The organism is Methylorubrum pseudosasae (assembly GCF_029504475.1).
Taxonomy (GTDB): domain Bacteria; phylum Pseudomonadota; class Alphaproteobacteria; order Rhizobiales; family Beijerinckiaceae; genus Methylobacterium; species Methylobacterium extorquens.
This window is the reverse complement of sequence record NZ_JAQGDU010000002.1, coordinates 1,137,487-1,362,670: the sequence shown is the minus strand read 5'-3', so window position 1 is coordinate 1,362,670 and position 225,184 is coordinate 1,137,487. Positions and strand designations below refer to the sequence as shown.

Genomic DNA, 225,184 nt, shown 5'->3' with positions numbered 1-225,184 from the left:
GCTGGCGCGTGCCCGTGACCGCGAGCATGCGGTGGAACTGATCGAGGCGGGTGTCGCCTACCAGATGCGCGAGACGCTCGAATCGGCCTTTGCGCTGGGTGAACAGGCGCTGGTGACGATCGGGGCCGATCCTGACGCGGCCGGTGAGATCATGGCCGAGGTCCGTCGGCGCGACGCGGAACGCCTCGACCTGCAGGTCGTCGGCGGCCTCTATGCCGGCCGGGAGCTGATCCGGGGGAACGCGTCCATGCCGACGCATGGGCACGGGTGAGCTGGGCACGGCGGCGAAGACAGAGGGCCGCCTGGGATGCGGCACCAAGGGAAGCCGGCCGGCCGATGCGGGGCACGGCGTTCGCCTGTAGAGAAAGCCGGGAGACGAGGGCACCCGGCCGAGGCGATCCGGCCGGCGTGTGACTGGGGACGTCTCGGACAAGGGTTTCGAGCCGCACCATGGCCAGCCATCTCGGCCTCGCCTTCCTTGCCGGCCTCCTCTCGGTGCTGTCGCCGTGCGTGCTGCCGCTGCTTCCGCTGGTGCTGGGCGCGGCGGTCGCGGAGCATCGCTTCGGGCCCGTGGCACTCGCCGCCGGTCTGGCGCTCTCCTTCGTCGCGATCGGGCTGTTCATCGCGACGATCGGGTTCGCGCTCGGCCTCGACAGCGACCGGTTTCGCGCCATCGGGGCGGTACTGCTGGTGCTGCTCGGCATTATCCTGATCGTACCGGCGGCGCAGAATCGGTTCGCCGTTGCGGCCGGGCCGTTGAGCAACTGGGCGGAGCAGCGGTTCGGCGGGGTTGCGACCGCGGGGCTGGCGGGCCAGTTCGCCGTCGGCCTCCTCCTCGGCGCCGTCTGGAGCCCCTGCGTCGGCCCGACCCTCGGCGCGGCCTCCCTGCTCGCCGCCCAGGGGCGCGACCTCGGCACTGTGGCGGCCACCATGCTGGTCTTCGGCGTCGGGGCCGCCCTCCCCCTCGTCGCCCTCGGGATGCTGTCGCGCGAGGTGCTGATCCGCTGGCGCGCGCGGATGATGGGTGTCGGCAAGGGGCTCAAGCTCGCGCTCGGCCTGATCCTCGTTGCCACCGGTGCGCTGATTCTATCGGGCTATGATCGGGCGCTCGAAACCACGCTGGTCGAGGCCTCGCCGGATTGGCTGACCGCGCTCACGACGCGCTTCTGATCAAGGGGCTGCGCGGCCACTGCGGGTCAAACGCGGAGGCGGGAAGGCGGAGCGGTGGACGATGCCGGGCGTTTCCCGGCGGTGGTCATCGTCGCCCCAGGAAGAAGATGCTCGACGCAGTTATCTACGAAAGGATACTCGGAACGGCCGCCACGGTCGCGGAGCCGTTGCGAGCTGCCATCACGGCCATCGGCTCGATCGAGATCGCGCCGCCCGCGCATGCCAGCCTTGCCGAGCGTCTGTTCGTCGAGGTCGTCAACCAGCAGCTCTCGACGAAGGCCGCCCTCTCGATCTGGACGCGGATCGAGGCGGCCGCGGCGGCCCAGGACGGGACGCCGCGCGATCTGTTCGTCCCGGGTACCGAGGTTCTGTTGCGCGGTTGCGGCGTCTCGGCGAACAAGGTGCGGGCGCTCCACGCCATCCGCGAGGCCGAGGAGGCCGGCCTCCTCGGCCCGGAACTCGCGACGTACCCGCATGCCGAGCGCTCGGCCGTTCTATGCCGTATCCGCGGGGTCGGACCGTGGACGGCCGACATGGCCGGTATCTTCCACTTTCTCGATCCGGACATCTGGCCCGTCGGCGACGTGGCCGCGGTCGGCGTCCTGCGGCGGCTCGCAGGGATTGAGGATACGGTCGCGGTGGCTGCGCAGTTCGCGCCGTATCGCTCGATCCTCGCCCGCTACATGTGGCGCAGCCGGGACGCAGCGCCCGTCGCCGCCTGATGCATTCAGCGACCCGCCTCGAAGAACGGTCGGAAATTTTCGAGCCAGTTGCGCAGCCAGAGTTCGGCGGCCTGCTTGGCCGCCTCCGGCTCCTGCGCATGGCCCCAGATGTCCTCGGCGAGCGGGCTCCACCACGTCCAGAGACGGTTCGATCCGTCATACTCGACGGTGGCGACCTCGATCGCGCCGATTCGGCCGGTGAAGCGCTGCAGGGGCACCTCGGCGATGCCGCCCTGCGTCCAGATGATCGTGTCGTTCGACATGGTGTCCCAACGCGAGTTGCACCGCACGCGTTCGCGCAGGTCCGCCGCTGATCGCCGATGATGTCGGAACGCGACGACCGCCCACATTCACAGCGCGCAACGACGTTCGGACTTGACGGGATCGAACCGATCCTGCAAGCGCGCGTTGTCTGCTCATCGTCGCCGTGCGCGCGATGCGCGGCTCCACAGGAACTTCCGACCCCAATGCCCGACGACAGTAGTCGATCGACCACGCCGCCTTCGGCCACCCGCGTGTTCTGCGCCTGATCGTCTGATCCGGCTCACCCGCGACCGGCCTTGGCGGCTGGTCCGACAAAAAGGTGAGCCATGACTGACTCCAATGTCATTTCCCGCCGTGCGCGCTCTCGCGCGGCGAAATCCGGCGGTAACGGCAGCGTGGTGCTCGTTGTGGCGCTGATGATGGCGCTCGTCTTCGTGCCCGTACTGGCCCTTCACGCCGCGGCGCTTTCCGGCGCGGTGGCCGGTGACGAGGTCCGGCCCGACGAAGTGGCCGCCGCTGTGACCCATAAGAAGGTACCGGGCTAAGTCACCGTTCGATCGGGGTTGCCGGCCTTCAGTGACCCCCTTCGAAACCCGTTCGACGAACGAAAAAGGGGACGCCGTGAGGCGTCCCCTTCTTCAATTCGCGTGGGTCCCGGTTCAGGCCGCGCGCACCGTCGCGAGGAAGCGCGCGACTTCCGCCCGCAGATGCTCGGATTGCTGTGACAGCTCCGAGGCCGAGGCCAGAACCTGCGTGGCGGCGGCTCCGGTTTCCTCCGATGCCTGCGCCACACCCGCGATGTTGCTGGTGACTTCGCCCGCGCCCACAGCCGCCTGAGAGACGTTGCGCACGATCTCCTGGGTCGCCGCCCCCTGCTCCTCGACGGCCGCGGCAATCGTCGTCGCCACCGCGTTGATCTCGCGGATGCGCCCGGTGATGCCGCCGATCGCCGTCACCGCCTGACCGGTGGCACCCTGGATCTGCGCGATCTGCCCGGAAATCTCCTCCGTCGCCCGCGAGGTCTGCGCGGCGAGTTCCTTCACCTCGCTCGCGACCACGGCAAAGCCACGCCCCGCCTCCCCGGCCCGCGCCGCCTCGATGGTGGCGTTGAGCGCGAGCAGGTTGGTCTGGCTGGCGATGGTGGCGATGAGGTTCACCACGTCGCCGATCCGCGCCGCGGCCTGGCTCAGTTCATGAATGAGGGCGGCGCTGTGGTCCGCCTCACCGACGGCGCGCTGCGCCATGTCCGCCGACGCGCCGACCTGCCGGCCGATCTCGTGGACCGAGGCACCGAGTTCCTCCGCGGCAGCGGCGACGGTGCCGACATTGGAGGCTGCTTCCTCCGCCGCAGCCGCGACGGTGGTCGATTGGCTGGCGGTCTCGGTCGCGGTGGCCGTCATCTGCTGAGCGGTCGCCTGCAACTCGGTGGCGGAGGACGACACCATCCCGACGACACCGCCGACGGCACGCTCGAAGCCGTCGGCCAACTCGATCATGGTGCGGCGGCGCTCGATCGCCGCGGCTTCATCCGCCACGCGCTTCATTTCCGCCTGCTCTGCGGCCTTGCGTGCGACGAGCGCCTTGATGGCCTCGACGGCACGGGCGACGGCGCCGATCTCGTCGCCGCGGCGCGCCTCGGCGATCTCGGTCTCGATCGCGCCTTCGGCCATCCGCTGAAGCACGTGTACGAGACGGCCGATGGGGCGCACGACCCCCACGATCACGATCACCCCGAGCAACCCGAAGGCCAGCAGCAGGCCGACGACCGCGATGACCGTCAGCGTCAGAGCGGCGGACGAGCCGATTTCGGCGGCCTCCCGCTTGGCGTCATCGAGATCGCTGATATTGGCCGCGATGCGCTTCTGGATCGCCTCGATCGCCTTTGTCCGGACCGGGCGTACCTCATCCGCGGAGACCTTGAACGCCTGCTCCTTCTGGTTCTTCAGTCCCAGGGCGATCGAACGCTCGACCGTCGCGAAGAAGCCGGAGATCGTCGCTTTGACCTCGGTCAGCATCGCCCGGCGCGCGTCGGTATCCGCGATGGCGATCAAGTGGTCTGCGCCGGTAAGCGCCCGTGCCCGCGCGGCCTCGAATCGCTCGTGCTGCGCCGACAGGATCGCGGCGTCGGTCTCGAGGATGATGTTCTTTTCGCTGATCACGGCCTCGTCGATGGCGAGCGCGGTCTGCAAGGCGGTGATGACCCGAGCCGCGCGCACATCGACGACCTCCTGTGTCCCGCGTTGCAGTTGGCCGAGCGTATTCCGCGCCAGACCGACGATACCGGCCGCGACCAGTGCGACCAGTGCCACCGGAATGGCGAGTTTTCCGATCAGCTTGAGATTTGTGAACCAGCGCATCTGTTCGCGTCGCGGGGACCGTCAAAGAGTATCCGCGCGCCGCCCCGGTCGCCTCGGATCACAATCATGTGAGGCAGGCACGGTTAATAAGCTGCAACTCTACGGATAATTTGGCGCCGATGACCACTTACAACATATGATGTCTTTTGGAATTCGGTTCGGTAGCCACTAATCGAACTCGATTTGCCTCACCGATAAAATCCGGTCGCTTGCTCGCCTTCCTTGGCCTGTCGGGCACCGGCGACCGAAAACCTCGCGGTCGCCAGAAGCGGACCTGCCCTGAAGCCCCTCTGCTTCCGCTCGCCGCGCCCTTGGCGTAAGGCGCGAGCGCTCCCTTTCCGGCACACCGCCCCCAGACCACCAACCAGGCCTCGCGGACGCATGATTCGCCTCGACAAGATCGGCAAGCAGAACGGTCGTCAGATCGTCTTCATCGAGGCGTCCGCCGCCCTTCAGAAGGGCGAGAAGGCGGGCCTCGTCGGCCCGAACGGCGCCGGCAAGACCACGCTGTTCCGGATGATGACCGGGCAGGAGCAGCCCGACGAGGGGCAGGTCTCCTCGGAGCGCGGCATCACCATCGGCTATTTCAGCCAGGATGTCGGCGAGATGGCCGGACGCACGGTCGTCGCCGAAGTCATGGACGGCGCGGGCCCGGTCAGCGTCGTCGCGGCCGAGCTGAAGGAGCTGGAGGCCGGTCTCGCTGATCCCGACCGGGCTGACGAGATGGAAGCGCTGATCGAGCGCTACGGCGAGGTGCAGGCCCGCTTCGAGGAACTCGACGGCTACGCGCTCGAAGGGCGCGCCTACGAGGTGCTGGCCGGGCTCGGCTTCTCCCAGGAGATGATGGACGGCGATGTCGGCCGGCTTTCGGGCGGCTGGAAGATGCGCGTCGCGCTCGCCCGCATCCTGCTGATGCGCCCTGACGTGATGCTGCTCGACGAGCCGAGCAACCACCTCGACCTCGAAAGCCTGATCTGGCTCGAAGCCTTCCTCAAAGGCTATGACGGCGCGCTTCTGATGACCTCGCACGATCGCGAGTTCATGAACCGCATCGTCTCCAAAGTCATCGAGATCGATGGCGGCACGCTCACCACCTATTCCGGTGATTACGGCTTCTACGAGCAGCAGCGGGCGCTGAACGAGCAGCATCAGCAGGCGCAGTTCGAGCGCCAGCAGGCGATGCTCGCCAAGGAGATCAAGTTCATCGAGCGCTTCAAGGCCCGCGCCAGCCACGCCGCGCAGGTCCAGAGCCGGGTGAAGAAGCTCGACAAGATCGAGCGGGTCGAGCCGCCGCGCCGCCGCCAGACCGTCGCCTTCGAGTTCCAGCCGGCGCCGCGCTCGGGCGACGACGTCGCGATGCTCAAGGGCGTGCACAAGCGCTACGGCAGCCGCATCATCTACGAAGGCCTCGACTTCGCGATCCGCCGCAAGGAGCGCTGGTGCGTGATGGGCATCAACGGCGCCGGGAAATCGACGCTGCTGAAGCTCATCACCGGCACGGCGCAGCCCGATGCCGGCACCGTTGCCGTCGGCGGCAGCGTCAAGCTCGGCTACTTCGCCCAGCACGCCATGGACCTACTCGATGGCGACCTGACCGTGTTCGAGGATCTGGAAAGCACCTTCCCGCAGGCGGGCCAGGGTTCGCTGCGGGCGCTGGCCGGCTGCTTCGGCTTCTCCGGCGACGACGTGGAGAAGCCCTGCCGCGTGCTGTCCGGCGGCGAGAAGGCGCGGCTGGTGATGGCCAAGATGCTCTACGACCCGCCGAACTTCCTCGTCCTCGACGAGCCGACCAACCACCTCGACATCGCCACCAAGGAAATGCTGATCAACGCGCTGGCAGGCTTCGAGGGCACGATGCTGTTCGTGAGCCACGATCGGCACTTCCTGGCCGCCCTCTCGAACCGCGTGCTTGAAGTCTCCGGGGACGGGATCCGCCAGTATGGCGGGGGCTACTCGGAATACGTGGCGAGCACCGGTCAGGAAGCGCCGGGGCTGAGAAGCTGACCCGCACTCACGGATCGAGCGCGAGACCTTCGTAGCGGGCAACGAGACCGGGCGGCGCGACGATCCGCCAAGCGGTCAGAAGCGCGCCGCGCAAGGTCTCCTCTTCGACAAGGTCGAGTTCGAGGCTCGTCCAGCCGCGCGCCCCCCAGGCACCCGGCACGGGTTCAAACGCGTCCGGCTCGGCCTCAAGCCATGAGGCTTGCGCCTCGGGCGTCAGCCGCACGACCACCCGCGCTTCATCGGTCCAGAGCGTCGCGAAGATCCGCCCGCCGACCCGGTAATCCGGATGGCCCTGATGCGCGCCCTCGACCGTTTCCGGCAGCATCAGCGCGAGGGCGCGGACATCCTCGGGCAGGCAGGACATGGCCGCGCGCTACGCCCGACTCGTCGGCGCCTGCCATGCGGTGCCAGGATGCTCGCGCACATCGCCGTTCTTCGTACCCGTGTCGCTGTCGCTCACCCATTCGCCGGGCTCGGTAATCTCGACGATCTCGTCCTCGGGGTAGGCCGCCTCGACGAACAGGCGCGCCTCGCCCTCCGCCGCGGCCCGCACGGTCACGAGGGGGCGCTCACCGCCAGCGTTGCGCACCCGCGCGATGAAAAGCTTCGTCATGGCCCGTATCCTCCCGCCACATCACACGAACCGATCAACGCCCGCGCGGCGGAAGGGATCATTGAGGGTCCCCCGGATTCTGGTCCGGCCGAACGGTGAGCGTCCAAATCTCATTCGGCGGCCTGCTGTTGATGATGGAAGAAGGATCGCCAGGCGCCGGTCGGCTGTCACCACGGCCGGGGCGCCGTTCGGAGCGAGCAGCGCGCCTCAAGCGCCGGCCTAAGCCTCGTGGACCGGTCCGCGGACTGTATCCGGCTTGGACTCACCGATGAAGATCACGACAGGGCCGTGAGCGGCGCGTCGGGGATCGTAGAAGTCGAGCAGGTCCGGCGCGATGTCTTGGAAGAAGCTCGGGCGTAATCCCACCTCGCGCAGCAGATGGTCGATGACGACCTGATCGCCGTGCACGGCGTTGGGGACCGGGCCGCAGGACCCGGCCGTCATCCAGCGCTCGGGCTCGGCCGCGAAGCGCTCGTAGAGCCCGGCGAGCTCGTCCCCGGTCCAGCGCAGCAGCGCGCTGGAAAGGCGGCCCTTGTGAAAGTAGTCCTCCATCGCCGCGAGGCCGGGCTCGGCCAGGGCGCCGGCCGGGCCGGTGAAGACGGTGTCGAGGTCGCAGAGCAGCGTCGTGCCTTCGGTGAGGCCGGGGCGGAACGCCTCCATCTTGGCCCACCAGGCCGGCCAGTCGTGATGCAGGGGCACGCGCTCCACGCCCTCGACGGCGAGCGGCAGGTCGGTGAGGCAGAGGATCCGGTCGAAGGCCGGTGCGTGGCGGCGCACGCCGCGGGCCAATCGCTCGACCCAGACCGCATTGTAGCGGCCGCCGCTCTTCAGCACCGTGATCAGCGTGGACATGATGAGCGGATCAATCTGCGAGAGGGTGCAGGCGCACGCGCCCGGCCGCCTGGGCTTCCGCGAACCACGCGCGCTCGGCGGCCCAGGGATGTCCGGGCCAGCCAGCGAACCCGAAGCCGTAGGCCTGCGCCGGAGTGGCTTCGAAAGGGCGATCGTTCAGGAGCGCAAGCGTCACGAGGAAGCCGGTGCTCGGGTTCGGACGCCCGGCCGTGCGAGGCGCCAGCAAGCGACGTCCCCGCTCGTGGAGTTCTTCGGGCAGGATGTGGATCGGGCGGCCGGTGGGGCGTAGCAGCGCCAAGGCTTCGCGGGTCCAACAGATCGGCTCGGGGCCGTTCTCCTCCGCCGGCAGCATCGGGAACGGCAGGATGAAGGCCTGCGCCGCCCGGACCACCGGCCGCTCGAGAAAAGCTCGGTCCGCCAGCCATTCCCGCATCTGACCGCCGCGATTCACCAGGGCGAGGTGGGTGACCCGCGAGCCGGTGCGGCCCCCAAAACCCTCCGCGTTGTTGAAGCGCACGACGCAGTCCGCTTCATCGATCTCACGCGCCGACGCACCGATTTCCGGTGCATTGCCGACGATGGCCAGGGAGGCGGCGGGGGGCAAAACGAAGCGTTCTGCTTCGGGAGGATCGAAGTCGGCGGGCACTTGCGGCAGGGGCTCGGGGTTTGAAGCTCGCGGAACAGCGAAGGTAAGGCGTCGGCCCGGCGCAACCAGAGCTTCGCCGGGATTTGGGGATGCCGGGGTGATGACCATGCGCCGATGCTTCGTCTGCGCGGCCGACATGCTCGCGCCGAGCGAGCGGCACCTGATCTATCCGGATGGGCGTCGGCGCCCGTTTCCGCTCGCCTGCGGCTCCTGCGGGGTCCTGCTCGAAGGCGGGGCGGACGCATCCCGTTGCCGCGCGCATCTGGCCGAGGCGCTCGAGGCGCAGACCTTCGAATCCGATCCCGACGCGCCGTACGGGCTCGACCTCTACACCCTCCGCACCGCCGCCACGGGGCTCGGACGCGGCATCCGCCCGCTCGACGCCGAGGGCTGCGCAGCTCTGCGCCATCCCCATGACGGGCACGCCGCGCGTGCCGCCCTCTACGCCCTCGATGGTTCGGACAAATGCCCCGTCTCGCTCGGCCTGCTCTGCCGTCCGTCCGAGGTCGATGCGGTGCTCGCGGGTCTGCCGGCGCAAGCGGGCTGGACCGACGACGTCACGATCCTGCTCGATTCGGACATCATCCCGCCCGGCGCGATGTCGGTCGCCGGGTTTCCGGCGGGGGCGGTGCGCGTGGCCGCTCGGCCGCTGGAGGGCGATTTCGCCGCGCAGCGCAACGCGCTCCAGGCTCTGGCTCGATACGCCTGGATGCTCCAGCTCGACGCCGACGAGACGCTCGATCCGGCCACCGGCCGCGTCCTGCCCGCGCTCGCCGCACTCGCCGAGGCCAGCGCCGTCCACTCGATCGGGCTAGCGCGGTTCAACCGCGTCGATGGCGTTCTCTCGGATGTCTACCCGGACGTGCAGTACCGGTTGAACCGCAACGATGTCCGCTACGCCGGCCGGGTGCACGAGCGACCGCAGCTCGCGGGCGGCTGGCCCGAGAGCTTCATCAGCCTCCACGGCGGGATCGAGCACCGCCTGAGCCGTGCGCATGTCGCGGCCCGCTCGCGCCGCTACGAGGCCCTGGATCCCGGCCGTGGCCGCCCGGAAGAGGAGAATGCATTGCTACGGCCGTACCGCGACTGAGCTTTCGTCGGCGCCACCGATCACGGGTGTCGTGCCGCCGCGATCGCAGCCTCGTAGAGCGCAAGGGTTTCCCGCCCGAGGCTCGTCCTATCAAAGCGCCCGGCTGCCGCCAGAGCCCGCATGCGGTAGGCGCGGCGCAGGCCCGGATCGAGGAGGAGCGGGCGCAGGGCCTCCGCGAGCGCCGGCCCGGTGGCGGTCTGCGCCAGGGGGCCCGCCCCGGACGCGCCGACGAAGGCGCGGGCGCTCGCATCCTCCGCACAGGCCACCACCGGCCGGCCATAGGCCATGGCCTCTTGGTAGACGAGGCCGAAGCTCTCGTAGCGCGATGGCGCAAGCACCGCGTGGGCGTCCGCATAGGCCTGCGCCAGTGCCGTCGTATCGATCCGGTCGCGGGCCGAGATGCGCTGCCGGGCGGCGTCGGGCAGATCCGGCGGCAGGTCGTTCGGCGGCACCCCGACGAGATCGAGCCGGAACGGCGGCAGGGCGCCCGCCGCCTGCTCCGCGGCGAGGATCGCGACGGCGTCGAGCAGCGCGTCGAACCCCTTGCGCGCCTCCGCCCGCCCGACGAAGAGCAGGCGCAACGGGGCATTCGTTTCCGGATAGCTGGCGGCGCAGGCGCTGCTCAAAATTTCCGGCGGCAGGCTGAGGCCGATCACGGCGGAGGGTTGCCGCCCGGAAAGGCGATAGGCCCGCGCGATCACCGCGCCGTGCTCGGCCGTGTTGGCGATGAGGCCGGCGCTGCCCCGTGCCTGGGCACGCTCCAGCGCATCGGCCGTGCGTCCGTCGAGGCGGTCGCGCAGGCTGGCGCCGGGCCCACGGGTGAAGGCGGCCGGGGTCGAGCTGCGCGTCACCAGGGGCAGGTCGCGACGGCGGGCGAGCAGCGCGGCGGGCGCGTACCAGTTCGTCGCCTCGATGACGTTGAAGGGCGCTCGGGCATGGGCGGCCAGGACCGCCCGCCGGAACGCGAGCGGCGCCGCCAGATGCCCGGCCGAGCCCCACAGGCGCAGGCGCGCCAAGCCGCCGCCGGGCGGCAGAGCGAGCCCTTCGACCGCGACGCCGCCGACCCGTTCGCGGCCGGTGCGGTCGAGGGTGAAGACGGTCACCTCGGCACCGGCCGCGGCGAGGCTCTCGGCAATCTCGCGTGCCGCCGTCGAGAGGCCGCTCGGCGCCGGCGGATAGTCCCAGGCCAGAAGCGCGGTGCGCATCAGGCGGCGAGCAGGCGACGGTAGAGGGTGATGTAATCGCGCGCCATGCGCTCGGCGGTGAACCGCTCCTCGAAGCGGCGGCGCACCACTGCGCGGTCGAGTTGCCCGATCCGGTCCAGCGCCGCCACCGCTTCGGCTTCCGAGGCGACGATGAAGCCGGTCACACCCTCTTCGACGATCTCAGGCACCGAGCCGCGATTCCAGGCGATGACCGGCGTGCCGCAGGCCATCGCCTCGATCATCACGAGGCCGAAGGGCTCGGGCCAATCGATCGGGAATAGCAGCGCCCGTGCGCCGCCGAGCAACTCGCCTTTCGCCCGATCATCGACGGGCCCGAGATAGGTCGCGTCGGGCGCGAGCAAGGGGCGCACGCTCCGCTCGAAATAGTCCGGATTGCCGACATCGATCGTGCCGCCGAGCCGGATCGGCAGGCCGGCGGCGCGGGCGACGCGGATCGCGGTGTCCGGGCGCTTCTGATCGGTCATCCGGCCGACGAAGGCGACATGCGCGCCGGGCTCGGGCCGGAACGTGTAGCGGTCCTTGGCGATCCCGTGATGCACAACGCCGGCCCGGTTCGAGGCCGGGATGCCGGCCTCCTGCGCCGCCGAGATCGCCGCGACCGGCAGATCGGGGAAGCCTGCGAAGAACAGCGCCCGGTCGAGTTCGTCCACCCGCCAATGCACCGTCGTCAGGCTCTGTCGCCGGCGCGGGCCCAGCAGCGCCGCATGGGCGAACTCGCCATGACAATGCACGATGTCGAACTGGTCGAGCCGCTGGCGCAAAGCTTCCAGTTGCAACGCGTCGAGGGCCGCTGGAACCCCGGGGGGGACCTGCCGGTTCCGATGTTGCAGAGCCGCAAGGCTCGGATGATCGCCGACGCGCGGCAAGTCTGTCGCACTGTCCGATGAGGCGAACAGCGTTACGTCTATACCTAAGCTTCGCAGCGCCACGGACAGATCGTGCACGATCCTCTCGGTGCCGCCATGGTGTTCGGGGGGAACGGGGAAAATGTTCGGAGCGACTTGGGCGACGCGGATCACGTGTTGCACCTTACTCAATACATCCGACTTCGATCGTCTCGGCACGACGAACGCCTGATGTTCGTTCTGCACATTGCTTTACAAGGCTGCCTGCGCGGCCGTGACGTCGTGTATGGCCTGACCTCGGACACCGGCGGGCATATCCGATACCTGCTCGATCTCGTCGCCGCCTCGGCCCAGGACTCGCGAATCGCGCGGATCGTGATGGCGACCCGTCGGTTCGAGGGCCCGCCCGGCCCCGACTACGCCGTGCCCGAAGAGCGGATCTCCGACAAGGTCGCGCTCGTGCGGCTCGCGAGCGCGTCACCCGGCTACCGCTCCAAGGAGGCGATGCACGGTGAGGTCGAGAGCTACGCCGAGAACCTCATCGCCTGGATCGGCCGCCAGCCTCGCGCGCCCGACATCATCCACGCGCATTACGCGGATGCCGCCGCGGTTGCGGAGATCGTCGAGGATCGGCTCGGCATCCCTTTCGTGTTCACGGCCCATTCGCTCGGGCGGGTGAAGGCGGCGATGGTCGGCGACGGCGCTGCGAACGACCCCGAACTGTCGCGCCGGATCGTCACCGAGGAGGCGGCCCTGGCGCGGGCGAGCCTCGTCATCGCTTCGTCGCGCGACGAAGCCGAGGTGCAGTATGTCGGCTATGCCGCCTACGATCCCGGCCGCGCCCGTGTCCTTCCGCCGGGCAGCAATCTCGCCCGCTTCGCGCAGAGCCGCCCGCATCCCCGGATCGACGCGGCGATCGACCGGTTCCTGCACGATCCCGGCAAGCCGGCGGTGCTGGCGCTGGCCCGGCCGGTGGCGCGCAAGAATCTGGCGGCGCTGGTTCAGGCCTATGGCGAGAGCCCGGAGCTTCAGGCCTGCGCCAACCTCGTGATCGTCGCCGGCACCCGTGACGACATCGACCGGCTCGACGGCGACATGGCCGCGACCATGCGCGACCTCCTCGTGCTCATCGACCGCTACGATCTCTACGGCCACGTCGCCTATCCGAAGACGCACCGCCCGGAGGACGTGCCGGCGATCTACGCCTATGCGCGGGAGCGCGGCGGCGTCTTCGTCAACCCGGCCCTCAACGAGCCGTTCGGCCTCACGCTTCTGGAGGCGTCCGCCGCCGGCCTGCCGCTGGTAGCCACCGACAGCGGCGGCCCCAACGACATCGTCGAGACCTGCGGCAACGGGCTGCTCGTCGATCCGCGCGCCCCCGCGACGATCGCGGCCGCCTGCCTGCACATCCTCACCGATGCCCCCTTCCGCGCCCGCTGCGTCGCCGGCGGCGCCCGCGCGGCGGCGGCCTATGATTGGGACCGGCACGCCGCCCGCTATCACGATCTCCTCGGCGCGCTGCTCGCGCGGAACCCGCCCCTGCGGACCCCGCGCCAACTTCTGATCTGCGATATCGACAACACGCTCGTGGGATGTGAGTCCGCGCTGGCGACGTTCCGGCGCTGGCGCAGCCGCCAGACCGGGCTGGCCTTCGGCGTTGCCACCGGCCGCTCGTTTCACAGCGCGATGGCGGTGCTGGAGCAGCAGGCGAGCCCGCGACCGCAGGTGATGATCACCTCGGTCGGCTCGGAGATCTACCATCTCGATGCCAACGGCGTGACCTACACGGCCGACGCCGCGTGGCGCGAGGCGGTCTCGAACGCCTGGGACCGGGGAGCGGTCGGCGCGGCGCTGAGCTGTCTCGACGGGCTCGTCCCGCAGGGCCCGCTCGAGCAGCGCGCGCACAAGCTGAGCTTCTTTGGCGACGAGGCGACGGCCCATCGGGTCCGCGATAGCCTCGTGCAGGCGGGCCTCCCGGCGAACGTGATCCATAGCCACGGCCGCTACCTCGACGTCCTGCCTGCGACGGCCTCGAAGGGGACGGCGGTCGATCACGTCCGCGCCCTCTACGGGTTGCCCGAGCAGGCCGTGTTCGTGGCCGGTGATTCCGGCAACGATGTCGAGATGCTGCGCGCCCGGACACAGGCGATCATCGTCGCCAACTACTCCGACGGGCTGGCCACCAACGCCGCGCTCAAGCACTCCTACGTCGCCCGCACTTCGCATGCCCGCGGCATCATCGAGGGCGTCCTGCATTTCCGCAGGGCGCTGGCCTATGCGTCGTAGCCCCCGCTTCGGCGCGTCCACGTGACCGGCAACGCAGTTCCTCGTCCAGCGCCGAGCGTGCTCACCCTGGTCCGCGGCCGGGCCGATCGCCTGCGCAACCTGATGCGTGGGCTCGCCCGCCAGACCCTGCGCCCGTGCGAACTGGTGATCGCCTGGATGCAGCCGGACCCGGCGCCCGACCTGCCTGATCCCGGCTGCCCGGTGCGCCACCTCCACGTGCCCGGCGAGCCGATGCCGCTTGCCGCCGCGCGCAACCGGGCAGCGGCCGCGGCCTCCGGAAACCTCCTCGTCTTCCTCGACGTGGATTGTATCCCGGGTCCGACTCTGGTGGCCGCCTATGCGGACGCTGCCGCCGCGGAGCGGGGCCTGTTCCTCGGCGAAGTCCTCTACCTGCCGCCGGATGCGATCGCGGGCGACCCGGCCCCCGATCCCGCCGCGCTCGACCGGCTCGGCCGCGCTCATCCGGCCCGGCCTCCCCTGCCCGAGACCGGGCTGCGGCGCGAGCCCGATGCGGGGCAGCTCTGGGGCTTGTCCTTCGCCCTGCCCGCTGAGGCGTGGCACGCGGTCGGTGGCATGGACGAGCGCTATGGCGGCTATGGCGGCGAGGAGACCGATCTTGCCGCGCGCCTCGCAGGGTCCGGGCTACCGACCTTTTGGGTCGCGGGGGCGCGGGCCTATCACCAGCACCACCCGGTCTACGTGCCGCCGCTCCAGCACTTCGCGCCGATCCTCGCCAACGCGACGCGCTTCCACGCGCGGCACGGGCGCTGGTGCATGACCTACTGGCTCGAACAGTTCCGCACGGCCGGATTGATCGCCTGGGATGCCGAGGCCGCGGCGATCCGCGTCCTGCGCCAGCCGAGTGCGCCCGAGATCGTCGCCGCCCTGCGGCCCCAGGCCCTCTTCTCCTAGTCGTCCCGTCGCTTTGCCCCTCGCCTTCGATTTCTCCCGATCCGAGCCTCGAAACCACGCGCCATGAAGAAACCGATCGCGTTCTTTGTCCATCATCAGGGCCGGGGCCATGCCAACCGCACCATGGCGGTGGCCGCCGAGTTCGCCCGCGACCGTCCGGTCTCGGTGCTGACCGCCGGCCCGCACCTGTTCGACGGATTTTCCCGCGACATCGAGATCGTGACGCTGCCGAACATGATCGGCGCGGCGGTGCCCACCCCACGTCTCTACGCGGAGCCGACGCCGCCGGTGATGCACTGCGTGCCGCTGGGGCTCGCCGAAATGCGCCGCACCATGCGCCAGATCCTCGACCATCTCGACGAGCGCGCGGTCGGGCTCTTCGTGGTGGACGTGTCGGCGGAGATCGCGATGCTCGCGCGCATCGCCAGCGTCCCCGCCGTCCAGATCCGCATGCATGGCGACCGCAACGACATCGCCCATATCGGCGCCTACGAGGCCTGCGTCGGGATGCTCGCCCCCTTCGACGAGCGGCTGGAGCAGGACGACTACCCGGCGCATCTGCGGGATAAGACCTTCTATAGCGGCGGGCTCTGCACCAGCGTCGATCGCGTGCCGGATCGCGCTGAGGCGCGGGCCCATCTCGGCCTCGACCCGCAGCGCGAGATCGTCGTCGCGGTCACCGGCGGCGGGGGAAGTGGTACGCCCTACGCGCCGCTGACGGTCGCCGCCCGCGCCGCGCCCGACGCACTTTGGCTGACCCTGGGTCCGACCCACCGCGAGGGCCACGAGACCGACTTTGCCAACCTGCGCGAACTCGGCTGGGTGCCGTCGGTCACCGACTATCTCGCCGCGGCCGACATCGTGGTCGCCTCGGCGGGCGACAACACGGTGCACGAAGTCGCGCGCGTGGCGGGGCGCCTGATCGTCATGCCAGAATGGCGCTATTTCGGCGAGCAGACCCGCAAGGCCGAGGCTTTGGTCCGGCTCGGCGCTGCCGTGCAGGCCCCCCATTGGCCCGGCGACTTTCACGGATGGCGCGATCTTCTCGACCGCGCCCGCAGCCTCGACGGGACCATCCTGCGCAGCCTCTACGCACCGGACGCGGCCACGCGCGCGGCCGGCTGGCTCGAAGGGCTGACCGACGCGCTCTGGCAGGGCGGATCGGCCGTGCACGAGCCGGACGCCCTCCCGCTGCGCGTCGTCGCCGCCGGCTGAGCGAGCCGTCTCGATCCTCTTTCCCGATTGCCGGAGCCTGTCCCACCGCATGTCCACCGTTTCCGTCGTCACCCTGGCCAAAGGACGGCCCGCCCATCTGCGCAACGTCCTCCTCGGGCTGGAACGCCAGACGCGGCCGCCCGCCGAATTCATCATCGCCGTCATGCAGGACGCGCCCTACGATCTGCCCGAGACCGCCTTCCCGGTCCGCCAGATCCTGGTATCGGGCCCCGAACTGCCGCTCGCGGCCGCGCGCAACCGCGGCGTGGCCGCGGCGACCGGAGAGAACATCGTCTTCCTCGACGTCGATTGCATTCCGGCGCCCGAGCTCGTAGCCGACTACGCCCGGGCGCTGTCCGAACTCGACGGTCTGCTGATGGGCGAGGTGCTGCACCTGCCCGAACACGCCACCACGGGCGACTGGCGCTACGCCGACCTCGCAGCGGTCGCGGAAAAGCATTCCGACCGCCGCGGTCCACCGGCTGCGGGCATCGAGATCTGCAACGATTACCGCTGCTTCTGGTCGCTCAACTTCGCGATCCGGCGGGCGACGTTCCAGGCCGTCGGCGGCTTCGACGAGCGCTATACCGGCTATGGCGGCGAGGACACCGATTTCGGCAAGATCCTCGACCAGTGCGGTCTTCCGATCGCCTGGATGAAGGGCGCGCTGGCCTATCACCAGTACCACCCGCACCACATGCCGCCGATCCACCACCTCGACAGCGTGGTGCGCAACGCCGAATTGTTCGAGGCCAAGTGGGGCTACCGCACCATGGGCCACTGGCTTCACGCCTTCAAGGTAATGGGCCTGATCGACGACACGCCCGAGCAGCCGATCCGCATCCTGCGCCGGCCCGACGCCGAGGATCTCGCGCTGACCGGGCAGCAGTGCCACCAGCCCTACACCAACTCCGCCTCGGTCATCCGGCATCTGGAAGCCCGCGCACGCGAACGGAACGTGCCACCGGCTTCCGTGCCGGTGACGGCGTGAGGATCGCGCTCCTCGCCCATCTGCGCCACCCGATCGCCCCGCCCTTCGCCGGCGGCCTGGAAGCCTATACCTGGCACCTCGCCGAGGGGCTGACGGCGCGCGGCCACGAGGTCGTGCTGTTCGCCGCCGGCGACAGCGACCCGCTTTTTTCGATCGACCCGGTAATCCCGGTTCATCACGAGCGGAGTTTTCCGGGGCTGGAGCATCGGGGCGATCCGGGGCTGAAGGCGCATGTCGATGCGGGCTACGCCGCCGCCTGCGACCGGATCGCGGCCGGTGGCTTCGATGTGCTGCACAACAACAGCCTCAGCCGGCTGCCGCTCGAGCGCCGCCGCACAGGCGCCGTGCCGACGGTGACCTCGCTGCACGTCCCGCCCTACGACGCCCTGCGTTGGTGCGTGCACGACAGTGTCACCCCCGGTCACCGGATCACAGTGACCTCGCAGGCGCAGGCCCAGGCTTGGTGGCCGGAGGGGGCCCCGCCCGAGGTCTCGGTGCTGCATAACGGGATCGATCCCGCGCTGTGGCCCTATCAAGCGCAGGGCGACGGCAGTGCCGTCTGGTGCGGGCGTATCGCGCCGATCAAGGGAACCCATCTCGCCGTTCGAGCTGCGCAGCGGGCCGGCCTGCCTCTCACCCTATTCGGTCCGATCGAGGAGCCTGACTACTGGGAGACGCAGGTCGCCCCGCTCATTGGCGGTGCGATCCGTTACGGCGGTCATCTCGGCGGCCCGGCGCTGGCGCAGGAGGTCGGCCGCGCCTCCATCTTCCTGTTCACGCCGTGCTGGGACGAACCGTTCGGACTGGTGGCGGTCGAAGCGATGGCCTGCGGCCTCCCGGTGGCCGGCTTCGCCAGGGGCGCGGCTGTGGAGGTCGTCGGCGAGGCCGGCTGCCTCGTTCCACCTGAGGACGAGGCCGCCCTCGCGCAGGCGATCGGCACGGCGCTGACGATCCCCCGCACGGTGCCGCATGCGCGCGTCCACCGCCTGTTCACCCGCGACTTATGGCTCGACCGCTGCGAGGCCCTCTACGCAGGGGCCCGTGCCGGCTGAACCCTGCCTCCCGTCGATCCCCCACCTCTCTCCCGAGCCGAAGACATGACCCGACAGGACATCATCGCCGCTCTCTGGCACGGGCGCGATCCCTTCGCCGATCCCCCGGACACCCTAAGACCCCTCGATCTTCAGGGCTGGCGCAGTGTTCACCCGTATCTGGAGGAGGCGGTGATCCAGCATCGCCCCAGCGTGGTCGTCGAGATCGGTACCTGGAAGGGGGCGAGCGCGCTCTACCTCGCTCGCACGATGGCGGAGCACGGGATCCACGGCACCGTCATCGCGGTCGATACTTGGCTCGGCGCCGTCGATCACTGGATGGACGAAAGCCTCTTCACCGAACTCGCCACCGAGCACGGCTTTCCCAGCCTCTACCGCACCTTCCTCGCCAATGTTCTGCACGAAGGGCTCGCCGAGCGGGTGGTGCCGCTGCCGCTCGATTCGGTGAACGCCGCCGAGCTGATGTGCCTGCGCGGTGTGACCGCCGACGTGATCCATCTTGATGCCGGCCACGAAGAAGCATCCGTCGCCGCCGACCTCCGGGCCTGGTGGCCGGTGCTGCGGCCCGGCGGCCTGTTCATCGCCGACGATTACGACCGTCTCGGAGGCAGCTTTCCCGGTGTTACGCGCGCCGTGGATGCCTTCTGTGCCGAGTTCGGGGTGAAAGGGCCTTGGTCGTTCCAAGGCAAAGCCAAGTTCATCAAGCTTGATTAAATGAAGTGCCGCGAGGCGATGTATCGATCAACTCGCTTGATTGCACTTTCAAGTGCCAATTGAGGGCGGGAAAGCTGATCTGACAACGGATAGCCGACCGTTGCGTGGTCCTCCCTACGACGCGTTTCGGCACACCGCCCCGCCTTGAAGAGTGATGTAGTCGCCGATGGCGAGCGGATTGTTGTCGCTGCGAATGACCGCACCGAGCCCGTTGCCGACGTGGAGGCCCCGGCGCACGGCCCGCCGGTCGATTCGGAGATCGAGCCCAGAGACTGGCAGCACCTGTTTACCAAGGCCTGACGCATGCTCCGTACCTGACGCGTCGATGCTGGGCGCCGCTCACGTGGCCGCCATCCGGCCGGCTGCAGGCGGAAACGACGCCTGCCGGCTCAGTTTGCGTCAGTGTGCTAATTGATACAGATTAGGTGGTTTATTTCCATTTCACACGTGTAATCAAAAACAGTAATTGCGCATTACTGATAAACCATTTGAGTAAAGCTTGAAAAAACTGGGGTGTAACTGCCGCGAACAACGTTCGCCAGACGACTGCTGACAGGCGAATTTGGCAAAATTATTTACCATTTGATGGCTATGCGTTGGTCCGTGCGTGCCGGCCGACATGAAAACTGTGCGTGATGCTTTGCACCCCAGCTCTGCAATCGCGCGCCCCGATTAGGAGATCCGAGGATGGACGCACTGCTGGTCGATGACAGCGCGACCATGCGCTTGCGCCTGCGCGGCCTTCTGGAGGCTGAGCCCGACGTGGCGGTGACGGACCATGCCGATCCGGCGGCGGGGCTGTTAGAGGCGACCATGCGCGCCTTCGACCTCGTCGTGGTCGATTATCACATGCCGGCCATGGATGGGATTGAGTTCATCCAAAGCTTGCGAAAGGTCCCTCACTACAGTCTTGTCCCGATCGTCATGGTGACAAGCGATGTCTCCGACTCGGTGCGTCTTGCCGCGCTCGATGCCGGTGCAACCGACTTCATCGACAAGTCCATGCGCGGCATCGAACTTACTGTCCGGCTGCGCAACCTCATCCGGTTGGCCCAAGCCGTCCGGAAATTGGCGGAGCAGGCCACGTGGCTCGACGGCGAGGTGGAGATGGCCCTGCGCCATTTGCGCGAGCGCGAGGAGGAAATCATCTTCCGCCTGTCGCTTGCCGTCGAGTATCGTGACAACGACACCGGTGATCACACTTGGCGCGTGGCGCGCTACAGCCAGATCGTGGCGGAGGCCCTCGACCTCGCGCCGGAGGTCTGCCGGAACCTGTATCTCGCAGCGCCCCTGCACGATGTCGGCAAGGTCGCAATTCCGGACGGAGTGCTGTTGAAACCGGGTCGGCTCGATCCGGAGGAGTTTTCGCTCGTCAGGACCCATGCCGCGATCGGCAAGCGTATTCTCGGCGATAGTTCCTCCGAGCTGATCAGCCTCGCTGCAGAGATTGCGGAGTCACACCACGAGAAGTGGGACGGCAGCGGCTATCCGCAGGGGCTTGCGGGAACCGATATCCCGCTCTCGGCCCGCATCGTGGCCGTGGCGGACGTGTTCGACGCCCTCACGACGCAACGTCCCTACAAAGGCGCCATGTCGTTCGACGACGCTTTGGACTGCATTCGGGCCGAGAGCGGACGGCATTTCGATCCCGCCTGCGTCGAGGCCTTCTGCTCGCGGTGGCCGGATATCCTCATCGTCGGCGGGCAGAACGACGCGCTCGGTCGTCTGCATAACCAGCAGGCAACGGAACCGTGGGCGCGCGTGCCGATGTTGCTTCGCGAGATTGCCAAGTCCTGATGCAAGCCCGGATGCAAGCCGGGATGGATAGCTGGCCGCCGGCTTTTCTCCGCGCAACGCCGCCGATCACCATTCCCCCACACGGGTAGCTTCCGCGCGCTCGAACCTCTAGTCGGCGCGGGGGCGTCCGGCGCCCCCGCGTGGAGGCGCCGAGAGGGATGCCGATGGACCAAGCCAAGCCCAAGGAACGGGTCAGGATCGCCCGGGCCGGCGCGGGTCGACCGGGCTACGTCACGGTCAAGGGCGCCCGCGAGCACAATCTGCGCGACGTCGACGTGGAGGTGCCGCGCGACGCCCTCGTGGTGTTCACCGGCGTCTCGGGTTCAGGCAAGTCCTCGCTCGCCTTCGGTACGCTCTACGCGGAGGCCCAGAGGCGCTACTTCGAATCGGTCGCACCCTACGCGCGCCGGATGATCGATCAGGTCGGGGTGCCCGACGTCGATTCCATCGAGGGCCTGCCCCCGGCGGTCGCCCTCCAGCAGCAGCGCGGCACGCCCAGCGCACGCTCCTCGGTCGGCAGCGTCACCACTCTGTCGAGCCTGGTGCGGATGATGTATTCGCGCGCCGGCACCTACCCGCCGGGCCAGCCGATGCTTTACGCGGAGGACTTCTCGCCCAACACGCCCCAGGGCGCCTGCCCCTCCTGCGGCGGGCTCGGACGGTTCTATCAGGCGACGGAAGCGTCGATGGTGCCCGACCCCTCGCTGACGATCCGCGAGCGCGCCGTCGCGGCCTGGCCGCAAGCCTGGGGCGGGCAGAACCTGCGGGACATCCTGGTGAGCCGCGGCGTCGATGTCGACACGCCGTGGAAGGACCTGCCGAGGGCGTTGCGGGACTGGATCCTGTTCACGGACGACCAGCCGCAGGAGCCGGTCTATGCCGGGCTCTCCCCGGAGCAGACGCGGCTGGCCCGCCGGCGTCGCCTGGAGCCGAGCTATATGGGCACGTTCACGAGCGCCCGCCGCCACGTGCTCGGCACCTTCACCAATTCGCAAAGCGCCCTCATGCGCCGACGGGCGGCAAGCTACCTCGTGAGCGAGGATTGCCCGGTCTGCCAAGGCAAGCGCCTGAAGCCCGAGGCACTCTCGGTCACCTTCGCGGGGCTGGATATCGGCGAGCTGTCGCGGATGCCGCTCGCCGACCTAGCCGAAGCGATGCGGCCGGCCGCCGAGGACCGGCTGCCCGACGCGGCCGACGGCACCGCGCCGGACACCCTCGACCGCGACACGGGCCGGCAGGATCGCGCCCGGCGCGCCGCGTCCGGGGCGTCAGCCCATGCGGGCGCGCCGGACGTGCGCGCGACGCCGAACCTCTCCATCGAAAAGCGGCTGGCCGCCCAGCGCCTCGCCGCCGACCTCATCGACCGGATCGGAACGCTGACGGAGCTGGGTCTGGGCTACCTGTCGCTGGACCGGGTGACCACGACCCTGTCGTCGGGCGAGTTGCAGCGGCTGCGCCTTGCCACCCAGCTCCGCTCGCAGCTCTTCGGCGTGGCGTACGTGCTCGACGAACCCACCGCCGGGCTGCACCCCGCCGACGGCGATGCCATGCACGACGCGCTGGCCGGGCTGCTCGCCTCGGGCAATTCGCTGTTCGTCGTCGAGCACGACATCGGCACGATGCGCCGCGCCGACTGGCTCGTCGATGTCGGTCCGGCCGCGGGCGAGCACGGCGGCACCGTGCTCTATAGCGGGCCGCCGGAAGGCCTGCGCGAGGTGGAGGCGTCGCGCACGCGCCTCCACCTGTTCGGCATGGCCGAGCCGCCGCAGCGCCCGCGGCGGGAGCCTTCGGGATGGCTGCGCCTGGAGGGCATCGTCCGCAACAACCTGCGCGGGGTCTCGGCCGCGTTCCCGCTGGGTTGTCTTACCGCCGTGACGGGCATCTCGGGCTCCGGCAAATCGAGCCTCGTGAGCCAAGCCCTGCTGGAACTCGTCGGCGACCGCCTCGGACGGCCCGTCGAGATCGACGACGAGCCGGAGGATCCGCTCGACGACGCGCCGGGCCCGACGGAGGGGCGCATCGTCGGCGGCATGGACGGGATCCGGCGTCTGGTGAAGGTCGATCAGAAGCCAATCGGCCGCACGCCCCGCTCGAATCTCGCGACCTATACCGGCCTGTTCGACGCCGTCCGCAAGCTGTTCGCCGCCACACCCGAGGCACGCAAGCGCCGTTACGACGCCGGCCGCTTCTCCTTCAACGTCGCGAAGGGCCGCTGCCCGGCCTGCGAGGGCGAGGGCTTCGTCAGCGTCGAACTCCTGTTCATGCCGAGCGTCTACGCCCCCTGCCCGACCTGCCACGGCACCCGCTACGCGCCTGACACGCTCGAGGTCACCTGGAACGGGCTGACCATCGCGGACGTGCTCGGGCTCACCGTCGAGCGCGCCTGCGACGCCTTCGCGGACGAGCCGTCCGTGCTGCGTCCGCTGGCCGTGCTGCGGGATCTCGGCCTCGGCTACCTGCGCCTGGGACAGCCGGCGACCGAACTCTCCGGTGGCGAAGCCCAGCGCATCAAGCTCGCCACGGAGCTTCAGAGGGGCCAGCGCGGGGGCACGCTCTACGTCCTCGACGAGCCGACGACTGGGTTACACCCGACCGACGTGGACCGCCTCATGCTCCAGCTCAACGGCCTGGTCGATGCGGGCAACGCCGTCGTCATGGTTGAGCACGACATGCGCGTCGTCGCCGGAGCCGATCACGTCATCGATGTGGGGCCCGGTGCCGGAAACCTCGGCGGCACCGTCGTCGCGGCCGGCCCTCCCGAAGCGGTCGCCGGGGCACGGGCAAGCCGCACGGCACCGTATCTGCGGGACGAACTCGCAGCCTATGCAAGCCAGGATGCGTCACCATGGCTTGCCGGCTGAGCGACCGGCGGCAACGCCGTGTTTCGGTGCGCCGCGGGCATCACCCGGCCGCTTCGTCGCCGCCCTCGATCAGGCGCAGGCTCCGGCGCAGGCTCTGCGGCGGGTGGCCGAAGGCGCGCAGGAAGGCGCGGCGCATGCGGTCGCGGTCGGTGAAGCCGGTATCGCGCGCGACCACATCGAGGGAGTGGCGGCCGTCCTCGAGCATGGCCTTGGCGGCCTCGAGCCGGAGCCGCTCCACGGCCTTGGCCGGGGATTGACCCGTCTCCTCGCGAAACACCCGGCTGAACTGGCGCGGGCTGACGCGAGCGGCCTCCGCCATCTCCTCGACGGTCAGAGGGCGGCGCAGGTTCTCCTTGGCGTAGACGAGGGCACGGCGGATTCGATCGGAGCGGGGCTCCAGTTCGAGCAGGGCCGAGAATTGTGACTGACCGCCGGGGCGGCGGTGGTAGACGACGAGCTTGCGGGCGATGGCGCGGGAGAGTTCCGCGCCGTGGTCGTCCTCGATCAGCGCCAGCGTCAGGTCGATCGCCGCGCTCATCCCGGCCGAGGTCCAGACATTCCCGTCGGCCACGAAGATGCGGTCGTCATCGACGCGGATCAGGGGAAAGCGCTCCTGCATGTCGCGGGCATGGGCCCAGTGGGTCGTCGCCACCCGGCCGTCGAGCAGCCCGGCCTCGGCCAGCGCGAAGGCGCCCGTACAGAGCCCGGCGACGCGCCGCGAGGTCCGGCCGGCTTCGGCGATGTAAGCGCGCAGGCCCGGCGAGAGTGGGCGCGGCTGCAACTCGCCGACGACCATCAGCGTGTCGGGTGCGTCCGCCAGAGGCACGGTCTCGATGCCGATGCGCAGCGAGGAGCGGACGGTGCCGCCCCGCTCCGACATGACGCGCAGCCCATAGGCCTCGCGGCCGAGATCCGTGTTGGCGAACTCGAACGCCGATAGGGCGGCGAGCCCCATCACCTGAAACCCGTCCTCGAGGATGAACCCAACCTGCCGCATCTGGCCCTCCGCCGCATGTCCTATTTTGACGTTTATACGTCATTCAGGACACCGCCGTCCAGGCGTAGGGTCATGCCATCGCCAGCGCCGGGCAGTCCGGTCGGGCGTCACGACAGGACCCACGATCATGACTCAGGGAACCGTGCTGATCACCGGCGCCTCCTCCGGCATCGGCGCCGTCTACGCGGACCGCTTCGCCGGGCGCGGCCACGACCTCATCCTCGTCGCCCGCAACAAGGCGCGGCTCGACGCCGTCGCCGAGGATCTCACCCGCCGCCACAGCGTGTCGGTTCGGGCTGTCGAGGCCGATCTGACGGACCGGGCGGGGCTCGCCGCGGTCGAGGCGATCCTGAAGGACGACGCGGGCATCACGCATCTCGTCAACAATGCCGGCTTTGGCTCCGCCGCGCCGCTCGCCGCGGCCTCGGTCGATGAGATGGAGCGGATGATTGCCATCAACGTCACCGCGCCGATGCGCCTGACCTACGCGGCGGTGCCGGCCTTGACGAGCCGCGGACAGGGCACGATCATCAACATCGCCTCGATCGTCGCCATCGGCCCGGAGGTCCTGAACGGGGTCTATGGCGGCTCGAAGTCGTTCGTCCTCGGCTTCAGCCACGCCCTGCGCAAGGAACTCGCGGGCACCGGCGTCGCGGTGCAGGTGGTGCTGCCCGGCGCGACCGGAACCGAGTTCTGGGATGTGGCCGGCCTGCCCGCGAGCAACCTGCCGAAGGAGTGGGTGATGTCGGCCGAGGACCTGGTCGATGCAGCCCTGGCCGGCCTCGATAGGGGCGAGTTCGCCACCATCCCCGCGCTTCAGGACGCGGCCGAATGGGACGCCTGGGAGGCCGCACGCGCAATCATGCTGCCGCATCTGTCGAGCGCCGTCCCGGCCGCACGCTACCGTGCCGCCTGAGCGGCGGTCGGGTTTCGGAAGGACAAGTCCTTCTCCGGGGCCGGGGCGGAGCCCGAACGCCGCCGCCCCCGCGCCGACCGCGCGGCGCGAACGGTTGCGCCTCGATGGCCGGAATTGCCGTGTTTACGGCGTTGCCAATTGCCAAGCCGCCGACGAGCATGGATATTGAAACGCGAAGACTCGAGGGAGTCGGTTGATGATAAGCCTTTCGATCAATGGCCATCAACATTCGATCGATGTAGAGCCGGACACGCCGCTTCTATTCGTGCTGCGTGACACGATCGGCCTCTCCGGCACCAAATACGGTTGCGGCATCGGCCAATGCGGTGCCTGCACCGTGCTCATCGACGGGCAGGCGATCCGATCCTGCCAGATGCCGGTCGAGAGCGTCGGTGCGCAAACGGTGACCACCATCGAGGCGATCGAGACCGATCCGGTCGGCGCCCGCGTCGTGGCGGCCTGGGTCGGGATCGACGTGCCGCAATGCGGCTACTGCCAGTCGGGTCAGGTCATGGCCGCGACGGGGCTCCTGAAGGAGACGCCGAAACCCTCCGATGACGCGATCGCCGCAGCCATGACCAATCTGTGTCGCTGCGGCACCTACAACGCCATCGCCGCCGCCGTGGCGGCAGGCCGCGGCCTGAGGAGGCGGGGATGAACGACCTCACGCCCCACCACCGCCTCGGCATCGCCCCCCGGCCTCAATCGGAGCCGGTGCGCAACCTCTCGCGGCGCGGCTTCCTCGGGACCGTCTCGGGCGCCCTCCTGCTCGGCATCGACCTGTCGAAGGAGGCCGGGGCGCAGACCCGCGCGGAAGGTCCGGCGGCGGTGGCGGCAAAGCCCGGCACCCGCGTGGCCGCCTTCCTCGAAATCCGTCCGGATGGCGGCGTGCGCCTGCTCAGCCCCTTCGTCGAGGGCGGCCAGGGCATCAATACCGGTCTCGCCCAGACCATCGGCGAGGAACTCGATCTCGACCCCGCCCGCTTCACGGTGGAATGCGCTCCGCCCGGCCCCGACTACGCCGTCGTCAACGGCCTGCGGATGACCGGTGGCAGCTTCTCGACCCGCTCCAGCTTCGAGGCGATGCGCCGTCTCGGCGCCACCGCCCGCGAGATGCTGCTGCGCGCCGCCGCCGCACGGCTCGCCGTGCCGCAGGATAGCCTGACCACCGACGACGGGCGCGTGATTCACGCCGCCTCCGGCCGGACCCTCGGCTATGGCGAGGTGGCACAGGCTGCCCTGGCGCTCCTGCCGCGCGACGACGTTGCGCTGAAGAACCCGAAAGACTTCCGCTGGATCGGACGGCCGGTGGCCCGGCTCGACATGCGCGACAAGGCGACGGGCCGGGCGACCTACGCCATCGACATACGCCTCGACGCGATGCTGCACGCCGCCGTGCAGCACGCGCCGCATCTCAGCACCGAGCCGCGGGCGATCGCCAACGAGGCTGCGGTCCGCGCGATGCCCGGTGTCCACTCGGTCCATCGCCTGCCCGGCGCGGTGGCGGTACTCGCCGATTCGTGGTGGCGGGCACGCAAGGGTGCGGAGGCCCTTCAGGTGACCTGGAGCGAGCCCGCGCCGGAGGGCATCGCCACCGTCTCGGCCACCTTCTCCTCGGCGGCGATGCTGGCGGCCCTGAAGAGCACGACCGAGCCCGGCCTCCCGGCCGAGCAGGAGGGCGACCCGGGAGCGGCCTTCGCGGACGCCGCCAAGGTGATCGAGGCGGAATACGACGCGCCCTACCTCGCCCACGCCCAGCTCGAACCGCCCTCGGCGGTCGCCCGGTTCACGGCGGATGGCAGCCTCGATCTGTGGGTGCCCAACCAGATGCCGGAGCTGTTCCAGCAGATCGCCGCGAAGACCGCGGGGCTCGACCCGGAGCAGGTGCGCATCCACTCGCCGATGCTCGGGGGCTTCTTCGGGCGCCACTTCGCATACGGTCCGGCCAACCCCTTCCCGCAGGCGATCCTGCTCGCCAAGGCGACCGGCCAGCCCGTGCGGGTGCTGTGGTCGCGCGAGGAGGAGTTCGGCATGGACGCCGTGCGGCCCCTGAGCTTTGCCCGCTTCAGGGCCGCGCTCGGGCCCGACGGGATGCCGGTGGCGCTCCAGACCACCGCCGTGGGCGAAGGCCCGATCAGCCGCTGGTTCGGCGCGTTGTTCACCTCGCCGGTCGATTCCTCCGTCGTCGAGGGTCTCGACAAGAAGCCCTACGCCATCCCGAACCGGCGCCTCGACTATGTGCGCGTGGCCCATCCCGTCACGATCGCCTTCTGGCGCTCGGTCGGCCACTCGATGAACGACTACTTCTACGAGAGCTTCCTCGACGAAATCGCCGCGGCCGGGGGCCGGGACCCGTTCGACCTGCGCAAGGCGCTCCTGACGAACAGCCCGCGCCACGCCCCCCTGCTGCAGAAAGTGGCGGAACTCGCAGGCGGCTGGCGGCGCGGACCCTTCGTGGCCGAGGACGGCACGCGCCGGGCGCGGGGCGTCTCCATGGCCTCGCCCTTCGGCTCGGAGACGGCCACCATCGCCGAGGTCTCGCTCGAGGACGGCGAGGCGCGGGTGCACGATCTCTGGATCGCCATCGATCCGGGCAGCGTGGTCAACCCAGCGATCGTGAAGCGGCAGGTCGAGAGCGCGGCGGCGCTCGGCCTCTCCTCCACGCTCCTCGAACAGGTGGTCTACGAGAACGGGCAGCGGCAGGCGCGGAACTTCGACACCTACCCGATCCTCGACCGCACGCGGATGCCGAGGGTGCACGTGGCCATCGTCGAGAGCGGGGCGCCGATGGGCGGCATCGGCGAGCCGGGCCTGCCCGGCGTGCCGCCCGCGGTGGTCAACGCGGTCGCGGTGCTCACCGGGCAGCGGGTGCGCAGCCTGCCGCTCGCCAAGACGCGCCTGTCCGGTGTCTGACGGCGGCGGTATGGCCGCTCCCCTGGCCCCGGCGGCGACGGAGGCGCACGCCGTCCCGGTGCCGCGGTTCGATTACCTTCCGGTCGCCCTGTTCGGCTCCGTGATGGGGCTGACGGGCCTGAGCGTCGCGTGGCGCCTCGCCGCGGCGCGGTACGGCCTGCCCGCCCTCGTCGCCGACGCGATCGGCTGGGGCGCACTCCTCACCTTCCTCGCCCTCGCGCTGGCCTACGGCGCGAAGGCGGTTACGGCCTGGCCGGCGGTGACGGCCGAGTTCCACCATCCGATCGCCGGCAACCTGTTCGGCACCGTCCTGATCAGCCTGCTGCTCCTGCCGTTCGTGCTGCACGACCTCAGCCCGGCGCTCGCGGCCGCGGCCTGGATCGTCGGCACGGGCGGCATGGCCCTGTTTGCCGTCCTCATCGTCAGCCGCTGGATGGGCAGCCGCCAGCAGCTCGCCCACGCGACGCCCGCCTGGATGGTGCCGGTTGTCGGCCTCCTCGACATCCCGCTCGCCGCGCCCGCACTGGGCCTGCCCCACACGCAGACGCTGGCGATGGCCGCGCTAAGCATCGGCCTGTTCTTCGCCGGTCCGCTCTTCACCCTGGTCTTCGCCCGCCTCGTCTTCGAGGAGCCGCTGCCGCCGGCCCAGCGGCCGACGCTGATGATCCTGGTCGCGCCCTTCGCCGTTGGCTTTTCCAGCTACACGGCGACCTTCGGGCGGATCGACGCCTTCGCCGAGGCGCTGTTTCTCGTCGGCCTGTTCATGTTCGTGGTCCTTCTCGGCCGCCTGCGCGACCTGCCGCGCTGCTGCCCGTTCCGCGTCTCGTGGTGGGCGGTGAGCTTCCCGCTCGCTGCCATGGCAGTTGCGGCCCTGCGCTACGCCGAACACGTCCGCGCGGTCCCCGCCGACATCCTGGCGCTGGCGCTGCTCGCGCTGGCCACGGCCGGCATCGCCGCGCTCGCAACCCGAACCCTCGTCGGCATCGCCCGCGGCGAGCTGCGCCGGCTCGCTGGCTGATACGACCTTTCTTCGCGCAACCGCCAACCGCATGACGGAGGCAAGCGCTCTCTCGTCGCGGTCCAGCCCGAGACCGCGGAATCGGCGGGACGCCATGGTCCGGCCGGCTTTCCGGGAGAAACGCGTCACGATTCGTCCCAGTCGTCGCTCGCACTGAGCCGCCGGCGATTGCCGCACCGCAACATTTGTGTATGTGGCGGGCGCTCAACGACGAGAGGCGCAGGCAGGACCATGCCGGGCACGGACAGCTTCACCCTTCAGGATCAGGTCAACATCGTCCTGGCCGAGAATATCGCGCCGTCGGCGGTCGAGGTCCTCGCGCGGGCGAGCCTCCACCACGTGCGGCGCCTGCCGCGCGCGATCGGCTCGGCGGATGCCGATGTGCTCGCCGGGGCGCATGTCCTCGGCATCCGCTCGCGCACGCAGGTGACGACCGGCCTGCTCGACGCCGCTCCGGCCCTTGTCGCGGTCGGCTGCTTCAGCGTCGGCACCAACCAAGTCGATCTGGAAGCGGCCCGCGCTCGCGGCATCCCGGTCTTCAACGCGCCCTTCTCCAACACCCGCAGCGTCGCCGAACTGACGATCGGCGAGATCGTGATGCTGCTGCGCCGCATCACGCCCCGCTCGGCCTCGGCACATGAAGGCGGCTGGGACAAGTCGGCGGAGAATTCCTACGAGGTCCGCGGCAAGACGCTCGGCATTGTCGGCTACGGCAATATCGGCGCGCAGCTCTCGAACCTCGCCGAGGCGATGGGCATGCGGGTGATCTTCTTCGATCTCACCGACCGGCTGCGCCACGGCAACACGGAGCCGGCCGACAGTCTCGACGCGTTGCTCGCCGCCAGCGACGTGGTGAGCCTGCACGTGCCGGAGACGCCGCTCACCCACGGGCTCATGAGCGCCGAGCGCATCGGCCGGATGAAGCCCGGCGCCTACCTCATCAACAACAGCCGCGGCACCGTGGTCGATCTCGACGCGCTCGCCGACGCGCTCAAGGAGGGCCGCCTGCGCGGCGCGGCGGTCGACGTGTTCCCCGTGGAACCGCGCTCCAACGACGAGCGCTTCGTCTCGCCGCTCCAGGGCATCCCGAACGTGATCCTCACGCCGCATATCGGCGGCTCGACCGAGGAGGCGCAGGATCGCATCGGCTCCGAGGTCGCGCGCAAGCTCGTCGATTACGTCGAGACCGGTTCGACGCTGGGTGCCGTCAACTTCCCGCAGGTGCAGATCCCGCCGCGCATCGGCGGCGTGCGCTTCCTGCACGTGCACCGGAACGTCCCCGGCGTGCTCGGCCACGTCAACCAAGCCTTCGCCCGGCGCGGCGTCAACATCGCGTCGCAGTACCTTCAGACCGAAGGCGAGTTGGGCTACGTCGTGGTGGAAGCCGACGCCGCGCCCGCCGATCGGGCCGGCATCCTCGCCGAGCTCGACGCCATCGACGGCACCGTGCGCACCCGCCTGATCCAGGCGCGGATCGCCTAAGGAATCCTTCGAGCCATGAGCGCGACCGGTCTCCCCCCCGATCTTCTCGCCCGTCTCGACGGTCTGCTGGGACCGGGCGGTCTGCTGACGGACGAGGCCGATTGCGCGCCCTTCGCCATCGACTGGCGCCGACTGTTCCCGGGCCGGCCCGCTGCCGTGGCGCGGCCGTCGAGCACGGCGCAGGTCGCTTCGGTCGTCGGCCTCTGCCGCGAGGCCGGCATCGCCCTGGTGCCCCAGGGCGGCCATACCGGGCTCGCGGGCGGGGCCACCCCCGACGCGTCGGGGCGCCAACTCGTGCTCTCGCTGGCGCGGATGAACGCGGTCCGCGCCATCGATCCGGTCGGCCTCACGATGGAGGTCGAGGCGGGCTGCGTCGTGCAGGCGGTGCAAGCGGCGGCCGAGGCCGCCGGGCGGCTGTTCCCGGTGAGCTACGGCGCGGAGGGCTCGGCGATGGTCGGCGGCATGATCGCCACCAATTCCGGCGGCATCAACGTGCTGCGCTACGGCATGACCCGCAACCTCGTGCTCGGTCTCGAAGTCGTGCTCGCCGACGGCAGCGTCGTCGACGGCCTGCGCGCCTTGCGCAAGGACAATGCGGGCTACGATTGGAAGCAGCTCTTCATCGGCAGCGAGGGGACGCTCGGCATCGTCACCGCGGCGGTGCTGCGCCTCGTGCCCCGACCGCGCCACACCGAGACCGCCCTGATGGCGGGTGCCCGACCCGGAAGCGGCGCTCCGGGTGCTGGCCGCCGCGCAGGACGGCCTCGGCGACACGATCCAGGCCTTCGAGCTGATCTCGCGTTGCTCCTTCGACCTGCTGGAGCGCTATGCCGGCCTGCCGAGCCCGCTGCCGCCCTCCCCCTGGTGCATCCTGCTCGAAGCGGGATCGAGCCTTTCCGGCCTGCGCGACGCGGTCGAAGGCACGCTGGGCGAAGTACTGGAGCGGGGCGACGCCGTAGACGGCGTGCTCGCCGAATCGAAGGCGCAGGCTGCCGGTCTCTGGGGTCTGCGCGAGCGCATCACCGAGTGCGAGGCGCACCAGGGCAAGTCGGTCAAGCACGACGTCTCGGTGCCGATCCCGGCGATCCCGGCCTTCTTGGAGGCCGCCGACCGAGCCTTGGCCGAGGGCGCGCCGGGCACCGTCCCGAACGTGTTCGGCCACATGGGCGACGGCAACCTGCACTACAACGTGCTGATCGGGCCCGAGCACGACAGCGCCGCGATCAACCGGCTCGTGCACGACGTGGTCGATCGGTTCGCCGGCAGCATCTCGGCCGAGCACGGCATCGGCCAGTACCGCGTCGACGAGCTGGCGCGCCGCCGCCGGCCCGAGGAGATGGCTTTGGCGCTTCGCCTGAAGCGGGCGCTCGACCCGGACGGCCTGCTCAATCCGGGTAAGGTTCTGCGGGTCTGATCCTGGGGATGCTCGAGAGGTTGTCCTCGGCGAGGCCGAGGCGGCTGAGGAGTGCGGTGCCGTTGATGCCGCCGTGCGGGCGTTTTGATTTGTAGCGGAACAGGAAGGCGGGCCGCTCCACGCGGTCGAAGCGGCCGAGCTGGCTGCTCGTCCCCATCGCTGACATTTCTTCGAGCCAATGTCCGGGGAGACCGGCTTCGCGTCCGTCGCAGGCGGCTCGACGTTCCGGTCTACCGTATGCGTACCGCCGCACCGGATCAGACGCCTTCTCGTTCACGACACGTCGGTCAACCAACAAACAACTCGTACCGTCCTTCAACGCGTCGGCCGTTCGGTCGAGACCGACGGTGACGGGGAGCGACGAAGCTCGACATTTCCGATTGATCTTTCTCCGGCATCCGAGGTTTCCCGGCCATCAAGGCGTGACCGACGCGTCGGCGCCGAGCCGGGCGTATCGCGAGGGAGGATGCACGACAGACGAGCCACCCATCCGTTCTGACCGTCGGAGAAGATCCAGCGGAGCCGAGCGCTCAAAAACCATCGCGTTTTGATCGCCACCAATAAAGAAGAAGAACTCGCCTTGTAAGCAAGGCGTGAATAATAAAACGCGTAGGTATCGTTGTATTAGGGCGATGACAAACAATTTAGGTCGACATCTCATCGTCTTTCTTGCGGAGAGAACGAATATCGGCCAGCCTTAATCCCCGAAGATACGAACGGTGATGGACGGAAGGCTGCCCGCGCGGGATGGTTCAGGTATTTCATCCAGGAGCGGATACGGTCGCCCGCGTCGTTCTTGCCTCGATCGGCGCTGCGCCGGTCCTGGCCGTGGGGCTCGCCTACGCGCTTTGGCGCTCGCCCTACGCGACGGCCCAGGACGTGACCCGCGAACAGCCGGTTCCCTTCAGCCATGAGCACCATGTTGGTGGCCTCGGGATCGATTGCCGCTACTGCCACACCTCCGTCGAGAAGGCGGCCTTCGCCGGCATTCCCCCGACTGAGACCTGCATGAGTTGCCATTCGCAGGAATGGACCAACGCACCGATGCTTGCGCCCGTGCGCCAGAGCCTCGCCGAGGAGAGACCGCTCCAGTGGAACCGCGTTCACAACCTGCCGGCCTATGTCTACTTCAATCATTCCGTACACGTGGCCAAGGGCGTTGGTTGCTCGACTTGCCACGGCGAAGTCCAGACCATGAAGCTGATGCGGCAGGCCGCGCCGCTCACCATGGGCTGGTGCCTCGACTGCCACCGCGATCCGGCGCCGAACCTGCGTCCGCATGAGGCGGTGTTCGATATGGAACTGGAAGCCGCCGGCCGATCAGGCGGCGATCGGCGCGCGCTTCATGGAAGAGCGCCACATCAAGTCAGCCGAGCGGCTGAGCGAGTGCTCGATATGCCACCGCTGACCCCGCCCTCGCGGCGCGAGGCGCTGCAGCTGCTCGGAGCAGGCATCACGCTCGCCGCGGGCGGCTGTTCGAAGCCGGTCGAAGAGATCGTGCCCTATGTCCGTGCGCCCGAGCAGCTTCTGCCCGGCGTACCGGTGCGCTACGCCACGACTCTGTCCTTGAGCGGCTGGGCCCGCGGGGTCCACGCCATCGCCGTCGACGGACGGCCGATCAAGATCGAAGGCAATCCGCTCCATCCCAGCAGCCTGGGGGCGACCGACGTGTTCGCCGAGGCCGCGATCCTCGACCTCTACGATCCCGACCGCTCGCGTACGGTGACCGAGCGCGTCAACGGCATCGCCTCCTGGGACATGTTCGAGCGCGCTCTAAGCGGGCCGCTTTCCACCGTGCGCGGCGAGCGTGGACGCGGCCTGCACCTTCTGACCGGCCGCGTCACCTCGCCGACGCTCGCCCGCCAGATCGATGCCCTGCTGCAGGCCCTGCCGGAGGCGGTCTGGCATGTTCACGAGGCGATTGATGAGGCGAATGCCGAGCGGGGAGCCGAACTCGCCTTCGGCCGCCCCTTGCGGGCCCTGCCGCGGCTCGACCGGGCCGAGACGATCCTGTGCGTCGGCGCCGACCCGCTCGGCGCCGGGCCGGACCAGATCCGCCTCGCGGGCGCCTTCGCCGAGCGCCGCCGCGATCCGGCCCGGTTCGGGCGCCTCTACGTGGCCGAGTCGGCGCTGACGCTCACGGGCGTCAAAGCGGATGCGCGGCGCGCCGTGACGCCGCTCGAACAGGCCGCGATCCTGACGAGCGTTGCCAACGCGCTCGGTGCCGGCTTGGCCGCGCCCGATCTGCCGGAGGCGGCCCGCCGCTTCGCACAGGCGGCCGCCGCCGATCTGACGGCGCATCAGGGTCGCGCTCTGGTGCTCGCCGGCCCCGCCCTCCCGCCGGAATGGCACGCGCTGACCCACTGGATCAACGCGCGCCTTCGCGCGCCGGTCGATGTCATTGCGCCGCCCGACCGGATCGAGGGCCGCAGTCCGGCGACGCTCGCCGATCTCGCCCAGGCGCTCGACCGCGGCAGCGTGACCTGCCTCGCCATCCTCGGTGGCGATCCGGTCGCGACGGCACCGGCCGACCTCGATCTTGCCCGGCGCATCGCCCGCGCCCGCTTCAGCGTCCATGCCGGCTTGCACGGCGACGAGACCGCGGGAGCGACCCACTGGCACCTGCCTCTGACGCATGAGTTGGAGAGCTGGTCGGATCTTCGCGCCACGGATGGCACGGTCAGCCTCGTCCAGCCGCTGCTGCGCCCGCTCTACGATGGGCGCTCGCTCCACGAGATCCTTCCGCTGTTCACCGGCCGCAGCGCGACGTCGGGCTATGCGCTCGTGCGCGAGACATGGCCGGGAGCGCGGCGGCGCCGATTTCGAGGGCTGGTGGCGCCGCAGCCTGCATGACGGCGTCGTCGCCGACAGCGCTGCGCCCATCGTCGATCCCGGCGAGCCGCGCCTGCCGACCCTTCCGGAGACCCGCCAGGCCGAGGGGCTGACGGTCGAGCTGCGTCCCGACCCGTGCCTCTGGGACGGGCGCTTTGCCAACAATGCGTGGCTTCAGGAATGCCCGAAGCCGATCTCGAAGCAGGTCTGGGGCAACGCGCTCGCACTCTCACGCGCGGAAGCCCGGCGACGCGGGCTCGAGGCCGGCGATGTGGTGCGCGCGAGCGCGGGGGGAAACGCGATCGAGGTGCCGGTCATCATCGAGTCCGGCGTCGCCGAAGGGGTCGGCGTGCTGACACTCGGCTACGGCCGCGAGCGGGCCGGCGCCATCGGCAACGGCATCGGCGCGAACGCCTACGGGCTGGTGACGCAGGCGTCGCCTTGGCTCGTGACTGGCGTCGATCTCGCGAAATCCGACCGAACCGAAACGATCCTGCGGACGCAGAACTACGTCGAGATCGAGGGCGAAACCAAAAAGCTGTTTCGGCAGATCGATCTGGCCGCGCTGGCGAGTGCCGAGCCGAAGGGCATCGGCGCGGATCAGCCGTCCCTGCTCGATCCGTGGAAGGGCGATGCCGATGGCCATGCCTGGGCGATGGTGATCGACACCGATGCCTGCATCGGCTGCAACGCCTGCGTCGTCGCCTGCCAGTCCGAGAACAACGTGCCCGTGGTCGGGCCGGAAGAGATCGCGCGGGGCCGGATGATGCATTGGCTGCGGGTCGATATCTACGACGAGGGCAGCCCGGAGGCGCCACGCGCCGGGTTCCAGCCCGTGCCCTGCATGCATTGCGAGCACGCCCCCTGCGAGCCGGTCTGCCCCGTCGCGGCCTCGGTCCATGACGGCGAGGGCCTGAACCTTCAGGTCTACAATCGCTGCGTCGGCACCCGCTTCTGCGAGGCGAACTGCCCTTACAAGGTCCGCCGCTTCAACTTCTTCGGCTATGCCGACGGCCAGCCCTACGCCAATCTCGGCGCGGAATCGGTGAAGGCCCAGCGCAACCCCAACGTCACCGTCCGCGCCCGCGGCGTGATGGAGAAGTGCACCTACTGCATCCAGCGCATCGCCACCGAGCGGCAGGCGGCCGAGCGCGACGGGCGCGAGATGGGCGCGGTCGTCACCGCCTGCCAATCCGCCTGCCCGACGCGGGCGATCCGGTTCGGCGACCTCGCAAAGTCCGGCAACGCCATCACTGAACTGCGCAAGGACCCGCGCCACTACGCGCTGATGGAGGAGCTGAACACCCGCCCGCGCACGACCTACCTCGCGAACCTTCGCTCCCCGAACCCGGATCTGAAGGAGGATCGCGCGTGAGCGGGCATGCCCAGCCCCATCGCTGGATCGCCCGCGAGCGTCTCGGCTATGGCGAGATCTGCGCCGCGGTCGCTGATCCGATCCAGAGGCGCGGGCCGGGACGGGCCTGGGTCATCGCCTTCCTCGGCGTGCTGCCGCTGGTGCTCGCCACCATGATCGCCATCGGCGCGGTGCTCACCGTCGGCATCGGCCTCTCGGGGGTGAACACCACGGTGGTGTGGGGCTTCTCGATCGCCAACTACGTCTGGTGGATCGGCATCGGCAATGCTGGAACGCTGATCTCCTCGATGCTGCTGCTGACGCGCCAGCACTGGCGCGCCTCGATCAACCGTTTCGCCGAGGCGATGACGCTGTTCGCGGCGGCCATCGCCGGCATCTTCCCGATCATCCATCTCGGGCGGCCGCTCTACTCGTATTGGCTCGCGCCCTACCCAAACACCATGGATCTCTGGCCGCAATGGCGCTCGGCGCTGGTCTGGGATTTCTGGGCGATCCTCAGCTACCTTCTGTTCTCCCTGATCTTCTGGTTCACCGGATTGCTGCCCGACCTCGCGACCATGCGCGACCGGGCGCAGTCGCACTTCGGCCGGCGGCTCTACGGCGCGCTGGCGCTGGGCTGGCGCGGCTCGGCGCGGCACTGGGCGGTCTACGAGACCTTCCACAAGACCATGGCGGCTCTGGCCGTTCCGCTGGTCTGCTCCGTCCATTCCATTGTCGGCCTCGACTTTGCCGCGAGCCTGATGCCCGGCTGGCAGGAATCGATCTTCCCGCCCTACTTCGTCGTCGGGGCGATGTATTCGGGCTTCGCCATGGTGGTGGTACTGGCCATCATCATCCGCTGGGGCCTGAACTTGCAGGCGGTGATCACCCCGGCCCATTTCGACGCCATGGCGAAGGTGATGCTGTTCGCCTCGATCGTCATGACCTTCTCCTACGCGACGGAGTGGTTCATGGGCTGGTATGGCGGCGATCACGCCGACCGCGCCGTGATCGCCTACTTCTTCACCGGCGACTATCGCTGGCTCTACTACAGCCTGTTGTTCTGCAACTGCCTCGTGCCGCAGGCGCTCTGGTTCGCCCAGGTGCGCCTCAACCTATGGGCGCTCGCGATCATCTCGATCGTGATCAATCTCGGCATGTGGCTCGAGCGCATTCTGATCGTCTGGAACACGCTCTCGCACGGCCACGCCGTGAGCCTGTGGCGGACCTATCACGTCAGCTTCTACGACGTGGTGATCCTGATCGCGCCGCTCGGGCTGTTCGCCTTCGGCTTCCTCGTGCTGGCGCGGATCTTCCCCATCGTCTCCATCCACGAGGTCAGCCAGCTCGCCCACGATGAGGGCGCGGCGCGAGGGGGGACGGCATGAGCGCCCCGCTGCTCGCCGAGTTCGACAACCCCGACGCGCTGGTGCGGGCGATGCGGCTGGCCGCCGCCGACGGCCACCGCGCGCTCGACGCCTTCACGCCCTTCCCGGTGCCGGATCTCACGAACGCTTTCGCGCCGCCACGCAACCTCGTGCGGCCGGTGATGGCTTTGGCAGGCTTCGGCGCGGCGGCGGCGATGTACGCCCTGCAATGGTACTCCTCCGTGATCGATTACCCGTTGAACACGGGCGGGCGTCCGCTGCATTCTTGGCCGGTCTTCCTGCTGGTGCCGTTCGAATTCGGCGTGCTGATCGCGGCGATCACGGGCCTCATCACCCTGTTCTGGGCCTGCGGGTTGCCGCGCCTGCACCATCCGCTCTTCGCGATCCCGCAATTCGAGCGCGTGAGCCAGGACCGCTTCCTTCTCCTCGTCGCGTCGAAGGACACCGATGCGACGGCGCTTCGCGAGAGCCTGGAGCGGGCCGGCGCCCTCCTGGTCGCGGAGATGCACCCGTGAGGCGCGCCCTCCCCCTGCTGCTGCCGCTGCTGGCGACCCTCGGCGCCTGCGAGGACCAGTCGATGCGCCAGCAGGCGCGTTACGAGGTCTACGGCAAGGCCCCGCTCTTCCCCGATCACGCGGAGGCGCGGCGTCCGCCCGAGGGCACGGTGGCGATCGGCGCGCTCGAACGCGAGACCGCCCTGCGCGAGCCACCGGCCGTGGATGCGGCGCTGCTGGAGCGCGGGCGCCAGCGCTACGACGCGATCTGCACGCCCTGCCACGGCTATACCGGCCACGGCGACGGCATGGTGGTGCAGCGCGGCTTTCCCGCCCCGCCTTCCTATCACGAGGACCGCCTGCGGGCGGCGCCGGCCGCCTACTTCGTCGATGTCATCACCCGCGGCTACGGCGTGATGTACGCTTACGCCAACCGGGTCGAGCCGCGCGACCGTTGGGCGATCGCCGCCTATATCCGCGCGCTGCAACTCTCGCAGGGCGCCCGCGTCGCCGAGGCGCCCGGTCTCGCGGAGAAGCTGCCGTGAGCGATGCCCTGTTCCGCAGCTGGCTGCTGGCCTGGATCGTGTGGAGCGCGGTGCCTTTCGGTGCCCTCGTCCTCGTGATGATCCATACGGTAACCGGGGGACGCTGGGGCGAGGTTCTCGCTCCGGTGCTGCGGCCGGCGACCGCCCTCGTGCCGCTCGCCGCCATCACCTTCCTTGGTGTCGCCCTTGGGCTTCACGCCGCCTATCCCTGGGCCGCGGGCACCGGCGCCAAGCCGGACGTGCTGCGCCTCTACCTCGATCCGACGCTGTTTCTCGTCCGTGCGGCCGTAACCCTGCTCGGCTGTTCGGCGCTCGCCGGGATGTTCCTATCCGGACGCGCCGGCACGCTCGTCGCCGCCCTCGGTCTCACCTTCTACGGCCTGACCATCAGCCTCGTCTCCGTCGACTGGATTCTCTCGGTCGAGCCCGGCTTCAACGCCTCGGCCTTTCCCGCTGACGTCGCGCTTCATCACATCCTCGCGGCGCTCGCCTTCGCCGCTCTGGTCAGCCCGCCGAGCCTCGATGCGCGGGGCGCCTCCGACCTCGCGGGCCTTATGCTCGCGACGCTCCTCGGCGTGATCTACCTCGAGCTGATGTCCTACATCGTGGCGTGGTACGGCGACCTTCCGCCCAAGGCGGCGTGGTATCTCAAGCGCGGCGCGAGCCCTTGGGGCGGCGTCCTAATAGCGAGCCTGATCCTCGGCGGGATCCTACCCTTCCTCGCCCTGCTCTTCTCCGCCGTTCGGAACAGTCCGGCGCTGATGCGCGGGGTCGGGCTGCTCGTGCTGGTCGGCGTGGCCGTGCACTTCGCCTGGCTCGTTCTCCCGGCTTACGGCGATGAGGCCGGCTCCGCCGCCGCGGCGACCGTGGTCGCCCTCGTCGTGCTGGTACTCCTGTCCCGCTTCGCCTCTCGGCTCATCATCCGGCGTGCCGGGAGACTCCGTCATGTCTGACGCGGCGCGCGGTCAACTCCATACGCGGGTCCACGACGATGTCGTCGGCCATGCTCCACCCGGCACCGAGGCGCCCGATATCCGGCTCAAGCCGCTGCTGCTGACCGGCCTGTTCATCGTCGTCTTCACCGCCGTCACCATCGGCGGGCTTCGGTACTACTATAACCGCCAGGGCCTCGGCCCCCTGGTTCAAACGGCGCGGATGTTTCCGGCGCCCCGGCTTCAACAGAGCCCGGCGGCCGACCTCGCGGAAATGCTCAGGGATCAGCGGGCCAAGCTCGACGGTTACGCCTGGATCGACCGCGCGAACGGGATCGCCCGAATGCCGATCGAGGAGGCGATGCGACGCCTCGCGGCGCGCGACAACGCGGCCTACGCGGCCCCGCTCCAGCCGGAGCGTATGCCCGCGCTCGGCAGCCGCGGCGGTGCGTCGAGCCGCGTTCTCTCGCCCGGCGCCGGGCCGGGCGCGGTCAGCACGCCCGTGAGCACGGGACCGGGGATAGGCGCGCGCTGATGCTCGATACCCTGATCCCCGCCTTCCTGCGACCGGAATCGGCCTCCGTTCAGGCGGCGAAGGTCGATACGATCTTCGTCGGCCTCCTGCTGATCTCCTCGGCCATCGTCCTGCTCGTGGTCGGGCTGGTCCTGACCTTCGCCATCCGGTTCCGCCGCGGCTCCCCGGCCAAGCGCGGCGAGATGCCGAGCGTCGTTTCCCGCGAATTCGAGATCGGCTGGACCGCCGCGACGCTGTTCATCTTCGTCTTCATCTTCTGGTGGGCGGCCTCGGTGGAGATCGTCGCCTTCTCGCCGCCGAAGGATGCCATCGAGATCCACGTCGTCGGCAAGCAATGGATGTGGAAGACACAAGGGCCGAGCGGCACGCGCGAGATCAACGAGCTGCACGTCCCGGTCGGCGCGCCGGTGCGCCTGCTTCTCACCTCGCAGGACGTGATCCACTCGTTCTACGTCCCGGCCTTCCGCCTGAAGCGCGACGCCCTGCCCTACCAGCAGACCGAGACGTGGTTTCAGGCGACCAAGACCGGCACCTATCACCTGCTATGCACCGAGTATTGCGGCACCGACCACTCGCGCATGCTGGGCCGGGTGATCGTGATGGAGCCGCAGGACTACGCGCAATGGCTCACACGGCAGCCCGAGCGGGACGGCCTCGCCGAACTCGGCGAACGGCTCTTCTCCGCGCGCGGCTGCTCCGGCTGCCATAACGCCGGTTCGAAGGTGCACGCGCCCTCGCTCGCCGGGATCTGGGGACAGTCGGTGCCGCTGGAAGGCGGACGCATGGCAAGCGTGGATGAAGCCTATATCCGCGACTCGATCCTCCAACCGCAGCGCGATGTGGTCGCCGGCTACGAACCGATCATGCCGAGCTACGAGGGCAAACTCTCCGACGGCGAGATCCAGGCGCTCACCGCCTATATCCGCCACGGCACCGATCGGTTCGACCTGATCGGCTCGCTCAACCTCGCGACCGCGCAGAACATCTGCGCGCCCGGCCAGACCCCGCAGGACGGCGCCGCGAACCAGACCCTGCGCAGCCCCGCCATGGTGCCCGGTGCGCCCGCTTCGGGAGAGACGCCGCAATGACGCATCATTCCCCTTCCGCAGGAAGCCTCTGATGAGCGGCGCCTCTTCCGATGCCTCGACGCTGGCCAATCCGCGCGAATTGGATCTCGGCCTGCCGGTCAGCTATCTCGGCGAGGGCCATTCCGTCGCCTCCTGGCTGTTCACCACTGATCACAAGCGCATCGCGATCCTCTACGCGCTGTCGATCACGTTCTTCTTCTTCATCGGCGGCGCGGCCGCCACCCTGGTGCGGCTGGAGCTGTTCACGCCGCAGGGCGACGTCGTCGGCGCCGACACCTACAACAAGCTGTTCTCGCTGCACGGCATCGTCATGGTGTGGTTCTTCCTCATCCCGTCGATCCCGACGACGATGGGGAACTTCCTGCTGCCGCTGATGATCGGCGCACGCGACCTCGCCTTCCCCAAGCTCAACCTGATCTCGTGGTATCTCAACATGGCCGGCGGGCTGCTGACGCTCGCCGCCGTGCTGGCGGGGGGCATCGACACCGGCTGGACCTTCTACGTCCCCTACTCGACTGTATTCTCGAACACTTTCGTCACGCTCGCCGTGCTCGGCGTGTTCGTCTCGGGCTTCTCGACCATCGCCACGGGGGTGAACTTCATCGCCACGGTGCATTACCTGCGAGCGCCCGGCATGACGTGGTTCCGCCTGCCGCTCTTCGTCTGGTCGATGTACACGACGAGCCTGATCTTCGTGCTCGCCACGCCGGTGCTGGCCCTGACGCTGGTCCTCGTCATCGCCGAGCGCACCTTCAACCTGCCGATCTTCGATCCGGCGCGGGGCGGTGACCCGATCCTGTTCCAGCACCTGTTCTGGTTCTACTCGCACCCGGCCGTCTACATCATGATCCTGCCGGCGATGGGCGTGATCTCGGAGGTCATCACCTGCTACGCGCGGCGGCGCATCTTCGGTTACTCGTTCATGGTCTACGCCCTGGTAGCGATCGCGGTAATCGGCTTCTTCACCTGGGGCCACCACATGTTCACCTCGGGCATGTCGCCGTTCGCTGCCCTGGTCTTCTCGTTCCTCTCCTTCATCGTGGCGGTGCCATCGGCGATCAAAGTGTTCAACTGGACCGCCACGCTCTACCGCGGCCAGATCGGCTTTGAATCGCCGATGCTCTACGCGCTCGGCTTCCTCGGCCTGTTCACCATGGGCGGGCTGACCGGCCTGTTCCTGGCTTCCGTGCCGATCGACGTGCACGTGCAGGACACCTACTTCGTCGTCGCCCATTTCCACTACATCATGGTCGGCGCCTCGGTCTCGGCCTACTTCGCCGGCCTGCATTTCTGGTGGCCGAAGGTGACGGGGCGGATGTATCCGGAGAGCTGGGCGCGGTTTGCCGCGCTGCTGATGTTCTTCGGCTTCAACCTGACTTTCTTCCCACAATTTATCGCCGGCTATCTCGGCATGCCGCGGCGCTACTACGCCTATCCGCCGGAGTTCCAGGTCTGGAACGTGCTCTCCTCCTCGGGCGCGGCCGTGCTCGCGGTGGCCTACCTCATGCCGCTCGGCTACCTCACCTGGTCGCTGTTCTATGGCAGCCGTGCCCTCAACGACCCGTGGAACGCCTCGGGGCTCGAATGGCGCACCACGTCTCCGCCGCCGCGCCAGAACTTCTTCGGCAACCCGGAAGTTCTCGGCCGCCCCTACGATTATCACCCCGAGAGCGCGGCGCCGGCCGAGGACGATCGCATCGCCGAGCAAGGAGCGCTGACGTGAGCCCGGGCGGTGACATCACGCCGACGACCACCGCCGGCCGCCATCTGCGCGAGCCCTGGGACGGGCTCAGGCTGCCGGAGACCGGCGCTTTCGCGTATCAGCGCGCCGGTGCCACTTTCGGGATGTGGGTCTTCCTCGCCAGCGAAGTGCTGTTCTTCGGCGCGCTGTTCCTGCTCTACACGGTACTGCGCCTTGAGCACGCGACGGACTTCGCGACCGCTGCCCACGAGACCAACATCGTCTACGGCACCCTCAACACCGCGCTGCTGCTGACCAGCGGGCTGACCGCGGCGATCGCCGCGCAGGCTTCCGAGCAGGACGGATTGCGCCGCCTCACCCTGATCTGCCTTGGGGCGACCGTCCTGCTCGGTCTTGCCTTCCTGGTGGTCAAGGGCCTCGAATACCGCGAGGATATCGAGAAGCATCTCGTGCCCGGCGCTGATTTCGCCCTGAAGGCACCGGCCACGCAGCTCTTCTTCGGCTTCTACTGGCTCTCAACCTCGGTCCACGCGATCCATCTGTCGATCGGCATCGGCCTCATCGTCCGCCTCATCTGGCGAGAGTGGCGCGCACCAGGCTTCCTGCTTGCGAGCCCGCAAGTGGAGGTGGCGACACTCTACTGGGGGTTCGTCGACATGGTCTGGATCTTCCTCTACCCGATGCTCTACCTCGATGGGCGGAGCGCGTGAGGGCGCGTCTTCGGACAAAGGCCGGCGCGATCTGGCTGCGCGGCCTCGTCGTCTGGCTTCTGCTGCTGGGGCTCCTGACGGCAAGCCTGCTCGCCGCCTACCGCCTCAAGGCCCCCTGGGCTTCAGCCGTGAACTTCGGCCTCGCCGCGACGCAAGCCGGCCTGGTCGCCCTGCTGTTCATGCGCCTGAACCGCGCCGACCACCTTGTGCGTCTCGCCGCCCGCCTGCGGCCTGTTCTGGCTCGCGATCCTGTTCGCCTTGACGCTGACCGACACGCTGAGCCGCCTCGCCAACACCTGACATCTCGTGTGCGAGGGCGAGCAATGATTGCTCTCATTTGGTCGACCTGGCCGAACGACGTCCGCCGCGACGTCAGCGCCGGTGCCTCGTGTGGCCCCGCTTCGTCGGTTCCTGATGATGATCATCACCTTGACCCGACCATTATCTTGGACCGAGTCAGTTGCGAGGCTGGTGCATGGTAGCTGCCATGGGTTGCCGAACGCTCCATCCGGGAAGGTGACAGGTGCGGGCGGCCGATCGCCGAGCGACGAGTGCAGTCGAACGCAATCCTGGTGCGATGTACTGGATCTGCGCACCAGCTTTTGCGGCCCATTTGCCGGGTGCCTTCGAGATCATCTGAAGGTCATTGTCGCAGCGGATGTGTTCCGGGATGCGGTGCAGGCACAGGGCGTCGGCTAGTGCCTTGATCACGCCGACGCTGTTGATGTGCCGTGCCGCCTTCAGCCGAAGGCAGGCCCGGCTGTGCTCTTCGATCGGCGTCAGGTTTCGCAAGAGGCGGGAACGCTTGCGGCAGTTTAGTTCGGGATCAGCTCTCGTGCGGGCCCACCCGCCTCCTGGCCCCGTCCGCGGGCATAGGGCGGCAGGGCGGGGTTGTTGGCGTTGGCGGAGTCGGTGTCGCTCTCGAAGAACTCGTCGCGCGGCATTGCGCCGGCCGTCCAGGCGGAGACGATTGACGACGTGCAGCTCCCTGCACAAGCCTGAGCCGGCGCGACGGACTTTGCACTTGCACCCGTGGTGACCGCGGCAAGGGCACCGACGGCGGTGAACAGGACGAGAGCGGTGTGCTTGATGTTGTACATGTCAGATTCCTCTGGTTCGCTGCCGAACACTTCGATCGGACCGGCAACGACCTGACAGACGCGATCTTCCGCGAAATATTCCGGGCTCGGTCCGAAAAAACTTTGGTTTCGTCATCTGACATCCGTCAGGGCATACGACCCAAAAAAATCCAGGCTGGCCCCGGAATAAACCTCGGGAAACGGCGTCTCTGTCCCCGTACCGTCGCCGGGCGCACTTGCCGCGGGCGGATCGGTCGAACGAAGTCCGCGCGTGTCAGGAGGATGGCCGTGAGCGATATGATCCGCCTCATCGAGCCGCTCATTCCGGCTCTGCGCCGCTATGCCCGCGCGCTCCTGCACAACCCGACCGATGCGGACGACCTCGTCCAGGATTGTCTGGAGCGCGCCATCGGCCGGTGGCATCAGCGCCGGGCCGACGGGGACGTGCGCACCTGGCTCTACGCCATTCTTCATAATCTCGCCGTCAGCCAGATGCGCCAGCGCGCGCGCCGCGGCTCGTCCGTGGCCGTCGAGGATGCGCCGGAGGCGACTTTGGCCGTCGCCCCGAACCAGGACGACGGCCTGCTCCAGCGCGACGTGAGGGCGGCTCTCGACGCTCTACCGGAGGAGCAGCGCGGCGTACTGCTGCTCGTGAGCGTGGAGGGGCTCTCCTACGCCGAGGCGGCGCAGGTGCTCGCCATCCCCATCGGGACCGTAATGTCGCGCCTGTCGCGCGCGCGCGACCGGATGATCCAGCTCATCGACGGTGAGAGCGCGTCCGCTCCCGTCAAGCGTCCGCTGCTCAGGAGGGTGAAGTGACCATGCGCCCGATTACCGAGGACGACCTGCAGGCGTTCGTCGACGAGCGCTTGGAAGCGGCGCGCAAAGCCGAGGTCGAATCCTATCTCACTCGCCATCCCGATCTCAGCCGACGCGTCGAGCGCATGCGCGCACTCGGTGACGACCTGCGCGGAGCCTTCGGCCCGGTGGCCGCCGAACCCGTTCCGGCCCAGCTCAACCTTGCACACCTCGTCGAGGCACGACAGCGCCCGCGTCTGCCCACCTGGCAGGCTGCGGCCGCTGCCGTCCTGCTCGCGCTCGGAGGTTTGGGCGGCTGGGGTCTTCGCGGAACGCTGTCTTCGCCGATGACCGGGGTCGATGCCTTGGCCCAGGAGGCGAGCGCGAACTACGCCGTCTATGCCCCCGACCGCCTGCGCCCGGTCGAACTCGCGGCGAGCGACAGCGACGAACTCGCCCGCTGGTTCTCTGCCCGGCTCGACCGCCGTGTCGGCGTGCCGGACCTGACTTCCTCCGGCTACCGGCTGATGGGCGGACGGCTCGTTGCCACGCCGCACGGTCCGGCAGGTCTGCTGATGTATGACGACCATCATGGCACGCGCCTCGTCATGCTGATGCGGCCCATGGCCCAGCCGGGCGATGCGCCCATGCGTGAGCACCGGTCTGGGTCGGCCGCCGGCTACGCCTGGGCTCAGGACGGGCTCGGCTACAGCCTCGTCGGCGCACGCGATCCGGCCGTGCTTCATCCCCTGGCCAACGAGATCCGCCGCACGACCGCGACGAACACCTGAGGCATCCATGACCCTGCTGCACCACCTGACCGGGGCTCCTCCCGGAATGACCACGCGCGCCCTGATGCTGCGCCTCGCCGGCATCGGCGCGGTGCTCGCTGGAACGGCCGGAGCCTTCACCTATGCGGGCGGCTGGTTGTCACCGGACGCACTGACCCCGGCGCGCATCGTCGACCGCTTCGAGCAGGTGAACGGTCCGCATCCCGGCTTCCGGCGCAACCATGCCAAGGGCCTGTGCGTGGCCGGCACCTTCGCCAGCAACGGAGCAGGAGCCCGTCTCTCGAAGGCCAGCGTGTTCTCGGCGGGGCGCGTGACGCGGGTGGAAGGACGGGTCGCGCTCGCGGGCGGGCAACCCTACGCGGCCGATGCGGCGGCTACCGTGCGCAGCCTCGCCCTGCGCTTCCGGCTGCCCGAGGGCGAGGAGTGGCGCACAGGCATGAACAACATCCCGGTCTTCCCGGTCCGCACGCCGGAGGCCTTCTACGAGCAGTTGCTCGCCGCCAAGCCGGATCCGGCCACCGGCAAGCCCGACCCTGACCGCCTGAAGGCGTTCTTCGCCCTGCATCCTGAGAGTGCGAAGGCCGCGGCCTTGATCAAGGCGCGCACGATCACCGCCGGCTTTGCCGACAGCACCTTCCAGAGCCTGAACGCCTTCCGGTTCGTGGCGAGCGATTTCCGTACGACACCGGTGCGATGGGCTTTCGTGCCGGAGCGGCGGCCGGAACCGGGATCCGCCGCGCAGGAGGCGAAGGCTGACAGGAACGTCCTGTTCGACACTCTCGCGGCCGAGCTTCGGCAGGAGCCGCTGCACTGGCACCTTGTCGTGACCCTGGGTCAGGCAAGCGACGCCACCGACGACGCGACTCTGCCTTGGCCCGCCGACCGCGAGCGCGTGGACGTGGGCACGCTGACCCTCACCGGCGCGGCGCCGGAGGACGCCGGCACTTGCCGGGACATCAACTTCGATCCGCTCGTCCTGCCGGACGGCATCGCCCCCTCCGACGATCCGCTGCTGAGCGCCCGCTCGGCGGCCTACGCCCGATCCTTCACCCGGCGCGCCGGTGAGGAAAAGGTGCCCAGCGCCGTGGCCGGCACATCACCGGATGGAGCCTCACTGTGACGGACAGCACCCGCTTCAACCTGCCGGCACGCCTGCTCCACTGGAGCATGGCGGCACTGATTCTGACTATGCTGCTGATCGGCGTCGCGATGGTGACGTCGCTCGCCGACTACCACGCGCTGGTCGCGTTGCACCGTCCGCTCGGCCTCCTGATCCTGCTCCTTGCCATCCTGCGGCTCGCGAACCGCTGGCGTCGTCCACCGCCGCCCCTGCCGCGGGATCTGCCGGTCTGGCAGCGCCGGGCCGCGCATGCCTCACACATCGTCCTCTACGGGCTCATGCTGGCCATGCCGCTCGTCGGGTGGGCGATGCTCTCGGCGGCCCGCTACCCCGTGACGCTTGTCGGGCCGTTCGTGCTGCCGCCGATCCTGCCGCAAAGCCCGATGGTCTACGCGTGGTTACGTGAACTCCACACCGTGCTGGCCTACGGGCTGTTCGCCACGATCCTCGCTCATATCGGAGCGGCGCTGCTGCATGCGCTGATCCGGCGTGATGGTGTCTTCGCGAGCATGGCCTTCCGGTCAGGGGTTCGCTCGCCTGCGACGCCGCGAGCAGGGACCTGAGCGCACCTCGGTCTGGACCTGCGCAGCCCTGCAGAGGCCGGCCGAGGGCAGCTTCATGACCTCCAGCTCGATGCCGTGCTTGCGCGCGGCCGTGGCCGGCTTTTCGCCGGTGTCGCCCTGATCGATGAAGGTGAGCAGCAGGGCCGCCTGTCCCAGGTCGAGGCTTCTCGACGCCTCGGGCGCCTGCCAGGAGCGGCAGGCCGCTTGGCCGTCAGGGACGCGCAGAAGAAGAGCGGCGAACCCGGAATCGGGGTGATCCTGATGCGATTCTTATAAGATCGCATTCCTTTCCCTCTCGAACCCTAACGCGGTTCCCGTCCACATTCGGGATCGGTCCAGGTCAGCCGCGGGGCACCCGCGGCCGGCGGACCGAACGGATACGGACACACCATGCTCGACATCGTCTTCCTACTCGGAGGCCTCGCCTTCTTCGGCCTGGTCGCCGGCTATGCCGCGCTCTGCGAGCGTCTCTGAGGCAAGCCGCCATGACCCTCGACCTCGCCCTCGGCGCCCTCGTGACCACCGGGCTCCTCGTCTACCTCACCTACGCCCTCGTCCGCCCCGAGCGGTTCTGAGCGGCCCCAGGACGAACCTCCATGACACTCAACGGCTGGATGCAGATCGCGCTGTACGGCGCGGTCGTGCTGGCGCTCGTGCGGCCACTCGGCGGGTACATGACCCGCGTCTTCGACGGCGAGCGCACGCTTCTCTCGCCCACCCTCGCCCCGATCGAGCGCGGGCTCTATCGCGTCTCCGGCATCGACCCGCGCCAGGAGCAGACCTGGCTCGCCTATGCAGGGGCGATGGTCCTGTTCAACGTCGCCGGCTTCGTCCTGCTCTACGCGCTCCTGCGCCTGCAGGCGCTGTTGCCGCTCAACCCAGCCGAGCAGGCGGCGGTGGCACCGGACCTCGCCTTCAATACCGCGACGAGCTTCGTCACCAACACCAACTGGCAGTCCTACGGCGGCGAGACCACTCTGTCTTACCTCAGCCAAATGCTGGGGCTGACGCACCAGAACTTCGTCTCGGCGGCATCGGGCATGGCGGTGGCGGTCGCGCTGATCCGCGGCTTCGCCCGGGCTTCGACAAAGACGCTGGGCTCCTTCTGGGTCGATATGACCCGCGCCACCCTCTACGTGTTGCTGCCACTCTGCACCGTGCTGGCCCTGTTCTACGTGTCCCAGGGCATGCCGCAGACCCTCTCGCCCTACGTCGAGGCGACGACGCTGGAGGGCGCGAAGCAGACCATCGCGGTCGGGCCGGTGGCGAGCCAGGTCGCCATCAAGATGCTGGGGACCAACGGCGGCGGCTTCTTCAACGCCAACGCCGCGCACCCCTTCGAGAACCCGACGGCGCTCTCGAACTTCCTGCAGATGCTCTCGATCTTCGTGATCGGCGCCGCGCTCACCAACGTCTTCGGCCGCATGGTTGGGGACGAGCGGCAAGGCTGGGCGATCCTCACCGCGATGGGCCTGCTCTTCATCGCCGGCGTCACCGTGACCTACTGGGCCGAGGCCAACGCCCACGGCGTCCTGTCCAATTTCGGCCTGACCGGCGGCAACATGGAGGGCAAGGAGGTCCGCTTCGGCATCGCCGCCTCGGCGCTGTTCGCGGTGATCACGACAGCCGCCTCCTGCGGTGCGGTCAACGCCATGCATGACAGCTTTACTGCGCTGGGCGGGCTGATTCCGCTGCTCAACATGCAGCTCGGCGAGGTCATCATCGGCGGCGTCGGCGCCGGCCTCTACGGCATGCTGGTCTTCGTCGTGGTCGCGATCTTCGTGGCCGGCCTGATGGTCGGACGCACCCCCGAATATCTCGGCAAGAAGATCGAGGCGCGCGAGGTGAAGATGGCGATGCTCGGCATCCTCTGCCTGCCGCTGATGATGCTGGGCTTCACGGCTTTTGCCACGGTGGTGCCGGCCGGTCTTGCCGGGCCCGCGAATGCCGGCCCGCACGGTTTCTCGGAGATCCTCTACGCCTGCACCTCGGCGGCCGCCAACAACGGCTCGGCCTTCGGCGGGCTGACGGCCAACGCGCTGTTCTACAACACGACGCTGGCCATCGGCATGCTCGTCGGCCGCTTCTTCGTGAAGATCCCGGTTCTGGCCATCGCCGGCTCGCTCGCCGCCAAGAAGCGGCTCCCGGCCTCCGCCGGCACTTTCCCGACCCATGGCGGGCTGTTCGTCGGCCTCCTCGTCGGGGTTGTACTGATCATCGGCGGCCTGACCTTCTTCCCGGCGCTGGCGCTGGGCCCTGTGGTCGAGCACTTCGCTGGGGCGGCGGGCCAGACCTTCGGGACCGGAGGCTGAGATGCCGCGCCCTGTCCCGAACCGGCGCATGCCGCGCCATCACCCGATGCTGCACCACCGGGCCCACGGCGCCGAGGCCAGGCCCGTACGCACCTCGGACCTCGTGCTGGCTCTCCTCGGTGTGGCGCTGCTCGGCGGCCTCGCCCTCGCCGCGACCTTCACCCTGGCTGCCGGTGCGACTGCCCCCTGAACCGGCAAGGCCCGGCCTCGCTCGCCGGGCCTCCTCGCCCTCTCCGGACACCCGAACCCATGTCCCGCAAGTCCTCATCGCTGTTCAGCGCCGCCCTGGTCGGGCCCGCTTTTCTCGGCTCCGTCAGGAAGCTCGACCCCCGCGCCATGACCCGCAACCCGGTCATGTTCGTGGTCGAGGTCGTGGCGGCCCTGACCACCGTGCTGTTCGTCCGTGACCTCGTTACCGGAGGCAGCGACCTGTTCTTCTCCGGCCAGATCATCCTCTGGCTCTGGTTCACCCTGATCTTCGCCAACTTCGCCGAGGCGCTGGCCGAGGGCCGCGGCAAGGCCCAGGCTGACAGCCTGCGGCGGACCCGCACCGAGATGACCGCCAAGCGGCTCACCGGCCGGGGCCGGGCCTACGAGACCGTGCCCGGCACCAGCCTCAAGGTCGGCGACGTGGTGCTCGTCGAGGCCGGCGACCTCATCCCCTCGGATGGCGAGGTCATCGAGGGTTTGGCCTCCGTGAACGAAGCGGCCATCACGGGCGAGTCGGCCCCGGTCATCCGCGAGTCGGGCGGCGACCGCTCGGCGGTGACGGGGGGGACGCAGGTGCTCTCGGACGAGATCAAGGTCCGCATCACGGCCGCAGCCGGATCGACCTTCGTCGACCGCATGATCGCCCTCGTCGAGGGCGCCGCGCGCCAGAAGACCCCGAACGAGATCGCGCTCAACATCCTGCTCGCCGGGCTGACCATCGTGTTCGTCTTCGCGGTGGCGACCATCCCGAGCTTCGCCAGCTATGCCGGCGGCTCGATCCCCATGATCGTGCTGGTCGCGCTGTTCGTGACTTTGATCCCGACCACCATCGGCGCGCTCCTGTCCGCCATCGGCATCGCCGGCATGGACCGTCTGGTCCGCTTCAACGTGCTCGCCATGTCGGGCCGCGCCGTCGAGGCCGCCGGCGACATCGACACGCTGCTCCTCGACAAGACCGGCACGATCACGCTCGGCAACCGCCAGGCCACCGCGTTCCGCCCCGTCCGTGGTGTCCCCGAGCAGGATCTGGCCGACGCGGCGCAGCTCGCCTCGCTGGCCGACGAGACGCCCGAAGGCCGCTCCATCGTCGTGCTCGCCAAGGAGACCTACGGCATTCGCGCCCGCGACATGGCCGGGCTGAACGCCACCTTCGTGCCCTTCACCGCGCAGTCGCGGATGTCGGGTGTGGACCTTGAAGGCTCGTCGATCCGCAAGGGTGCGGTCGACGCCGTCATCGCCTCGGTCTCCGCGCCGCCGATGGCCACCCGCGGCTCCAGTGTGGCCCTCGCCTACCGCCCGGCCGCCGAGACCGAGGTGGTGGCCGAGATCCGGGCCGTCGCGGAGGAGAGATCGCCAAGGCCGGCGGCACGCCGCTCGCGGTGGCCAAGGACGGACGCCTGCTTGGCGTCGTTGCCCTGAAGGACATCGTGAAGGGCGGGATCCGCGAGCGCTTCGCGGAGCTGCGCCGCATGGGCATCCGCACGGTGATGATCACGGGCGACAATCCCATGACCGCCGCCGCCATCGCCGCGGAGGCGGGCGTGGACGACTTTCTCGCCCAGGCGACCCCCGAGGACAAGCTGGCGCTGATCCGGCGTGAGCAGGCCGAAGGCAAGCTCGTGGCGATGTGCGGCGACGGCACCAACGACGCGCCGGCGCTGGCTCAGGCCGATGTCGGGGTTGCCATGAACACCGGCACGGTGGCGGCGCGCGAGGCCGGCAACATGGTCGATCTCGACTCCGACCCGACGAAGCTCATCGAGATCGTCGGCATCGGCAAGCAGTTGCTGATGACCCGCGGTGCCCTGACGACGTTCTCCATTGCCAACGACGTCGCCAAGTATTTCGCCATCATCCCGGCGATGTTCCTGACGCTCTACCCGCAGCTTCAAGCACTCAACGTCATGGGGCTGGCCTCTCCGCAGAGTGCGATCCTCTCCGCCATCATCTTCAACGCCCTCGTCATCGTCGCGCTGATCCCGCTCGCCCTGCGCGGCGTGACCTACCGCCCGGTCGGCGCGGCCTCGCTCCTGCGGCGCAACCTGCTGATCTACGGCCTCGGCGGCATCCTCGTGCCCTTCGTGGCCATCAAGGCCATCGACCTCGCCGTCACCGCCCTCCATCTCGCTTGAACGACAGGTCCCGGAGACCTCCCATGCTGAACCAGCTTCGTCCCGCCCTCGTGCTGCTCGTCGCGCTGACGGCGGTCACGGGCCTCGCCTACCCCCTTGCCGTCACCGGGATCGCCGGGGCGCTCTTCCCGGCCAAGGCTGCCGGGAGCTTGATCGAGCGCGACGGCACGATCGTCGGTTCCAGCCTGATCGGCCAGAGCTTCACCGGCGAAGGCTACTTCCATGGCCGGCCCTCGGCCACCACCGCCGCCGATCCGGCGGATGCTTCCAAGACAGTGCCGGCCCCCTACAACGCGGCCAACTCCGCCGGCTCGAATCTCGGGCCCACGAGCGCGGCGCTGGCCGAGCGCGTGAAGGGTGACCTCGCCGCGCTGAAGGCCGAGAACCCGGGCCGGCCTGTGCCGATCGACCTCGTCACCACGAGCGGCTCAGGTCTCGACCCCGACGTCTCGCCTGAAGCCGCCCTGTTCCAGGTGCCGCGTATCGCCCGGGACCGCAATCTGCCCGAGGATCGGCTCCGCGACCTCGTCGCCGGTCAGGTCCACGGCCGTACCCTCGGACTGCTCGGCGAACCGCGCGTCAACGTGCTCGCGCTGAATCTTGTCCTGGACGACCTCACCAAGCGCTAAAGAGCGAACCATGCCTGGGACCGGCCGCGATCCGAACCGCCCCTCGCCCGACGCGCTGCTCGAAGCGGCGCGTCGGGAGGAGCGGACGCGCGGCCGTCTCAAGGTTTTCCTCGGCGCCGCCCCCGGCGTCGGCAAGACCTACGAGATGCTTACCATCGGGCGCGCCCGGCTCACCGCCGGGGCCGACGTCGTGGTCGGCGTTGTCGAGACCCATGGCCGGGCCGAGACCGAAGCCCTGCTCGACGGCTTCGAGACCATCCCCCGACGGGCCGTGCCCTACCGTGGCACTGTGCTGGAGGAGATGGACCTCGACGCGCTGCTGGCGCGCCGCCCGGCCCTGGCGCTGGTCGACGAGCTCGCCCACACCAACGCGCCCGGCTCACGCCACCCGAAGCGCTATCAGGACGTGGAGGAACTGCTCGACGCCGGCATCGATGTCCTGACGACGCTGAACATCCAGCACGTCGAGAGTCTCAACGACGTCGTGGCCTCCATCACCCGCATCCGCGTGCGCGAAACCGTGCCGGACAGCATCCTCGACCGGGCCGACGACATCGAAGTGGTCGACCTCAACCCGGACGATTTGATCGAGCGCCTGAAGGCGGGCAAGGTCTACGTGCCGGCGAACGCCGAACGAGCACTGAAGCACTACTTCTCACGCGGCAATCTGACGGCCCTGCGGGAACTCGCCCTGCGTCGAACGGCCGACCGGGTCGATGACGAGCTCCTGAGCCACATGCGGGCGAACGCGATTCCCGGCCCCTGGGCGGCGGGCGAGCGCGTGCTCGTCTGCGTGAGCGAGGATCCGCGCTCGGCAGGCCTCGTGCGCTACGCCAAGCGGCTGGCAGACCGTCTCCACGCCCCCTGGACCGCCCTGGTGGTCGAAGGACCGCGCGCCGCCTCCCTCAGCGAGGCCGCGCGCGACCGGGTGGCCGAGGCCTTGCGGCTCGCCGACCGGCTCGGTGGCGACGCCGTCACCCTGCCGGGCGGCCGGCGCATCGCCGACGACATCCTCGCCTACGCACGCTCCGCCAACGTGAACCACATCGTGGTGGGCAAGGCGACGCGCTCCTGGATCTTCGAGCTGGTGAACGGCTCGGTGGTGCACGACCTCGTCCGCCGCAGCGGCAACATCAGCGTCCACGTGGTGCCGGGCGAGGTCGCGCCGGCCGAGACGGCGTCCCGGCGCGCGGTCGCCACCGCCGCTCCACCCACCACCTTCGATGCCCGGTCCTACGCTCTGGCGCTGCTCGTCACCGGTGCCGGGCTCGGGCTCGCCCTGCTGCTGGAGCCGTCGACGGGCGTCGAGAACGCCGACCTCATGCTGCTGACCGCCGTCGTGGCGGTGGCCGTCCGCTGGGGCCTGGGCCCCTCGCTCGCCGCGGTGGTCGCCGCCTCGCTGTCGTACAACTTCTTCTTCCTGCCGCCGGTCTACACCTTCACCATCGCCGACCCGACCAACGTCGCGGCCTTCCTGCTCTTCACCCTGGTGGCGGTGCTGGTCTCGAACCTCGCCGCCCGCGCTCGCCTGAGCGCCGTGGTCAGCCAGGGCCGCGCGAAGGCGACGGAGCGGCTCTTCGGATTTTCGCGCAAGCTCGCGGCCTGCGGGACCCTCGACGACGTGCTCTGGGCAACCTCCGCGCAGGTCGCGGCCATGCTGAGGGTGCGCGTCGTCCTCCTCCTGCCGGATGCTCAGACCGTCGCCGTCCGTGCCGGCTACCCGCCGGAGGACATGCTGGACGAGGCCGACCTGGCGGCGGCGCAGTGGGCCTTCGACAACGAGCGCCCGGCCGGGCGCGGCGCAGACACCCTGCCCGGGGCCAAGCGCCTGTTCCTGCCGATGCGCACCGGGCGCGGCACCATCGGGGTGATCGGCCTCGATGCGGACGGCACGGGACCGATCCTGACACCCGAAGGTCGGCGCCTGCTCGACGCGCTCGCTGATATGGGCGCGCTCGCGCTCGAGCGGGTGCGCCTCGTGGAGGATCTCGACCGGGCCGAGCGTGACGCCGAGACCGACCGCCTCGCCCGGGCGCTGCTGACCTCGATCAGCCACGATCTGCGCACGCCGCTCGCCTCGGTGCTCGGCGCTGCCAGCACATTGCGGGACCTCGACGGCGCCCTCCCGGTCGAGGCCAAGGCGGAGTTGTTGACGACCATCATCGAGGAATCGGAGCGGTTGAACCGCTTCATCGTGAACCTGCTCGACATGACGCGGCTGGAGGCCGGAGCCGTGGCGCCGAATCTGGGGCTCCAGGATGTCGCCGAGACCATCGACACCGCCCTGCGGCGGACCCAGAAGATCCTCGCCGGCCACCGGGTCGCGGTCGAGATCGCACCCGACCTGCCGACCCTGCGGCTCGATCCGGTCCTGTTCGAGCAGGTGCTGGTCAACCTGCTCGACAACGCCGCGAAGTACGCGCCCGAGGACTCGACTGTCACTTTGCGCGCCCGGCAGGACGGCCACACCGTGCGCATCGAGGTTCTGGACGAGGGGTTCGGGCTCCCGGAGGCCGACGTCGAGCGCGTGTTCGACAAGTTCTACCGCGTCCGGAAGAGCGACCGGGTGCGGGCCGGGACCGGACTCGGCCTCGCCATCTCGCGCGGCTTCGTCGAAGCCATGGGCGGCACGGTCACCGCCGGCAACCGCCGGGACCGGTTGGGGGCCGCCTTCACCGTGACGCTCCCGGTTCCGGCCCAGCCCACGCCGAGGGATATCGCCGCATGAGCCCGACCATCTTGGTCATCGACGACGAGCCGCCGATCCGCAAGCTGCTGCGCATGGGGCTCGCCACCCAGGGCTACGCCATCCTGGAAGCGCCGAACGCCGCGGCCGCCCTGGAGGTGCTCGGCCGCGACAGCCCGGACCTCGTCATCCTCGACCTGGGGCTTCCCGATATGCGCGGGCACGACCTGCTCCGCGCGATCCGGGCGAGCCACCCCGGCCTGCCGGTGGTGGTGCTGTCGAGCCGGGACGACGAGGGCGGTAAGGTCGAGGCGCTCGATCTCGGTGCCGACGACTACGTCACCAAGCCCTTCGGCATGGCGGAACTGCTCGCACGCCTCCGCGCTGCCTTGCGCCACCAACTGGCCGCCCGCGGCGAGCGGCCGGTCTTCCGGGTCGACGGGCTCTCGGTCGACCTCGTCCGGCGCATCGTGAAGGTCGATGACGTCGAGGTGAAGCTGACCCCGCGCGAATACGCTTTCTTGCGCATCATGGTGCTGCATGCCGGCAAGGTGCTCACCCACGCCCAGCTCATGAACGAGGTCTCGGTCTCGTCGGACCCACAGTATCTGCGCGTCTACATGCGCCAGCTCCGGCAGAAGCTGGAGGCCGATCCGGAGCGGCCGCGCATCCTTCTCACCGAGACCGGCGTCGGCTATCGCCTGCGGGCTCCCGACGACGAACCGAACCTCAAGCTGCGCGCGGCAAACGACCCCAAGCCGGCCGTGACGGAGGCAAGCTCGTGATGGCGATCCCCGAACGTCATCGACCGGCACGATGACCCTCGACGCGTTCCTCGCTCCAGGAGTGGTCGCGCGCTCATTGGGGGAGCCGGAACGGCCGTGCGCCGACCGAGCAGGTGATTAGTCGAGGCAGCATCCCGAGCCCAGCGGCCGGCTCGGACGGATGCTGAAAACCCCCACGGCAGATGACGGGAGGGATTTGGGTGCCAGGCAGGGCCGAACCATGCCGTCGCCCGCAGCCTCAGATGCGCAGCTCGATGCAGGCGCCGGACAGGAGCACGGCATCGGGCCGGTGGTCGGTCTCGTCCTCGGCGTAGTCGACAGCGTCCTTCCGGCTCCGGAACAGGCCGCCGGCGCGCCCGTGGATCTCGATGGCCACCCAGTGACCCTCGGGGTCCTGACTGACGATGAACCGGTCAGCGTCCGTGGCGGAAGCGTCAGCGTGGATGGCGGCGACTTGGAGTGTGGGCGACATCGTATGTCTGGGGTTCACGCAGTCCTCACGGGACCGCGCTCTCAAGCTGTACCAGGATGCGTAAGGGTTCGAGCGGGTCGCGGGGCCGATCCCATAAGCGTCTCGTTAGGATTCCGCGTGGCGGGCAGGCCGATCCCCTCGAAAACCGGTGGCGCGTCGCCCACCTTGGCAGCAGGGCCGAACCAGCCCAGAGCAAGCGAGGGGCGTGCGTGCGTCGGTTGGGGTTTTCGAGTGTTCGCGAGGTATTTCTCCCCCTCGGCTTGGCGCTTCTGCTCGTGCTCGGCGCCGTCGCGGCGTTCCATCTCACGCGTCCCACGACCCTGACCATCGCGGTCGCCCCCAATGGCGGCACCGAGCCGGCGCTGCTGCGGGCCTACGCCGACGAGCTCGCCCGGCGGAACCTCGGCATCCGGCTGAAGGTCGTATCCTTCGCTGGGGTGCGCGAGAGCGCGGAGGCGTTGAAGGCCGGCAAGGCCGACCTAGCGGTGGTTCGGCCGGACGTGGCGATGCCGGGCAACGGCCTAACCTTGGCGGTCCTGCGCACGCTCGCCGCCTTCGTTGCCGCGCCAGGTGCCTCCGGCACCAAGGACATCCCGGACCTCGCAGGCAAACGGCTGGGTATGCTCGCGAGCCGGACGGCCGACCGGACGCTGCTCCACGACCTCGTCGGCCACTACGGGTTCGAGCTCCTGACCGACGCTCCGGCCGGGGCCGTGAACAACACCGCGGTGGTGCTGGTCCCGATTGAGGAGGCCGATGTCGCAACGGCGCTCCGCGACGGGCGCATCGACGCCATGGCTCTCGTGACGACGCCCAGTTCCCCGGCCGCGCGACGGGTGGTCACCCTGGTGGGCGAGGCGAGCGATGGCGGTGACGTCGCGCTGATCGGTTTGCCCGATACCGCAGCGGTGCTGGCGCGGCGGCCGCGCCTGCAGCCGGTGACGGTGCCGGCCGCCCTGTACGGCGGCAATCCCCGCCTGCCGGCCGAGGACGTCGCTACCGTAGGCTCGTCCTACCGCCTGATGGCGCGGGCCAACCTGTCGCGGAGCGTGGCCGCCGAGGTGACGCAGCACCTGTTCGAGATGCGCGCGGCCCTGGCCGAGACGGTCCCCGCCGCGGAGGACGTCAGCCACCCGGATTACGAGGACACGGCCGACGCGACCAGCGCCCGCCTGCCCATTCATCCGGGCGCCCTCGACTACTACGAGCGCGAGCAGGAGACCTTGATCGAACGCTACGAGAGCTGGATCTACCTCGTGGCTATCCTGGGGGGCGGCTTGGGATCCACAGCAGCTTGGCTTCGGCAGCGCATCGGGCGCCAGCGGCGCGAACGGATCGAGGTGGCCACCGCACGCCTGCTGGAACTGCGCTCCGAAGCCCGCCGCGAGACCGACCGCGAGCGTCTGGAGGCAATGGCAGGCGAGGTGGATGACCTCGCGGCCAGTATCGCACGCCACGCCCTGAACAAGCCAACCGAACCGCGGACCCTGAGTGCTGCCACCGTCGCCATCGACGCGGCACGCTCGACGCTCAGGCGGGCACTAAGCGGTGCGGGTAGGCCCATCGGCTGACCGCCCGGACGACCGAGGGAGGTTCGGCGACGCCAATACGAAGCTCTGCTGATCGGTCCTCACGCGGTGGTCCGATTTCGAAGTCAGTGCAGGGTCGGTCTCTGCACGACAATTCGCTTGGCCGGCACCTTCCGGCCTTCCCGCCGCCAGATCCGCTCGACACGCTTGTCGTTGACCCATCAGCCGACCGCCTTCAGCCACGCGCTGATCTTGCGGTCGCCGTAGCGGCCGTACCTCTCAGCCGACGCAACGAGGTTGCTATACGGAGTCCGAAGCAACCCGATTCGGCGAAAACTTACTTGCACCACAGAAACGGCATCTCCGGTACCGGCAAGGCCTCGACTTGGACGGGCTGGCGATCCGCGTATCGACGCACCATCGCGGCGCAAAACTCTGCGAACTCTTCTCGAACCAGCGGCGGGCTGGTGTGGTGGGCGGCGATGCCGCGATGCTCGGGCGTGAAGCAGAAGGTCACCGTCACTTTGAAGTCCTGCAGAGCCGTCATCTGCCGGTCGAACCAGTCGAGGGCGTCGGGGCGGAAGCTGTCGGCCCAGGACAGGCCGGTGCGCAGGTAGGTGACGCCGAGGCGCTTCATCCAGGCTACCGCTTCGTCCAAACGGTGATCCTGGTAGTGGAACCACTGGCACAACCCGAAATCCGGGGTGCAGCGGGCGAATTCCTCCAGCGCGAGCTTCGGCGTGCCGTCCTGGCGCAGCAAGCCCATGTGGAAGTGGCGGTAATAGGAGGAGCCCTCCGCCTCGCGGTGGCGGGTGGTGGCCTCCCATTCCCGCGGCAGGTCGTAGAGGCTGTACCAGTGGATACGTGGGGCCTGCCCCCGCAGCAGCTCCGCGGTGCGGCGGCAGCCCCAGGCCTGGACCTCCTCGGCGCCAAAACTCGACACGCCGACCTCCGAGACCCAGACCGGTAGGTGAGTCACCGCGCGGATCTCGGCGATCTTCTGGGGCCAGTCGTGGATCGGCCACAGGTTCCAGTCGAGGGGGAAGCCATGCACGGCCACCGCATCGAGCCCATCGAGCACGCCTCGGGCCTGCATGTGCTGCATGAATACCGGATCGATCGGCGAGATGCCGCCGAGCACCTGGGGCAGGTCCGGCGCCTCCGTCCGGATCGCGCGGGAGGCCTGCTTCACCATCTCGCTGAACAGAAACCAGTCGGGGTCGATCTCCGGATCCCAGTGAGACTTATTGTTGGGCTCGTTCCAGAGCATGACCGCTTCGATCATTGGCCCTCCCTCCCGTTGATCCCGCGTGCCGGATAGACGGCTTCTGCCCCAGCCGGTGCGGGCGCCCGCCGACAGAGATAAACCTCCGCCTCCGGCCGGCTCTCGATCGTAAAGCCGCTCGCGCGCAGCATCGCCTCCATCCCCGCGCGGTTGGGGATCCACCAGTTCGTCCAGTCGCGGGCATAGGAATGCTCGACGAAGTGGAGCCGCGGGTAACCGGGCCGCTCGAACTGATCCATGTCCCAGAAGTCGTAATCGTCCGCCACCGGCTCGACCTGAGACGATCCGCGCAGCATCGACTGGAACACCAGGAGATCACCGGCCACGTGTTCGTGGATCAGGTCGAGGGCCAGCAGCGGGTGGCGCAGGTGGTAGAGCACCCCCATGAAGAGAACCACGTCGAAGCGCTCGGCCAATGCCCCGACATCGTAGACCGAGAGCTTGCGGAACTCGATGTCGTGGCCAAGGTGGCTGGCCGCGAAGCGGGCCTGCGCGAGGTAGCGCTCGTCGGAATCGAGGCCGAGCACCCGGGACGCACCGCGACGTTTCATCTCGATCGAATAGAAGCCGCCGTTGCAGCCAATATCGAGCACGGACTTGCCGGCGAGATCGGCGGGAAGTGCGGACGCGAACCGACGCCACTTCAACCCTGGATAATCACCGAGGAAGTGATCGGGCGCAGTCCAGACCCCGCCCAGGTCGATGTTGTGGAACCAGGGCCCGAGGGCGTCGGCCTCCCGGCGTAACGCCTCGGAACTGGTGGCATCCGTCGCAAGACGCGTCATGGGCTCGCTCGCTCGTTGATCGACACCACCCGGCCGCCGCCGGGCCAGAGTGCGAGTTCGCTCCATGAGGACGGGGCGACGACGATGCGGTCGTAGGCGTCGAGGCCGAGCCCCAACACGCCGAGCAAGGCGGCGCGGATCGTGTCGGCGTGGCTCACGAGGATCGCGGGCGGGCCCTCCTCGCGGCTGAGATGGTCGAGCAGGCGAAGGGCGCGCGCCTGCACCTCGCCCATGCTCTCGCCGCCCGGCGGGCGGGCGGTGGCGCGTTCCGCGTTCCAGGCGACCCAAGCGGGATCGGAGTCGAACTCGGCAAAGGCGCGACCGGTCCAGGCGCCGAACTCGATCTCGTCGATCTCGTTGGCGGTCTCGATCGCGGCGGCGAGCTTCTGCGCGAGCGGCGCGGCGGTTTCCTGCGTGCGGGTCTGTGGGCTCGAGAGGACTCGGATGCCGCTTCGGGGCGTTCGTTCCCCATCGCTCACCGGGGCGAGACGCGTGCGCTCCCCTCCTCCCTGTGAGTCAGGGGCGCGCAGTGGGTACCGAGGCGCCTCGTGCTGCGCCGCCTCCGGCTCCTCCCTCCTCCCCGCAAGGGAGAGGAGAGGCGCGCGATCCTGCTCGGTTGGCGATGTGTGAAGGTCGGGAGCGAGCCGTCGCGCGAGCGCGGTCGCCATCGCCTCCGCTTCGGCCCGTCCCTGCGCACTCAGCGAAACGTCGGGCATTCGCCCGCACAGCACTTTCCCGAGCCGGTCGTGGCTCGCATGGCGCACGAGAAAAACCCGCCTCATCGGGCGGCGGGCTCTTCCGCCTCGCCCGCGGCGAAGCGGAGCGTGCGCGCATGCGCCTCGGCGTCGGTGAACTGGACCGGCGGCGACTTCATGAACCAGCCCGAAGGTCCGAGCAGCGCGCCGCCGATCCCGCGATCGAGTGCGATGCGGGCGCAGCGCACGGCGTCCACGACGACACCCGCGGAATTGGGCGAGTCCCAGACCTCCAGCTTCAGTTCGATGTTGAGGGGCACACCGCCGAAGCCGGTGCCCTCCAGCCGGATCTGCGCCCATTTGCGGTCTTCGAGCCAGGGCACGTGGTCGCTCGGGCCGACATGGATGTCGCCGTCTGCCAACGGCGTGGCAAGCTGGCTGGTCACCGCACGGGTCTTGGAAAGCTTCTTCGATTCCAGCCGCTCGCGCTCCAGCATGTTCAGAAAGTCGGCATTACCGCCGAAATTGAGTTGGTAGGTGCGCTCCAATTTCACGCCGCGCTCGCGCAGAAGATTGGCCAGCATCCGGTGCACGATGGTGGCGCCGACCTGACTCTTGATGTCGTCGCCGACGATCGGCAGGCCCCGCTCCTCGAATCGCTTCCGCCAGCCGGCATCCGAGGCGATGAAGACCGGGATGCAGTTCACGAGAGCGCAGCCGGCCTCCAGCGCGCAGTGGGCATAGAACTCGCCCGCCGCTTGCGAGCCGACTGGCAAGTAGGAGAGCAGCACCTGCGTGCGGCTGCGCTGCAACTCCGCCACCACGTCGGCAACCGGCTCGTTTGATTCAGCGATGATGCCCTGAAGGTAGCGGCCGATCCCGTCCAGTGTCGGCCCGCGCCGCACGGTCACGCCGGTCCGAGGCACCGCAGCGAAGCGGTGCGTGTTGTTGGGCGGAGCCAGGATCGCGTCGGCCACGTCGCGCCCGACCTTGTCCGCTGCCACGTCGAAGGCGCTCACCACTTCGATGTCGCCGATGCAGTAACCGCCCAGTTCGGGCGAGATCAGGCCCGGCACCGCCGTATCGGCGTCAGCCTCGCGGTAATAGTGCAGGCCCTGCACGAAGGAGGAGGCGCAATTGCCCACTCCGATGATGCCGACGCGGATTGGTGCGGTGGCCATCACGGGGCCTGCCGCGCAAGGGCGGCCTCGACCGGGCGAAGGTGGCGTCCGCCGATGGATCGGGGCTTCGCGACGGGTTGCTCGGGCGCGCGGATCTCGCCGGCAAACCACGCGATTGTCGCCTCAAGGCCCTGTTCCAGCGCCACCTTCGGCGACCAGCCGAGCAGCGCCTGCGCGCGGGCGATGTCCGGGCGGCGACGCTGCGGATCGTCCACGGGCAGCGGGCGGCGCACCACGGGCGAGCGCGTGCCGGTCATCTCCGCGACCAGGCTGACCAGTTCGGCGACCGTCATCTCGCGCGGGTTACCGAGATTGACCGGGCCGCCCGGCGCGGCCTCGCATGCCATGAGCCGCATCAGCCCCTCGACGAGGTCGGTGACGTAGCAGAACGAGCGGGTCTGCTCGCCGTCGCCGTAGACGGTGACGGGCGCCTCGGCGAGCGCCTGACAGATCACGTTCGAGACGACGCGCCCGTCGTCGGCTCGCATCCGGGGTCCGTAGGTGTTGAAGATGCGCGCGACCCGGACTTCCAGCCCCTGGCCGCGCTCGAAATCGAAGGCCAGCGTCTCGGCGGCGCGCTTTCCCTCGTCGTAGCAGGCGCGCGGGCCGGTCGGATTGACGTTGCCCCAATAGGCTTCCGGCTGCGGATGCACGAGCGGGTCGCCGTAGACACTCGCTGGTCGAGGCCTGGAGGAAGCGCGCCCCGTCATTGCGTGCCCGCTCCAGCAGGCGCAGGGTTCCGACGACGCTCGTCAGCATCGTGTGGATCGGATCGGCCTGATAGTGCGGGGGTGAGGCCGCGCAGGCGAGGTTGAACACCCGTTCGAAGCGCGGCAGCCGCGGCAGCGGCTCTGTGATGTCTGCCTCGACGAACTCGAAACGCGGCTCGCGGCTGAGATGGGCGAGGTTGTCGCGGCGGCCGGTGAGCAGACTGTCGAGGGCGACGACGCGTGCGCCCCGCGCCAGCAGAGCATCGACGAGGTGCGAGCCGATGAAGCCGGCCCCACCAGCGACGAGCACCCATTCAGCCTGTCTGTCCATCGCTGTTGCCCTCAGTTGGTGACCGTTCGAGGCGGCGTTCGGAGGAATGCCAGCCGGGCGGCTGCTTCGCGCAGGTGCGTTTCGAATTCTGCGGCGCGGTGGGCGGCGGAATGCCGGGCGAGGATCGCGGCACGGCCCGCCTCGCCGATCCGGCGGCGCTCGGGTTCAGGCCGGTCGCGCAGGATCGCCAGCACGGCGTCCGGCCCCTCGGGGCACAGGATCTCGCGGCCAGGCGCGAGGATCGTGTCGAGGCCGTCCCAGCGGTCGCTCAGGATCGGGATGGCGCAGGCGGCAGCCTCGAACAGGCGCACGCTCGGGCTGTAGCCCGCCGCGGTCATGTCGGCGCGGGTGACGTTCAGGGTGTAGCGGCTCTGCCCGTAGAAGGCCGGATGGGATTCCGGCGGCAGGTGATCGGTGCGGGTGACATTGGCCGGCCAGTCGATCCCGTCCGGGTATTGCGGGCCGGAGACCGCGAAGCGCAGGTCGGGCGCGCGGCGGGCCGGCTCGATCAGCAATTGCTCCAGGATCGGCTGTCGGTCGGGACTGTAGGTGCCGAGATAGCTCAGATCATAGGCTTTTTCTCCTGCAAACGGCGGATAGGCCTCCGGATCCACAGAGCAGTAGAGAGCACGCGCCGCGGGCGAGCCGTAGCGCTCCTCCAGCCGCTCCAGGGTCGGGCCGCCGGTGAAGGAGAGATAGAGGTCGTAAGCTTCGATCTGATTGGCTTCGAGATAGGTGCAGGTGCCGGCGGCGAGGCTCGCCAGCGTCACCGGCGTGTCGATGTCGTAGAAGGCGCGGGTGCCCTCCGCCCAGGCGAGGACGCGGCGGCCCACCGCGATCCCATCGGGCACGTAGGAGCCGACGACGACGGCATCCGCCTGTTCGATCGCTGCGCGGTGATCCTCGAGGTCATCGAGGTCGGCGTAGAGGGCCAGTCTGCAAAAGTCCGAATCGGTCAGGTCGCGGTGGGCCGCGTACCAGGGCACGTCGCGCTCCAAGAACAGGACTTCGTGGCCGCGGGCCGCGAAGGCCCGGAGCAGGGCGCGGTAGGTGGTGGCGTGGCCGTTGCCCCATGACGAGGACAGGCTCAGACCCAGCACCACGAGGCGCAGCGGCGTGCGCGTCATGCGAGCGCTCCGGCGAAGCACCCCGCAGGCCCGGCGCTCCCTCTCATCTCGGAGAATCGCGTCGACCTGCGCACCGCGGCGCGCATAGGTGTGCTCGGCGGCGATCCGCAGGCGGGCGGCCTCGCCGATGGCGCGGGCGCGCTCCGGTGTCAGCGCAGCGACGTGGTCGGCGACGTCGCGCCCGTCACGGGCGACGAGCACCTCCTCGCCCTCCTTGAGGAACAGGCCGAGGCCTTCCCAGGCGTCGGTGATGAGGCAGGCGCCCGCGCCGGCTGCCTCGAACACGCGGGTGGCGGGCGAGAAGCCGACCGCCGCCATGCTGTCGCGGGCGATGTTGAGAACGGCGCGGGGGGTGACGTTGAAGGCGTTGTGGTCGCGCGTCGAGACGTGGCCGAGATGGCGGACGTTGAGCGGAAGTCCGCGGCTTTCCCAGCCGCTGCCGCCGAGCAGAAAGCTCCGCTCCGGCAGACGCGCAGCGGCCGCGAGGAAGAAGCACTCGACCCGGGCCTCGCGGTCCGGCAGCCGGTTGCCGAGAAAGGCGAGGTTGGCCGAGAAGCGCGGATCGGGCGGGACCGGATGGTGGGTCTCGGCATCCAGCGCGTTGTAGACCGGGATGCAGGCACGCGCTCCGAATCCCTCATAGGCCGCGATCACCGGCGGGCCGCCGCCATAGGTCAGCACGAAGTCGAGAGCGGGCATCGCCCGGTGGAGGGCGTGGTCCGGGTTGGCCCGCATCTCGGCCAGCGTGGCGGGCGCGTCGACATCCCAGAAGATGCGGATGGCGTCCGGACGCGCGGCGGCGACAACGCCTTCCAGCAATTCGTCGTCGAACACGCCGACGCCGCTTGCCTTGACGACGACGTCGGCCTCGGCGGCTTGCGCGATCACCGCGCGGGCGGCCTCAATGGTCGCGGGATAGACCTGTACTTCGGCCCAGTCCGGCGGGTCGATGTCGCGGTGGCTCTGCCGGTCGAAGGCGTCCGGCTCGTAGAAGGTGATGCGGTGCCCGCGCCCTGCGAGGTCGGCGAGCATGCCCCGGTAATAGGTCGCTGCCCCGTTCCAGTAGGACGAGAGCAGGGAGGAGCCGTAGAACGCGATTTTCACGGGGCGGCCTCCATCCGGACAGGCACGTTCAAGGACGTGGTCAAGGATTCATGGATCGCGAGGAGTTCATCGGCGCGGTGCCGGCAGGTGTGGCGGGCTCGGATCGTTGCGAGGCCATGGGCGGCGAGCGACCGGCGCAGGCTCACATCCTCGCGCAGCGCCAGCAGGTGAGCCTCCATCTGCTCTCCGTCACGGGCGATCAGGTAGTCCGAGCCCGGCTTGAACAGCCCTTCGGCATCGTTCCAGGGGGCGCAGGCCAGCGGCAGGCCGCAGGCGAGGGCCTCGAACACCCGGATCGTCGGGATGCCCGGTAAGGCCTCGACATAGAAGCGGCGCGGCACGTGAACCGTCGCCAGCGCATGGGCGAACAGGTTGGGCGCGGCGGCGTTCGGGGCCCAGCCGTGATAGCGGGCGCCGTAGCGTTCGAGCGTCGCGAGCGCCTCGGCGGGGTAGCGCACGCCGTGGGTGTCGAGGGAGAGGCCGGCGGCCTTGGCTGGACGGAACAGGAACGTCTCAAGTTCCTCCGTGCGCTCGCCGTCGCCCCAGTTACCGATCCAGACGAGACCGGCCCGCGGCATCTCCGTCTCCGCCGGTGGCCGGAACAGGCGCGTGTCGGCGGCCTCGTGCCAGACGTAGGCGCGTGCGCCCCAGCCCCAGCTGCGATAGACCTCGGCCAGCGTCTCGCCGAAGGCGAGGATGCCGTCGTAGCCCGAGAGGTCGAAGCAGCGCATCGCGTCGGGCGCGCTCACCGCACGGTGATGCGTATCGTGGAATAGAAGCGTGTCGATGCGGCCGCCCTTCCGGGACCGTCCGAGCGCAGCGACCAGAGCCGGCTCGTTCCATTCGTGGACGACGACGAGGTCGGCTCCCTCGACGTATTCCACGGCCGCTTCGATCGTGGCGTAGGTCTTCGGCGACAGATCAGGATAGGGCGCGAGCGAGGCCTCGAGGCCAGCGGGGCCGTGGTCGCGAAGCAGGTTCTCGCGGCTCCAGGCGCCCTCTGGCTCGTAGGCCTCGATTGCATGGCCGAGGTCGGCCAACTCGCGCAGCACGCCGCGCAGGAAGTGGGCGTTGCCGTGATTCCAGCACGAGGCGAGGGAGTGGGTGAAGTAGACGATCCTCATGCCGCCGCCTCGTCGAGCGCCGGGTGCAGGTCGCGGACGATGCCGGCCACGCCCGCAACCATGGCTTCGGTGCCATAGGCGGCGGCGCGGGTGCGGGCAGCCCGACCGAGCGCCGCGCGGCAGGCCGGGTCGGCAAAGAGGTCTTGGACGGCGCGGGCCGCCGCCGCGTCGTCGTCGGACGGGACGAACAGCGCCGCGCCGTCCCACAACTCGCGAAAACTCTCGATGTCGGAGAGCACCAGGGCGCAGCCGGCGCCCGCCGCCTCCAGCACCGCGAGGCCGAAAGGCTCGTAGCGGGCAAGACTCACGAAGACCGGCCGCAGGCTCAGCTCCCGTGCGATCTCCTCGTCGTCGAGGCGGCCGAGGCAGTCGAGGGCGGTGAGCGCCACTCGTTGGCCGGTCGGCCCGGCCACGGGGCCGGCGGCGCGAACCGGCACCGATAGGCGCGCGGCCAGCCGATCGAGCGCGGCGGCGTTCTTGGCCAGGTCCCACAGGCGCCCGGCGGTGAAGACGTGGGACGCGGGTTCCGCCTCGGACGAGACGGAGACATCCCGGCCGTTGCGCACGACGAGGGGCGCCTGCGCCAGTCCGTAGGCCGCCTGCGTCGTCCGGGCGAAGGCGTGGGTCGGGGCGATCAGCCGGTCGGCTTTGCGGCAGCCCTGCGCATTGAGGTCGCGTCGCCACACCAGATCCGCGGGCAGCGGGCCCGGCCCCACGGTGGCCCACCAGGTCGCAACGCAGGAATGACAGACCGCCACGACCGGCGCCGCGAAGTCGGCGAGGGCCAGAGCCGGGCTATGCAGGTGGACGAGGTTGGCGCCGGTCTCGTCGGCGAGGCGGGCGAGCGCGTCCGATGCGTCTCGAACTTCGGCGGCGTTCTCGGCGGTCCAATCGAGGGGCAGGTTCGTCGTGAGAATGCGGGCTCCGCTGATCTCTTGCGCACGCGCGATCCGCTCGGGCCCAGGCGCCGGTCCCATCAAGGCGACGCTGACGGTGGCGCCGCGGCGGGTGAGGCCAGCGGCGAGGTCGAGCGTGTATTGCCAGACGCCGCCCAGCGCGTCGGCGCTCATCAGGATGTGGGGACGGGCGGCAGTCAGCGGCATCCGCAGGTCGCTTCCAACTCGGGCAGCGGGAGCGGGCGCTCCTCCTGGATGTCGCTGAAGCGGGTGAACTGACTGAGATAATGGGCGTGCGCCCGCTCCCAGGCCGCGTCGTCCGGCTCACCCCAGAGCCGCCGGTAATCGGGTGAGCTGGGATAGGGGTAGAGCGGCACCGGATCGTTCGCCCAGACCCCCGCGCCGCGTAGTCGGTCGCGCCAGGCGGCGACGAGGTCGGGATCGTCGCCCGCCACCGCGATCAGGTTCGCCTGGACGAATGGCACGGTGCGGCGGGCGTGAATCAGGCGCTCGGCGAGGTCGTCGGTCGAGGCGCGGCAGCGCTTGTCGAGTGCGGCGCGTCCCTCCTCGGTCAGACTTTCGATACCCGCCTCGATCGAGACGCAGCCCGCCGCCCCGAGCAGGTCGAGCATATCGGGCTTCCACAGATCGATCCGGGTCTGCACCCCGAACTTCACTTGGCGTCCGACCAGGGCCTCCAGAAGCGGCTTCTGCGGCAGAAAGATCTCGTCGACGAAGTAGAGGTAGGTGACGCCCTGGGAGATCAGCCCATCGATCTCCTCAAGGACGATCGGCAGGTCGCGGCGGCGATATGCATCGCGAAAATCGATCTTCGCGCAGAAGCTGCAAGTATAGGGGCAGCCGCGCGAGGCCTCGATCTCGGCGCCGGGCCCGTCGGGCGCGGTGTCGAAGCGGTGGTGATGGTGATGGTGGCGGGCAATCCAGGCATCGGGCCAGGCAAGCGCCGGCAAGTCGGTGAAGCGCCCGGCATGGGGCGGCCCTGTCACGACGATACCGCCCTCTGCGTCGCGATACGCGAGGGCGGGCAGGCTGCGCAGATCGTCCGTCTCGGCCAGACGAGCCACGATCTCCTCGCACTCGCCCCGCACGACCACGTCGCAACCGAGTTTCTCCAACGTCGGGCGTGGCGTGGCCGAGCCATGCGGGCCGACCGCGACGGTGCGCCCACCGCGGCCTTGAAGCGCGTCGAGGAAGGCGCGCGTCACCCGCATCTCCGGCGGGGCGCAGCGCCAGAACAGGTAGGTCGGCGCCGTCGTGATCACGGTCATCGCGGGCGCGAAGGCCGCGATCCGCTCGGCGCCCTCTGCGGCACACAGGCCTTCGAGATGGCAATCGACGAGCAGCGTCTCGTGGCCGCCCGCCTCCAGCAAAGCGGCGGCGTAGCCGAGTTCGAGCGGCAGATGGGGCTCGCGGCAGCCGAAATAGATGCTGTTGCGGTAGTCCCAGGGCGGATTGACGAAGGCGACCCTCATAGCACCGCCTCCGGTTGACAGGCGGCCCGGCTCGTCTCGGCCTCCGCATCGAGCCATTGCGTGAGCCACGCGGCGAGGTCGGCCACGCCCTCGCGCCAGGGTAGCGGGGGGGCGAGCCCGAGCATCGATGCGGCGCGGCGCGTGTCGGAGACGTAATAGCGCTGGTCGCCGGGCCGCCATGCGCCGGTCTCGATCCCGACCTCGCGCCCGAGCAGCGTTCCGAGATGGGCGATCAGCCCGCGCAGGCTCACCGCGTTGTCCGGGCCGCCGCCGAGGTTGAACGCTCGTCCGGCCACCCGGTCGATCCGCGCCAGCGCCGCTCGGTAGGCCGCGACCGCGTCGCGGACATGAAGGATGTCGCGCACCTGCCGCCCGTCGCCGTAGAGGGTCACGGTGCGGTTCGTCAGTGCGCGGATCAGGAAATGGGCGACCCAGCCCTGGTCCTCGTTGCCCATCTGGCGGGGGCCGTAGATGCAGCTCATGCGCATCACGACGGTCGGCAAGCCGTAGCTGCGGGCGTAGTCGAGCACGTAGGCATCCGCCGCGCCCTTCGAGCAGCCGTAAGGGGTGTGAAAATCGAGCGGGCGATCCTCGCCGACACCATGGGCGCGCAATTTTGGATCGGTCGGGCGGTAGGCGTCACCCTCGACCGCCAGCTCAACGTCGGGCAAGCCGCCATAGACCTTGTTGGTCGAGGCGAAGAGCAACGGGACCGCACCCCGGCGGGCGCGTAGGGCCTCCAGCAGGGTCAACGTACCGCCGAGATTGACCTCCATGTCCTCCCAAGGCGCGGTCATGCTCGTCGTCACAGCAACTTGGGCGGCGAAGTGGAACACCGCGCCGGCCTCCCGCACCGCGAGGGCGAGTTCAGCACCGTCGCGGATGTCGGCGATCACCGGCACGATCCGCGCGCCGTGGCGCTCGGTGAGCCAAGCCAGGTTCGCCTCGACGCCGGGACGCGTCAGAGCATCGTAGACGAGGACGGTCTGCCCCTCGGCGGCGAGTTGGTCGGCGAGGTTGGCGCCGACGAAGCCGGCACCACCCGTGACGAGGACCGGGCGCGTGGCGGTCGTGGCCGGCCCGCTCACGCGACGAGACCTCGGGCTTCGAGCTCGCGCCTGGCCTCGGCCACGCGGTCGACCGCCTGCTGCTCGGCAACCCATGCCGCGAGTTCAGCCAATCCTTCGGCGAAGTCGCGCTTTGGCGCGTAGCCGAGTTCGCGGGCGATCTTGCCGATGTCGGCGATGCAGTGCCGGATGTCGCCGGCCCGCGCCTGCCCCGTAACCTGCGGAGCGATCTCCTCACGACCCATGGCGCGGGCGAGCAGACGCGCCACCTCGTTGACGGTGCGGTCCTCGCCGGAGCCGACATTGTAGACCTGCCCGGCGGCGGCCGGGTGCTCCAGCGCCAGCACGAAGGCCTGGGCCACATCCTCGACATGTACGAAATCGCGTCGCTGCTCGCCGTCCTCGAAGATCATCGGCGGCTGTCCGTGGAGGAGACGCGCAGCGAAGATCGCCAGCACGCCGGTATATGGGTTCGAGAGCGCCTGACCCGGCCCGTAGACGTTCCAAAGGCGGAGTGCCACGCCCTCCATGCCGTAGGCGGGGGCGAGCGTGAGCGTCAGGCGTTCCTGCATGTATTTCGTCAGCGCATAGACGGAGGCGAGCGCCGGGCGCTTCGATTCCGGGGTCGGCACAGGGCGCATCGGGCGGCCCTGCTGATCGGGCGGGTCCCACGGTTCGCCGGGGCGGCGCGGCGGGCGCACGACGTCCTCGACGGTGGCATCGGCTTCCGTCCGGTAGAGGCCCTCGCCGTAAATGCTCATGGAGGAGGCGACGACGACGCGCTGTACCGGCGCCTCGATCAGCGCCTGAAACAGGGTCGCGGTCCCGCAATCATTGACCGAGACGTAGCGCTCGACCGCGTACATGCTCTGCCCGACGCCGACCTCCGCCGCCAGGTGGACGACGTGGGTCGCACCCGCGATCGCCCGCGCCACCGCCTCGGCGTCACGGACATCGCCCTCGACGAACTCCACGCCCGGATCGAGAGAGAGGGGCCGGCCGGTGCCGCCATGCACCTGCTCGATCAGGCTATCGAGTACGCGGACTCGGTAACCCCGCGCCAGCAGCGCACTCGCGAGATGCCGGCCTATAAAGCCCGCTCCACCGGTGATCAGAGCCAGTTTCTTCATATTTGCGCGACGACTCCTGTGCTTACAGAAAACGTGCAAATATAATCGAAAAATCGAATTTCGTAACTTAAGTTATTTTATTGTACCTTCATGGATTGGTGGTCGATAAGCAACCGATTTCGCCGAGATGTATGGTCTCGTTGCGGCGAAACACTGGGATGAGGATCTTTGTTCCTGCTTTTCATCTGGCGATGGCGGGAAGCCGTTCGACCGGCCTGGCATCGGGATTGGCCTACGCCTCGCTGAGGCGGCATCCGGTGCCAATACGTGCATTAGGGTGCCTGCTCGGAAGCACAGTGGCATCAATTGAATTGATGCTGATCGGCCGATCCCTCTGCGGCGTTAGTCTACGATCTATGCGGACGGCATCGATCTGCTGAAACTACGGGACATTGATGGTTGAGAGGCTGCCCGTAGCCGCAGGCACGAGCCGTCCCCGTCCCAGATGCGGCCACGCTTGGATTGCCTGGCCGGGACTTTCAGGCTCTCGCGCCGACAGGTCCGCTCGCCCCGCTTGTCGTTGACCCGCCCGCTCGCTGCCTTCAACAGCGCGCTGCTCCTGCGATAGTCGCGACCGGGCGTCGCGCCTGTGCTGCCAGCCTCATAGCCGCCGATGCCCTCAACAACCCAGCCTGAAGAAGCTCAAACAGGCTCTGAATCGAACCAGCAGCCTGTGGAGAACATAGGGCAGGTCAATCCCAGCATTGCCTCGTGGCAGGTCAGCCCTCTCGAACCGTCAGAAAAATCTGACGTCGTGCTGTCGCTTTCTCGATCTCGCCCGTCAGCTCCAGTGAAGCCCGTGACCGCGACCGAGAGGGGTTGGTACGCAATGCTGGGATCAAACTTCGCGCGAGTGGACCGCCGGATGAAGGAGAGGGCGCGCCTCTTCGTTGTGGCTGTGCTGACGGTGCCGGTCGTGCTGCTCGCGCCGCTATCGGCCTCGGCACAGGACGAGGCGCAGCCCTCGCCCGCCGCCGCCTATTCGGTCTCGCAGCCCCCCGGCGAGGTCGTGCCACCGGCCGCTCCGGCAGCGCCCGCCGCTGCACCGGCACAGATCCCGGCCGCGAAGCCAGACAAGGCCGTCCACGACCTTTCGCCGATGGGGATGTTCCTCAACGCCGATCCGGTCGTGCAGGCTGTGATGCTGCTCCTGGCCGCCGCCTCGGTGGTCACTTGGACCATCCTGCTCGTGAAGGTCCTGAGCCTCCTCCTGGCCAAGCGGGGGATGAGGGCCAGCCTCAAGGCGATCCGGGCCTCCGCCACCCTGGCGGAGGCCGGTCAGCGGGTTCGCCGCGGGGTCGGCGCCCTTCTCCTGGTCGAGGCCGAGGAGGAGTTGACCCTTTCGCGGGGCCTGCCGAGCGAGGGCGTCAAGGAGCGGGCGGCCATCGCTCTGGGCCGGATCGAGGCCATGGTCGGCAAGCGCATGGCGTCCGGAACCGGCATCCTGGCCACCGTCGGCTCGATCGGCCCCTTCGTCGGCCTGTTCGGTACCGTCTGGGGCATCATGGGCAGCTTCATCGGCATCGCCAACTCCAATACCACCAACCTCGCCGTGGTCGCTCCCGGCATCGCCGAGGCGCTGCTCGCCACAGGGATCGGCCTCGTCGCGGCGATCCCGGCCGTCGTCATCTACAACGCGCTAACCCGTTCCATCACCGGCTACCGCGCCATGACCGGTGACGCCGTGGCGCTGATCATGCGCCACCTCTCGCGCGACCTCGACCGGCGTGAGTTTGGGACCTACGGCGCCAAGTCCGGCATCCGCGTCGCGGCGGAGTAAGCCGATGGCCGTCAATCTCGGATCGAACGACGGCGGCGATCTCGCTGAGAACGCCGACATCAACATCACGCCGTTCATCGACGTGATCCTGGTGCTGCTGATCATCTTCATGGTGGCCGCGCCGCTCTCGACGGTCGACGTGCCGGTCGAACTGCCGGTCTCCGCGGCGCCACAGCAGCCGCGCCCCGACAAGCCGATCTTCGTCAGCGTCAAGGCCGATCTCGGCGTTGCGCTGGGCGAGGACGCGGTGGACCGGCCGGCCCTGGGGGCAGCCCTCGATGCCGCGACCAAGGGCAACAAGGACGAGCGCATCTTCCTGCGCGCCGACAAGGGCGTGCCCTACGGCGAGCTGATGGGGGTGATGAACCTGCTGCGCGGCGCCGGCTACCTCAAGGTCGGCCTCGTCGGCCTCGAAGACACGTCCGGGGGAGGTCAGCCGTGATCCATCCGCCGCCCGAAGCCTTCGTGCGGGCCGCCGAGCGGAACCGCGCGCATCAGGAGAGCCGCGAATCCTCGTCGGCGGTCCCGATCCTGGGCTGGGCGGCGGCGGGCCTGCTGACGCTCGGGGTTCATGTCGGCCTCTACCTCCTCCTGACCCGTCAGGCCAAGACGCCGGCTCCCCCCTCGAAATGCCCGCGGCGGTGATGATCGACATGTCGCCGGAGCCCACCGTGGCTCAGTCGGCGACGGACAACGCCAGCAACGAGCCGGAGGCACAGAACACCGAGCAGGCCGAATCGGAGCCACCTCGACGCCCAACGAGCATGTCGGCCAAAGCGTCGAGCTGATCGGGAGCGAGATCGGGCGGCTCGCGCAGGACGGCCTCGACGACGACGAGATCGACGCGGCTCGCCGCTATCTGATCGGCTCCCACGCGGTGCGTCTCGATACCTCGGCCGCGATCACCCGCCTGCTTCTGGCGATGCAGTTCGACGGGCGCCCCCTGTCATGGCTCGACGAGCGCGGACCCCGCCTCGCGGCGGTGACGTCGCAGGACATCACACGCGCGACCGCCCGCCTCTTCGGCGACGGTGGCTTGCTTGTCGTCAGCGCCGGCGGAGCGCGCTGAGCCGGAGACCCGGACCACTGGCGCACGAAGCAGCCGCGCCTTCCGCCACCTCCCCATCCTCACACGATCCGGACCGCTCGGGCGAGCGGCCGGCGAGACAGCAAGAGAAAGCTTTTCCGATGTCGCGGCTCGAACTCCTGGTCGGTGATCCGGCCCCCGCCTTTCCCGCGGCGGTGTTTCTCAAGGGTACGCCGTTCTCCGCCTTCGAGCCCGGCCACGTCTACGTCGTGGAGTGCTGGGCCACCTGGTGCGGACCGTGCCTGTCGACCATCCCCCACCTGACGCAGATGCAGAAGGATCATCCGGACGTTCGCTTCGTCGGGGTTGCGGTGTGGGAGGACGACATCGAGGCCGTCCGCGCCTTCGTTACCGAGAAGGGCGACGAGATGGGGTACGCCGTGGCCTTCGACGTCGGGGAGCCGGCCGCGAGCGGGGGCTGGATGCCGCATCACTGGCTGCTCCCCGCCTATCAGAACGGTATTCCCACCGCCTTCATCGTCGATCGCGAGGGCCGCATCGCGTGGATTGGCCATCCGGCGGTCATGAAAGAGGTTCTGCCGTCCGTGGTTGACGGCAGCTTCGATAGGCGGGCGGCCACGGACCGGTATGCCGCCTGGATCCGGGAGAGCATGACTCGTGAGAAGTCGGCCCTTCATGCGGCGGTGCAGAGCCGTCTGAAGGCGGATGATAACGCTGGCGCCATCCAGGCCTACGATGCCGCCATCGCCGAATGCCCGCGCCTGGAATCCGAGGTGGGGCTGGAGAAGCTGCGGCTCCTCCTTCGGACCCCTGATTCCGCGGCCCTGGACTACGGGAGCCGCCTGGTCACGACCTTCGGCTCCGACTTCCCCTTCCTGAAGCGGGCGACCGCATCGGAGATCGTCGGCGCGCTGGAGGACGACACCGTTCTGCACCAACGGCAGCCGCTCGCCCGGTTCGTCATCGACCTCATCCGGAATCTCGACGCGGAGAAGAGCGAGGAGGATGCTTACGAATCCTGCGTCCGCGCGCGCTGCCTCGCGATCGCCTTCCTGGAGGACGGCCAGCCGACCGAAGCCCTTCGCCAAGCCGAGGCGGCCATCGCTCACGGGCGGACGGCCGACCTTCACGAGAGAGCGCTCGAGGGTCTCCAATCCCTGGTGGACCGCTGCGCGGGCAGCGTCGCGACCCACAACCCGAAGACGCCGACCGTTGTCTGCGACGGGGACGTCTGCCGCATCGTCTAAGCTCCGGCCTCCGTCATTCTCCGACTCGCCACCACTCGAAACGCCTCACGATTCCATGACCTTCCAGACCTGGCTCGCCTTCGCGGCGGCGTCCTGCATCGTGCTCGCGATACCGGGACCGACCGCTCTCATCATCATGCGGCACGCCGCCGGGGGCGAGCGCAACCGGGTCGCTCGTGTCATCGTGGGGGCCGTTCTGGGCGACGCCGTCGCGCTGACGATCTGCAATCTCGGTCTCGGTGCGCTACTCGCCACCTCCACCGGGATCGTCACCATCCTGAAGGCTGCAGCGGCGGCCTACCTGATCGGCCTCGGCCTCAAGAGCCTGTTCGGCCGCATGCCCGCGACCGAACAGGCCCGGCCCCGTGGCGGGCGCCCCTTCCTGGGCGCCTTCCTGGTGACTGCCCTGAACCCGAAAGGCATCGCCTTCTTCTGCGTCCTGCTTCCCCAGTTCGTCGACGGGAGCGCGCCGATCCTGCCGCAGCTCGCCGTCCTGCAGGCGACGTTCTGCGTTCTCTCCCTCATGGCCGCTCTGGTCTGGGCGCTGGCCAGCATGTCGCTGCATCGCGCGGTCGTGCACGGTCCCGGCGGCCGCCTGCTCCAACGCGTCAGCGGGGGTGGTCCTGATCTGCACGGGGATCGCGCAGGTGTCCGGGCGAGCGGCCTGAAGCGCCCGGCAAAGCGCGCCGTCCCGGTGGCGCGCCTGAACCCGGCGGGAGGGTCCTAGAGGAAACCCTCACCGGCGAGGCGCGAACGGCAGGCCTCGACCCGCTCGAACGATACGGCCTCCCATGACCCGGCCCATCCAGGCCCCCGCGGACGAAGCGTCCCGCTACGTTGGGAGCGACATCCAATCCGGCGCCCTGGCGGCCGACCTGCACCGGGTCGTGGCCTGAGGCGTCCTCAAGCCCGCGCGGGCCTCTCCCGAACCTCTCAGTAGCTCCGGGTCGGACGGTCGAGCACCGCGCGGCCCATCAGGCTCGCGGCGAGATCGGCCATGACGATAGCGGTGCGACCGCGCTCGTCCAGGAAGGGGTTGAGTTCGACAAGGTCGAGGCTGCCGACCAGGCCGGAATCGTGGAGCATCTCCATGATCAGGTGGGCTTCGCGGAACGTGGCCCCGCCCGGCACGGTGGTCCCGACGCCCGGAGCGATGGAAGGATCGAGGAAATCGACGTCGAGGCTGACGTGCAGGCGCCCGCCCGCCTGCGCGACCCGCGCGAGGAAGGGCGCGAGCAGGGCGACGACGCCGTGCTCGTCGATCGCCCGCATGTCGTGAACCGTCAGCGCGGTCCCGGCCAGCGCCGCGCGCTCAGCCGGATCGAGACTGCGCGTTCCCATCAGGCAGACGTTGTCGGGAGAGATCGGAACGGGCGGCGGCGGCAGGAAGCCCGAGAAGCCCGGCCGGCCCGTGGCGTAGGCCAGCGGCACGCCGTGCAGGTTGCCGCTCGTCGTGGTGTCGAGGCTATGGAAATCCGCGTGCGCGTCGAGCCACAGGACGAAGAGCGGCCGTCCTTCCTCGGCGGCGCGTCGGCTCATGCCCATGAGAGTGCCGGCCGAGAGGCTGTGGTCCCCCCCGAGCAGGATCGGGATGCGGTCGGCGCTCTCCGCGTAGGTGAGCGCCGCGAGCTTCGCGGTCCAGGCCGTGAAGGCTGCCAAGTCGTGTATGGCCGGGTTGGGATGGGGCCGGCCCTCTCCCGGCACCACCGAGAGATCGCCGAGGTCGCGGATGTCGAGCCCGAGGTCCCGCAAGGCCTCGTGCAGGCCTGCGGCGCGGTAAGCGCTCGGGCCCATGTCGCAGCCGCGGCGGTCGGTCCCCTCGAAGGCTCGGGCTCCGATCAGGGTGCAGTATCGCATCATGGTTACTGCTCCGACGACCGGGTCGCGGAGCTTGATCCGGTTTTACGATACGGGTGCGCCGACGCCGCCGGCACCGCTTCAGCGCACGGCGCGCACCCGGTCGTCAGGAAGCGCATCATGGCATCCCGTGGGCTATCGACGTCGAGTCCACGCGCCCGAATCCAGTCCGGGTCGAGATGGGTCCCGCGATACCGCTCGCCGGAATCGCACAGCAGCGTCACCACCGAGCCGCTCCGGCCCTGCGCGGCCATCTCGGAGATCAGTTCGGCCGCTGCCCACAGGTTCGTTCCGGTGGAGGCGCCGCAGGAGCGTCCGATCACCTCCGTCAGCGCCCGCGCCGCGCCCAGACTTGCGGCATCCGGCACCGCGACCCAGCGATCGATCAGCGAGGGCAGGAACGAGGGTTCCAGCCGCGCCCGCCCGATGCCCTCGACGATCGAGGCGGTGCCGGACCGGGCGGTGACCGACGGGTCGGCGAGGTGTCGGTGGAACACCGAGGCGTCCGGGTCGGCCAAGCACAGGAGGGTGGCGTGGCCGCGGTAGCGGAGATAGCGCCCGATCGTCGCCGACGTGCCGCCGGTGCCGGCCCCCACCACGATCCAGTCCGGGACCGGGTGACGCTCCCGCGCCATCTGCTCGAAGATCGACTGAGCGATGTTGTTGTTGCCTCGCCAGTCCGTCGCCCGCTCGGCATGGGTGAACTGGTCCATGTAGAGCCCGCCGGTCTCCTCGGCGATCCGGATCGCCTCGGCATAGACGGCGCCCGGATGCTCGACGAAGTGGCAGCTCCCGCCGTACCGGGCGATCTCGGCGACCTTGGCCGGCGCGGTCGAGGCCGGCATCACCGCCACGAAGGGCAGGCCCAGCATCTGGGCGAAATAAGCCTCGGACACCGCCGTCGAACCGCTCGACGCCTCCACGATCGTGGTGCGCGGGCCGATCCGGCCGTTGCACAGGCCGTAGAGGAACAGGGAACGGGCCAGCCGATGCTTCAGGCTGCCGGTCGGATGCGTCGACTCGTCCTTCACGTAGAGATCGATGCCCGCCGAACCGCCGAGCGGCACACGGAGGAGATGGGTGTCGGCGCTGCGTGCGGCCTCAGCGGCGATGGAATCGACGGCGTCGCGGAGCCAGGAGCGATCGAAGCAAAGCCTGGCTCCTCCGATTTCGGGGGCGGAATGAAGAGGAACGCTCACGGCCGGGCTCCCGTCGGGTGCTTGGCAGCCCCCGATGGGTCGGGCGCCGCGGCGGACGCCAGATCGTCGGTTCCTGCCGCGGCCGAGCGCGCCGCGACGCGGCGTACGGTCAGGGAGCCGCCCGCCCCCTTGGCGATCTGCAGATCGGTGCCTGCGAGGGCGCGCGCCAGGGCGGCCTCGACGGTCTCGTAGCTGCGGATCGGGCCGACCATGCGTCCGCGCGCGAGGTCGGCCGGGAACACGATCGATCGCCTGCCTTGCAGAGCGATCCGGGTCAGAACCGTGGCGAGGGGGCCGCGCGGGAAATCGAAGACCCGCACTTCCTCCGCCCGTCCGGAACCGGTCGTCAGCATCACCCCGACGGCCGCCGCCCATGCGAGACGCTTCTCCCGCGTTCGCCCCGGCCTGCTCCCCATTTCCGGCCCCATCCTCTTCCGTTCCCCTCCCTGATGTCGGGCGAGGGCGGAAAAGCGTCACCGATCCGAGGGCGAAACCTCTGCGACCGGAGCGCGCGTGTCGGATGGCGGCCGAGGGGCCGACGACGCATCAGGCGACGCGAGCATTGGATCTTATCGAAGGTCGGCGGCCAACTTTCCCGGGGCCGATGCTGAAGCTCTATAACTTCGGTCAGGCCGCCGCGGCGCGTGGGCCGAGCGAAACCCAGTAATGTGTGAGGCGGCTGATCGACAGGTCGAGGGATTCCGCCAGAGCGTCCAGGGCCGCGCCCGGATCCTTCAGCGAGAAGACTCCCGTCACGCGCAGCGCCGAGACGGCGGGGTCCACCCGGATGACGCCGGGAAAGTATGGGCGCAGCTTGTCGACGATCGCGGCGAGCGGCCGGTCCTTGGCCACAAGCAGCCCGTCCAGCCACGCCGTTGCGGCGTCCCGATCCGCAACGAGACGGCGCAGGCGACCGTCACCGAATTCCAGGAGGTCGCCCGGGGCGACCGCTTGCGGGCCCTCCGCACCGAAGCCGGCGAGTTCGCCCGTTCCCTGCACCCCGGTGACTGTCACGACCTCGTTTCGGTCTTCGAGAACGAAGATTCCGGCCTGCGCGCTTAGGGTCAGAGGGCCGACGGTAACGTGGAAGGGGGTGGCCCGCGAGGCGATGCGCACGAGCACCTCGCCGCTCACGAGCTGGATGCCCCTGAGCCCTGGCTCGTAGCGCAGGTTCACCGCCGTCCTCGGCGAGAGAACGGTCTCGCTGCCATCCGCCAAGGGAACGCTCCGGTTCTGGGCGGTGAGGGTGACGTGATCGGCCAGGACGCCGCCGAGAGGAACGAAACGGTTGAGTACGCTCCCGCCGGCCGCCCCGGCTCCGAGCACGGCGCACAGCCCGGTCAGCAGCGTGCGGCGGCTCGGAGAACGCCCCCGCCTGCGTCCCAGTAGATCGGGCTGGAGCCGATGGCGGGCGGCGACGCCGTAGGGCATCATTCCGCCCTGAAGGCGAATCCAAGCCGCCTCATTGAGCGGGTCGGCCTGCAGCCAGGCCTCGAAGGCCCGGATCTGATGCTCGGACATGGGGCCCGAGCCCATCTCCACCATCCAGCCGACGGCAGCCTCGGCTCGCGGGTCCTCGAGTTGGTCGACCCCCGACATGGTTCGCACTTCCGACCGTCAGCCCTGGTTGGCGGTTGCCAGATACGTGGCGCGCAACCCCTGTGCAACGTACTTGCGCACCATGCTGATGGAGACGCCCAATTCCGCGGCAATGTCCGCGTAGGGGGCACCCTCGACCTGGCTGAGCAGGAACGCCCTGCGTGCCTTGTCGGACAGGGTGGACAGCATCGCGTCGATCGCCTGCAGAGCTTGTACGACGATGAGCCGCTCTTCGGCCGAGATATCCAGGGATTCGGGCAAGGCCGCCAACTCGGCCTCATAGCTGCGCCGCACGTCGTCTCGGCGCCTCGCATCGCAGATCAGCCGGCGGGCGACCGTCGTCATCAGCGCGCGCGGCTCGCGGACGGCGCCGAGATTCGGCATCGTCAGCAGTGCAATGAAGACGTCGGAGGCGAGATCTTCCGCCGAGGACACCGTCCAGCGCTGCCGGCCCAGCCAGCGCATCAGCCAGCCGTTGTGCTTGCGGAACATCCCATCGAGCGCCGCGCGATCCTCAACAACCACGGATGTCGCCATCCCACACTCCAACCGTCTTCAGGCGCCTGTCCTTGGTCAAAGGAACAGGCGACCACGCATATCAAGCTCGTTCCCGTTTGATGCGTGTGGAGCACATCGTGTGCCAACCACGATTTGACCACGCCGCATGCTGGAACCCTCGCGACCAGCATATGAGCCAACGGAACGCATTTGTACTATCCCAAGCAGGTGCACAAGTTTTCTTATGCAGCCCAGATCGGTGATAAACAAAAGAGTATCATTTTCCTTATTCTCACATAATTAGAATATTTGATTGGTCTTGTGGTAAAATCCGGTGTCGATCGTGATCGACTCCCACTGAGGCGGTCCGGCCTGAGGTATGGCTTTCGAGTCAGTTGGAGTTGTCCTTGTTTCTGGTACAAGTTCTTTGCAAGTTCTCGGGCTGTGACAGCGCGATCGGCGAAGGCTCGGTGCGTCAAGGCACCCAGGGCCGTAAGAGATTGATCGTCGTTGTCGTGGCACCTCCCGCCCTCGATGCGCTCACGCGCATCGGCTAGTGACAGGAACCACGAGGCGTTCAGGCTTTCCGTTCGTAGGCGGCCGTTGGACGTCTCGATGTAAGCGATGTCGGTCAGCTTCACCGGCCCGGAGAAATCCATCTCGACCCCGTTCAGGTCGGCCCAATGGTCGAGCCTGCGCTCGGCGGACTCCGGCCCGTTTTCGCTCCGTGGGCTCTTAGGCCGACCTTGCAGCCGAACTGGGTCACGAACTCATAAAGTTCGCAGTCAAACGCGCAGGGCTGCGAGCTTGACCCTCCCAAGGAAGTTGTCGGAAGTCTTGTCGTCGCGAGTGGCTCTGGAGGGGGCTCGCCGTAACGTGCCGCATCTCTGCGCTTCAGTCCTGCCGGCTTTGCTCCGACTTGGTTTGGCTCAGCGCGAAGAGCGCACTGAACGCGCCGCCTGCCGATCCAAGAACGCCTGCCAGCGCGACGGCGACAGGAGGCAGTGGCGCAAGCTGCGGCGCCCAAAGCAGCCAAAGAGTGCCGAGGGCGACGAGACCACAGCATACGCCGCTCAGCAGTGCGATGGCAACGCGACGTTTGACGAGTTGTTTGCTCATCGTCGCGTCTAGGGCGCGCTGGGATTTAATCGCGTTCTGACTGTCCTCGTCGCCACCCAGCCAGACATCGACCCGGTGATTGAGCGCACTCGGTCTTACATCGGGACTGGTGTCGTACGGGGGCGCTTCCGTTTGGCGGTTCAGCGCCTGTGCGACAGCCGGAATGATCTGTCGATAGACCATCCTGCATTTTTGTCAATTGACGCGAAAAACTGGTCGTGCTCTCATGTTATGCGGGAAGGTACTATATTGCACTGCAAATCAGCCGTCTGGCACTGCGGTAGTCAGATTTCGATGTCCACAGAGAGGATGATCGATGTCCGTTTTTCAAATACGTCAGGGTGGAACAGGCGCGATCCTTTGGACCGGCGAGGCTGCCAACGAAATCCAGGCTTTGGACGCGATGGCCCATGATGCCGGCTACCATGACCACCCCGATCTTCCGGAGAACATGCGTCGTGGACTGAAGGTTGAAGCGCTGTCGTTCGGTACAGCCCGCGGTCAGTCATCCGCTGTCAGAACGCAGGGCGGCCGGAGCGGTCAAATCGTGATGGGCACCGCGATCAACGACCGCAACCTCGGCCGAGCGGCAGGCTAGCCACCCGAAGGAGACAAGCCGCCCGGCTCGGTTACTCGGAAGCCGTTGGCGGCAGTTGCCGCGTGAAGCTACGGGAGGCGGCTCGTTCAGCTGCCTTCAACCTCTGTCGGCGCTCGACGGCGTCCACGAGCGCATCCGAGATTGCCTGCCGAAGAGCTGCTACAGCGCTGCCTTGCGATGTCCTGAGGTACTGCTCGATGAGGATCCCCACCTCGTCTGCCTGCGCCTCTGCCACCACGCACATCGTGCCCGACCTTTAGCTCTGACGAGACTCGGCGTGTGGTGCAGCTGTGCGGCCCTGGTAAGGCTTCGTGGCCGGGAGCGCTGCGGCTGCGACCACCTCAGATGACCTCTCATTTCACATGCTTTGCAGCGAATGCTCGTCTTCAGTTGGGCTTCCGGTCATATATGCGAAGGGTAGCCTTAGCGTTTTGACCCCTTGTTCGTTGCACCGAGGCTGGCCAGCGTGGTAGCACTAATTTCAAGATAAGCCAGCGAAGGGCGCCTGCCTTGTCATGAAACTGATCAAATACATTGATATGTGTGGGAAGTTTGATCACGATCTTTACAAATCGGATCAGGAAAATGGAAAAAAGATAGATAAAATCTGGGCCTCAGAAGACGTTGTGCGCAAACTCGGCGCATTCCTTAAATCGAATATCAAGAGTCTTCACTTCGGTCTATGTCACAGAACTCGTCGCGGCAAAAAATGGGAATGGTTTTCGAAATATACTGATGCAAATTCCATTGGTCTGGAAATTAGTGAAACTGCAATACAATTTCCCCGCACTCTACAATGGGATTTTCATGAAACGAAGTTCGAATGGATTGGCAAAGTCGATGCCATTTATAGCAATTTGTGGGGTCGCTCGTATGACCCTGGTAAGTACTGCAAGGGTTGGCTGAGCTGTATTTTAGCCGGCAGTATTCTTTTTCTCGAACACACGACCTATCGCCGCGCGGATCGGGTCAGCCAGCTTGATCCATTTGACATTGCCCTTGACCAATTTGTTTCATTTCTAGCCGAGATTGGCCAAGGATTGTATAGATTAGTCGCAGCGCTCCGCAATTTAACGAATGAAGAGCAGATGAGCAAAATTGGACTTGCGGTTGTCGCAGTACGGAGGCATGACCCCCCAATCGATCTAGAGATCTGGCGATCAGTCTAGACGTATGATGGCGGGCCCGCTCAAAAGCGAAATATGTCGACGGCGATGCGATTCGGCTTTCAAATGCTCAGTCGCTGTTTCGAGTCATAATTTAAGTCATCAAAAACTATGCACTCTAGTGCCAATCGCCGCGGCTTCTCGCCGACGATCTCGTATTTCTTCCGCACGGTCGCCTCGTCCAGGCCGAGCCCCCGAGTAATGCCGAGAAGGCCTCGCAGCTCGGCGGCGGTGCGCTCGTCGTCTGTCATGACCAGTCCGGCTCCTCCGCGAAGAACCAAGACGCCAGGAACTCGGCTCTCTGCTCCCGCAGGCCGACCCGGCCCATGAAGCGGCCGTTCTGATCTTCCGTGCGCCATAGGCCGGGATGCTCGGCGCAGGCAGTGAAGTGTCGCGCCACCTCGCGGTTGACCACCACCATGAAGTCACCGGGCTCGGCGCTTTGCTTGAGGCTGTAAGTCTGCGTCTGCCCCGTCCTCAGGCCGCCTGAAGGCTCTCGGCGAAATCGACGGGCACCTCGCCGTACTGGCCAAGGATCGTCGCGCTCTCGAGTTCGTCCGTCTCGTCGTCGGCCACGATCTGGATGGCGGCCGCGCCCGGCATCCGTGCGGCCATCGCTTCGGCCCGCCTCAGCGCGCCGCTGCTCGCCGGCGACACCTGCCGATCGCCTGGGCGAAGGCGCTTCCGCTTCAGCACAAAGGTCTGCCGGAGGTGGGTCGTCCGCATCGACTCCGCTGATTCGCTCCATCAAGCCCCAAACGGTCGCTGTCCACCTTTTACACGGGGCGGCACAGTCACGTTTCCGCTCGCGCTGACCCGGAACCGAACACCTGCAGATTCTCTTTTCGTTCTATAATCGGAGACGGCGCAGCATGAGCCTTTTTTGGATCGACGAGCTACCGGACTGGGGCTTTTCCACGGTGCGCATGCCGTTGATGCGCCTGTCGCTCTGCGCGGGTCTTCCCTCGCCGGCTGACGACTTCGTCGAAAACGCCCTGGAGTTGCTGCGTTGGCCTGTGCAGAATCCACCCACCACCTTCCTCTGGCGCATTGCCGGCGACAGCATGCGCGATGCCGGGATCGTCGACGGCGATCTCGCTTGTGTCGATCGCAGCCTCAAACCCGGCCACGGCAGTGTCGAGGTGGCAGCCGTCGACGGTGAAATGTCGATCGAACGCATGGTGGTCGAGGGCAACTGCGGGCACCTCTCCTTCGATGATGCCGAGTTGCCCGTGTACGCCCTCGGGGAAACTGGCTGAGAGCAACGTGTGGGGCGTGGTGCGCTTCGCCATCCGCTGGCACGTCGCTCGCGCTGGCTAAGGCCGTTGAGTGGCGCCGAAGCGCGCCTACGTGATCGAATCGGCGGTGGCCGCGCCCTGGCGCTGATCGACGGCTACAGCTTCTACTGCTCCTGCAAGCGCATGTTCGACCCATGGCTCGCCCGAGTTCCCGTAATCATGCTGAGCGATAACGATGGATGCGCCATCGCCCGCACGCCCGAGGCCAAGGCGCTCGGGATCAAGATGGGCGACCCCTACTTTAAGATCTACGGCTTCTGCTAGGCGCAGGACGTGCGCGGGGTTCTCATCGAACTACACCCTCTACGGGGACATATCAGCGCGCATCAACACGACCTACCGCGACGCCATGCCCGACGTGAAAAACCACTCGATCGACAAGAGCTTCCTCGACCTGACCGGCTCCGTGCGCCTGGATCGTGTTGCGCTAGCCGGCGATATCCGTGCCACCGTACGGGCCTCGACCGGCATCCCGACCTGCGTCGGCATCGGCGCGACCAAGACACTCGCCAAGCTCGCCAACCACATCGCCAAGAGCGTGCTCGAGCTCGACGGCATCTGCGATCTAACCGAGCCGGCTGCTTACGAGCAATGGCTCTGCCGCATCCACATCGGCGAGCGGTGGGGCGTTGGTCGTGCCTCGCTGCCGAAGCTCGAAGCGCATGCATCGATACCGTGGCGGAGCTACGTGACATCGATTCCCGCCCGGTGCGCAAGGCACTGACGGTGGTCGGCGAGCGCAAGATCCACGAGCTACGCGGCGTTCCTTGTCTCGGGCTCGAACTCGTGCTGGCCCCGCCCAAGGGCTGCACCGTGACGCGCTCGTTCTCCGTCCGGGTGACGCAGCGGTCCGAATCGAAGCAGGCGGTGGCCGCGCACGCGACGCGCCTGGACGAGAAGCTTCGGCGCGAAGACCTCAGCACCGACTATATCACCCTCTTCTATCAAGCGAGCGAGCTTGACCGCAGCGAGCTGATGCGCACAGTCTCGACGGCCGTGATGCTGCCGGAAGCGACGAACGACGCCCTGGCGCTGATACCGGCAGCAGTGCGAGAGGTTGCCCGAACTTGGCGCGAGCAAGGAAGTCCGCCCTGACGCTACTCGAAGGCCGGCGTGGTGACGGTGGATCTCGTGCCGCTAACGAACGACAGCGCGCTCTGATCGGCCGACTCGATCGTGAGTGCTAAACGCGGCTCATGGGCTCAATGGACGCCTGCAACGTCCGCTTCAGCCGCAGCAGCGAAGGACCTTGGCGAAGAAGTTCGAGATGCGCACGCCGCGCTACGCGACGCGGGTGTAAGAGATACCAGTCGCGCAAGCCTGATCAGAATGCTTCCAAATTGACGGCGGAGATTGCATCATCGCGGCCAATGATGCGGGGCAAACACGCAGCACTCATCATTCAAAGCCGATGGTGAAAATTGCGATGCCGAGCGCAGAAAGACCTGCCCATACTAGACCTCGATGAGCGTTTAGCGCGTGAACACGTTCAGGGTCTCGTGCTCCCTACCATCGCGCGAAGGAGTGACTCGGTCGCGCGCATTCAGGAGTTTCGCACGCTGCAGTTCGCCGCCATCGCGATGTCACAAGACGCCACCGTTACACAAACCGCCGAGCGGCTCGTCGGCGCAGTTGATCTCATTCTGCAGGAGTTGCTCGCGGCGAAGTCGTAGGCCGCGGGACAATGGCTCGATACAATCGGATGCCCCCTGTCGGACGGCGACCGAAAATTTGAGTTGCGAGCTTATAGAACCCCACCGACAATCACTGAAGCGCATTGCAGCCGCTGACCCTGGGAACGCCAAATCCGCCAACTGCAACATCAGTATCTACGAGGCAGCAGCTCGGCCGACTTTGGGGCAGTAGCGTTTCAAGACTGCCTAATGCGCAAGATTGCCGGATTTCTCGCTGAGCGCCGGCACCTCACGCCGCACCGGAGCTTGCCCTAGCGCCTGATCCAGCAGACGCTACAGGCGCCGCAGAGCAACCTGAGAGAAGTGCTCGCTCCTACCCGAGTTCAAGCCGCCCGACCCATAGTTTCGGAATCGTCTGTCGCAGCCTCGAGGCATGCCTCAACGGCCTGCCGGAGCGAGGAAACGTAGACGTCGGCTCCGACCTGCCGACCGAGGGAGGCATCCGTCAGCACCTTCTCGCCCTCGGGCCACAACCCGACCAGCAGCTTCACGGTGGGCGCCTTCTTCCGGAGCCGTTCGAGAAGGTAGCGCAGGTGAGCCGGGCTGCCGGTGATGTCGAGGTAGGAGATGCACACCATCGCCACTCCCGTCAGATCTAGGTTGCGGATCTGCTCGCGTGAGACGTCACCGTACGGAACCACGCGGGCCTCAAGTCCATGCTTGCGCAGCAGCTGGGCCAGCATGGCCGAGGAAGCTTCGTCGAGGGGGCCGCGCCCAGCGACGCACAGCACCGGTGTTTCGCCCCGCCACGACTCGGGCAGCATCTCGCGCGGCGGTGCCTGCCCAGGGACGGCCTCGCTCTTGAAGTGCGTCCGCTCGGCCAGCGTCGGCGTCTCATTCGGGTTGACCGCTTTGTCCTCGCCTGACGGCTCGACGTCGGGTCGATCCTCGAAATCCTCGACGAGCGAGCGTGCCGAAGCGCGGATGTTCTCCAGCTGCGCCGGCGTCACGACGCCGCGAGCGTAGTCGTTGGCGGCGAGCTGAAGCCCTTTCAGTGCCACCTCGTCATAGTAGGAGGACAGCGAGCGCTCCTTCAGCATGGCCTCGCCGAGGTCGCGTGCCTCGTCCGGGTCTCCGGCCAACATGCGCTGATAGAAGTTCTCCACCGGCGTCAGCGGCGGCCGGTCGCCGAGAATGATGTCGAGGAACTCCAGGCTGTCGACGTGCCGCCCGAGCACCACGAGGCACACGGTGAAGGGCGTGGCCAGGATCAGGCCGATGGGCCCCCACAGGAACCCCCAGAACAGGGTCGAGACAATAACCGCGAAGGGAGAGAGGCCGGTCGAGTGCCCGTAGAGCAGCGGCTCGATCACGTGCCCGAACAGGGGCTCGACCACCAGGAACAGGATGGCCGTTGCGATGACCATGGACCAGCCTGGGTCGACGGCGGCGGCCAGGGCAAGGGGGAACAGGGCCGAGAGGAAGGCGCCGATATAGGGCACGAAGCGCATCAGCGCGGAGAACACGCCCCATAGGAGCGGATTGGGCACGCCGATGAACCAGAGACCGAGGCCGATGATGAAGCCGAAGGTCGCATTCATGCCAAGCTGGGCCAGGAAGTATGTGCCAAGCCGGCCGGCCGCGTCGTCCATGGCCATCGTCGTCCGGTGCAGGTCACCCGATCCGAACAGCCGGATCATTCGGTTGCGCAGGTCTTCTCGCTGGAGCAACAGGAACACGACCACGACGAGGACGATGCCGACCGTGGTCAACGGCTCGACGATGGGTCCGAGCACCTTCTCGGCGAGAGTAAAGGGCGACGGATCGGGCTCCTGAACCTTGACGAGTTGAGCCTTCGGCGTGTCGCCCGCGGGGCCCGTCGACGCTGCGGTACCGGCGGCATCCGCCTTCTGGGTGGCGTTGTGGACTTGGTGGTTGAAGCGCTGGAAGATCCGGCTGGCATTGCCGAGCCAACCTGCCTGCAGCCCGGCGAACTTCTTCTGCACGGTGGCTTGGTATTGCGGCAGGTCGCCGGCGAGCCCCGCGACCTGGGTACCTATGACGGCTCCGATGCCGCCGATGACCGCGAGCGCGAGCAGTACGGCGACGATGACCGATGGCACTCGGCCGAGCCTCAGTCGGCGCAGCAGATTGACGACAGGAGCCAGGACGAAGCTGAGGAGAACCGCCAGCACAAGCGGGATGAACACCTCACGCCCGAAGTAGAGGGCTGTCACGAGCACGACGCCGACGGCGAGAGTCAGGAGCCCGCGTAAACCGGGCACCAAGGGGGGCGGCACCTGGGCTGGCGGGCGCGGGGCGGCTTCGTCGATCAGCATGCGGCGTAAAACCTCTCGATGCTGCGCCGATGCTCCCGGCACACTGCGTTCAACGCTGCCGGGCTGCTTTCGTCTCCCGTATTCGCTGGGGCATCTCGCATCACGGCTCGACATCAACGCTCGCGTTGTGACCTGCGCGGGCGCGGCGGCGTTGTCTATCCGGATGGCGGAGACGCGAGATGACGGATCGCAGCGACCGGATGCGGCAGGTCGTGGCCGGCTTAAGTGAGGGTGTCATTTTGATCGAGCCGGATCAGACCATTTCCTACGCCAACGGGGCCGCGCTCACGATGCACGGCGTGGCCGCGCTCGATGAGCTCGGCGAGACGGTCGCCGAGTACCGGCGCAACTTCGTGCTGGAGTATCGCAGCCACGCCGATATCGGCCCGCTTCAGCATCCCGTCGAGCGACTGCTGACGGGTGAGCTCTTCCGGGACACGGTCGTCGAAGTGCACCACTTCCGCGCTCCGGAGCAGCGATGGATGCACCGCATCCGCTCCCTCGTCACCACCGACAGCGAAGGCCAACTCACCGGCTTGGCGCTGGTGATGCAGGATGTCAGCGACCGATACGAGGCCGAGGCCCGTTTCGAGGACATGTTCCGGGCCAACCCGGCACCGGCCCTGGTCTGCCGCTTGGCGGACCTGCGCTACGTCAAGGTCAACCAGGGTTTTCTCGACCTGACCGGCTATGCCCGTGATCAAGTGCTCGGCCACTCCTTCTGCGAGATCGACCTGCTGACGCAGGCAGAGTGTCGGGCGCTCGCCGTCGAACGCCTGCACGCTGGCGACACCATCCCGCAGATGGAAGCCTGCCTGAATGTGCCCGCCGATAGTGAGAAGTACGTCATCGTCGCTGGCCATCCCATCCGAATGCCCGGCGGCGAGCGCTGTATGCTGTTCACCTTCGCCGATCTGGAGGATCGCCGCAAAGCCGAGATGGAGCTGAAGCTCAGCGAGGAGCGCTTCGCCAAGGCCTTCCAGCTCAGCCCGGTTCCCACCGCCCTCCTCAGCACGGACGCATTGCTGGCCTCGAACGTCAACGAGGCCTTCGCTGCCATGTTCGGAGATCCGGGCAGCCACCGGTCCGGAACGGTGGGTGGGACCGTCGCTACGCAGGACAGCCTCTGGGTGGAGGAGGCCGAGCAGGCCCGATTCAAGCGCATGCTGAAGCAGGCGGGGCAGGTCCGAGGCTTCGAGGCTCGCCTGCGGAACCGGGAAGGTGAGATCCTCGACTGCCTGGTCTCGGCCGAGCCGGTGCGCATCAACGGCGAGACCTTCGTCCTCTGCGCGATGCAGGACATCACCGCTCGCAAGCGCACGGAGACGGAGCTGATCGCCGCCATCGAGACGGTCATGGCGGACGCGTCCTGGTTCAGCCATGGCATCATCGAAAAGCTGGCGTTGATGCGCAACCCGCCGCCACCCGGCAAGCCGGCTGCTCTCGTCGAAAAGCTCACACGTCGCGAGCGCGATCTGTTGCTCGGCATTTGCAAGGGCGCCACCGACTCGGAGATTGCGGCCGAACTCGGCTTGTCCCTGAGCACGGTGCGCAACCATCTCGCCAGCCTCTATCGCAAGATCGGGGTCAATCGCCGGAGCGCCGTCGTGGTCTGGGCTAGAGAGCGAGGCATCGGCGAGTTTGCACCGAATGGAAACACGAAGCCGGGGAAATTAGGCTAGAAACACTAACCCGATTAGTTTGAAATATTAATATGTAAACTTCCGGAACATCGATTGTTTGGCCGGTTTATGGCTGTAGTAGCTCTGCTCGGCTCGAGCTTCTCAGCAGTGATCGCAAGATCAACACGAGGTGCGGGCCATGGGCAAGGGCCGCAAGGTTCTGTCGAATGACCACGCGCATGCCCTGATCAAGCAGGCCGTTGCCATAGTCTTCGGTGACGCACGGGCGGAGGCGGAAGCCGCGGCCGAGATCGCGACCATCGAGGCTGTGCACGTCCAGACAGCGCCGAAACCGAGACGCTTTCGCCGCCCGCCCACCTAGGCAGCGGCCCAACGCAACCGCGCCCGCTCGATCCGAGTCATCGCGCACCGTGCACCGGAGCGGTCCGGCGCGATGTTGCGCGACCATCAGGAGCCACGCCCATGTCTCTCCTCGCCTGGATCATCCTCGGCCTCGTCGCCGGCTTCGTCGCGAGCCGGATCGTCAACAACACCGGCCAGGGGCTCGTCGTCGACATCCTGCTCGGCATCGTCGGCGCCGTCGTCGGCGGCTTTCTGTTCAACCAGTTCGGTCAGCCGGGCGTCTCTGGGCTCAATCTCTACAGCCTGCTGGTGGCCGTCGTCGGCGCAGTCGTGGTGCTTTGGCTCTACCACGCCCTGATCGACCGCCGCCGGGTGCTCTGATCCTGCCCCGCCGCCCTTCGCCTCCCTTTCCCACTTCAGGAGTCCGCCATGGCCACCGTCACAGACCCAGTCCGCGGACCGGGTGACCGCGACATCCATGACCGCCACGTGCCGCAAACCAGTATGGTCGCCCCGGCCGAGGACCTGCGTACCGTCGCGCTCAATCAGATCTCCTGGGGCGCCGTCTTCGCCGGTGCCGTCGCGGCCCTGGTCCTACAAGTGATCCTGAACATGCTCGGCCTCGGTGTCGGCCTCTCGACGGTCGACCCGGCCGGAGACGGCACACCGGGCGCCAGTTCGCTCGGCGTGGGCGCAGGGTTGTGGTGGGTGGTCTCCGGCATCCTCGCTTCCGCTGCCGGCGGCTATCTCGCTGGGCGCCTGTCGGGCAAGCCTTCGAAATCCACCACCGGCTACCACGGCCTGACCTCCTGGGCGGTCACCACCTTGGTGATCTTCTACCTGCTCTCCTCGGCCGTGAGCGGCCTCGTGGGGGGCGCCTTCAACACCGCGTCCGGTGCCGTGGGCGGCCTCGGCCGAGCGGCCGGCGGCTCGATCCAGACTGTGGCGCAGACGGCAGCGCCCTCGCTGAGCAAGATCTCGGATCCCTTCTCCAGCATTGAGAACCAGCTCCGCTCCGGCGCCGGTGGCCAGGATCCGGCCGCGCTCAAGGACGCAGCCGTCAGCGCCATGCGCGCGGCGGTCACCGGGGACGATGCCCAACAGGCGCAAGCCTCCGAGAAGGCGGCGCAGGCGCTGGCCAAGGCACAGAACATCCCGGTGGAGCAGGCCCGGACCCAGGTCCAGCAGTATATCCAACAGTTCAAGGAAGCGACGGCCAAGGCCAAGGAGCAAGCCAAGCAGGCAGCGGACACCGCGGCCCGCACCGCTTCGCAGGCCGCGCTCTACGGGGCCCTGGCGCTGATCCTCGGCGCGCTGGCCGCCTACTTCGCCGGTCGGAGCGCGGCGGTCGATCCGACGGTCACGCGGACCGTCGGCGTCCCGGTCAGGCAGCCCCGCGCATGACCGCGGACCCGACCAAGAACGACCCGCACGGGCTCGGGACGGCAAGCCGGCCTGCAGCCGAACTCGCGGTCGGCGAGACTGAGACAATCCCGGTTATCGAAGAGACCGCCCGCATCGACAAACGGGTGGTCGAGAAAGGCCGGGTTCGGGTGCAGACCCGCACCGAAACCACCGACGACGTGCTCCGCGAGACCCTGCGCAGCGACGTCGTCGGCGTGACCCGGATCCCGATCGACCGGGTCATCGCGGAGGGCGAGGTCGCCCCAACGATCAGGACAGAGAATGGGGTGACCATCATCCCGGTCCTGGAGGAAGTCCTCGTCGTCGAGAAGCGCCTCATCCTCAAGGAAGAGGTGCACATTCGCCAGACCACTTCGGGTGAAGCGGTCGAGGTTCCGGTGACGCTGCGCAGGCAGCACGCCGTGGTCGAACGCGTGTCCGCCGACGGGCACGTCAGCGAAATCCCCCCCAAGGAGCAGACCCCATGACCCAGACCCTAACCGCCATGTATGACAACCGCGCCGAGGCCGAAGCCGCCCAGGCCAAGCTCGTGGCTGCGGGCATCCCGCAATCCTCGATCAAGCTGCTCGCGGGCACGCAGACGGCCCAGGCCGGCACGAGCCAGGGCTACGATCACACCCGCGACGAGGGTGGGTTCTGGGCCTCGCTCAAGGATGCCTTCATGCCGGAAGAGGACCGCTACACCTACAGCGAGGGCCTGAGCCGTGGTGGCACGCTCCTGACCGTCACGGCCGAGGCTTCGCATGTCGACCGGGCGATGGACATTCTCGAGGAGCACGGCTCGGTCGATCTCGACGAGCGCGAGGCAACCTGGCGCAAAGAAGGCTGGAGCGGCTACGGCGCCGCGACCACCAGTGGAGCCTCGTCGGCGACCGCGGGCACGACCTCGTCTGCCAGCACGGCAACGGCTGCCGGCGCCACCTCAGCGCGCGGCACAGCGACGGGCGAGACGGACTACATCCCGGTCGTCGAGGAGCGGCTCAACGTCGGTAAGCGCGTGGCCGAGCATGGCCGAGTGCGGGTCCGATCCTACGCGGTCGAGACGCCCGTCAACGAGCAAGTGAACCTGCGCGAGGAGAACGTACAGGTCGAGCGCCGCTCCGTGGACCGCCCGGTCACGGCAGCCGACGAGGCCCTGTTCGCGGATAGGACTATCGAGGCCACGGAGCGCCGCGAGGAGGCGGTGGTGTCGAAGGACGCCCGCGTCGTCGAGGAGGTGGGCATCCGCAAGGACGCGTCCCAGCGGACCGAGACCATTACGGACAAAGTGCGGCGCACCGAGGTGGAGGTCGAGGACGAGCGCGGCAACGTCAGCCGCACCGGCGCGGACACGCGTAAACCCGTGTGAGGACACGACCCGGGAACGGCGCCAAGCCGTTCCCACTCCCTCCTCTATCTATCGCTTCACTTCGGCCTTCCTATCAAACATCCTGGGTTCTGACCGTTCACGCGAGGCGCAGAGAAGGAGCTGAACTAGCACCGGGCGGGCGGCGCCGTACTTCGACGCTCCGCGGTTCTTACTGCATCAGAGCCTTCGGTAATGACGTGCAGCTCATGAAGCTCTACGGCGCCCCGCCGGGCGACACGCAAGGCCGCTACAGCCCCGCCGAATGCACCGGCATTCGTAAGACCACCGTCGAGGGAAAGCCCGACGACGCGCACGTGTCCACGTTCTACGTGGAGCAGCAGAACCTGACGATGCGGATGCACATGCGCCGATTCACCCGGCTCACGAACGCATCTTCGAAGAAGGCACGGTCTTGCTCGGAGATGTGGGAGAAGTCCGTCAGGTGGTCGGTCGCGAGTTCCTCGCAGCGCAGCTTCTCCCCAAGCCGCGTCGCATGGGCGGTCACCGCCTGCTGACGTTGTCGCCGTTGCTTTCAGGTCCGCCTCTGCCTTCCGATCGGACATTCGAGCCGGCAGGACCGAAGGTGCGCAGGGGAAAACGAGATCGCGCGCGGCACCGGTGCCCGTGCGATGGTTGCGGCCGGCGCAGAGTGCGGCCCGGGCTCCTCCTCGGCGCCGCTCTCATCCACGACTGAGGTGTTCGGCACCGGCCGACGAGGCGCCTAGGGAGCCGTCAGCGCGACCGGTGCGGCCGGCCGATGAAGTCGATGAAGGCACGCAGGGGCGCCGGGAGATAGCGGCGCCCGGGATAGTAGAGGAAGGGCCCCGAAAACGGTTGCCACCAGGGCTCCAGCACGGGCTCCAAGGCGCCGCTGTCGAGATGCGGCTGCAGCCAATCCTCGAACAGCGTGATGATGCCAACACCTGCGACCGCCGCGTCCACCGCGAGATCGGTCGCGGCTCCGACACGCACGATCAGCGGGCCGCTCGGATTGACACGGACGACCTCGCCGTCGCGCTCGAACTCCCAAGCTATCGTCGCGCCGCTCGCGAAACGTCCTCCGATGCAAGCGTGGTCCAGAAGCTCGCTCGGGTGTTGCGGGTGGCCGTGGCGGTCAAGGTAGGCCGGCGCAGCCGCGGTGGCAAAGCGCTGCTGCCGGGGGCCGATTGGGACGGCGATCATGTCCTGTTCGAGCCGCTCGTCGTACCGGATGCCGGCATCACACCCTGCAGCCAGTACGTCCACGAAGCTGTCCTCTGCGACCACGTCGAGGCGGATATCGGGGTAGGCCGCGAGGAAAGGCGGAACGATCCTGGGCAGCACCAAGCGCGCCGCGCTGACCGGCACGTTGAGCCGGAGCGTGCCGGCCGGCCGGTCGCGAAAGCCGTTGACGACGTCCAGCGCCGCTTCGACCTCGCCCAAGGCCGGGGTCAAACGCTCAAGGAGACGCGCGCCGGCCTCGGTCGGCGCAACGCTGCGCGTGGTGCGGTTGAACAGCCTGACGCCGAGGCGCGTCTCCAGCCGGCGCACCGCCTCGCTCAATCCGGAGGCGCTCGTGCCGCTCGCGCGGGCGCCTTCACGAAAGCCGCCTGCCTCCGCGACGGAGACGAAGGCGGCAAGATCGCCGAGATCCATCGCCATTGTTCGCAATCTCGCACAGCCTGTGCCGATTAAACCGCATTATCGCGCAATGCGGAAGGGTCTAAATCCCTACGCACCGCAAAGGAGAGACCTGATGAGCGACCTCAACACAGCCGGCACCTACGCGCTGGGCGATCGCATTGTGAAGCGCCTGGGGTACGGGGCGATGCAACTCGCCGGACCCGGAGTGTTCGGCCCGCCGAAAGACTCGGCGGGAGCCATCGCCGTCCTGCGGGAGGCGATCGCCAGTGGCGTGAACCACATCGACACCAGTGACTTCTACGGACCGCACGTGACCAACCAGCTCATTCGGGAGGCGCTTCATCCCTATCCGACGACCTGACCATCGTCACCAAGATCGGGGCGAGCCGGGGCGCGGACGCTTCCTGGAATCCAGCCTACTCCGCCGAAGATCTGACAGGCGCGGTCCACGACAACCTGCGCAACCTTGGCGTGGACGTGCTCGACGTCGTGAACCTGCGCATCATGTTCGACGTGCATGGGCCTGCCGAAGGCTCGATCGAGGCGCCGCTCACGATCTTGGCCGACCTTCAGCGTCAGGGCCTTGTGCGTCACATCGGGCTCAGCAACGTGACGGCGGCTCAGGTCGCGGAGGGACGGTCCATCACCGACATCGTCTGCGTACAGAATGCCTACAACCTCGTGCACCGGGCTGACGACGCATTAATCGAGGAACTCGCGGCGGCCGGCACGGCCTACGTGCCGTTCTTTCCTCTCGGCGGCTTCAGCCCGCTGCAGTCGACAACCCTATCCGCGGTCGCCAAGCGGCTCGGGGCAACGCCGATGCAGGTAGCGCTTGCCTGGCTGCTTCGCCGCGCGCCCAACATCCTGCTGATTCCTGGCACCTCATCGGTTGCGCACCTGCGCGAGAACCTGGCCGCTGCCGACCTGACGCTGCCGGACGACGTGATGGCCGAGCTTGCCCAGATCGCGATGGCGCCCAAAGTTGGTTAGGGTATCAGCTGACCCGGCCGCCCGTCGCCCACGCAGGAGCGTGGCGGGGCGGCGCCACCTTCCTGCTATGGAGCAGGTTCGGGCAAGCTGGAAGACTTAGCTAACCCGGATCGGAGACGCACTGATTGCTGTGCGCCATGAGCCAATCTTGGACCGGCAAGGGCTGAAACGCCGCTCTCGACGCTTAGCGGCCGCTGTGAACGTCCGCTCCTTGGGACGTGGTGAGACAGAGCCGGACGACGAGACTCAGTAAATAGGCGCCTGTCTGCCCCACCGTGAGGCGAGGCGTAAGCGGACGCTTCGCGTCAACGACGACGCGGTGTTCGCGCATTTTGAGGTCCACGGGGATCGACGAAACGTTGAGCAACGTCACGGGTGGTTAAACCCTGTCGTCGTACAGCGATCACCGCATTCTGCCTCGGCGAGGCTAGATGGGGGTGGAGCGGCACATGTCGGACAATCAGCGCGAGGCACTTCGCCAAAATGCGTTGGCCGAGATCGCCCTCCTCGACACGCCACCCGAGCGCGAGTTCGATATACTCGCGAAGCTTGCACAACGCATGCTTGGCACCGGCATGTCTTCGATCACCCTGATTGCTCCGGAGCGCCAATGGTTCAAGGCACGCTGCGGTCCCCTGGCACCGGAGACGACGCGGGCTCAGGCGTTCTGCCCGGTCGTGGTCGAGACCGAGGCGCCGCTCACCGTAGCGGACGCTCGCCTCGACCCTCGCTTCGCCGAAAGCCCATTCGTCACAGGCTCACCGTATATCCGCTATTACGCGGGCGTCCCGTTGCGGGTCCGGCGGCCAGACAGCGGCCACGTTACTATCGGCACGCTCTGCGTCCTTGACGAGCGGCCGCGCGAGCCGACCTCAAACGACTTGGAGGTTCTCGAAGAGTTGGCCTGCGTCGCCGAAGCCTTGATTGAGGCCCGGGCCGTCGCTCTCCGTGCTGCCAAGGCCGCCGAAGAGCACCGTCGAGCCGTAGAGCGGCTGGAGCGCGAACGCCGCCAGTTCAAGCAGGCGGAGCGCATGGCCGACATGGGATCGTACCGATACGACATCGAGAAGCAGTTCACCCTCTGGTCGGACGGTGTCTTCGCCATCCACGAACGGCCCGTCAGCGCCGGCGTGCCGAACGGCGAGATCATGAACTATTTCCCCGAGCCCGATCGCTCCCTCTTCGTCGCCGCGGTCAGGCGCACGCTGGACACGGGCGAGCCGTTCGAGATGGACGGCGACTTCATAACCGCCAAAGGCAACGCGCGGCGCGTGCGGTACTCCTGCGAGATCGAGTTGGCCAAGGGCAAACCCGTTGCCCTCATCGGTCTGATCCAGGACATCACCGAACGGCACGGCTTGGAGCAGCGCCTGCGCCACCTCGCTTGCACCGACGACCTGACCCAGCTGGCCAACCGGGCCGAGTTTCACCGTGTTCTCGATGGACGGCTGCACGAGGCGCGCGCTGCGGACGACGACGTGGCCGTGCTTCTGATCGACCTCGACGGCTTCAAAGGCGTCAACGACGTCCTCGGCCATGCAGCAGGCGACGCGGTGTTGCGTGGTGTCGCCGATCGGTTGCGCGCTTTCTGCGATGACGGTTGTCTTCCAGCTCGGCTGGGGGGCGACGAGTTCGCGGTCGTGATGCCGGCCGGTCTCGATCGCGTAGGACTTGATCGGAAGGTGCGGCGCCTCCTGCACGAACTTGAGATCGTCATGCACGGACATGGCCACATCGCTCGTGTGACGGGAACAATCGGTATCGCGTGGTCGAGCGCGGCCGCGCAGAACCGCGACGTCCTCCTTCGTCAGGCCGATGCGGCGCTCTACGCCGCCAAGCGCACACGGAAGGGAACGGCCCAGACCTATCAAGCCGGTGCGGACCACCGAATGGCTGGCTGAGAGCGTCCGCGCTGTGACGCGTGAGCCATGCCACCAATTGATAGAAAGTCAGCCTAGAGCGCATTCCGACGAAGTGGTGACGGGTTCGCCGAAAGAATGCGCGTTGAGACAAAGAGCGAGAGACGCCGGCCTGATGCGATCAGGTCGGATACGGCTCTAGAAGGCGCGTACACCGCCGAGATCGTGCCCGGACGACGCTTACGGATTGAGTGGCTCGAAGGAGGGCCGCCCGCGCGCCGGCGCAGCGTCAAGACTCGTCAGCCCACCCTCTGCAGGCATCGACCCGGCGATCGAGCGGACCCGCCCCTACATCGGGGATCGGTGGCGGAGCGAGGCCGCCCGAGTGGTTGCGGATCAGCTGGCCAGTGCCGGCTCGTACCGGGCGTCCTGCTCATGCTCCCTGAGCCACGTCTCAAATGTCCCGATCTCCAGCGGGCGAGCGAAGAGATAGCCCTGCGCTTCATCGCAGGCCATGGCCCTGACTTGGTCGGCTGCCTCCGCCGTCTCGATGCCCTCCGCGACCACCCGGTAGCCGAGATCATGCGAGAGGTGGATCATCGAGTGGACGAGCGATCGTTCCCGCTCGCCATCCGCGAGCTTGCGCACGAAGCTTTGATCGATCTTCACGACGTGCGCTGGGATGTCCTGCAGGTAGGCCAAGCTGCTGTAGCCCGTCCCAAAGTCGTCAATCGCCAAGCGAATGCCGGCCGCGGCCAGCAAGTCCAACTGACGTCGGGCCTGCTCCGCATTTTGCATGATCGCGCTCTCAGTCACTTCCAGTTCCAACTGCCCGGGCGCAAGGCCGTGGCGCCGAAGGCCGGCCTCGACCGACTGGCCGAAGCCGGACTCGATCAGGTTCGCGGCTGAGATGTTGACCGACATCACCAAGCTGTGCCCGGCATCCTGCCAGCAGCGCGCCTGCGCCAGCGCCCTCTCAAGAACGAAGGCCGTCATCGCCTGCGCGTGGGGCGAGAGTTCGATCACCGGCACGAACTCGCCGGGGGACACCGGCCCCAACTCTGGATGGTCCCAGCGCAGCAGCGCCTCCGCGCCGATGCATCGACCGGTAGACAGGTCGATGCGCGGCTGGAAAACGAGGCGTAGCTGGTCGTCGGCGCGGAGGGCCGGCCCGAAATCTTGGAGCAGTTGGTACCGGCGCTGGTAGGCCTCGTCGGCAACGGACGAGTAGACGCTGATGAGATCGTGCAACGACCGCGCGTCCTGGACCGCGCTGTAGAGGGAGCGAAGCGCGTCTTGTGGCGCCGTCGTGCAAGGCTTGAACACGCTCACACCGATCGCGCTTGTCAGCAGCATCCCAGTAATGGAGCGCTGCCGCGCCTGCCGGTGCTCGTCCGCGAGGAGGCGGACATAGTCGTCCTGCTGAGCCCCGCGTGGAGCGAGAAAGGTGAACTGCGTGGCCGCCGTGTGGTAGAGTTTGCGCCCTGGGCCGATGAGGCGCCGCAACTCCCGCGCGGCCTCCCGCACCAGATCGTCGACGCGGCCCGGACCCATGACGCGGCTATAGGCACTGACCTCTGCTCGGGTCGGCCGAGATCGATGAGCACAGCGATCCTGGCCTCGTTCGGATGCTCGGCGGCGAGATCGGCGAGGTCGTCCAGGAACTGGTTCCGGCTGGGCAGACCACTCAACGGATCGACCCGGCCGAAAGCGTGCTGCAACTCGATCTGCGCCATGACCATCGCGGCGAGGTCCGTGAGGGCGGCGATCTCGGCCGGAGAGACCGTGCGGGGCTCGGTTCCGAGGACACATAGGGCACCCAGGCTGTAGCCTTCGCGCGTGACCAGCGGTGCGCCGGCATAGAAGCGGATGCCGGAGCGGCCGAGCACGCTGTCGGCGTAGAAGGCGTCCTGCGCGAAATCGGGGATCACGAGAACTTCGGCGCTTTCGGCGACCTGCCCGCACGGCGCCTTGTCCCGTGGGATGGAGCAGTGATCGACACCGATGCGCGACTTGAACCATTGCCGGTCGCGATCCGTCAACGACACCGCCGAGATCGGCAGGTTGAAGATCTGGCTGGCCATCCGTGTGATGCGGTCGAAGCTCTCGTTCGGGGGTGTGTCGAGGAGGTTGAGTGCCTGGAGCGCATTCAAACGGTCTTCTTCGAGACGCTCGCGGCAAGCCGTTCCAGACATCGGATGTTTGCCATTCTCCACAAGGAGAAGCAGCCGGCAGTACGCCGATTACTCCGAGCCTCGATTTGCGAATGCATACATGCCCCGACAGACGTTACCGCTTCCTGCCCAGGCCATGGCAATTGCACCCGCGGCCCAAGGATATCGTCAGCGGGGAATGAACGGGCATTATCGAGGTCCGTTGTTGTTGTCCCATCTCGGTGCTGCCCATCCGAACGGAAGCGTCCCAGTCCGCTACCAATCCCCGATGTGAGGGCGGGTGCGCTCGATCACGGGGCCGATGTCGGCAATCAGAGCACCGCGCAGGATTCCTGCTGCATGCAGAAAAGCGGTATTTGCTTCGCTCCGGGAAGGGGAAACGCGCGAACCCCATCGCTGAATGAAGCACCGATTGCTTCATGGCTCGCCCGCGGGGATGGTCCGATCCCTTTTGACTCTGGTCCGCGCCCTCCTCACACGGGCCAGCAGGATCGCCGTCTGAACCGCCGCTCGCTTCAGAATGGGATTTGTTTTCGGACGGGCCGTGATTTGGCTTGCCCAGCCATGGCTCTCGACGGCCGCAGCAAGGTCCACCGTGTAGCCGTCGGCGATCGTATGCGCCGATGTGTCGGGCTTCATCAGATACGTCTCGACAGCCGCGCTCACCTGCTCGTCGGTGACGGTCTTAGCTTTGAAAAGGTCGCCGACGGTCAGAAAAGCAGCCATTGCTCAAGCTTCCGGATCGGCTCCAACGACTTCGACGAAATCTGGCAAGGTTCGACTGTTCGAAGGCGTGTTTCCTGCACTGCAAGGCGTCGCACGCGGCGGCTACCCGCCCCTCGACCCGCGTCACCTCGATCGGGCGTCCGTTATGCCGCGACGCGACACGAGATTTTGGCGTATCCGGTTGTCTACGACAATTGGAGCGCCATCAATATGAATTCGACTGCCGATAGGGGGCTGTTGTCGTCTCCGTCCGACTCGTCGGTTCGATGCAAATCGGTTCGAACGTGCTTGAGGTGTCTGACCTGATGGTGGCGCTCGAAGCGATCGCGAGGACGAAGTCGATCAAGGGGCTGAGCGAGACCCTTGGCCTGTCCTATCGCACGGCTTGGTGCCGATTGCAGATGTACGAAATGGCTCTCGGCCAGCCGCTCGTGCGCAAGACCCGGGGCCAGGGCTCTTAACTCACGGAGTTCGGGGCTGCCCTGGCCGAAGCTCTCACCTCCGCGGTCGCGGGGCTAGACGCGAACCTCGGACGCGAGACCCGCGCCATCGAGCATCGTCTGCGGCGTCTGCTCACCGGCCGATCCGAAGTGCTGACGCTCGCAGCCAGTCACGACCCGCTGCTGATCGAGGTCCTGCGCGAGATCCCGGCCGAGCACGGCCAGATCCGACTGTCGGTGATGGGCAGCAGCACGGCGGTGAAGCTCCTCCTTGACGACGGCGTCGATGCTGCGGGCTTCCATTGCGGGGCGCTGACCCCCGAACAAGCGGATGTTCCGTTCTCGGGCGTGAGTTCGAGCGCTGGGCTCGTGCCGTGCCCGCTGTTCGAGCGCGAGCAGGGGCTGCTGCTCGCCCCCGGCAATCCGCTCGGAATCCGCACCCTCGCCGACCTGACCGCCGAGGGGGTGCGCTACGTCAATCGCCAGCCGGGATCAGGCACGCGCAGTTGGTTCGACCGCATGCTGGCGAAGGCCGGTCTTTCGCCGGACGCGATCCAAGGCTACGCCGTTGAGGAGTTCACGCATCAGGCGGTCGCGGCGATGATCGCCTGCGGAGCGGCTGATGCCGGACTCGGCGTGCGCGTTGCGGCCGAACGGCTCGGCCTCGATTTCCCCTCGGTCGGCTGGGAGACATACTATCTCGCGGCGAGCCGCTCTCTCGCTTCCCCCGTGTTCGATGAGTTGGTTGCTGCGGTGCGCGTGCGCGCAGCAGAAACAACGGGTTACCGCCTCTCAAGAGAACACAAGAGCTGAGCCTGATGGCTCTTGAGGATCGGAAGTGGGCCCTCCATCACTTCTTGGTCACGGCTCTTTTGCCCGTCGTTCCACACGTGGCGCCTGCACCACGTCCTCCGGCGTTTCATGCACGACGGTGTGATCGGCCCGATGGGGATCTCGGATCGCGCATGTGGACACTCACCCCAAGCGCAGGCCACCGAATAAATCTTCCGGGGTAGTTCGGGCGGAGCAGCTCGATGTAGGCTGATGCACGGAAGAACCTCGCCGCGGCTGAGCCGGGCGGCGCCAGTTCATTGCAGACGCCTGCTCGATTGCACCCGAAGAGCGCAACGGTGCGAACTGGCAGAAAGACGACCGCCGGCGGCCGTGAACCAGCCTCGATTCCGTTGGCATCACGAAATCTTGCGTCGGCATCGCTCGGAATACGGCTGAGTTCGCCGCAATTGCCCGCACCCGCGAGGCAAATACTAACCAAAATTAATTGACGCAAAGTAGGAAGCACTGTATCCGATGCTAACTTCTAGCGGAACGCGCCTGACAAGGATTGCATCCGATGGAAACGCATCGCACGAATATGGCCGGTTACATCCCGGCAATGGTAGCGCTCGTTTCGGTATTCTATTTTAGTCTTCCGGCATCGGCGCAAGTCGCGGACGGCCAACCTCCTGCCGACGTCGCGGCACCCGGCAGCAGAAGCGATGCAGATCCCGGTCAGGGCAAGACATCTGATCTCTTCTTTGCTGCACACGATGTCTCCGGGAAACTCGGCACCCCTCTCCCGCTGGAAATCAAGCTTGTCCGCACAGGCAGGGTCTCGATCGAATCCATCCTCCTGCTGGGCCTGCCCCAAGGCGTGACGATCAGCGACTCGACCAACACTTTCTCGCCGTCAGACGAGACAAGGGACGTAGACATCAAAGCGTGGGATCTCCCGAACATCACAAATCACGCAAACCGACGAGCGCGAGAGCCGGTTCTCGCTCGCCGTCGCGGCGATCTGGACTGCGGGGTCCGGTGGGCAGGTCGATGTCGCAACGAGCCTTCTCAACGTCAGTTTCCGCCCCGACGGTCCTGATCGGGCCACTGCTGCCGGCGACGAACCACGCAGCCCCGAGAAGCCTGCGGCTGCGACTCGCGGAACCCTGTCGCCCCCTCAAGTCATCGCCAGCGCTGCCGCTCCCGATGCATCGGCCACGGCCGAGGGCGTCGTGGTGCCGTCGGCCCGTGGCACACCTCTCACGAACACAGCGGGGATCGACCGTCCGGCCTCGCCCGCCGTCACAGAGAAAAGGCCCGCCGCTGAGGGCGAGGCTGCGCGGCTCAAACGTCCCGTGGAGACCACACGGCCGACGCTCCAGGCGGACCCACTGGTGGAGCGAGCCAGGGGCCTGATACGGCTCGGCGATATCAGCGGCGCCCGACTTCTGCTGGAGCGTGCACAGGCGCGCAACGCACCGAACGCGACCTTCCTCCTGGCACAGACCTGGGATGCGGACATGCTGCGGCGCTGGAACGTGCGCGGCCTGCGGGCCGATCCGGATCTCGCCAGGAGCCTTTACGCGAAGGCCGCAGCTCAGAACCAGACGGATGAGCGGCTGCTCGCCGCGACGGGCCGCTGACAGCACGCCTTGAAGAAAGTTCGACAATCACCGAGGGACACGCACATGTCGAGGCTTGGCCTGTACGCCGCCCTTATCGGGATCGCCCTGATGGCGAACGACCCTGTCGCGGCAGCCCCAGACACCGCACCGGTCGAGGCCGCCCCCGCAACGGAAGCTGCCCTCGGCGAGCGCATGAACGCCAACACCGTCACGGTGGTGACCGGCACGCCCGGCGGAACCTACTTCCGCGTCGGCGCCGAGCTCGCCTTCGTGCTGGATGACGGCGATAAGCTGCGGATCTTGCCGATGCTCGGCAAGGGAGCAGGCGAAAACGCCTATGATATCCGGTTCCTGAAGGGTGTTGATCTGGGCTTCGTTCGCACCGATACCCTGGACCAGCTGCGGCAAGACAAGCGCCTGAGCAACATTGAGCGGCAAATCCAATACATTGCCAAGCTCTTCGACGACGAGCTACATATCATCGCTCCGAATTCGGTCCGGACCGTTAGCGATCTTGCCGGCAAGCGGGTCAGCTTCGACGTCAAGGGCAGCGGCACCGACTACAGCGGCCGGGCCATGTTCCGCGAGCTCGGCGTCACTGTGGAAGGGATCAACGTCGATCAGCCCACCGCCCTCGAGATGCTACGCAACGGCGAGATTCAGGCTGTCGTGTCGGTGGCGGCTAAGCCGGTGGCTTTCATTGCGAGCTTCGATCCGGGTGAGCGCTTCCACTTCGTGACGGCGCCCTACCCGGACACGATGAATGAAGCCTATGTCCCCGCGACCCTGACGCGGACTGATTATCCGAAGTTTGTCGGCGAACAGGCGGTGGAGACCGTCGCGGTCGGCACGGTCCTCGGGGTCTACAACAGCCCGAAGGGATCAGCGCGCTATGAGAAGCTCGTCCGCTTCGTCGACGCCTTCTTCGGCCAGTTCGACAAGTTTCTGGCTCCGCAGCGGCATCCGAAATGGCGGGAGGTCAACTTCGCGGCCTCGGTGAAGGGCTGGAGGCGCTTCCGGCCGGCGCAAGAGTGGCTCGACCGCCACAAGGAGCAGGAGGCCGCTGCCCAGCCGGATCTGGACCGGTTCTTCCAGTCACAGCCCGAGCGACCGGCCGGAAAGGAGGAGATCTACCAAGCCTATCTGAAGTGGCGCCAAGCGCGGTGACCACCCAAAATCCGGCTTTCTGATCGCCAGCTTTTCCGGCCGACTAATCTAAAGTCGACAGCCGTGGGTTCATCCGTTCCAGTCGTATGTCTGTCGTTGCAGCACTCGCTGCTCAACGACCTTGCTGGGGCATCAGGTTTTGAGTCTGCTTGACGGCCTCACGGCAGCTCTGGTCACCCTTGGCGTTCAGGTCCACCGCTTTTTGTAGCGCCATTTTAGCCTGAGAGACCTTATCTTCGGACGAGCGTTCGGGTGAAGCTTTAGCATCGCCGCCTTTCGCCGCGTCCGCAGCAGCGGTCGGGCGGTTCTCCGACTGACGACGGACGTCCTCGGGTGAAGTCGCCACGCGACCGGCCGCAACAGCATCGGCCTGCCCTGAACCAGCGGCAGCGCCGACCGGTCCAGAAACGCCACCGACCGTGCCCGGGGAGCCGCCACTCTCACGGGAGGCGCCGCCTTGCTGTGCGCGATCCGTCTCTGGAGTTCCGACCGGCTTGGCCGTGTTAGTGGTCGCAGCGCCCGCTGTGGCGCTCCTACCTGCTGTATCATTGGGGCCTTTCTGCTGACCGTAATCCGGCTCCGAGACAGGTGCCCCCATCCCGACCTGTGTACCGAGTTCACGTTTCAGCTTGGCGATATCATCCGTGCATGGGCCGCCTTCCTGCGCAAACGCTGCCGGGGCAAAACTGAAGGCGGCGAAAGCGACAGCTCCGCAGAGTAGATGCAGACGGGACATTGGTTTCCTCCAAGGCTTCTTGTTGGCCCCTGCTCAACCTCCTGCGTCGGCGCGGGTTCAGTTGCCGGAACCGAAACGACGAGGGACGAGCGTCGGCAACTCACGTCGCATCAATCCCGCCCAGCTCAGCCGTTGCAGGTTTTGATCTTCTCGGACAGTATGATTTCGCACTGAGTTTGAACAACGCTTTCGGAAGCGGATTGCCCGTTCAGTGGACTGTGGCGGTCCCTCCGAAGACTTGCCCCGCCGGCTCAGCCGCGCGGGGCATTTTCGTAAGCACGAGCCATTGGAGGAGGCGGCGCCGACCCGCCGGGACCAAGATCGCCCGTCTGCCATCCATCCGGGAAGCAACATGGATTGGAGCGCAACGGCATGGGCCATCGTACCAGGAAAATCGGCGAAACGCGTCGTCGGAGAATTGGTCATGGCCGAGCAAGCCCAGGAAGAAGGCTGCCGCTTCATGCGCGAACTTGTTGCGTTGTTGGCGCGAGAGCAACCCAATTTTCCCCTCAGCGAGCAGGAACATCTTTTTCAGCAGCTGCTTGATCTGGAAAAGCGTGCTGAAGCTGAAGGCGCTGACGCCGTCGTGCGAGCAGCGATCGCGAGCGCGCGGAGAATGTCTGGTGTCGTCGCTGCCGCCGTCTGGCCTCCGCGCGTCCGTGGGCACTGAGTTGGGTACTGAGGACAAGCCCTTCGCGGCCAGCCCGCTGCAATCACCGTGAAATCACCCTCAGGCTCGCTATCAGTGCCGCGTCGGTGCATCCTCTGTGAAAGTCCTGATGCCGTCCTCTTGGATGCACTGCTCAAAAGCCTCGTAGGCCTCAACGTCCGTGTCGAAGGCCCCCTCCCAGACAGTCGAGCCATCCTCATGATCGACCACCTCAAGGGTCCAGCCTTCATCGGTACCGGCGAAGCGGTAGATATAGACCAAGACCGTCACGCCCTCTCGCATCACGGGGCCGGACAGGGGGGAAAGCTCGAGATCGTGGTCTTCTGACGGCATGGCTAACTGCGAGTAGGAGCGGTGATCTTGCGCGCGGTGCGTCAGTCGCCCGGCGTCCAATCAATTTCGTGCTGCTGGGCCAGGATTCGCTCGAAGTCGGTAGCGACGGCCTGCGAAGCAGCTTCATCGTGGCGCGAAGATCGTGATGTTGTTGTTGATCTGGTACGCTGCCGTCGGTGGGGCGTTGACGAGTCTCAGCCTGATGGGGCTCTCGCCGAGGATGGCTCCGAATGCGGGGGTGATCCTCATCGGAAAGCACCGAGACAGCGCCTCGAAGGCGGCATCCTCGAACCGTTTCCGCGCCTCCTGATCGCCCTTAAGCTGACGTGACGTGACGAGCGCTGGGCCCCGCATACCCCCTGTCTTGTTCAGGCCGAAACGGAAGGCGATCTGCGAACCTTCCGTGTCCGCCGGCACCGTCCAGCAGGATGCCAGTGCGGCTCGGAGCTCAGCCCAATTGTTGACTGCGGGCGAGACGGCCGTTTGAGCCCAAGCCAGCGTCGAAGGCGCTGCCGAAGCGCCCCCTAAGATCACCGCGAGCGCTATGAAGCGCACCTGAAGCGTTTTCATTGTGCTGCTCCGGTCTTGCGCAATCTCACACCGAGCCCACCATTATTCTACTCCCTGAAGATGGCGCCGTCGGCAGGCAACCGATCAAACGTCGGCCGACATGTAAGGCTGCCCCGCATCGACCAGCGCACGATCGACGACTTCGATCGCCAGCAGGATGCGCGTGAGGTCTTCGGCCATCGAGACCGGGGCCAACGCGATCGCACCCATACGCTTGGCAATTGCGTTTCGCTGCCGCACGAGCGCCAGGCGCGCGGCGTTGAGATCGTCCAGCTCGGTCGCGGACATATCAGTTTCGTTCCTTTTGCGGTTGCAGGTTGCGATCGTCACTGCTCCCCAAGACGCACGCCGCGCTCGCTGCGTCGGAAGCCACTGAAGAAACGCGTCAGGGTGGCGACAACGCCGTCGCCTTCGGACTCTCGATCCGTTGCTTGACCGGCAGCATCCGCTTCGCTGAAGCGCTTGCCGGCCTCATATAGCACCTGCTCGACCAGCGGCGGCAAAGGTGCGTTGTGCTCTTCGAGGATCTGAGCACCGCTCACAAGAGCTGTGAAGAGGTCCCGAGATAGCCGATGGTCGGTGATTTGCGTCTCTAGGATGCGCTCGGCAGCCAAGGTCGCCAGCCGCGACAGCTCGCCAATCTTTTCGGTCTGTGCGCTGGCGCCTTCCATGTCGGTGAGTTCCTGGCCTTCGATGTTCGCTGATGGCGCGTGCCCTTATGACGTGCCGGCCGCGTCCATTCCCACCGAACCGTCGGCACGATCGAGAACGCTGACGCGTGGACCGCGAACTCCGCCGCTCTGCTGCTCCCACGCATCGAGAGCCTCATTGGCTGCATCGATGATGTCGCGCGGTGTGCCGCCCTGGGACTTCGGGCCGAATTGCCTCCACGAGACGAGTCAGGAGTGTCTGTTCCGTCTGAGGGTGCAACTCGCCCGATGCGTGGCGCATGTAGGCGGAGTAGACACTTTCAGCGATCGTCCGAGCCGTCCGATCAAGCGGTGGGGTATCCTGCTCCATCTCTCGCCTCCCTGCCGTACGGGCTTGCGCGAACCGCCGTTTCAGCCCGACTTGTTCTCAGCGACTCCGCCAGCACCGCGGGAGTTCCCACCTGCCCCAGTGATCCCATGGCGATTTGCCGAGCACCGCTGCAACGGCGGGGAATGTGGGGACGGTGATGTCGGGCACCGGAGACGACGAACGGCACGCTGGCGCTGATCCCGGCGGCGCTGCACGAGGTGGCCCGCATCTGGCGCCAGCAGGGCAGTCCGCCCTGGCGCTATTCGAAAGCCGGCGTAGTCACGGTCGACCTCTTGCCGCTCGCTGCCTCGCAGCGCGCTGATCGGTCGACTCGACCGCGAGCGCTCGACGCGACTTATGGGCGCACTCGACGCCCGCGACGCTCGCTTGGGCTGCGGCAGCGTGGTGCTGAGGTGGGCCGGGCTCGCGCAGCAGCGGCGGGCCTGGACGACCAAGTTTGAGATGCGCACGCCGCGCTACACCACACGGGTCGACGAGCTACCCGTCGCGGACGCTTGAGAAGGGGCGACAGAACGTTTCCCTATGTTGCCCCTCGCAACGGTTACGCGATGTGGCAAGCGTCGGCGTCGGTCCAGGCGCCGTGGCCGTCGAGTTCGGCCGCGAACACGGCGGCAAGGCACCGACGCTCCGCCTCGACCGGAGCGCCGTCTTCCGCCACCGGGCGGCAGCGGCCGTAGGTGCCGGCCGGCACGAAGTCCGGATCGGTCAGCGGGCCGTTCTCACCGGCGAACCAAAGGCGGCTGCCTATTTCGTATTAGCTCTCGGCGGCCAGACCTTCAGCGAGCAAGATGTCGTGCGCATCCAGCTCGATGTGCCAGTAGGTCACCTGCGTCGCCGGCTCGCGGACGATGGTGTTGCCGTTGATCAGGCACATGACCGGCACCAGCACGCCACCCTCGCGGTTGGTATCGGGGCCGACGAGCACCGGATGGCCGTGCGAGAGGCGCAGATCGCGCCGGGAGGCCGGGGCCGAAGGCGCCCGCGCGATCCGGACGGGCTGCTCGTTGTGGGGCAGCGCCTCACCCTTGGCATCGAGGGCGCGGTTGCCGATCCAGGTGATCGGACGCAGCAGGCCGGAGGCGATGACGGCCAGATCGCCGACGCGAAAGTCCTCGACCGCTACCTTGCCCCGCGGTGCGGATCAGGGTGCCAGTCGTAAAGCAGGGCGCTTGCTGCAGATTGCGGAACTTCTGTGGCGTATTGTTCGGCAGGGTGAATTGCTGGCCCGGCGTCACAACGCTTGTCGAAATAACAAGTGTGCCGTTTAGAGACTGGTTCGGGTCGAGAGCAATCGTAGCGGCGTCATCCGTCTGCTAGCCAGTCTGCGCGCCTGTGATCACGGGGCCGAAGCCACTGAAGATTATGACGGTGCCCGGCCTGTTATCGTTTGACGGATCAGGAGAGGTGACGAACACCTGTGAGTTGGGGGCACGTTGAGGGATGCGGCCAGCTGGGTCCCCGTGATCTGAACTGTAAACTACTCCTTGTTTCCGGAGCCCTCAGACAATCTAGTTGCAAATTTCCCCGAGTTTTGAAGCTGATATTTAAATCTACCTGGAAATTGCGCATATATCATTAAATCCCCCTACGAAACCGTCTGCAGCGATCTTTCGCAACAGATCAAAAAGGAAGCTTTTTTGCTTCGGTTTCGATGATTGAATTAGCAATACTGCTCGAGTTTTGCGGGTGCACAACGCATAATGTGTTGTCCAACAAAATCAGTGAAGCGAACGGCAGTAATCTGAAACCGAAAACCAAATATACTTTTCATGTGCAGATCTTTTGGAAATACATTAAATGAAGCTAATATTGTATCTAGGCCAGCATTCGGAAAAGCCTCAGGTTAACTAAGGTTTGTCGGGAGGGCGGGGGGGGACGATTGTCGTTAGGCCATTGGAAGTTCAGTCGGCGACGGTGCAGTTCGGTCGCCTCACGCCTTCTGCGCTCGCGTCAGCAGGATTGCGGTCCGAACTGCTCCGCGCTTCAGCGTCGGGCTGCTCTCTGAGTTGGCGACGACCGAACTCGCCCAGCCGTGCTCGGCGACGGCCGCAGCGAGGTCGAGACTGTAGACGTCGGCGATCGAGCAGGGGCGCTGGGATCCGAGAGGTACACCTTGACGGCCGCGTTAACCTGCTCGTCGCTGACGGCTTTGGCCTTGAAGAGTTCGCCGACGGTGAAGTTGGGGTCCACCATCTGAAGCCTGCGATTTTACGCTGGTGGGGTAGGAGATCCAGAGCGCCGACTTCGTCAACGAAAACAAGGCGCCGTGGCGAACACCATAGATCGTCCGAATTGTCGATCTATCCCATTGCAATTGCTTGCGTTTATTTTCTTGCTTGACTCTTCGCACTTCGATTTAAGGTCATAATTTGGCTCTTATCTGAGCATAAAGTGCTCGCCTTTGACGTCGGCGCTTGGGGCCATCGCAAAGAAAAAGCCCCGGCTAACGCCGGGGCTTTGATTTTCATATTTGATCGAGATCCTAAAGGAGCCGGTCCCTAAAGTAGAACGTTGCGCCTACTTGATCCCTTCGTATCGCGGGCTCTACGCCACGGCGGTCAAGATCTGTCTTAAGCTTAGACGCGTTCATTTCCCACCGACCGGCGAGTTCACTCAGGGAAACGTAGGTTCGCTCGAAAGCATCGATCGTCTCCGGCAGCACGATCCAGTCTCGATGTCGGTTGACGGGATTGGGACGCATCACCTGAGGGAGATAATCGCCAGTGATGAGCGCCTCGACTACGCGCTGGCCGACCTTCATGCGAACCCGCAGTTTCTGCATGGTGTAGCCGTCATGCTCCGGTCCGCGAACCCGTTTGAGGATCTCATCGGCGTCGACCAAGATCGCATGGAAGCCGGCCCTGTCCGGATCCACACCGACCCAACGGAGCTGCCTATCTAGGATCATCCTGATGATACCCGGCGTCGGGCAGTAGGTGCGCTTGGCCGCGCGAGGAATGTCCATGAGCGGCCGTTCCGGCCGTGGATGGATGACTGTCCCCTCGACGAGCCTCTCCACGAACGCGTCGACATCGGCCTTCGCATACCGGGCCCGGATGACCTTCTCCCCGACCATGTCGCTCTGGAAGGGCTCGATGAAGCCGTTTGTCGCCAGCATTTTTGCGTAGGAGTAGGTCGTCTGGAGATGCTTCGCTATCGCATGGAGATTGAGGAGGTTGGTCGCGCGGCGCAGGATCGGCGCGGCGATGGCGGCATTGAAGATCACATCCCCATTCAGGCTAGCATCAGGGGGAATGATCCCCTCGGCGATCAGAATCTTGCGGAGGCGATTGGGATGCTGCCCCGCCTCCACGGCAGCTGTCGTCAGTGAGTGCGTACGACGGCGGACCACCGGGAGCCCGACGACGACATCTCCAGGGCCGAAGGGCGCGGCGTCGAGTGCATGCCGAAACACGATATCCCGCAGCGGCGCGTAGCCTGGATCGACGCCGGGGCGCGTCAGGAGGTGGTTGAGAATACCGTACATGGCCCCAGGCCCGTCGTTCGACCCATTGCGGGTGTAATGCTTGCCTAGAAGGTCATCGAGGAAGCGCGACACGGCCGGCTCGCCCCCGTGGGCGATTTCGAAGCCGACATCAGTTACCTCCCTCTTTTCACTCAGTGCCAAGTTGCCGAGCTTGACAGTAGGCCCGAACAACGCCGCGGCTCCCACCGCTTCGCACGCCCGTGCGGCTGCGTACCACGGCATCTGGTCGAGCAACGGCGAGGCCTCCCGCTGCTCCTCAAACCGAAACAAGAGATAAGCTTCCGCGGCCGACGGCATCACCTCGGCCGCCGCGTCAGCGTATTCTCTCATCCGGCTCAGATGCGGCCGGATCGCCCGCGAGAAGTCGTACGCCTCACTCGCGTGAACGGGAACGCCGATCTCGCGGAGGAGCACGTGGTGACGAGGGCAGGCACGGATCGGCGTCAGTTGCCAGATTGTACGGCCGTAGCTCGTCTCGATCGGGATCCGGCGCGCATGCTCACCATCTTCTGTCAGGCATCGTGGGCAAACGAACGTGCGCGTGCCGCGAGACATCGTCGTCGGGAGAAGCTCCCCGCGATGCGTGATGTGGCCTTCAGCACGAACCAGACTGCTACGTGCGATCTCGGCCGGCGGAATGCCCGTCAAATCGGCGAGATCGTCGAGCGCCGCCGCTTGCCCGAACACGATCGGCGTGAACCGCCGGCCGAGATAGCGAAGGAACGTCCGGACCGAGGTCGTTTTGTGGATCGCCGCCAGCCGAGAACAGAAGCCGGTCACGGCCTCGTCGGGCAAGAGCGGCACGAAGGGATAGAGTCGGGCCATGGCTCATCCCCCCTTCTTTGTCGAACGCGAAGAGGGGCGATCACCCTTGTCATCGGTCCGTTGCGGTCCGTTCAGGACGCGGAACGGGTCAGTCGCCTCCCAGTCATGCGCGAGAAACGGATTGTCCTGCGCCTCCACGCCTGTTTTCCGGGCATAGGCCGTGGCGAAATCGTCCAAGATCAACGGGTCAGGCGAAGGCGTAGCCGTCGAGAGGCGAGGCAGATTGCGCTTGAGCCGGACCCGGATCGCCTCGTGGATTCGCTCGATCGCGCATCCCAGCTGATATCCGCCCGCGTGAATGATGCGCGGTGCAAGGACATCGGCTTGGACCGCCGAGAATCCGAGCTTCGCGAGACCGGCCAGTTGCTGGGCGATCTTCCCGACCTTGCGCGCATCCGACGCGAAGGTCAGCCCCGCCAGCGGCACGAAGGCAAGCCGACGAGCGACCTGCCGCTCCCCTTCCAGAACTTGCCTCAGTTCCGGGATCCCCGACAGAATTAATCCAATCGGCCACTCATCATCGATCATCAAACACTTGAACGTGTTGAGGATCTTCTTGATTTGAATGGAGTTGGCCGGCTGCGTGATGTGATGAGCCTCGTCGATATGGAGGACTTTCGCCCCCATCAGACGCAGCTGATCCCGTACCATGTGCGCCATGCGCTGCTCCTGACGCGGAACGTCCTGCACCGGCATTCCCAACTTGCGCAGCGTGTCGATCGCGAATCGATCGAGCGTGCAGGCCCCCTCCGGCTTGACCGTCACGATGGGGCAGCGAGATCCAATGACGCCGTAATGCGGGAAGGCTGGGTGCTCGAGGAAAATTCGACGCAGCATTGTACTCTTGCCAGCACCGGATGCGCCGATGATGGCGATCCCCGAAGCTTCCTCGCTGCCGCACTGCACCCGTGAGTCGGTGTGCTCCAAGAGATGCTCAATGAGCTCGTCAACATGCTCGGCGACCTCGTCGTGCTTCGGATGACGGAAGTACGCCCCGCGCACCCGCTGCATGACCTCGATCCGCTGGCGCTGCTCTCTGGCCGCTACGCTCCGGAAGTGGTCGAGAGGATTGGCGATGTCGTCACGCATCGGGCGTCTCCATCGTCCAGTCACTGTCATCCTCGTCACGGTCATCTCTATCTGCGGGTGACGCAGTGGGAGGCGACCCGGATTCAGGATGCTGCCGGCGCGGTGATGCCGAGGGCTGGACCTGCTGGATCGTCGGCCCGGTGACCGGAATACCCTGCGCTAGCGGATCGCCGCCCGGTGGGGCGTTCTTCCGTACCCGTTCCTCGGGGACGTCGAACCCCCTCAGCATCTCGGCCTCCGCCCGGGAGATTGCCTCGGCGTCGTAGGTGTGGGGCGTGATGCTGAAGCGGCGCTCAGCGTTCGCGGCGATAGCCCGGATCTGTCGAAGGGCATCGGTGACGATCGGTCGGCTCGCTGCGGCCGCGATGTCGTACCGCCGGCGCTGATCCTCGACCACGCCCAACCACGCCTGGATCGAGGCTCCCTCGAAACCGGAGGTGGCACAGGGGACCGTCTTCCACACGCGCCCGATCTGGACCGAGATCCAGCCGAGGTTGTCCGGATCGAGCCGAACCGGGAGATCGATCTCGCCCCGATCCTTCAACAAGCCAGCCAGATCGACGGACTGGTAGTGAAGGCCGAGGACCCGGACGCCCCTCTTGCCGAGCTTGCGGCTGAGGTGGACACCGAAAATCGCCCGCTGCTGATGAGCCCCTGGGGTGATACGAGAGCATCCGCTCTCAATCATCAGGCGCTGCCAGCAGGCCCGAGGAGTCTCGCCATACAAGCCCTCGTGAGGCGTGTTGTGGTAGATGTCGACGTCATACAGCACGAGAGCGCGAGCTAGTTCGTCCACAAAGAGGCTGGCGCTCTTGCCCGGGTCATAATCTCCCTTGTCGCTGACGTTCGCGAACGTCTGCCCGCTGAAGTGCTGCAGGAACTGCGTCCGGGTCGTGCCGAATGAGCGCTCCACGGTGGCGCGTTTATTCGGTTGACCGACCTCGGGGGCGACGAAGACGATGCCGAGATCGGCGAGCATCTGGCGGAATCGGTCGGACCGGAACGCAGCTCCTCCGTCGGTCGCGATCGAGTGCGGGACGCAGGCGTAGTTCCAAGGCGTCTTGGCTCCCATCGCCGCGGCGAGGGGAGTCTTGTCGCTGATCATCATCCGCAGGAGGATGGCGGCGGCCTTGGTCGTCTCGGTCGGGGTGATGACCTCCGCTAGGATGCATTTCGAGGCGACGTCGATTGCTCGAAGCAGGATCCAGCGCTCCTTCGGCACCTTGTGCTTCTGCTCGGCCGTCATCTTAGCCCAGATGCCGCTCTCGACAGCCATGTGGATCAACGACACCTTGCAGCCATCGATCTCGACGCGTTCGCCGATGCGGGTGACGTCAAATTTTCGCCGGACGCCCCCATTCTTGCGAATGGCGTACTCGATGCCGTGCCGCGCGGCGTCCCGATGGAAGCGAGAGACGCGCCCTCACCCTGGCGCGGTACGTCGAGGCACCGATCCTTCGCAGCGGCGGCTGCCCGTTCTCCGCGCGCTTGTCATTCTCCGCAGTGAGGTTGTCTCCGTAATCCTTGTAGCACTGCTCTAATGTCGGACGCTTCCGATCGAGGTAGGCGTAGACCGCCTCCATCATCATCGCGTACTCGTCCGCAGCAAACCGGGGTTTGACGTTGCCGCTGTTGAAGTGACACTGGCGCAAGCCCCAGGCCTCACAGCCGGCCTCCTCATAGGCCAGGGTCCAGCGCTGCAGCGTCTTCGCGCCAGGTAGTGAGCGGAGGACCACGGTGCGGCCCGCTCGAATTTTCCGACGCATGCCGGACTTGGCCAAGCTCGGACGCGACTGCGCCGCCTTCTTGGCCGCGGCCTTCTTAGCGTAATCGAGTTGCATCAGTTGCGGACTGGCGCGCCGCATCGCCTCCTCGAAGCCGGCCTTGGTCCGGTTGGCCCTCTGCTGATCCTGCGGCGGAGGATTGCGACGATCCTTGGCCTCCTCATCGTGGAAGGCAAGCACACAGGCTTCCCGCCAGCGCACGTCCGGAAGTTCCTCAGCAGGGATGTCGTCGTTGCTCTCAATGAGCGTGCGCGCGCGCGCGCGGGAGCGAGGCTCGGAGTAGTACAGGGGCGTATGACGGAAATCCGGGTGCTGGCGGGCCTCCTCGAAAGCTTCGAAGCTGACATGGTCGGTCAGGTCCATGCCGAACGGCTGCAGCAGGTAGCCAGTCTTCGTCAGGCCCTTGCACGTCAGAGTCTGGCCGCCGCCGAGGATCAGACGGTCGGCTTCGTTGATCTGATAGCGGGGTGTCATCGTGCGTCCTCCTGGTTGGCCAAACGGACGAGGGTCTGACCGCCGATCCGCGCAGTGCCTTTCATGACGATCTCCCCGGAGCCGATCAGACGGATGATCGCCCGGTAGGCATCACCGCCAAGGCCGGTGGCGTCGCGCAGGTCGGCGATGCTGACGTGGCCGACGAACTCGGCCAGCGACGCGAGCACAGCCTCATCGTTGTCATCCGGCGGATCGCGCTGGCAGTCGTGAATGAGGATCGCGTTCTGAACGGTCGCGCGGGGGAGATCGAACTCGGTCAGGGGGACGATCTCGTCGGCGATCTCCGGGGAGATCCGTTCGGCCAGGTCGGTCAGGAAGTTGATGAATCCGACCGTCTCGGCTCGGTCGCGCGGCTTATAGGCGAGCGCCCGGCGGGTGCCGTCGTCGAAGGTGACAACGAAGTCGAAGAAGTGTCGGCGGACGACTCCCTCCGCGTCGCGATAGAGCGCCTCCTGCTGCTCGCGCACCTCGACGATGTCGCGCCGGGCGAGCACACTGGTGAGCGTGCCGAATTCACCGAGACTGTCCCAGAAGATCTGGCGCGGCCGCGGATCCGTGGTGACGAGCACGCCCTGCGTGGACGCTTTCGAGCGGAACTTGGTGGGGAACCGGTCGGCCAGGCTTTCGGCCGGCGACTCCCAGTCGTCGGGGGATCGTTCGATCATATGGGGCATCGCATCCTCGTGCGTCTTTTGGCGCTTGTGGTACGCCGGAATGGACGGAGGCAGCCGGGGGCGTTCGCCCTAGCGGGGGCGTCGTTTCTCCGACAGCCATTGGCTGAGGAAGCTGAGACCGGGTGGAGACTTGCAGGCGGACTCCGCCTATGGCACCCTCCACGCTTGAAATCTTCGCGCGCCGGCGCTCGCGCCGTGTCACAGGATTTTAGACTGATCATCCCGTTTTCTTGCAAGGATGGGGGGATGATCTCTCAGCTTCGAAGGCGTTTAGGCGAAAGCTTAAGCGTCTTCGTCGTGTCTGAACTTGGCGTTGCTTGCTGTCGTGGTTAGCCTCCTGTTGGGCGACGGTCAGTTCGGAAGATGCGCGGTCACTGGAAGCGGCCGCGCATGTTTTTTTCGAGCTACATCACTAGCTTCATTTTAAGCTCTCCGACGCAGTTTGCATTGAGGCTGCAAACCTAAAGCTCCGGAGTTCGATTCTATTCAAATCGATCGGTAAGCTTTATGCGTATCGTCGGATTGGTATCGGCGGCGCTATCTGTCTGCATGCTTTCTTGACCTCCAAAAAAACCACAGCACGTAGGCGAGGTGCTGCTTTCATGCGGGCCTTCAAGTATGCGCATCGCGTGCGCCAAAAGTCGGCGCTGAAATGCTTGGAGATTGGGATGCTGTAGGCGCATGCTGCTTGCCTCCCCTGGGTATCAGGCAGCACGCATGGCTCAGCATAATCCGCTTGCGGCTGAAGCCGGGCGTAGGCATTATGCCGCCGTGATTGCTGCGCGATTCCTCTGGAATCGTCAGTGTCGCTGATAGGCCGTCCGGTTAGCTGGCTGGCATGGCGGACGGCTTAGTGATTGGGCGCTCAGGACCTCCTGAGCGCCTTTCTCATTTGTACCATAGCTGCATTGTCCGTCCTCTGGTTCGCTTTTGCTCGAGTGCTGCTGAACGCTCGTCAAAGGCGGCGAGCTTGTATCGGCACTCCAGCGATTCGCTCATGCATTGCAGGAAGGAACGGCGAACGCAAGCCTCCCCTCAAGCAACAGATGCGATCTTCAGCCACCTCGTTAAGCAGAACTGTCAGTACGCAGCACCACCCCAAGCAGTGGCGCTAAGATTGGCTGAATACCGGTACGAATCAGAAACGACGGTACCAGGTTTATGCTGGTGAATACATATCGATCAAATCTAGTCAAGTTTTAAATCTGCAAAAATGCGCAGAATTTTCATCGAAGGAATCGGTTCTGCTCGTAGATGCGCATTTATGTACAATCAAAGGAACGGGGCTCCCCTTTTCGCCTATTCATTCCTTCGTCGCAGGAACATCGGGACTCATTTAGGAAGGCATACCATTCCTTCGAAGTTCAGAAATATTTGGATAGCGCGTCGTAAATTTGCAACGTAATCGCGCTTCTGGGTGAGGGTCTCGAACAGAGGCTATTGTAGTTAGTAGTCTTGGGTCGCTATGCGGTGAGTAGCCCTCGACCTGCTCTTTTCGAGAATCAAAGGGCACACACTTTTCGTGACAGCTCAGTGAGACAGCGCGCCGATCACGTCTGCACTTCGATCGCCAGCGCACTGGCTAGGCGATCCCGCTGTCGAGTCGATTCGCCGAAACGACGTCGTACAATGGTCTCCGGCGATAGCGCTTCCCCAGGCTCTAGGTCGGCCTGACCGGCGCAGACAAGTGCAAGGACTACTGCCGCCGGCTCGAAATCTGAGCTCCGCACGCAGTTAGCGAGTTCGCCGAGCGTCAACCCCGCTTCGGCCTCAGTCAGACGCTCCAAAATTCTGAGCCGGTCTCCGACGGGAATCACGAGCTTGCGAGCTGCCCAAACTGCCCGAGCGGTGGAGCACCGCGGTTCGGACAAAACGTAGGATCTGGTGATTAAAACGTGGTCAGGAAAGGTTCTTCTTGAGGACTTCTCAGGGCGACTGGGGGTGGCCATGATCAATCGCCGTTGGACTCCAGCAAATACAAAAAAACTGAAAATGCGCTCGTTACGGTACAGCGGATCGCCTGGTTCTATTGCTGAAATTGAACTTTCAAGAGTCGCTTGAATAAGAATGTCTCGGTGCCATCGCCGAGGATAATCAATCGGCACTGCTGTTTTAAACGATCGAAAGCCAGGTCTCACTCTCTGCCCAGGATCTTCGCTGGTCGAGGTAAACCTCATCGAATGCTGATCGGACATGGAGCCGCCACGGCCTTCGAATGTAGTGGGTGCAGCAGACCCGGAAGGCGGCGTTTCTGCTGATTACGGTCGATAGCTGTTTTCCAGCATTTTAGCCTTTGTGCGCTAAGGTCGTATTCGTGGACCTTAATAGAAAATTGGCCTCGATAGCCCGCACTTCATTGCACGAAAGCATGGGGGCAATTATTGCCTTCTGCAAGTCCAAAATGTCTTTCTGGGATTGCGGGGATATTGTTGATGGGCGAGCCAATGGGGCGGCCTATTTTGCTGAATTGTAAGATTTTTGGTGATCCGCCTGCGGCCACGGAGACTGACCCTTAACGTCCCCCCATCGCTTTGGTCCGGCGTGAGTGCGAGTTTTCCGGTTGTGTGAGCCCCTTATGGGAGGAGCGGAGCCGAGAAGAGCAGGTTCACTGAGGAGCAGATCGCCTTCGCGCTGAAGCGGGCCGAGACGGGGACACCGGTCGCGGAGGTGCTGCGCCGGATGGGTATCTCCGAACAGACGTTCTACCGCTGGAAGAAGCTCTACGGCGGCTTGGGCACAGGCGAGCTGCGGCGGCTGAAGCAGCTTGAGGACGAGAACCGCAAGCTTAAGCAGCTCGTTGCCGATCTGAGCCTCGACAAGCACATCTTGCAGGACGTGCTCGCAAAAAAGCTGTGACGCCTGCTCGGCGACGCGAGCTCGTGCACCAGGTGTCTCCTTCACGGAGACATCGAGGCCGACGTGGTGCTGCTGGTCCATGGCGGAGCTCCGAGGTTGGATCGAAGCGCCATCATGCCGCCACTTCCACCGCGCCGGGCACCCCGAATACCCCATCTAGCCCCCGAGCGACGCCGGCAGGCGGTGGACGCGATCCGGGAGAAGTACGGCCTCTCGGAACGTCACGCCTGCCGGATCGTCGGTCAGCATCGGGGCACGCAGCGCTACGTGCCCATCGTGCCAGCCGACGAGGATGCGCTGACCCGGGCCATCGTTGCCCTGGCGTCCGAGTACGGGCGCTATGGCTACCGCCGCGTCACCGCGCTGCTGCAGGCAGACGGCTGGCAGGTGGGCAAGGATCGGGTTCAGCGCATCTGGCGTCGCGAGGGGCTGAAGGTTCCTCACCCAGGGGGGCTGGAGCGTGCTGACGTTGTCGGGGCGGTCTGGTCGGACGACAGGCAGACGCCAGTGGTCCGGGTCATCCGTGGCCGGGACATAGACGGCCCCGGCCTCAGCCGGACCAACCATTCCATCCTAACGGCAGCTGTAGGGCTCCAAGCGGCCATTCCAGTGTCTTCGTTCGAAGGTCCGCTAATGGCGCACAGCCGCACGAGAGGAGCGCGAACTCCTGCCCCCAAGCGGACATTCGACATGTGCCAGCCGAAGGTCCGGATGGGGTGGGAAGCGGACGTGTTTGGCAGTGTCACGGGAGCGCCTGGTCAGGTCGATTGGAACCGTCCCGGACGCATCGGATCCACGCCATTCCCATGACGAAACTGCAGGCCAGTATGAAGAGCGAGCTGCCGGCAAAGATCCAAGGCCATTTCTCGGACGTCCAGATCACAGGGCGAGTGCACGAGCCAGGGCGGATGCTGACGGTGATCTGCTTCCCATCGGACAACCACGAAGGTCGATAACCCATCGACACATACTGCGAGCAGTTGGGTGGGGCGGGTCGTGCTGCGCCGACGCATGCGGCGCGAGGGGGTGATCGCCTTCGGCGCGAAGCTGCCGGGGTGTGTCGTTGCGATGGAGGCCTGCTGCGGCGCCCATCACATGGGCCGCGCCCTGGCCGAGCAAGGCCACACCGTCCGGCTGATGTCGCCGGAGTACGTGCGCCCCTACGTCAAGGCGCAGAAGAACGACGACCGCGACGCCGAGGCCATCGCCGAGGCGGCCACACGCCCGACGATGCGCTTCGTGGCACTCAAGTCCGAGGCGCAGCTCGACGTGCAGACCCTGCACCGGGTCCGCGACCAGCTCGTGGGCGAGCGCACGGCGCTGACCAACCAGATCCGTTCCGTCCTGCTGGAGCGTGGCCACGTCGTGGCGCAGGGGCGCGCCAAGCTCACCGCTTGCCTGGCCGCGTTGCTGGACACAGACGCGGGCGCGTCGCTCACACCGCGCATGCGCACCCTCATGGCCGAGGTGCGCGAACGCTGGCAGGAGCTCGACCAGCGCATCGCCGCGCTCGACGCCGAGTTCGCTGAGCAGGCCCGCATCAACGAGGACGCTCGTCGGCTGACCACGATCCCGGGCATCGGCGCACTTAACGCGACCGCGCTGGTGGCGGCCATCGGCGACGTGGCCAGCTTCGCCCGCGGGCGCGATCTAGCGGCTTGGCTTGGTCTCGTACCGCGGCAGGTGACGACCGGCGGGAAGCCTCGGCTCGTCGGCATCACCAAGCGCGGCAGCAAGTACCTGCGCAAGACGCTGGTCCAGGGTGCCCGCGCCGCGCTGCCCTCGCTGCGCCAGAGCGACACCCATCTCGGGCAGTGGCTGCGCGGGCTGCTGGCGCGGTCGCACGTCAACACGGCGGTGGTCGCCCTGGCGGCCAAGATGGCGCGCATCGTCTGGGCGCTGCTGCGCCACGGGCGGGTCTACGAGCCGGCGGCCGTGGCCGCCTGATCCGAGTTCGGCCGGCGCGGACGCGCCGGCCTTTCGATGTCTGCGGGCGGTGAGAGGAAGATGGCCTGACAGTCGACCGGTGTTTTGGAAGCCTCTCCGCAAAAATGGCGCTCGACGCCGACCCCTTTATGAGGCCCAGGACGCGCGGATCTCCATCTTGGCCAACGGCGCTGCCGGAAGGCCGGATACGTTTATGCAGACTGCACAGACCAGCGGATCCGAGCCACTTGCGGACGGGGCGGGCCATACGTTTTGCGGGTGATGCCGTGGCGAGCGAAGAAGCGTGACAGCCCGCTCGTGCTGGTCTGCACGCCCTGCTCGGCCAGGGCGTCGCGCAATGCGCGCAGGAAGAGTTCGGGCTGCGCCTCATCGAGGGAGAGGATCAGATCCGCATGCGCCTCGATCGCCGGCAGGCTGTCGTCGGCGTGAGTCGGTTTGGGCGCGACGTGACCCTGCTGCGCAAACCGCTGCGACCAGCGGCTGGCGCTCGACACGCTCACCCCGAACCGCGCCGCCGCCCAATGGAAGGAAGCGCCCCCGGCCACGGCCGCTACGACGCGTTCGCGCAGATCGACAGACAACGGTGAAGGCATCGCTGGCTCCTTCACCGGTCAACGCACCAACCACCGTCCCGTCGCAACACCGCCGGGAACAGCTCTAAGAGCACACGGCATCCCACCCATTGGTTGGCTGCAGAGGTCATTGGGCCCTTGTCCCAGCAAGCTCAGTGAGTGGCAGGTCAATGGAGCAACGCAGCTCATTCTCGCCAAGTTCATAGTCTGTGTGTGCCTTTAGCGTGTAGGGTAGCGCCTTCTCGATCAGCTCGCGCCCATAGCCCCGCCGGATCGGGTTGCTCTGTTGCGAACGGCAGATTCCCTCCTCCAGCCATGTCAGGGTGAGGCGCTGCTCTCCGGCTTCGGCGGTGTAGGTGTCCCAGCTGACCCAGAGTTCGGCCTGCTCACGGGACAAGGCACCGTACTTGCGCGCATTGGTGGCAAGTTCGTGCAGAGCCAGAGCCAACGTCTGCACACTGCCCTTGCGCAGCACCACCCGAGGTCCCTCTACCACGATGCGCTCGCGCATGTCTGTCGCTCCGAGCGCATCAAGCTCCATCTTGACAAGGGCCCGAATGGTAATTGGCTCTTGGTCAGAGCGGGAGAGCAGGCCCTGCACGCGAGAGAGTGCTGCAAGGCGGTCGTTGAAGTGCTCGCGGAACAACTCAGTCGGGCCGGTCTGAGCCATCGTTTGCTGCGCGATGGCGCGTACCACAGTGAGCAGGTTGCGGGTGCGGTGCTGCAGTTCATCCACCATGACGGCTTGTCGCTGCTGCAGTTCGTGCAGCTCGTGGATGTCCATGGCCGCGCCGAACCACTCCGTTACCTGCCTCTCTCCGCCAAAGATTGGCACCTGCCGTGCGAGGAACCACCGATATTGTCCATCGCGGCTACGCAGTCGAAACTGCGCGTCGATTGGCTGCTTGGTCTCGATTCCATGCACAAATGCCTCCTGCACGCCCTTACGGTCATGTGGATGCATTGGGGCGAGCCAGCCGAAGTCCTGCACCTCGTCTGCCGTTTGGCCGGTGTAATCGAGGAAGGATTGGTTCTCTGAGAAGGTAAGCCCGCTCGCGTCCGAGCGCCATAGAATGACCGGCACAAGGTTCGCTAACGCCCGGAACCGCTCCTCGCTCTCGCGCAGGCGCTCCTCGGTGTGACGGCGCTCGCTCAAGTCAGCCGTCACAGCCAACAGCGTACTCGGCTCGCCCTCATGGTGCAGCGGTTGCACACGGCTGTTGGCCCACACGAAGCTGCCGTCTGGGCGCAGGTAGCGCTTGTCCAGCGAGGCGGGATGGTTTGTTCGAAGCGCCTCCGCGACAGCGATCAGGCTGGGGGGGACGTCGTCAGGATACGTCACGTCCATCACGGTGAGACGCAGCACCTCCTCACGGGTGCGCCCCAGGATACGGCAGAGCTCGTCGTTGGCACGTAGGAAGCGGCCATCCTGCGCAAGCTCGGACAGCCCGACTGCGGCGCTGCCGAAGATAGCGGCGAGTTGCTCGTCACTCTGACGTGCGATGGTTTCGGCTCGAGCCCGCCCGCCATTCTCAGTGCAGATCATATGGACGTAAGCGACTCGTCCGTCCTCGTCGCGCACAGGCATGAGGATGGCATCGGACACGTCTGCGTTCGCCTGACCCTCACAGCACATACTGAGTGCTTGGCTGTGGACCTGTATCACCTCACCTGCGAAGGCACGCTGGTAGAACGGCTCGGCCGCCGCCCAGCCAGCCGGGAAGGTATGAGGCAGTGTTTGGCCGAGAGCCGCGGGATGGTGCTCGCCTAGAAAGGTAGCAGCCGCATCGTTGTAGATCAGGAGGCGTTCTGGCCCGCATACGAGGCTGGTAGCAAGAGGGTTGGCCAGCGCCATCTCGACAGCAAGTTTCAGGCGTGGTGACCAGCGCTCGGCTGATCCGAGCGGCGATCCTGACCAGTCATGCGCGCGGATGCGCTCCACCATTTCACTACTGCCAGGCGGCCACTCGAGCGAGGTGCGACTGCCCATGGGGCCTCTCCTACATGCCCTGGCGCAAATCTTACCACGAATCCGAGCGAGTTGATCGGCCTTCAGTACGGCAATTTGCTCTTAATCCGGGTCGCTCAGAACGAGGACCACGTTGGCAGACAGAACCGCTGGCAACAGATCGAGCCCAAGCATGGTATACTGCGACCTCGGAAGCTCCCTGAACCAGATAGCAAGCAGAGGGGCAGGGACTAGAAGCCCGCTCTGGTAATCGGCCTCAAAGGCGGCGCTAAGAGGAAAGTCCTGTGCAGATGAGGCTGCGCGTCCGGCCTAACGTCCGACCCATGCCAGCGTCAGGAGGTTTGAGCGGTGAAGATCATCGCCTATTCGCTTCAGCCCTTGATCTCGCTTAAAACAGCCAGGCTCTGCAGGCGGAGCGGGATACCAATACCCTAGCCTTCAAGGGGCTTCAGCACGACAATATTTAGTTCCAAGCGTATCACCACTTCCGGCTCTGCCTTGCAGATCGGCCGCAGGCAATAAGCGTCGCCATCGAGAATGTCTTATGCGGGGTGAGCTCGGAGGGTTGGCAAATCGACTGTGGGTTGAGTCTCAGCCACCCTCCAGGCTCATTTAGTGCGAGTGTCTTCGGCCGCTGATACACGTGAGCCGGCCATAACAGGTACTTACGCAACCGCAGGCGGGTCAATTTGGCAAAAATCGGTACAAAAATGCCCAAACCCTGCAATCACAGCCTTCCCATCTGATCACGCGTCTGTGATCTTACGTCGCGTCCCTGGGGAGGAACCTATGACTTTGAGCGAGCGCCGCTTTCTACAAGCGATGTGCATGCGCCATGAGACTTGGTTCAACCGGCGCACCCCTCATGTGGCCGCCGTAATTCGCCGCGCCAAGCTTAAGTAGGCATCTTGTGCTAGGTCAAAGAGCAGGTCTTTGCCTCACAATGACAATGTGATCGAATTAGTATTGCCTGACAGAACGGGTTGATCGCTCTTCGGCAGCGGCGCCGCGCCTCAGTCCAAGGAACTTGGCGCCCATCTCACCATAGCAATTTTTCAAAATTAATCTCTGACGCAGGGGCGATATGTATACAGACTCGTCTATCGGCCAGCTCAGTATCGGGATGATAATGTCGACATGCGGTGAGTGATCTTAACCTAAGACGTGCCGCTGTCGTCCTACGTGACTTGCTCAAAGCTATCAATCTGGCAGATGCTGCTCCCCTTGTTGCTGCCGATCGGGGTGCATTGCCGGATCGCGCATATGATGCCCGCAGCATAAGCGTTTTGGTCCCAATCTTACGCCGAGCGGATGTGCGCGGACATTAGCGCGGCCAGCATGCCAAGGCCGCCACAAGCCTCGCGGCTGCGGCTGCCTGAGCACGATGTTGAGCCGGCCACCGGGCGGACGGCCCGGCACGATGCTGGGCGGCCCGCTCATCAGCACCTGAAGAGGCATCGACCTGCCGGCGAGCGAACACCTGACCCTTTGCGGACATTCGAGGCGCTACCGCTCAAGGTCTGGATGGGGTGGGGAGCGGGCTTGAGCGGGGCGACCGAAACCGGACTTTCCGCATCCGACCCAACCCAGTCGTTTTGCCCGGCCTCGACTGAGTCGGGAAGCGGTCGTTCGCCCCTCTCCGTTCCGGCAGCATTGCACCCGTTTCTTTCAACAACCGGCACGGCCGTTTCATCAGTTCCGGGACCGTGGCACCACCTTGCCGAGAATGCGCCCGAGCTGGTCGGCCGAGTACGGCTTGTGCAGTAGCTCGAAGCCGTGCAGCCCGTCCTGGGCCAGCACGTGGCTGTAGCCCGACGTCAACAGGATTGGCAGGTTCGGCAGCCGGCGTTGGAGTGTCTTGGCCAGCGCGATGCCCCCCATGCCGGGCATGACCACGTCGGAGAACACCACGTCGAAGCCGGCGCCGTCGGCACCGAGCTTTTCCAGCGCCTCCTCGGCGTTGGCGGCCCAGGTCGTCCGGTAGCCAATATCCTCTAGGATCTGGGTGGCGAAGCGGCCGACCTCGACGTTGTCCTCGACTATGAGCACACACTGACCCTCGCCGCTGGGGAAGCTCTTGTCGTCCCGGAGAACTGCCGGTAGCTCGCAGGCATCACCAATGATCTTCGGCAGGTAGAGTCTGAAGGTCGTGCCGCGACCGGGCTCGCTCTCGACCTCGACGTCGCCGCCCGACTGCTTGGTGAAGCCGAAGACCTGGCTGAGGCCGAGCCCGGTCCCCTTGCCGACCTCCTTCGTGGTGAAGAAGGGCTCGAAGATGCGGGCGACCTGATCCGCGGCGATCCCACTGCCGGTGTCGGTGAGGGAGACGCACGCGAAGAGGCCGGGTGCAGCGGCATGCCCGCGGATCGGCGGCAGGTTGCCCGTATGGTTCACGCGCAATGTCAATGTGCCTTCGCCGTTCATGGCGTCCCGGGCGTTCACCGCCATGTTGACGAGTGCAGTCTCGAACTGGCTCACGTCCGCCATCACGAAGCAGGGTTCGTCCGGGATTTCGGTCGTCACGCGGATCCGGGCGCCGGTGACCGTGTCGAGCATGTCGGCGACGCCGCGAAGCCGTTCGCCGACCTCGAACATCTCCGGCTTCAGGGCCTGCCGCCGCGCGAAGGCGAGGAGTTGGCCGGTGAGCTTCGCCGCCCTGTCGACCGTGTCGGAGACCGCGTCCATGTAGCGAGTGCGGCGGTCCTCGGGTAGGTCCGGCCGGCGCAGGAAGTCGACCGACGAGCGGATGATTGTCAGCAGGTTGTTGAAGTCGTGCGCCACGCCGCCGGTCAATTGCCCGACCGCCTCCAACTTCTGCGATTGGCGCAACGCCTCCTCCGCCTGGACTAGCGCGGCGGCCTGCTCATGCTCGACCGTCGTATGCCGGCCCGTCGCGTAGATCTGGCCGTCCTCGAACGCGCCGGTCCAGGCGAACAGGCGATAGGTCCCGTCTATGTGCCTAAGGCGGTACTCGTAAGGTTCGACGAGCGGTGTCGTCATGATGCGGCCGAGGGCGGCCCGCGTCGGCTCCAGGTCATCAGGGTGGGTGAATTCGGCAAAGCCCTGCCCGACAAGGTCGGCAGCCTCCCAGCCGAGCAGGTCCGTCCAGGCCGCGTTCACCGCCAGCAGCGTCCCTTGCGCGTCGGCGATGGCAAGGAGATCCGGCGAGAGCCGCCAGGCCCGATCGAGGGCGCGCGCACGGTCGGCGACCCGGGCTTCGAGGGTCAGGTTGAGCTCCAGCAGCGCGACCGTGGCCTGCTCCGAGACGCGGCGCGCCTCCAGCATCTCGCGCTCGTAGCGTCGGCGGTCCGAGGCGTTGAAGACGGTGATCCGGATAAAGCGCACGCCGCCCGCCTCATCCTTGCGCACGACAGCGTTCACGAGGACCGGCAGCGTCGTGCCGTCGGCGCGCACGAGGTCGAGGGCGACCTCGTCGAAGTAGCCCTGCATCCTTAGCATCGGCGCGAAATGGGTCTCGTAATAGACCTTGCCGGCGATGTTCAAGAGATCGAGGAAGCGGCTTCCGACGAGGTCTTTCGCCGGGTGACCCAGCCAGGTCGAGAGCGTCCGGTTGACCTTCGAGATGCGTCCGTTCGGCAAAGCGGAGGCGTAGCCGCAGGGCGCGTTTTCGAACAGGTCCTCCAAGTCGTCCACGTCCGGCACCGGAAGGGTGGCGGGCGTTTCATCCACGGCTCGGTCCTCGAAGGAAGGCCTGGATGGCCGCAATGGTCTCCGCGGGCGCGCTCAGGTTCGGGCAATGGCCCGTCGCGTCGAGCAGTGCAAGCTCGCTGTTGGCCAGGTGTCGGTGCACGTACGCGCCAACTTCCAGTGGTGCGATTACGTCCTCGGAACTTTGGATGACGAGGCAGCGGGCCTCCACGCCCGCGAGATCGGCGCGGTTGTCTGCAAGGAAGGTCGTGCGGGCGAAGCGCTTCGCGATGTCCGGGTCGGTGCGGCAGAAGCTGTTGGTCAGTTCCTCACCGAGTTCGGGACGGTCGGCGTTTCCCATCATCGACGGCGCCATCGCCTGGGACCACCCCATGTAATTCGTGTCGAGCAAGTCGAGCAGCTCCTCGACCTGCCGGCGGGTGAAGCCGCCGACGTAGCCGTCATCGTCGAGATAGCGCGGCGAGGGGCAGACCAGGACGAGGCTCTCGAACAGTTCCGGGGCCTTTTTCGCGGCCAGAACGCCGATCATCGCGCTGACAGAGTGCCCGACGAACACGCCGCCGACCACCGACAGACCGCGGCAGAGCGCGACCACGTCGTCGGCATAGCCGTCGAGCGAGGCGTGCCTGTCGGCTTCGTAGGCAGCCAAGTCTGATCCGCCGGCCCCGATATGGTCGAACACGATCGTGCGATAGTGCTCCTCGAAGGCCGGAGCCACGAAGCGCCACATGTTCTGGTCGCAACCAAAGCCGTGCGCGAAGACCATTGGGGTCGCGCCGGTACCGGCCTGCCTCACATTGTGTCGTTGAACGACGGACAAGCCCGCACTCCTTGGAGGTCAGCTGTCTAGCATGCATCTGCTGATAGCGCTTGCCCAACATGCCTGCCATGCGAGCGGGAGTTTTTCAGGTGCGCAGGGGTCGGCCTGTCCACTTCGGAATCCGGTTGCGACCGTATCGCAGCCAGTGCTCGCTACTGAGCAAACCTCCGCTCTGACGCCTCCGCCGCGAGGAAGCGGATTGGCAGAAGTCGTCCCGTCCCAGTCGTCGGCGAAAGCGATACCGAGTAGCCTAAACGGACCTTCTGAACTTCTGCAAAGGGTCATTCGGCACCCTGGGGGCGACCATCCTGCTGGCCCGCCGCGGCCATTTCGACCGCGGCGCCCGGTTCATATCTCGGTCTGCTCTGAGAGGATCAGCGCGTCGTCAACCTCAATGCCGAGGTAGCGAACCGTGCTCTCCAGCTTGGTATGGCCAAGGAGCAGTTGGCAGGCTCGAATATTGCCGGTTCGCTTGTAGACCAGCGCGACCTTCGTGCGGCGCAGGCTGTGCGTACCGAACGCCGAAGGGTCCAGGCCGATCAAGGCGACCCAGCGGTCGACCAGCCGACTGTAGTGCCGCGTCGTGAGATGCTCTCCGAGCCGACTCCGGCTTGGAAACAGCCAGTCGCCGGCTTTCAACCTGCGCGCAGTCAACCAAGCCGCGAGAGCCTCGCGCGTCGGTTCGGTGATCTCGAACGGAACCGGCCTGCCGGTCTTGCGCTGGCAGACGGTCGCTCGGAGACGCACGGCGTCGCCCAGGTAGATGTCGCTCACGCGCAGGCCGACGAGATCACACCCGCGCAGCTTGCTGTCGACGGCAAGGTTGAACAGGGCGAGGTCTCGCGTGCGGTTGGCGAGTTGGAGGCGCGTGCGCAGGGCCCAGATGTGCTTCGGCTTCAGCGGCGGTTTGGGTCCGACGATACGGCCGCGGTTCCAGGGAACACGTGTGCTGGTGGGAACAGTGACAACTTCGGACATGACAGGCTCCTGGGTTGAGGAGCCCGCCATGAGGAACCCGATGCTGCCAGTGAGCCCAATGTTGAATGACGGCTCTCTGCAACACAAGCCGACATTGGCGCCGGCGGGCCTGGACCGTTGCTCCCGACCCTTAGCGGACCGTCCATAGATCATGAGTTTCGAACGTCTTATTGCCGTGCGCGTCTACGTGACTTCGGAGGTGTTGATGTATGCGGTGCATGTGTATCAGCCTCATCCACCGGATTAGCGCTGCCAGCGATCATTCCACCAAGGCGAAAAAGTTCAGCGCGGGCTTTGGTGTGGATGTCGGTCACGTCATCATGTCCCAGACCTGGTACGATGACCGTGCATTGATGCTCGTAACCGCTTGCCGTGTGCAAAGCGAAGGTCACGATCCAGACCGGCGCTCTTGCGGGGCCGTAAGTTGTAAATTCGATCCGGCGCGGCTCGATCCGAAACGTCTGATCCAATTTTAATTTCCCCACGATTGAGCAAGACCGAAGATTTAAGGATTGTAACGCCGAACCTCGCCCGGCTTGAGTTTAGCCGCTTTTAGATAATCGGGACTTGCCCATGCTTTATCGAACCGAAAGGCATACGCCGCGCCTTGCTGGGTTGCCGATATAAATTTTTGAATAGATCTTTCAGCGTTGAATTGATTCTCAGCCATCACAATCACCTGATATTCCTCAATAAATCGAATATCGGAAGATGTCCCTTCTGAAACTGTCGCGATAAATGGAACCATGACCCCTCAGAACGCTGTCCAGATGCACGTTCGGGGCAGCGATAGAGCCCCACACAGCTATGCACGCAACCCTAATGCGTCCGCTGCCCTGCCAAAGCAGCCCGATCTACGAGCTGAACCTGACCGCGCCGCAGCTCGACCAAACCCTTTTCTGCCCACTCGCCAAGGACCCGGCTGACCACCTCGCGCACGCTTCCAACATCAGCGGCAAGCTGTTGATGTGTTTTGGCGACGATACCGGCGGGGTCAGCCTCGATAATAAGTCGTCGTGCAAGACGCTGCTCAAGCGGCGCGAAAGCAACCTCTTCCACCAGTGCGAACATGCTGGCGAGAAGCTTGGTGTAGTCGTCCAGTACGAAGCGGCGGAATTCTTCGCTTTCAGCCATAAGCTGCCGAAATGTACTGACTGGAAAGGCCGCCAGTTCAGTGCGCTCCTCGGCAATGCTCTCGGCGGGAAATTTACCGCCGGAGAGCAGACATTGTGTGGTTAGCACACAAGTGCCGCCGCCTGTCACTTTGTAGATCAGCATCTCGCGCCCGGATTCCGACATGCGGAACACACGGGTGCGGCCCTCGATGCACATCAGGTAGTTGACGCATTCGCCTTCCAACTCGTAGGCGGTCGCACCCGCCTCGAGCACTGGAAACTGCACTGTGCCGCGGGCAATCTGAAGGTGAGCAGCGCTCAGCGCTTGCACGACGGGGAAGCGCTCGACCCAGCGCTCAATCCGGTGGCTGTCCGGCATCTGGCATAACCTCATGTCGGCTCGCTGCGCAGTATGCCCGGCCGATCTTGCGTTTCCTTCCCGCAGGGCATGGGTTTGGTGACCTGGGTCACCGACCAGCCCGGCGCCCTGTCTTAGCATCTCCTCACAACAAAAGACGAGATGAGTGTCAGGCGGCGATCCCCCCCGGCACTCCGTTGGGAGAAAACGGATGCGCGCCTTAACCCTTAGTCTCGTACTTGCCACGTTGGCCGCTGGTCCCGCCGCCGCCGAGCAGGATTTGCTGCTTGGGGCGGACATGACCTCACCATCGATGACCCAAGCCCAGATGAGCCGGGCCGATGTCGAGGCCATGATTGGCAAGGCGAACGGCCAGCCCCTCGATCTGTCGGACAAAGCACTGTCGGGCCTCGACCTGTCGGGGCTCAACCTCCGGGGCGCGAACCTGCGCACGGCTCGGCTCAACAAGGCCAATCTACGCGGCACCGACCTCAGCGGCGCAAACCTCGAACAGGCATGGCTCCTGAAGGCAGACCTTTCCGGGGCCAAGCTCACGGACGCGAAAATGTTCGGCATCACTGCGCGGGAGGCCAACCTCAGCGGGGCCGACCTCAGCCGGTCCATGCCCATCGGCGATTTCAAGGGCGCCAACATGAGCGGCGCCACGCTGGTCGATCTCAAGGGCGGAGCCAACATCAAGAATCAGTCTATGGGTCTGATGCGGGCGGTGTTCACCTCGGTGAACCTGTCGGGCGCGAACCTCAAGGGAGCCAACCTCGGCCGGTCACGCCTGGAGTATGCGAATCTCAAGGATGCCGATCTCACTGGCGTGGTGCTGATGGGCTCGGACTTGTCCGGGGCCAATTTGACCGGTGCTACGGTCACGGGCGCGGACTTCAAGAACGTCGATGTCAGCGGCGCTCGTCTCATTGACCTCCAAGGTCAGTCCGAGGCCAAGGACTGGGCGGAGAGGGTGAACATCGACCGTGCCGTCACTCAGGCATCCGATTGATCCGCCCGTTCACCAACCTGACGGCCCGCCTCTGACCTCAACGGTTTCTGTCTCCAGAAACCCAGTCAGCGGGAATCTACAACGTTCCCTGATATCAGCGAAGCCGCAAACTCGGGTTGCCCAATCGACAAGACTGGCTTCGAGCCAAAGCACGACGTTCGTCGTCCCCAGCTAAATCATCGCATCACGTGATCAAAATGATCGATACGTTCCGTTGGAGCGAACGAATGGATGCGGTCATGGTCGTGGCAGATCCAGTCCACGAGGTGCACGCACCATGCCCGCAGCAGCCTTTCTCCGATCACGCGCGCTTGCCCTGTCTTCCATCCTGCCCGGCCTGAGCCTTTGCCTCGCGGTGACGGGCGCCGCCCTCGGGCTGGAGATGGTCGAGAAGCATATCTTCGGCCGTGCGTGGCTGGAGGCTCTGGTCCTCGCCATCGTGCTGGGCACGGCCGTCCGCACGGCCTGGAACCCTGGTCGGCGCTTCGCTCGCGGTATCGCGTTCGGCGCCAAGACCGTCCTGGAAATCGCCGTCGTCCTGCTCGGCGCCTCGCTCAGCCTCGGGACGCTGCTCGCGGCCGGGCCGGGGCTCCTCGTCGGCATCGCGGTGGTGGTGGCCCTCGCCATTGCGGCGAGCTACGGCATCGGCCGAGTTCTCGGGTTGACCCCGCGCCTGGCCATCCTCGTCGCCTGCGGCAACTCGATCTGTGGAAACTCGGCGATCGCGGCGGCGGCCCCGGTGATCGACGCGGACGGCGAGGACGTCGCCTCGTCCATCGCTTTCACCGCCGTGCTCGGCGTTCTCGTCGTTCTCGGGTTGCCGCTGCTCGTGCCGCTGCTCGGACTCTCACCGATGCAGTACGGTGTGCTCGCGGGGCTCACGGTCTACGCCGTGCCGCAGGTTCTCGCCGCAACCGCCCCGGTGGCCGCCCTCAGCGTCCAAGTCGGCACCCTGGTCAAGCTGGTCCGCGTGCTGATGCTTGGGCCAGTGGTCCTGGCTCTCTCGCTCGGGATTAGCTGGCTGCGCGCGGGGACGGGCGTGACCGTACCGCACCGCACGGCCGGCGAGCGCCCCGCCTCGGGCCGGATGCCGCTGCACCGGCTGGTGCCGTGGTTCATCCTCGCCTTCCTGGCCTTGACGGGTCTTCGCTCCGCGGAACTCGTTCCCGAAGCGGCTTTGCACCCCATGGCCACGACGGCGAACGCGCTGACCATCGTGTCGATGGCGGCCCTCGGCCTCGGCGTCGACGTGCGCAGCGTCGCCAAGGCGGGACCGCGCGTCACCCTGGCGGTGGTCGCTTCGCTCGCCGCTCTGACGGCCGTGAGCCTCGGGCTTATCTGGCTGCTCGGCATCGCCTGAAATAGGCCTGCCACCCGGCGCGTACGAGCGCGTTGGAGTCCGACCTTCTGCGATAGAGACACCCATGTCGAGCTTGACCGAGCGTATGGCGCGCCTGATCGTTCATGGGGAGCGCCCCTACAATGCCGAGCCACCGCTGACCCGCCTGCGGGCCCGTTACCGGACCCCTGCGGAAGACTTCTACGTCCGCTCCCACGGCGACCTGCCGGAGATCGACGCCGCCGCATGGCGCCTGTCCGTCGATGGCGCGCATGTCGGTCCCCTCGATCTGTCGCTGGCGGATCTGCGCGCGCGTTTTTCCGAGGCGACCGTCACGGCCACGATGCAGTGCGCCGGCAACCGCCGCGCCGATATGCGGGCGGTGGCCCCGGTCTCGGGCGATCCTTGGGACGGCGGCGCCATCGGGACGGCGGACTGGACCGGCGTCCGCCTCGGCGACGTCCTGCGTGCGGCGGGCGTAGCGCCAGGAGCGAACCTCCACTCGGACCTCCATGTGGCCTTCGAGAGCCAAGATGTGGTGGAGGGACGGCCCTACGGCGTCTCGATCCCGCTCGCCAAGGCGGTCGCCGGCGAGACACTGCTGGCCTTCGCGATGAACGGGGCATCGCTGTTGCCCGAGCACGGCTTCCCCGTGCGGGCCGTCGTGCCGGGCTTCGCGGGCGTGCGCAGCCCGAAATGGCTGAAGCGCATCACGGTGCAGGACCATCCCTCGACCAACCCGATGCAAGCCGACGACTACAAGCTGTTCCCGCCGGACGTGACGGCCGAGACCGCCAATCCCGCGAAAGGCCACACCATCGAAACGATGCCGCTCAACGCCGCGATCTGCGAGCCCGCGCGCGGAGCCCGGCTCAAGGCGGGCGAGACCACCATCCGCGGGTACGCCATCGCGGGAGATCGGGCGATCGTGCGCGTCGATGTCTCGGGCGATGGCGGTCGGTCCTGGCATCAAGCTACGCTGGAACACGAGGCCGGCGCTCCCTTCGCCTGGACGTTCTGGGAGATCGTGCTGGACCTTCCGTCCGGCGAGCGCGACCTCGTGGTGCGCGCCTGGGACAGCGCCGGGCAGACCCAGCCGGCGCGGCCGGACGAGACGTGGAACTTCAAGGGCTACCTCAGCGCCTCCTGGCACCGTGTGCGGGTCGAGGTCGCCTGAGGGGCCGGCCCCCGTCAGGGGGCGGCACGGATCAGGTCGAGCAACGCGTCGGCGGCGCGACTGCGGTAGCGCTCCTTATGGCGCAGGACCCGGAAGGTTCGCGTCGGCAGAACGAAGGGCACGGCGACGAGCGCTCCGGTTCGCAGCGAGGGTCCGACCACCGCTTCGGATAGAACGCTCGCCCCGGCCCCCGCCACGACGGCGGCGAGGACAGCCTCGTTCGACGGCAGTTCGAGGGCAACCGTGAGTGCGTCCGGTGCGATGCCCAGCGCGACGATTGCCGCCTCGAAGGCGGAGCGCGTGCCCGATCCGGGTTCGCGCAGCACCCAGGAGACTGAAGCGAGGTCGGGTCGTCCCGACCGCGCGCGTGCGGCCAACGGGTGATCGGGCGCGATGACGAGGATCAGCCGGTCCTCGGCGACCGGAGTGCTCGTGAGGCTGCCGTCCTCGATCGGGCCCTCCACGAAGGCAAGTTCCGCCGTCCCGGCCCGGACCGCCTCGGCGGCCTCGGCGGTGTTGCCGATGCCGAGCCGCAGGACGATGTCGGGATAGGCCGCCCGAAAGGCGACGAGGTGCCGGGGGAGCCAGTGGCTGGCGATGGTCTGGCTCGCCTGGATGGACAGCGTGCCGCGCCGCAAGCCGCTGAGGTCGGCGAGCACCTGTTCGGCCGCCTGGGCGCGGGCGAGCACCGCGCGAGCCTCGCCGAGAAAGACGCCGCCCGCTTCGGTCAGTTCGATGCCCCGGCCGACCCGGTGGAACAACTTGACGGCGTGCCGGCTCTCCAGGGCGCTGATGGCGGCGCTGACCGCCGACTGGACGAGGTTGAGCGCCTCGGCCGCCCGCGTGACGTGCTGGCGCTCGGCGACCGCCACGAAGATGCGCAACTGGTCGAGGGTCATGGCGTCTCGGGCTCGGCGGGGGCCTTGGCCGGCGTGGTCCGGCAGGGTTCGGATACGAGCATCACCGCGCGCCTTCGCGCTTGCCCGAGACCTGCGCATCGACCGCCTCGGCGACCCGGAGCAGCCGCGCCTCGTCCGTGCGGGCCGTCACCACGTAGGACATCCCGGCATCGATCCACGAGAAGGCGGCCACGTCGTCGGCGCGGGCGTAGCGGAACACGCCGCGCCCGCCGGTCGGCCCGGCCCGGCTGTAGAGGGTCAGGCGGGTGCCCCGGTCGTCGTCGTACATCAGCATCGCCGCCGGCTCGTCTCCGGCGGGGAGCAGGCGCCCGCCCATGAGCCGGAATCCCTGCTCCCGCAGGTCCGGCACGGTGACGGGCCGGCCCAGGCGCGCGGTGAGCCATCGCACGAGGTCGGTCGAGCCGTCGGCGCGGACCTCGACCGGATGGGCGGCCTCGACCACGTAGGTGCGAAAGGCGGAGACGGCCGCCTGCGTCATCGGTTCGGCGGGTGCGCCCGGGCCCGACACGCCGCCGCGCCCAACCCACCCGGCCGCGCCGCCGAGGGCGAGCAGGAGCGCCGCTGCCGCGGCGTTCGGCCACCAACGCGGGATGCGCCTCCGGCGCGGAGCCGCGAGGTTCGCGATGCGCAGGCGGGCGGGGATCGGCTCGTCCGCCACGGGCGCGAGGCGCGCCCGCAGGCGTTCCCGCACCTCCCGGTCGGCGGCGACCCGGGCGGCTGCCTCCGGATGCGCGGCGAGCCACGCCTCGACGCGGGCGCGGCGGCCCGGATCGAGCCGTCCGTCCACGAAGGCGTGCAGGTCGTCCTCGCCGACGGGACGCGGGTCGGACGCGGTCATTTCACCCTCCGCAGATGCCCGGTGACGATCGTGGGGGCCCGGTCGAGGAAGGCGCGCATCCGGCCACGTGCCCGGCTAAGGCGCGACATCACCGTGCCGACGGGGACCGCAAGCACGGCGGCGACCTCGGCGTAGGACATATCCTCGACCGCGACGAGGAGCAGGACGGATCGCTGTTCCTCGGGAAGCGCGGCGATCCCGTCGAGCACGTCCCGCACACCCAAAGCCGCCTCGGGATCGACCCCGGCATCCGCGATCTCCACCAGCGCCTCCGGGCCGACCTCAATGCCCCGGCGGCGGCGTACGCCTTCGAGGTAGCGGTTGCGCAAAATCGCGAACAGCCACGCCCGCAGATCGCCCTCGCGACGCTGCGGCCAAGCGCGGATCGCCCGTTCCAGCGTGTCCTGAACGAGGTCGTCAGCTGCCTCGCGCTGCCGCAGCAGCGCGGTCGCGTAGCGCCGCAAGGCCGGTATCTGTGGTTCGATCAGAACGGCGAGGTCGTCCAAGGGCGGTCTCCGGATCGCGGCGCCAGCGATGCTCGCGCCGCCGTTCGGACGAGAGGTGCCGGAAGTAGCCGAACCATTCCAAGCCTGGCCCTGGCAAGCAGATCACACATCAGTGATCTGCTTGCCGGGAGCGGTGGGGAATATCATAGCCCGGCCGGCATCTCTCCCCGCGTGACCTCGACACTGCGGGAGAGACCATGCGCGGAGCACCGACGGCGATCCTCATTACCCTGCTCATGGCCGGGGGCGTCCTGGGCGGCGGCATGATGATGCGCGCCGGGCATGCGGAGACCGCCCCCAGCGGCTTCGACGCGATGATGGCCCAATCGATGGCGCGGATGCACGCGGACATGGCGGTGGCACCGTCTGGCGACCCCGACCGGGACTTCGCCGCCATGATGATCCCGCACCATCAGGGCGCGATCGAGATGGCGAAGGCCGAACTGGCCTACGGTCGCGACCCGGTCCTGCGCCGGCTCGCGCAGGGCATCATTGTCGAGCAGACGCAGGAGATCGAGGTCATGCGCCGCGCCCTCGCCGAGCGACCGGTCGCGCAGACCCCACCGACACAGCCGCCGGCCCGCCACCATCACTGAGCGGATCGCCGCCCACCGTTCCGACCATCAGCGCGAAGAGACCTTCATGATGCGACACCTCATTCCGGCGACCCTGCTGCTCGCCCTCCTCGGCGGGACCGCGCTTGCGGGCCAGGCGCCGGGGCCCGCCTCGGCGCCGGACGTGCCGGTCGGCCCCCGCGACCGGTTCTACACCTCGGACCAATTCTCCAACACGGTCTCGGTGATCGACCCGGCCGCCAACACGCTCCTCGGCGTGATCCGTCTCGGCGACACGACGCCCGCGAACCTGAGCCCGCTCTATCGCGGCCAGCTCCTGGTCCACGGCATGGGCTTCTCGCCCGACCGCAAGACCCTGCTCGCCGTCTCGATCGGCTCGAACTCGGTCAGCTTCATCGACACCGCCACCAACACGGTGCGCCGCACAACCTATGTCGGCCGCTCGCCGCACGAGGCGTTCTTCACGCCGGATGGGCGCGAGGTCTGGGTCAGCGTGCGCGGCGAGGACTACGTCGCGATCCTCGACGCGGGGACCGGCAAGGAGACGGGCCGGATCACGGTGCCGAACGGGCCCGGCATGACGATCTTCTCGCCCGACGGGCGTTACGGCTACGTCTGCTCCAGCTTCAGCCCCGAGACGGTCGCCATCGACGTGAGGAGCCGCGAGATCGTCGGGCGGATCAAGCAGGAGAGCCCGTTCTGCCCCGACATCGCGGCGACGCCCGACGGAACGCAAGTGTGGTTCACCCTCAAGGACGTCGGCCGCGTCCAGGTGTTCGAGGCCACGCCGCCGTTCAAGGCGCTCAAGACCATCGAGACGGGACCGATCACCAACCACGTCAACATCGCGCGTACGAAGGCCGGGCAGTTCGCCTACGTGACGGTCGGCGGCCTGAACCAGGTGAAGGTGTTCCGCACCGACGACTTCTCACAGGTTGCGACCGTTCCCACCGGCGTGCTCCCCCACGGCCTCTGGCCCTCGGGCGACGGTTCGCGGATCTATGTCGGCCTGGAGAATGCCGATGCGGTCGCGGTGATCGACACCGGCAGCAACGCGGTGATCGCCACGATCCCGATCGGCCAGGGGCCGCAGGGCGTGGCCTACGTCCCTGAGGCGGTGCCGGAGGGGGCCGGTGCGCCGAACCTTCAGCCGCTGGGCGCGGCGGGCCAGTCGAGCACGCTGACGCTGGCCGGGCCGGACGGCAAGGCGGCCACACAGGTCACGCTGTTCGACCAGGGCGTGCTGCAGACCCTGCAGGCGGCGGTGACGGGCCTCACGCCGAAGAAGCCCTACGTGCTGGCCCTGTCGGCCGATCCGAAGGGCGCCGGGCCGCTGGAGCCGCTCGCCGCCTTCATGACGAACCCGGCGGGCGCGGCCATCGTCAACGCCGTCGGCCCGATCCGGCAGGTGACGCAGAACGCGAACGAGACCGCGCGACGCAGCCTCGTCATCGTCGAGGGCAAGCCCGGCGAGACCGGCGCGCCGGTCCAGACGCAGGCGCCGCGCTGACGAGAGGAGGGGGCGGCCGTCGGACCGCACCCCTGTTGCAAGCCGCGCCTCATACCAATCGGTGATGACAATGGCTCGTCGCCGATTACCCGCGCGACTGCGCGGCGGCGGTCGTCCGCCGGTCGCACGGAACAAGACCATCGGTTCTGTTCCGTGCCGCTTGGTATCAGTAGGTGTCGGCGAGGTAGGCGGAGATGGCCTTGGCCTGCGCCTCGTCGATCGGCGCGTGGTAGACCTTGACCATCTTGGTCACCTCGGACTCCCAGAACGCCGCGCCTTTGCCGGGCGGCTGCATCGCGATGTAGTCCACCGAATGGCAGACGAGGCAGTTCGCTTGGGCCGCCTCGAAGCCCTCCGCGTGCGTGCCGGCCTTCGGCGCCCGCAGCTCCGCGGTCGGCTCTGGCACCGCGTAGGATTTCGGGGCGGCAAGCGCCGCGCCGGTCGCGAGGGCGAGGGCCGCCGCCAGGGCGAGAGTGATGCGGGTCATCGTAATCACTTCCTCAGGCCGCGCGCACGCGGGTGGTCTCGACCACGTTGCGCAGGTACCCGGCCGGGTTCCAGCGCGGCTCAATCGGCTGGCTCGCCCCGTCGTTGGCGATTGCCCGCACCCGGATCGCGTGTGCCCCCGGCGACAGCTCCGCGTCGAGGGTCCAGGGCCGGAAGGCGTAGGAGCCGAGATCCTGCCCGAGCCGTGCCTCCGTCCAGGTCTTGCCGTCGTCGGTCGAGACCGCCACCGACCTGATCCCGGAGCCGCCGTCGAAGGCGATGCCGCGCAAGGGGGTGCGCCCGGCCTTCACCTCCGCCCCGTCGGTCAGGTTGGTCAGGAAGGAGCGCACCGTGAAGCGGTTGATCGGCACGGTTTTGTCCGCGGTCTTGCCGGGCTCGGTGCAGGCGCAGTCGTTGTCGGGGATGCGGTAGGCCTTCTGCATCCAGAAGCCTTCGAAGGGTTTGTCGAGCACGCTGATGCTCTCCAGGTGTTTGACCCAGTAGGTGCCGTAGAAGCCCGGCACGACGAGGCGGACCGGATAGCCGTTGAGCCAAGGCAGATCCTGCCCGTTCATGCCCCAGGCGAGCATCACCTGTCCGTCGCGGGCGTGGTCGAGCTTGAGCGACTTCGCGAAGTCCGGCGTCTCCGGGATCACCGGGCCGTCGAGCCCGGTGAAGGCGACCTCCACGGCGCCCGCCTTCACCCCGGCCTTGTCGAGCACGGCCTTCAGTGGCACGCCGGTCCAGCGGGCGCAGCCCATGGCACCGTTGGCGAGCTGCCCGCCGGCCATGCGCGGCTCGAAGAAGCCGCGAGAATTGCCCGAGCACTGGTTGACCGCGACGATCTCGGTCGTCGGCATCGCCTTCAGGTCGGCGAGCGAGAGCGAGACCTCCCGCTCGACATGGCCCTTGATCGCGACCCGGTAGGTCTCGGGATCGATCTCGGTCGGGATGTCGGCGAGGTGGTAGCGGACGAAGAACGCGTCGTTAGGCGTGATGGCGCCCTCGTCGAACACCGAGAACGGGGTCTCCAGTTGCGGCGGCCGCGCGGTCATCTGGAGCAGCGGGCGTTTGCCCGGATAGGCCACCAGGGGCCGTTCGCCGTTGCCGAAGGGCAGCGTGGCGGTGTCGCCCGCGAGCGCCCGCAAGGACGCGAAGCTGCCGCCGCCGAGGCTCGCCAGGGCGGTGAGGCCCGCCCGCCTGATGAGATCGCGTCTGTCGAGCATCCGATTCCTCCCCGATCCGCGCGTGGCTCATGCCAAGGAGCCCGCGACGTGCCGGAGGAGAAGACGCACGTCGCCCCCGGTCTATTCGCGGCGGGTCGAAATAAATCTGCGGCCCGCGCCGGTCAGCCGGTGCAGGGGCGTTCCGAGAGTCCGGTGGCCCGGTCCAGGGCGAGCCGCAATCGGTCCGTCTCGTTCGGTTCGGTGAGCAGCGCGGCCGCCTCGGCCAGCAGCGCGAACCGCTCGGCCGGCACCGTCTCGGACAGGAGGACGAAGCGGCGGCGCCCGCTGTCCCAGCGTGCCACACGCAGGCCGCCGCTCCCTTGCGCGATCTCAAGGCCGGCCTGCGCACGCGACGGTCCGCTCCAGACGGCCAGCCGGCAGCCGTGACGCCCCTCGTAACCGGCGAGGCGACCGACCGAACTGTTACCCTCGGACACATAGACCAAGCGGAAGCCGGCCGCCCCAAGATCGAGGGGGAAGCCATTCAGGCCGCCCGCGAGCCGCACGTCGTTCGAGGGCGAGCCCGCCGAACTCCAGGCCGTGAAGGCCGCGCGCGCGGGGTCGGTTGGCGCGCGAGACGACAGGGCCAGCCAGCGCGGTGCCGACGAGGACGACCAGGGCCGCGGCACACGCCCATCCGAGGGAGGCGCGGGCGATCGGTGCGCGCCGGGGCGGCACGGCCGCAGCCTTCACCTCCCGTTTCACCCCCTGTTTTAGCCGAGTCAGGGTCGCGACCCGCGCGGCCAGGACCGGATCGCGGGCCAGCGTCTCCGCGACCGTGCGCCGGTCCTGCGCATCGAGTTCCCCATCGACGTAGGCATTGAGGGTCTCCCAGAGCATCACGGCCCCTCGCTCCCATCGGACGGCCCGGCGATCCGTTGCAGCATGATCCGCCTCGCCCTGTGCAGACGGCTCATGACCGTGCCGACGGGAATGCCGAGCCGTTCGGCGGTCTCCCGGTAGCTCAGGCCTTCGACGTCCACGCAGCTCACGACCTTTCGGCAGGGTGCATCGAGGGCGGCGAAAGCCTGGCGCACGGCGATGGCCTCGATCAGGCGATCGTCGAACCCTTCGTCGGGCCAATCCACGAGATCGTCCTCGCGGCGGGTCCGGTTCCGGCGGAGCCGGTCGATCCAGGCGTGGCGCACGATCCGGAACAGGTAGGCGCGGGCCGCCCGCGGTTCGCTCGGCGTCGTCCCCGTCGAGAGCGCCTTGAGGGCGCTCTGCTGCATCAGGTCGCGCGCGGCGTCGGGCTCCCGCGTCAGCGTCAGCGCGTAGCGGAACAGGCGCGGCCACGCTTCGACGAGGTGCTGACCGATGGACCGCATCCTGATGTGTCATCCTCCTCGCACTCCATAGCACATCGATGCATGTCCACACAGAGTCGCAACGGTCGTCGATGGTTGTGGATGTCGGGAGGCCTTACACCTCTGCAGCGCTACTCGGAGCGTTGCTGTTGCTGAACAATCGATAGCAAGCTCGTATGTCTGCTTTCAGGCATTGTGAGGATGCGGTTTTAAGACCGGGGTGGGCGCGAAGCTGAATGTCCGGTTCCGGGTATCGAGTTGATGTCCGCTCATGGCGCACAGCCGAACAAGTGGCGCGCGAACTCCTGACCCTTTGCAGACCTGGCGGCTTGCCGGACGAGGCGTCTGCTCCGAGCGGGAAGCGGACCCTCCGGGGCGGTTGCGGCATTAGGATGTCGTGGACCATTACATGCTATCGGACGAGGGGCCTCTGCCTGCTTCAACGACGCCGAAGGCTACCTCGTCACCGCTGGCCACGCGGCCATCAAGGCGACCGAGGCTGAGTTCGTCGACTTGGAGGCATCCGAGTTCTCGACGGCGGTCAACCCCAGCATGGTGAAGCGCCTCGTATCGGAGCTTGCGACCGAGCGGTGAGACGACACCCCCGGTCGCCTCGGCTCGGGACCGCCTAGGCTTCCAGCTCCAGGTCGCCCTCGGGTTCGGCTTGGCAAGCGAGGATGTAGCCGTCCTCCCGGTCACCGTCGCTCAGCGCGTCCTGCACCGACATGCGAACGTTCCCAGCTCTCAGTTTCACCATGCAGGTTCCGCAGGTCCCTGAGCGACACCGAACGGGAGCACACCCGTATCTCAGTCTTGGTGACGGCGCGGGATCGTGCCATCCTCGCCATATGGACAGACTGAACGACGTTGCCGCCGGCATCCACATTGTTCGCGTCTACATGGACAGCGGCGTCGGCGGCATACCCACCGTGCAGCTTTGGGTGGCCGCCGTGCCTCGTGACCAAGCCGAGGAGGCCGTGCAGAAGGCGATTCCGGCGGGTTGGCGGGCGGAGTTGACCAGGGACACCCTGACTAAAGAGGCCGTCGCCCGCATGAACATCCTTGCTGGAGAGGTTCGGCAACTCGCCACCTAATTGGCCTCGCAGTGCCGTCCTCCTCGCGATAATTTGCCTGGGGATTAGAGACCGCACCGTCGCCGACTGGGTCGCCGAGGGCGAGACCACGACGGCGCTGTCCGGCGTGGCACTTGGGTGCTGACGATGGCGCGCGCCCAGTCCAGGCGATAGGGTCCACGCATGGCTGATCCTAACCCCACCGTCGGCGAACTGTTCAAGGCCAAGGTCGTCACCTATGACGATTTGAACGCGCTGGTCGACGCTGTGCTCGGCGGCCGGATGGAGGAGCGGGCGGAACTCGGCGAGGGCTACACGGTCGACGTGGCGGCCGCCGTCAAGGTAAACGCCTTCGCTACCGCTGTTCTGCGCGACAAGACGAGCACGACTGGCGCTAGGCGCACCGCCGCGCGCACTGCGATCCTACAGGCACGGGCGCAGAAGGCGTGAGGAAGACCAACCGGTAAGCTTATGACAACCCGGCCCCCTATGCCATCGGCCCCGCCATCAGCCGCCAGCCGTGATGCTCCTTCCCGTCCTCGCTGCCCTACCGCTATCTCATTCACATTGGCGTAAACGGAGGCAGCCGGCTCGCTAGCAGACGAGAGCCACGAGAAGGATTCAAGCGAACTCCCGAATGCGCGGAGATCCCTAGGCAGCGCTCGTCAGGCGCTTTGTGTTCTCGGCAACGTGCTCGCGGTATCGCGCGACGACCGCGTCCAGTGAGCCGCCCATCATTAGGCTGCCGCTAGCCTCGATCGAGGCGCTAATCTTCTCGCTGACCATCCGAGATGCCTCGGCCTGCGCCGCAGCTCCGCCCCATGACATCTTCACCAGGCGAAGCTCGACCACCCTCTGTGCCTCGAAGGCCAGCATCGCGACGGCAAAGGGATTGTACATGGAACACTCCGTGTCGGAACGAGAAAGGGCGGTCGAAAGGACCGCCCTCAGGTTGGCATCGTTAAGAAATTTACTGCCGGGCTTGGCGGCGGCAGCCGATCTCAGCGAGCCGGAGCGACGCTGGAGAAGGTCTGGCTGGCTTCGTTGACAGCACGGGCGGAGGTTTCGGTGATCGCCTTGCTGTCCTGGACCATGTGCTGCAGGCTCTCACGCATCAGATCGCTCTGGATGGTGGCGAACTCCTGAACCGTCTTGGCCTGAGTCAGCTTGGTGAGGCCGTCCAGATTGCGCTGGAATTGCTTCTGCCCAAGTTCGAACAGGCTGCGCGAGGCATCTTGGAGGGCTTGGCTCAGCACCGTGCCGCAGCGGGTGACCGCCTCGATGTTCTGCTTAGACTGCTGAGCCAGACGCTCACCGTCTTGGCCTGAGAAGCCCAGGGTCTTCGAGAAGCGATCAGCGGCCTCACGAGTGTGCTGGGAGGCTGTCTCGATGCTGTTCTGCATCACCTGCTTGGTGGTCTCGGTTGCCCGCTCGTGCAAGTCAACGATCTTGTTAGCGCCCTCACGAGCCGCATCGGAGAACTGCTTGTTCTGCTCGTTGGTCTTATCGGCAGCCTTGTCGAAATTAGCCTTTGCGGCCTCAGCGATGCGCGCGTCCTGACCGTTCTGCTTGGCGGTGCTGACGTTCTGTTCATGGGCCATGTGGGCTTCCTTCCAGTATTTATGAATATATTTCTACAAAGCAAGTAGACGAATTGGACCGTTCGCTTTGCTGGCGAAGCAATCTGCTGCGATTACTGCACTGCACCTAAGTCGTGCCTTTGTGGACTATTTCAACCCTCTGCGAGACGATTTTTCCACAATTGAAGAACGATAAAAATTATCAGGAATTATACTCGAATCTAACACGCTGGGTTCATTGCAGAATTACCTTCGGGCTGCGTTGATATCTTCGCACCCATGGCCGGACTGGTTGGCCGATGTGACGGGACTGACGACGGTGCATGTCATCCGGGCGGTGAAGGCGCTACGCACGGACGGACTCGTCAGGCTGGACGATCGCCGATTGGTGATCCAGAACTGGAGGCGCCTCTATGATGCGGCCGAGTTCGATCCGACCTACCTGCCCGGAGAACTGAGGTAGTCGGAAAACAAAGAGCCCCGCTGCGGCTGATTCGAGCGGGGTTTGAAGAGCCTCAGATTAGATCGATAGCCACGGACTGCACGACGTTGTCGTTGAGCGCAGGGTGATGATTGTCGATACGTACCGAGGCCCCCTTGCGCCTCGCCCACCTTATTGTCTCAGCCGTTCGGGCGGATCTTCGATCAATCCAAGCCTCATGACGTACAGGCGCGCCACGCCCATAGCGTCGTTGGGTGGGCTTCATGATTGCTCCAGTTCGTGCGGCGGAGGAACCTCGTTGGCCGACAGGTCAGTCCGAAATCGGACGGTAGCGGTATTCGGGGTCTGATTTGTGACGTGAGGCAGCCAGAGGAAGCTCCGCTGCGGCTGAGCGGAACGGGGCAAGGTGGGTATCGAGATGGAAGAGCCCGCTGGAGGGCGGGCATGAGGTAGACGGATAGCGGCGGGTCGATAGTCCGCCGCGTCACCCCGGCGCCGCACCTCTACACGAAAGTGCCCCCGTCCACCACCAATCCTCGAAGTACGGCCAGGTCCACTCAGGCGCCGGGCCGATGTCTGCAGATTGTTGGATGCCGCGGCCCCGATCTACGAGATGGAGATCTATTACAACGAGTTGCTGATCTTTATTTGGAGCAATTCGCCGAAAATCGTTCAATCCAGCAAGGCTATCAAAGGGGTGTATTTATATATAATATTTAGCTATGTCTCAATTTTATCTTTGTTGCTTTGATGCGAGTCAAATAATTCAATTTTCCGCGGATAAGTTAAAAATATTGTAGTATCGCACTGGTAGCATTGATACTTTGAAACTATCGCAAACCATCTTCCTGCCCGTATATGCATGGTGCCGCAAGATGGACACGGGTTCTGAAGCAATTCCTCGTACAGTTCTTTAGACAAAGTCATGATGCGATCCGTACTGCTGATAGAATTAAACTGAGTCCTGATATAATGTATGTTCTGGCAATATGCACGAGGTGATAACGAAATCGTGCTTTTATTTATGGATCAATTCGGTTGTAGCTCCAGCTAAAATACAATTCATTGAGCTTTGATAGGCGCTTCGGGTTAAAAACAGTCTCTGCGTCAGTTTTCGATCACTGCGGCGGCGGCCTACGCTCCACGCACGGTGCCCGCACCACCTCCTCAGGCGTCTCACGCGCGAACGTCGCGATCGGCCCGATGGTGATCTCTGTGCTTGCATGGGGCCGATCACCCGGCGCTGTGGCCACCGGGCTGATGCGCGTGCTCGGCCCGATGTATAGGTAGGCGCGGGCGTCATTTGCCGGTTTTCCGCTCGCGAGCAGGCCGGCCAGGGTGACGGCGACGAAGCAGGGGGTCACGGCCGCTCTCTCGTGCGACGGGTTCTCGATCGCCTTCTCGCGCTCGATCAGGCCGAGGATCGTCGCCGGGCATGGTTGGGCCATCTCGGTCATGGCCAATTCCGAGCCGAGCGCGGTCCTGAAGTGCGGCGCGATCCGCACCGCGATCCTGCTGGCGCGGGCGCAGAAGGCGTGATGGCGGCTGGGCGGTAGGCCTGGAGCAACCCACCTCCCCGATGCCGTCGGCCCCGCCATCAGCCGGCAGCCGAGATGCTCTTTCCCAAACTCGCGTTCGATCCGCTTCCCGCAGAGGCCGCCGAGTGGCGCAAGGCCTTCGGCGTCCTGCGCCCCAACTCTTCACCCTGTTGGTATTTCGGCGCCACCGCTTGGGCGAACATCCATGAGGCCTGCACGGACTTCATCGAGCGCTTCGGCGCTAAAGCCGTGCGCCCGGGCCGAGGCGACCTGCGACGGTGTGATAGAGTGGCGAGATGCGCTCCCGGTCCTGGCTCCTTGTTCTGCTTCTCGCCACGCCAGCCCACGCTGAGCCGTTCGTCGGCCGAGCCTCGATTGTCGATGGCGACACGCTCGACGTTCGTGGAACGCGCATCCGCCTTCACGGCATCGACGCGCCGGAAAGCGCCCAGCTCTGCAAGGACGCCGCCGGCAAGGACTACCGCTGCGGACAGGTGGCTGCTCTGGCTCTCGCGGATCACATCGGCAAACGCCTCGTAACATGTGATCCGCGCGAGACCAACCGCTACGGCCGAGTCGTCGCCGTTTGCCGGGCTGACGCGGAGGACTTGAACGCCTGGATGGTCGGACAAGGCCACGCCGTTGCGTACCGGCGCTACACCGAGGATTACGTCAACACTGAACTCACCGCGAAGGCGCTCCGGCACGGCATCTGGGCGGGCACGTTCCAAGATCCATCCGAGTGGCGACGAGCGAAGCGTGCCGGCGGTGAACGCTCGAGGCCTGAGACTGTCACGCCACCGAACAAGGCGAGTGGCTGCAACATCAAGGGCAACATTTCAGCCGGCGGAGAGCGGATCTATCACTTGCCCGGCTCGCGCGACTACGAGCGCACCCGCATCAACGACCGCGCTGGCGAGCGCCTGTTCTGCTCGGAGGACGAGGCAAAGGCGGCCGGCTGGCGGGCGCCGCGGGGCTGATGAGTGGCTAGCCGAGGCGCGCAGGTGCTTGGATCGCTGCAACCAAAATCCTCGCGCAGCAGTTGCTGGAGGCTTCCTGGGTGCATGCCCTACTGTTCTCCCGTACAGGCCTGAAGCCATGGACACCCCAAGCGTCCCGCCGAAGCGTGCGACCGAGCAAGACCGTCTTGTCGGAGAGCGCATCAAGGTGCTGCGCAAGTCCAAGGGGATTTCGCAGACCGGGCTCGGTAGCTCCATCGGCGTGACGTTCCAGCAGATCCAGAAGTACGAGAACGGCGTGAACCGAGTCGGCGCCAGCCGCCTGAGCGACATCGCTCGCGTGCTCGAAGTGCGAGTCTCGTCCTTCTACGATGCCGACGAGGGCGGAGGTGAGGACCGGGCCGAGGTGTTTGGTTTTCTACGCACTCATGGCGCCATCGATCTCCTGCACGCCTTCAGCGAGATTGAGGATGATCAACTGCGCCGCGAGGTTCTGGCGATTGTGCGCACGGTTGCTCGCATCGAGCAGGTGCGGGGCAGCTAGCGCACTGCCATGCAGGCCCGCGCTGGACCATGCGACCGCGATGGAGATCTACAAGGCTGTCGGGCAGGAAGCCGTAGCGGCCAGCGCCACTTACGACGACCGCATGGCGGAGGTGCGGAAGCGGATGCTCGCTGCGGCGCGCGGGGCTAATAGGTGCAGGAGGGCACAATGACGGAAGCCATTGAACACCTGAAGAACTGGTGCACCGATCAGCACAAGCTGTTGTCCAAAAACCTCGACCTCATGGAGAGGGGATTGCTCCATACGAGCGAAGGCCGCGTCGGCGGTGGCGTCGTCGATACAACACCCTAGCTCCCCCGACAGACCCGAGAGGCCGGGAGAAGGCATCTCGCCCTCGGCTCCCGGGACCTGCCGTCCAAATGATCTCGCCATGTCACGTGCATTGCTCCGTCGCCGGCGGAGGGCTCACCGAGTTCGCTGAGGTGCTTTTTGACATAGGCGGTCAGGACCGGCGTCAGCTGCCTCGGTTCGATCTTGAGCTCGTCGGCCATCTCGATCGCGACCCGGGCCGGCCACGCCAGCCAGGCATCTCGGAGCGCCCGGCCTTCCTCGAAGTACGCTGCCTCGGCTGCGGGTCGATCAACGAGCTTGCTGCCGCCCCGCTCGACGATCTGCTTCCGGTGGAGGCCGAGCCAGTTTTCCTTGCGCCGGACCGCAATGGCCGTCGGCAGGTTCGGGTCGTCGGGGTCGAAGGCATCTTCCTGGCCGCCGTCGCCATCGAGAGGCGCCGGGCGCGGATGCGGCTCGGGAGCGGGCTTCGGTGCCGGCTTCGGGGCTGCGTCGGCGTGAGAGGCGTTGTTACCGTCCTTGGCCCTCACCGAGCGATGGGTTACACCGCCCCGATAGGTCGTTGGCCGCTGGTCGAGGTTCCACTCGGTGGCTTCCACATCCACGCGGCCGGTGCCGTCGAGAACAAGTAAGCCCTTCTGCTTCCAAGTGGTTACGGCCTTGCGCGAGACGCCGCGGTGACGGGCGAACTCGGCTTGGCTGAGGAATTTTGGTCCGCTCGCTTCGGCCATGGGCGCTGTTACCTGTTACCCTGTTGCCGGGCTTCACGACCTTGGCGCTAGGAAAGCTGGGGGCCCCCGACCACCCGTATAGTTTTGGGGATGCCAGGGTCCCCCGGGCTGCAGGGCAGCGATCGCGCAGTAGCAGGTTTTCCCCTGCCGCCCCCTGGGATGCGTTACGGTGCATCTCAGCCCGCCAAAGCTGTCGTGCGAAAAGGAGGGCACACCATGCGATTTGAATGCGACCGAGACGGCGCATGGATTGTCGATCCGGCATCCCTTGCCAGTAAGCTCGGAATGACAGCGGCCAGTCTTCAGAGCCAGGAGCGTCGCGGGTTGGTCGGCAGCCGTGTCGAAATCGGAAGTGGCTCCGATGAAGGCCGCGCTCGTGTGACGGTTACGACCGAATATTCCGGCTGGCAGGGGCTTTTCGATGCAGACGGCGCTCTCATGGGCGAGCGCTTTTTCGAACCTGCAGGTACCGATGTCACCGCGTCGACCGGGTTGAGCGGCAGACATTAGGCCGCTGATAGTGCCAACCTCAGTCTCCGCCGCCCGACGATCCGCCCTCGCTGCAGGACGACCCACTGTCCAAGTAGGACGACGAGGTGGTGCAGCTATCGAAGGACGAGTGATCCGACACACGCCGTAGCTCGGCGCGATTGAGGAGAGCGGGCTCAACACCATGCCCGAGGGCGAGGCCGGGTTCATCTGGCTGTCGTTCGCTGCCGACCGGGATAAGCCAGAGGCATCGAGAAGCCGCGCGCAGCGCAGGCGGTTCTCCTGCTCCTCTCGGCGCCGACACTCTTTCTCGCGACGCTTACGGCCGAAGATGCCGAACATGCTAGCCCTCCCGTGCGGTGCTACGCCCTACTTACCTTCGCGCCATGCAAATCTGCCCAGATCTCAACTAGCTTGCCCCGCCGGCCTGTGCCTGCGATCTAATGATCTCCACTAGCGTCAGAGAAAAATCAATGGCTTGGTCGGTCGAGATACTGAACGACTAGGCCGACGATATCGAGTATTACATTGCCGTCGGCGGCGAACGCGAAGCGCGAACATACGCCAATGAACAGAAGTCGTTGGGACGGGTCATCCTTGCGATAAAAAATCACGCAGGCAATCTGGTGTTGGACAGATATTACCTTCTGCCAGCTAGCCGCCGCCCTGTGAGCGAACGCGCCTACCCCCGGAAAATGTAGAGTTGAGCTTGGTTGTGATCCCAGGGGGGAGATTGCCGAACCGAATCATAGGCCGCAGAGGCGGGTGCGGCCCGTCGGTGTCCAGTCCACCGCGGCGCTAGTGGCTGGACGACCCGCATGGCATACCGGTGCTATGACGAACGAAGTCCCGCACCCCTATTCCATCACGGTCGAGCCGCTGAAGAAACCCGAAGGCCATTTCGGATGGACCCTCAGGAAGCACGGTAAGCTGACCGAGAGGTCCGACCGTTCGTTCCCCACCGAGGCCAAGGCGTTCGAGAACGCGTTGAGAGCGATTGAGAAAGATCAGACTGGGTTCGGGAGCCGATAGGCTTCTGAGAGCTGTATAGCGGCACGGGCCGCAAGCCCGCAGCCAGCCTCACTTCTGCGGTGAAACTGCCTCAGTCGCGGGGGGCATGTTGTTCTTCACGAGGTACTTCACACCGCGATCGAACGAGGTGTCGTTGTTGCCGCGAATGTCGACACTATAAGCTTGCTCGGGCGTGTCGGCCTTCAGATCCTTCACGTAGACGTTGATATTGAGGATCAAGTTGGAGACCTTCTGGATCTCGCCAGTGATCGCAACGTCCGCATTGAGTTTGCGAGCATAATCTTCGGCGCATCCGCCGCACTTGCGCAGGTCGGAACTCTTCTCGACCTCAGCCCTCACGGGATCCGTGGACACGATCTGATAGCGACCGCTCTCCTGTAGCTGCTGACGTAGCAGATCGGTGAGGGGGCCGAGGCGGGCTTGGTCCTCATCGGTTGGACTTTGGGCGCCGAGGTTCGCAAGCTGGAAGTCGAAAACAGCAGCTTTGGGTGGCTCGGCATGTGCAGCTTTGGACACGAGCAGTACTGCCGAGACTGCCACCAAAAATTGATGTGGGCTCATTTATATTCCTCCTGAGACTTTTGTCTCCTGAAGGAACGCGCGAACGAGAGATAGGTCGCATCCAGGGTGCCGAGACGCAGGGCGGGAGTGGTGAGGCGGCCGAGCTCTACGAACCCTTGCCTAAGTGCGCCCGCTCGCAGTTCACACCCGCAACGGTTTGCAAATCATCCGCCATGGCATATCCGAAGCTCGGCCGTTTCCGCGGTCACATTTTTAAGGAGTTCGGATGACTTCAGACACGCAGCTCGATCGCTCTGCCTCGCCGCTCGCCTCTGTCTCGAACCAGATCCACCCAAGCGAACCTAATCAAATGATCCATCAGCTTGCCGAGGGCGCAGATGCCCTGCCGAAGGACGGCAGCAAGCCGACTGCACCGCCGACGAATGCGTTCGAAGGATTTGGGTCCTTCGCCTGATAGGCCTCGTCACCCGCCTGCTACGGTAGCGCCAATAACTGCAGCAGGCTGCTTCAACCCTCGTCACCGCTCCACTTGCATGCGGGCGACCTGGCTCAAGCTGGGCTTGTCGGATGACGCAGCGGCTCATGATGCGCGGGGGATGAAAAAGCCCCGCAGCGGGTCATCCGCTCGGGGCGCATCTTTCCAATCGTGAGAAGCGGCAGGGCCTATGGCGGCCTCACGTTCGTTCTCGCACTCGACCCGCGCATATTCTTCGTTGATCGGTGCGGGACAGACAATAGTGGCGCTCTATCCGAAGTCAATCACGCGATAGCCGTCATGCAGCTCAAATTCATATTCTCGGACCTGGGACCGATCGCAATCTCAGGAGCTTGACCGTCAGAGGATGGCTTAAGGTGGAAAGCGACGGTTCGGCCGGTGGATGCTGAACGGCAGGATCGCGGCACTCCCGGACCTTCAATAAGGGCTGCTGAATTGCAAGTTCGTTGCCTTACCTCACCACAGCGATGTTGGGACGCATTACCTTCAGTATTGGCTCGTTCCGGCCTCGCTCACGCAGAGCACGAATCCAGTCGACTCAGTTGAGTGCACCGCGCAGGTGCCCGCCGCCTGGATGAAGAGCGTTGTCGACATGCCGCATCCAACATTTTGAAAGCAGCAGGCTGCTAGGCAAAATCCTTTGGCCCATTGTTCCTAAAGTCGTATTGATGCTTCCGCACATTGAGGCTTTTTGCCGCCTCCATCGCCCCGGACCGCCCTGGCCCGAAACGACAGAGAAGCATGTTCACTCTGTCTCGCGAAACGTGATATTTTATATTCAATTCTTCCAATATGTCCGCAAAATCATCTTCATTACATTCTTGGGCCTTCAATGCAGCAGCAAGAGAATCCGCCTTGATCATCATCATGAGATCTCGCTTTATCTCGAATGTTGATGGAAGTCGCACTTTACGTCCGAACCGCAGTATTGTCGCCATGAATTCCATCCATATATTGAGTATACGCCAAATTCTGGCCATATGAGAGGAAAGGATTCAGCATATATTTTATGTTCCTCAAAAACAACGCCTCGAGACATCGTTCGTTCCTCAAACTTTTGTCAATGATCGCCTAAAGAAAAATACGATTATTTCTGACATTAATATTTCATAGGGGTTGAATGCGAACCAATGATCACCAAATATTCAGCTGAATGAATTGCCAGTTTTATATCAAAGGGTCAATCTATGAGCATATCTGTGTTCAGGCCCCCGATCTTCGGTGGCAAGGTTGAACCGGCAAACCCAAATCAGAAGGCTTCACGCCTCGATCGGGGAAAGCCGGAGGAGATAACTAAATCAGAAACAAAACAACCTGAGGTGTCCAGCTCGGCCTGGTACCATGACGCGGCTATCCGGGGGGAACTCGGCCCAAATCGTAGCAAAAAACGTTAGCATTACATTTGCGATGCCGGCGGCTATAATAACAATATATACTTAGTATACCGCCGATAAATCTGGAGAGATGGAGCTGATCATGGCACTCCCAAGATTGACAGGCTTGGAGTATTACTGGTTTGGGAAAAGTCAATCACTTGTGTCGGCGTACTCACGACATCGAAGCATGGAACTCGGACCAGCTGTCGCAGATGTAGTTCTCGCGATAAAAATAGATGCAAAAACATGCTATACTGGCCATCAATCATTGCGGCGACTCGCCGAACGTCTAGACAACGAATCAGTCGACGCTGCGTTCATGGAAGCGCTGGCGGTACCTAATGACGGGAAGAATGTAGAAAATAATCGCCGTGTGGAAGCGATGCGTTGTCTTTCATCCATGTTTTTCGTGACAGCCGACGAACTCCAAGCAGAAAAAGAGCGGCTGTAATTTGGTACAGGCCCGATCCTGTTTAACGTTCCGATAGCTGCCCTCGCTAGCAATTAGGAAATTTAATGCAATGACTAGCATCGGTAAGCGGTCTATGCTTAGATATCTTGGTACGATACGTGGACGGGGGGATCTCACGATTGGGGATGATCTGCTCAACCTCGGCATCGTCAGCTATGAGATCGATAGCTATCTCGACCGAAATACATATTCTGGAGACGGGCAGATTGAGGGCGATACCGCGCAGTTTGATGCGAGCTTTCGACGCCGGTGCCGCCCGCATTTTTTTGTCCAAAGGCCGATCTGTCGGGGTCGTACTCGCTGACCCAAAGGGCAGTTCAGCGGTCGAAATTGTGATTCAAGGCCGGCTGCCGCTCTGATTACCGCAAATATCGGGCCTATCAAAGCGGTTACTATGCTCCAAAAGTCTGTGCGAGCGGCTAATTTGCTCCCCGCGTGTTTTCTATAAGTATTTCTGACGGCCATCAGTAGATATCACCTGCAATTGCTCTCACCAAAGTTCGGGATTGATCTGTCGGAAGCCGGGCCATCGCCGCCCGCTCCACACGCCGATGACATAAGTGTGCGATTTGCGGGTTACATCAAGCATTCCACATTGCTGCGGTGGCGATCGAAGCCTGACCGGACGTACCGCCATAAACGCTGCAATGGGCTAGGCGGCATCGGGCGATGAACGCCTTTGTTGAGCAGTTTGAGGAGGCGTTCGTGCACAGAAATGAAGGCTCTGGCACGGAGGTCGCCACCGATGCTCTGCTGCGGAGCATGGTTGAGAGCGAGCGCGTTGGCCTAACCTTCAGTGCCGTGCGCGACGGAGGAGTACTCACTACATGGCAGGTACCCGGAAGGGCACAGCTTGGGCCGGATCTCGGCCGTGTCGGCGCAGACCTAACTGGAGATTCCTACTGGAAGGAACTCCTCCGGCTCGGCGAGCGTATTCACGCTGTTGGCGGCCTTGATGCCTTAGATGAAGCCAACATGTACATTGTGCATATGGATCCCCAGCATTCAGACTGGCGCGCCATGGTGCTGGAGAGCGTATGGTTTAATATTGGTCGTGAATAGTAGTAAGATAACTGCCAGCAATCCGCACCCGTTGTCTCGTCCTCAGGTCGTTACTTTCCTTGCGAGGTGCCTGATCTAAATCCTGGATGGGATCTTAAGCGGCCCTCGTAGGGGGAACGGTGCGTAGACTTAATTTGAAATGGTGTATCACGCCACCCTCTGTATGTCCTCGATCGGCAGCCGATAGTCGAATGGCGAGCCCATCACTTCCAGGGAGATGACACCAACGGCGCCGCCCTCTGCAGTGCCGACGAACTTTCCGACGAAGCCGCTGAACAGGCCCGAGCTAGCCCGCACCTCCTCACCCACCTGCATGCCGGCGAGCGGCGTGAGGTTCGTGCGCCCTGGCCGAACCTGAGCGCTCGATTGACGAGCGAGTGCGTCGGAAAGCATGGAACATGGAGCCTCGGGCAACGGCAGTGGCACGTCACCGCGAACGAGGCCTCAGCTCACCGCCTCCTCGCAGGAAGGCAGCGCTTCGACACCCGCCAGGACACCCCGCCCGACGCGTTTCGCGTGTGACCACGACTGACGGCACGTCTCCTGGCTCGCGGGTCGCAGCCCTCTCACCGTCTTCCCGGGCGAGGCTGCCCAGTGACATGGTGGCGGAAGGCTCGACGCTTACAGTTGCGGGGGCAGCCGCGGCATCAGGTTACCCCTCACCGCGTTCCCTTTTGATCCCCGAGGGGAACCGTCACGCGCATGTTACCGCCATCGTCTGCGCAATCCGTCGCTTTGCAGCAACACCATACACAAAACCCTTTTCGTACCCAACCGTGGGCACGGCTCGACCGCCTCCCCTGCGGTGACCCGCGAAGGTCCACTTTTACTTTGATAGTGGCTTAGGTTCCGGACCCATAAGTTTGGCTTGGCGGGTGTGCCTGTGATTTCTTCCGGGTGAGGGAGGAGCCAATGGGCGAGTTCTGGTTGACCGACGAGCAGTTTGCAAAGATCGCACCGCACCTTCCGACAGACACCCGGGGTAAGGAGCGCGTCGACGACCGACGTGTGATCAGCGGGATCATCCACGTGTTGAAGTCGGGCGGGCGTTGGACGGACGCCCCGCGTGAGATCTACGGCCCGAAGAAGACCCTCTACAATCGCTTCGTGCGCTGGGCGGCCAAGGGGATCTGGAGGGATCTGTTCGAGACCCTGGCCCGGGCCGGTTGGCCCCCCTCCCAGGTGCTGATCGACTCCTCGGCCGTGAAGGCGCATCGCTGCGCCTCCGGTGGAAAGGGGGGGAGCAAAGCCATGCCATCGGCCGCTCGCGGGGTGGACGCACCACCAAGATCCACGCGCTCACCGACCGGTTCTGCCGCCCGCTCGCCTTCCTGCTGACGGGCGGTCAGGTGGCGGACTGCAAGGCGGGGGCACAGCTCTTGGAGGGCGCGCCAGCGTGCCGGATCATGTTGGCCGACAAAGGGCTACGACAGCGACGCCATCCGCCGTCAGATCGAGGCGACCGGGGGCGGCGCCCAACATCCCGCCCAAGTCCAACCGGCGATGGAAGCCGTGCTTCTCCCCCGTCCTGTACAAGGGCCGCAACGCCATCGAGCGGATGTTCGGGCGCCTCAAGGACTTCCGCCGCATCGCCACCCGATACGACCGGCTGGCAGCCAACTACCTGGCGGCCGTCTGCATCGCCGCTACCGTCAGCTACTGGTTATGAGTCCGGAGCCTAATACTCAGACGGCTTCGTAGGTCTGCTCGGGGTCGAGAGCGGCGGTTCAGCGCCTGCCAACCCAATGTCGGCTCGTGGCGCGTAGCCGACCAGTCGGCATGCTAACTCCTGACCCCAAGCGGACATTCGAGGTGCTGCCGCTAAAGGTCCGGACGGGAGCGGCGACCAGAGCTTGGCGCTTCGTCCGGCAGCAGAAGTTCCGTGTCCGACCCATGACGGTCGACAATCGACCTGCTCAGCCTGCTTGGAAGAGGGCGTAGATGCGCTCGGCTGGAACATGATCCGCTTTGGACGAGAAAGCAGCATCGCATGTCACATCCGAGTCGCTCGGCTCGTCATGGCTTTGAACGTCGATCTCTGGCGCTCCGAGCACAAGGAAATGACATGAGCGAGAACAAGCGACTGGTCTGGAACGAGGTGGCTCCGCAGGGTGCCAAAGCGCTTTATGGCATTCACCACTACATCACCACTGGCACCGATCTACCCAATGAGCTGATCCATCTCGTCTTTCTGCGAGTGTCGCAGATTAACGGCTGCGCGCACTGCATCGACTTGCACACCCGGGATCTCCTTAACACGATGCCATTCGAGAAGGTCGCCCTGGTTCCGGTCTGGGCCGAGGTACCCCACCTGTTTTCTGACCAATACCGCGCCGCGCTCGCGTGGGCGGAGGAAGTCACGCTGGTCAGCGATACGCACGCTTCCGATGAGGCCTATGCGGCCGCAAGCACAGCCTTCGCGCCCAAGGATCTAGTGGACCTCACAATCACCATCGCCGCGATGAACGCGTTCAACCGCCTCGGTGCACCCTTCCGCCTCCCGGTCCAGGCGAAACATTAGTCGGTTCTGCGCTCTGTCAGGGGCGGCGCCAGCGCCGTCCCATTCCTGCGGATGTCAATTGATCTCCGGCGGCAGTTCCACGTCTCATGTCGCTAATTTTTTTCTGGGGCATGTCACATTGGGACCGACCCGCCTCGTCATTTGTTCGACGGACGCCTGAAAGCGGCAAGGAGCCGCCCCGTCCGTTCTCGAACAAGGAGACGGGTACCATGAAGATCGTGGTGATTGGCGGAGGCGGCCTCATCGGCAGGCATCTGACGGTCGAACTGTCGCGACAAGGACATGAGGCCATTGCAGCTTCGCCGAGCAGCGGCGTCAATACGCTAACGGGCGAAGGCTTGGCCGGGGTTCTTGCCAGAGCCGACGTCGTCGTTGACGTGTCGAACTCTCCGTCCTTCGAGGACGCGGCGGTGCTGGCCTTCTTCGAGCGCTCTGGCCGCAATCTCCTCGCCGCGGAGCGCGAGGCGGGTGTGAAACATCACGTCGCCCTATCCATCGTCGGCACGGACCGCCTGGAGGGGAACGGATACTTCCTCGCGAAGGTCGCGCAGGAGCGATTGATCGCGGCTTCTGGCCTTCCCTACACCATCGTCCGGGCGACGCAGTTCTTCGAGTTCGTCGCGACGATCGCCCAGGCTTCCGTCGCAGGCGACCGCATCGTTGTTCCCGATGCCGACTTCCAGCCGATCGCCGCCGCCGATGTAGCCGCAGCGCTCGCCGATGTCGCGCTTGCTCCCCCGCGCAACGCGACGATCGAGATCGCTGGGCCGGACCGCCTGCCGTTCCGCGACTTCGTCGCCCACTCGATCGCATCCACCGGCGACCGTCGGGAGGTGCTTGCCGACAGGGCGGCGCGCTACTTCGGCGCTGCGCTCGATAAGGGTTCGCTTGTTCCCGAGCATGCGGAAGCGGCACGGCTCGGACCGACGCGGTTTGAGAGCTGGCTCGCTGCTGCCTGAACCGCTGCGCTTCTCCCCATCCACGAAGAAAGACCCTTCCATGTTCAGAGCATTTCTGCTGGGCGCCCTCGTTGCCGTCTCCGTCGTTCCTGCGATGGCGGCCGATGTTGCAAGGGGCGAGGCCCGGGTCACGACGATCTTTGACCATCCACTACCTTCGGTTCCCGGCAAGAGCCTGCGCGGCGTCCTCGTCGAGTACGGTCCGGGCGGGTCCTCACCGTCCCACACCCACGCCGCATCTGCCTTCATCACTGCAACTGTGATCGAGGGCGCGGTGCGCAGCCGGATCAACGACGGCCCGGAGAAAGTCTTCCGCGTCGGGGAGAGCTTTGTCGAAATGCCCGGTGATCACCACGGTGTCAGCGCTAATGCCAGCGACGTCGAGCCCTCCAAGCTCCTCGCCGTCTTCGTCGTGGACACGGCTGACCGGGTGTTGACGACGCCGGACCGACCCTAACAGCGGCGGCGCGGGAACTCAGCTGTTCAAGGCGGCAAGGATAGCCGATGGTCATCCACATTCGCTCAACCGGCTTCGTTTACGAGGAACGGGCCATGTCGCAGGCCGAAATTGCCACGGCGACCTTCGAGGTCCATCGCGCGCGGCTGTTGCGCATCGCCTACCGCATGCTTGGCTCGCGCAGCGAAGCGGAGGATGTCGTGCAGAATGCCTGGCTGCGCTGGGTGGCGGTGGACCAGACGAAGGTCTCTGCTCCCTATCCGTTCCTCGCGCGCATCGTTACGCGCCTCTGCCTCGACGAGATGAAGTCGGCCCGCGCCCGCCGGGAGACCTACGTCGGCGCTTGGCTGCCCGATCCACTCGTCGAGAACGAGGAGGATGGGCTGGACAAAGATGACCTAACGCTGACGCTGATGATGGCGCTGGAGCGTCTGTCTCCGCTTGAGCGGGCGGCATTTCTCCTCCACGACGTCTTCGGCGTGCCGCTCGGCGAGGTGGCAGACACGCTCGACCGGGAGGCGGCGGCCGTGCGCCAACTCGCCGTCCGAGCGCGGCGGAACGTGGAGGCTGCGCGTCCGCGCTTCCCCGTAGAGCGCGAAGAGGGCGAGCGGATTGCACAGGCCTTCTTCGCGGCATCCACCAGCGGTGACACCGCAGCGCTGCGTACACTTCTCGCCGAGAATGCGGTGCTGCGCTCCGATGGCGGCGGCAAGGTTTTGGCCTTCATCAACCCCATCACTGGATTGGACCGCCTCCTGCGCATGTTCGAGGGTGTGCGGCGCAAATGGGGTCAAGGCTGGGCGCGGATGCTCGAACCCGTCTGGATCGACGGCTTGCCGGGCTATATCAGCCGCGAACGCGGCGACGTTCTCCAAACCACTGCGCTTGCCATCGAGGACGGCCGGATCGCCGCGATCTACATCACCCGCAATCCCGACAAGCTCCGCCACGTCGCGCAGGCGCTCGCGGTAGCACCGGACCCCACCTCGCGGACACAGTAATCAGACAGCAGGCGCTCCCGAAGTCGCCCTACCCGACATTCAGCCACTCAAGGTGTACCCCGGTCTTTGAAAGCTGAAGGCAATAACCGCCAAGGTCGCGGCCAACGCCCCTTGATATTCGGTCAACAGTAGGAAGCAGACTCGGCGCGATGTCTGCTCTTGCGTGCTGCCGCCCGAAAGTGGATCAGCGGAAATCCACCCCTATCGGTCGCCGGCCACTACCTCGTTGATAGCCCAGAAGCGGACCACCCGATGGGCTGCAAAGGGTCGGGAGGAGCTGTTCAGGCCGTTCGACGCCAATGTCGGCTTGTGCTGCAGAAAACCGTCATTCGATATTGGGCTCAGCGGCAGCATCGGATTCCTCATGAGAAGCTCCTCAACTCAGGAGCCAGCCATGCCCGAAGTCGTTGCCGTTCCCTCAAGCACGCGTGTTCCCTGGAACCGCGGCCGTATCGTCGGACCCAAGCCGCCGCTGAAGCCGAAGCACATCTGGGCCCTACGCACGCGCCTACAGCTCGCCAACCGCACGCGAGACCTTGCCCTGTTCAACCTTGCCGTCGACAGCAAGCTGCGCGGGTGTGATCTGGTCGGCCTGCGCGTGAGCGACATCCACTTGGGCGACGCCGTGCGTCTTCGAGCGACCGTCTGCCAGCGCGCGACCGGCAGGCCGGTTCCGTTCGAGATTACCGAACCGACGCGCGAGGCTCTCGCGGCTTGGCTGACTGCGCGCAGGTTGAAAGCCGGCGACTGGCTGTTTCCAAGCCGTAGTCGACTCGGAGAGCATCTCACGACGCGGCACTACAGGCGGCTGGTAGACGGCTGGGTTGCCCTGATCGGCCTGGACTTCTCGGCGTTCGGCACGCACAGCCTGCGCCGCACGAAGGTTGCGTTGGTCTATAAGCGAACCGGCAATATCCGAGCCTGCCAGCTGCTCCTTGGCCATACCAAGCTGGAGAGCACGGTTCGCTACCTCGGCATTGAGGTTGACGACGCGCTGATCCTCTCAGAGCAGACCGAGATCTGAACCGGACGCCGCGGTCGAAATGGTCGCGGCGGGCCAGCAGGATGGTTGCCCCCAGGGTGCCGAATGACCCTTAGCAGTCATTCAAGGAATTCGCTGCAAGCAGCCCCTTTCGGCCTCGAAGCGGACGTGCTTCATACGTGGCGAAGCTCGACGGAAGCGGACCCGTATCCCTTATAACCTGTTACTGTTGCAGCGTGATCGATCGGTCCGCGATCCGCTCGGCCATCACCGTGTCATGCGTGACGAAGAGGATGGCGAGGCCGTCCTGCTCGCTGGACTCGCGCAGCAAGCCCGCAACCTCCAGCTGGTTGACGGGATCGAGTCGTGACGTCGCCTCGTCCGCGAACAGGAAGACGGGATCGAGCAGGAGCACGCGCGCGAGGGCGAAGCGCTGCAGCTCGCCGCCCGAGAGCTCCCCGGGGCGTTGCTTACGGAGGCCGGGCGCGAGCTTGAGGCGCGCGAGCAGCTCCTCGACGCGCTCCCGGTCGATGCCATGTCTTCGCGCCAGGTGGTCGAGCGCCCGCCCCATGGTCTGGTGCGGCACGAAGGCCGCAGGAGGATCCTGATAGAGCTTTTGGAAGCCAAGGGGCGCGGCGCCCGGCACACGCCGGACCCGGCCGCGATCCGGCCGCTCGGTGCCGACGAGGATGTTCCCGAGCGTGGTCTTGCCGCTGCCGCTCGGGCCGACCACGGCAACGATCTCGCCTGCCCGGACCTGGACGTCTAGGTCTGTGAACAGCCGACGTCGGCCGAATGCTTTCGCCAAGCCCATAGCCTCGATCACCGAGGGGCCCGGCTCCAGCGGCGTGCGGGGTGGCCACGCGCTTGGGTCGGCGTCGATCAGCGCCCGCGTGTAGCCGTGTGCGGGCGCATTGAGGAGCCGCGCCGTCGGCCCCGCCTCGACCGCCTGCCCGTCGAGCATCACGCAAGCCGTGCCGCCGAGGACACGGGCCAGCGCGACGTCGTGCGTTATGGTGAGGAGCAAGCGCCCAGCCGCGATCTCCCGTTGCAGCCGCGCGACGACGTCGGCACGCAGGACGCCGTCGAGGCCCTTGCTGGGTTCGTCGGCGAGAAGCAGCGGGGTGTCCGCCGCGTGCGCTATGGCGAGCGCGAGGCGCTGGCACATGCCGCCCGACATCTGGAATGGGTAATGCCCGCCCGCGTCGGCGAGGCCGACCTCGCCGAGCCCCGCGGCCGCGAGGCGGTCCGCGTCGTGGCGCCCGTGCACATACCGGTGGACCTCGGCGAGCTGCCCGCCCGCCCGCATGGTCGGATCGAGGGCGGTCCAGGGCTCCTGGGGCAGGAGGCCGATGCGCCGTCCCCACAGGCTTCGTCGGGCCACCTCGTCGAGGCGTAGGAGGTCCGCGCCGTCGAAGAGGATACGGCCGCTCGCAACGAGGCCCTGCGGCAGGGTTCCCATGATGGCCTGCGCCACCAGCGACTTGCCCGAGCCGGACTCGCCGAGCAGCGTCAGCGGCTCGCCCCGCCCGACCGTGGCCGAGAAGCCGGAGACCAGGATCCGGTCCGCCGTTCGGATCGTGAGGTCCTCAATGCGCAGGGCTGACGTCACCGGACCGTTCCCCCGCGCGCGGTGAGCTGCAGGCCAAGCACCAGCAGGAAGATCAGGATGCCGGGCATCAAGACAGCCAGCGGCGCCTCGTCGTAGTAGGGCAGGAGCTCGACGATCATGCTGCCGAGTTCCGGCGTCGGCGGCTGCAGGCCGACGCTGATCGCCGACAGGGTCGAGATCGCCAGGATGGCCGTGCCCATCGCGAAGGAGGCCAACGTCAGGAGGAGCGGTGCGATCTCGGGCAGCACCTGGTGTCGCAGGATGTAGAAGGTCCCGAAGCCGAGCAGGCGCGAGGCCTCGATCCGTGGCTCGACGAGTAGCCGGGCCGTCGTCGTGCGGGCGACGCGGAAGAACTCGACCCAGAGGGAGAGCGACAGGCCGAGGTAGAGCGGCAGGAAGTGACCCGGCGCGAACGCGAGCAGGAGCAGCACGAGCAGCAGCCCGGGCAGGGCGAGGACGATGTCGGACAAGGCCACGAGGGCCCGCTCCGTTACGCCGCCGCGCCAAGCCGCCAGCACGCCGAGCAGCAGGCCCGGCACCGCGGCGCTCAGCATGGTCAGCAGCGCCATACCGAAGGAAAGCCGGGCGCCGTATGCGAGCCGCGCCAACATGCTGCGGCCGTAATGGTCGGCCCCAAGCAGGAAGTCGCTGCCGATGGGCGCAAGGCTCGCGGACAGGTCCTGACGTGCGGGATCGGCGCTGACCACGACTGGGCCGAGGAACGCGAAGGCCGCGAGTAGGGCGAGGAGCCCGAGGCCGATCCGGCGCGAGATCGGCCAAGGATCAGAACGCGGGGGCGCCGTGCCGGCGAGGTCCTGCATCTGGAGCATCATCGGCCGGCCCCCAGGCGCGGGTCGAGGAGCCGGCAGAGCAGGTCGACCCCGAGGTTCAGGAGAACGAACATCAGGCCCATGACAAGGGCGGCGCCCTGGACCATGGGCACGTCCCGGGCGATGACGGCGTGCACCAGAGCGTGGCCGATGCCTGGATACGCGAACAGCGACTCGACCACGACGACGCCTTCGATGAGGTAGACCGCCTGAAGGCCGAGGTAGGTGACGATCGGGATGGCGGCGTTGCGCAACCCGTGCCGAACGAGCACTGCGCGCTCAGGCAGGCCCTTGAGCCGGGCGAAGCGGTAGTAGGTCGTGGCCCCGACCTCGGCGACGGCGTCGCGCGCGACGCGGCTCAATACGGCGGCGAGCCCGAGCGCCAGGGTCAGGCTCGGTAGCGCCATCTCGCGCCAAGTGCCGTAGCCGGCGGGCGGCAGCCATTCAAGCCGGATGCTGAAGACCAGCATCAGCACAAGGCCGAGGACGAAAGGTGGCAGGGCCCGCAGCGCCACGGCTCCGATCAGCGCGAGGCGGTCGAGGCCCGATCCGGCGCGCAGGCCACTCACGAGGCCGAGCGGCAGGCCGATCAGCAGGGACAGGACGAGGGCGCTGGCGGCGAGCCACAGGCTTGGCCCGAGCTGGCTCGCGAGTTCCTCGGAGACCGGTTCGCCGCTGACCAAGGAGTTGCCGAGGTTTCCTTGGGCGAGCTCGCCGAACCAGCGCAGCAGCAGTTCCGGCCAGGGTCGGTCGAGGCCAAGCTCCTGCCGGACGGCCTCCGCGGCCTGGGCGGTGAGCGCGTCAGGGCCGTAACGGTCGGCGGCGATGCGGAAGGACGCGTCGCCCGGTAAGACCCAAACGAGGGCAAAGCACAGGCCGCCGACGACGAGCGCGACGAGCGCGGCCTGGACCAGCCGTCCGAGGACTAGGCGCGTCATGGCGTCCCCCAGCGCATCTCGGCGAGCCCGTAGCTCCGTTCCAATGGGTCGGCGCGCACGCCGGCCACGCGCCGGTTGGCGACCACCGCCAGCTCGGCCCAGGTCACCGGGATGACCGGCAGCTCGGCCTGCAGGATCTCCGCCAGCCTATGCTGCAGCGGCTCACGCTCGCCCGGATTGGCGAGGACGGCGAGCCGGTCGAGAAGGGAGGCGGTCTCCGCGCTCGACCAGTTCATCGCGCCCCAGTCGCCACCGTCCGGCCCGAAGTCCTGGAGCATCGTGCCCAGCGGATCCGGGATCATGGCGAAGCTGCGGGAGACCAGCCCGAGATCGAGGCTGCCGTCTCGGTGACGAGCCGGAATGTCCGAGGTGTTGCCGATCGAGACGGCGAGATCGATGCCGACCTCACGGGCCTGCGCCTGGATGGCCGCCGCCAGGGGCGGCAGCTCGGGCCAGGCGGAGTAGGTACGAAGAGTTGCGGCGAAGCGCCGGCCGTCACGCTCCAGGATGCCATCCGGTCCAGGCCGCCAGCCGGCCTGCGCCAGAAGGATACGCGCCTGGGCGAGATCGCGGGTCAGCGGCGGGAGCCGATCGGCATGCCAGCCCGAGACGGCAGGCGGGAAGAGCTGGTCGGCCCCAAGGCCGGGATTGCGCAGCAGGACCTTGGCGAGGCCGGCGCGGTCGAGGGCGAGGCTCAACGCGCGTCGGGCGCGCGGGTCGGAGAAGAGGGGCGAGCCTGCGTTCAGCTTCAGAAGCCGGGTCCGAGGCGGCGTGACCGTCTGCACCGCCAGCTTCGGGTTGCGGCGTAGCCGAGCGAGCGAGACCGGAAGGATCGAGACCACGACGTCGGCCTCGCCGCTCTCGGCCATCAGGGCACGCGTCTCTCCCTGCCCGACGGCGAGGTAGCGCGCCCGCGCGATGGCGGGCCGCCCGCCCCACCACTCGTCGAAGCGCTCCAGGTCGATCCGCAGCGGCGGGGCGACCGTGGTGGCGCGATAGGGGCCGGTGCCGATGACCCGGATGACCCGCCCGCTCGGGTCGTAGGAGCCCGGCGCCAGGATGATCGTGGTGTGGTTCGCCAGGAAGGCCGGCAACAGCGCGAAGGGCCGATGCAGCGCGACGACGACGGCCCCGTCCTCGGCCGAGATCGCGGCTATGGGCACCCGCGAGAGCGGGCCGACATTCGCCCGGGCGCGCCGCAGGCTCTCGGCGGCATCCTCCGCGGTCAGGGGCGAGCCGTCATGGAATCTGACGCCCGAACGCAGGGGGAGGCGCCAGGTGAGGCCATCCGGCGCGACCGTCCAGCCGGTGGCGAGGCCGGGAGCCGGGGCGCCCGCCGCATCGACGCCGACCAGGGTCTCGGCGACCTGCAGGCGGGTGAAGGCGTGGCCGTTGCTCGCGGGATCGAGGCCGCCGACCTCCCAGGGGCCGACGACGGTCAGCGCGCGCTCGGGCGCGCTCCGACCCTCGGCGGCACCGGCGTCTGGGGCCAGTGCGAGGAGGCCGGCAAGGCCGAGCAGGCCGAGGAGGACGGCGCGGCGTGGCCGGGGCACGAACGTCATGCGGAACGGGGCTCCGGGGAGAGGCATCAGAAGCGGGCGGCGACGCCGCCGGTGATCAGGCGCGGCGTGCCCGGCGTCGCGTAGCGGTTCTGCCAAGCGCGGTCGTAGTAGACCTCGTCGAAGAGGTTATCGACGTTCAGGTAGACCCGCACGTCCGGCGTGATCCGGTAGTAGGAGATCAGGTTGAAGGTCGCATATTCCGGCAGGTCGAAGGTCGAGACGGCCGTGCCCGCCGCGCGGCGGCCGACGAAGTTCACGCCGCCGCCGAGGCCGAGGCCTCGCAGCGCGCCGCCCAGGAACTCGTAGACGCTCTGGAACGCGAAGGCGTTCTCGGGGATGTTGGCGATGCGCGAGCCGACCGGGATGGTGTTGTCGCGGGTCACGGCGGCATCGACGTAGGTGTAGGTCCCGATGACCCGCCAGCCCGGGGCGAGGTAACCCGCGACGCTCAGGTCGAAGCCGCGGCTGCGGATCTCGCCCGCCGCGACGCTGAAGTTCTGGTCCACCGGATCCGCCGTGAGGACGTTCGTGCGGGCGATGTCGAACAGGGCGGCGGTGGCGCTGAGGCGGCCGTCGAACAGGTCGAACTTCGCACCGACCTCGTAGCCCTCGCCTTCCTGGAAGGCGAAGGGCCGGAAGTTGCGGTCGGTGCCGCTGTTCGGCCGGAACGAGCGCGCGTAGTTGCCGTAGACCGAGACCCAGTCGAGCAGGTCGTAGACGAGACCGAAGCGCGGCGTCGCGGCCGTGCCCTGGAGGCGCGTCGTGGTGTTGTTGATGTAGGAGGTCGAGGTCAGGCCGATGTCCTCGACGCGCACGCCCACAAGGGCGTGCAGGCGCGGCGTGATGTCGATCTGGTCCTGCACATATCCCGCGTAGCTCTGGGTGTTCTCCAGGAGGTTGCTGCCCGGCACGGTGAGCGGCGGCAGAGCCTGGCCGTAGCGAGGGTTGAGCAGGTCGAGGAAGAACGGGTTGGTGGTCGAATTCGACCGGGTGATCACCTCCCGGTAGCGGTAGCTGTCGTATTCCAGCCCGAGCAGCAGGGTGTGCCGGAAGGGGCCGGTCTCGAACTTGCCGGCGAGGTTCACCTGCAGGTCGAGGTCGGACCAAGTCAGCTCGCGATGGTCCAGGGTGCGCCGAAGGGTGCGTCCGTCGTTGAGGACGCCGACCGTCTGCACGGCGTCGCCCGCGATGTTGCCGCCCAGCACCTGCGTGCCGGCGGTCAGCACCCAGTCGGGATCGAACCGGTGCTCGATGCGCAGCTGGCCGAGGGCGTTGTCGTTGCGGAACGGCGCGAGGCCGGGCTCGCCGATGTAGCGGGAGCGCGGCACCGCCAGGACGTTGCCGCGGAATGGCACGATACCTCGGTCGAAGATCTGCCCAGCGCTGATCAGCTCGCCTTCGAGCGTGATCGTGGTGTCCGCGGTGGGGCGCCAGGCGATGGCAGGCGCGACGTAGTAGCGGTCGCTGCTCACGAAATCGCGGAAGCTGCCGTTGTCCTCGACCGCGCCGATGATACGGGCCAGGACCGTCCCGTCCTCGCTGACGGCGCCCGTCGCGTCGAAGGTGCTGCGCTTCGTGTTGAAGCTGCCGTACTGCGTGCCAACGGCGAAGGTGCGCTCGGCCAACGGCTGCTTCGAGACGATGTTGAAGGTGCCGCCCGGATCGCCCCGGCCGTAGAGGAAGGCCGAGGGGCCTTTCAGAACCTCGACCCGCTCGATCGAGGCGATGTCGGGCGAGTTCGGGTAGCCGCGGTTGATTGGGAACCCGTTGCGGTAATACTCGCCCGTGGCGAAGCCGCGGATCGTGAACTCGGTCAGGCCAAGGCCAGCGAAGGGGTTTGCCCGGCCGACGCCTGCGAGATCGAGGGCGGTATCGATCCGGGTCGCGGCGGCGTCTTCGAGCACTTGGTTCGGGACGACGACGACGGTCTGGGGAACCTCCCGCAGGGGGGTATCGGTGCGGGTCGCGCTGACGCTCTGCTTCGCCAGATAGCCGTCCGCGACGAGACGGGGGCCGGCGGTCCCCTGGACCGTTAGCTCGTCCAGCCGAACCTCCTGGGTCGCGTCGGCGGCCAACTGCGCGGAGGCGATGACCGGATCGAGGCCTACGGCAAGAAAAGTGGCCAGGGCGACCGTGCACGACCGCGCCTGTTCCCGGCTCGGGCCGGATGCGGCGGCACGACCGGCCTTATCACCCGGCTTGCGAGCGGCTCGAAATGATTCCGAGAGCGTGAGACCTGACCGGTGCGGCATCGAAGAAGCCCTTGACCGGACAAGGGCAATTCCAGGCACGCTTGCGCGAGAGCAGGCGGTCAGCGCCTGCCACGGCCATGCGTTCCCTTCGGACACCCCGCCCGAGAAACGAAAACCATCGCCAAGGCAGGTCTCCTGGCTCGCGGGTCGTCACCTCTGCCTGACCTTCCCGGTGCGGGGCACCAGTGATCATTCTCGGCAGCGGCTCGCCGCTCACAGTTGCGGGGGCAGCTTCGGTTTCGCCCTCGCGGGCTTCACCGAATTCCCTCTTAGCTCACGGTCACGGGACCGTGAGAACCTTGACGGTAGCCCTCATCGGTCCTGCAGGTACGGGAGTCAACCGATCGAACGCGGCTTCGATAGCTGGCGCGTCCGGCACAGGGCTGTCCGTTCCTGCTCAGTAACAGGTGGCTCCTTCGACCGCATTGTCCTGTCCACAAGTCGGAACATCGTCGTCCATCTGTCGAGAGCAGGTTGTTGACAGGTGTTGCCCGGCCGCGACGGACCTGAGCCGGAAGCTCGGTAGTATGTCCGCGACGGTTCCCCTTGGGGATCAAAAGGGAACGCGGTGAGGGCGCAAGCTCGATGCCGCGGCTGCCCCCGCAACTGTAAGCGGCGAGCCTTCCGCCACCATGTCACTGGGCAGCCTCGCCCGGGAAGACGGTGAGAGGGCAGCGACCCGCGAGCCAGGAGACCTGCCGTCCATCGTGGTCACACGCGGAGCGTGCCGGACGGGGTGTGTCGGCAGGTGTTGGTGATGGCGCGCGGTTTGCTCCGTACCCTCATCGGCCTCGTTCGCGGTGACGTGCCACTGCCGTTGCCCCGAGGCCCCGATGTCCGACCTTCAGCCTCCGCCAGTCTCGCGCTGCCTCATGGCGGGCGCCCTGGCCGCCGCCCTCTGTATCGCCCCGACCTGTGCGGGCGCGCAGGCCGCTCGCGCTGACGAGGTCACCCTGTCGGAGATCTCTGTGAGCGCCGTGGCCGTGCCGACCGCTGCTGCTGCCGGTCCGGCCTCGGCCAGCGCCGGCTACGTCGGTGGGGTGTCGGGTATCGGCGGCGCGCTTCGCCCGGTCGACGCTGCGAGCGGCGGCATTATCTCGGGCGCGCAGCTCAACAGCCGCCCGGTCACCCGCCCCGGCGAGGTGCTGGAGGAGGTGCCGGGCCTCATCGTCACGCAGCACTCGGGCGAGGGCAAGGCCAACCAGTTCTTCCTGCGCGGCTTCAACCTCGACCACGGCACCGACATCGCCCTGTTCGTGGACGGCATGCCGGTCAACATGCGCACCCACGCCCACGGCCAGGGCTACGCCGACCTCAATTTCCTGATCCCCGAACTCGTCGGCGCGGTCGAGTTCCACAAGGGGCCGTACTTCGTGCGCGACGGCGACTTCGCCTCCGCCGGCTCGGTGCGGATCGACTACCTCGACACGGTGGCCCAGAACCTCGCGCTCACCTCCATCGGCAGCTTCGGCTACAAGCGCGCGCTGTCTTTCGCCTCCGTGCCGCTCGGCGCCGGCAACCTGCTGGTGGCCGGCGAGGCGCAGACCTATGACGGGCCCTGGGACGTGCCCGACCGGTTGAGGAAGCTCAACAGCGTCCTGCGCTACAGCCAGGGCACGGCCACCGACGGCTTCTCGGTCACCGGCATGGCCTACTGGGCGAAGTGGAACGCCACCAACCAGGTCCCGGAGCGCGCGGTCGCCGAGGGGATCATCGGGCGCTACGGCACGCTCAACCCGACGGATGGCGGCGATACCGGCCGCTTCTCGCTCTCGGGTCGCTGGAGCGGGACCGACGAGACCAGCATCACGCGCGCGAACGCCTACGTCATCCGCTACCGGATGAACCTCTGGAACGATTTCACCTACTTCCTGAACGACCCCGTCAGCGGCGACCAGTTCCGCCAGCTCGACGACCGGGTGCTCGGTGGCGGCGAGGTTGCCCACGTCTTCCAGGGCGACCTCGCCGGGTTGCCGATGGAGAACGAGATCGGGGTGCAGACGCGCACCGATTCCATGCGCGTCGGGCTCTTCAACACCACGAACCGCCAGTTCCGCTCCACGGTGCTCGACGACCGTGTCGTGGAGGCGAGCGCAGCCTTCTACTACGAGAACCGCCTGCGCTGGACCGACTGGCTGCGCACCAGCGTCGGCTTTCGCGCCGACGGCTACTACGCCGACGTCCGCTCCGACACGCCGGCCAATTCCGGCCGCGCGCGCGACGGCATCGTCAACCCGAAGCTCGGCCTCGTGCTCGGGCCCTGGGCCGAGACCGAGCTCTACTTGAACTACGGCGGCGGCTTCCACTCGAACGACGTGCGCGGCGTGACCGCCACGGTCGATCCGGCGAGCCCGCTCTTCAACGTCGCCCGCTCGCCCTTCCTGGTGCCCTCGACCGGCTACGAGGTCGGGATCCGCAACCGCTCGATTGCCGGGCTGGAGACCGCGGTCGCGCTGTTCCGGCTCGACTTCGCCTCCGAGAACCTGTTCCAGGGCGATACCGGCACGACCGAGCCGAGCCGGCCGACCCGGCGCCTCGGCATCGAGTGGACGAACCGCTACGCGCTCACCCCCTGGCTGCGCCTGGAGGGCGATCTCACCGTCACCAATGCCCGGTTCGCCGATCGCGACCCGGCCGGCAGCCGCGTGCCGGACGCGCCGACCACCATCGCGTCGGCCGGCGTGACCTTCGGCGAGGGGCTGGGCTGGTTCGGCTCCCTGCGCTTCCGATACTTCGGCCCGCGCCCGCTGATCGAGGACAACACGGTGCGCTCGAAGCCCACCGCGTTGCTGAACGGCCGCGTCGGCTACAACTTCGAGAACGGGATGAGCCTGTCGCTGGACATCCTGAACCTGACGAACGCCCGGGCCGACCAGATCACCTACTTCTACCAATCTCGCCTGCCCGGCGAGCCGGCGGAGGGTGTCGCCGATCGGCATTTCCACCCGGTCGAGCCCACCGCCGTGCGCCTGACGCTCGCCGGCCGCTTCTAGCGAGCGCCGGGCAAGCATCGTCGTCCGCTGCAGCAGGTCCGCTCACCGTTGACGACCGGACCTGCTGCAGCATGGGAATGAAGGTCGGCTCGTGGCGCATTGCAGTCCAGGGCATGTTGTCCTCAGCCTGTGGAGAAGCTCACTTAGTCCTCGTATTTGTTCTCTATATGTTCTAAAAAATGCATACCGCCTATGAAGCAGGCGATCCCCGGAAGCCGACGCTTGCCGAGCGCTTCGACCTCGTCGAACCAGCCGCGTCGCTACGCCCATTCCAGCCCCTAAGCTGACGGCCGGCCTCTATGCCAGGCCGTGGGAGATCGCGCATGCTTGCTCTGTCACCTGCATCCAAGACCTTAGTCGCGCATTCGCCCGAGTCCGCATCCTCCGACCAACTCGCACGCGCCTTTCTGCAGCACCTCGCTCAGGACGAGCGCAAGCGACTCAAGGCCAGCCATCGGTCAAGCTCATACGGTTTCGAGGTCGAGCCGATACTCGACGACGAAGATGCCGTCGAACGCATCGTGGCGCAGGAGGAGGCGAATCGACCCGAGAGCGCCCACCTACCTGTGCCTGCGGATCTCGCCGCCGTGGCCGTCATGCTCGCCCGCGCCATCGAGATGGAGCCTGGGCTCGTTCGTCGGCTGCGCCGTGAGGCGCCCGTCGTCGCGCTAGCTACCCACGTAACCGATCTTGTCGAGCCTGTGCGGATCGTCGCAGAAAAGTGCCTTTTTGGTCCTGATACTAAAGTTGTGGATCTCGCCATTGGGAGAGCACGTGAACTGAGCCGCAGGAATGCCGCCCTATTCGTCTGCGACGGCGTCGGCCGGGAGGTGCGGCCGGAGAGAGGTAACGAGGTGATTGGCACGGCGTTGCATGTCCGGATCCCGATCGTGGGCATTGCGCCCGATCCGAAACGGCAATTGCCGCGTGACCTGATGCGGTCCGCCGAGCATCAGATCGCTTTAGCGAGTCTGGATCAGACCGGTCTAGCTCTTGTGGTTGAGGCTGTCGTGGGTGGCCTCCCCACCAGGCGGATCGATACCAATCTGCTGCGCATGATCGACATTGCCGATCTGCCCGTCGCCTTCCGCAGGACCGGCACGCCCGATGCCTGCATCGAGGCGCTGGAGCGGATCGTCTCTGCCAAGGCCGAGTACTTAGGTGTCGGCCCCGCTTTAGAAGAGCTCGATGGCTACGGTGAGGCTAAAAGATGGGGCTTGGCCGCTGCAGCCGACCTGCAGGCCTATCGCATTGGCCGGTTAAGCTGGGCCGAGTTCGACCATCGAGGTCTGCTGCTTTCAGGTCCACCTGGGGTCGGCAAGACAAGTTTTGCCCGCGCATTGGCTAAATCTGCGCGCGTACCATTGGTGGCAACCTCGGTCGCCGAGTGGAACGCCGCCGACTACCTGTCCGGCACGCTGCAGGCGATCCGGAAGGTCTTCGCACAGGCCAAGGCCCAAGCGCCCTGCATCCTGTTCATCGACGAGCTCGACGGCATCTCCGACCGCGGGCAGATCCGTGGTGAGTACGTGCAGTATTGGACTCAGATCGTGAACCTCTTCCTTGAGCTTCTCGCCGGGGTGGATGAGCGACCGGGCGTCGTGGTGATTGCGGCAACGAACTATCCGGAGAAGATCGATCCTGCGGTAAAGCGGGCAGGGCGCTTGGACAGAGAAATCGCAATCGTAAAACCTGATACTGCAGCTCTGGCGCAGATCTTCCGCCACCATCTCGGGCGCGAGATCCTCCCAGATGCGCCGATGCTGCCCCTGGCACTAGCCGCACGCGGCATGACCGGCGCGGACGTGGAAGCCTTCGTTCGGCGAGCCAAAGGAACGGCGCGCCGTAATGGCAGGGCGGTGACCTTGGAGGAGGTGCTGGCTGAAATCCGCCAGGGCCGTCACCCGCTTCCGCCTACGATCAGGCACCGTGTCGCCATTCATGAAGCTGGGCATGCAGTCGTGAGTCATGCTCTCGGCTTTGGCACGCTCGTGGACCTCTCCCTGCACGATAATGGCGGGCAGGCCTGTTTGGAATTCGCTGCCGGCGGAGCGGCGACTCTCTACGAACTGGAGGCGGCAATTGCGTCTCTTCTGGCGGGCCGGATCGCCGAGGAGGTGGAACTTGGTGCCGGATCAATCGGTGCGGGCTTCGGTGTCGGTTCCGATCTCGCGATGGCGACTGCGATCGCGCGCGACATCGAGCTAACCTACGGCCTCGGACACCTGGGCAACGTCGTGGTGGAGGCCGCCTCCACCGACATGGTCCTGATCGGGGGGCTGCTGCCAGCCATAGCCGAACGCCTGCGGCGCGCGAGCGATCGGGCACGGAACATCCTGACGGAGCAGAGGGCCTCATTGCAGGCAATCGCTCGCGAGCTCGAGGAAGCCGGCTATCTCTCCCATGAAGACATCGACCGCATGCTGACATCAACTGCAACGCAGGTGAGCGCCAAGGCTGTCGCGAGCGTCGAGGAGGTACGATGATGTTTGCGCTACATCCAGTCGCCCCAGATGTGGGTGACCTCCAGCCGCTCTCCGACGCAATTGATGCACTGTGCGACGTCCTTGACGGAGAACGTGAGGCGCTCATCGAAGGATTGGCCGAAATCGTCCGACAGCGTACCGCGTTCGAACGGCACAAGCAGGCGTTCGAAGATCGCGATCACTTCGTGTAAGAGAGTCGGTACACTGTCGACATACAGCCATCCATTCCTTCGTTGTCCCTGATCGAGAAGGTCGATGGACGGAGCCGGGTTCAAAGCAGTCCTTCGTGCTCTAGGCAAAACCCAGGTGGAGTTTGCCAGCGAAATTGGCGTGGCCCTACGCACTGTCCACTATTGGGCAAGCAAAGGCCCTCCGTCGGAGGTGGCCTATCTTCTCGATCTGATGGCTGCTCATGAGCTGCCATTCGGATTTTTGTCTGATAGTGATAGGGCTTCGATTGAACGGACTCTTGAAGCCGAATTAAATCGACTCCTCACTGCGGCTGGAGACAGTCGCCGTGAGGAGGTTATGTCAACAATCGAGAAATGGCTGAGTAAAAGCCGAAAACAGCTCGTCGGATCTGCTAAATAGAGCAGAATGTGTCATACGGTATTGCCCCTAGCACAACCTGACCTGACCGGCTGGCTTTGGACCGGGCTGATTGAGAGGATCAGCTAGGACCGAAGGAGTCGGATATGCGACGAGGTCAGAAGACGAGCGCAGAGCGGGTGGTGCTGAAGCTGCGCCAGATCGAGGTGCAGACCGCCCAGGGCAAGAGCTTGGCGCTGGCGTGCAAGGAGGCAGAGATCTCCGAGCAGAGCTGCGCGACGAGTGCCTGAGGCAGGAGATCTTCTACTCGCTCAAGGAAGCCCAGACTGTGATCGCCCTTTGGCAGAACACCTACAACCGCCTCCGGCCGCACTCGTCCTTGGGCTACCGGCCGCCCGCGCCTGTCAGCTTTCCCGATCTGGCCTTCCGCCTACCCTTGGCAGCGGCCAGGCAGTAGCCTCTCACTCGGCTCGGTCCAAAATACCGGTCAGGTCATCGGACTGAACGAGGTGCCTGGGCTGATGGGACATGCTCACCTGGACACAACGTTGCAGTATTACACCCATTCGGTTGCGAGCGTCGGGCAGCACCGCGAGCTAGTGGATCGCATGTCGCACAACCTTCTCACGGCGCCGGCCCCGCTCCCGCCCGCGCAACAACCCTGAGAGCGTGCGACATACACGCGACATTGTCTACTAAGTCATTAGAAATAGGCGTTATCTGTCCTTCCCAATGGAACAGGGGCTTGGCCTTGCGCTCCTCACGCGTCACAACGCGTTCCGCGCTATCACGGAGCCGCGCGATGGCAGACGCGAAGCGTACCTCATAAAAATCAAGGCGTTCCTCGTAGGCCTGCCCGTCGGATGCCAGCAGATCTGTGAAACGATCGAGGACGCAATTTCTCACGCGTAGGCTGTGGGCTAAAGCGGTTTTGCCGTCCACCGCCTCCGCTCGCGGCATTTGCTTCAGCAGCCGCCTGACCAGGATTTTATGGAGCTGCTCACTGAGTGTCAGCGCCCTCGCGCCATATGCGCGCCGTAAGAGATAAAGAACGCATTCAGAGCGAACATAGGCGGGATTGCTGCTAGGCAGGTTGCAGGTCCGAATGAGATCGGGATCACCGAGTTTGGTGAGTGATCCGATCCGGGATTCCACCTCCGGATCACGCTCGTAGGGTCGCCCGTCCAGACGCCGCTTGAGTAGCGTGAGACACCCGCCTCCGACCGCCATTTTCTTGCTTCGCTGGCTCGATCTGCCCTCTAGCCACAACTGCTACGTTAGGTTGGGTCACTCCGCAACAGGCTACGGCCTCACGTGTGCGCCATCTGTTGGCGCGGACTTTCTCGGCGCAGAGGCATGCGACGGATGCGAGGGGAATCCTCGAACTTCATGCCTCAGCACTGGTGCAGCTTGGTTGTTCGAGGAACGCGACGAGTTCAGGGTCGAACTCGACTTAACCGGAACGAAGCGAAACGCCGGGGCAAAAAGCCCTTATTTATCAACAGCGCTTGTGTGGCTGTGACAAATTATGCTGAGATCGAAGTCAAAAACGCACCCAAAAACGACAATCTATGGCGTGCGTCACGGGCGCCTTGGCGGAGAGGGGGGGATTCGAACCCCCGATGGGCTTGCACCCATGCCGCATTTCGAGTGCGGTGCATTCAACCGCTCTGCCACCTCTCCGCAGAGGTGTCGTATCGACGCGGAGCGCCCTAGCACGGGGCGGGCCGGCCCACAAGCCGGCTTTGCAGCGGATGGGGGACTTCGCCGTCTGGGCCCTTGCGGAGGGATGGGCCTGCGGTGTTCATGCCACCCATGTCCGACCTGTTCGTTTCCGCTGGTCTTGAGACGGGTGCGCCCCGGCCGCTCGCGGATCGTTTGCGCCCGCGTCGCCTCGCGGAGGTCGTCGGGCAGGAGCATCTCACTGGGCCGGACGGGGCGCTGACGCGTCTGCTCGCCTCGCGCAGCCTGGGCTCGCTCGTGTTCTGGGGGCCGCCCGGCACCGGCAAAACCACCGTAGCGCGGCTGCTCGCGCACGAGACCGCCCTGCATTTCGAGCAGATCTCGGCGATCTTCTCCGGCATCGCCGATCTGCGAAAGGTGTTCGAGGCGGCACGCAAGCGGCGCGCGACGGGCCAGGGCACGCTCCTGTTCGTCGATGAGATCCATCGCTTCAACCGCGCCCAGCTCGATGCCTTCCTGCCGGTGATGGAGGACGGGACCGTGACGCTCGTCGGCGCGACGACGGAGAATCCGTCGTTCGAACTGAATGCCGCCCTGCTGTCGCGCGCTCGGGTGCTGCTGTTCCGTGCGTTGGACGCGCCGGCCCTCGCGCGACTTCTGGCCCGGGCCGAGGAAATGGACGGGCAGCCGCTGCCCCTCGACGAGGAGGCGCGCGCGGCGCTGATCCGCATGGCGGACGGCGACGGGCGCGCGGCGCTGACGCTGGCGGAAGAGGTGTGGCGCTCGGCTCGACCCGGCGAGATCCTCGACGCGGAGACGCTTCAGAGCCTCGTGCAGCGCCGGGCGCCGATCTACGATAAGGCGCAGGAGGGGCACTACAACCTCATCTCCGCGCTGCATAAGACGGTGCGCGGCTCGGATCCCGACGCGGCGCTGTACTATCTCTGCCGCATGCTGGATGCGGGCGAGGACCGATTGTTCATCGCCCGGCGCCTCGTGCGGATGGCGGTGGAGGATATCGGACTGGCCGACCCGCAAGCCCTCGTCGTGGCGAACGCGGCCAAGGACGCTTTCGACTTCCTCGGTTCGCCCGAGGGCGAACTCGCGCTGGCACAGGTCACGGTCTATCTCGCCTGCGCGCCGAAATCGAACGCGGTCTACAACGCCTACAAGGCGGCCACGCGAGTGGCGAAGGCTGCGGGCTCGCTCGCGCCGCCGCGCACCATTCTCAACGCCCCCACGGGGCTGATGCGGCGGATCGGCTACGGCGAGGGTTACCGCTACGACCACGACGAGCCCGATGCCTTCTCGGGCCAGGATTATTGGCCGGAAGCGCTCGGGCGCCAGCACTTCTACGAGCCGACCGACCGGGGCATGGAAACCCGCTACCGGGAGCGGCTGGCCTATTGGGAACGGCTGCGGCAGGAGCGCCGCGGCGACGATTGACCGTCAGGGACGACACCGAGGGATCTCGACCGATCATGCAGGCTTACGCGACGCTCACCGCCACCTTCGCCCGGCTCGGCGCGCTGGAGGATGCGAGCGGCATCCTTGGCTGGGACACGCAGACCCAGATGCCGGACGGCGCCTCCGATACCCGCGGCGAGCAACTGGCCGTGCTGAGCGTGCTCGCCCACGAGATCCTCACCGACCCGCGCAACGCCGAGCGGTTCGACGCGGCGGAGGCGGAGGGCCACCTCGGCGAATGGGAGCGGGCCAACCTGCGCGAGATGCGCCGGGCCTATGCCCACGCGGCGGCGGTGCCGGGCGATCTGGTCGAGGCGGCCTCGAAAGCGGCGACGCGCTGCGAGATGGTCTGGCGCGAGGCGCGGCGCGATTCGGATTTCGCGCGCCTGCGTCCCCATCTCGAAGAGGTGCTGCGGCTGCAACGACGCGTCGGCGAGGCGAAGGGGGCGGCGCTCGGCCTCGCGCCCTACGACGCGCTGCTCGACGGATACGACCCCGGCATGCGGCGGGCGCGCATCGATCCGATCTTCGCGGCGTTGCGTGCCGTCTTGCCGGATCTCGTTGTCGCGGTGCGCGAGCGGCAGGCGGCTGACGCCCCTCCCCTGCCGCTGCCGGGTCCGTTTCCGGTAGCGACCCAGCGGGAGATCGGCCTGCAGCTGATGCGGGCCGTGGGGTTCGATTTCGCGCGCGGACGGCTCGATATCAGCCTGCACCCGTTCTGCGGCGGTGCGACCGACGACGTGCGCATCACCACCCGCTACGACGAGGCGAGCGCCACCGGGGCGCTGATGGGCGTGCTGCACGAGACCGGCCACGCGCTCTACGAGCAGGGCCGCCCGGCCGCATGGCGCCACCAGCCGGTGGGGCAGGCCCGCGGCATGAGCCTGCACGAGAGCCAATCGCTGCTCGTCGAGATGCAGGCCTGCCGCTCGGCCGAGTTCTGCGCCTACCTTGCGCCGACCCTGCGCGCGGCGTTCGGTGGCGAAGGGCCGGCCTGGGAGGCGGAGAACCTGCACCGTCTCTACACCCGCGTCGAGCCGGGCTTCATCCGGGTGGATGCCGATGAGGTGACCTACCCGGCTCACATCCTGCTGCGATACCGCCTGGAGACGGCGATGATCGCCGGCGACCTCACGGTGGCCGACCTGCCGGGCGCCTTCAACGACGGCATGAAGGAATTGCTGGGGCTCACCGTGCCCGACGACCGGCATGGCTGCCTTCAGGACATCCACTGGCCGGGGGGCAGCTTCGGTTATTTCCCGACCTATACTCTCGGGGCACTGGCCGCCGCGCAGCTCTTCAAGGCCGCCTGCGCCGCCCATCCCGGTATCCGCCCGGCCCTCGCCGAGGGCGATTTTTCGCAGCTGCGCGGCTGGCTGCGGGAGAACGTCCATGCCCGCGCGAGCCTGATGGAAACCGATGAGCTGCTGACCGCCGCGACCGGAAAGCCGCTCGGGGCGGATGATTTCTTGGCGCATCTGCGCAGCCGTTATCTCGGGACGGTGTAGGAGCGAATCGAACGATGTGGCAGGGCACTCGCTCGAGGCCTGGGTGAAAAGGGCGATCCCGTCAGGTGTTCGCCCTCAACGAGGCCGGTCCGGGGATTGCACTCTGCGGCCGGGGGCCGTAACGGAGCCGCCCTCCCCTCAGAATCCAAGCGATCCGGTCATATGGCGACCTGCGGCCTCGATTTCGGCACGTCCAACACCACCCTCGGAATTGGCATGGGCGCCCGTCCGACCCTGGTGCCGCTGGAGGGGACGCACCGCACTCTGCCGAGCGCGATCTTCTTCGCGCCCGGCCAGGAGGCGCAGATTGGGCGAGGGGCGATCGAAGCCTATGTCGAGGGCACGCCCGGCCGGCTGATGCGGGCGCTCAAATCCGTGCTCGGCTCACCCCTGATCGAGGAGACCACACCGGTCGGGCGCGAGCGCATCCGCTTTCGCGACGTCATCGCTCGCTATCTCACCCTGGTGAAGGCGCGCGGCGAGGCGGAAGCAGGCGTCGAACTCGACACCGTGGTGCATGGCCGCCCGGTCCATTTCGTCGACAACGACCCGGCCGCCGACCGCAAGGCGGAAGACACGCTGCGCCAAATCGCCGAGAGCATCGGCTTCCGCCACGTCCGCTTTCAATACGAGCCGATCGCGGCCGCACTCGATTACGAGCGCACGGTGACGTCGGAGGAGATCGCGCTGATCGCCGATATCGGCGGCGGCACCTCCGACTTCTCCATCGTCCGGCTCTCGCCCGAGCGGCATCGGCGCGACGAGCGGGCCGAGGACATTCTGGCCAATGACGGCATTCGCATCGGCGGCACCGATTTCGACCGGAACCTGAGCCTCGGCGCGGTGATGCCGCTCCTCGGCCTCGGGAGTCCGATGAAGCGGGCGGACCTCGCCGTGCCGAACGCCTATTTCCACGACCTCGCCACATGGTCGAGCATCAACCGGCTCTACAACCCCAAGACCCTGCGCGAGATCGACGAGGTGGTGCGCGACGCCGCCCGGCCGGAACTCGTGACCCGTTTGCGCAACGTCGTCGAAGCGGAGCGCGGACATTCCCTCGCCATGGCGGTGGAGGGCGCCAAGATCGCCGCCTCCGATGCGGGGGCCGGTACGGTCGATCTGGAATGGGTCGAATCGGGCCTAGCGGCGGATGTCGATCGGGCACGGCTGGCCGGACATACCGATGACCTCGCGCGGCGCATGGCGCAGCGGATCGACCGCTGCCTCGATCAGGCCGGGCTGACAGCTGATCGGATCGATGCGCTGTTCCTCACCGGCGGCTCGACCGGTCTGCCGCATGTGCGCGCGGCGCTGACCGCCTGCGTGCCGGGCGCGCGGGTCGTCGATGGCGACACGTTCGGTTCGGTCGGGCTCGGCCTCACCCTGGAGGCGGCACGGTTGGCCGCCTGAGGCGCCAGTTCGGCGCAGCGCGCCCTCCTGCCGCCCCACTCTCGAGAGCGGCTTTCGCAGGATCTGCAGACGGTCGGATCGATCCCGGCCGTTCATGGACGAGCGGAAGTTACACCGGTCGCCGCGGCTCGCCGCCTCTGCGCGCCGAGGGATCGTTGGCAAGGATTCTGCCGCGCAACCGGCTGCAGCGCTTTGCGCCGTCATCTCAGGGTGATAGCAGCGGCACATGAAGGGACGTCCACCACATCGCGGGTCCGGCGCAAAACGCGGACCCAGCGGGTTCGCGCCGCGTGCCGGCACGGGGCCGCGCACCTCCGCCAAAGACGCCGCGCAGCGCGCCGCCCGCAACCGCGGCGAGGACGCCGCCGAGCGCTCGCCCTGGGATGACGGCGCGACCAGCGAGAGCGCACCGCGCCCGAATCGCGTGCCCGAAGCCACGGCGCCGAAGCCGGACGCGCCGCGAGCTCGCGCCAAATCGCCTTCTGACAAGCCTCGCGCTGCCAAGCCGTCCTTCGCCAAGCCCTCCTTTGCCAAGCCTGACCCGGCCAAGGCGCCGCCCGCGGAGGCTCCGGCCGGCCCGACGCGCCGCGAACAGCGGGCTGCGGCCTCGGCGACGCTGGCGAGCGGCGTGCAGACGCTGACCGTCGACCCCGATGAGGCCGGGATGCGCATCGACCGCTTTCTGGGCGCGCGCTTTCCGCAGCTTCCCTTCACCCGCGTGCAGAGCATCGTCCGCAAGGGCGAGTTGCGGGTCGATGGCAAGCGCGCCAAGCCGAACGACCGGCTGGAGCCGGGTTCGAGCGTGCGGGTGCCGCCGCTCAAGCTCGACCAGCCGACCGAGAGGCCGCGCAGCGCCGCCAAGATCGATGGGGACGCCGAGTTCCTGCGTTCGCTGATCCTCTACGAGGATGCGGACATGATGATTCTCAACAAGCCGTTCGGCCTCGCGGTGCAGGGCGGCTCGGGCACGGTGCGCCACGTCGACGGCCTGTTGGAGGCGTTGACCGGGCCGGACGGACAGCGCCCGCGCCTCGTCCACCGCCTCGACAAGGACACGGCGGGCTGTCTGATCGTTGCCAAGACGCGTCTGGCCGCGTCGACGCTGGCCAAGAGCTTCCGCTCCCGCGCCGCGCGCAAGATCTACTGGGCGCTGGTGGCGGGCGTGCCCCGCACCCGCCAGGGCCGGGTCTCGACCTATCTCGTCAAGGATGAGCCAACCGACGCCGATGCGCGCATGCGCGTCGCCAAACACGGCGACGACGGCGCCAGCCACGCGCTTACCTACTACGCCACCGTCGATCAGGCAGCACAGAAGCTGGCCTGGCTCTCGCTGAAACCCGTCACCGGACGGACGCACCAGTTGAGGGCTCACGCCGCGCATATCGGCCACCCGATCGTCGGCGACCCGAAATATTTCGACGTGGAGAACTGGGAGCTGCCCGGCGGCATCCAGAATCGCCTGCACCTGCTCGCCCGCCGCATCGTGATCCCGCATCCGCGCACCGGCCAGCCGGTCGATGTCAGCGCCCCGCTGCCGCCGCACATGGCGCAGAGCTGGAACCTGCTCGGCTTCGATGCCGCCCGCTACGACCCGATCGTCGAAGCGCCGGAGGCCTGACAGAATCCGAGGCTCTTCACGAAAACGAGGAGAGCCTTGGAACACGGGCCTGTTGCCATAACTCTTGCTTCGTCAGTCGCTGCGTGGACGAGAACACCGCGAGGTGCTTCTATCGGAACCGCGTTCAGGCCCGGAAGCCCGTTGCCACAGTTCGAATCGACGGGCTGAGGCAGAGGTCGTCGGGACTGTCCAAAGCCTTTCCCTGCCACGGGCCGGTACAACGAGGTTCAGGATCGCATGAGGCCCGTCACCCTGTTGTCCGTCGCGCTGGCCAGCCTGCTCTGGGCCGCTGCGCCGGCTGGCGCGGCGCCTCCCGGCGATGGAGCGCCGGCGCAGCCCCAAGGACAATCGCAGGGGCAGCCCCAAGGTCCGCTGCAAGGACAAGTCCAAGGACCGCCCCATGCTGCGGCCCCTGCCCCGCCTCAGGCGGCACCGGCGGCGCGACCGCCGGGTGCGGGCATGCGGGCCTCCGAGCGCCGACGCCGCATCTCCTACGCCGCCTGTAACCGCGAATCGCACCGCCGCAGGCTGTCCGGCGGCGCCCGCCGCCGCTTCCTCGTACGCTGCCGCCTCGGTTACGAGCGGCGCCCGGCCTCGCAGCCGGCGCCCGCTCGCAGGCCGTGAGCCGACGGGGCGCTCCGGCCGTGCTCAAGCTGATCGTCTTCGATGTCGATGGCACCCTCATCGACAGCCAGCACCTGATCGTGGAGGCGCAGCACCGCGCCTTCTCCGAGCATGGCTTGGTAGCCCCGCCGCGCAAGGAGGCGTTGTCCGTGGTCGGGCTGTCCCTGCCCGAAGCGTTCCGTCGCCTCGTTGGCGAAGCCGGCCCAATCGAGTCGCTCGCGCACAGCTATCGCAAGGCGTTCCAGGCGTTGCGGGTCGATCCCGACTACGAGGAGCCGCTGTTCCCGGGCATGGCCGAGTTGGTCGAGCGGCTGCACCGCCGCGACGACATCCAGCTCGGCATCGCCACCGGCAAGTCACGCCGGGGCGTCAATCATCTCGTGGACAAGTACGGTTGGGAGCGCTGGTTCGCCACGATCCAGACCGCCGACGACGCCCCCTCCAAGCCCGATCCGGCCATGCTGCTTCAGGCCATGGCCGAGACCGGCGCCGAACCGTCGATGACGGTGATGATCGGCGACACGACCTTCGACATGATGATGGCCCGGAGCGCGAGCGTGGCCGCCATCGGCGTCGGCTGGGGCTATCACCCCCCCGGCGCGCTGTTCAGCGCGGGTGCGGTCACGGTCGTCGATTCGGCGGCGACCTTGAGCGACCTGTTCTCCGGCCCCCTAGACGATTCGCAGCCCGGCCCGGTGACGGAACGGCTCGCGACACAATAGGCGCATCCGCCGCCGCGACCGAGACTCGCGCGAGGCGATGAGAAATCCTATCTGCGGACCATGAGCACTTCAGGCGACGACGTCACCCGAGATTGGCTGGGCGAACCCGGCGAGAACGGAAAGCCGGACCGTGTCCAGGCCTCTCGCGCCGGTACGGGGCCGACGCTGCCGAAGCGCTTCTACGCGCAGGCCGGTCTCATGGAGGCCGAAGGCGGCTTCCGCCTCGTCCTCGACGGGCGCGGCGCCAACACGCCGGGCCGCCGGCCGCTGGTCGTGCCCGGCCGGGTGCTGGGTGAAGCGCTCGCGGCGGAATGGGAGGCGCAAGCGGACGTGATCGACCCGCGCACCATGCCGCTGACCCGCCTCGTCAACACCACGATCGACGGCGTGGTCGAGCGCCGCGCCGCGGTCGCCGAGGATCTCGCCGCCTTTGCCGGCACCGATCTCGTTGCCTACCGGGCCGGCGCGCCCGAACGCCTCGTCGCCGTTCAGTCCGAGGCCTGGGACCCGCTCGTGGCTTGGGTGGCTGAGACGCTCGGCGCACGGCTGTTCCTCGCGGAGGGCGTCATGCATGTCGAGCAGCCGGAGGGCTCGGTGGCCGCGTTGCGCGCCGCGATCGAGGCGGTGGACGATCCGTTCCGCCTCGCGGCCCTCCACACACTCACGACGCTGACCGGCTCTCTCGTGATTGCGCTGGCCGTACTGCACGGCCGCCTGAGCGCGGATGACGCCTGGGCGGCGGCCCATGTGGACGAGACCTATCAGGCGAGCGTCTGGGGGCGCGATGCCGAGGCCGAGGCGCGCCTTGCCCACCGCCGGACGGAGTTCAGGACCGCGGCGATGGTGGCGCAACGACCCAATTGAACGGCCGTCTGCACATGAATGATGCGGTTGCGACCGCTAGTAAAGCAAGATGCCTAATCTTGGATCGATTATAATATCCTGATCAGATTAATTCGAAGTGTCGCTTCAGCGCACTATCGGGCCGGCCTGTTTCTATTCCAATTTGGCATCGTCCAACTTTTGGAGACGAACGTGCCGACCCTTCGACTCAACACCCAGCGGATCGCCCTTGCTACCCTCACGGCCGTGCTCACCCTGAGCGCCGCCGCCTGCGCGACCAAGCCCCCGCCCGCACCGGTCGAGCCGGCGCCGCTGATCAAGAAGGGCTGAATTACGGGTTCGTCCGTAGCGAATTTCTGAAAGCACGCGGCCCCGGCCTTCGAGCCGGGGCCGCCATCTCAACCGCGAGGCCCGCGGATTAGCCGCGGTCGAGCGTCGTCCCGAACGGTGGTCACCGGCTTTCGGAGAAAAGGAGGATGCTCGCGCCGCGTCGCTGGCCGTTTCCGAGGGCGGGAACGCGTGCTAAGGGCGATCGATCGATGCAAGGTCAAGCTCTTACGCTCTGATCTGTATTCAAAAAACGATTTCGATCCCCAGGGAGTCTCGCCAGCACCATGAAGGACATTCTCGAGAAGCTTGAGGAGCGTCGCGCACAGGCCCGTCTCGGCGGCGGGGAAAAGCGGCTCGAGGCGCAGCACAAGCGCGGCAAGCTCACGGCGCGCGAGCGCATCGAACTCCTACTCGACCACGGGTCGTTCGAGGAATTCGACATGTTCGTGCAGCACCGCTCCACCGATTTCGGCATGGAGAAGCAGAAGATCCCCGGCGACGGCGTCGTCACCGGCTGGGGCACCGTGAACGGACGCACCGTCTTCCTGTTCTCGAAGGACTTCACGGTGTTCGGCGGCTCGCTCTCCGAGGCGCACGCGGCCAAGATCGTCAAGGTTCAGGACATGGCGCTGAAGATGCGCGCCCCGATCATCGGCATCTTCGATGCCGGCGGCGCCCGCATCCAGGAGGGCGTGGCCGCGCTCGGCGGTTACGGCGAGGTGTTCCGCCGCAACGTCGCGGCCTCCGGCGTGATCCCGCAGATCTCGGTCATCATGGGGCCGTGCGCGGGCGGCGACGTCTACTCACCGGCCATGACCGACTTCATCTTCATGGTGCGTGACACGAGCTACATGTTCGTGACCGGCCCGGACGTGGTGAAGACCGTCACCAACGAGGTCGTGACCGCCGAGGAACTCGGCGGCGCCAAGGTCCACACCTCGAAATCCTCGATCGCCGACGGCTCGTTCGAGAACGACGTCGAGGCGATTCTCCAGATCCGCCGCCTGCTCGACTTCCTGCCCGCCAACAACATCGAGGGCGTGCCGGAGATCGAGAGCTTCGACGACGTCAACCGCCTCGACAAGTCGCTCGACACGCTGATCCCGGACAACCCGAACAAGCCCTACGACATGGGCGAGCTGATCCGCCGGGTCGTGGACGAGGGTGACTTCTTCGAGATCCAGGCGGCTTACGCCCGCAACATCATCACCGGCTTCGGCCGCGTCGAGGGCCGCACCGTCGGTTTCGTCGCCAACCAGCCGCTGGTGCTGGCCGGCGTGCTCGATTCGGACGCCTCCCGGAAGGCGGCCCGCTTTCGTGCGCTTCTGCAACGCGTTCTCAATTCCAATCGTCACCTTCGTCGACGTGCCGGGCTTCCTGCCGGGCACGGCGCAGGAATATGGCGGTCTGATCAAGCACGGCGCCAAGCTGCTCTTCGCCTACAGCCAAGCGACTGTGCCGCTCGTGACCATCATCACCCGCAAGGCCTTCGGCGGCGCCTACGACGTGATGGCGTCCAAGCATGTCGGCGCCGACCTGAACTACGCGTGGCCGACGGCGCAGATCGCGGTGATGGGCGCCAAGGGCGCGGTCGAGATCATCTTCCGCGCCGAGATCGGTGACGCGGACAAGATCGCCGAGCGGACCAAGGAATACGAGGACCGCTTCCTCTCGCCCTTCGTGGCGGCGGAGCGCGGCTACATCGACGAGGTGATCATGCCCCACTCCACCCGCAAGCGGATCGCGCGGGCCCTTGGGATGCTGCGCACCAAGGAGATGGAGCAGCCCTGGAAGAAGCACGACAACATCCCGCTCTGACAGCGGGACCCACGGCGGGCCGCCCTTCGGGGCGGCCTTTTTCGTTCGCGCGGGGTCCGTCCTATCCGAAGTGGTCGGCCCGGCTTGTCGCCAATTCCGGCTTGCCGGCGATCAGCCGACGCTTCAGCCGCGCCAGCGCCTCGCGCTGCAGCTCGCTCGGAGCGGAATGGGCGGAGGCGACGTTGGTCAGCATCTCGACGAGCTGCATCCGCTCCTCGCCCGTCAGCTTTTCGCGAAACAGCGGCAGCAGCGGGTCGGCGACGAGCGAGAACGGGCGTGGCGCTCCTGCGTGTAGCGCCACGCCCGCTCGAAGGTCGCCGAGATCGTCTGAATCTCCAGCGGGTTTTCCATCAGTTCGAAGATGCGGGTCTTTTCGGACGCCGTGATCGGGCTGCCGGTCCGCACGATCTGGATCATCAGGATGACGGCGGCGAGCCGCACGTCGTTCACCCGCTGCAACGGCGTCCCGACGAAATTCTCGAAGGCCGACTTCGCCTTGCGCTGAAGCACCTTGGTGTCTTGATCGATCTCTTTGAGCTGCTTGACCGCGTGATGGGCCCGCAGAAGCCAGATCAAAACGCTGACGATGACGGCGGTGAAAATGACGAGGATCGGCAACCGGCAGTCTCCGCGAACGCACCAATGATGCGAATCGCCGCATAACCCACCACGCAGACGCGCAAGCGTCAAATGCCTGCCAATGGCGGCTTGGACGCTGTTTGTGCCAAGAACGACCGAACTGTCGCAGAGGGGCGGTGGTGGGCGCGACAGGGATCGAACCTGTGACCCTTCGCGTGTGAAGCGAATGCTCTCCCGCTGAGCTACGCACCCAAACACCCGACGTGCCGCCGCGGGTGGGCGGCACGGGCGTCGCTGTGGCGACGGAGGGCCGTATACGCCGAGGCCGGGCGCTCGGCAAGCGGGTTCAGCAAGGCGGCGACAGAAACGTGACGGTGCGCGGGATCGGACGATCTCTACCACCCCGCTTGTCCCCGGCGGCCGGGTCGGTTAGACGAGCGTACCGTACGGTACGGTACTGTCCAGCAACCGGATCATGCAGCCGAGCCCCCTCATCAGCGACGAGCTTTCGGCCGAGACGCCCACGCCGCGCCAGCAGGCGGTGCTGGATGCCGCGTTGGCGCTGATGGTCGATGGCCGTGATCCGCTCACCATGGATGCGGTGGCGCGCCGGGCGAGCTGCTCGAAGGAGACGCTCTACCGCTGGTTCGGCGACCGTGACGGTCTGCTCACCGCGACGGTCCGCTGGCAGGCCTCGCGGGTCCATGCCGGCCGCTACGACGTGAGCGGGCTGGATGCCGTCGCCTTGCGCAAGAACCTCCTCGATTTCGCCGAGAGCTGGCTTGCAGTCATTGCCAGCCCGACCTCGGTCGCGCTCAACCGTATCGCCATCGCCGATGCGGGGTCCCGCAAGAGCAATCTCGGCGGCATCGTGCTGGCCAATGGCCGCTTCGCCATCGGCGAGCGGGTGAAGCCGGTGCTCGAAGCGGGCCGCGCGGCCGGCCTGCTCACTTTCGAGGACAGCGAGGCGGCCTTCCGGACCTTCTTTGGTCTGGTCGGCCGCGATATTCAGATCCGACTTCTTCTCGGCGACGCGCTCGACCTCGACGCCGCCGAGATCCGGAGCGACGCGGCCCGTGCCGTCGAGCAGTTCCTGGCCCTCTACGGCCGGGCGAAACCCTGAACCGAAACCACTGACACGAGAGAGGACACCACCATGCGCGTCTATTACGATCGCGATGCCGACCTGAACCTGATCAAGGGCAAGAACGTCGTCATCGTCGGCTACGGCTCCCAGGGCCATGCCCACGCGCTCAACCTGCGCGATTCGGGCGTGAAGGACATCGTCATCGCCCTGCGCGAGGGCTCCGCCACCGCCAAGAAGGCCGAGCACGAGGGCTTCAAGGTGATGAACGTCGCCGACGCCGCCAAGTGGGGCGACGTGGTGATGATGCTCACCCCGGACGAGCTGCAGGGCGACATCTACAAGGAGTCGCTGGAGCCGAACATGAAGCAGGGCGCCGCGCTCCTGTTCGCCCACGGCCTCAACGTGCACTTCAACCTGATCGAGCCCCGCAAGGACCTCGACGTGCTCATGGTCGCCCCGAAGGGCCCCGGCCACACCGTGCGCGGCGAGTACCTCAAGGGCGGCGGCGTGCCGACCCTGATCGCCATCGCCCAGGACGCCTCGGGCAACGCCCACGACCTCGGCCTCTCCTACGCCTCGGCCAATGGCGGCGGCCGCGCCGGCATCATCGAGACCACCTTCAAGGAAGAGTGCGAGACCGACCTGTTCGGTGAGCAGGCCGTGCTCTGCGGCGGCCTTGTCGAGCTGATCAAGGCCGGCTTCGAGACGCTGGTCGAGGCGGGCTACGCCCCCGAGATGGCCTATTTCGAGTGCCTGCACGAGGTGAAGCTGATCGTCGACCTCATCTACGAGGGCGGCATCGCCAACATGAACTACTCGATCTCGAACACCGCCGAGTACGGCGAGTACGTCACCGGCCCGCGCATCGTCACGCCGGAGACCAAGGCCGAGATGAAGCGCGTCCTCAACGACATCCAGTCGGGCATCTTCACCCGCAACTGGATGCTGGAGAACAAGGTCGGCCAGACCTCGTTCAAGGCCACCCGCGCCAAGCTCGCCGCCCACCCGATCGAGGAAGTCGGCGCCAAGCTCCGTGGCATGATGCCGTGGATCTCCGAGAAGGCCCTGGTCGACAAGACCAAGAACTGATCTTTTCGGACTTGGAGGCCGGGCTTCGCTCGGCCTCCGCTGTGGTGCCTGAGGCCGGTTCGCGCGAGCGGGACCGGCCTTTTTCGCGGCCCCGTTTGCGCCCTTGCGCCTTTGCCTTAAACGCTCCCTCAGGAGGCTCGAAGCAATCGGCCCCGGAGGAGACGCATATGGCATCGCTCTACTCGGAGGCGCACCGCGCCCTCCAGGAGGAATTCGGCACGACCAAGCTCGCCGTGCGCCTCGACGAGGATTGGGTTCACGAGACGATTCAACCCGACGAGGCCGCCTTCATTGCCTCGCGCGACATGTTCTTCCTCTCCACCGTCGATCCCGACGGCATGCCGACCGTCTCTTACAAGGGCGGCCCGACCGGCTTCGTGAAGGTGGTCGACGGCTCGACGCTGGTCTTCCCCGGCTTCGACGGCAACGGGATGTTCTACTCGATGGGCAACATCGCGGGGCAGGCTAAGAGCCCGTCCGATAACGTCCGGCAGGGGTTGAGTGGCCGGAATGGCGGTGATTCCAGAAGGGTGCTGAAGCCTCATCTGGACGTGCCATGTGGACCCCGACCACTCGCCGGCAGCATAACCGTGCGCGCCTTCGATACGAAACCGACCTGACGGATACGGAATGGGCGGTGATCGCGCCCATGATGCCAGAGCCCGCCTCGCGTGGTCGTCCGCCTGTCTGGACGATGCGGGAGGTCCTGAACGCGATCTTCTACGTGCTGCGCGGCGGCATCGCATGGCGGTTGATCCCAAAGGATCTCCCTCCGCGCAGCACGACGTTCGGCTACTTCAGCCGCTGGCGGGACGAGGGATTGTTCGGGCGGATCAACCACGCCCTGGTCATGGCCGACCGGGAGCGGGCCGGTCGCGAGGCCTCGCCGACGGCGGCCGTGCTCGACAGCCAGAGCGTGAAGACCACCGAGAGCGGCGGCCCGCGCGGCTACGACGCTGGAAAGAAGGTCAAGGGCCGCAAGCGTCAGGCCCTGGTCGACACGGACGGGCGCGCCCTCGTGCTCGATCCGCAGACCGCCGACATTCAGGATCGCGATGGGGCTGGACCGGTGCTGCGCCTGTCGCGGCGGACCTTCCCGTTCATCGTCAGAGCTTTCGCCGATGCAGGCTATGCCGGCGACAGACCCGCGACCGCCACCGTCATCACCATCGACATCGTGCGCAAACCGAAGGATCAGGTCGGCTTCGCCGTGCATCCACGCCGATGGGTGGTGGAACGCTTCTTCGGATGGATCAGCCGCAACCGACGCCTCTGGAAGGACCCGGAAGCGACCCTCGCCTCGGCCCAGGCCTTCCTCTACGCCGCCGCCGTCATGATCCTCGTCCGAAGGCTCGGGCGAGCATCATGACTTATCGGACGGACTCTAAGATCGGCCTCCTGTTCATCGACTTCGAGACGCCGCACCGCATCCGGGTTCAGGGTCACGCCTCGCTGCTGCGCGACGATCCGCTGATGGCCGACTACACCGAGGCGAAGTATCTTGTGCGCGTCGATGTGACGAAGATCTGGATCAACTGCCCGCGCTACATCCACAAGTACAAGAAGCTCGAGCAGAACAAGTACGTCCCCCGCCCCGACCGCGAGACGCCGCTCGCGGCCTGGAAGCGGCTCGACCTCGCCGGCGACGTCATCAGCGACGAGGACAAGGCCCGCGTCGCCAAGGAAGGCCGCCTCGAAGTCCCGGAATATGAAGCCCTCGTCGCCCGCGGCGAGGCCTGAGCCCGACCGGCATCGCCTCTCGCATTCGTTCGATCCGGCCGGCTTTACGAGCCACGCCGGGTCGTGCTTCGTGCGCGCGACCTCGGACAGCACGACGGGCCGCATCTCGGCATGACGTTTCTCAGACGAACGCTGCACAATCATCCGCAGATCAAGCGGGCACTCAAGTCCGTCGCCAAATCGGTGGGATTATTTCGCAGCAGCCCGGCCAACGACTTCTATCGCGATCTGGCCGAGGTGAAGACGCGGGGCGACGACGCCTTCTCGAAGCTGTTCTACGGCTATGACGGCGACCACCTGATCAACAAGTGGAACCACTTCCTGCCGATCTACAGCCGGCTGTTCGCGCCCTTTCGCGACGGCAGGCCGGACGGGCGACCGCTGCGCTTCCTCGAGATCGGCGTCTACGAGGGCGGCTCCCTCGACCTTTGGCGTCGTTTCTTCGGACCGAGCGCCATTCTCTACGGCGTCGATGTCGATCCGCGCTGCGCGGTGTTCGACGGTCGCGCCGCGCAGGTCCGTATCGGCTCGCAGGCCGATCCCGCTTTCCTTCGGTCCGTGGTCGAGGAGATGGGCGGCGTCGATGTCGTCCTCGACGACGGCAGCCACGTCGCGAGCCACCAACGCGTCACCTTCGAGACGCTGTTTCCGCTCCTGGCGCCCGACGGTCTCTACGTCGCCGAAGACCTGCACACCGCGTACTGGCGGGACTACGAGGGCGGCTATCGCCGTAAGGGCACGTTCCTGGAGATGACGAAGGGGTTCATCGACGACATGCACGCCTGGTATCACGACCGGGGTGCGCAGGAGATCGGTCGGAGTATCGGCGCGATCCACGTCTTCGACAGCATCGTCGCCTTCGAGAAGGGCGGCGGCGAACGGCCGTTCCACACCACGATCGGCACACCGCAGCGGGCGATCGACCGGGTGCGCTGAACGCGTCCTCGAACGAAAGAAGCCCGCGCATCCACCGGGATACGCGGGCTTCTTCGTGTCACGTGGACTGGCTTACATCGCCTTGAGCGGGCCGGCCTCGATCACGTCCTCGACCGTGCGCAGACCCGCGCGGGTGGAGTTGACGAGCACCGCCATGTTGCCCGGCGGGTGCTGGTTCTTCCACATCTTGGTGTGCGCGGCCGGGATCTTGTCCCAGGGGAACACCTCGCTCATGCAGGGATCGACGCGCCGGTCCATCACGAACTGGTTGGCAGCCGAAGCCTGCTTGAGGTGGGCGAAGTGCGAACCCTGGATGCGCTTCTGGCGCATCCAGACGTAGCGGGCGTCGAAGGTGATGTTGAAGCCGGTGGTGCCGGCGCAGAACACGATCATGCCGCCGCGCTTGGCCACCAGCGTCGAGACCGGGAAGGTCGCCTCGCCGGGATGCTCGAACACGATGTCGACATCGTTGCCCTTGCCGGTGATGTCCCAGATCGCCTTGCCGAACTTCCGGGCTTCCTTGAGCCAGGTGTTGTATTCGGGGCTGTTGACGGTCGGGAGCTGACCCCAGCAGTCGAAGTCCTTGCGGTTGATGACGCCCTTGGCACCGAGGCTCATCACGTAGTCGCGCTTCGACTCGTCCGAGATCACGGCGATGGCGTTGGCGCCGGAGGCCGCGCAGAGCTGGACGCCGAACACGCCGAGGCCGCCGGAGGCGCCCCAGATCAGCACGTTCTGGCCCGGACGCACGGTGTGCGGCGCGTGGCCGAACAGCATGCGGTAGGCGGTGGCGAGCGTCAGCGTGTAGCAGGCGGCCTCTTCCCAGGTCAGGTGCTTGGGGCGGGCCATGAGCTGGCGCGACTGCACCCGGCAGAACTGCGCGAACGAACCGTCGCCGGTCTCGTAACCCCAGATCCGCTGGGTCGGCGAGAACATCGGGTCGCCGCCGTTGCACTCCTCGTCGTCGCCGTCGTCCTGGTTGCAGTGGACGATGACCTCGTCGCCGACCTTCCAGCGCTTCACCTTGGCGCCGACCTTCCAGACGATGCCCGACGCGTCGGAGCCGGCGATGTGGTACTCGCCCTTGTGCACGTCGAACGGCGAGATCGGCTCGCCGAGGCCGGCCCAGACGCCGTTGTAGTTCACGCCAGCGGCCATGACGTAGACGAGCACCTCGTCGTCACCGATCTCCCAGACGGGAAGCACTTCGAGCTGGTGCGACTGCTCCGGCGGCCCGTGGCGCTCGCGGCGGATCGCCCAGGCATACATCTTGGCAGGCACGTGGCCGAGCGGGGGGATCTCGCCGAGCTCGTAAAGGTCCTTGGCTTCCGCCGTCTGCCCGGTCCAGGCCGGTGCTGCGCTTGCAGCCATCGTGGCACTCCCTGTTGGTTCTGGCACGCGCGTGACGAACCGCGCGACCTTGGCCGACGCTATAAGCACGATGTTTCCAGCCTTCCAAGTGGTCTAAAAGGCAAGGCTTTGCCTCATCCGCACAAAAAAGAGGCACCGACCAACGTCGATGCCCCTGTATTCAAAATAATGTTGAGATGACTATTCGGCGGCGGCCTGTGCCGCATTGATGCCGAGCCCCTGGGCCACACCGCGCCCGAAATCCTCGTGCACCTTGAACCAGTGCGCGATCATCCGCTCCTGAATGTGGCGCGGGCTGTCGCCCATCGAGGTGACGATGTTCTCCACGAGCCGCTTGCGGCCGCCCTCATCGAGCACCTTGGTCCAGAACAGCTTGGGCTGACCGTAGAGATCCTCGTCGTCGCCCGGCCATCCGTAGCGGCCGGCATCGCCCCGGATCCGCAGCGGCGGTTCGCTGAAGGACGGGTCCTGTTTCGGGCCGCCGAAGGAGTTCGGCTCGTAATCGACCTGGGCGCCATGGTTACCGTCGGTGCGCATGGCGCCGTCGCGATGGTAGGTCTGAACGTCAGCGTTCTTCGCCTGGTTCACCGGGATCTGCTGGTAGTTCACGCCGAGCCGGTAGCGGTGGGCGTCGGCATAGGACAGCACCCGGTTCTGCAGCATCTTGTCGGGCGAGAAAACGATGCCGGGCACCACGTTCGAGGGCTCGAAGGCGGATTGCTCGATCTCGGCGAAGTAGTTCTCGGGATTGCGGTTGAGCTCCATCTCGCCGATCTCGATCAGCGGATAGTCGCCGTGCGGCCAGACCTTGGTGAGGTCGAACGGGTTGATGCGGTAGGTGTCGGCGTCCAATTCCGGCATCAGCTGCACGGAGACCTTCCATTTCGGGAAGTCGCCCTGCTCGATGGCGGTGGAGAGGTCGGCGGAGGAGTAGTCCGGATCCTTGCCCGCGACCTCGTCGGCTTCGTCGGCTTCGTCGGCCGAGAAGTTCTGGATGCCCTGCTTGGTGTGGAAGTGGAACTTCACCCAGTGGCGCTCGCCCCAGTCGTTCCACAGCGAGAAGGTGTGCGAGCCGTAGCCGTTCATGAAGCGCGCCGATTTCGGCGTACCGCGATCCGAGTACAGGAACATCACCTGATGGATCGCCTCCGGCGACAGGCTACAGAAGTCCCAGCGGCGCCAGTGGGGTTTCAGGTGGGTGCGCGGATCGCGCTTCTGGGTGCGGATGAAGTCGGAGAACTTGATCGCGTCGCGCACGAAGAAGATCGGGGTGTTGTTGCCGACGAGATCCCAGTTGCCCTCCTCGGTGTAGAACTTGAGGGCGAAGCCGCGGGGGTCGCGGGCGGTGTCGGCTGAACCGGACTCGCCGCCGACGGTGGAGAAGCGCGCGACCATCGGCACGTCCTTGCCGACCTCGGTGAGCACCTTGGCGCGGGTGAACTCGGACAGGCTTTTGGTGAGCCGGAACGTGCCGTAGGCGCCGTAGCCCTTGGCGTGCACCACCCGCTCCGGGATCCGCTCCCGGTTGAAATGGGCCATCTTCTCAATGAGGTGGTAGTCCTGCATGAGAACCGGCCCACGCGAGCCGGCGGTGAGCGAATTCTGATTATCGGAAATCGGGTTTCCGAAGGCCGTGGTCAGGCGCGGGCCCTGGTCTGCCATCGCATGTCTCTCCGTCTCGATGCCTCTGCGGGCGGGCGTCGCGACCAGCTTTGCGCCGTGCGAACGTTGCCGCCCCAACGCGTGAGGCCGAGCTTGGAGCCATCCAAATCTGCAACGATGCGGTGTATTTGTCGTCCTTCGGTTGAACGATCACTGGGAATTGAAAGGCGCCGGGGGCTCGCGTTGTGTCGGGAGCCGGCCGCCCAACGACAAATCCGCTTCACCGCCACATCAAGTTTTTCCAGGGCTTGAGGCACGCACCCTCGACCTTTCTCCCAGATGACGCGACGCAGCGGCTTCGCTACGGTGCCGGCCAATAGCCGCGCCTCAAGGCGCGCGATTGCATCGGACAGGGAGTCGAGTGGGATGAGCGCGCAAGCGAGCGTCGCCGAGGTCAAGCGCGACAAGCCGTGGATCATCCGCACTTATGCGGGGCATTCCACGGCGGCGGAGTCCAACAAGCTCTATCGCGGCAACCTGGCCAAGGGTCAGACCGGCCTATCGGTCGCCTTCGATCTGCCGACGCAGACCGGCGCTACGACCCGGATCACGAACTCGCCCGCGGCGAGGTCGGCAAGGTCGGCGTCTCGATCGCGCATCTCGGCGACATGCGGGCCCTGTTCGACCAGATCCCGCTGGCACAGATGAATACCTCGATGACGATCAACGCCACGGCGCCGTGGCTGTTGTCGCTCTACCTCGCGGTGGCGGAGGAGCAGGGCGCGCCGCTCGCAGCGCTCCAGGGCACCACGCAGAACGACATCATCAAGGAATATCTCTCGCGCGGCACCTACGTGTTTCCGCCCGCGCCTTCGCTTCGGCTCACGAAGGACGTGATCCTGTTCACGACCAAGAACGTGCCGAAGTGGAACCCGATGAACGTCTGCTCCTACCACCTGCAGGAGGCGGGGGCGACGCCGGTTCAGGAACTCTCCTACGCGCTGGCCATCGCCATCGCCGTGCTCGACACGGTGCGCGACGACCCTGATTTCGACGAGGCCAGTTTCTCCGACGTCTTCAGCCGGATCTCGTTCTTCGTGAACGCCGGCATGCGGTTCGTCACCGAAATCTGCAAGATGCGGGCGTTCGCCGAGCTGTGGGACGAGATCGCCCAGGAGCGCTACGGCATCACCGACGCCAAGAAGCGGATTTTCCGCTACGGCGTGCAGGTCAACAGCCTGGGGCTGACGGAGCAGCAGCCCGAGAACAACGTCCATCGCATCCTCATCGAGATGCTGGCGGTGACGCTGTCGAAGCGCGCCCGCGCCCGCGCGGTGCAGCTCCCGGCCTGGAACGAGGCGCTCGGCCTGCCGCGCCCCTGGGACCAGCAATGGTCGATGCGGATGCAGCAGATCCTCGCCTTCGAGACCGACCTGCTGGAATACGACGACATCTTCGACGGCTCGACGGTGATCGAGGCCCGTGTCGAGGCGCTCAAGGAGCAGACCCGGGCCGAGCTGACGCGCATCGCCGAGATCGGTGGGGCGGTCACGGCGGTCGAGGCGGGCGAACTCAAGCGGGCGCTGGTCGAGTCGAATGCCCGGCGCATCTCGGCGATCGAGAAGGGCGAGCAGATCGTCGTCGGCGTCAACAAGTGGCAGCAGGGCGAGCCCTCACCGCTGACGGCCGGGGACGGCGCGATCTTCACCGTCTCGGAGACGGTGGAGATGGAGGCCGAAGCCCGCATCCGCGAATGGCGCTCCAAGCGCGACGACCGTGCGGTCGGCCAAGCGCTCGCCGATCTGGAACAGGCCGCGCGCTCGGGCACCAACATCATGCCGCCCTCCATCGCCGCGGCGAAGGCAGGCGTGACGACGGGCGAGTGGGGCCAGCGCCTACGCGAGGTGTTCGGCGAATACCGCGCGCCCACGGGCGTGACGCTGCAGACCGTTACCTCCGGGGCCGCGGAGGATGCCCGCCTGCTCATCGCCGATCTCGGCGAACGGCTCGGCGAGACGCCTCGCCTCGTGGTCGGCAAGCCGGGCCTCGACGGCCATTCCAATGGCGCCGAGCAGATCGCTTTGCGCGCCCGCGATCGTCGGCTTCGACGTGACCTATGACGGCATCCGCCAGACGCCGACCGAGATCGTCGCCAAGGCAAAGGAACGCGGCGCCCACGTCATCGGCCTCTCGGTGCTGTCGGGCAGCCACGTCCCCCTGGTGCGCGAGGTGAAGGCCAAGCTGCGCGAGGCCGGGCTCGATCACGTGCCGGTCGTCGTCGGCGGCATCATCTCGACCGAGGACGAGCTGGTGCTCAAGAACATGGGCGTCACCGCCGTCTACACGCCGAAGGACTACGAGCTCGACAAGATCATGGTCGGGCTCGCCAAGGTGGTGGAGCGGGCGCTCGACAAGCGCGCGGCCGACCGGGCGGATACGGAGGCCGGCGTGCCGGGCGCGCCGAAGCGGAACGAGAGCGGGGCGCAGGTCTTCTGAAGTCCGCCGCGATGGACGAGGAGCGGTGCCGAACGGATCGTCACCGCTCCCCAGCATCGATGTCCGCGATCCTCGCCGAGCCGGCGTCGGTCGCGGCGCGGGGCGCCTGTCAGTATCGAACGAAGAGATTGAGTGACAGGATGTGATCCAGCTCGATCCCGCTGGCCTGCGTCCGGGCCGTCTGGTTCAGGTAGCCGATCTCGACCGTTGATTTCCCACCGATCGGCAGTTCGAGGCCGATGAAGGCCCGGACGCGGTCGAAGCCGGCACGGGTGCCCCAATCCGTGTCGTTCAGGGCCACGAAGAGTTCTGTCCAGCCGACGGCCGAGACGCCGCCCCAACCCTGCGGCAGCGGCATCGCGAAACGCAGATTCTCGCGCAGCCGAAACCCCACATCCCGCCCGGCGGATTGCCATCGCTGCTCGAAGCGGGTGCGGGATGAGACCTTCACGCCGGAGAACTCTCCGATCTTCCAGTTGATCTCCTGAAAGCTGCGATCCTCGATCCGCACGTTGTCACGCATGCCGTGGTCTTCGACATAGGCGTAGCCCTGGTAGAGCACGAGCGCGTCGTTGACCTTCCAGCCCACTGCCGGGCGTAGAATGAGCTGGTCGAGCTGCGAAATGCCGTTGCCGATCCGCGGCTGAACTTCCGCGAAGTAGGCCACATCGCCGACGGACCCGAACAGGGTCGTGTTGATCCAGAGCTGCCCGTCCTGCACCGGCTCGGCGGAAGCCCGTGCGCCTGTCGCGATCAGGCACAGGGAAGCGAGGAGGAGGCGCTTATGTCGGATCACGATCCACTCTCCGCCCGCAGTATCACCCCTCGTCGGCTAAGGGTGTCCGGGCTGGAATGGGATTGTCCGTTCTCCGGGCATACCGTCAAGCTCACCACGGTGCCGCATGCAACCAGAGGCTCGAACGCGACGCACCAACCGACGAGGCCGCTGGCTCCTGCGGGAATCGTTGAAACGACGCAGGCCGACGATGTCGGAATAGGGCCGGCCCGCCTCCTTTGAGGTTTCTTCCTGCGCCCCCTTCGCGAGGGCGCAGGAAGAAACGCAGCGCCTCTAGCGAACGCCGCCGCTGGCGTTGATCACCTCGCCGGTCACCCAGCGCGCATCGTCGGAGGCGAGGAACGCGACGACCCCGGCGATGTCGTCCGGCTGGCCGGATCGGCCGAGCGGTGTCTGTGCGACGAGGCCGGCTTCCATCTCCGAGCCGGCGATGCCGGCGGTGTGGGTGCCCTCGGTCACGACATAGCCGGGGCTGACGACGTTGACCCGGATCTTGCGCGGGGCGAGCTCGTTGGCGAGGACGCCCGAGATCGCGTTCAAGGCCCCCTTGGTCCCGCTATAGACCGCACTCGTCGGCATCAGCACGTCGGTGACGACGGACGAGATGTTGATGATGCTCCCGCCTTCGCCCAGGTGTTTCGATGCCGCCTGGGTCGCGAGCAAGACGCCCAGCACGTTGACGTCGAAGATGCGGCGGTAGTGCTCTTCGGTCACTTCTTCGATCGCCGCGAATTCGTACACGCCGGAATTGTTCACCAGCACGTCGAGCCGGCCGAATTGCTGCACCGCCGCCTCGACCAAGCCCCCCGTGCCTGCGCGGCCTGCGAGACATCGGCCTGGACCGCAACGGCCTTGCCGCCGGCGGCCGTGATGGCATCGACGACGGCATCCGCGCCGGCCTTGCTCGATGCGTAGTTGACGACGACGGTAGCGCCATCCTTCGCCAATGCCTTCGCGATGGCGGCGCCGATCCCCTTCGACGCACCGGTGACGACCGCGACCTTGCCCTCAAGCTTTGACATCTGTGCTAACCCTTCGACATGGGCCGGCGCCGGTACGGTCACCTCGGTCCCATAGTTCGGGATTTCGGAACTAACGAAGCGGGGTTCAAGCCCCCATATGGATAAATCATGAGGCCCCTGTTTCACCCCGCGATCGAGGACGTCCAGCCGGAGGCGATCCTCCACGCCCTGTCCGATCCGCGCCGGGCGGCCATCTTCGCCCGGATCACGAAGGCGGGCTGCGTGGAAGCGTGCTCGGCCCTCTCGTCGGTGGGCGATCAGGTGATCCCGAAATCGTCGCTGTCGAGCCACTTCAAGGTGCTGCGCGAGGCCGGCCTGATCCGCTGCGAGCGTCACGGCGTCGAGATGCGCAACCACTCGCGCTGCGCCGAAGTGGAGACGCGGTTCCCCGGCCTGCTCTCCGCGATCATGAACGCCTACGCGGCGCGGGCGTCGTAATCGCTCACGGATGATGTGGCCGCGGGACGGGAGGCGCCCGAGCACGGCCCATCCTGCTTGACCGGCCGCCGCTGCGGGTGCCAGAAACCGCCGCTTCAAGCGGGATGCGAGATCGCCTCGGCCCGGACCTTCTTTCCAGGGACCCGCGCCGATGGCCGCGTTCACCGAACTCGTGTTTTCCGGCGTCCAGCCGACCGGGAACCTGCACCTCGGCAACTATCTCGGCGCCATCAAGCGCTTCGTCGAGATGCAGGCGCGCGACGCGCAGTGCCTTTATTGCGTGGTTGATCTCCACGCGATCACGATGTGGCAGGACCCGGAGGCGCTCAAGGGCCAGATCCGCGAAGTGACGGCGGCCTTCCTCGCCGCCGGCATCGATCCGAAGCGCTCCATCGTCTTCAACCAGTCCCAGGTGCCGCAGCACGCGGAACTCGCCTGGATCTTCAACTGCGTCGCCCGCCTCGGCTGGCTCAACCGCATGACGCAGTTCAAGGACAAGGCCGGCAAGGACCGGGAGAACGCCTCCATCGGCCTCTACGATTACCCCGTGCTGATGGCCGCCGACATCCTCGCCTATCGTGCCACGCATGTGCCCGTGGGCGAGGATCAGAAGCAGCACCTCGAACTGACCCGCGACATCGCGCAGAAGTTCAACAACGACTTCGCGGGGTCGATCCTGGCGCATGGCCACGGCGAACAGTTCTTCCCGATCACTGAGCCGCTGATCGGCGGGCCGGCGGCGCGCGTGATGTCCCTGCGCGACGGCACCAAGAAGATGTCGAAGTCGGACCCGTCCGAGTATTCGCGCATTGCGCTCACCGACGACGCCGACGCCATCGCCCAGAAGGTGCGCAAGGCCAAGACCGATCCGGAGCCCCTCCCCTCGGAGGTCGCGGGCCTGGCCGGCCGGCCGGAGGCCGACAACCTCGTCGGCATCTTCGCGGCGTTGCGCGGCATCACCCGCGACGAAGTGCTGGCGGATTTCGGCGGAGCGCAGTTCTCCAGCTTCAAGCCGGCTCTGGTCGATCTCGCCGTCGAGACCTTGGCGCCGATCGGTGCCGAGATGAAGCGGCTCGTCGCCGATCCGGCCTATATCGATTCCGTTCTCGGAGACGGCGCGGGCCGAGCCGAGGCGATCGCGGCGCCGACGCTGGATGCGGTCAAGGACATCGTCGGCTTCGTCCGGCGCGGGCCGGTACTCAGGGCGGTTTAGGATTTCAGCGCCGTCACCGCCGGGGCTCGTCCTTGCGCAGGTGGCGGCCATAGGCCTGCTCCTTCTCCTCCCGCTCCTTGATCAGGTCGGCATAGGCTTGGCGCATCTCGGGGGAAACGCTCACGCTCTTGCCCATTGGCGGGCTTGCGCTTGGGCGCCTTCTTGAAAGTGTCTGACGTGTCGGCCATCGGTCTCGCTATCCCCCTTCGCGACCCATCCTATCATAACGCAAGCGCAATGCCGGCTGAAACGCAGCGGCTACCGGTGGGGCGCTCGGACTGCTAAATACCGGCGCACAAGGCCGCAGGATTGATACCCGGCCGCCGACGACGATTTCGAGAAGACCGATGGAAAAGTTCACGACCCTGGAGGGCGTCGCCGCGCCCATGCGGATCATCAACATCGATACCGACCGCATCATCCCCAAGCAGTATCTCAAGACGATCAAGCGCACCGGGCTGGGGCAGGGCCTGTTCTCGGAAATGCGCTACAACGACGACGGCTCGGAGAATCCCGATTTCGTCCTCAACCAGCCGGCCTACCGCCACGCCAAGACCCTCGTGGTCGGCGACAATTTCGGCTGCGGCTCCTCGCGCGAGCACGCACCCTGGGCGCTGGCTGATTTCGGCATCCGCTGCGTGATCTCCACGAGCTTCGCCGACATCTTCTTCAACAACTGCGCCAAGAACGGCATCCTCGCGATCGTTGTCTCGCCGGAGGATCTGGAGAAGCTGTTCCAGGATGCGGAACGCGGCGCCAACGCGACGCTGACGATCGATCTGGCGGCGCAGACCATCAAGGGCCCCGACGGCGGCACCCTGCATTTCGACATCGACGAGGGTCGCAAGCACAACCTGCTCAACGGCCTCGACGAGATCGGTCTCACGCTCGACCAGAAGGCTCCGGCGATCGACGCCTACGAGGCGAAGCTCGCTCAGCGCGAATGGGCCTAAACAGCCGCTAGAGCCGTATCCGACTTGATTGCATCAGGTCGGATACGGCTCTAGGTCTTTGTTTTGACGCGCATTCTTTCGCCGAACCGGTGACCACTTCGTCGGAATGCGCTTTAGGGCCACGCCCTGCCCCGCAGGGCGAGCACCCGCGCCGCCTCGATCAAGGCCTCAGTCCATCGATCGAGCGCGGGCCGGCGGCCTCCGCCAGCCTTCGGACGCCGGGTGCGCGGCGGCATCGGAATGTGCACGAAAACCGCCGGGCACCCCGTCGCCAGCACCCGATAATACGAGGCGTTGCACAGGTAGCGTCCGGCATCGCGTGACGCGGCGGCATCGAGTCCGGCGCGTTTCAGGGCGACCCGCACCTGCGCCGCCGCCCCGCTCCGCCGCTGCGCCGGGCCATCCGGATCGAAGGCGAGGAAGCGCCCCACCGCCCCACTCGCATCGGGAAACAGCCGGCTGACCCGATTGACCGCCCGCGTCTCGACGCAGACGCGGGAGCGGCGCGCGGCGACGCCGATCATCAGCACGGCACGCGGCCGCCTCGCGAGAGCCGGTGCGAGTTGCGTGTCGAGGGCGCCATAGCGCGTCTCCAGCACGAGGCAGTCCGGCGCGTGGCCGAGGAGGCGGCGCAGATGCGGCGAGGCCGCCAGACGCCGCGCGAGGCGGGCGCTCGGATTGTCGGGCACGGTCGGGAACGGGCCGAAGCCCGTGATGAGCAGACCGCTCACAACCCGATCAGGGTCGCGATCGCGTCGGCGCCGGCAGCGGGCGAGTGCTCGCCGCCTGCGACCGCCCGCTCCGCCTCGGCGGTAGCCTGCCGCACCTCGGCGCTGCCGACGAGGCGCTGGTGCAGCCGCTCGTGGACGAGAGCCCACATCCACTTCACGTCCTGCTCGCGGCGCTTGCCTGCGATCTCGCCGGTCGCGGTGAGCTTGGCGCGGTGATCCTCGATCCGGCTCCAGAGGGAATCGAGTCCCTTGCCGTGCAGGCCCGAGATCGTGACCACTGGCGGCGTCCAAGTGGCGGACGGCGGCGTCAGGATGTGGAGCGCGGCGCGGTACTCGGAGGCGGCGGCACTCGCCCGGCGCTCGCCGTCGCCATCGTCGGCCTTGTTGACCGCGATCATGTCGGCGAGTTCGAGAATGCCCTTCTTGATGCCCTGAAGCTCGTCGCCGGCGCCCGGCAGCATCAGCACGAGGAAGAAGTCGGTGAGGTCAGCCACTGCCGTCTCCGACTGGCCGACGCCGACGGTCTCGACCAGGATCACGTCGAAGCCCGCCGCCTCGCACAGCAGCATGGTCTCGCGGGTCTTGGCCGCGACGCCACCGAGCGTGCCCGAGGAGGGCGAGGGCCGGATGAAGGCGTTGCGGTCGATGGCGAGCCGCGCCATCCGCGTCTTGTCGCCGAGGATCGAGCCGCCGGTGCGGGTCGAGGACGGATCGACGGCGAGCACCGCCACCTTGTGGCCCGCCGCGGTCAGGAGCGAGCCGAGCGCATCGATGGTGGTGGATTTGCCGACGCCCGGCACGCCGGTGATGCCGACGCGGATCGCCCGCCCCGTCTGCGGCAGCACCGCGTCGATGAGGTCGCGCACCGCCGCCCGGTGATCGGCCCGGCGCGACTCGGCCAGCGTGATGGCGCGGGCGAGCGCCGCTCGGTCGCCGGCCAGAAGCCGCTCGCGGAGTGTGTCCATGTCGGGAAGGGTCGCGCTCATGGGCCCCTTCATGCCGGGGCGTCGCGCGGGCGTCGAGTACCCAAAATCCCAATCGTGCCCCGCCACGGTCAAGATCGTGCGCGAAGGAGGAGCGCCCAGCGCCGGCTTGCCACCGGAGCGGGATTCCTCGGGGACTCGAAACCGCTCATGCAGCCCTCCGACGCGACCCGCCGCTCTCTCCTGCGCCTCATGGGGTTGGCTGGCGTGGCCGGACTCTCCCCTGCCCTGTCGGGTTGCGTGATGGACGGGCTCGCCACCGGTGCCGTCGGCGAGACGCAGTCGGCGCTCGACGTGAGCCCGGTGCTCCTCATCGCCACCACCCGTCGCCCCGCCGCCGGCAATCCGCCCAAAGCGCCGTTCTTCGGCTCGGAGCGCGGCCGGGGCCTGAGCTTTGCCGAGGCGCGCATGACCGCGCCGGACCGCTCGCTGATCGGCAAGGTTTCGGCGGTGGTGGGCGGCGATTGGGGCGTCCGCTCCGTCGGCGCCGTCACGACGGGGTCGGGCGCGGCGGCAGCCTTCGCTCAATCCGCCTTCGGCCGCGACGTGCTGATCTACGTCCACGGCTACCGCGAGAGCTTCGAATCGGCCGCGATCAGCGCCGCCCGCCTCTCCGACGGCATCCGCTTCAACGGGGCCTCGGCCCTGTTCACATGGCCCTCCGCCGCAGCGACCTTCGATTACGGCTACGACCGCGAGAGCGCGCTGTGGTCCCGCGACGCGTTCGAGGACCTCCTGAAGACCGTGGCGACCACGCCGAGCGGCGGGCGCATTCACATCGTCGCCCACTCGATGGGCACGCTCCTCACGCTGGAGACGCTGCGCATGCTGCGGGCCGAGGCCGGCGAGGCGGCGGTCGCCCGGATCGGCGCGGTGGTGCTCGCCGCGCCCGACATCGACATCGACCTGTTCACCAACGGCGTCGAGCGCCTGGGGCCGGACGCCAAGCGCATCACCGTCATCTCGGCGACGAACGACCGCGCACTCGAACTGTCGGGCGCCATTGCTGGCGGCGTCGTCCGCGCGGGTGCCGCCGACCGCGAGCGCCTGGAGGCTCTGGGCGTGCGGGTGGCCGATGCCTCGGATTACGGCGGCGGCCTCTTCAACCACGATCTGTTTCTGTCGAACCGCGAGGTTCAGGCCGTCGTGAAGCGGGCCGTCTCGCGGGGCAGCAGCGGCACCTGAAGCAAATTCAGGAGCGTGGATCGCCGCTTTGCGGCGATTGCCCTGAACGCGCGGCTTTCGCCCATCGACGAATCCGGCCCCGGCGTCCTACAAGCGCCGCCGAACCCGGCCAGTCCGGTGCGGGTTTCCCGCGCAGCGCCGCCCGTCGGCCCGCGGCTCTTTTCCCTCTTTCGAGGACAGTCCCGATGTTCACGCTCGAGATCGACGGCAAGGCGATCGCGGTCATCAACGGCGACGAGGCGACCGCCCGCGACCTGTTCACCTGCGACGGCTTCAAGGAAGACATCCGCACGATGACGATCGACGGCCAGCCGATCTGGAACGGCACGTCGGACCTGATCGTACGCAAGGCCAATGAGGACGAGATCGAAGAGTTCGAGGACGCGCTCGCCTCCGATGACGGCGAGGGCGATTTCGAGCCCGACGCGCAGCACGAAGCGGAAGGCGACGGCTCGGACGACGAGGACGAGGCCGACATCGTCTTCCTCGTGGACATCGACGACGAGGACGAGGATCAGACCCTCGACGCCTGACGGAACGCGGATCTCCGCATCAAGACAGGCCATGCCGGCGAAGGCCGCCGGCATGGCCATGAAATCGGGAGGCGCGCCTATCCCTCCCGCACCACCTGCATCGACGTCCCAGTCGATTCGTCCTCGCGGAGCGGCTCGCAGCGCCCGCCGAGATGGCGCGCCAGGAACTCTTCCGCCCGCGCGAAGAAGGCCAGCCGGTTGGCCGGGCGCACGAGGCCGTGGCCCTCGTCCGGAAACAGCAGGTAGGTCACGGGAATGCCGCCGCGCTCCATGGCCGCGACCATCTGGTCCGACTCGGCCTGTTTCACCCGCGGATCGTTGGCGCCCTGCACGATCAGCAGCGGCGCCTTGATCCGGTCGGCGAAGTAGACCGGGGAGCGCTCGCGAATCACTGCCATGCCTTCCTCGGTATCAGGATCGCCGATGGCGCGGTGGAGCTGCGCCCGCATCGCCTCCCAATAGGGCGGGATCGTCCGCACCAGGGTTTCGAGGTTGGCCGGACCGACGAGGTCGATACCGCAGGCGTAAGATCCGGGGTTGCGGGTTAGCGCCATCAGCGTGGCGTAGCCGCCGTAGCTGCCGCCCATGATCGCGACGCGAGCCGGATCGGCCACACCCTGCGCCACCGCCCAAGCGGCTGCGTCGCTGAGGTCGTCGTCCATCCGCCGACCCCATTCGCGGTCGCCCGCATTGAGGAAGGCTTTCCCGAAACCGGTCGAGGAACGGAAGTTGACGCTGAGCGCGGCATAGCCGCGATTGGCCAGCCATTGATGGAGGCCGTCGAAGCCGAAGCTGTCGCGCGCCCACGGGCCGCCATGGACGAGCAGCACCAGCGGGCCGGGGGCCTGCGCATCGAGCGGGCGGCTGAGATACGACACGAGGTCGAGCCCGTCGCGGGAGCGGATGATCGCCGGGCTCATCGGGGCGAGCGGCGCACCCTCCAGTTCCGGCCGGGCGCTGCCGAGCGAGCGCAGCGTCTTTGCCTGCCGGTCGTAGATCGCGGCCTCGCCGACGCGGGTGTCGGCGCGGGCCACCACGATCCAGAGCGCATCGTCCTCCGTGCGGCTCGCCGGATACCAATCGCCGAGCCCCTGTGTTTCGAGAAAGGCGAAGTCGTCGGTCAAGCGCGGGTCGAGCACGTGCCAGGATTTGCGAGCATGGGTGACCGAGTAGGCCACCGGCTCGTGTGTCTCGGCATCCTGCAGCACCGCGCCGATATCGGCCTCCTCGTGCGCGGCGAGCACGCGGGTCTCACCGGTGGCGAGATCGATGCGGGTGAGTGCGGCGGTGTTGCGCCCGCGGCTGTCGCGGCAGAACAGGGCGGTGCCGGCAGCGTCGAGATTCTCCGCGCCGGAGACGCGGGCATCCTCGGGCGGGAAGGTGAGCCACGGCTTCCAGTTCGCGCCGTCCGGGGCGATCAACTGGCTCGAACCGTCCGGAAGATTGCGGAAGGCGAAGCGCACGGCGTAGCGCTCGTCGATAAGGAAGCCGGCAAAGCCCGGATTCTCGATCAAGAGGCTACGCTCGCCGGTGGCGAGATCGATGCTGTGCAGGTCGTGGAAGCGCGGGTCGCGGTCGTTGATCGCGACGAGCACGCGGTCGCGCACGATGCGGCTGAGGCCCACGATCGCCGCGGCGATGCCGGGGATCGGCGTCAGGTCGCGCCGCTCGCCCGTGGTGAGATCGACGGCGTAGAGGTGGTGGTTCTCGTCGCCGTCCGCGTCCTGCACGTAGAGCAGGTGGCGCCCGTCATAGGCAAAGGCGTAGGCGTCGATGCCGCGGCGCCGGTCGGAGGTGACGGGCACGGCCGCATCGAGGTCGTCGATCGGCGCCGACCAGATGTTGAGCACACCCTCATGGGGCGCCACCCAACCGAGGCGGCGCCCGTCGGGGCTGATCTGATGACCGTAGCGCGTCGGGTTGCCGAAGAGATGCGCGCGCGGGATCAGATCGACCATGATGTTTCCTCGTTTCGGGTGCCCGCCGTCCGAAGGCGGGCTGACCGTGCGAGGAAACTATCGCGGGATCAGCCGAGCACCACCACCTTCGCGCCGACTTCGACGCGGTTGAACAGGTCGATGGCGTCCTGATTGATCATGCGGATGCAGCCCGAGGACACGCTCTTGCCGATGGAGTGCGGTTCTAGCGTGCCGTGGATGCGGAACAGCGTGTCCTTGTTGTTCTGCCAGAGGTACATGGCCCGGGCGCCGAGCGGGTTGCGGCTGCCGCCGGGCACGCCGAGGCCGCTTTGGAGCTTGTCGACCTCCCGGGCGAGGTCCGGCCGGCGGGCGATCATCTCCTTGGGCGGATACCAATCCGGCCAAGCCTGCTTCGAGTTGACGGTGGCGCTGCCCGACCACGAGAAGCCCTGCTTACCCACGCCGACGCCGTAGCGCCGGGCCCGGCCGTTCGGCAGGACGAGGTAGAGGAAGTGCGCCTTGGGATCGACCACGATGGTGCCCGGCGCCTCGTTCGTGCGGAAATCGACCTCCTGGCGCAGGAAGACCGGGTCGAACTTCTTGTAAGGGATCGCCTGGACCGGGAACGGCTCGTTGGCAATCGCCGCGTAGGCCCGCGTGTAGTCGATCGGGCCGTTATCGGGCTCCTGCGGCGGCACCGGATAACCGGCCTGCTGCTGGCGCGGCGTCTGGTTCGGCGCCTCGGCGGCGGGCGGCTCGCCATAGCGCTCGGCCCGGCGACGGGCATAGGCCTCGGCGTCGAGATCCGTCTGCGAGCCCGGCACCGGCCGTCCGTTGCTGACCCGGCCGTTATAGGGAACGTACTGCCCGCCCCGGCGGCGGTAGAGTTGGCCGGCGCTGTCCTGATAAAGACGGTCGTCGTCGAACCCTTCGAAACTCTGGGCGAGGACGCGCGCCGGCAGGCTCGCGAGCCCGAGGCTCGTCATGGCTCCGAGAAGAAGCTTACGGCGGTTCTGAACTGACATGGATCGCTCGATCGAAGTGGCCGGGCCGGGAAACGTCTCCGGAATACGGGGAAACGGTCACGATCATCCGGGCCGGCTGAACTGCCCCGCTTGCTCCCTAGCAAGGAAGCGGCCGTGCGTCAGGGCCGATCGCAACCGTCACGCCTCCTGCACCGGCAAGTGTGCGAACATTGTGTCCGAAAGGTTACACGCGCGGCCGCCATGCGCCGAATGAGGGGCTTTAACGATTTCGTAAAAAAGGTGCGGATTCCGGGGCGAATTGTGGCGGACGGCGATTGCATTGGCCGGGCCGGTCTCTAGATCAAGCGTAGCCGTTCGGCCCGATCCACGGACCCCTTCCCTTGCGCGCCTCCCTCCTCCGCTCTTCGCTCGGACTGCTTTGCCTCGGCCTGATGCTGCCGGGCGAGGCCCTCGCCGCCCGCAAGGCGGCCCCCCCGCGCCCTGCGCGGACGGCGGTCGCGCAGCCGGCACCGCAGCCGCTCGGGCCGCAGACCGCCTGGACCGCCGCCGAATCCCCCAACTGCAACCGCGTGCGGCGCAAGCTCTGGCAGGCCGACGAGGGCTGGATCGTGAAGACGGTCACCGTCTGCCACTGAGCCGGTCGCCCACGAATCACAGGAGATCCGGGCCTGCGGCCGGGACGCTCTCGAAGCCGGCGGCCTAACCCGCTACAAACCGCTCGAGGCGGCGACGGTCGCGGCCCCGGTAGCGGTGAGTGGCGTCTCCAGTGATCCGCGTTCTCCATACGGGCGACTGGCATATCGGCCAGACGCTGCGCGGCTTCTCGCGCGAACGCGAGCACGACGCGGTGTTCGGTTGTCTCGAGAGCATCGTCGTGGAGCGCGAGGTCGATGCCCTCGTCGTGGCCGGCGACGTCTTCGATAGCCAGAACCCGTCCGGCGAGTCGCAGGCCCGCTTCTACACCTTGATGGCGCGCCTCCACGCGGCGCGGCCGGCCATGACCATCGTCATCACCGCCGGCAACCACGATGCCGCCGGGCGGCTGGAAGCACCGCGCCCGCTGCTCGAAGCCATCGGCGTCCACGTCGTCGGCAATGTCCGCCGCCGCGACGGCGCGATCGACCTCGAGCGGCACCTCGTGCCGGTTCGCTCGGCCGACGGGGACGTGGCCGCGCAGGTGCTCGCCGTCTCCTACCCCACCGCCGCCTGCCTTCCGCCGCTCTCGTCGCTCGGCCAGCAGCCTCGCATCGGCGAGACCTCGCCGATCGTGCGGGCGGTGCGCGACCTCTACGGCCAGCTCTTCGAGGCGGCCCGGCCGCGGCTCGCCGGCCTGCCGCTCCTCGTCACCGGCCATCTCCATGTGGCCGGCGGGCTCGAATCGGAGGGGGCGGAACGGCGCATCCTCGTCGGCGGCGAGCATGCCGTGCCCTCCGACGTGTTTCCGGACGAAGCGCGCTACGTGGCGCTCGGCCATCTCCACCGGGCGCAGGTGCTGGGCCGGGGACAGGTGCGCTATTGCGGCTCGCTGATCCCGCTCTCGGCGGCCGAGCAGCCCTACCGCCACGGGGTCACCCTGGTGACGCTCGGCACCGGCGCCGCGGAAATCGAGCATATCGCGATCCCCCGCCCCGTGCCGTTCCTGCGCCTGCCGCCATCGGGCGACATGCCGCTGGCCGATCTCGGGGATCATCTCACCGCCCTGGCGCTCGACCCCGATCTGCCGATGGAGGCGCGGCCCTATATCCAGGTGCGGCTCGCCCGCGAGGGATTGCTGCCCGGCTACCGCGCCGAGGTGGACCGCATCGCCGAGAGCTTTCCGGTGCGCGTGGTCGATGTGCGGGTGACGGTGCCGCCGCGGACCGCGATCGCAATCGAGGAATCCGAAGCGCCGCCGCCGCGCCTGTCCGAGCGCGACCCGGAAGAGCTGTTCCGCCTCGCCTTCCGCGCCAAGTGGGACGAGGACCCCGAGCCCGCCCATCTCGACGTGTTCCACCGCGCACGAGCGGAAGCCTGAGGCTTTAACGCATGCGCATCCTCGCGATCCGCGGCGAGAACCTCGCGAGCCTCGCCGCGCCCTTCGCGGTCGATCTCGCGGCCGAGCCGCTCGGCGCCACCGGCCTGTTCGCCATCACCGGCGAGACCGGCGCCGGCAAGTCCACCATCCTCGACGCGCTCTGCCTCGCGCTCTACGGCCGCTATCCCCGCGTCGCCGTGAGCCGCCGGGAGGACGTGCCCGATCCCGGTGGCGAGGCGCTGAGCGCCAGCGACGGGCGGGCGATCCTGCGCCGGGGCGCGGGCTCAGGGTATGCCGAGGTCGATTTCATCGGCCAGGACGGCGTCGCCTACCGCGTCGGCTGGGAGGCATTTCGCGCCCGCAACCGGGCGACCGGAAAGCTTCAGGCGGAGCGGCGGCGCCTGCACCGGCTCGACGATGGCAGCGCCGTCGCCGCGGGCAAGACGCAGGTGCTCGACCGGGTGGTCGCGCTGACCGACCTGACCTTCGACCAGTTCCGCCGCACGGTGCTGCTGGCGCAGGGCGAGTTCGATGCCTTCCTCCTCGCAGCGGAAGGCGAGCGGGCCGAGCTGCTGGAGAAGATCACCGGCACGGCGATCTATTCCGAGATCTCGAAGCGGGTGCATCTCGGCTTCGAGGAGCACCGCCGCGCGGTCGAGGCCCTGGAGCTCCGCCGCGGCGAGATCGGTCTGCTCGATGCGGAGGGCCTGTCGAGCCGCAACGCCGAGCGCGAGGCTCTGCGCGCCGGGCTGGAGACCTGGCGCGGCGAGCAGGCCGCGGTCGGCCGCATCCTCGAGACAGCCCGCCGGATCGAGGCCGCGCGCACGGCGCTCGCGGAGGCCGAACGGCGCGCCGTGTCGGCGGGTGAAAGCCTGGACGCGGCCGGGCCGGAACGGGCCCGGCTCGCCGAGCTCGACGCGGTCGAGCCGCTGCGCGGACGGGCCGAGGCGTTGGGCGAGACCGCCCGCGAGCGCGGCGTGGCGCAGGCGCGGGTCGAAGCGACCGCTGCCCGTGTCCGAGACGCCCGCGCCGCCGCCGAGGCAGCAGAGGCGAAGCGGGCTGAGGCGAATGCGGGGGACGAGGCGGCGGAAGCCGTCTTCAAGAGCTTCGGGCCGCTATGGGACCGAGCCGCCGCGCTCGACGCGACCATTGCCATCGCCGAGCAGGAAGCCGCGGCTGCCGCGCAGGCGGCCCTCCGATCGAACGAAGCAGCGGCGGCGGCGGATGTCGCACTCTCCGCGATCGATCGCCGCCTCGACGAGGCGCGGGCGGCACGCGACGCCGCGGCCCGCCAGCTTGAGGCCGACCGCAGCCATGCGCCGCTGGCCGAACGCGGCGACGATGCCGCCCGGCGCATCCGTGAACGGGCGCGGCTGCGCGAGCAAGCGGAGGCGGCCGGTAAGGAGGGCGTGGCGCGGCGCGCCGAGATTGCCGGCTGCGACGGCGAGGCGGAAGCCGGCACGGCCCGCCTCGCCGCGTTCCGCGCGCGCCGAGAGACGTTGGCCGGCGCTCGCGCGGAACGCGAGGCCGCACTCGCAGCGCTCGCCGAGCCCGCCGCGCAAGCGCGCAGCGCCGCTCTCGAAGGGCTGCTCGATGCCCTGCGCGAGGCCTACGCCCTGGCCGGACGCCACGGCACGGCGCTCGCCGACCGGGCCGCCGCTGCGGAGGCCGAGGCGGAAGCCGGCCTGGTCGCGACCGAGGCCGCCGCGCGCTACGGGGTGGAAGACCAAGCGTTGCACGAGGCCGGGATCCGCCGCGCCGAGATCGCGCCCCTTGCCGAACTGGCCGAGGAAAGCGTCTCGCGCGAGGCCGCCCGCCTGCGCAGCCTGCTCGTTGCTGGCGGGCCCTGCCCTGTCTGCGGCAGCTCCGACCATCCCCACGCCCACGAATCCGACGACGCGCTCGGCCGCCTCGCCGAGGAGATGCGGACCCGTCGCGCCGAACTCGATGTGCGGATCGGCGAGCATCAAGCCGCCCGCGACCGCGCCCGCGGTGACTTCGCGGCAGCGGAGGGCCGGCGCGACGATGCCCAGGAGCGCGCCGCCGCCGCGGCCGAGGCGGCAGCGGCCACCGCTGCCCGCTATCGCGCCACGCTGCCCGGTCTCCTGGCTTCGCTCGAAGCGTCTGGCCTCGCGGCCGTGCTGCCGCCGGGGCCCGATGCGCCAGCGCTGGCCGCCGCCGGGACGACCGCCCGGACCGAACGCGACGCCACCCTGCACGTGCTTGCCACGGCGCGGACGCTGCGCGGCGAGATCGACGGACTGATCCGCGAACGCGACGCGGCGGAGGCGCGGGCCGAAGCGGAGGCCCGCGCGCTCGACGCCCTCACCCGGCGCCGGACCGAGGCAGGGCTCGCGGCCGAGCGCGCGGAAAGCACGCGGGCCGCCCTCATCCAGCGTGTGGCGGAGCTGGCAGATGAGATCGCCCCCGCCCTGAGCGCCGCCGATCTGAGTATGACCGATCTCGATCGGGCGCCGGAGATGTGCGCCGATCGTGTCTCGAGGCTGGGGCAGGCTTACGCGGCGTTGCGCACCCGACTGGCCGGCCTGGAGGCGCAGCTCGGCGCCCTGGCGCCCGAACGGGCCGCCGCGGCATCCTCACGTGAGGCCGAGACGCGGGCCGCCGTGAAGGCCCGCGCGGAGGCCGAGGAACGGCAGACGCGTCTGAAGCAGGCCCGTGCGGAACGCGCCGGCCTCCTCGGCGGCGAACCGACCGGCACCCACCGCACTCGGCTTAACAACGAGCGCCGCGCCGCCCGCGAAGCCCTCCAGGCCGCGCAGACCGCGTGCGCCGAGGCCGCCCGCGCGCTGACCGGTGCCGTCACCGACGAGGCCGCTGCCATCGCGGCCTCGGAGCGTGCCGCCGCACGCCACAGCTCGGCAGAGGACGCCTTCGCGCAGGCCTGCGGTGAGCGCGGGCGCGAGGCAGTGGCCGCGCTGCTTGCCGTGCCGACCGAGACCCGCGACGCACTGCGGGCCGGCCTCGACCGACTGGCGCGTGAGGCCGCCGAAACGCGAACCGCCCTCGTCACCCGCCGCGCGGATGTCGAGGCCCTGGACACCGAGTCCGGGATCGACGTTGCCGCCGCTGAGGCCGAGACGGCCCGGCTCGCCGACGCCATGGCGCAGGCCCAGCAACGCCTCGGCGCCCTCGATGCGGAGTTGCGCCGGGATGAAGCCGCCCGCGCCAAGGCCGCCGACCTCGCAGAGGAGATCGAGGCGGCCACGGCCGAGCTGACGACGTGGCACCGGGTCGAGGAGGCCATCGGCTCGGCGGGCGGTGACCGCTTCCGCCGCTTCGCGCAAGGGGTGACCCTCGATCACCTCTTGCATCTCGCCAACGAACAGCTCCGTGCCCTGAGCCCCCGCTACCGTCTCGCCCGCAGCGTCGGCGCCGACCTCGCCCTGCATGTGGTGGACCGCGACATGGGCGACGAGCGGCGGGCGACCCGTAGCCTGTCGGGCGGTGAACGCTTCCTCGTCTCGCTGGCGCTGGCGCTGGCGCTGTCCGGCCTGGAAGGGCGGCAATCCTTCGTCGACACCCTGTTCATCGACGAGGGCTTCGGCTCGCTCGACGCCGAGACCCTCGACTTGGCCGTCGATGCCCTCGAAACGCTTCAGGGCCGCGGCCGTAAGGTCGGCGTCATCACGCACGTCGCTGGAATGATGGAACGCATCGCCGTGCAGATCCGGGTGGAGAAGCGCGGCAGCGGCCGCAGCGTGGTCCGGGTCGTGGATCGCGGCGCTGCCATCGTTTGAGGCAGCGTCGCCGCTGCATCGTTCATAAGCAGTGGTGCCCGCATCGACAGCACGGGGTGATCGCATCCGGGCGTGACCGTCGCTTTCAAGCGGGGAGAGAGTTGGCACGCCGGCTGCATTGTCGGACTCGCAGCCCTCGGGCGGCGAGCGGGGCAACGGCGCCTCGCGCTCGGACGGCGCATGTCCGGACACACTCTTCCGCATGAGAGACCGCGCCCGGCTCAAAGCCAGCGGCGCGTCTTCGAGCCCAACGAGCACGCCGATGGCATCCTTCAAAACCGTGATGAAGTCGGGCCACCCCCCGACCCTGTTCGCCGCCTTCCTCTATTTCGATTTCTGCTTCGCGATCTGGGTGCTCAACGGCGCGATGGGCCCGTTCATCACCGAGACCTACGGCCTCACCCCGGCCCAGACCGGCTTCATGATTTCGCTTCCGATCCTGGCCGGCGCGATCATGCGCTTTCCGCTCGGGATCCTGGCCCAGTATATCGGCCGCAAGAACGCGGCACTGACGGAGATGGGCGTCATCGTTCTGGCGATGGCCTACGGCTTCTTCTTCGTCTCCTCCTATTAACGACGTGCTCGCCATGGGCGTGCTGCTCGGTATCGCCGGCGCCTCGTTCGGCGTGGCGCTCTCGCTCGGCTCGGGCTGGTTCCCGCCGGAGCACAAGGGGCTCGCCATGGGCATCGCGGGCGCCGGCAATTCCGGCACCGTGCTCGCCGTGCTGTTCGCGCCGCCGCTGGCCCAAGCCTATGGCTGGCAGGCGGTCTATGGCTTCGCCGGCCTCGTGATGATCATCCCGATCCTCGTGATGATCTTTCTCGCCAAAGAGCCGCCGGACTGTCACGGCCAGACCTTCAAGGAGCACGTCTCCTGCCTGTTCACCAAGGACGGCTGGTCGTTCTCGCTGATCTACATCATCACCTTCGGCGGCTTCATCGGCCTGTCGAACTTCCTGCCGACCTTCTTCTACGAGCAGTTCGCGGTCACGAAGGTCGAGGCCGGGCGCCTGACGATGCTGGCTGCCCTGATGGGCTCGGGCATCCGCATCCTCGGCGGCTACTTCGCCGACCGGATGGGCGGCATCCTCGTCCTCTCCTTGGTGCTGCTGGCCGCGATCGGCTCGTTCCTGGCGCTGACCGCCACGCCTTCGCTCGCCGTGACGACGCTGCTGTTCATGCTCTGCTTCGCCGCACTCGGCGCGGGCAACGGTGCGCTGTTCCAGCTCGTACCCCTGCGCTGGCCGACCAACACCGCGGTGGCCGGCTCGATGATCGGCGAGGTCGGTGCGCTCGGCGGCGCGATCCTGCCCAACGTCATGGGCTTCTCGAAGCAGTACACCGGCGGGTTCGCCACCGGCTTCGTGGCCTACGCCGTGTTCACCGGCCTCGTGCTCGGCTGCCTGTTCCTGTGGCAGCGGAAGTGGGTCGGCGCCTGGGTTGGGCCCCGCGGCAAGGTGCTCGACCAGCCGGCCGAGGCGCAGGTTCAGGCCGGGGGCCGCATGGAACCGGCAAACGCGTAAGACGCATCGCTGCGTCCAAGACGGATCGGTTGGACGGGGGCCCTTGCGGCCCCCGTTTCCGTTCGCGCGGACGGGACGGGGCTACAGCCCGTCCCGCGTCACGGTCGCGAAGGTGAGGAGATCAACGCTCGCCGCACCGCCGCGCAGCAGCACCCGTGCGGCGGCGTTGCCCGTGGCACCGGTGGTAGCGACGTCGTCGATCAGCAGGAGGCGCCGGCCGGCGATCCGCGATCGCGCGTCGTCCGGCACGCGAAAGGCACCTTGAAGGTTCATCGCGCGCTGATGGCGGGTCAGACCGACCTGGGGCCGTGTTGCCTTCACACGGGCGAGGGCCCGCAGTTCGCACGGCGTTCCCGAAACCCGGGCGATCTCTCGAGCCAACAGGGCCGATTGGTTGAAGCGCCGCCGCCAGAGGCGCAGGCCGTGCAGAGGCACGGGCAGGATCAACTCGGCCTCGTCCAGCAGCTCACGCCCGGCCGACGTCATCATGCGGGCCATGGTCCGAGCGAGATCGAGGCGGTCGTTATATTTGAGACGGTGAACGAGGTCGCGTGCGGTGCCCTCGTAGACGGCGACCGCCCGGGCCCGACCGAAAGCCGGCGGCTCAGCGATCGCGCCGGGCGACAACAGGCGGCCGACGCCGAGATCCAGCGCAAAGGGAGTGCCGAGCCGCTCGCAATAGGGCCGCTCGATCAGCCGCAGACCGCTCCAGCAGTCGGCGCAGAGAGCATGCGGCTGACCCGTCGCCGCTCCGCAGGACACGCAGGTCGGCGGATAAATCAGGCCGATGAGGGTCGAAGCGATGCGCCGGATCCCACCACTCAGAGCGGGAAGGCCGGTCGCTGCCATCAAGAGCCGATCGTTGTCACACCAAGCCGTTAGCGCGCGCTATTTCCCTGACCGCCCTGCTGCGCGGCCTTGTCCCGCTTGTTCGCCTGATGCCGGCCGATTGCACATCCGGCCGCGGCACCTATGACGCCGTGCCCGGCCATATGCCCGGCCACGCCACCCACCGCGGCACCCTTCAAGCAACCCTTGGCCTCCGCGGTGCTGGCCAGCGCCACGGCGGCAAGGATCAGAGCGGCGCGGATCAAAATCCGGGTCATCTTCAATCTCCTCGATCGACGAGCAAAACGGAGAGACCCGGTTTCCGTTCCAAGACCATCCCGACTGGACGATAGTGTAGAGGCATGATTCGCGAAATCGTGAAACCGCGCCGTACACTGCCGGACCGAAGCCTGCGGACATAAGGTCCGGGCTGAACTTACGCCCTGGCCGTCATGCCCTTGGAGCCCCATCTCCCCGATCGATGAACGAGTCCGCCCCCCTGTTTGATCCCGCCCTTGTTCGACGACGCATCGCGCGTGCGCGGAGATCGGGTTATGCCGGCTTCCTGCTCGAGCGGGTCGCCGAGGATCTGGAGGATCGTCTGGCGGCGGTCACCCGCTCCTTTCCCCTCGGGCTCGATCTCGGCACGCCGCTTCCCCTCGTATCCGAACGTCTTTTGCAGACCGGCCGGGTCGGGCGGATGATCCGCCTCGCTCCGGTCTCCGAGCCGGGCGGGTCGGTGGTCGGCGACCCGGAAGTGCTACCGTTCGGTGGACATGCCGGGTTCGACCTCGCGGTGTCGGCCCTGGCGCTTCAGCACGTCAACGACCTGCCGGGCGCCCTGCTGCAGGTGCGCCGTGCGCTCAAGCCCGACGGCCTGTTCCTCGCCGGCCTCCTCGGAGGGGCGACGCTGACGGAGCTGCGCCAGGCCTTCCTCCAGGCCGAGAGCGAGACCGAAGGCGGCGCGAGCCCGCGTGTGGCGCCCTTCGCCGAACTGCGCGACCTCGGCGGCCTGCTTCAGAGGGCGGGCTTCGCCCTGCCGGTCGTGGACGCCGATACCATCACCGTGCGCTACGGCGACCCGTTCTCGCTGATGCGCGATCTGCGGGCTATGGGGCTGACCAATGCTCTTCACGACCGGCGCCGTGCGCCGCTGCGCCGGGCGACGCTGATGCGGGCCGCCGCGATCTATGCCGAGCGCTTCTCCGATCCGGACGGGCGGCTGCGGGCGACCTTCGAGATTCTGTGGCTGTCCGGCTGGGCACCGCATGAGAGCCAGCAGAAGCCGCTTCGGCCCGGCAGCGCCAAGGCGCGGCTCGCGGATGCGCTCGGCGCCGCCGAGCATCGGTTTCCGATCCGGGAGGAGCCGGCATGAGGGAGCCCGGCCCCTCCCACCCGATCACCATCACGCCCCATCCGACCCCCGTGCGGGTGCGGCTCGGCGGGCGCATCGTCGCCGAGACGCGGCGGGCGCTGAAACTCTGCGAGGCGGGCTACGACCCCGTTCTCTACCTCCCGCGCGAGGATGTCGCCGCGGACGCGCTCACCCCCAATCCGAAGCGGACCTTCTGCCCCTACAAGGGCGAGGCCTTCTATTTCGACCTGACCGCCGGCGGCGCGACGCGGGAAGCGGCGGCGTGGTCCTACGAGAACCCGTTTCCGGCGGTGGCCCGCATCCGCGGCCACGTCGCGTTCTATCCCGACCGGGTCGATGCCATCGAGGCGTGAGGCTCGCCTTACCCTTCCACCTGCGACCAGAACCCGGACTTGCGCCCGTGCGCCTTGCGAAGCTGCGCCACGTATTCGGCGTGGCTCGGCGTCAGGTCGCCCGGCGCCAGCTCCCGTGCGAGTTCGCCCAGACGCATCAGATGGCGCGCGCCGTGGCCGTAGGCGGGCGAGCGGCCGCGTTCGAGGATGTCGTCGATGAGCGCGCGGTAGAGCACGCTCGCCGCGAGCGGATGGTCCGGCTCCAGCGCCTCGGCCGCCGGGGCGAGAAGCTCCCAGATGCGGCCCGACCACGCCTCGCGCCGGTTGAGCACGAGGCGGGCGGCGCGGTCCAGATTCGGCCAGCGGATCAGGAAGTAGAGGCCGCCATGCGGGTCCTTCCGGCTCGCGGCATGGGCAAAGGCGCGCTCCAGCGCCTCCTCATCCTCGAAATCCGGCAGGCGGGCGAGGTAATCGCGCAGGGCCTGCGGATCGAGGCTCTTCTCGAACCGCGACCAGCGGAGCGCCTGCGCCTCGTCCTTATGGCCGAGCGCGTCGAGAATGCGGATCTCGACCGCCTCGCGCTCACGTTCCGGACCTTCGGGATCGAATCCGCCGACGATCAGATCCTCGCGCGTCACCACGGCCATGCCGCGCTTCTGCTTGCGGCGGATCCAATCGAGCGCTTCCTCGGCGCGGCCCGCCGCGAGCAGCCGCTCGGCCACCGCCGCGAGGTCGGGCCGCTCGGGTGACATCTCCAATTCGAGGGCGATGAACGCGTCGGCATCGCCGCGGGCGTCGGCGATGACCTGACGCAGGCGGGTGAGACTCAGGCGCTGATAGCGCCGCTCCCATTCCTGCCCGGCCCTCCCGGATGCGGCCGGGCCGGTCTTCTTCCCGGCCGAGGCCGGAAGCTTGGCGAGGGCTTCGACGAGATGCGCGTCCAGCGGTTCGAGCGCCGCCTTCGGCAGCTTCGGCAGGAGATCGACCAGCAGGGCGCCAACGAGGCCGAAGCCGTCGTCGTCGAGACCGTCGAGGGCGCGGGTCGCGAAGCTCAGCGCGGCATCCGCCGAAAGCCCCGCCGCGAGGCCCGCGGCGGCTTCCGCGGCTGCCTCGTAGAGGCCGTGCACCTGCCCGCTGGAATCATCGACCCGCTCCAGCGTGGCGCTCGCGCCGCGAAGGAAACGGAGCAGCCGGTCGAGGGCCATGCCGGCATCGAGCGGCTTCAGGTCGGCGATGATGGTCGCGAGCGTGGCATCGAGGTCGGCGACAAAGGCGCGGCGCTTCTGCCAGTCGATATAGCCGCGGGCCTTTTCCAGCGCCGAGAGGCGGCGGTCGATCAGGGCCGCCACCCTGTCAGGCCCTTGGAGCGCGGCGATCGCGGCACTCACCCGCTTCTTGAAGGGCGCGCTCTGGCCGACCTCCTGGAGGATCAGGGCGATCAGCCGCTCCTGGCTGAGCGCTGCGAGGTTCTCCGCCGTCGGCGTGGTGCTGCGGGACTTTCGCGGCGTCGCGGCGGGCCGGCGTCGGCGCCTCCGCCGCCTTCTCGACCGCCGCTTTTGCCCGTCGCGCCATCGCTCCCGTCCCTCTCAGGCCTCGGGCCCGGTCAGGGTCCGAGCAGATCGATCAGGAAGGGGATCAGCGGCAGATCGGCCGGCGGCATCGGCAGATCGCGCAAGCCGCCGGGCCGCACCCAGCGGAGCGCCTGCGCCTCGCGCGACTGCGGCAGCCCCTCCCAGCGCCGACAAATGTAGAGCGGCATCAGCAGGTGGAAATCCGGGTAGGCGTGGCTCGCGAAGCTGAGCGGCGCGAGGCAGGGCTCCTTCACCGTGATGCCGAGTTCCTCGGCGAGCTCGCGGATCAGCGTCTCCTCCGGCCGCTCGCCGGACTCGACCTTGCCGCCGGGAAACTCCCAGAGGCCAGCCAGCGCCTTGCCCTCGGGGCGCTGGGCCATGAGCACGCGCCCGTCGGTATCGACCAGGGCCGCCGCGACGACGAGCAGGAGCTTGAGCGGCGTGCTCATCGGCTGATCGCGAACACGGCATCGACCTCGGCCGAGGTCTCGATCGATCCTGCAACGACCGGCACGGCGGTGCGGCCACGGGGGGCCGCCGCCTTCATCGCCATGCCGTAGGGCATCGGGCGGGGCGATTCGGCCCGCGGCGGCGATTCGATCGAGACGACGGTGCCGAGTTTCACACCGGTCGCCTCGGCGATGCGCTCGGCCTGGGCGCGCGCATCCTTGACCGCGGCGACCTGCACGGCGGCCTCCGCCGCGGCCGGGTCGCGCAGGCCGAAGCTGATCCCCTGAATCCGGTTGGCACCGGATTCGAGGGTACGCCGCATCAATTCGCCGAGCTTGCCCATCTCGGCCAGTCGCACCCGCACGCGGTTGCCCGCGGTGTAACCGTCATCCCGCTCGCCCATCGTTCCGTCGGGCTGGCGGACGGTCTTGGTCCGCGGCTGGAGGGTGATCGAGGAGGTGCCGATATCGGCCTCCGCCACGCCCATCTCCCGTGCGCTCGCGACGATACCCTTCGCCGCCTGGCTGGCGGCATCGAGGGCGGCGGCCGGCGTGGCGCCGCCGGTCTCGACGCCGATCTCGACGGAGGCGAAGTCCGGCGCGATCTCCTGGGAGGCCCGGCCGATCACCCGGATGCGGCCGGTTTCGTCATTGGCCATGGCGGGTGCCGCCACGGTGAAAAGCAGGACGGGAACGGCCAGCGCGGAAAAGAACCTCACGAGCGATAGTCCCCGTTGATGGCGACGTAGGCTTTGGTGAGGTCGCAGGTCCAGACGCGCGCCCGGCCCTGGCCGAGGCCGAGATCGACCCGCACGGTGATCTCGGGCCGCCGCATGACAGCGCTGGCCGCCTCCTCGCTGTAATCGGGGTCGCGGGCGCCCTGCACCGCGACGCGCACGTCGCCGAACCAAATCGCGAGGCGGTCGCGGTCGGCGGGCTCGCCGGCCTTGCCGACAGCCATCACCACGCGGCCCCAATTGGCATCCTCGCCGGCCACCGCGGTCTTCACCAGCGGCGAGTTGGCGATCGACATGGCGATGCGGTGCGCGGACGGATCGCTCTCGGCGCCCTCGACCTCGACGGTTACGAGCTTGTTGGCGCCCTCCCCGTCCCGCGCAACGAGCTGAGCGAGTTCGATCAGCAGGTCGTCCAGAGCGGCCCGGAAGCCGGCGAGCCGCGGATCGTCCGCCCGCGTCACCGCCGCGTTTCCGGCGGCACCGGTGGCGAAGAGCAGCAGCGTGTCGGAGGTGGAAGTGTCGCCGTCCACCGTCACGCAGTTGAACGAGGTCTTCGTGCCCGCGCTCAGCAGGTCCTGGAGCACGTCCTGCGGCAGAGCCGCGTCGGTGAAGGCGAAGGACAGCATCGTCGCCATGTCGGGGGCGATCATGCCCGCGCCCTTGGCGATGCCGTTGATCGTCACCGGCACCCCAGCGATCTCGACCCGACGGGTGGCGAGCTTCGGGAAGGTGTCGGTCGTCATGATCGCCTGCGCCGCCTGCGCCCAGGCTTCGGCCCCGCCCTCGGCGCGCCCGGCGCATTCGGCCAGCACGCCGTCGAACTTGCGCGCGTCGAGCGGCTCGCCGATCACGCCGGTGGAGGCGATCATCACCGCCTCCGGGGCGCAAGCGGCAACCTGAGCCGCGATGTCGGCGGTCAGCGCCACGGCCTCACGCCCTTTGAGCCCAGTGAAGGCGTTGGCATTGCCCGAATTCACCACGAGCGCCCGCGCGCCCTTGCCCGCCTTCAGGGCGTCGCGGCACCAATCCACCGGTGCCGAGGGGCAGCGCGAGCGGGTGAAGACGCCCGCCACTTGCGTGCCCTCGGCCAGGGCGACGTAGAGCACGTCCGTACGGTTCTTGTAGCGGATGCCGGCCTGGGCCGTGGCGATGCGCACGCCCGCGATCTCCGGCAGCGACGGCGAGGTGGCGGGTGCCAGGGGGGAGATCTCGGTGGATGACATCGGTCGTCGGCTCCGTCTCGTGCCCGCTCTCGCCTCTTCGGCCGCGTCGGGAGGGGCGGCCTCGCATGCGCAGGCGACACGGGCATGAAAGTCGTGGGTCGCGGGTCGCTGTCTTGCGCCCGCCGGGCCTCACGTCAACACGCCGGGTGGGGCCCGTGGCCGTGAGAAGGCGCGTTCCCGGCGCTGCCGCTCCTGTGAAGGCTGCGGACCGGACTGGCCGGGATAGCCGGTTCTTCGGCGATGCAACTCTGCGACGCAGAAGACAAAGCCCTCCCGAGTCCCGTTGCGAAATCTTCGACAGAAAGTGTGTCTCGAAAAATGCACCATCGCCACCGTCGGGCGTTGCCGCTTGAATGCCTTGTGTAACCTGCTTAACCTAGAATGATGCAGCGCACCCAAGATCGTGAGGAAGCGACCATCGACCTCGATCCCGTTCGCTCGGACTTACAGGTCGGCGCCGTCGCGGCGCCGCGCAGTTGCTACGGGGTCCAGGTGCTGGTCGCCGGGCGCCGCAAACAGTGGCGCGATGAGATCAACGGGCAGATCCGCCGCGCCGGCTATAGCGCCATCTCCGTCGATTCGGCCGTCGATGCCCTCACCGTGCTGGTGCTCGGCCTGCCCGTCGATGTTCTCGTCACCGATGCCGAACTGCACGGCGCGCTCGGCCTCAGCGAACTCGCCGCGGAGGCGCGTGCGTTGAGACCGAATCTCGGAATCGTCGTCGCGTGCGATTCGGCGGTCAACGACTGTGCAGACCTCGTACCGGCGGACGCGCTGCTGATATCCTCCCTGGGCCAGGAGGAAGCCGTCGCCTCTTCGGTCCGTGAGGCGATGGCCGCCCGCGCCGGCTAATTCCGCCTCCCGATCGTCGCGCCCGCGACGATCCGGCCCGTACCCGGCGGCCGGCCGGGTATGGCAGCCTCCGGGCTGGAGGACACAACGCCATGACGATTCGCCGCCGCGACTGCCTTGCGATGCTCGCCGTTCTCGCCGCGAGCCGCGCCCATGCCGCGGAAGCCGGGCCGGCGGGTGCCTTCGCCTTCGACAAGCCGGAGGGCGGCGGCCTTCCGCTCTCGGCCTATGCCGGCAAACCTATCCTCGTGGTCAACACCGCCACCGCCTGCGGCTGCGCTCCGCAATTCGTCGGCCTTCAAGGTCTCTGGACCCGCTTCGGCGGGCGGGGCCTGACGGTGATCGCGGTGCCCTCGCCCGATTTCGGCAATCAGGAGCCGCTCGACGGCGCCGCCATCGCCGATGCCGCGCGAAAGAACCACGGCGTCACCTTCCCGGTCACGGATAAGACCCATGTGCGGGGGCCGGCCGCCCATCCGTTCTACCGCTGGGCGGCCGAGCAGAAGCCGGGGCAGAGCCCGCAATGGAACTTCCACAAGTATCTTGTCGGCCGTGACGGCACCCTGCGCGCGGCCTTCGCGACCCAAGTCGATCCGAGCGATCCACGCATCGTCAGCGCCATCGTCGCGGAACTGGGGCAGGCTTGAGCAAGGCGCCGTTCGCTTACCGGCCCGGAACGTCGGCCGGCGGCAGCAACCCGCGCTCGATCCGCCCCGGCGGCAGGGGACGCCGGGCGCGCGGGGCCTGAAGGCGCCCCTCCCGCTCGACCATGCGCGGCGGCGCCGAAGGGTAGTTCGAGGCGAAGGGGTTCGACGGCACGCCTTGGGCCCGGCATGGCAGGGCAGCGAGGCAGAGGCTCGCGGCGGCGAAGACGGTGCTCGGGCGCATCGGCGGTGAGATTTTCCGGTCGGCGGGGACTCGCGCCGGCATGGGGCGCCTCCCCACATGCCAGCCGGTCGCGTCATCATTGCGGCCGGAAAGATCGCGCCATGGAACCGCACAGCTTCGAGCAGGACGGCACCGAATACGAGGTCCGCTTCGAACGGACGCCGGAGGGCTGGATCGCGCATATCCGGCCCGAAGGCTGGACCGAGGCCCATGTCGTCGCTTTTCCCGAGGGCGTCGGCTTCGACCGGGACGACGTGCGCGGCTCCCTGATCGCCGGCTGCGAGGCCGCGGTGGCCCGCCTCCCGCGCCGGGCGCCGACACGGCATTGAGGCCGTCGAACGGAACCTCCGGCATCCCGACCGGTTCGGGCACTGGAGCATCGTCCCGAAAGGTGGCTGCCGGCTTTCGGAAAAAGATGATGCAAAACAGGTGCCTAGAGCATCGTCCTGGATCATTTTTCCAGGACGATGCTCTAGGCACGTGAAACGAAGCACGTTGGAAACGAACGGGATTTTGCGATGACCGAGGTGACCTACCATATCGTCGAGCACGACGGCGGCTTCGCCTACAAGGTCGGAGACGTGTTCTCGGAGACCTTCCCGAGCCGGGCGGAGGCGTTGCAGGCGGCGCAGGCTGCCGCCGCCGAGCAGCAGGTTCCGGGCTCGACCGAAGGCATCCGCTATCAGGACGGGCGCGGCCAGTGGCACGACGAGACCGCGCAGGGCAGCGACCGGCCGGTGGCCCGGGTCGTGGAGGACTGAACCGCCTCAACCCTCCAGGGTGATGAGGCCGACGCTGCCGCCCGCCGCGGCGGTGTTGACGGTCAGCGTCCGCTCCGTGGCGAAGCGGGCGAGATAATGGGGACCGCCGGCCTTCGGGCCGGTGCCCGACAGGCCGGAGCCGCCGAAGGGCTGGCTACCGACGACGGCACCGATCATGTTGCGGTTCACGTAGACGTTGCCGTGCGGCAGGGCTTCGGCGATGCGCTCGGCGGTTTCCTCGACCCGCGAATGGATGCCGAGGGTGAGCCCGTAGCCGCCGGCCCGGATCGCCGCGAGGACCGGGCCGAGGCCGTCCGCCGGGTATCGGGCGACATGGAGGATGGGCCCGAACACCTCCTCCCGCAGGTCGGCGACGCCGCCGATTTCAAAGATATGAGGCGCCACGGTGAGGCCGCCCGGCGCCGCACCGGCATAGTGCAGCCGCGCCGAGGCGGTCATGGCCGCGATGTGTGCGTCGAGCCGTTTCTTTGCGCCCGCGTCGATCACCGGACCGAGATCGATGGCCAGATCACTGGGGGTCGCCGACCGCCAGCTCCCGCGCCGCGCCGGCCACGGCCGCGATCATCCGGTCGGCGACATCCTCCTGCACGAGGAGCAGGCGCAGGGCCGAGCAGCGCTGGCCGGCGGAGCGGAAAGCCGAGACCACCACGTCGTCGGCCACCTGCTCGGGGAGCGCCGTGGCATCGACGATCATCGCGTTGATGCCGCCGGTCTCGGCGATCAGCGGCAGGATCGCGCCGTCGCGGGCGGCGAGCGCCCGGTTGATCCGCTGCGCCGTGGCGGTGGAGCCGGTGAAGACCACGCCGGACAGGGCGGGATGCTCGATCAGTGCCGCGCCGGTCTCCGGTCCGCCGGGGACGAGGTGCAGGGCGCTCCCTGGAATACCGGCCGCGTGGAGCAGGCGCACGGCGAAGTCCGCCACCAGCGGCGTCTGCGGCGCGGGCTTGGCGACGACGGCGTTGCCGGCCATCAGCGCCGCGGCGACCTGCCCCGTGAAGATCGCGAGCGGGAAATTCCAGGGTGAGAC

Annotated in this window: 202 protein-coding genes, 2 tRNA genes, 34 pseudogenes and 3 riboswitches (2 of these 241 running past the window's edge); of the genes and pseudogenes, 132 read left to right on the top strand and 106 right to left on the bottom strand. The window is 67.0% G+C overall.

The features are described from left to right. From M2437_RS07370 to M2437_RS07360, 3 genes are all read left to right on the top strand, one after another. Positions 1–271, top strand: partial view of a monovalent cation:proton antiporter-2 (CPA2) family protein gene (locus M2437_RS07370; RefSeq protein ID WP_253386983.1) — the final stretch only. It extends 1,496 nt beyond the left edge of the window; only the last 271 of its 1,767 coding nucleotides appear in the window; its start codon lies beyond the left edge, outside the window; its stop codon occupies positions 269–271. A gap of 179 nt (positions 272–450) precedes the next feature. Beyond that, positions 451–1,170, top strand: coding sequence for a cytochrome c biogenesis CcdA family protein (locus M2437_RS07365; protein ID WP_253386982.1), 720 nt, complete (start codon positions 451–453; stop codon positions 1,168–1,170). Between the two features lie 107 nt (positions 1,171–1,277). Further along, entirely contained in the window at positions 1,278–1,892 is a 615-nt protein-coding gene (locus M2437_RS07360; protein WP_253386981.1) for a DNA-3-methyladenine glycosylase family protein, read from the top strand. A gap of 5 nt (positions 1,893–1,897) precedes the next feature. Here M2437_RS07360 and M2437_RS07355 read toward each other — a convergent pair whose 3' ends face one another. Then, the gene (locus M2437_RS07355) at positions 1,898–2,155 is read right to left on the bottom strand and encodes a hypothetical protein (RefSeq protein ID WP_056114659.1); all 258 of its coding nucleotides are present in this window, start codon (positions 2,153–2,155) and stop codon (positions 1,898–1,900) included. Positions 2,156–2,482: 327 nt separating this feature from the next. Between M2437_RS07355 and M2437_RS07350 the strand changes: the two genes are divergently transcribed. After that, positions 2,483–2,701: a hypothetical protein gene (locus M2437_RS07350; protein ID WP_003600683.1), complete on the top strand. Its 219-nt coding sequence runs from the start codon at positions 2,483–2,485 to the stop codon at positions 2,699–2,701. Between the two features lie 114 nt (positions 2,702–2,815). Here the strand turns inward: M2437_RS07350 and M2437_RS07345 are convergent, their stop codons facing one another. Continuing rightward, positions 2,816–4,513: a methyl-accepting chemotaxis protein gene (locus M2437_RS07345; RefSeq protein WP_253386980.1), complete on the bottom strand. Its 1,698-nt coding sequence runs from the start codon at positions 4,511–4,513 to the stop codon at positions 2,816–2,818. Positions 4,514–4,894: 381 nt separating this feature from the next. On the opposite strand from M2437_RS07345, the gene M2437_RS07340 reads away from it, so the two are divergent. Then, positions 4,895–6,517, top strand: a complete 1,623-nt coding sequence (locus tag M2437_RS07340) for an ABC-F family ATP-binding cassette domain-containing protein (protein ID WP_003600685.1) — start codon at positions 4,895–4,897, stop codon at positions 6,515–6,517. Positions 6,518–6,524: 7 nt separating this feature from the next. On the opposite strand, the gene M2437_RS07335 is transcribed toward M2437_RS07340, so the two are convergent. The 4 genes from M2437_RS07335 to M2437_RS07320 form a co-directional block, all read right to left on the bottom strand. Continuing rightward, positions 6,525–6,881: an MmcQ/YjbR family DNA-binding protein gene (locus M2437_RS07335; RefSeq protein WP_253386979.1), complete on the bottom strand. Its 357-nt coding sequence runs from the start codon at positions 6,879–6,881 to the stop codon at positions 6,525–6,527. A gap of 9 nt (positions 6,882–6,890) precedes the next feature. After that, on the bottom strand, positions 6,891–7,130 hold the full coding sequence (locus M2437_RS07330; protein ID WP_003600694.1) for a hypothetical protein: 240 nt from the start codon (positions 7,128–7,130) through the stop codon (positions 6,891–6,893). Between the two features lie 219 nt (positions 7,131–7,349). Then, positions 7,350–7,982, bottom strand: coding sequence for a hypothetical protein (locus M2437_RS07325; RefSeq protein ID WP_253386978.1), 633 nt, complete (start codon positions 7,980–7,982; stop codon positions 7,350–7,352). 10 nt (positions 7,983–7,992) lie between these two features. After that, positions 7,993–8,628 (bottom strand): glycosyltransferase family 29 protein, encoded by a 636-nt coding sequence (locus M2437_RS07320; protein ID WP_253386977.1) that lies wholly within the window; start codon positions 8,626–8,628, stop codon positions 7,993–7,995. A gap of 106 nt (positions 8,629–8,734) precedes the next feature. Between M2437_RS07320 and M2437_RS07315 the strand changes: the two genes are divergently transcribed. Then, entirely contained in the window at positions 8,735–9,718 is a 984-nt protein-coding gene (locus tag M2437_RS07315) for a glycosyltransferase family protein (RefSeq protein ID WP_373691181.1), read from the top strand. A gap of 20 nt (positions 9,719–9,738) precedes the next feature. Here M2437_RS07315 and M2437_RS07310 read toward each other — a convergent pair whose 3' ends face one another. Together M2437_RS07310 and M2437_RS07305 are read right to left on the bottom strand one after the other, a co-directional pair. Then, entirely contained in the window at positions 9,739–10,923 is a 1,185-nt protein-coding gene (locus M2437_RS07310; protein ID WP_253386975.1) for a glycosyltransferase family 4 protein, read from the bottom strand. Further along, positions 10,923–11,963 carry a glycosyltransferase family 4 protein gene (locus tag M2437_RS07305; RefSeq protein ID WP_309247850.1) on the bottom strand — a complete coding sequence of 347 codons (1,041 nt, stop codon included), beginning with the start codon at positions 11,961–11,963 and terminating at the stop codon, positions 10,923–10,925. The genes M2437_RS07310 and M2437_RS07305 overlap by 1 nt, the downstream gene beginning before the upstream one ends. Positions 11,964–12,020: 57 nt before the next feature. Here M2437_RS07305 and M2437_RS07300 point away from each other — a divergent pair, with 57 nt between their 5' ends. The 6 genes from M2437_RS07300 (at position 12,021) to M2437_RS07275 (ending at position 18,959) form a co-directional block, all read left to right on the top strand. Then, a complete protein-coding gene (locus M2437_RS07300) occupies positions 12,021–14,075 on the top strand; it encodes an HAD-IIB family hydrolase (RefSeq protein WP_253386974.1) in 2,055 nt (684 codons plus the stop codon). Between the two features lie 21 nt (positions 14,076–14,096). Beyond that, the gene (locus M2437_RS07295; protein ID WP_277570238.1) at positions 14,097–14,987 is read left to right on the top strand and encodes a galactosyltransferase-related protein; all 891 of its coding nucleotides are present in this window, start codon (positions 14,097–14,099) and stop codon (positions 14,985–14,987) included. Positions 14,988–15,050: 63 nt separating this feature from the next. Further along, positions 15,051–16,202 (top strand): glycosyltransferase, encoded by a 1,152-nt coding sequence (locus tag M2437_RS07290; protein ID WP_253386972.1) that lies wholly within the window; start codon positions 15,051–15,053, stop codon positions 16,200–16,202. A gap of 49 nt (positions 16,203–16,251) precedes the next feature. Continuing rightward, a complete protein-coding gene (locus M2437_RS07285) occupies positions 16,252–17,193 on the top strand; it encodes a glycosyltransferase family 2 protein (protein WP_253386971.1) in 942 nt (313 codons plus the stop codon). Beyond that, positions 17,190–18,245 (top strand): glycosyltransferase family 4 protein, encoded by a 1,056-nt coding sequence (locus tag M2437_RS07280; RefSeq protein ID WP_253386970.1) that lies wholly within the window; start codon positions 17,190–17,192, stop codon positions 18,243–18,245. Before M2437_RS07285 ends, M2437_RS07280 begins: the two co-directional genes overlap by 4 nt. A gap of 45 nt (positions 18,246–18,290) precedes the next feature. Next, entirely contained in the window at positions 18,291–18,959 is a 669-nt protein-coding gene (locus M2437_RS07275; RefSeq protein WP_253386969.1) for a class I SAM-dependent methyltransferase, read from the top strand. Between the two features lie 114 nt (positions 18,960–19,073). Here the strand turns inward: M2437_RS07275 and M2437_RS07270 are convergent, their stop codons facing one another. Beyond that, positions 19,074–19,241, bottom strand: coding sequence for a hypothetical protein (locus M2437_RS07270; protein ID WP_253386968.1), 168 nt, complete (start codon positions 19,239–19,241; stop codon positions 19,074–19,076). 405 nt (positions 19,242–19,646) lie between these two features. Here M2437_RS07270 and M2437_RS07265 point away from each other — a divergent pair, with 405 nt between their 5' ends. Further along, complete coding sequence (locus M2437_RS07265; RefSeq protein WP_012252022.1) at positions 19,647–20,756, top strand: HD domain-containing phosphohydrolase; 1,110 nt, start codon at positions 19,647–19,649, stop codon at positions 20,754–20,756. A gap of 164 nt (positions 20,757–20,920) precedes the next feature. Then, positions 20,921–23,617, top strand: a complete 2,697-nt coding sequence (locus M2437_RS07260; RefSeq protein WP_253386967.1) for an excinuclease ABC subunit UvrA — start codon at positions 20,921–20,923, stop codon at positions 23,615–23,617. A 40-nt stretch (positions 23,618–23,657) separates the two neighbouring features. Here M2437_RS07260 and M2437_RS07255 read toward each other — a convergent pair whose 3' ends face one another. Continuing rightward, positions 23,658–24,614 (bottom strand): GlxA family transcriptional regulator, encoded by a 957-nt coding sequence (locus M2437_RS07255; RefSeq protein ID WP_012751989.1) that lies wholly within the window; start codon positions 24,612–24,614, stop codon positions 23,658–23,660. 127 nt (positions 24,615–24,741) lie between these two features. On the opposite strand from M2437_RS07255, the gene M2437_RS07250 reads away from it, so the two are divergent. From M2437_RS07250 to M2437_RS07225, 6 genes and pseudogenes are all read left to right on the top strand, one after another. Beyond that, a complete protein-coding gene (locus M2437_RS07250) occupies positions 24,742–25,530 on the top strand; it encodes an SDR family NAD(P)-dependent oxidoreductase (protein ID WP_253386966.1) in 789 nt (262 codons plus the stop codon). 196 nt (positions 25,531–25,726) lie between these two features. Then, positions 25,727–26,174: pseudogene (locus tag M2437_RS07245) on the top strand ((2Fe-2S)-binding protein). A 10-nt stretch (positions 26,175–26,184) separates the two neighbouring features. After that, positions 26,185–28,443, top strand: coding sequence for a xanthine dehydrogenase family protein molybdopterin-binding subunit (locus tag M2437_RS07240; protein ID WP_253386964.1), 2,259 nt, complete (start codon positions 26,185–26,187; stop codon positions 28,441–28,443). Positions 28,444–28,453: 10 nt separating this feature from the next. Beyond that, positions 28,454–29,461: an SLAC1 anion channel family protein gene (locus tag M2437_RS07235; protein ID WP_253386963.1), complete on the top strand. Its 1,008-nt coding sequence runs from the start codon at positions 28,454–28,456 to the stop codon at positions 29,459–29,461. A 231-nt stretch (positions 29,462–29,692) separates the two neighbouring features. Next, the gene (gene serA, locus M2437_RS07230) at positions 29,693–30,943 is read left to right on the top strand and encodes a phosphoglycerate dehydrogenase (RefSeq protein ID WP_003605631.1); all 1,251 of its coding nucleotides are present in this window, start codon (positions 29,693–29,695) and stop codon (positions 30,941–30,943) included. Between the two features lie 15 nt (positions 30,944–30,958). After that, positions 30,959–32,357 (top strand): annotated as a pseudogene (locus tag M2437_RS07225) (FAD-binding oxidoreductase). Here the strand turns inward: M2437_RS07225 and M2437_RS07220 are convergent. Continuing rightward, the gene (locus tag M2437_RS07220) at positions 32,329–32,514 is read right to left on the bottom strand and encodes a hypothetical protein (protein ID WP_253389697.1); all 186 of its coding nucleotides are present in this window, start codon (positions 32,512–32,514) and stop codon (positions 32,329–32,331) included. The pseudogene M2437_RS07225 and the gene M2437_RS07220 overlap by 29 nt on opposite strands. A 590-nt stretch (positions 32,515–33,104) precedes the next feature. On the opposite strand from M2437_RS07220, the pseudogene M2437_RS07215 reads away from it, so the two are divergent. The 11 genes and pseudogenes from M2437_RS07215 (at position 33,105) to M2437_RS07165 (ending at position 44,237) form a co-directional block, all read left to right on the top strand. Then, positions 33,105–33,765, top strand: a pseudogene (locus M2437_RS07215) (cytochrome c3 family protein). Continuing rightward, positions 33,753–36,564, top strand: a pseudogene (locus M2437_RS07210) (4Fe-4S dicluster domain-containing protein). The pseudogenes M2437_RS07215 and M2437_RS07210 overlap by 13 nt, the downstream one beginning before the upstream one ends. Continuing rightward, positions 36,561–37,931, top strand: coding sequence for an NrfD/PsrC family molybdoenzyme membrane anchor subunit (nrfD, locus tag M2437_RS07205; RefSeq protein ID WP_253386960.1), 1,371 nt, complete (start codon positions 36,561–36,563; stop codon positions 37,929–37,931). The pseudogene M2437_RS07210 and the gene nrfD overlap by 4 nt, the downstream one beginning before the upstream one ends. Further along, positions 37,928–38,446, top strand: a complete 519-nt coding sequence (locus tag M2437_RS07200) for a DUF3341 domain-containing protein (protein WP_253386959.1) — start codon at positions 37,928–37,930, stop codon at positions 38,444–38,446. The genes nrfD and M2437_RS07200 overlap by 4 nt, the downstream gene beginning before the upstream one ends. Next, positions 38,443–38,970, top strand: coding sequence for a c-type cytochrome (locus tag M2437_RS07195; RefSeq protein WP_253386958.1), 528 nt, complete (start codon positions 38,443–38,445; stop codon positions 38,968–38,970). Before M2437_RS07200 ends, M2437_RS07195 begins: the two co-directional genes overlap by 4 nt. After that, entirely contained in the window at positions 38,967–39,923 is a 957-nt protein-coding gene (locus tag M2437_RS07190) for a hypothetical protein (protein WP_253386957.1), read from the top strand. Before M2437_RS07195 ends, M2437_RS07190 begins: the two co-directional genes overlap by 4 nt. Further along, positions 39,916–40,437, top strand: coding sequence for a hypothetical protein (locus tag M2437_RS07185; protein ID WP_253386956.1), 522 nt, complete (start codon positions 39,916–39,918; stop codon positions 40,435–40,437). Before M2437_RS07190 ends, M2437_RS07185 begins: the two co-directional genes overlap by 8 nt. Beyond that, positions 40,437–41,525 carry a cytochrome c oxidase subunit II gene (gene coxB, locus M2437_RS07180; protein ID WP_253386955.1) on the top strand — a complete coding sequence of 363 codons (1,089 nt, stop codon included), beginning with the start codon at positions 40,437–40,439 and terminating at the stop codon, positions 41,523–41,525. Before M2437_RS07185 ends, coxB begins: the two co-directional genes overlap by 1 nt. Before the next feature lie 31 nt (positions 41,526–41,556). After that, positions 41,557–43,248 (top strand): cytochrome c oxidase subunit I, encoded by a 1,692-nt coding sequence (gene ctaD / locus M2437_RS07175; RefSeq protein ID WP_147019323.1) that lies wholly within the window; start codon positions 41,557–41,559, stop codon positions 43,246–43,248. Beyond that, positions 43,245–43,937 carry a cytochrome c oxidase subunit 3 gene (locus tag M2437_RS07170; protein WP_253386954.1) on the top strand — a complete coding sequence of 231 codons (693 nt, stop codon included), beginning with the start codon at positions 43,245–43,247 and terminating at the stop codon, positions 43,935–43,937. Before ctaD ends, M2437_RS07170 begins: the two co-directional genes overlap by 4 nt. Then, positions 43,934–44,237, top strand: a pseudogene (locus M2437_RS07165) (cytochrome C oxidase subunit IV family protein). The gene M2437_RS07170 and the pseudogene M2437_RS07165 overlap by 4 nt, the downstream one beginning before the upstream one ends. Before the next feature lie 156 nt (positions 44,238–44,393). On the opposite strand, the pseudogene M2437_RS07160 reads toward M2437_RS07165, so the two are convergent. Both M2437_RS07160 and M2437_RS07155 read right to left on the bottom strand, forming a co-directional pair. After that, positions 44,394–44,735: pseudogene (locus tag M2437_RS07160) on the bottom strand (IS3 family transposase); the annotation flags it as partial. 17 nt (positions 44,736–44,752) lie between these two features. Further along, on the bottom strand, positions 44,753–45,037 hold the full coding sequence (locus M2437_RS07155) for a hypothetical protein (protein ID WP_056501026.1): 285 nt from the start codon (positions 45,035–45,037) through the stop codon (positions 44,753–44,755). Between the two features lie 267 nt (positions 45,038–45,304). Here M2437_RS07155 and M2437_RS07150 point away from each other — a divergent pair, with 267 nt between their 5' ends. The 11 genes and pseudogenes from M2437_RS07150 (at position 45,305) to M2437_RS07100 (ending at position 57,042) form a co-directional block, all read left to right on the top strand. After that, the gene (locus tag M2437_RS07150) at positions 45,305–45,835 is read left to right on the top strand and encodes a sigma-70 family RNA polymerase sigma factor (RefSeq protein WP_253386953.1); all 531 of its coding nucleotides are present in this window, start codon (positions 45,305–45,307) and stop codon (positions 45,833–45,835) included. A 2-nt stretch (positions 45,836–45,837) separates the two neighbouring features. Then, positions 45,838–46,605, top strand: a complete 768-nt coding sequence (locus M2437_RS07145; protein ID WP_253386952.1) for an anti-sigma factor family protein — start codon at positions 45,838–45,840, stop codon at positions 46,603–46,605. Between the two features lie 7 nt (positions 46,606–46,612). After that, positions 46,613–47,725, top strand: a complete 1,113-nt coding sequence (locus M2437_RS07140) for a catalase family peroxidase (RefSeq protein WP_253386951.1) — start codon at positions 46,613–46,615, stop codon at positions 47,723–47,725. Then, positions 47,722–48,288, top strand: a complete 567-nt coding sequence (locus M2437_RS07135) for a cytochrome b (RefSeq protein ID WP_253386950.1) — start codon at positions 47,722–47,724, stop codon at positions 48,286–48,288. The genes M2437_RS07140 and M2437_RS07135 overlap by 4 nt, the downstream gene beginning before the upstream one ends. A 485-nt stretch (positions 48,289–48,773) precedes the next feature. Then, positions 48,774–48,863 (top strand): K(+)-transporting ATPase subunit F, encoded by a 90-nt coding sequence (locus tag M2437_RS07130; RefSeq protein WP_012778951.1) that lies wholly within the window; start codon positions 48,774–48,776, stop codon positions 48,861–48,863. 21 nt (positions 48,864–48,884) lie between these two features. Further along, positions 48,885–50,600, top strand: a complete 1,716-nt coding sequence (gene kdpA / locus M2437_RS07125; RefSeq protein ID WP_253386949.1) for a potassium-transporting ATPase subunit KdpA — start codon at positions 48,885–48,887, stop codon at positions 50,598–50,600. A gap of 1 nt (position 50,601) precedes the next feature. Then, positions 50,602–50,790 carry a hypothetical protein gene (locus M2437_RS07120; RefSeq protein ID WP_253386948.1) on the top strand — a complete coding sequence of 63 codons (189 nt, stop codon included), beginning with the start codon at positions 50,602–50,604 and terminating at the stop codon, positions 50,788–50,790. Positions 50,791–50,849: 59 nt separating this feature from the next. Next, positions 50,850–52,942, top strand: a pseudogene (gene kdpB, locus M2437_RS07115) (potassium-transporting ATPase subunit KdpB). Between the two features lie 23 nt (positions 52,943–52,965). Further along, positions 52,966–53,571: a K(+)-transporting ATPase subunit C gene (locus M2437_RS07110; RefSeq protein ID WP_253386946.1), complete on the top strand. Its 606-nt coding sequence runs from the start codon at positions 52,966–52,968 to the stop codon at positions 53,569–53,571. A gap of 10 nt (positions 53,572–53,581) precedes the next feature. Beyond that, the gene (locus M2437_RS07105) at positions 53,582–56,299 is read left to right on the top strand and encodes an ATP-binding protein (protein ID WP_253386945.1); all 2,718 of its coding nucleotides are present in this window, start codon (positions 53,582–53,584) and stop codon (positions 56,297–56,299) included. Beyond that, positions 56,296–57,042 (top strand): response regulator, encoded by a 747-nt coding sequence (locus M2437_RS07100; protein WP_253386944.1) that lies wholly within the window; start codon positions 56,296–56,298, stop codon positions 57,040–57,042. Before M2437_RS07105 ends, M2437_RS07100 begins: the two co-directional genes overlap by 4 nt. Positions 57,043–57,280: 238 nt before the next feature. Here the strand turns inward: M2437_RS07100 and M2437_RS07095 are convergent, their stop codons facing one another. Beyond that, entirely contained in the window at positions 57,281–57,514 is a 234-nt protein-coding gene (locus M2437_RS07095) for a hypothetical protein (protein ID WP_253386943.1), read from the bottom strand. A 209-nt stretch (positions 57,515–57,723) separates the two neighbouring features. Here M2437_RS07095 and M2437_RS07090 point away from each other — a divergent pair, with 209 nt between their 5' ends. After that, complete coding sequence (locus M2437_RS07090) at positions 57,724–59,085, top strand: TAXI family TRAP transporter solute-binding subunit (protein WP_253386942.1); 1,362 nt, start codon at positions 57,724–57,726, stop codon at positions 59,083–59,085. Between the two features lie 113 nt (positions 59,086–59,198). Here M2437_RS07090 and M2437_RS07085 read toward each other — a convergent pair. From M2437_RS07085 to M2437_RS07015, 15 genes and pseudogenes are all read right to left on the bottom strand, one after another. Beyond that, positions 59,199–59,339, bottom strand: a pseudogene (locus tag M2437_RS07085) (IS3 family transposase); the annotation flags it as partial. Between the two features lie 41 nt (positions 59,340–59,380). Further along, positions 59,381–60,328 carry a glycoside hydrolase 5 family protein gene (locus M2437_RS07080; protein WP_253386941.1) on the bottom strand — a complete coding sequence of 316 codons (948 nt, stop codon included), beginning with the start codon at positions 60,326–60,328 and terminating at the stop codon, positions 59,381–59,383. Next, positions 60,325–61,113: a TIGR04290 family methyltransferase gene (locus M2437_RS07075; RefSeq protein ID WP_253386940.1), complete on the bottom strand. Its 789-nt coding sequence runs from the start codon at positions 61,111–61,113 to the stop codon at positions 60,325–60,327. The genes M2437_RS07080 and M2437_RS07075 overlap by 4 nt, the downstream gene beginning before the upstream one ends. Beyond that, entirely contained in the window at positions 61,110–61,592 is a 483-nt protein-coding gene (locus M2437_RS07070) for a histidine phosphatase family protein (protein WP_253389600.1), read from the bottom strand. The genes M2437_RS07075 and M2437_RS07070 overlap by 4 nt, the downstream gene beginning before the upstream one ends. A 147-nt stretch (positions 61,593–61,739) precedes the next feature. After that, positions 61,740–61,895 (bottom strand): annotated as a pseudogene (locus M2437_RS07065) (phosphoglycerate mutase family protein); the annotation flags it as partial. After that, positions 61,892–62,989: an inositol-3-phosphate synthase gene (locus M2437_RS07060; RefSeq protein WP_253386939.1), complete on the bottom strand. Its 1,098-nt coding sequence runs from the start codon at positions 62,987–62,989 to the stop codon at positions 61,892–61,894. The gene M2437_RS07060 and the pseudogene M2437_RS07065, both read right to left, overlap by 4 nt. Then, positions 62,989–64,030: pseudogene (locus tag M2437_RS07055) on the bottom strand (UDP-glucuronic acid decarboxylase family protein). The gene M2437_RS07060 and the pseudogene M2437_RS07055 overlap by 1 nt, the downstream one beginning before the upstream one ends. An 11-nt stretch (positions 64,031–64,041) precedes the next feature. Next, entirely contained in the window at positions 64,042–65,157 is a 1,116-nt protein-coding gene (locus M2437_RS07050; RefSeq protein ID WP_253386937.1) for a CgeB family protein, read from the bottom strand. A gap of 6 nt (positions 65,158–65,163) precedes the next feature. Then, positions 65,164–66,261, bottom strand: a pseudogene (locus M2437_RS07045) (CgeB family protein); the annotation flags it as partial. Beyond that, a complete protein-coding gene (locus tag M2437_RS07040; RefSeq protein ID WP_253386935.1) occupies positions 66,258–67,385 on the bottom strand; it encodes a CgeB family protein in 1,128 nt (375 codons plus the stop codon). The pseudogene M2437_RS07045 and the gene M2437_RS07040, both read right to left, overlap by 4 nt. After that, entirely contained in the window at positions 67,382–68,488 is a 1,107-nt protein-coding gene (locus tag M2437_RS07035; protein WP_253386934.1) for a glycosyltransferase family 4 protein, read from the bottom strand. The genes M2437_RS07040 and M2437_RS07035 overlap by 4 nt, the downstream gene beginning before the upstream one ends. Continuing rightward, positions 68,479–69,774: a TIGR04295 family B12-binding domain-containing radical SAM protein gene (locus M2437_RS07030; protein ID WP_253386933.1), complete on the bottom strand. Its 1,296-nt coding sequence runs from the start codon at positions 69,772–69,774 to the stop codon at positions 68,479–68,481. Before M2437_RS07030 ends, M2437_RS07035 begins: the two co-directional genes overlap by 10 nt. Continuing rightward, positions 69,771–70,862, bottom strand: a complete 1,092-nt coding sequence (locus tag M2437_RS07025) for an NAD-dependent epimerase/dehydratase family protein (protein WP_253386932.1) — start codon at positions 70,860–70,862, stop codon at positions 69,771–69,773. Before M2437_RS07025 ends, M2437_RS07030 begins: the two co-directional genes overlap by 4 nt. Next, positions 70,859–71,971 (bottom strand): SDR family NAD(P)-dependent oxidoreductase, encoded by a 1,113-nt coding sequence (locus M2437_RS07020; protein ID WP_253386931.1) that lies wholly within the window; start codon positions 71,969–71,971, stop codon positions 70,859–70,861. Before M2437_RS07020 ends, M2437_RS07025 begins: the two co-directional genes overlap by 4 nt. 408 nt (positions 71,972–72,379) lie before the next feature. Continuing rightward, positions 72,380–72,538, bottom strand: a pseudogene (locus M2437_RS07015) (IS3 family transposase); the annotation flags it as partial. Between the two features lie 298 nt (positions 72,539–72,836). On the opposite strand from M2437_RS07015, the gene exbB reads away from it, so the two are divergent. Genes exbB through M2437_RS07000 form a run of 3 tightly spaced genes read left to right on the top strand, consistent with a single transcriptional unit; the run spans position 72,837 to position 74,396 of the window. Then, positions 72,837–73,751 carry a tonB-system energizer ExbB gene (gene exbB / locus M2437_RS07010; protein WP_253386930.1) on the top strand — a complete coding sequence of 305 codons (915 nt, stop codon included), beginning with the start codon at positions 72,837–72,839 and terminating at the stop codon, positions 73,749–73,751. 4 nt (positions 73,752–73,755) lie between these two features. Next, positions 73,756–74,193 carry a TonB system transport protein ExbD gene (gene exbD / locus M2437_RS07005; RefSeq protein WP_253386929.1) on the top strand — a complete coding sequence of 146 codons (438 nt, stop codon included), beginning with the start codon at positions 73,756–73,758 and terminating at the stop codon, positions 74,191–74,193. Next, entirely contained in the window at positions 74,190–74,396 is a 207-nt protein-coding gene (locus M2437_RS07000) for a hypothetical protein (protein WP_253386928.1), read from the top strand. The genes exbD and M2437_RS07000 overlap by 4 nt, the downstream gene beginning before the upstream one ends. A gap of 31 nt (positions 74,397–74,427) precedes the next feature. On the opposite strand, the gene M2437_RS06995 is transcribed toward M2437_RS07000, so the two are convergent. Next, complete coding sequence (locus tag M2437_RS06995) at positions 74,428–74,625, bottom strand: hypothetical protein (protein ID WP_253386927.1); 198 nt, start codon at positions 74,623–74,625, stop codon at positions 74,428–74,430. A gap of 3 nt (positions 74,626–74,628) precedes the next feature. On the opposite strand from M2437_RS06995, the gene M2437_RS06990 reads away from it, so the two are divergent. From M2437_RS06990 to M2437_RS06980, 3 genes are all read left to right on the top strand, one after another. Continuing rightward, on the top strand, positions 74,629–74,820 hold the full coding sequence (locus M2437_RS06990; RefSeq protein ID WP_253386926.1) for a hypothetical protein: 192 nt from the start codon (positions 74,629–74,631) through the stop codon (positions 74,818–74,820). A gap of 119 nt (positions 74,821–74,939) precedes the next feature. Next, positions 74,940–76,046 carry a TlpA family protein disulfide reductase gene (locus tag M2437_RS06985; RefSeq protein WP_253386925.1) on the top strand — a complete coding sequence of 369 codons (1,107 nt, stop codon included), beginning with the start codon at positions 74,940–74,942 and terminating at the stop codon, positions 76,044–76,046. Between the two features lie 55 nt (positions 76,047–76,101). Then, positions 76,102–76,773 carry a LysE family translocator gene (locus M2437_RS06980; RefSeq protein ID WP_499006574.1) on the top strand — a complete coding sequence of 224 codons (672 nt, stop codon included), beginning with the start codon at positions 76,102–76,104 and terminating at the stop codon, positions 76,771–76,773. A 206-nt stretch (positions 76,774–76,979) separates the two neighbouring features. On the opposite strand, the gene rocF is transcribed toward M2437_RS06980, so the two are convergent. The 7 genes and pseudogenes from rocF to M2437_RS06945 all read right to left on the bottom strand — a co-directional run bounded on the left by rocF (position 76,980) and on the right by M2437_RS06945 (position 82,501). After that, positions 76,980–77,906: an arginase gene (gene rocF / locus M2437_RS06975; RefSeq protein ID WP_373691087.1), complete on the bottom strand. Its 927-nt coding sequence runs from the start codon at positions 77,904–77,906 to the stop codon at positions 76,980–76,982. 2 nt (positions 77,907–77,908) lie between these two features. Beyond that, on the bottom strand, positions 77,909–79,102 hold the full coding sequence (locus M2437_RS06970) for a PLP-dependent cysteine synthase family protein (RefSeq protein ID WP_253386923.1): 1,194 nt from the start codon (positions 79,100–79,102) through the stop codon (positions 77,909–77,911). After that, positions 79,099–79,518: an STN domain-containing protein gene (locus M2437_RS06965; protein ID WP_253386922.1), complete on the bottom strand. Its 420-nt coding sequence runs from the start codon at positions 79,516–79,518 to the stop codon at positions 79,099–79,101. The genes M2437_RS06970 and M2437_RS06965 overlap by 4 nt, the downstream gene beginning before the upstream one ends. Positions 79,519–79,729: 211 nt before the next feature. Continuing rightward, a complete protein-coding gene (locus M2437_RS06960) occupies positions 79,730–80,701 on the bottom strand; it encodes a FecR family protein (RefSeq protein ID WP_253386921.1) in 972 nt (323 codons plus the stop codon). Positions 80,702–80,719: 18 nt separating this feature from the next. After that, positions 80,720–81,238, bottom strand: a complete 519-nt coding sequence (locus tag M2437_RS06955; protein WP_253386920.1) for a sigma-70 family RNA polymerase sigma factor — start codon at positions 81,236–81,238, stop codon at positions 80,720–80,722. Between the two features lie 389 nt (positions 81,239–81,627). Next, positions 81,628–81,957 (bottom strand): annotated as a pseudogene (locus tag M2437_RS06950) (integrase core domain-containing protein); the annotation flags it as partial. A 136-nt stretch (positions 81,958–82,093) separates the two neighbouring features. After that, positions 82,094–82,501: a hypothetical protein gene (locus M2437_RS06945; protein ID WP_253386919.1), complete on the bottom strand. Its 408-nt coding sequence runs from the start codon at positions 82,499–82,501 to the stop codon at positions 82,094–82,096. 133 nt (positions 82,502–82,634) lie between these two features. On the opposite strand from M2437_RS06945, the gene M2437_RS06940 reads away from it, so the two are divergent. Continuing rightward, on the top strand, positions 82,635–82,916 hold the full coding sequence (locus M2437_RS06940) for a hypothetical protein (protein WP_253386918.1): 282 nt from the start codon (positions 82,635–82,637) through the stop codon (positions 82,914–82,916). 515 nt (positions 82,917–83,431) lie between these two features. Beyond that, positions 83,432–84,085 carry a hypothetical protein gene (locus tag M2437_RS06935; RefSeq protein WP_253386917.1) on the top strand — a complete coding sequence of 218 codons (654 nt, stop codon included), beginning with the start codon at positions 83,432–83,434 and terminating at the stop codon, positions 84,083–84,085. A 59-nt stretch (positions 84,086–84,144) separates the two neighbouring features. Here M2437_RS06935 and M2437_RS06930 read toward each other — a convergent pair whose 3' ends face one another. The 3 genes from M2437_RS06930 to M2437_RS06920 are packed head-to-tail and all read right to left on the bottom strand — an operon-like array spanning position 84,145 to position 84,808. Continuing rightward, the gene (locus M2437_RS06930) at positions 84,145–84,333 is read right to left on the bottom strand and encodes a hypothetical protein (protein ID WP_253386916.1); all 189 of its coding nucleotides are present in this window, start codon (positions 84,331–84,333) and stop codon (positions 84,145–84,147) included. Next, complete coding sequence (locus M2437_RS06925) at positions 84,330–84,503, bottom strand: hypothetical protein (protein WP_253386915.1); 174 nt, start codon at positions 84,501–84,503, stop codon at positions 84,330–84,332. Before M2437_RS06925 ends, M2437_RS06930 begins: the two co-directional genes overlap by 4 nt. Positions 84,504–84,559: 56 nt before the next feature. Next, positions 84,560–84,808, bottom strand: a complete 249-nt coding sequence (locus M2437_RS06920) for a hypothetical protein (protein ID WP_253386914.1) — start codon at positions 84,806–84,808, stop codon at positions 84,560–84,562. A gap of 146 nt (positions 84,809–84,954) precedes the next feature. Between M2437_RS06920 and M2437_RS06915 the strand changes: the two are divergent. The 3 genes and pseudogenes from M2437_RS06915 to M2437_RS06905 all read left to right on the top strand — a co-directional run bounded on the left by M2437_RS06915 (position 84,955) and on the right by M2437_RS06905 (position 87,053). Then, positions 84,955–85,402 (top strand): annotated as a pseudogene (locus M2437_RS06915) (S24 family peptidase). 5 nt (positions 85,403–85,407) lie between these two features. Further along, positions 85,408–86,680, top strand: a pseudogene (locus tag M2437_RS06910) (Y-family DNA polymerase). Positions 86,681–86,879: 199 nt separating this feature from the next. Continuing rightward, the gene (locus tag M2437_RS06905) at positions 86,880–87,053 is read left to right on the top strand and encodes a hypothetical protein (RefSeq protein WP_253386913.1); all 174 of its coding nucleotides are present in this window, start codon (positions 86,880–86,882) and stop codon (positions 87,051–87,053) included. Positions 87,054–87,397: 344 nt separating this feature from the next. On the opposite strand, the gene M2437_RS06900 is transcribed toward M2437_RS06905, so the two are convergent. Next, positions 87,398–89,353: an AI-2E family transporter gene (locus M2437_RS06900; protein WP_253386912.1), complete on the bottom strand. Its 1,956-nt coding sequence runs from the start codon at positions 89,351–89,353 to the stop codon at positions 87,398–87,400. Positions 89,354–89,532: 179 nt separating this feature from the next. On the opposite strand from M2437_RS06900, the gene M2437_RS06895 reads away from it, so the two are divergent. The 7 genes and pseudogenes from M2437_RS06895 to M2437_RS06865 form a co-directional block, all read left to right on the top strand. After that, positions 89,533–91,035, top strand: coding sequence for a helix-turn-helix transcriptional regulator (locus tag M2437_RS06895; protein WP_253386911.1), 1,503 nt, complete (start codon positions 89,533–89,535; stop codon positions 91,033–91,035). A 139-nt stretch (positions 91,036–91,174) separates the two neighbouring features. After that, a complete protein-coding gene (locus tag M2437_RS06890) occupies positions 91,175–91,357 on the top strand; it encodes a hypothetical protein (protein WP_012605360.1) in 183 nt (60 codons plus the stop codon). 101 nt (positions 91,358–91,458) lie between these two features. Further along, complete coding sequence (locus M2437_RS06885) at positions 91,459–91,719, top strand: GlsB/YeaQ/YmgE family stress response membrane protein (RefSeq protein ID WP_003598482.1); 261 nt, start codon at positions 91,459–91,461, stop codon at positions 91,717–91,719. 48 nt (positions 91,720–91,767) lie between these two features. Then, entirely contained in the window at positions 91,768–92,742 is a 975-nt protein-coding gene (locus M2437_RS06880) for a PhnA-like protein (RefSeq protein ID WP_253386910.1), read from the top strand. Further along, complete coding sequence (locus M2437_RS06875; RefSeq protein WP_012255013.1) at positions 92,739–93,230, top strand: YsnF/AvaK domain-containing protein; 492 nt, start codon at positions 92,739–92,741, stop codon at positions 93,228–93,230. Before M2437_RS06880 ends, M2437_RS06875 begins: the two co-directional genes overlap by 4 nt. Further along, positions 93,227–94,111: a YsnF/AvaK domain-containing protein gene (locus M2437_RS06870; RefSeq protein WP_253386909.1), complete on the top strand. Its 885-nt coding sequence runs from the start codon at positions 93,227–93,229 to the stop codon at positions 94,109–94,111. Before M2437_RS06875 ends, M2437_RS06870 begins: the two co-directional genes overlap by 4 nt. Before the next feature lie 182 nt (positions 94,112–94,293). Then, positions 94,294–94,524 (top strand): annotated as a pseudogene (locus M2437_RS06865) (IS1 family transposase); the annotation flags it as partial. 319 nt (positions 94,525–94,843) lie between these two features. Here M2437_RS06865 and M2437_RS06860 read toward each other — a convergent pair. Further along, positions 94,844–95,752 (bottom strand): LysR family transcriptional regulator, encoded by a 909-nt coding sequence (locus M2437_RS06860; RefSeq protein ID WP_012254999.1) that lies wholly within the window; start codon positions 95,750–95,752, stop codon positions 94,844–94,846. Positions 95,753–95,846: 94 nt separating this feature from the next. On the opposite strand from M2437_RS06860, the pseudogene M2437_RS06855 reads away from it, so the two are divergent. Next, a pseudogene (locus M2437_RS06855) lies at positions 95,847–96,727 on the top strand (aldo/keto reductase family oxidoreductase). Between the two features lie 449 nt (positions 96,728–97,176). Continuing rightward, positions 97,177–98,628: a sensor domain-containing diguanylate cyclase gene (locus M2437_RS06850; protein ID WP_253386908.1), complete on the top strand. Its 1,452-nt coding sequence runs from the start codon at positions 97,177–97,179 to the stop codon at positions 98,626–98,628. Between the two features lie 354 nt (positions 98,629–98,982). Here M2437_RS06850 and M2437_RS06845 read toward each other — a convergent pair whose 3' ends face one another. The 3 genes from M2437_RS06845 to M2437_RS06835 form a co-directional block, all read right to left on the bottom strand. Then, entirely contained in the window at positions 98,983–99,837 is an 855-nt protein-coding gene (locus tag M2437_RS06845) for a putative bifunctional diguanylate cyclase/phosphodiesterase (RefSeq protein ID WP_499006566.1), read from the bottom strand. Between the two features lie 95 nt (positions 99,838–99,932). Next, positions 99,933–100,781 carry a GAF domain-containing protein gene (locus tag M2437_RS06840; RefSeq protein ID WP_499006564.1) on the bottom strand — a complete coding sequence of 283 codons (849 nt, stop codon included), beginning with the start codon at positions 100,779–100,781 and terminating at the stop codon, positions 99,933–99,935. A gap of 396 nt (positions 100,782–101,177) precedes the next feature. Next, positions 101,178–101,486, bottom strand: coding sequence for a hypothetical protein (locus M2437_RS06835; RefSeq protein ID WP_147017553.1), 309 nt, complete (start codon positions 101,484–101,486; stop codon positions 101,178–101,180). 266 nt (positions 101,487–101,752) lie between these two features. On the opposite strand from M2437_RS06835, the gene M2437_RS06830 reads away from it, so the two are divergent. The 5 genes from M2437_RS06830 (at position 101,753) to M2437_RS06810 (ending at position 105,492) form a co-directional block, all read left to right on the top strand. Then, positions 101,753–101,947, top strand: coding sequence for a LysR family transcriptional regulator (locus M2437_RS06830; protein ID WP_253386906.1), 195 nt, complete (start codon positions 101,753–101,755; stop codon positions 101,945–101,947). A gap of 129 nt (positions 101,948–102,076) precedes the next feature. After that, positions 102,077–102,739 carry a substrate-binding domain-containing protein gene (locus M2437_RS06825; RefSeq protein ID WP_253386905.1) on the top strand — a complete coding sequence of 221 codons (663 nt, stop codon included), beginning with the start codon at positions 102,077–102,079 and terminating at the stop codon, positions 102,737–102,739. A gap of 538 nt (positions 102,740–103,277) precedes the next feature. Then, on the top strand, positions 103,278–103,799 hold the full coding sequence (locus tag M2437_RS06820; RefSeq protein WP_499006561.1) for a hypothetical protein: 522 nt from the start codon (positions 103,278–103,280) through the stop codon (positions 103,797–103,799). A gap of 295 nt (positions 103,800–104,094) precedes the next feature. Continuing rightward, positions 104,095–104,343: a hypothetical protein gene (locus M2437_RS06815; RefSeq protein ID WP_499006559.1), complete on the top strand. Its 249-nt coding sequence runs from the start codon at positions 104,095–104,097 to the stop codon at positions 104,341–104,343. A 45-nt stretch (positions 104,344–104,388) separates the two neighbouring features. Next, entirely contained in the window at positions 104,389–105,492 is a 1,104-nt protein-coding gene (locus M2437_RS06810) for a TAXI family TRAP transporter solute-binding subunit (RefSeq protein WP_253386903.1), read from the top strand. A 112-nt stretch (positions 105,493–105,604) separates the two neighbouring features. On the opposite strand, the gene M2437_RS06805 is transcribed toward M2437_RS06810, so the two are convergent. Beyond that, positions 105,605–106,228 carry a hypothetical protein gene (locus tag M2437_RS06805; protein WP_253386902.1) on the bottom strand — a complete coding sequence of 208 codons (624 nt, stop codon included), beginning with the start codon at positions 106,226–106,228 and terminating at the stop codon, positions 105,605–105,607. 352 nt (positions 106,229–106,580) lie between these two features. Between M2437_RS06805 and M2437_RS06800 the strand changes: the two genes are divergently transcribed. Further along, positions 106,581–106,898 (top strand): hypothetical protein, encoded by a 318-nt coding sequence (locus M2437_RS06800; RefSeq protein ID WP_253386901.1) that lies wholly within the window; start codon positions 106,581–106,583, stop codon positions 106,896–106,898. 72 nt (positions 106,899–106,970) lie between these two features. Here the strand turns inward: M2437_RS06800 and M2437_RS06795 are convergent, their stop codons facing one another. The 4 genes from M2437_RS06795 to M2437_RS06780 form a co-directional block, all read right to left on the bottom strand. After that, positions 106,971–107,231, bottom strand: a complete 261-nt coding sequence (locus M2437_RS06795) for a hypothetical protein (protein ID WP_056113270.1) — start codon at positions 107,229–107,231, stop codon at positions 106,971–106,973. 123 nt (positions 107,232–107,354) lie between these two features. Further along, positions 107,355–107,801: a UCP034077 family protein gene (locus M2437_RS06790; RefSeq protein ID WP_253386900.1), complete on the bottom strand. Its 447-nt coding sequence runs from the start codon at positions 107,799–107,801 to the stop codon at positions 107,355–107,357. A gap of 84 nt (positions 107,802–107,885) precedes the next feature. Beyond that, positions 107,886–108,089, bottom strand: coding sequence for a hypothetical protein (locus tag M2437_RS06785; RefSeq protein WP_147017566.1), 204 nt, complete (start codon positions 108,087–108,089; stop codon positions 107,886–107,888). Between the two features lie 38 nt (positions 108,090–108,127). Continuing rightward, a complete protein-coding gene (locus M2437_RS06780; RefSeq protein WP_253386899.1) occupies positions 108,128–108,472 on the bottom strand; it encodes a hypothetical protein in 345 nt (114 codons plus the stop codon). A gap of 516 nt (positions 108,473–108,988) precedes the next feature. On the opposite strand from M2437_RS06780, the pseudogene M2437_RS06775 reads away from it, so the two are divergent. Further along, positions 108,989–109,340, top strand: a pseudogene (locus M2437_RS06775) (DUF4113 domain-containing protein); the annotation flags it as partial. Between the two features lie 43 nt (positions 109,341–109,383). Here the strand turns inward: M2437_RS06775 and M2437_RS06770 are convergent. The 8 genes and pseudogenes from M2437_RS06770 to M2437_RS06735 form a co-directional block, all read right to left on the bottom strand. Beyond that, a complete protein-coding gene (locus M2437_RS06770; protein WP_253386897.1) occupies positions 109,384–109,533 on the bottom strand; it encodes a hypothetical protein in 150 nt (49 codons plus the stop codon). A 63-nt stretch (positions 109,534–109,596) separates the two neighbouring features. Continuing rightward, a complete protein-coding gene (locus M2437_RS06765) occupies positions 109,597–109,926 on the bottom strand; it encodes a Hint domain-containing protein (protein ID WP_253389598.1) in 330 nt (109 codons plus the stop codon). A gap of 846 nt (positions 109,927–110,772) precedes the next feature. Continuing rightward, positions 110,773–111,035 (bottom strand): annotated as a pseudogene (locus M2437_RS06760) (hypothetical protein). A 289-nt stretch (positions 111,036–111,324) separates the two neighbouring features. Beyond that, positions 111,325–113,154: a TniQ family protein gene (locus tag M2437_RS06755; RefSeq protein ID WP_253386896.1), complete on the bottom strand. Its 1,830-nt coding sequence runs from the start codon at positions 113,152–113,154 to the stop codon at positions 111,325–111,327. Between the two features lie 3 nt (positions 113,155–113,157). Then, entirely contained in the window at positions 113,158–114,243 is a 1,086-nt protein-coding gene (locus M2437_RS06750; RefSeq protein ID WP_253386895.1) for an ATP-binding protein, read from the bottom strand. Next, complete coding sequence (locus tag M2437_RS06745) at positions 114,236–115,519, bottom strand: TnsB C-terminal domain-containing protein (protein ID WP_499006554.1); 1,284 nt, start codon at positions 115,517–115,519, stop codon at positions 114,236–114,238. The genes M2437_RS06750 and M2437_RS06745 overlap by 8 nt, the downstream gene beginning before the upstream one ends. Positions 115,520–115,577: 58 nt before the next feature. Then, positions 115,578–116,501, bottom strand: coding sequence for a hypothetical protein (locus M2437_RS06740; RefSeq protein WP_499006553.1), 924 nt, complete (start codon positions 116,499–116,501; stop codon positions 115,578–115,580). Then, positions 116,498–117,187, bottom strand: coding sequence for a Tn7 transposase TnsA N-terminal domain-containing protein (locus M2437_RS06735; protein WP_253386893.1), 690 nt, complete (start codon positions 117,185–117,187; stop codon positions 116,498–116,500). Before M2437_RS06735 ends, M2437_RS06740 begins: the two co-directional genes overlap by 4 nt. Positions 117,188–119,815: 2,628 nt before the next feature. Between M2437_RS06735 and M2437_RS06730 the strand changes: the two are divergent. The 3 genes and pseudogenes from M2437_RS06730 to M2437_RS06720 form a co-directional block, all read left to right on the top strand. Then, positions 119,816–120,049 (top strand): annotated as a pseudogene (locus M2437_RS06730) (transposase); the annotation flags it as partial. 159 nt (positions 120,050–120,208) lie between these two features. Continuing rightward, positions 120,209–120,493 (top strand): annotated as a pseudogene (locus M2437_RS06725) (IS3 family transposase); the annotation flags it as partial. Positions 120,494–121,036: 543 nt separating this feature from the next. After that, a complete protein-coding gene (locus tag M2437_RS06720) occupies positions 121,037–121,999 on the top strand; it encodes an IS110 family RNA-guided transposase (protein ID WP_253386892.1) in 963 nt (320 codons plus the stop codon). A 251-nt stretch (positions 122,000–122,250) separates the two neighbouring features. On the opposite strand, the pseudogene M2437_RS06715 reads toward M2437_RS06720, so the two are convergent. The 5 genes and pseudogenes from M2437_RS06715 to M2437_RS06695 form a co-directional block, all read right to left on the bottom strand. Beyond that, positions 122,251–122,592: pseudogene (locus tag M2437_RS06715) on the bottom strand (helix-turn-helix domain-containing protein); the annotation flags it as partial. A 106-nt stretch (positions 122,593–122,698) separates the two neighbouring features. Then, positions 122,699–124,561, bottom strand: coding sequence for a sensor histidine kinase (locus tag M2437_RS06710; protein ID WP_253386891.1), 1,863 nt, complete (start codon positions 124,559–124,561; stop codon positions 122,699–122,701). A gap of 1,671 nt (positions 124,562–126,232) precedes the next feature. Then, positions 126,233–128,194: a PAS domain S-box protein gene (locus M2437_RS06705; RefSeq protein WP_132249305.1), complete on the bottom strand. Its 1,962-nt coding sequence runs from the start codon at positions 128,192–128,194 to the stop codon at positions 126,233–126,235. Positions 128,195–128,222: 28 nt separating this feature from the next. Then, complete coding sequence (locus tag M2437_RS06700; RefSeq protein WP_277570236.1) at positions 128,223–129,029, bottom strand: alpha/beta fold hydrolase; 807 nt, start codon at positions 129,027–129,029, stop codon at positions 128,223–128,225. A 348-nt stretch (positions 129,030–129,377) separates the two neighbouring features. Further along, positions 129,378–130,007 (bottom strand): tyrosine-type recombinase/integrase, encoded by a 630-nt coding sequence (locus tag M2437_RS06695; RefSeq protein WP_132249177.1) that lies wholly within the window; start codon positions 130,005–130,007, stop codon positions 129,378–129,380. A gap of 218 nt (positions 130,008–130,225) precedes the next feature. On the opposite strand from M2437_RS06695, the gene M2437_RS06690 reads away from it, so the two are divergent. Beyond that, positions 130,226–130,483, top strand: coding sequence for a hypothetical protein (locus M2437_RS06690; protein ID WP_253386890.1), 258 nt, complete (start codon positions 130,226–130,228; stop codon positions 130,481–130,483). 29 nt (positions 130,484–130,512) lie between these two features. Here the strand turns inward: M2437_RS06690 and M2437_RS06685 are convergent, their stop codons facing one another. Both M2437_RS06685 and M2437_RS06680 read right to left on the bottom strand, forming a co-directional pair. Beyond that, the gene (locus M2437_RS06685) at positions 130,513–130,755 is read right to left on the bottom strand and encodes a hypothetical protein (RefSeq protein ID WP_132249179.1); all 243 of its coding nucleotides are present in this window, start codon (positions 130,753–130,755) and stop codon (positions 130,513–130,515) included. Between the two features lie 71 nt (positions 130,756–130,826). After that, positions 130,827–131,501, bottom strand: coding sequence for a Crp/Fnr family transcriptional regulator (locus M2437_RS06680; protein WP_132249181.1), 675 nt, complete (start codon positions 131,499–131,501; stop codon positions 130,827–130,829). A 190-nt stretch (positions 131,502–131,691) separates the two neighbouring features. On the opposite strand from M2437_RS06680, the gene M2437_RS06675 reads away from it, so the two are divergent. The 3 genes from M2437_RS06675 (at position 131,692) to M2437_RS06665 (ending at position 135,008) form a co-directional block, all read left to right on the top strand. Beyond that, on the top strand, positions 131,692–132,492 hold the full coding sequence (locus M2437_RS06675) for a pentapeptide repeat-containing protein (protein WP_132249183.1): 801 nt from the start codon (positions 131,692–131,694) through the stop codon (positions 132,490–132,492). Between the two features lie 277 nt (positions 132,493–132,769). Next, positions 132,770–133,852 carry a YeiH family protein gene (locus M2437_RS06670; RefSeq protein ID WP_132249185.1) on the top strand — a complete coding sequence of 361 codons (1,083 nt, stop codon included), beginning with the start codon at positions 132,770–132,772 and terminating at the stop codon, positions 133,850–133,852. A gap of 64 nt (positions 133,853–133,916) precedes the next feature. After that, on the top strand, positions 133,917–135,008 hold the full coding sequence (locus tag M2437_RS06665; RefSeq protein WP_253386889.1) for a molybdopterin-dependent oxidoreductase: 1,092 nt from the start codon (positions 133,917–133,919) through the stop codon (positions 135,006–135,008). A gap of 14 nt (positions 135,009–135,022) precedes the next feature. Here the strand turns inward: M2437_RS06665 and M2437_RS06660 are convergent, their stop codons facing one another. The 3 genes from M2437_RS06660 to M2437_RS06650 form a co-directional block, all read right to left on the bottom strand. Then, the gene (locus tag M2437_RS06660) at positions 135,023–135,907 is read right to left on the bottom strand and encodes a LysR substrate-binding domain-containing protein (protein WP_132249189.1); all 885 of its coding nucleotides are present in this window, start codon (positions 135,905–135,907) and stop codon (positions 135,023–135,025) included. A 61-nt stretch (positions 135,908–135,968) separates the two neighbouring features. Next, positions 135,969–136,766, bottom strand: coding sequence for an anti-sigma factor family protein (locus M2437_RS06655; protein WP_132249191.1), 798 nt, complete (start codon positions 136,764–136,766; stop codon positions 135,969–135,971). Further along, positions 136,763–137,272, bottom strand: coding sequence for a sigma-70 family RNA polymerase sigma factor (locus M2437_RS06650; protein ID WP_132249193.1), 510 nt, complete (start codon positions 137,270–137,272; stop codon positions 136,763–136,765). The genes M2437_RS06655 and M2437_RS06650 overlap by 4 nt, the downstream gene beginning before the upstream one ends. A gap of 197 nt (positions 137,273–137,469) precedes the next feature. Between M2437_RS06650 and copM the strand changes: the two genes are divergently transcribed. Continuing rightward, complete coding sequence (gene copM, locus M2437_RS06645; protein ID WP_132249195.1) at positions 137,470–137,868, top strand: CopM family metallochaperone; 399 nt, start codon at positions 137,470–137,472, stop codon at positions 137,866–137,868. A 49-nt stretch (positions 137,869–137,917) separates the two neighbouring features. Beyond that, entirely contained in the window at positions 137,918–139,357 is a 1,440-nt protein-coding gene (locus M2437_RS06640; RefSeq protein WP_132249309.1) for a YncE family protein, read from the top strand. Positions 139,358–139,523: 166 nt separating this feature from the next. Here M2437_RS06640 and sorB read toward each other — a convergent pair whose 3' ends face one another. The 5 genes from sorB to M2437_RS06615 form a co-directional block, all read right to left on the bottom strand. Then, on the bottom strand, positions 139,524–139,844 hold the full coding sequence (gene sorB / locus M2437_RS06635; protein ID WP_132249197.1) for a SorB family sulfite dehydrogenase c-type cytochrome subunit: 321 nt from the start codon (positions 139,842–139,844) through the stop codon (positions 139,524–139,526). 13 nt (positions 139,845–139,857) lie between these two features. Then, positions 139,858–141,069: a SorA family sulfite dehydrogenase catalytic subunit gene (sorA, locus tag M2437_RS06630; protein WP_132249199.1), complete on the bottom strand. Its 1,212-nt coding sequence runs from the start codon at positions 141,067–141,069 to the stop codon at positions 139,858–139,860. Positions 141,070–141,191: 122 nt separating this feature from the next. Next, positions 141,192–141,698, bottom strand: a complete 507-nt coding sequence (locus M2437_RS06625) for a hypothetical protein (RefSeq protein ID WP_499006546.1) — start codon at positions 141,696–141,698, stop codon at positions 141,192–141,194. Positions 141,699–141,908: 210 nt separating this feature from the next. Next, on the bottom strand, positions 141,909–142,397 hold the full coding sequence (locus M2437_RS06620; protein WP_132249203.1) for an RNA polymerase sigma factor: 489 nt from the start codon (positions 142,395–142,397) through the stop codon (positions 141,909–141,911). 607 nt (positions 142,398–143,004) lie between these two features. Further along, the gene (locus M2437_RS06615; RefSeq protein WP_277570408.1) at positions 143,005–143,256 is read right to left on the bottom strand and encodes a 2Fe-2S iron-sulfur cluster-binding protein; all 252 of its coding nucleotides are present in this window, start codon (positions 143,254–143,256) and stop codon (positions 143,005–143,007) included. On the opposite strand from M2437_RS06615, the gene M2437_RS06610 reads away from it, so the two are divergent. Further along, entirely contained in the window at positions 143,225–143,470 is a 246-nt protein-coding gene (locus M2437_RS06610; RefSeq protein ID WP_253386887.1) for a hypothetical protein, read from the top strand. The two genes, M2437_RS06615 and M2437_RS06610, sit on opposite strands and share 32 nt — an antisense overlap. Positions 143,471–143,632: 162 nt before the next feature. Continuing rightward, positions 143,633–143,899: a hypothetical protein gene (locus M2437_RS06605; RefSeq protein WP_253386886.1), complete on the top strand. Its 267-nt coding sequence runs from the start codon at positions 143,633–143,635 to the stop codon at positions 143,897–143,899. 201 nt (positions 143,900–144,100) lie between these two features. Here M2437_RS06605 and M2437_RS06600 read toward each other — a convergent pair whose 3' ends face one another. Continuing rightward, on the bottom strand, positions 144,101–144,349 hold the full coding sequence (locus tag M2437_RS06600) for a hypothetical protein (RefSeq protein WP_056153845.1): 249 nt from the start codon (positions 144,347–144,349) through the stop codon (positions 144,101–144,103). A gap of 101 nt (positions 144,350–144,450) precedes the next feature. Further along, a complete protein-coding gene (locus M2437_RS06595) occupies positions 144,451–145,050 on the bottom strand; it encodes a phasin family protein (protein ID WP_209687998.1) in 600 nt (199 codons plus the stop codon). Between the two features lie 280 nt (positions 145,051–145,330). Here M2437_RS06595 and M2437_RS06590 point away from each other — a divergent pair, with 280 nt between their 5' ends. After that, on the top strand, positions 145,331–145,492 hold the full coding sequence (locus tag M2437_RS06590) for a helix-turn-helix domain-containing protein (protein ID WP_277570234.1): 162 nt from the start codon (positions 145,331–145,333) through the stop codon (positions 145,490–145,492). Between the two features lie 1,097 nt (positions 145,493–146,589). On the opposite strand, the gene M2437_RS06585 is transcribed toward M2437_RS06590, so the two are convergent. Then, positions 146,590–146,976 (bottom strand): hypothetical protein, encoded by a 387-nt coding sequence (locus M2437_RS06585; RefSeq protein ID WP_253389696.1) that lies wholly within the window; start codon positions 146,974–146,976, stop codon positions 146,590–146,592. A 108-nt stretch (positions 146,977–147,084) separates the two neighbouring features. Between M2437_RS06585 and M2437_RS06580 the strand changes: the two are divergent. The 4 genes and pseudogenes from M2437_RS06580 to M2437_RS06565 form a co-directional block, all read left to right on the top strand. Further along, positions 147,085–147,270: pseudogene (locus M2437_RS06580) on the top strand (hypothetical protein); the annotation flags it as partial. 35 nt (positions 147,271–147,305) lie between these two features. Beyond that, positions 147,306–147,989: a thermonuclease family protein gene (locus tag M2437_RS06575; protein ID WP_253386885.1), complete on the top strand. Its 684-nt coding sequence runs from the start codon at positions 147,306–147,308 to the stop codon at positions 147,987–147,989. 118 nt (positions 147,990–148,107) lie between these two features. Then, positions 148,108–148,512: a helix-turn-helix domain-containing protein gene (locus tag M2437_RS06570; protein ID WP_253386884.1), complete on the top strand. Its 405-nt coding sequence runs from the start codon at positions 148,108–148,110 to the stop codon at positions 148,510–148,512. Between the two features lie 168 nt (positions 148,513–148,680). Then, the gene (locus tag M2437_RS06565) at positions 148,681–148,824 is read left to right on the top strand and encodes a hypothetical protein (protein ID WP_253386883.1); all 144 of its coding nucleotides are present in this window, start codon (positions 148,681–148,683) and stop codon (positions 148,822–148,824) included. On the opposite strand, the gene M2437_RS06560 is transcribed toward M2437_RS06565, so the two are convergent. Continuing rightward, the gene (locus tag M2437_RS06560) at positions 148,821–149,552 is read right to left on the bottom strand and encodes a hypothetical protein (protein ID WP_253386882.1); all 732 of its coding nucleotides are present in this window, start codon (positions 149,550–149,552) and stop codon (positions 148,821–148,823) included. The genes M2437_RS06565 and M2437_RS06560 overlap by 4 nt on opposite strands. Before the next feature lie 216 nt (positions 149,553–149,768). On the opposite strand from M2437_RS06560, the gene M2437_RS06555 reads away from it, so the two are divergent. Together M2437_RS06555 and M2437_RS06550 are read left to right on the top strand one after the other, a co-directional pair. Next, positions 149,769–150,062 carry a DUF6522 family protein gene (locus M2437_RS06555; RefSeq protein WP_253386881.1) on the top strand — a complete coding sequence of 98 codons (294 nt, stop codon included), beginning with the start codon at positions 149,769–149,771 and terminating at the stop codon, positions 150,060–150,062. Between the two features lie 813 nt (positions 150,063–150,875). Next, positions 150,876–151,073 carry a hypothetical protein gene (locus M2437_RS06550; protein ID WP_056462803.1) on the top strand — a complete coding sequence of 66 codons (198 nt, stop codon included), beginning with the start codon at positions 150,876–150,878 and terminating at the stop codon, positions 151,071–151,073. 48 nt (positions 151,074–151,121) lie between these two features. On the opposite strand, the gene M2437_RS06545 is transcribed toward M2437_RS06550, so the two are convergent. Continuing rightward, positions 151,122–151,634: a DUF3280 domain-containing protein gene (locus M2437_RS06545; RefSeq protein ID WP_253386880.1), complete on the bottom strand. Its 513-nt coding sequence runs from the start codon at positions 151,632–151,634 to the stop codon at positions 151,122–151,124. A gap of 226 nt (positions 151,635–151,860) precedes the next feature. On the opposite strand from M2437_RS06545, the gene M2437_RS06540 reads away from it, so the two are divergent. Further along, a complete protein-coding gene (locus tag M2437_RS06540) occupies positions 151,861–152,049 on the top strand; it encodes a hypothetical protein (protein ID WP_253386879.1) in 189 nt (62 codons plus the stop codon). 668 nt (positions 152,050–152,717) lie between these two features. Here the strand turns inward: M2437_RS06540 and M2437_RS06535 are convergent. After that, positions 152,718–152,960 carry a hypothetical protein gene (locus M2437_RS06535; protein WP_253386878.1) on the bottom strand — a complete coding sequence of 81 codons (243 nt, stop codon included), beginning with the start codon at positions 152,958–152,960 and terminating at the stop codon, positions 152,718–152,720. 694 nt (positions 152,961–153,654) lie between these two features. Between M2437_RS06535 and M2437_RS06530 the strand changes: the two genes are divergently transcribed. Then, entirely contained in the window at positions 153,655–153,918 is a 264-nt protein-coding gene (locus M2437_RS06530; RefSeq protein ID WP_253386877.1) for a hypothetical protein, read from the top strand. Positions 153,919–154,608: 690 nt separating this feature from the next. Next, complete coding sequence (locus M2437_RS06525; RefSeq protein ID WP_253386875.1) at positions 154,609–155,001, top strand: hypothetical protein; 393 nt, start codon at positions 154,609–154,611, stop codon at positions 154,999–155,001. A 147-nt stretch (positions 155,002–155,148) separates the two neighbouring features. Here the strand turns inward: M2437_RS06525 and M2437_RS06520 are convergent, their stop codons facing one another. Then, complete coding sequence (locus M2437_RS06520) at positions 155,149–155,394, bottom strand: hypothetical protein (protein WP_253386874.1); 246 nt, start codon at positions 155,392–155,394, stop codon at positions 155,149–155,151. 123 nt (positions 155,395–155,517) lie between these two features. Beyond that, positions 155,518–155,712, bottom strand: a riboswitch (cobalamin riboswitch). Between the two features lie 201 nt (positions 155,713–155,913). Between M2437_RS06520 and M2437_RS06515 the strand changes: the two are divergent. The 6 genes and pseudogenes from M2437_RS06515 (at position 155,914) to M2437_RS06490 (ending at position 160,963) form a co-directional block, all read left to right on the top strand. After that, a pseudogene (locus M2437_RS06515) lies at positions 155,914–156,670 on the top strand (IS5-like element ISMex15 family transposase). Between the two features lie 396 nt (positions 156,671–157,066). Continuing rightward, positions 157,067–157,522, top strand: a complete 456-nt coding sequence (locus tag M2437_RS06510) for a carboxymuconolactone decarboxylase family protein (protein WP_253386873.1) — start codon at positions 157,067–157,069, stop codon at positions 157,520–157,522. Positions 157,523–157,731: 209 nt separating this feature from the next. Then, positions 157,732–158,481: an SDR family oxidoreductase gene (locus M2437_RS06505; RefSeq protein WP_253386872.1), complete on the top strand. Its 750-nt coding sequence runs from the start codon at positions 157,732–157,734 to the stop codon at positions 158,479–158,481. Positions 158,482–158,521: 40 nt separating this feature from the next. Continuing rightward, positions 158,522–158,938 (top strand): cupin domain-containing protein, encoded by a 417-nt coding sequence (locus M2437_RS06500; RefSeq protein ID WP_253389596.1) that lies wholly within the window; start codon positions 158,522–158,524, stop codon positions 158,936–158,938. 95 nt (positions 158,939–159,033) lie between these two features. Continuing rightward, positions 159,034–159,939, top strand: coding sequence for a sigma-70 family RNA polymerase sigma factor (locus M2437_RS06495; RefSeq protein WP_253386871.1), 906 nt, complete (start codon positions 159,034–159,036; stop codon positions 159,937–159,939). A 394-nt stretch (positions 159,940–160,333) separates the two neighbouring features. Further along, positions 160,334–160,963, top strand: a complete 630-nt coding sequence (locus tag M2437_RS06490) for a tyrosine-type recombinase/integrase (RefSeq protein WP_253386870.1) — start codon at positions 160,334–160,336, stop codon at positions 160,961–160,963. A 181-nt stretch (positions 160,964–161,144) separates the two neighbouring features. Here M2437_RS06490 and M2437_RS06485 read toward each other — a convergent pair whose 3' ends face one another. The 5 genes from M2437_RS06485 to M2437_RS06465 are packed head-to-tail and all read right to left on the bottom strand — an operon-like array spanning position 161,145 to position 168,115. Continuing rightward, the gene (locus tag M2437_RS06485; RefSeq protein ID WP_253386869.1) at positions 161,145–162,533 is read right to left on the bottom strand and encodes an ABC transporter ATP-binding protein; all 1,389 of its coding nucleotides are present in this window, start codon (positions 162,531–162,533) and stop codon (positions 161,145–161,147) included. Next, positions 162,530–163,354 carry an ABC transporter permease gene (locus M2437_RS06480; RefSeq protein ID WP_373691084.1) on the bottom strand — a complete coding sequence of 275 codons (825 nt, stop codon included), beginning with the start codon at positions 163,352–163,354 and terminating at the stop codon, positions 162,530–162,532. The genes M2437_RS06485 and M2437_RS06480 overlap by 4 nt, the downstream gene beginning before the upstream one ends. 8 nt (positions 163,355–163,362) lie before the next feature. Further along, entirely contained in the window at positions 163,363–164,301 is a 939-nt protein-coding gene (locus M2437_RS06475) for an ABC transporter permease (protein ID WP_253386868.1), read from the bottom strand. Then, complete coding sequence (locus M2437_RS06470) at positions 164,298–165,863, bottom strand: ABC transporter substrate-binding protein (protein WP_253386867.1); 1,566 nt, start codon at positions 165,861–165,863, stop codon at positions 164,298–164,300. Before M2437_RS06470 ends, M2437_RS06475 begins: the two co-directional genes overlap by 4 nt. A 26-nt stretch (positions 165,864–165,889) precedes the next feature. Further along, complete coding sequence (locus M2437_RS06465; RefSeq protein ID WP_253386866.1) at positions 165,890–168,115, bottom strand: TonB-dependent siderophore receptor; 2,226 nt, start codon at positions 168,113–168,115, stop codon at positions 165,890–165,892. 108 nt (positions 168,116–168,223) lie between these two features. Then, a riboswitch (cobalamin riboswitch) is annotated at positions 168,224–168,432 on the bottom strand. Between the two features lie 203 nt (positions 168,433–168,635). Further along, a riboswitch (cobalamin riboswitch) is annotated at positions 168,636–168,832 on the top strand. A gap of 116 nt (positions 168,833–168,948) precedes the next feature. On the opposite strand from M2437_RS06465, the gene M2437_RS06460 reads away from it, so the two are divergent. Both M2437_RS06460 and M2437_RS06455 read left to right on the top strand, forming a co-directional pair. Then, complete coding sequence (locus M2437_RS06460; RefSeq protein ID WP_373691082.1) at positions 168,949–171,108, top strand: TonB-dependent receptor; 2,160 nt, start codon at positions 168,949–168,951, stop codon at positions 171,106–171,108. A 323-nt stretch (positions 171,109–171,431) separates the two neighbouring features. After that, positions 171,432–173,594 carry an AAA family ATPase gene (locus M2437_RS06455; RefSeq protein ID WP_253386865.1) on the top strand — a complete coding sequence of 721 codons (2,163 nt, stop codon included), beginning with the start codon at positions 171,432–171,434 and terminating at the stop codon, positions 173,592–173,594. Between the two features lie 8 nt (positions 173,595–173,602). On the opposite strand, the gene M2437_RS06450 is transcribed toward M2437_RS06455, so the two are convergent. Beyond that, entirely contained in the window at positions 173,603–173,776 is a 174-nt protein-coding gene (locus M2437_RS06450) for a hypothetical protein (protein WP_017486745.1), read from the bottom strand. Between the two features lie 73 nt (positions 173,777–173,849). On the opposite strand from M2437_RS06450, the gene M2437_RS06445 reads away from it, so the two are divergent. The 3 genes and pseudogenes from M2437_RS06445 to M2437_RS06435 form a co-directional block, all read left to right on the top strand. Further along, the gene (locus M2437_RS06445; protein WP_253386864.1) at positions 173,850–174,185 is read left to right on the top strand and encodes a helix-turn-helix domain-containing protein; all 336 of its coding nucleotides are present in this window, start codon (positions 173,850–173,852) and stop codon (positions 174,183–174,185) included. A 104-nt stretch (positions 174,186–174,289) separates the two neighbouring features. Then, positions 174,290–174,433: a hypothetical protein gene (locus M2437_RS06440; protein WP_253386863.1), complete on the top strand. Its 144-nt coding sequence runs from the start codon at positions 174,290–174,292 to the stop codon at positions 174,431–174,433. Beyond that, positions 174,412–174,600: pseudogene (locus tag M2437_RS06435) on the top strand (integrase core domain-containing protein); the annotation flags it as partial. The gene M2437_RS06440 and the pseudogene M2437_RS06435, both read left to right, overlap by 22 nt. 167 nt (positions 174,601–174,767) lie before the next feature. Here the strand turns inward: M2437_RS06435 and M2437_RS06430 are convergent. Both M2437_RS06430 and M2437_RS06425 read right to left on the bottom strand, forming a co-directional pair. After that, a complete protein-coding gene (locus M2437_RS06430; RefSeq protein WP_253386862.1) occupies positions 174,768–175,298 on the bottom strand; it encodes a hypothetical protein in 531 nt (176 codons plus the stop codon). 438 nt (positions 175,299–175,736) lie between these two features. After that, positions 175,737–175,826: transfer RNA gene (locus M2437_RS06425), tRNA-Ser, on the bottom strand. A 132-nt stretch (positions 175,827–175,958) separates the two neighbouring features. Between M2437_RS06425 and M2437_RS06420 the strand changes: the two genes are divergently transcribed. The 8 genes and pseudogenes from M2437_RS06420 to M2437_RS06385 all read left to right on the top strand — a co-directional run bounded on the left by M2437_RS06420 (position 175,959) and on the right by M2437_RS06385 (position 186,166). Next, positions 175,959–177,272, top strand: a complete 1,314-nt coding sequence (locus tag M2437_RS06420) for a replication-associated recombination protein A (protein ID WP_003597247.1) — start codon at positions 175,959–175,961, stop codon at positions 177,270–177,272. A 35-nt stretch (positions 177,273–177,307) separates the two neighbouring features. Next, positions 177,308–178,801 carry a carboxypeptidase M32 gene (locus M2437_RS06415; RefSeq protein ID WP_253386861.1) on the top strand — a complete coding sequence of 498 codons (1,494 nt, stop codon included), beginning with the start codon at positions 177,308–177,310 and terminating at the stop codon, positions 178,799–178,801. 162 nt (positions 178,802–178,963) lie between these two features. Continuing rightward, positions 178,964–180,211 carry an Hsp70 family protein gene (locus M2437_RS06410; RefSeq protein ID WP_253386860.1) on the top strand — a complete coding sequence of 416 codons (1,248 nt, stop codon included), beginning with the start codon at positions 178,964–178,966 and terminating at the stop codon, positions 180,209–180,211. A 226-nt stretch (positions 180,212–180,437) separates the two neighbouring features. After that, a complete protein-coding gene (locus M2437_RS06405) occupies positions 180,438–181,829 on the top strand; it encodes an RluA family pseudouridine synthase (protein ID WP_253386859.1) in 1,392 nt (463 codons plus the stop codon). 644 nt (positions 181,830–182,473) lie between these two features. After that, positions 182,474–183,175, top strand: coding sequence for an HAD-IA family hydrolase (locus M2437_RS06400; protein WP_253389593.1), 702 nt, complete (start codon positions 182,474–182,476; stop codon positions 183,173–183,175). A 60-nt stretch (positions 183,176–183,235) separates the two neighbouring features. Then, on the top strand, positions 183,236–184,039 hold the full coding sequence (locus M2437_RS06395) for an ATP12 family chaperone protein (protein WP_253386858.1): 804 nt from the start codon (positions 183,236–183,238) through the stop codon (positions 184,037–184,039). A 171-nt stretch (positions 184,040–184,210) separates the two neighbouring features. After that, positions 184,211–184,348, top strand: a complete 138-nt coding sequence (locus tag M2437_RS06390; RefSeq protein ID WP_003597261.1) for a hypothetical protein — start codon at positions 184,211–184,213, stop codon at positions 184,346–184,348. 284 nt (positions 184,349–184,632) lie between these two features. Next, a pseudogene (locus tag M2437_RS06385) lies at positions 184,633–186,166 on the top strand (acyl-CoA carboxylase subunit beta). A gap of 61 nt (positions 186,167–186,227) precedes the next feature. On the opposite strand, the pseudogene M2437_RS06380 reads toward M2437_RS06385, so the two are convergent. Together M2437_RS06380 and M2437_RS06375 are read right to left on the bottom strand one after the other, a co-directional pair. Beyond that, positions 186,228–186,784: pseudogene (locus M2437_RS06380) on the bottom strand (tellurite resistance TerB family protein). A gap of 138 nt (positions 186,785–186,922) precedes the next feature. Beyond that, positions 186,923–186,997 (bottom strand) — tRNA-Val (locus tag M2437_RS06375). Positions 186,998–187,220: 223 nt separating this feature from the next. Between M2437_RS06375 and M2437_RS06370 the strand changes: the two genes are divergently transcribed. The 6 genes and pseudogenes from M2437_RS06370 to M2437_RS06345 all read left to right on the top strand — a co-directional run bounded on the left by M2437_RS06370 (position 187,221) and on the right by M2437_RS06345 (position 191,597). Continuing rightward, positions 187,221–187,868, top strand: a complete 648-nt coding sequence (locus M2437_RS06370) for a TetR/AcrR family transcriptional regulator (RefSeq protein ID WP_253386857.1) — start codon at positions 187,221–187,223, stop codon at positions 187,866–187,868. A 33-nt stretch (positions 187,869–187,901) separates the two neighbouring features. After that, positions 187,902–188,921 carry a ketol-acid reductoisomerase gene (gene ilvC / locus M2437_RS06365; protein WP_003597269.1) on the top strand — a complete coding sequence of 340 codons (1,020 nt, stop codon included), beginning with the start codon at positions 187,902–187,904 and terminating at the stop codon, positions 188,919–188,921. Positions 188,922–189,088: 167 nt separating this feature from the next. Further along, positions 189,089–189,391 (top strand): annotated as a pseudogene (locus M2437_RS06360) (pyridoxamine 5'-phosphate oxidase family protein); the annotation flags it as partial. A gap of 86 nt (positions 189,392–189,477) precedes the next feature. Further along, positions 189,478–190,290 (top strand): IS5 family transposase, encoded by an 813-nt coding sequence (locus M2437_RS06355; protein WP_060768287.1) that lies wholly within the window; start codon positions 189,478–189,480, stop codon positions 190,288–190,290. Between the two features lie 14 nt (positions 190,291–190,304). After that, positions 190,305–190,661 (top strand): annotated as a pseudogene (locus tag M2437_RS06350) (pyridoxamine 5'-phosphate oxidase family protein); the annotation flags it as partial. 63 nt (positions 190,662–190,724) lie between these two features. Next, positions 190,725–191,597, top strand: a complete 873-nt coding sequence (locus tag M2437_RS06345; protein ID WP_253386855.1) for a class I SAM-dependent methyltransferase — start codon at positions 190,725–190,727, stop codon at positions 191,595–191,597. A 72-nt stretch (positions 191,598–191,669) separates the two neighbouring features. Here the strand turns inward: M2437_RS06345 and ccrA are convergent, their stop codons facing one another. Continuing rightward, positions 191,670–192,968, bottom strand: a complete 1,299-nt coding sequence (gene ccrA / locus M2437_RS06340; RefSeq protein ID WP_003597276.1) for a crotonyl-CoA carboxylase/reductase — start codon at positions 192,966–192,968, stop codon at positions 191,670–191,672. A 180-nt stretch (positions 192,969–193,148) separates the two neighbouring features. Continuing rightward, positions 193,149–194,630, bottom strand: a complete 1,482-nt coding sequence (locus M2437_RS06335; protein ID WP_253386854.1) for a catalase — start codon at positions 194,628–194,630, stop codon at positions 193,149–193,151. Positions 194,631–194,996: 366 nt separating this feature from the next. On the opposite strand from M2437_RS06335, the pseudogene M2437_RS06330 reads away from it, so the two are divergent. Further along, positions 194,997–197,066: pseudogene (locus M2437_RS06330) on the top strand (protein meaA). 109 nt (positions 197,067–197,175) lie between these two features. Here the strand turns inward: M2437_RS06330 and M2437_RS06325 are convergent. Beyond that, positions 197,176–197,862: a DUF2490 domain-containing protein gene (locus M2437_RS06325; RefSeq protein ID WP_253386853.1), complete on the bottom strand. Its 687-nt coding sequence runs from the start codon at positions 197,860–197,862 to the stop codon at positions 197,176–197,178. A 273-nt stretch (positions 197,863–198,135) separates the two neighbouring features. Beyond that, a pseudogene (locus M2437_RS06320) lies at positions 198,136–198,884 on the bottom strand (SDR family oxidoreductase). Between the two features lie 108 nt (positions 198,885–198,992). Here M2437_RS06320 and M2437_RS06315 point away from each other — a divergent pair. From M2437_RS06315 to leuD, 3 genes are all read left to right on the top strand, one after another. Then, the gene (locus tag M2437_RS06315; protein ID WP_003597287.1) at positions 198,993–199,322 is read left to right on the top strand and encodes an ArsR/SmtB family transcription factor; all 330 of its coding nucleotides are present in this window, start codon (positions 198,993–198,995) and stop codon (positions 199,320–199,322) included. 151 nt (positions 199,323–199,473) lie between these two features. Next, positions 199,474–200,535: a tryptophan--tRNA ligase gene (gene trpS, locus M2437_RS06310; RefSeq protein ID WP_253386852.1), complete on the top strand. Its 1,062-nt coding sequence runs from the start codon at positions 199,474–199,476 to the stop codon at positions 200,533–200,535. Between the two features lie 347 nt (positions 200,536–200,882). Next, a complete protein-coding gene (gene leuD, locus M2437_RS06305; RefSeq protein WP_012252105.1) occupies positions 200,883–201,488 on the top strand; it encodes a 3-isopropylmalate dehydratase small subunit in 606 nt (201 codons plus the stop codon). Positions 201,489–201,601: 113 nt separating this feature from the next. Here leuD and M2437_RS06300 read toward each other — a convergent pair whose 3' ends face one another. Both M2437_RS06300 and meaB read right to left on the bottom strand, forming a co-directional pair. Further along, the gene (locus tag M2437_RS06300; protein WP_253386851.1) at positions 201,602–202,219 is read right to left on the bottom strand and encodes a pyroglutamyl-peptidase I; all 618 of its coding nucleotides are present in this window, start codon (positions 202,217–202,219) and stop codon (positions 201,602–201,604) included. Continuing rightward, complete coding sequence (gene meaB / locus M2437_RS06295; RefSeq protein WP_012778997.1) at positions 202,216–203,205, bottom strand: methylmalonyl Co-A mutase-associated GTPase MeaB; 990 nt, start codon at positions 203,203–203,205, stop codon at positions 202,216–202,218. The genes M2437_RS06300 and meaB overlap by 4 nt, the downstream gene beginning before the upstream one ends. A gap of 147 nt (positions 203,206–203,352) precedes the next feature. Here meaB and M2437_RS06290 point away from each other — a divergent pair, with 147 nt between their 5' ends. Together M2437_RS06290 and M2437_RS06285 are read left to right on the top strand one after the other, a co-directional pair. Then, a complete protein-coding gene (locus M2437_RS06290; protein WP_253386850.1) occupies positions 203,353–204,387 on the top strand; it encodes an alpha/beta hydrolase in 1,035 nt (344 codons plus the stop codon). Between the two features lie 185 nt (positions 204,388–204,572). Next, on the top strand, positions 204,573–204,920 hold the full coding sequence (locus M2437_RS06285) for a hypothetical protein (RefSeq protein ID WP_003597301.1): 348 nt from the start codon (positions 204,573–204,575) through the stop codon (positions 204,918–204,920). 77 nt (positions 204,921–204,997) lie between these two features. On the opposite strand, the gene M2437_RS06280 is transcribed toward M2437_RS06285, so the two are convergent. After that, a complete protein-coding gene (locus M2437_RS06280; RefSeq protein WP_253386849.1) occupies positions 204,998–206,878 on the bottom strand; it encodes a S9 family peptidase in 1,881 nt (626 codons plus the stop codon). A gap of 68 nt (positions 206,879–206,946) precedes the next feature. After that, entirely contained in the window at positions 206,947–207,864 is a 918-nt protein-coding gene (locus M2437_RS06275) for a L,D-transpeptidase (protein ID WP_253386848.1), read from the bottom strand. Positions 207,865–208,205: 341 nt separating this feature from the next. Between M2437_RS06275 and M2437_RS06270 the strand changes: the two genes are divergently transcribed. From M2437_RS06270 to M2437_RS06255, 4 genes and pseudogenes are all read left to right on the top strand, one after another. Continuing rightward, a complete protein-coding gene (locus tag M2437_RS06270; RefSeq protein WP_012605480.1) occupies positions 208,206–208,460 on the top strand; it encodes a hypothetical protein in 255 nt (84 codons plus the stop codon). A 131-nt stretch (positions 208,461–208,591) separates the two neighbouring features. Next, positions 208,592–209,839 carry an exonuclease SbcCD subunit D gene (locus tag M2437_RS06265; protein ID WP_253386847.1) on the top strand — a complete coding sequence of 416 codons (1,248 nt, stop codon included), beginning with the start codon at positions 208,592–208,594 and terminating at the stop codon, positions 209,837–209,839. A gap of 11 nt (positions 209,840–209,850) precedes the next feature. Next, positions 209,851–213,597: an AAA family ATPase gene (locus M2437_RS06260; RefSeq protein WP_253386846.1), complete on the top strand. Its 3,747-nt coding sequence runs from the start codon at positions 209,851–209,853 to the stop codon at positions 213,595–213,597. 262 nt (positions 213,598–213,859) lie between these two features. Beyond that, a pseudogene (locus M2437_RS06255) lies at positions 213,860–215,120 on the top strand (MFS transporter). A gap of 81 nt (positions 215,121–215,201) precedes the next feature. Here M2437_RS06255 and M2437_RS06250 read toward each other — a convergent pair. Both M2437_RS06250 and M2437_RS06245 read right to left on the bottom strand, forming a co-directional pair. Next, positions 215,202–215,969, bottom strand: a complete 768-nt coding sequence (locus M2437_RS06250) for a ComF family protein (RefSeq protein ID WP_253386844.1) — start codon at positions 215,967–215,969, stop codon at positions 215,202–215,204. A 29-nt stretch (positions 215,970–215,998) separates the two neighbouring features. After that, the gene (locus M2437_RS06245; protein ID WP_253386843.1) at positions 215,999–216,226 is read right to left on the bottom strand and encodes a hypothetical protein; all 228 of its coding nucleotides are present in this window, start codon (positions 216,224–216,226) and stop codon (positions 215,999–216,001) included. 203 nt (positions 216,227–216,429) lie between these two features. On the opposite strand from M2437_RS06245, the gene M2437_RS06240 reads away from it, so the two are divergent. Both M2437_RS06240 and M2437_RS06235 read left to right on the top strand, forming a co-directional pair. Continuing rightward, on the top strand, positions 216,430–217,323 hold the full coding sequence (locus M2437_RS06240; protein ID WP_253386842.1) for a methyltransferase domain-containing protein: 894 nt from the start codon (positions 216,430–216,432) through the stop codon (positions 217,321–217,323). Next, a complete protein-coding gene (locus M2437_RS06235) occupies positions 217,320–217,676 on the top strand; it encodes a DUF427 domain-containing protein (protein WP_253386841.1) in 357 nt (118 codons plus the stop codon). The genes M2437_RS06240 and M2437_RS06235 overlap by 4 nt, the downstream gene beginning before the upstream one ends. 8 nt (positions 217,677–217,684) lie before the next feature. On the opposite strand, the pseudogene M2437_RS06230 reads toward M2437_RS06235, so the two are convergent. The 4 genes and pseudogenes from M2437_RS06230 to argJ form a co-directional block, all read right to left on the bottom strand. Then, positions 217,685–219,227: pseudogene (locus M2437_RS06230) on the bottom strand (DUF6880 family protein). A gap of 31 nt (positions 219,228–219,258) precedes the next feature. Next, positions 219,259–219,675 carry a (deoxy)nucleoside triphosphate pyrophosphohydrolase gene (locus M2437_RS06225; protein WP_253386839.1) on the bottom strand — a complete coding sequence of 139 codons (417 nt, stop codon included), beginning with the start codon at positions 219,673–219,675 and terminating at the stop codon, positions 219,259–219,261. Then, positions 219,672–220,394 (bottom strand): SIMPL domain-containing protein, encoded by a 723-nt coding sequence (locus M2437_RS06220; protein WP_253386838.1) that lies wholly within the window; start codon positions 220,392–220,394, stop codon positions 219,672–219,674. Before M2437_RS06220 ends, M2437_RS06225 begins: the two co-directional genes overlap by 4 nt. Beyond that, positions 220,391–221,635 (bottom strand): bifunctional glutamate N-acetyltransferase/amino-acid acetyltransferase ArgJ, encoded by a 1,245-nt coding sequence (gene argJ, locus M2437_RS06215; protein WP_253386837.1) that lies wholly within the window; start codon positions 221,633–221,635, stop codon positions 220,391–220,393. The genes M2437_RS06220 and argJ overlap by 4 nt, the downstream gene beginning before the upstream one ends. A 381-nt stretch (positions 221,636–222,016) precedes the next feature. Between argJ and M2437_RS06210 the strand changes: the two genes are divergently transcribed. Both M2437_RS06210 and M2437_RS06205 read left to right on the top strand, forming a co-directional pair. Continuing rightward, positions 222,017–222,487: a response regulator gene (locus M2437_RS06210; RefSeq protein ID WP_253386836.1), complete on the top strand. Its 471-nt coding sequence runs from the start codon at positions 222,017–222,019 to the stop codon at positions 222,485–222,487. Between the two features lie 92 nt (positions 222,488–222,579). Then, positions 222,580–223,134, top strand: a complete 555-nt coding sequence (locus tag M2437_RS06205; protein WP_253386835.1) for a glutathione peroxidase — start codon at positions 222,580–222,582, stop codon at positions 223,132–223,134. A gap of 16 nt (positions 223,135–223,150) precedes the next feature. Here M2437_RS06205 and M2437_RS06200 read toward each other — a convergent pair whose 3' ends face one another. After that, positions 223,151–223,417 (bottom strand): hypothetical protein, encoded by a 267-nt coding sequence (locus M2437_RS06200; protein ID WP_003603624.1) that lies wholly within the window; start codon positions 223,415–223,417, stop codon positions 223,151–223,153. Positions 223,418–223,476: 59 nt separating this feature from the next. Here M2437_RS06200 and M2437_RS06195 point away from each other — a divergent pair, with 59 nt between their 5' ends. Together M2437_RS06195 and M2437_RS06190 are read left to right on the top strand one after the other, a co-directional pair. Continuing rightward, positions 223,477–223,704 carry a hypothetical protein gene (locus M2437_RS06195; protein WP_003603625.1) on the top strand — a complete coding sequence of 76 codons (228 nt, stop codon included), beginning with the start codon at positions 223,477–223,479 and terminating at the stop codon, positions 223,702–223,704. Positions 223,705–223,893: 189 nt separating this feature from the next. Then, a complete protein-coding gene (locus M2437_RS06190) occupies positions 223,894–224,136 on the top strand; it encodes a DUF2188 domain-containing protein (protein WP_003603627.1) in 243 nt (80 codons plus the stop codon). 6 nt (positions 224,137–224,142) lie between these two features. Here the strand turns inward: M2437_RS06190 and putA are convergent. Beyond that, positions 224,143–225,184 (bottom strand): annotated as a pseudogene (gene putA, locus M2437_RS06185) (bifunctional proline dehydrogenase/L-glutamate gamma-semialdehyde dehydrogenase PutA) (it continues 2,067 nt past the right edge of the window).

What these genes read in the sequence shown, in the direction of transcription:
- M2437_RS07365 (WP_253386982.1), top strand. Translation starts at nt 451, where the DNA reads ATGGCCAGCCATCTCGGCCTCGCCTTCCTTGCCGGCCTCCTCTCGGTG.
- M2437_RS07360 (WP_253386981.1), top strand. Translation starts at nt 1,278, where the DNA reads ATGCTCGACGCAGTTATCTACGAAAGGATACTCGGAACGGCCGCCACG.
- M2437_RS07355 (WP_056114659.1), bottom strand. Translation starts at nt 2,155, where the DNA reads ATGTCGAACGACACGATCATCTGGACGCAGGGCGGCATCGCCGAGGTG.
- M2437_RS07350 (WP_003600683.1), top strand. Translation starts at nt 2,483, where the DNA reads ATGACTGACTCCAATGTCATTTCCCGCCGTGCGCGCTCTCGCGCGGCG.
- M2437_RS07345 (WP_253386980.1), bottom strand. Translation starts at nt 4,513, where the DNA reads ATGCGCTGGTTCACAAATCTCAAGCTGATCGGAAAACTCGCCATTCCG.
- M2437_RS07340 (WP_003600685.1), top strand. Translation starts at nt 4,895, where the DNA reads ATGATTCGCCTCGACAAGATCGGCAAGCAGAACGGTCGTCAGATCGTC.
- M2437_RS07335 (WP_253386979.1), bottom strand. Translation starts at nt 6,881, where the DNA reads ATGTCCTGCCTGCCCGAGGATGTCCGCGCCCTCGCGCTGATGCTGCCG.
- M2437_RS07330 (WP_003600694.1), bottom strand. Translation starts at nt 7,130, where the DNA reads ATGACGAAGCTTTTCATCGCGCGGGTGCGCAACGCTGGCGGTGAGCGC.
- M2437_RS07325 (WP_253386978.1), bottom strand. Translation starts at nt 7,982, where the DNA reads ATGTCCACGCTGATCACGGTGCTGAAGAGCGGCGGCCGCTACAATGCG.
- M2437_RS07315 (WP_373691181.1), top strand. Translation starts at nt 8,735, where the DNA reads ATGCGCCGATGCTTCGTCTGCGCGGCCGACATGCTCGCGCCGAGCGAG.
- M2437_RS07310 (WP_253386975.1), bottom strand. Translation starts at nt 10,923, where the DNA reads ATGCGCACCGCGCTTCTGGCCTGGGACTATCCGCCGGCGCCGAGCGGC.
- M2437_RS07300 (WP_253386974.1), top strand. Translation starts at nt 12,021, where the DNA reads ATGTTCGTTCTGCACATTGCTTTACAAGGCTGCCTGCGCGGCCGTGAC.
- M2437_RS07290 (WP_253386972.1), top strand. Translation starts at nt 15,051, where the DNA reads ATGAAGAAACCGATCGCGTTCTTTGTCCATCATCAGGGCCGGGGCCAT.
- M2437_RS07285 (WP_253386971.1), top strand. Translation starts at nt 16,252, where the DNA reads ATGTCCACCGTTTCCGTCGTCACCCTGGCCAAAGGACGGCCCGCCCAT.
- M2437_RS07275 (WP_253386969.1), top strand. Translation starts at nt 18,291, where the DNA reads ATGACCCGACAGGACATCATCGCCGCTCTCTGGCACGGGCGCGATCCC.
- M2437_RS07265 (WP_012252022.1), top strand. Translation starts at nt 19,647, where the DNA reads ATGGACGCACTGCTGGTCGATGACAGCGCGACCATGCGCTTGCGCCTG.
- M2437_RS07260 (WP_253386967.1), top strand. Translation starts at nt 20,921, where the DNA reads ATGGACCAAGCCAAGCCCAAGGAACGGGTCAGGATCGCCCGGGCCGGC.
- M2437_RS07255 (WP_012751989.1), bottom strand. Translation starts at nt 24,614, where the DNA reads ATGCGGCAGGTTGGGTTCATCCTCGAGGACGGGTTTCAGGTGATGGGG.
- M2437_RS07250 (WP_253386966.1), top strand. Translation starts at nt 24,742, where the DNA reads ATGACTCAGGGAACCGTGCTGATCACCGGCGCCTCCTCCGGCATCGGC.
- M2437_RS07240 (WP_253386964.1), top strand. Translation starts at nt 26,185, where the DNA reads ATGAACGACCTCACGCCCCACCACCGCCTCGGCATCGCCCCCCGGCCT.
- M2437_RS07235 (WP_253386963.1), top strand. Translation starts at nt 28,454, where the DNA reads ATGGCCGCTCCCCTGGCCCCGGCGGCGACGGAGGCGCACGCCGTCCCG.
- serA (WP_003605631.1), top strand. Translation starts at nt 29,693, where the DNA reads ATGCCGGGCACGGACAGCTTCACCCTTCAGGATCAGGTCAACATCGTC.
- M2437_RS07220 (WP_253389697.1), bottom strand. Translation starts at nt 32,514, where the DNA reads ATGGGGACGAGCAGCCAGCTCGGCCGCTTCGACCGCGTGGAGCGGCCC.
- M2437_RS07200 (WP_253386959.1), top strand. Translation starts at nt 37,928, where the DNA reads ATGAGCGCCCCGCTGCTCGCCGAGTTCGACAACCCCGACGCGCTGGTG.
- M2437_RS07185 (WP_253386956.1), top strand. Translation starts at nt 39,916, where the DNA reads ATGTCTGACGCGGCGCGCGGTCAACTCCATACGCGGGTCCACGACGAT.
- coxB (WP_253386955.1), top strand. Translation starts at nt 40,437, where the DNA reads ATGCTCGATACCCTGATCCCCGCCTTCCTGCGACCGGAATCGGCCTCC.
- ctaD (WP_147019323.1), top strand. Translation starts at nt 41,557, where the DNA reads ATGAGCGGCGCCTCTTCCGATGCCTCGACGCTGGCCAATCCGCGCGAA.
- M2437_RS07155 (WP_056501026.1), bottom strand. Translation starts at nt 45,037, where the DNA reads ATGTACAACATCAAGCACACCGCTCTCGTCCTGTTCACCGCCGTCGGT.
- M2437_RS07145 (WP_253386952.1), top strand. Translation starts at nt 45,838, where the DNA reads ATGCGCCCGATTACCGAGGACGACCTGCAGGCGTTCGTCGACGAGCGC.
- M2437_RS07140 (WP_253386951.1), top strand. Translation starts at nt 46,613, where the DNA reads ATGACCCTGCTGCACCACCTGACCGGGGCTCCTCCCGGAATGACCACG.
- M2437_RS07130 (WP_012778951.1), top strand. Translation starts at nt 48,774, where the DNA reads ATGACCCTCGACCTCGCCCTCGGCGCCCTCGTGACCACCGGGCTCCTC.
- kdpA (WP_253386949.1), top strand. Translation starts at nt 48,885, where the DNA reads ATGACACTCAACGGCTGGATGCAGATCGCGCTGTACGGCGCGGTCGTG.
- M2437_RS07120 (WP_253386948.1), top strand. Translation starts at nt 50,602, where the DNA reads ATGCCGCGCCCTGTCCCGAACCGGCGCATGCCGCGCCATCACCCGATG.
- M2437_RS07110 (WP_253386946.1), top strand. Translation starts at nt 52,966, where the DNA reads ATGCTGAACCAGCTTCGTCCCGCCCTCGTGCTGCTCGTCGCGCTGACG.
- M2437_RS07105 (WP_253386945.1), top strand. Translation starts at nt 53,582, where the DNA reads ATGCCTGGGACCGGCCGCGATCCGAACCGCCCCTCGCCCGACGCGCTG.
- M2437_RS07100 (WP_253386944.1), top strand. Translation starts at nt 56,296, where the DNA reads ATGAGCCCGACCATCTTGGTCATCGACGACGAGCCGCCGATCCGCAAG.
- M2437_RS07095 (WP_253386943.1), bottom strand. Translation starts at nt 57,514, where the DNA reads ATGTCGCCCACACTCCAAGTCGCCGCCATCCACGCTGACGCTTCCGCC.
- M2437_RS07080 (WP_253386941.1), bottom strand. Translation starts at nt 60,328, where the DNA reads ATGATCGAAGCGGTCATGCTCTGGAACGAGCCCAACAATAAGTCTCAC.
- M2437_RS07075 (WP_253386940.1), bottom strand. Translation starts at nt 61,113, where the DNA reads ATGACGCGTCTTGCGACGGATGCCACCAGTTCCGAGGCGTTACGCCGG.
- M2437_RS07060 (WP_253386939.1), bottom strand. Translation starts at nt 62,989, where the DNA reads ATGGCCACCGCACCAATCCGCGTCGGCATCATCGGAGTGGGCAATTGC.
- M2437_RS07050 (WP_253386937.1), bottom strand. Translation starts at nt 65,157, where the DNA reads ATGACGCGCACGCCGCTGCGCCTCGTGGTGCTGGGTCTGAGCCTGTCC.
- M2437_RS07040 (WP_253386935.1), bottom strand. Translation starts at nt 67,385, where the DNA reads ATGAGGATCGTCTACTTCACCCACTCCCTCGCCTCGTGCTGGAATCAC.
- M2437_RS07035 (WP_253386934.1), bottom strand. Translation starts at nt 68,488, where the DNA reads ATGCCGCTGACTGCCGCCCGTCCCCACATCCTGATGAGCGCCGACGCG.
- M2437_RS07030 (WP_253386933.1), bottom strand. Translation starts at nt 69,774, where the DNA reads ATGAGGGTCGCCTTCGTCAATCCGCCCTGGGACTACCGCAACAGCATC.
- M2437_RS07020 (WP_253386931.1), bottom strand. Translation starts at nt 71,971, where the DNA reads ATGAAGAAACTGGCTCTGATCACCGGTGGAGCGGGCTTTATAGGCCGG.
- exbB (WP_253386930.1), top strand. Translation starts at nt 72,837, where the DNA reads ATGAAGGAGAGGGCGCGCCTCTTCGTTGTGGCTGTGCTGACGGTGCCG.
- exbD (WP_253386929.1), top strand. Translation starts at nt 73,756, where the DNA reads ATGGCCGTCAATCTCGGATCGAACGACGGCGGCGATCTCGCTGAGAAC.
- M2437_RS06985 (WP_253386925.1), top strand. Translation starts at nt 74,940, where the DNA reads ATGTCGCGGCTCGAACTCCTGGTCGGTGATCCGGCCCCCGCCTTTCCC.
- M2437_RS06980 (WP_499006574.1), top strand. Translation starts at nt 76,102, where the DNA reads ATGACCTTCCAGACCTGGCTCGCCTTCGCGGCGGCGTCCTGCATCGTG.
- rocF (WP_373691087.1), bottom strand. Translation starts at nt 77,906, where the DNA reads ATGATGCGATACTGCACCCTGATCGGAGCCCGAGCCTTCGAGGGGACC.
- M2437_RS06965 (WP_253386922.1), bottom strand. Translation starts at nt 79,518, where the DNA reads ATGGGGAGCAGGCCGGGGCGAACGCGGGAGAAGCGTCTCGCATGGGCG.
- M2437_RS06960 (WP_253386921.1), bottom strand. Translation starts at nt 80,701, where the DNA reads ATGTCGGGGGTCGACCAACTCGAGGACCCGCGAGCCGAGGCTGCCGTC.
- M2437_RS06955 (WP_253386920.1), bottom strand. Translation starts at nt 81,238, where the DNA reads ATGGCGACATCCGTGGTTGTTGAGGATCGCGCGGCGCTCGATGGGATG.
- M2437_RS06945 (WP_253386919.1), bottom strand. Translation starts at nt 82,501, where the DNA reads ATGGTCTATCGACAGATCATTCCGGCTGTCGCACAGGCGCTGAACCGC.
- M2437_RS06940 (WP_253386918.1), top strand. Translation starts at nt 82,635, where the DNA reads ATGTCCGTTTTTCAAATACGTCAGGGTGGAACAGGCGCGATCCTTTGG.
- M2437_RS06935 (WP_253386917.1), top strand. Translation starts at nt 83,432, where the DNA reads ATGAAACTGATCAAATACATTGATATGTGTGGGAAGTTTGATCACGAT.
- M2437_RS06930 (WP_253386916.1), bottom strand. Translation starts at nt 84,333, where the DNA reads ATGACAGACGACGAGCGCACCGCCGCCGAGCTGCGAGGCCTTCTCGGC.
- M2437_RS06925 (WP_253386915.1), bottom strand. Translation starts at nt 84,503, where the DNA reads ATGGTGGTGGTCAACCGCGAGGTGGCGCGACACTTCACTGCCTGCGCC.
- M2437_RS06920 (WP_253386914.1), bottom strand. Translation starts at nt 84,808, where the DNA reads ATGCGGACGACCCACCTCCGGCAGACCTTTGTGCTGAAGCGGAAGCGC.
- M2437_RS06900 (WP_253386912.1), bottom strand. Translation starts at nt 89,353, where the DNA reads ATGCTGATCGACGAAGCCGCCCCGCGCCCGCCAGCCCAGGTGCCGCCC.
- M2437_RS06895 (WP_253386911.1), top strand. Translation starts at nt 89,533, where the DNA reads ATGACGGATCGCAGCGACCGGATGCGGCAGGTCGTGGCCGGCTTAAGT.
- M2437_RS06890 (WP_012605360.1), top strand. Translation starts at nt 91,175, where the DNA reads ATGGGCAAGGGCCGCAAGGTTCTGTCGAATGACCACGCGCATGCCCTG.
- M2437_RS06885 (WP_003598482.1), top strand. Translation starts at nt 91,459, where the DNA reads ATGTCTCTCCTCGCCTGGATCATCCTCGGCCTCGTCGCCGGCTTCGTC.
- M2437_RS06880 (WP_253386910.1), top strand. Translation starts at nt 91,768, where the DNA reads ATGGCCACCGTCACAGACCCAGTCCGCGGACCGGGTGACCGCGACATC.
- M2437_RS06875 (WP_012255013.1), top strand. Translation starts at nt 92,739, where the DNA reads ATGACCGCGGACCCGACCAAGAACGACCCGCACGGGCTCGGGACGGCA.
- M2437_RS06870 (WP_253386909.1), top strand. Translation starts at nt 93,227, where the DNA reads ATGACCCAGACCCTAACCGCCATGTATGACAACCGCGCCGAGGCCGAA.
- M2437_RS06860 (WP_012254999.1), bottom strand. Translation starts at nt 95,752, where the DNA reads ATGGCGATGGATCTCGGCGATCTTGCCGCCTTCGTCTCCGTCGCGGAG.
- M2437_RS06850 (WP_253386908.1), top strand. Translation starts at nt 97,177, where the DNA reads ATGTCGGACAATCAGCGCGAGGCACTTCGCCAAAATGCGTTGGCCGAG.
- M2437_RS06840 (WP_499006564.1), bottom strand. Translation starts at nt 100,781, where the DNA reads ATGTCTGGAACGGCTTGCCGCGAGCGTCTCGAAGAAGACCGTTTGAAT.
- M2437_RS06835 (WP_147017553.1), bottom strand. Translation starts at nt 101,486, where the DNA reads ATGGCTGCTTTTCTGACCGTCGGCGACCTTTTCAAAGCTAAGACCGTC.
- M2437_RS06830 (WP_253386906.1), top strand. Translation starts at nt 101,753, where the DNA reads ATGCAAATCGGTTCGAACGTGCTTGAGGTGTCTGACCTGATGGTGGCG.
- M2437_RS06820 (WP_499006561.1), top strand. Translation starts at nt 103,278, where the DNA reads ATGGAAACGCATCGCACGAATATGGCCGGTTACATCCCGGCAATGGTA.
- M2437_RS06810 (WP_253386903.1), top strand. Translation starts at nt 104,389, where the DNA reads ATGTCGAGGCTTGGCCTGTACGCCGCCCTTATCGGGATCGCCCTGATG.
- M2437_RS06805 (WP_253386902.1), bottom strand. Translation starts at nt 106,228, where the DNA reads ATGTCCCGTCTGCATCTACTCTGCGGAGCTGTCGCTTTCGCCGCCTTC.
- M2437_RS06800 (WP_253386901.1), top strand. Translation starts at nt 106,581, where the DNA reads ATGGATTGGAGCGCAACGGCATGGGCCATCGTACCAGGAAAATCGGCG.
- M2437_RS06795 (WP_056113270.1), bottom strand. Translation starts at nt 107,231, where the DNA reads ATGCCGTCAGAAGACCACGATCTCGAGCTTTCCCCCCTGTCCGGCCCC.
- M2437_RS06790 (WP_253386900.1), bottom strand. Translation starts at nt 107,801, where the DNA reads ATGAAAACGCTTCAGGTGCGCTTCATAGCGCTCGCGGTGATCTTAGGG.
- M2437_RS06785 (WP_147017566.1), bottom strand. Translation starts at nt 108,089, where the DNA reads ATGTCCGCGACCGAGCTGGACGATCTCAACGCCGCGCGCCTGGCGCTC.
- M2437_RS06780 (WP_253386899.1), bottom strand. Translation starts at nt 108,472, where the DNA reads ATGGAAGGCGCCAGCGCACAGACCGAAAAGATTGGCGAGCTGTCGCGG.
- M2437_RS06755 (WP_253386896.1), bottom strand. Translation starts at nt 113,154, where the DNA reads ATGGCCCGACTCTATCCCTTCGTGCCGCTCTTGCCCGACGAGGCCGTG.
- M2437_RS06750 (WP_253386895.1), bottom strand. Translation starts at nt 114,243, where the DNA reads ATGCGTGACGACATCGCCAATCCTCTCGACCACTTCCGGAGCGTAGCG.
- M2437_RS06745 (WP_499006554.1), bottom strand. Translation starts at nt 115,519, where the DNA reads ATGGCTGTCGAGAGCGGCATCTGGGCTAAGATGACGGCCGAGCAGAAG.
- M2437_RS06740 (WP_499006553.1), bottom strand. Translation starts at nt 116,501, where the DNA reads ATGACACCCCGCTATCAGATCAACGAAGCCGACCGTCTGATCCTCGGC.
- M2437_RS06735 (WP_253386893.1), bottom strand. Translation starts at nt 117,187, where the DNA reads ATGATCGAACGATCCCCCGACGACTGGGAGTCGCCGGCCGAAAGCCTG.
- M2437_RS06710 (WP_253386891.1), bottom strand. Translation starts at nt 124,561, where the DNA reads ATGGGCAGTCGCACCTCGCTCGAGTGGCCGCCTGGCAGTAGTGAAATG.
- M2437_RS06695 (WP_132249177.1), bottom strand. Translation starts at nt 130,007, where the DNA reads ATGTCCGAAGTTGTCACTGTTCCCACCAGCACACGTGTTCCCTGGAAC.
- M2437_RS06690 (WP_253386890.1), top strand. Translation starts at nt 130,226, where the DNA reads ATGTGTATCAGCCTCATCCACCGGATTAGCGCTGCCAGCGATCATTCC.
- M2437_RS06685 (WP_132249179.1), bottom strand. Translation starts at nt 130,755, where the DNA reads ATGGTTCCATTTATCGCGACAGTTTCAGAAGGGACATCTTCCGATATT.
- M2437_RS06680 (WP_132249181.1), bottom strand. Translation starts at nt 131,501, where the DNA reads ATGCCGGACAGCCACCGGATTGAGCGCTGGGTCGAGCGCTTCCCCGTC.
- M2437_RS06675 (WP_132249183.1), top strand. Translation starts at nt 131,692, where the DNA reads ATGCGCGCCTTAACCCTTAGTCTCGTACTTGCCACGTTGGCCGCTGGT.
- M2437_RS06670 (WP_132249185.1), top strand. Translation starts at nt 132,770, where the DNA reads ATGCCCGCAGCAGCCTTTCTCCGATCACGCGCGCTTGCCCTGTCTTCC.
- M2437_RS06665 (WP_253386889.1), top strand. Translation starts at nt 133,917, where the DNA reads ATGTCGAGCTTGACCGAGCGTATGGCGCGCCTGATCGTTCATGGGGAG.
- M2437_RS06660 (WP_132249189.1), bottom strand. Translation starts at nt 135,907, where the DNA reads ATGACCCTCGACCAGTTGCGCATCTTCGTGGCGGTCGCCGAGCGCCAG.
- M2437_RS06655 (WP_132249191.1), bottom strand. Translation starts at nt 136,766, where the DNA reads ATGACCGCGTCCGACCCGCGTCCCGTCGGCGAGGACGACCTGCACGCC.
- copM (WP_132249195.1), top strand. Translation starts at nt 137,470, where the DNA reads ATGCGCGGAGCACCGACGGCGATCCTCATTACCCTGCTCATGGCCGGG.
- M2437_RS06640 (WP_132249309.1), top strand. Translation starts at nt 137,918, where the DNA reads ATGCGACACCTCATTCCGGCGACCCTGCTGCTCGCCCTCCTCGGCGGG.
- sorB (WP_132249197.1), bottom strand. Translation starts at nt 139,844, where the DNA reads ATGACCCGCATCACTCTCGCCCTGGCGGCGGCCCTCGCCCTCGCGACC.
- sorA (WP_132249199.1), bottom strand. Translation starts at nt 141,069, where the DNA reads ATGCTCGACAGACGCGATCTCATCAGGCGGGCGGGCCTCACCGCCCTG.
- M2437_RS06620 (WP_132249203.1), bottom strand. Translation starts at nt 142,397, where the DNA reads ATGCGGTCCATCGGTCAGCACCTCGTCGAAGCGTGGCCGCGCCTGTTC.
- M2437_RS06610 (WP_253386887.1), top strand. Translation starts at nt 143,225, where the DNA reads ATGGACAGACTGAACGACGTTGCCGCCGGCATCCACATTGTTCGCGTC.
- M2437_RS06615 (WP_277570408.1), bottom strand. Translation starts at nt 143,256, where the DNA reads ATGCCGGCGGCAACGTCGTTCAGTCTGTCCATATGGCGAGGATGGCAC.
- M2437_RS06605 (WP_253386886.1), top strand. Translation starts at nt 143,633, where the DNA reads ATGGCTGATCCTAACCCCACCGTCGGCGAACTGTTCAAGGCCAAGGTC.
- M2437_RS06600 (WP_056153845.1), bottom strand. Translation starts at nt 144,349, where the DNA reads ATGTACAATCCCTTTGCCGTCGCGATGCTGGCCTTCGAGGCACAGAGG.
- M2437_RS06595 (WP_209687998.1), bottom strand. Translation starts at nt 145,050, where the DNA reads ATGGCCCATGAACAGAACGTCAGCACCGCCAAGCAGAACGGTCAGGAC.
- M2437_RS06575 (WP_253386885.1), top strand. Translation starts at nt 147,306, where the DNA reads ATGCGCTCCCGGTCCTGGCTCCTTGTTCTGCTTCTCGCCACGCCAGCC.
- M2437_RS06570 (WP_253386884.1), top strand. Translation starts at nt 148,108, where the DNA reads ATGGACACCCCAAGCGTCCCGCCGAAGCGTGCGACCGAGCAAGACCGT.
- M2437_RS06565 (WP_253386883.1), top strand. Translation starts at nt 148,681, where the DNA reads ATGACGGAAGCCATTGAACACCTGAAGAACTGGTGCACCGATCAGCAC.
- M2437_RS06560 (WP_253386882.1), bottom strand. Translation starts at nt 149,552, where the DNA reads ATGGCCGAAGCGAGCGGACCAAAATTCCTCAGCCAAGCCGAGTTCGCC.
- M2437_RS06555 (WP_253386881.1), top strand. Translation starts at nt 149,769, where the DNA reads ATGCGATTTGAATGCGACCGAGACGGCGCATGGATTGTCGATCCGGCA.
- M2437_RS06550 (WP_056462803.1), top strand. Translation starts at nt 150,876, where the DNA reads ATGACGAACGAAGTCCCGCACCCCTATTCCATCACGGTCGAGCCGCTG.
- M2437_RS06545 (WP_253386880.1), bottom strand. Translation starts at nt 151,634, where the DNA reads ATGAGCCCACATCAATTTTTGGTGGCAGTCTCGGCAGTACTGCTCGTG.
- M2437_RS06540 (WP_253386879.1), top strand. Translation starts at nt 151,861, where the DNA reads ATGACTTCAGACACGCAGCTCGATCGCTCTGCCTCGCCGCTCGCCTCT.
- M2437_RS06535 (WP_253386878.1), bottom strand. Translation starts at nt 152,960, where the DNA reads ATGATGATGATCAAGGCGGATTCTCTTGCTGCTGCATTGAAGGCCCAA.
- M2437_RS06530 (WP_253386877.1), top strand. Translation starts at nt 153,655, where the DNA reads ATGGAACTCGGACCAGCTGTCGCAGATGTAGTTCTCGCGATAAAAATA.
- M2437_RS06525 (WP_253386875.1), top strand. Translation starts at nt 154,609, where the DNA reads ATGAACGCCTTTGTTGAGCAGTTTGAGGAGGCGTTCGTGCACAGAAAT.
- M2437_RS06520 (WP_253386874.1), bottom strand. Translation starts at nt 155,394, where the DNA reads ATGCTTTCCGACGCACTCGCTCGTCAATCGAGCGCTCAGGTTCGGCCA.
- M2437_RS06510 (WP_253386873.1), top strand. Translation starts at nt 157,067, where the DNA reads ATGAGCGAGAACAAGCGACTGGTCTGGAACGAGGTGGCTCCGCAGGGT.
- M2437_RS06505 (WP_253386872.1), top strand. Translation starts at nt 157,732, where the DNA reads ATGAAGATCGTGGTGATTGGCGGAGGCGGCCTCATCGGCAGGCATCTG.
- M2437_RS06500 (WP_253389596.1), top strand. Translation starts at nt 158,522, where the DNA reads ATGTTCAGAGCATTTCTGCTGGGCGCCCTCGTTGCCGTCTCCGTCGTT.
- M2437_RS06495 (WP_253386871.1), top strand. Translation starts at nt 159,034, where the DNA reads ATGTCGCAGGCCGAAATTGCCACGGCGACCTTCGAGGTCCATCGCGCG.
- M2437_RS06490 (WP_253386870.1), top strand. Translation starts at nt 160,334, where the DNA reads ATGCCCGAAGTCGTTGCCGTTCCCTCAAGCACGCGTGTTCCCTGGAAC.
- M2437_RS06480 (WP_373691084.1), bottom strand. Translation starts at nt 163,354, where the DNA reads ATGCAGGACCTCGCCGGCACGGCGCCCCCGCGTTCTGATCCTTGGCCG.
- M2437_RS06475 (WP_253386868.1), bottom strand. Translation starts at nt 164,301, where the DNA reads ATGACGCGCCTAGTCCTCGGACGGCTGGTCCAGGCCGCGCTCGTCGCG.
- M2437_RS06470 (WP_253386867.1), bottom strand. Translation starts at nt 165,863, where the DNA reads ATGACGTTCGTGCCCCGGCCACGCCGCGCCGTCCTCCTCGGCCTGCTC.
- M2437_RS06465 (WP_253386866.1), bottom strand. Translation starts at nt 168,115, where the DNA reads ATGCCGCACCGGTCAGGTCTCACGCTCTCGGAATCATTTCGAGCCGCT.
- M2437_RS06460 (WP_373691082.1), top strand. Translation starts at nt 168,949, where the DNA reads ATGTCCGACCTTCAGCCTCCGCCAGTCTCGCGCTGCCTCATGGCGGGC.
- M2437_RS06455 (WP_253386865.1), top strand. Translation starts at nt 171,432, where the DNA reads ATGCTTGCTCTGTCACCTGCATCCAAGACCTTAGTCGCGCATTCGCCC.
- M2437_RS06445 (WP_253386864.1), top strand. Translation starts at nt 173,850, where the DNA reads ATGGACGGAGCCGGGTTCAAAGCAGTCCTTCGTGCTCTAGGCAAAACC.
- M2437_RS06440 (WP_253386863.1), top strand. Translation starts at nt 174,290, where the DNA reads ATGCGACGAGGTCAGAAGACGAGCGCAGAGCGGGTGGTGCTGAAGCTG.
- M2437_RS06420 (WP_003597247.1), top strand. Translation starts at nt 175,959, where the DNA reads ATGTCCGACCTGTTCGTTTCCGCTGGTCTTGAGACGGGTGCGCCCCGG.
- M2437_RS06415 (WP_253386861.1), top strand. Translation starts at nt 177,308, where the DNA reads ATGCAGGCTTACGCGACGCTCACCGCCACCTTCGCCCGGCTCGGCGCG.
- M2437_RS06410 (WP_253386860.1), top strand. Translation starts at nt 178,964, where the DNA reads ATGGCGACCTGCGGCCTCGATTTCGGCACGTCCAACACCACCCTCGGA.
- M2437_RS06405 (WP_253386859.1), top strand. Translation starts at nt 180,438, where the DNA reads ATGAAGGGACGTCCACCACATCGCGGGTCCGGCGCAAAACGCGGACCC.
- M2437_RS06395 (WP_253386858.1), top strand. Translation starts at nt 183,236, where the DNA reads ATGAGCACTTCAGGCGACGACGTCACCCGAGATTGGCTGGGCGAACCC.
- M2437_RS06370 (WP_253386857.1), top strand. Translation starts at nt 187,221, where the DNA reads ATGCAGCCGAGCCCCCTCATCAGCGACGAGCTTTCGGCCGAGACGCCC.
- ilvC (WP_003597269.1), top strand. Translation starts at nt 187,902, where the DNA reads ATGCGCGTCTATTACGATCGCGATGCCGACCTGAACCTGATCAAGGGC.
- M2437_RS06355 (WP_060768287.1), top strand. Translation starts at nt 189,478, where the DNA reads ATGTGGACCCCGACCACTCGCCGGCAGCATAACCGTGCGCGCCTTCGA.
- ccrA (WP_003597276.1), bottom strand. Translation starts at nt 192,968, where the DNA reads ATGGCTGCAAGCGCAGCACCGGCCTGGACCGGGCAGACGGCGGAAGCC.
- M2437_RS06335 (WP_253386854.1), bottom strand. Translation starts at nt 194,630, where the DNA reads ATGGCAGACCAGGGCCCGCGCCTGACCACGGCCTTCGGAAACCCGATT.
- M2437_RS06315 (WP_003597287.1), top strand. Translation starts at nt 198,993, where the DNA reads ATGAGGCCCCTGTTTCACCCCGCGATCGAGGACGTCCAGCCGGAGGCG.
- trpS (WP_253386852.1), top strand. Translation starts at nt 199,474, where the DNA reads ATGGCCGCGTTCACCGAACTCGTGTTTTCCGGCGTCCAGCCGACCGGG.
- leuD (WP_012252105.1), top strand. Translation starts at nt 200,883, where the DNA reads ATGGAAAAGTTCACGACCCTGGAGGGCGTCGCCGCGCCCATGCGGATC.
- meaB (WP_012778997.1), bottom strand. Translation starts at nt 203,205, where the DNA reads ATGAGCGCGACCCTTCCCGACATGGACACACTCCGCGAGCGGCTTCTG.
- M2437_RS06290 (WP_253386850.1), top strand. Translation starts at nt 203,353, where the DNA reads ATGCAGCCCTCCGACGCGACCCGCCGCTCTCTCCTGCGCCTCATGGGG.
- M2437_RS06285 (WP_003597301.1), top strand. Translation starts at nt 204,573, where the DNA reads ATGTTCACGCTCGAGATCGACGGCAAGGCGATCGCGGTCATCAACGGC.
- M2437_RS06280 (WP_253386849.1), bottom strand. Translation starts at nt 206,878, where the DNA reads ATGGTCGATCTGATCCCGCGCGCGCATCTCTTCGGCAACCCGACGCGC.
- M2437_RS06275 (WP_253386848.1), bottom strand. Translation starts at nt 207,864, where the DNA reads ATGTCAGTTCAGAACCGCCGTAAGCTTCTTCTCGGAGCCATGACGAGC.
- M2437_RS06260 (WP_253386846.1), top strand. Translation starts at nt 209,851, where the DNA reads ATGCGCATCCTCGCGATCCGCGGCGAGAACCTCGCGAGCCTCGCCGCG.
- M2437_RS06250 (WP_253386844.1), bottom strand. Translation starts at nt 215,969, where the DNA reads ATGGCAGCGACCGGCCTTCCCGCTCTGAGTGGTGGGATCCGGCGCATC.
- M2437_RS06245 (WP_253386843.1), bottom strand. Translation starts at nt 216,226, where the DNA reads ATGACCCGGATTTTGATCCGCGCCGCTCTGATCCTTGCCGCCGTGGCG.
- M2437_RS06240 (WP_253386842.1), top strand. Translation starts at nt 216,430, where the DNA reads ATGAACGAGTCCGCCCCCCTGTTTGATCCCGCCCTTGTTCGACGACGC.
- M2437_RS06235 (WP_253386841.1), top strand. Translation starts at nt 217,320, where the DNA reads ATGAGGGAGCCCGGCCCCTCCCACCCGATCACCATCACGCCCCATCCG.
- M2437_RS06225 (WP_253386839.1), bottom strand. Translation starts at nt 219,675, where the DNA reads ATGAGCACGCCGCTCAAGCTCCTGCTCGTCGTCGCGGCGGCCCTGGTC.
- argJ (WP_253386837.1), bottom strand. Translation starts at nt 221,635, where the DNA reads ATGTCATCCACCGAGATCTCCCCCCTGGCACCCGCCACCTCGCCGTCG.
- M2437_RS06210 (WP_253386836.1), top strand. Translation starts at nt 222,017, where the DNA reads ATGATGCAGCGCACCCAAGATCGTGAGGAAGCGACCATCGACCTCGAT.
- M2437_RS06205 (WP_253386835.1), top strand. Translation starts at nt 222,580, where the DNA reads ATGACGATTCGCCGCCGCGACTGCCTTGCGATGCTCGCCGTTCTCGCC.
- M2437_RS06200 (WP_003603624.1), bottom strand. Translation starts at nt 223,417, where the DNA reads ATGCCGGCGCGAGTCCCCGCCGACCGGAAAATCTCACCGCCGATGCGC.
- M2437_RS06195 (WP_003603625.1), top strand. Translation starts at nt 223,477, where the DNA reads ATGGAACCGCACAGCTTCGAGCAGGACGGCACCGAATACGAGGTCCGC.
- M2437_RS06190 (WP_003603627.1), top strand. Translation starts at nt 223,894, where the DNA reads ATGACCGAGGTGACCTACCATATCGTCGAGCACGACGGCGGCTTCGCC.